The organism is Ruegeria sp. CDSB136 (assembly GCF_059610965.1).
The window spans coordinates 279,510-455,932 of the sequence record NZ_JBXWOP010000001.1; the positions used below are offsets into that span (position 1 = coordinate 279,510).

Genomic DNA, 176,423 nt, shown 5'->3' on the forward strand with positions numbered 1-176,423 from the left:
GCAACCCGGCGGCCTGGAACAATGTATACGGGTTCCGGCCAAGCTGGGGCCGGGTTCCGAGTGAACCGATCGGAGACGGTTTTCTGCATCAGCTTTCGACATTGGGCCCCATGGCCCGCAGCCCGCAAGATTTGGGTATTTTGCTGGACGTCATAGCAGGTCCGGATGCACGTCAGCCATTGTCTGTTGATGGTGGAGCTGTATCACCTTTGCAGCCGGTTGATCTCACCGGTTTGCGTGTTGGCTGGCTGGGTGACTGGGGCGGTGCCTTTCCGTTCGAAACCGGGATCGCCGATCTGTGCCGGTCCGCGCTGACCGTGTTTTCGGATTTGGGGGCCGAGGTCGAAGAAACAAAACCGCCTTTTGACGCAAGCCAGATCTGGGACAGCTGGATTACACTGCGATCCTGGAGCGTTGCGGCTGGGCTTTTGGAACTGTCCGAGCATCGGGACGTGCTGAAGGATACCGCACAATGGGAGCTGGATCGGGGACTGGCGCTAAGTGCGATGGACGTGCATCACGCCAGCGTTCTGCGATCCGAGTGGTATCGATGTGCCGCCCGTTTGTTTGAGACGTATGATGCGCTGGTGCTGCCAACGGCTCAAGTGTGGCCTTTTGCCGTCGAAACTGCGTATCCGACCGAAATAGACGGGCAGGCGATGGACACCTATCACCGCTGGATGCAGGTCGTCACACCGGTCAGCCTGATCGGGTTGCCCTGCCTGTCGGTTCCTGTGGGTTTTGGAGAGAACGGTCTGCCAATGGGAATGCAGATTTTCGGGCCGCGCGGCGCTGATGCAAAGCTTTTGTCCATCGGGGCAAGCTATCACGATGCAACCGGCTGGCCCCAAAAACGACCGGCCCTGCAATAGGGTCGCTGGGGAGGAGAGACAGACATGGAAAAACCCTTTGGCGTTCCGACAATGCAGCAGGCCGATACGGCGATGCTGCGGCAGGCTATTCGTCAGGCATGGGCCGATTATCGTCAGGCGCCGGTATTCGGGTTTCTGTTCGCGGGATTCTACGTGTTGGCCGGGTGGGCAATGGCATGGGTCACTTTGAAAACAGGAACCACCTACTGGCTTGTTCTTGCCGCGATCGGTTTCCCGCTGCTTGGGCCATTTGCGGCGGTTGGACTTTACGAAGTATCCCATCGGCTTGAGCAGGGAGAACCGCTGGATTTCGGGTCGATTTTTGGCGTGGTGCTGCAGCAGGGCCGCCGCCAGTTGCCCTCAATCTGTGCGATCATCGTGGTGATGTTCCTGTTCTGGTTCTTTCTGGGGCACATGATTTTCGCTTTGTTCATGGGGCTTTCCACCATGACGAATGTCTCTTCCTCGATTGAGGTGTTTTTGACTGCGAACGGATTGGCGATGCTGGCCATCGGCTCGATCGTTGGCGCAATATTCGCGACCGTGCTGTATATGATCACCGTACTTTCGATTCCGATGCTGCTGGATCGCGAACTGGATTTCGTAACCGCCATGATCGCCAGCTTCGGCTATGTCCGTGACAACTTCCCGGTCATGATTGGATGGGGAATGTTCATTGCGGTTCTGACCTTTGTGGCGATGTTGCCTTGGTTTCTTGGGTTGTTTCTTGTGTTGCCGTTACTGGGGCACGCCAGTTGGCATCTGTACCGGCTGATCACGCAGGAACAGAATGCTGTTTCCGAGTAAGGCAGGGGGGCTTGTTCCGAGTACAGGATCAGAGCCAGGCGCGCGCGCGGCCTTGCCGCGCCGAAGACAGCGGACCGATCCGATCCCAGATGCCGCAACATGATCCGCTGTGTCCCGCTGGGGTCCGTGGATGTGTCCGACAACCTGATTGCCACGCCCCGCAGTTGACCGGCCTGATCTCCGTAATGATGAGAGATCAGGAACATCCGGCTGTTTTGCGCGTCTCGCTGTGACATCAGGATATAGATCTGACGACCAGCGCAGGCGGCAATGCCCTGAACCTCACGCTCTTTGGGCGGGGCCTCGGGCATGGTGGGACGAGGCTCGTAGCTGCGCACAAGCGTACATTGCGGCAGTCTGCGGGCGTAGAACAACCGATGCCGCAGCGCGGTGTGGCTGTCCAGCGCCGTTTCCGTCGCATAGTAGAATCCGGCAGGAAACAGGGTCTCGGGCAAGGTATTCGGGCCAGAACCCAGGAACTCGGTCAGGGCCGAGGCAGCCGGGTGGCGGAAAGGCTGGGCGATCTCGTCCAGTGGTTTCAGCAGGATACGGGCGTCGACTTTGAAAAAGCGGCAAATGCGGTCCAGTACGTCGGGCCTGGGAAAGCTCTCGCCGCCAAGATATCTGTTGTACTGCGTCCGGTTGATACCAAGCTGGCGGCAAAGCTCTGAGACTGAAGGGTACTGGTGAGACAGCAATCTCAGATTTGCGCCGAACATTCTGCGCAATTCAGCAGGGCTGCGGAAGTCATTCGTCATTCTCGTCCCGGAACTCACATATTCTTTTTGGAAACAAGGACACGTGCGGCTCATATGGCGCGCTGCCTCTGAAATCGTGACTAAACACCTGACGGACGTGTGGTCACGTCTCGTTGCGTGTAGAGGCTAACGCCCAAAGGAATAAACGCAATAGGCTAAATCGCCAATTGAGTGGTCTTATTCTTGATTTCCGAGGCGTATGACAATTGCACCGCACCCGCACCGACGTGGGCGTCTCAGTCAATCCAGTGCTAACCAAGGCCGGCTGGCCCGCCCCGGAGGCAATGATCTTGAGTCCGGAGCGGAGTTTTCAGGTCAGTCGCCGCGCAGCAGGGCGGCAACGCCAGTACGGGCGATCTCCAAAAGGCCCAGAGGACGCATCAGATCGGCGAAGGCGTCGATCTTGTCCGGGGCGCCGGTGATCTCGAATATGAAGGAATTCAGCGTGCTGTCGACCACGTTGGCACGGAAGATGTCCGCCAGACGCAGCGCTTCGACCCGCTTGTCGCCTTCGCCCACAACCTTGATGATCGCCAGTTCACGCTCGACCGAGGGACCTTCGACGGTCAGGTCATGCACGTCATGGACGGTAACGATCCGACCCAGCTGCGCCTTGATCTGCTCGATCACCTGCGGCGTGCCGGTGGTGACGATGGTGATACGGCTGAGATGGCCGGTATGATCCACCTCGGCCACTGTCAGGCTTTCGATGTTGTAACCGCGGCCCGAGAACAGTCCGATCACGCGGGCCAGAACACCCGGTTCGTTCTCGACCAAAACGGCGATCGTATGCTGTTCCTGCACGTCCGAGAAAGTCGGGCGTAGGTTATAGGCCGAATGGCGGTTCGCGCCTTTTTTGATATGTAGGGCAGACATTTATGTCCCTTTCGTCATCACATAGTGCCGGGCACAAGAGGCGCCCGACAAAATTTGTCGATTTTTGTCAGACCAGAACCGAGCCTTTGGAGTCGATGACGCCCTGCGTTTCGGCCTCGCCCAGCAGCATCTCATTGTGCGCCTTGCCCGACGGGATCATGGGGAAGCAGTTCTCGTGCTTTTCAACCAGACAGTCGAAGATCACCGGGCCGTCATAGTTGATCATCTCCATGATCGCATCATCCAGATCGGCCGGGTCAGTGCACAGGATACCCTTGGCTCCGAACGCCTCGGCGAGCTTGACGAAATCGGGCAGCGCTTCGGACCACGAATGGGAATAGCGTTCGCCATGCAGCAATTCCTGCCACTGACGTACCATGCCAAGACGTTCGTTGTTCAGGATGAACTGTTTCACCGGCAGACGATACTGCGCTGCGGTGCCCATTTCCTGCATGTTCATCAACCAGGATGCCTCTCCGGCAACGTTGATGACCAGCGCGTCGGGATGCGCCATCTGTACGCCGATGGAGGCGGGGAAGCCGTAGCCCATCGTGCCCAGGCCACCTGAGGTCATCCAGCGGTTGGGGTCTTCGAACCCAAGATACTGCGCGGCCCACATCTGATGCTGGCCCACTTCGGTTGTGATGTAACGGTCGTGGTCCTTCGTCATTTCTTCCAGCCGTTGCAGCGCGTATTGCGGCTTGATGGTCTTTTCGCTGTTGGTATAGGCGAGGCAGTTGACCTTGCGCCACTCATCGACCTGAGCCTGCCATTTCTTGACGGCAGCGGCATTGGTTTTGCGCCCGCGGGCTTTCCAGACTTTCAGAATGTCCTCAAGAACATGGGCGACGTCGCCAACAATCGGGATGTCCACACGGATCACCTTGTTGATCGACGAAGGATCAATGTCGATATGGGCTTTTTTCGACTTGGGCGAGAACGCATCGATCCGACCGGTAATCCGGTCGTCGAACCGCGCGCCGATATTGATCATCAGATCGCAATCGTGCATCGCCAGATTGGCTTCATAAAGACCATGCATGCCCAGCATACCCAGCCAGTTCTTACCCGACGCCGGATAGGCACCCAAACCCATCAGGGTCGAGGTGATCGGAAAGCCCGTCGCATCCACCAGTTCGCGCAGCAATTGGCTGGCGGCAGGGCCCGAGTTAATCACGCCGCCGCCGGTATAGAACACGGGCTTTTTCGCGGTTTCCATTGCCGCGACAAGTTCGGTGATCTCTTCCAGATCACCTTTCAGCACCGGTTGGTAATGCGAAGTCGAGGGCTTGGGCGGGCTGTATTCGCCCGAGGCGAACTGCACATCCTTCGGGATGTCGATCAGCACCGGACCGGGGCGGCCCGATTTGGCGACATGAAAGGCCTCGTGCATGGTCGCGGCCAGAGAATCCGTGTCCTTGACCAGCCAGTTGTGCTTGGTGCATGGGCGGGTAATGCCAACGGTGTCGGCCTCCTGAAAGGCGTCCGAGCCGATCATGAATGTGGGAACCTGACCGGTCAGAACGACGATCGGGATCGAGTCCAGCAATGCATCCGTCAGACCCGTTACCGCGTTTGTGGCACCGGGGCCGGACGTCACCAGCGCAACGCCGGGCTTCCCGGTCGAGCGGGCATAGCCTTCGGCTGCATGAACCGCGCCCTGTTCGTGACGTACCAGGATGTGGCGAATGTCGTTTTGCAGAAAGATCTCATCATAGATCGGTAGCACGGCGCCGCCGGGGTATCCGAATACTGTGTCCACGCCCTGATCCTTGAGGGCCTGAACCACCATCTTTGCGCCGGTCATCTCACGTGTCATCTGCTTTGCTCCGTTCGCGACATGTGTCTTGCGTTTGACAAAAAAAAGCCCCCGAGATTTTCGGAGGCGCATGGGTTCGATTATGGTTTACCGTTACCGGCCCATGCGCGTGGTTCCTACGATTACGACTAGCGTTTTCATCGCCAGAGGCTCCTTCTTTGCGTGGGGGGACATTATGAGCGGGGGGAAGGGGCGTCAACAGGCAATTGTGCCAATTTTCTATCTCAGGGCAGGGTTTTTGCGACATTTTGTTGCGCAGATTGCCGCATGCCCGGAATTTCCGTGAAATTGGGCCGGTTGGGGTCAATCCTTGCCATGTCAGCAGTGGTCTAATTGCGTCAGCCCCATGTCTGAAATTGACATGAGAGGTGCAATTGACTGGGTCACGCTGAACCTGGGTCAACAGTTTCAGGAGGCGAACCATGCTACAGGATTTGGTGGATCTGGGACGGTATCCGATCGACCGGCCGGACTCGCGCGCCTATGATCAGATGATCGCCGATCTGCGGCGGGATCTGGACAGGGACGGATGCGCGGTTTTGCCCGGGTTTGTGCATCAGGCGGGGCTGGACCTGCTGGTGCGCGAAGCCGATGCGGTCGCCCCCCAGGCACATCGCTCGTTCAACCGGACAAACGCCTATTTCACCAAGGACGATCCCCGGTTCGGGATCGGCCATCCGATACGACGTTTCTATGACCGATCAAACGCGTTTGTTCCGGCGGACAATTTCCCGGATTCCGGCCCCTTGCGCCGGATTTACGAATATGAAGGCTTCATGCCGTTCGTGCGGGATGCGCTTGACGAGTCCGAGGACCGGTTTTTCCGTTATGACGATCCCCTGGCGGACGTGATTATCAACGTGGTCGAGGAGGGGCAGGGCTTTCCGTGGCACTTCGATACCAACAATTTCACCGTTACGCTTGCCATCCAGAACGGTGAAACCGGCGGCACATTTGAATATGTGCCCAATTTGCGCACGGCAGAAGACGAGAATTTCAGCCAGGTGGCCTCGATACTGGATGGCAACCGGGCGCAGGTACGTGAACTGGAACTTCAGCCGGGGGATCTGCAGATATTCAAGGGGCGGTATGCGCTGCATCGGGTTGCTCCGGTCAAGGGACCGCGCAACCGCTACGTCGGGATATTCTCGTTTGTCGAGACGGCAGGGATGTGCGGCGGTGTCGAGCGGACCCGGCAACTTTACGGTCGCGTATTGCCACATCACTATGAACGAGAAGGGAACCGGCGAGATCAGTTGCTGGATTGACCCCATATCGGGATGTGAGAACCCGTGATCAATCGGCCGAAGGGAGCCTCATGCCACGAATTTTGCAACTGACACCGTTTGTTCTGTGTTCCTCATTAGATGCCCAGATCCGCTTCTACACCGAACGGCTTGGGTTTACCTGCAATTTCAGGTAGGACAATTATGCCTTCCTGAGGCACGGAGCCGTCGCGATCCGTCTTTTGCAATGCCCGCCACGCGATGATGGCCGCCCTTTGTGCGATGATCAGTCCTTTTACATCGATGTCGAGGGCATCGACGATCTGTTCGAAAGCCTGCGTGCGGGATTGGCTGACCTGCCAGCGGGCCGCGTGCGCCCACCGTTTGACCAGCCCTATGAGCAGCGCGAATTCCACGGGATAGATGAAGACGGGACACTGGTTTTCTTTGGTGAGGACATCAGAGAGAGACCGCAGGGATAAACCCTCCCGCCGATCGTCAATACGCCTTTGGCGTATCCGCTCTGGTTGGGCCGGGCAGCGCTGCGCTGCAAGCGCGTATCAAAACCCGGGGCTTGTCCCCTGCAACATGCCATGTTCCAGCGCATAACGGGTCAGGCCGGCAGTTGATGAGATGCCGAGTTTGCGCTTGATGTTCTTGCGGTGCGTTTCGACGGTGCGCACGGAAATATCCAGCGCATGCGCGACGTCCTTGTTCGATTTACCTTGCGCAAGTTCCAGCAGGATCGTCTGTTCCCGCCCGGTCAGCGCTTCGCGTGCGTTGTCGCCTTTTGGTTTCAGCGACCCGCTGGCCCCGGTGCACAGATATTGTTCGCCCTTCATCACCGCGTCGATGGCATGTTTTATCTCATCGGTCGGGACGTCTTTTAGGATGTATCCTTTCGCGCCATGACTCAGGGCGGTCGAAATGTACTCGGGGCTGTCATGCATGGACAGGATCAGGATACGAATGTCGGGCAGGCGTTCCAGAATGATTTCAGTGGCGCTGAGCCCGCCCATGCCCGGCATGTTGAGATCCATCAGAACAACGTCCGGGTTCAACCGCGCAGCCTGATCCACTGCGTCCTGCCCGCTGCCGAGGGTTCCGACGACTTCGATCCCGTCATAGCTTTCGAGGATGGACTGGATGCCTTCGGCGACCATGGGATGGTCATCAACGATAAGGACTCGGATTGTTTGCTCGGTCATGTCCCGGCCTTTCGGTTCGGTGTCGCGTCGTCCTGAGGGGACAAGAGGTGGCTGAGGGGCAGGTCGACGTCTATTACGGTTCCGCTTTGCGCGCCGCGTGATGACAGAATGCGCAGCGATCCGTCAAGCTGTTCGATACGCTCCTGCATATTACGCAATCCAATCCCGGCACTGGACTGGTCCGGCCCGGTGCGAAGGCCGCAGCCATTGTCGGTGATGCGCATGGTCGCACCCTTCTTGTGCCCGCGCAGGTCGATTGTAACACGGGTCGCCCCGGAGTGACGTTCGATGTTGGTCAGTGCCTCCTGTGCGATACGGTAGAGCGCGATCTTGCTGTCCTGATCCAGTCGATTTCGGAAAACGACTGTGGTGAATTCGGTTTCAATCCCGGTGCGCTCGGCAAAATCGTCGGTCAGCGCCTTGAGGGCAGGGCCAAGGCCCAGATCGTCCAGTACTCCGGGACGCAGGTCCCGGCTGATGCGGCGGACTTCGGTGATGGCAGAGCCCAGGTTGTCGATCCCCTTGTCGAGCGGATCCCGGGCACCGTCATCATCACCGCGAAGCAGACGTCGGCGCGCATTGTCCAGCGCGTATCGAACACCGACCAGAATCTGGCTGATCCCGTCATGCAACTCGCGCGCCACGCGGCCCCGTTCTTCCTCTTGCGCGTCAAACACGCGTTGGGTCAGCTCTTTCAGCTTGGCGTCCGCCAGCCGCCGCTCGCGGAAATTTAGCAACATGCCCGATGCGAACACGATCAGTACCGCCGCCAGAACAATACCGCCGATATACATGAATGTTCGTCGCACCCGCGCTTCGACCTCGGCCCTTGCGTTGGCGACCGTGGCGACGATGTCATCGATAAAAACGCCGGTGCCGACGACCCAGCGCCAGTCCTGCAATCCGACCACATAGGCTATCATCTGCGCCTCTTCCCCGGTCGAGGGCTTTTGCCACATGAAACTGTGCCAGCCTGCGCCCTGGCGGGCCATGCGGATGAATTCATCCACGACAGGGGTGCCGTCACTGTCGGTCAGGCCGACCCAGTTGCGGTTGATGAACTCGGTCTGGCGCGGACTGACCAGGTTGTTGCCGTCATAGTCATAAACAAAGAAGAACCCGTCCTTGCCATAGATCATGGCTGCCAGGATTTGCGTCACAAGACTTTTGGCCGTGTCATCATCAGGCTCGGCGCGACCATAGATGTAGGCAAATCCGTTGCGGGCCTGTGTGACGTAGTTGCGCAGTTCTTCCTTTTTGGCCTCGATCAGGCGCCGCTCAAGCGCCTGTATCTCGCTTTCGGCAGTTGCGCGCGATTCATAAGCAACGACCAAAGCAATCGCGGCCACTGCCAAAACCAAAGGTATTGCCGCAACAAGCGACAGCTTTTGCGCATAGGTGAGTGAGACCAGATGTCGAAGCCCTGCCATGTTCGAATCGATACGCAAGCCCGGCCGGAAAAGCAAAAGGATTGCGGGGACGGAAAAACAGATTTGGCGGAAATTCAGCGGAACGGGCCTGATAAGCACGGTATTTGCGTCTGGCAAGATGAAAAAAACTGATCGTCTACGTAGTACTTGGTATTCACATTCCCGCGACGACATTTAGGCTGACGCGCACCGAAAACGACTGACCCGGCTGTCGCCGGGTTTTTGAATATGTAGGGGAGGAACACTCATATGGATCGTCGTTCATTTCTGAAAACATCTGCACTGGGCGGCTCGGCAGCTGCAGCCACCACGCTGGCGGCACCGGCTTACGCGCAGGGCAAGCGCACGCTGACCATGGTGACTTCGTGGGGTCGTGGTCTTGCTGGTGTTTTCGACAGCGCCCAGCGTTGCGCCGACAGCATCACGGCCATGTCGGATGGCAATCTGACCGTTGACATCAAAGCTGCAGGCGAACTGGTTGGCGCGTTCGAGGTGTTTGACGCGGTATCGTCAGGTCAGGCTGACATGTACCACGCCGCTGACTACTATTTCGTTGGTCAGCACCCGGGCTATGCCTTCTTTACCGCTGTTCCGTTCGGCATGACCGCGCAGGAAATGGTGAACTGGTACTACCAGGATGGCGGCATGGAACTGCATGACGAACTGGGTCAGATCTTTGGTCTGAAGTCGTTCCTGGCCGGTAACACCGGTGCACAGGCGGGCGGCTGGTTCTCGAAAGAGATCAACAGCCCCGAAGATTTCAACGGTCTGAAGTTCCGCATGCCGGGTCTGGGCGGTAAAGCACTGGGTAAACTGGGCGCTTCGGTTCAGAACATTCCGGGTTCGGAAGTGTATCAGGCGCTGTCCTCGGGCGCGATTGACGGAACCGAGTGGATCGGTCCGTGGGCCGACGAAAAGGCCGGTTTCCAGGAAATCACCAAGGTTTACTACACCGCCGGCTTCCATGAACCGAATGCGGGCCTGTCGCTGGCAACCAACCGCGACGTGTTCGAAAGCCTGACACCCGCCCAGCAGAAGATCATCGAGATCGCTGCAGGCGAATGTCACCAGTGGAACCTGTCGCAGTTCCTGGCCAACAACGGTGCAGCACTGCAGCGTCTGCAGTCGGGTGGCGTCAAGGTCATGGAATTCCCTGACAGCGTCTGGGATGCATTTGGCCAAGCCAGCCAGGAAGTGCTGGACGAGAACATGGGCGACGAGCTGTTCAAGAAGATCCACGACAGCGCGGTTGCTTCGTCGACCGCGTCTTCGGCATGGCTCAACCTGTCGTCGGGCGTCTACACCTCGCAGCGCGACCGCGTCCGCGGCTAACATCCGGCTCACACTCACATGGTTCCCCCGCACACGCGGGGGAACCTTTCCTGTTGCACATGCACGGTGATTTCAAACCGGCTATAATAACAAGTGCAACTGACGCGACCTGGGGACAACATGCAGGACGAAAACGGTATCTCGTTCTTCGGCGCCCTGTGGAATGGACTGGTGTGGTTCATTCAGAACATTGCCGAAGCCTTCTATAATTTCGGATACGCCATCACGCATCCGCAGCTCTGGCTGAACTGGTCGGACAAAGAGGCGATCATGCGCTTTGTCTACTACGGCGGGTCGGTCGAGTTCTTCTTTGTGGTTTTCACCATCTTTCTAGTTCTGACGGCCGTTGGGCTGTATTTCAGGAACTTTATGTGGGGGATGGTGCGCGGTCTCGAAGGGTTCGCCAACACCACTGGCCGGTTCTTTGCCTGGGCCGGTCTGCTGATGGTCATCCAGCAGATCGTCATCGTTTTCATGCAGCGCGTGTTCGCGCGTCCCGACATGGCATTTGGTTTCGGTATTCCGATCCAGATGGACATCAGTTGGTATGCTGAAGAGCTTAAACTTTACAACGCCATGGTCGTATGCCTGTGCTGCACCTACACATTTGTGCAGGGCGGTCATGTGCGCGTTGACCTGATTTATGCCGGGATCAGTTACCGGGCCAAGCGTGTAGTCGACATGTTGGGGTCGGTCCTGTTCATGATGCCAGTGGCGGTACTGACCTGGATGTACGGCTGGTATTTCATGTGGCGGCACCTGATCGTGCCGAAACCGTCGGCCAGTGACACGCTGGACAGGCTGGTCATGAAATCCCGCGCGATGCGCTGGAACGTCGAAACCATCGGTTTCAGCCCCAATGGTTTCAACGGCTACTTCCTGTTCAAAATTCTGCTGATTGCCTTTGCTGCAATGGTGTTTCTGCACGCGATTGCATTCCTGTACCGATCTTACCTGGAATTTGTGGAAGGGCCGGAAAGCGAAGGAAAATACCTCGACAAGGACAGCCTTGGTGAGGGTGAAGAAGCCTACGAAGGCGCACATTAAGGACGGAGACCAAGACAATGCTATTCGGACTTGATGGCGTCGAGATAGGCCTCATTATCGTATTCTTCTGCCTTTTCGGAGGCATTCTGAGCGGCTTTCCGGTGGCCTTCGCCATTGGTGGGGCCGGGGTGATCTCGTTCGGGATCATCGCGGCTCTGGACAGCGCCGGTTTGCTGGTCCATCAGGCAATCGACACCGGGTCACAAGCCTATCGGGACGTCGTGAATTCGGGTGTCAAACCAGATGTGATCTCGGTGTTTCGATATCCGGACTTGCCGAGAATCGCAGAACCGGTCTTTACCGCAGGGTGGGAAACAGCGCTGGACCGGAACGTATCCTTCATCGTGAACCGGATGAACGAGCGTGTTCTGGCGGGGCAGTCGATTGAAACCCTTCTGGCCGTTTTGATGTTCGTGCTGATGGGCATCACCCTGGAACGCTCGAAAATCGCGAACGACCTGCTGACCACAATGGCTCGTGTCTTCGGCCCGCTGCCCGGTGGTCTGGCCGTTTCGATCGTGGTTGTGGGCGCGTTTCTGGCTGCCTCGACCGGTATCGTGGGCGCGACCGTAGTGACCATGGGTCTGCTGGCGTTGCCCACTATGCTGCGCAACAACTACTCGCCGGAACTTGCGACAGGTGTGATCGCTGCCTCGGGAACGCTGGGGCAGATCATTCCGCCCTCCATCGTGATCGTTCTGCTGGGAACGCTGGCGGGTGATCTGTATTCCACCGCACAGGAAACCCGGGCGGTTGAGGCCGGGTGTACCGACGCGCTGACCTACCTGGGTGAGCCTGCTGTGGTTTCGGTGGGTACGCTGTTTCAGGCGGCATTGCTGCCGGGTATCATGCTCGCGTTGCTCTACGCGCTTTATGCCTTTGGCTACGCTCTGCTCAACCCGGAAAAGGCGCCCGCGGTCGAGATGTCCGGCGGTGGCGGTGAACCAATCACGCGCGCCGAGGGTCTGACATGGCTGTTGGGTGCTCCGGTGGCATTGATCGCCGGTGCTTTCCTGCTGAGCAGTGTTGGCGTTATCGGAAGCCAGAATATCACTGTCTCCGGGTTTTCGGATATCGGGCAGGGCGCTTCGCTGCGGACCAGCGTGTCGGCCGAATGTCAGGCGTCGATGATCGATTTGCATGGCCAGGAAGCATGGGATCAGGCTGTCGCCGAGCAAGAGGCGATTGACGCTGCCGGTGGCGTGTCCGAGGCGCAGCGGCTGAGCGAAGAAGAGCTGGCCGCCGCGCAGGAAGCCAAGATCGCTGCCGCAGCGCCAATCGGAACCGGCGTTGCGATTGTCGTGGTACTGTTGGGCCTGACGCTGGTGCTGGGCCGCGGCATCGCGCCGTCCCGTCCCGTGCAGCCCTTGATCGTGGGTGGGATTGGCTTGTTGCTGATGCTGCTGGTCGATGTGCTGCTGGTTGCGCCAACGACCACGTCAGGGGCCACGTTCGTGCTGTTGGCATTGCCTTTTGCGCTGGCCATCTATGGCTGCAAGGAGGCCGCCGCGCGCTGTGCGACCAATGATCTGATCCGCGTGGTGTTCCCGCCGCTGGTTCTGATCATCGCCGTTCTCGGCTCGATCCTTGGTGGTGTGACCAACCCGACACCGGCAGCCGCGCTGGGCGCCGGTGGTGCGATCATGCTGGCTGCATACCGCAAGCTGAAGGATCAGGAACGGTCGGGCAATATCATCATCTGGTCGACCTTTGCCGTGATCATCTGCTTGCTGCTTGGGGTGAATTTCGACCTTAGGATCAATCAGGGCGGTGTCACCGCTGAGACCTGGGTCGCCTTCTTCCTGGCCTACGGTACCTATCTTTTCGCCTTGTTCGGGTTGCTGTTCGGATGCTGGGTGTTGTTCTCCAGCGGTGTTCTGACACCTGTGGTGCGGGAAACCGCAAAAGTGACCTCGATGGTGTTCACGATCCTGATCGGCTCGCAATTGCTGAACCTGGTGGTGATCTCGTTCGGGGGCGAGCACTATATCCAGCAATTCCTCAAGAGTTTCGACAACGAGTTCACAGTCTTCCTGATCGTGATGCTGGTGCTGTTCATCCTTGGGTTCGTGCTGGATTTCCTGGAAATCATCTACATCGTGATCCCGATCGTGGGACCTGTGATCTATGGCGGGTCGTTCGATCCGAAATGGGTGACGATCATGGTGGCGGTGAACCTGCAGACCTCGTTCCTGACACCGCCATTTGGGTTTGCGCTGTTCTACCTGAGGGGCGTCGCGCCCAAAGAGGTGACAACAGGTCATATCTATCGTGGGATCGTTCCGTTTGTCCTGATTCAGGTCGTGGGCATCGGAATCCTGTGGTTCTTCCCATCGATTGTAACCATTGTGCCGGATCTGATCCCGAACTGATCAAAGACTGACAAAATGAAAAGGGGGCCTTCGGGCCCCCTTTGCTTTGAACTTGGTAGGAAGGGGCCAGCCCCTTCCTGGCCTTTGGCCAGTTCATCCCCGGGATATTTTCAGCCAGATGAAGATACGGATCAGGTGAACTGGATCAGGTCCCAGCGATTGCCGAACGGATCGCACCAGACGGCGACGGTGCCATAGGGTTCGTGGCGGGGGTCTTCTTCGAAATGGACACCGTTTTCACGCATTGCGGCGTGGTCCCGTTGGAAGTTGTCAGTTTCCAGAAAAAAGCCGACACGGCCGCCTGTTTGATTGCCGATGGCGGCCTTTTGGTCGGGACCGTCAGCCTGTGCGAGCAAAAGCGATGCGCCTCCGGAACCCGGTGGCGCAACACGAACCCATCGCTTGCCTTCGCCAAGCGCAATATCCTGCAACAGCGCAAAATTCAGTGTTTCGGTATAGAATGCAATCGCCTCGTCGTAATCCGGAACCACCAGCGTGACGGCGTGCAGGTTTTGGCGCATGGATGCTGTTCAGCCTTTGGTCGGGTGGCGGTCAGGCAGCTGAATATTGGCGACTTGTTCCGCAATCGGAGCTGTAGACAATGGATGATGCTGCGCGTCAGGCAGGCCATCAGGATCCCGGATAGGTTTCCATTCGTTTTGAATATACGCTTCCAGACCCGAGAACCGGGCCTTGTATCCCATTTTGGGACTGCCCGGAACCCAATAACCCAGGTACACGTAAGGCAGGCCGGCCTCGCGCGCGATATCGATATGATCGAGGATCATGTAGGTGCCAAGCGAATTGGACGGTTGGGCGGGGTCGTAAAAGGAATAGACCATGCTGAGCCCGTCATCGAGCACATCTGTCAGGCTGACAGCGATCAGATTGCCGGTTTTGGGGTCAGCATATTCAACCACGCGACTGCGGATCGGCGTTTCCTCGATCATCGCGGCGAACTCGAAAACGTCCATGTCCGCCATACCGCCATCGGCGTGGCGGGTATCGAGATAGCGGCGAAACAGCTCGTACTGTTCGTCCGTCGCCCAGGGGGAATTGGCGCGGCGCTCCAGACCCTCATTGCGTTTTGCGGCGCGTCTCTGGCTTTTGTTGGGTTGAAAGGCCGACACGTCGATCCGGGCGGACAGGCAGGCGGCGCAGTCCGTGCAGGACGGGCGATAGAGTACATTCTGGGAGCGGCGAAAACCCTGTTGGGACAACGAGTTATTCAACTGATCGGCGCCATCACCCTGAAGGGCGGTGAACAATTTACGCTCCATCCTGCCCTCAAGATAAGGACAGGGCTGTGGTGCCGTCACATAGAATTGTGGCGCTATTGGCAGCGTGTGTCGCATGAAAGTCCCGTGTTTCCCGCAACGCGATGATAGCAACGCTTCCGCGAGCCGCCAAGTGATTCAAGGCGTCGGTTCTTTTATGCCCGCTGGTTGATCATGACGGTTCCAAGGAACGCGTCGGTCAGCCCCTGGCAGCGGGAACTGGTCAGCATCATGATGACAGAGATGATCTGGATTACGAAGAATGCCATGCTGACAAAATAGCCGGCGGTATGGGCCAGTGCTTTGCCGGTATCCATCCGGGCACCGAAGGCATCGCGCAATTCAATGTTCATGAAGCGCATTCCCAGCGTCGCGGATCCGTTAGAGATGGTGACAACCCGGTACACAAAGCTGATGATCCCGTAGATCAGGGGCAGGAAGAAAACGCCCATTCCAAATGTCAGGAAGACCGGGACGATGCAAAGAAGCGAGATGAAGGCGATGTCGAAAAGCCATGCGACAAAGCGTTTGGTCGCCACGGACTGATAGAATTCAGGCTGGCGGTCGGGATCGGGCAGGTGGGTCATCAAAGGAATTCCGGGAGGTTATGCAGGTGTACCCTGTCCCGAATGACGGGACAGGGCAAGGCTGGATCAGGCGCGCTCGCCGTTTTCCGGCTCATCATGGTTTTCGCGGGCGCGTTCATCCATGAACTGGTCGAATTCGGCCTTGTCCTTGGCTTCGCGCAGGCGATGCAGAAATGCTTCGAAATCTGCCTGTTCACGCTCCAGTCGGGCCAGCGTGTCGGCCTTGTAGGCGTCAAATGCGCTGTTGCCCGAAGGTTTCATGGCGCTCATGTGGCTGTGCCAGGTTTTGCGGCGGCTGCAGGATTTGCTGAACATACGTTTGCTCCAGATCATGTAGGCCAGAAGGGCCAGGCCAATCGGCCAGAAAATGATGAAACCAAGCACCATGACGGCGATCCAGGCGCCTTTGCCTTTGTCGTCAAGCCAGGCCTCGGAACGGTGCAGCCATCCCGGGTTTTGGGGAGTGGCGTGGTCGGACAATGCGGTCATTTCAGGTCTCCGGGGTTGATGTAAATCGTCTTCACATCACCAAGATGGGAGCGGTAAAACCGGGTTGCAAGGGGCAATGTGAAAAAGATTTACATTTTGGCAATTTCCTCAACTGCGGTTGACGCAGGGGCGTCACGCGCGCAGGTTCCGGCTATGGATGACCGCGAATACAAATCCGCCCCGACATTGAAAGAAATCCTTTCGCTTGAACGCCAGGTCTGGACGGCGCTGGTCGAGGGGGACGCGACGGCTGACCGGGCCTTGCTGAGCCCGGATTTCTTAGGCGTATACCCAACGGGCTTTGCGAACCGTGACGCTCATGTCGGGCAGTTCGCGGATGCGCCGACGATGGCCAGTTTTGAACTCGGCGATGCGAGGCTCCGGGTTTTGACGGAGGACATCGTATTGCTGAGTTATCGCGCTGACTACACGCGCCCGAATTCGAAGATGAAAGAGGCGATGTTGATTTCATCTCTTTGGGAAAGGCGGCACGGCGTTTGGGTGAACAGTTTCAGTCAGGACACGCCTTTGACCGGAGAGTGACCGGATTGTCTCATTGACGTTGCTCAACGGTGATGCGCAACCTGCGCGCATGACAGATGCACTTGCCATTATTCGCGCACCGCTTGCCTATGATCCCGTTTTGGGGGCCGAGACGCGGGCGTTGGTGCCCGATCTGACCAGTGAACAAGGTGATCTGATCGCCGGAACCGCCGGTTCCAGTCCTTATCTGAAAAGCCTTGTTGAACGAGAGGCCGAATGGCTGTCGGGCGCATTGCACCACCCTGATCAGGCGCTGGCAGATGTGATGGATACCGCCCGTGCTTTGCCGCCGGATCAGTTGAAACCGGGGCTGCGGCAGGCCAAGCGGCGCGTGGCCTTGCTGACCGCGCTTGCCGATCTGTCCGGGGCCTGGCCTCTGGAAAAAGTGACCGCAGCGCTGACCGATTTTGGTGCGCTGGCAGCGGATGTCGCCGCCAAGGCGGAAATCGCGGCTCTGATCAGACGCGGTAAACTGCCGGGAATGACCGAGGAAGATGTTGTAAACGCTGCGGGAATGGTCATCCTGGCTATGGGCAAGATGGGTGCGCACGAACTGAATTACAGTTCGGACATCGATCTGATCGTCTTGTTCGACGAGACACGTTTCGAACCGGATGATTTCTATGACGCGCGGCAAAGCATGGTGCGCGCGACCCGCAATTTCTGCGCCACGCTGAGCGAGAAAACCGCTGATGGCTATGTCTTCCGCACCGATCTGCGCCTGCGTCCCGACCCGGCCGTAACACCGGTTTGCTTGGCGATGGAAGCGGCTGAACGGTACTATGAAAGCCTGGGTCGCACATGGGAACGCGCCGCCTATATCAAGGCGCGCCCCTGCGCGGGCGATATTGCCGCCGGAGACAGGTTTCTTGACGCGCTGCGCCCATTTGTCTGGCGCCGCCATCTGGACTTTGCAGCGATTCAGGACGCCCACGACATGCGCTTGCGCATTCGGGAAAACAAGGGGACCGGCGGCACGCTGACCATTCCCGGCCATGACATGAAACTGGGGCAGGGTGGCATTCGGGAAATCGAGTTCTTCACCCAGACACGCCAGTTGATTGCGGGTGGCCGCGACCCGGATCTGCGGCTGCGCGCAACGGTTCCGGGGTTGGCGGCGCTGGCGAACAAGGGGTGGGTGCCGCAGGACGTTTCAGAAAAGCTCAGCGATCATTACCGTGCTCATCGCGAGGTTGAGCACCGCATCCAGATGATTCACGACGCCCAGACCCACAAGGTTCCGAAATCCGAAGACGGAATTGAACGCGTCGCCTGCCTGATGGGGATCAGCAGCGCCGCGTTGCAATCGGACCTGACCCGCAGGCTGACCGAAGTACATGAACTGACCGAAGGGTTTTTCGCCCCGGGGCATGGCCAACGGCCGACCTCGGTAGAAAGCGTAGAATTTGACAAGAACGTTTTAGCCCGCTGGCCGACTTACCCCGCTTTGCGCTCGCAGCGCGGCGCACGGATATTCGAACGCCTGAAGCCCGAATTGCTCTCGCGTCTGGCCAAGACAGCCCAGCCCGACGAGGCGTTGCAGGCGCTTGATGGGTTTCTGGCCGGATTGCCCGCCGGGGTTCAGTTGTTTTCCCTGTTCGAAGCCAACCCGCAACTGATCGACCTGCTGATCGATATTGTCGGTACTTCGCACGCACTGGCCACGCATCTGTCGCGCAACGCTTCGGTTTTTGATGCCGTTATTGGCGGCAGTTTCTTTGCCGATTGGCCCGGGCAGGCCGCGCTTGAGGCTGAGTTGACGCAGGCGTTGTCTGGTGAGGACGATTATGAATCCCGGCTGGATCTGGCACGGCGCTGGTGCAAGGAATGGCATTTCCGCATCGGTGTACACCACCTGCGCGGATTGATTGACGGTGTAGAGGCCGGGCGGCAATACGCCGAACTGGCTCATGCCGTGATCGCCGCAATCCTGCCCTGCGTGGCCGAACAGTTTGCCCGCAAACATGGTCCGGCGCCGGGGCGCGGGGCCGTGGTTCTGGGCATGGGCTCGCTAGGGGCGGGGCAGATCAACTCGCAATCCGATCTAGACATGATTGTCATCTATGATCCGCTGGATCAGGATATGTCGGACGGGCCGCGTCCGTTGGGCACGCGTCCGTATTTTGCCCGATTTACACAGGCCCTGATCACCGCCTTGTCTGCACCGATGTCGCAAGGACGGCTTTACGAGGTCGACATGCGCCTGCGCCCCTCCGGCAATCAGGGTCCGGTGGCTACAAGCTGGGCCAGTTTTACCAATTACCAGAAAAATGAGGCCTGGGTGTGGGAACATCTGGCGCTGACCCGTGCCCGCGTCGTGGGCGGTGACCCGGACCTTGGCGATGCGATCGAAACCTTCCGCGCAGATTTCATGGCGCAGCCGCGCGATCGGGACAAGATCTTGCGGGAGGTCGCCGAAATGCGGGAACGGCTTGCCGCCGCAAAATCGCCGGCTGGTATCTGGGATGCCAAGAACGGCCCGGGGCGGATGATGGATATCGAACTGATGGCCGAAACCGGAGCGTTGCTGGCCGGCATTCCTCAACGCGACGTGCATTCCGGGCTGGATGGCGCGGTCGCTGCCGGGTTGCTGGATGTCGCGCAGGCACAATCCCTGAAGGACTGTTACGACCTATGCTGGTCGGTACAATGCGCTGCGCGACTGCTGTCGGGCAAAGTGATCGAGGCAGATCAGATCGGCGAAGGCGGCACCGCCTTCCTTTGCCGGGCCACCGGATTTGACCAGGTCAGCCAGTTGCAGAACGCGCTGCAGGAAAGCTACGATACGGCCGCCCGGCTGATCGGGATGGTGATGCAAGGGGAAGACGATGGGCCGAAACTCTGATCCAAACGATCACAAGGGTCTGATACTCGAAGCCTATCGCATAGACGGCATCACTTTGCCCGAATGCCGCAGTATCTTTCTGGACTGGGCGCTCAGCTTGCCTGCGGATCGTGATCAGACGCAGGCCCTGACCGAGTTGCACGCGGCTTATGCAACTGAAAATGCTGAACATCCTATGACGAAGGTGCTGCGTGAGGGGCTTCAAACCGCTCAGGCTCCGAAGCGGCGCGGCGGCTGGCGCGGGCGCGACAGGTAAACAAGGGGTTTCGCAGGCCCGCGTTCGCCACTAAGAGGGCGTCATGACCCAGCCTGCTGAAACAGATCGCCCTTCCATCCGTCTGAAACCCAAGGCCAATGCGCGCGGTCTGCGCCATGGTTTTCCCTGGGTTTATGCCAATGACATCGTCACCGACCGCCGCACGCGAAAAATCCCGGCTGGTTCGCTTGCCGTTCTGGAAGATGACAAACGGGCGCCGATAGCGCTAGTGGCGGTCAACCCGGATTCAAAAATCATGTGCCGCGTTCTCGATCGCGATCTGAACGCACGGCTTGATGCAGCGTGGTTCGAAACTCGCCTGACACGGGCGCTGGAGATGCGCGAGCGTTTGTACGACGCACCCTATTACCGCCTCGTGCATGCCGAGGCTGACGGATTCCCCGGTGTCATCATCGATCGTTTTGGTGACGCCTGCGTGATCCAGCCCAACGCCGCTTGGGCCGAAGCTCATCTGGACAGGCTGACCGATGCGCTGGTCAAGGTGACCGGGGTTTCCACGGTGCTCAAGAATGCCTCTGGTCGTACGCGCGGGCTGGAAGGGCTGGATGATGTGAACATGACCCTGCGCGGTACGGCCCCGGATGCTCCGTTGCCCGTTCCGATGAATGGCGCGACCTACATGGCCGATCTGACGGGCGGCCAGAAAACCGGTCTGTTCTACGATCAGCGCCCAAATCACGCCTTTGCCGCCAGACTGGTGCACCCCGGTGCTCAGGTACTGGACGTGTTCAGCCATGTGGGCGGCTTCGGTCTGGCGATGTTGGCGGGCGGCGCTGCTGGTGCGCTATCCGTGGATGGATCTGCGGCAGCGCTGGATCTGGCGACCAAGGGGGCTGCGGCCTCGGGCTTTTCCGACCGCTTCAGCACGCGGCAGGGTGATGCGTTCGATGTTTTGACCCAGTTGGGCGATGAAGGAGCCCGCTTTGACGTTGTGGTCTGCGACCCCCCGGCATTTGTACCTTCGAAACAAGCGCTTGATGCCGGTTTGCGGGCCTATGAACGTATTGCGCGTCTGGCCGCCCCGCTGGTCAAACCCGACGGGTATCTGGGCTTGTGCTCCTGTTCTCACGCGGCGGATCTGGGCCGCTTCAGGGACGCATCCGCCCGCGGGATCGGGCGGGCCGGGCGGCGGGCGCAACTGATCCACACAGGTTTCGCCGGTTCCGACCACCCGCAGCTGCCGCAACTGGCCGAAAGCGGCTACCTAAAAGCGGTGTTCTTCCGGTTGTGAAGGCGGTTCTGGACACCTGCGTCATCTACCCCACGGTGATGCGAGAGATGCTGCTGGGCGCGGCCCGTCTGGGCCATTTCACACCTGTCTGGTCGGACCGTATCCTCGAGGAATGGGCCCGTGCCGCGCGCAAGCTGGGCCCCGACGGTGAAATGCAGGCCCGCGCCGAAATCGCTTTGACACAGACGCAATGGCCGGGCGCAGCAAAGTCAGCGGCTCCGGGTATCGAAAACCGTCTGTGGTTGCATGATGCTGCGGACATCCACGTGCTGGCAACAGCAATCGCCAGTTCCGCTGATGTGATTGTCACGGTAAACGCCAAGGATTTTCCAAGGAACCTTCTGGCCGAAGAGGGACTTGACCGCGTCGACCCCGATACATTTCTGTATGGTTTCTGGACTACCGACCCCAACGGAATGGCCCAAAACGCCGCGCGCGTTCTGGCCGAAGCCAACCGTCTGTCCGGCGATCAATGGACCTTGCGCGCGCTCATGAAAAAAGCCCGCCTGCCGCGTCTGGGCAAAGCGCTGCATACGACTTCTGTTTGAAAGTCCCTCGGAGAGCGAAAGGGGCGGCGCCCCCAAGTTCCGACCCTATGCGTTTGATCCCCAACGCTGTTCAAGGACTTCCAGCGCCGCAATCCGCTCATCTGTCTTCGGATGGCTCATCAACCAGGCCGGAACGACACCGGCGCGCTGCTGGGTCAGGCCTTCCAGCTTGTGAAACAGTGATTTCTGCGGGCCAATTCCGATCCCTGCCTTGGTCAGAAGCGCAGCGGCATACTCATCCGCCTCATACTCATCGCCACGCGACAGTCGCGATGCCAGCAGATGCGTCAGCATATTGGCAATCCAGGCACCGATGAAGGGAATGAACCGGTTCAGCAGCAGCATCAGCGCTGCGCGCAAAGCGTTCTGCCCGGAAAAGTCGATCATCCGCCGCCTTGCATGTCCAAGCGCAACATGGCCCAGCTCATGAGCGATGACGCTGGCCATTTCTTCGGCGGAAACCTCTCCGTTTGCGAATTTCCGGTAAAAGCCGCGTGTGATGAAGATGCGGCCATCCGGCGAGGCCAGCCCGTTAACCGGATCAATCTCGTAAATATAGACCGGCACCCGATCCACATTCAAAGCGACAGCCAGCCGGTCGGTCATCCGCTTCAGTGCCGGGTCTGCCAGCTCGGTCGATTTGGCATCCAGTTCCCGATGCGTGCGCCAGACCGAGATGCGATACATCACAACGGCATAGGCTATGGCCAGCAGGATCGGGGTCAGTCGAAGCATAGTTCAGATATGGGCGTGCAGGCCGGTCAGGGCAACCTGAATTCTCGGATTGAACGCTTGTTTTGATCTGGGCATTTGAACTCAGGTTTCGACCAGATTGTAATGCTTTATCAATCTGCTTTCGACCAGTTCAGCCTCGGCGGGGTCGATATGCGGGCTGGCGTAATCCTCCCCGACAAAGGCTTTCAGGGCGTCCAAACTCTCCCAAACCATGACAAAACTGAATTCTCTGGGGGTCTCTTTCCGCGGCGCACCGGGAAGCACATTTACGATTCCCCTGGTGCTTTTCATAAGCGGAATAGCGGTTTCATGGAAAAACCTGCCAAACTCTTCCTCTTTGCCAGGGCGTTTTACAACCTGAAAGATGCGAATGATCATTTTCGTGTACCTCTCCGACATGGTGAGAATGTTACATCATAACATGGTGCGCCTTGCGCCCGGCTCCCCTGGCGTTACCGCGTCAGTTCGCGCATCCCTTGCTCCAGTCCAGCCAGTGTCATTGGCACCATGCGATCCTCGAAAATCTCGCGGATCATTCCGATCGAGTGAGTGTATTCCCAGTATTTCTCGGGGACCGGATTGATCCACAGGTTCGACGTCCACTGCTCGCGCGCGCGTTGCAGCCAGACCTGACCGGCTTCTTTGTTCCAATGCTCGTTCGCGCCACCGGGATAGGCGATCTCGTAAGGGCTCATCGAAGCGTCGCCGACAAAGATACACTTGTAGTCCGGACCATAGGTGCGCAGCACTTCGTGGGTCGGTGTCTGTTGATCCCAACGACGGCGATTGTCGCGCCAGACGCCTTCATAGAGGCAGTTGTGGAAATAGTAATATTCAAGATGCTTGAACTCGGTCCGGGCGGCCGAGAACAGCTCCTCGACCACCTTGATGTGCGGGTCCATCGAACCGCCCACGTCCAGAAACAGCAGCACTTTTACGGCGTTGTGACGTTCAGGCCGGGTTTTGACATCCAGATAGCCGTGTTCTGCCGTGGCCCGGATGGTTCCGTCCAGATCCAGTTCTTCGGCAGCCCCTTCACGGGCCCAGCGACGCAGGCGTTTCAGTGCCACTTTGATGTTGCGGGTGCCAAGTTCAACTGTGTCGTCTAAGTTTCTGAATTCACGCTTATCCCAGACCTTGACCGCGCGCTGATGGCGGCTTTCCTTTTGACCGATCCGGACGCCTTCGGGGTTGTAGCCATAGGCGCCGAACGGCGAGGTTCCGGCGGTGCCGATCCACTTGTTGCCACCCTGGTGGCGGCCTTGCTGCTCTTTCAGACGCTCGCGCAGCGTCTCCATCAGCTTGTCAAATCCGCCCAGAGCCTCGATTTCGGCCTTTTCCTCGTCACTAAGGTGCTTTTCAGCCATCTTGGCAAGCCAGTCGGCGGGGATATCGACCGCCTCCAGCACCTGATCGAAACTGATCTCGTTCAGTCCTTCGAAGCTGGCGGCAAAGGCCCGGTCGAATTTGTCGATGTTACGTTCGTCCTTCACCATCGACACACGAGCGAGGTAATAGAAGGCCTCAACATCATAGGTGGCCAGCCCTTTTTTCATCCCTTCCAGAAACGTCAGATACTCGCGCAGAGACACCGGAATGCCTGCTTTGCGAAGGTTTTCGAAGAAGGGCAGAAACATCGGATCAGGCTACCAGACGAACCAGGATCAGGGACATCACCAAACCTGCCAGTGCGAACGCGATGCCGTATCCGGCGGCGTATTGTGCAATGTCCGCCCCGGACCCATTGCGTTTTCGCGCGGTCAGCGCCCCCAGAATTGCGCCCAGAACCGCCATGCCCAGAACCACTACCATTCGCCCGTCATCCGTTGTTTTCAGTGTTGGCGTTCGTCGCGGCGACTTCCTGAGTCACGGAACGCATTACCAGATCCGAGCCGAAGCCGTATCTTGCCCACCCAAGACTGTCCAGCCTGACGGCGCGTGCCTGTTCCGGGCGACCGGCCTGATTGAGAGCTTCGGATTTCAACAGCAGCAGCGTGGCCAGGATCGAGGCGTTTTCGGCCTTTGTCATGACATCAATCGCGTTGTCCAGTTGAGGCAGAACCTCCGGCCCTCTGCCTTGCGCCAGCGAATAGGCAGCGGTCTGTGTGGTGACATGCGCCCTATGAACTTCGGTGCCGGGGGTCTGCATCAGATATTGCATGGCAATGTCGTACTGACGTTTCGCTTCCAGCGGGTCATCGAACTGGGCCATGCGGCCCAACAGATAGTGTGGGTAAGCGCGGCGATGATCTGTCCAGCCGCGCGCTTTTCCGATCCGCGCTGCGTTCTCGGCTGCCCGGACCTGTCTGGACGAGCCCTGACCCGGCCCAAGCGCCTTCTGTATCGCAACAATCCACTCGCGCGGCGTTTCCGAAACGGGTTGCTTCGGCAATCTGTCACCGCGTGGGTTTAGGCGGCTCAGAACTCCGGGCAGGGCGGCCGCGACCTGTTCAGGGGTCATGCCGTTGCGCAGTTCGGGCGCGTAGGCGGTGCGCAGGATCAGCATGTCAAAGCCGGTCAGGACGGTGTGGATATTGTCGTCGTTGAAAACCGAATCCGGCAGGTGGTACAGGTCATTCAGCGGCCCCAGCGCTTGCGCCAGTTCCTCGTGAAGGCAGTCGCGCATTTCCTGTGGGCTAACGTCGTATGGGATGAAAATCCCCAGACGTTCGCGCTTGCGCAATTCGGTCCAGTTGCTTTTGCGTTTACGCCGGTCGCGGCGGTATTCTTCAAAACTGGATGCGTTTGGCACCACAAAACAGGCGGCATTGGGCAAGATGCTGTGGATTTGTTTCTGACCGACCGCCTCGATGGTAATGTTGGCCTGACCGTCCCTGATCTGACGGATGTCGATCCCGGCTTCACGTTGCAGGCGGGTCAGCAACCTGGTCAGATCGCGTTGCATGCTGGCGGTCGGAGTGCCGGTCAATCGGACAGTGACCGGACCTTCAAAGCGCGTGAACACGGGCAGAACCGCGCCGGATTCCAGTGCGAAATGCAGCGACATAAAATCAGCAGCGATGTTTCCGTTCGAGCGCGCGGGCGGCATCGGATAAGATCTTGTGAACATCTTTGCCGGGGGCAGCACGCTTTCCACCGCTTGCACCCGGGTCGGGGGTTCCGTCGTTTTGACAGACGCACAGCCCGCCAATGCGGCCGCCAGACAAAGAGCAACCCATCGCATCATGGACGCTGATACCTGATAAACGGAGTCTGCTTTCCAATGCGGTCGTAGAGTTTTCGGGCAGTATGATTGAAACCCTGGGTCAACCAGTAGACTGACGGCGCACCTTGGCGATCCGCCTCGTCATAGACCGCCTGGATTAGTGCCCGCCCGACACCCGTGCCGCGCGCTTCGGGGCGTGTGAACAGATCCTGCAGATAGCAAACCTGTTCAACCTTCCAGGCGTGGCGGTGAAACAGGAAATGAGTCAGCCCGATCAGTTGCCCGTCCAGTTCGGCAACGAAACAGGAAAAATCACTTGGGTCATCTCCCAGAAGACGGGAAAAGGTCGTGTTATAGACGTCGTCCGGAACCGATGTTTCGTAGAACGCCAGGTAGTCGCGCCACATGTCGGACCACTGATCCCGGTCCTCGTTACGCAAGGGGCGAACTGTTGGGGCGTCGGGCATCTGTTGCAGATCCTGTCAATTCATGTCGGTCTCGGGGCGCGATGCGCCGGGGCTGGCCGGAGTTATGCTGACATCCGGTCGGACCCAAGGCAACCCGCGATCACCCGATGTTCAGCCATATCGGCGGAATTACCGCTTGCTGCGCGCCATGAAAGCAAGGCGTTCGAACAAATGCACGTCCTGCTCGTTCTTAAGCAGTGCGCCATGCAGCTTGGGCAGAGCGTTGACACCATCACGCTTCAGGTCTTCGGCTGTCAGATCCTCGGCCAGAAGTAGCTTGAGCCAGTCCAGCACTTCCGAGGTCGAAGGTTTTTTCTTCAACCCCTGAGTTTCGCGGATTTCGTAGAACTGGGTCAGGGCCGTGGTCAGCAGCGCGTCCTTGATGCCTGGGTGGTGCACGTCGACGATCCGGCGCATCGTGGCCTCATCCGGAAAGCGGATGTAGTGGAAGAAGCAGCGGCGCAGGAATGCGTCGGGCAGTTCTTTTTCGTTGTTCGAGGTAATGATTGCGATCGGCCGGTTTTTGGCGCGGATGGTCTCTCCGGTCTCGTAGACATGGAACTCCATCTTGTCGAGCTCCTGCAGCAGGTCGTTTGGAAACTCGATATCGGCCTTGTCGATCTCATCGATCAGCAGAACGACCTTTTCGTCCGTCTCGAATGCCTGCCACAGCTTGCCCTTGCGGATGTAGTTCGACACGTCGTGCACGCGCTCTTCGCCCAGCTGGCTGTCGCGCAGGCGGCTGACGGCATCGTATTCATACAGACCCTGTTGCGCGCGCGTGGTCGACTTTATGTTCCATTCGATCATTCTCAGACCCAGCGCACCGGCCACCTGCTTGGCCAGTTCGGTCTTGCCAGTACCGGGTTCACCTTTGACCAGCAACGGGCGTTCAAGGGTCACAGCGGCATTGACGGCGATATTGAGGTCGTCTGTGGCAACATATTCGGCTGTACCTTGGAAACGTGTGGTCATTGGGCCCCCGTGTCGTATCGTGCCCGTCATGGGCGGAATTTGCGCCCCTTGGGGTACAGAGGGCGGGCGGGTTTGACAACCCGCGCCGCTGCGTCCGTGCAGGCAAAATTGCAGCCCGGGAAGGCCTGGGAATTGATTCGCCCTCATCCTAAAGTTGCGCTGTTAACAAACTGCCCGGAAAAGGCCCGGAAAACTCCACAGAAAAACAAGGTTTTCCCTTGCAAAGTATCATTATTAGATACTGACATGATGACGGCGCAGCAGTCCGGGTTTTGTGTAGTGACATTCCCTGCGCCGTCGGATAAATGCTGCGCAGAGGGGGTGCCAAATGTCAGGTGAAACGACCGCGACCGACGTTTCTGGCCGTACCGAGGGAGCACAAATGAAACAGGAAGTTTTTCTGCCGGAAGATTATCGACCGGCCGAAGATGAACCGTTCATGAACGACCGCCAGCTTGAATATTTTCGACGCAAGCTGACCGATTGGAAGAATGAACTTTTAGCAGGCAGCCGCGATACCATCGAAGGGTTGCAGGGCAACACGCGTAACATCCCTGATGTCGCCGACCGCGCAAGCGAGGAAACCGACCGCGCGCTGGAACTGCGTACCCGTGATCGTCAGCGCAAGCTGGTGGCTAAGATCGACTCGGCACTGCGCCGGATTGACGAAGGCGAGTACGGGTATTGCGAGATGACGGGCGATCCGATCTCGCTTAAGCGACTGGATGCGCGTCCGATTGCGACCATGACGCTTGAGGCGCAAGAGCGTCACGAGCGCCGCGAAAAAGTCCACCGCGACGATTAACCGCCGGAATATTGCAATTCAAAAACGCCGGGGCCATTGGCTCCGGCGTTTTTTGTGCGGTAAGTCTGATTCATGAATACTCAGGGTTTGAAAATCGCGGTTGTGGGTGCGGGAATCGGCGGCCTTGCCGCTGCCACCGCATTGCGTCAGACCGGAGCTGATGTGGTGGTCCTTGAACAGGCCAGCGACATCAGCGAGGTCGGGGCCGGGTTGCAGATCAGTGCCAACGGCATGGTGGTGCTGAAAGCATTGGGTGCGGTGAGTGGCGCCATCGAATCTGGCCAGCGGTCCTATGGAACGGTTTTGCGTGATTACAAAACCGGCCGCTTCATCAGCCGAATACGGGAACCTTCGGCAGGTCCCACTTATTACTATCACCGGGCGGACCTGATTGAATTGCTGCTGAACTCCGCCCAGGCGGCTGGCGTGGAAATCCGTTTGAACAGCCAAGTTCAGGACATCCGGGAAGACGACGATAGTGTCGAGATCCGGATGGCAAACGGTGATCTGCTGACGGTCGATTGTCTGATCGCGGCAGATGGCGGCCGCAGCGCCATTCGTCCCTATCTGAACGGAGAAGAGATACCAGGTTTTTCCCATCAGGTTGCCTGGCGCGCGACAATCCCCTGGAGTGTCGAGCTGAGCGCACCCAAGGCGCATTTGACGATGGGGCCGGGGCAGCATGTCGTGACTTATCCCCTGCGGGATAAGAGCCTTATGAACATTGTCGCGATCGAGGAACGATCAGACTGGCAACAGGAAGACTGGCGCCTTGCGGGTGATCCGGAGGAATTGCGCCAACGGTTCTCGGATTTTGGCGGAAAAGTGCGTGAGATTCTGGGCGAAGTGCAAGAGACTTTTGTCTGGGCGCTTCACCTTCGGCCGGTTGCACGGAAATGGCAGAATGGACGCATTGCCTTGCTGGGGGATGCCGCCCATCCGACGCTTCCGTTCATGGCGCAGGGCGCCTGTCTCGCACTGGAAGATGCACTGATACTGGCGCGTTCGTTTCAGGCCGACAGTCTGGCGGATGCGCTTGGCAATTATGAAACCGCGCGCGCTGCGCGCGCCAGACAGGTAGTCGAAACGGCAACTGCCAATGCGCGCAACTTTCATCTGCGCGGGCCGATGCGCGTAGCAGCACAGATGGCACTGACCGCAATGGGGCCGCGACTGGGGCGGCGGTATGAGTGGATCTACAGTTACGACGCCACGGCGTGACGATTTACAGATCGAAATCGACCCAGACCGGAACGTGGTCGGATGGTTTTTCCTGTCCGCGAACCTCGGCATCGATCCGGCAATCGCGCATCAGGTCGGCCGCCTGAGGGGTCAGCAGAAAATGGTCAATGCGAATACCGTCATTCTTGTTCCAGGCCCCGGCCTGATAGTCCCAGAATGAATAGTGGCCCGGCCCCTGCGTGCGTGCCCGAAACGCCTCGGTAAACCCAAGGTTCAGGATCTTGCGAAACGCTGCACGGCTTTCCGGACGAAACAGGGCGTCCTCGCGCCAGGCGTCCGGACGTTTGGCATCTTCGGCCTGAGGGATGATGTTGTAGTCACCGGCCATCAAGGCGGGCTCTTCACTGGCCAACAGATCTTTGGCCCGCTCATAAAGCCGGTCCATCCACGCCAGTTTGTAATCGTATTTCGGTCCCGGAACGGGATTTCCGTTCGGCAGATACAAACCGCAAATGCGCAGAGCCTTTTTGCCGACGACAGTCGCCTCGACCCAGCGTGCCTGTTCATCCGCATCATCGCCCGGCAATCCGCGGGTCACGTCCTCTAGCGGCAACTTGGACAGGATGGCCACGCCATTGAAACTTTTCTGGCCGTGGGTCTCGACGTTGTATCCCCGCTCTTCGAACATTTCCCGTGGGAAATTCTCGTCTACCGATTTGATTTCCTGAAGAAGCACCACATCCGGTTGCGCATCGTCCAGCCACCGGGGCAGCGCTTCGGCCCGCGCCTTGATGCCATTGATGTTGAATGTGGCGATTTTCATGCGCGGTCCTCCGTGGCTTTGGGCAACCTATCGCCCAGAAAAGGCCCTGCGGCAAGATCATGGGCGGATTTGCGAGGCTCGGCCTCGCCGTTCGAGGTTCTTAAGACAGAAGCAGAGCAGGGACCATGCTTCTTTTGTCTGTAAACGCCTTGGGGGAGTCGGGTCTTTCCCGGGGTGGGGTAGAGCCCCCATTTGAGTCGCTACATTGAGAAAGATGTGCCGCAGCCACAGGAGGACGTGGCATTGGGATTATCAATCACAAACCGCGCCCCGATCAGTTCCTGCGAGAAATCGATCACCGCATTTTCAAGAAACGGCAACGAGACCGAGTCCACAATGACCTTCTGGCCTTTTCCTTCCAGAACAAGGTCATCCTCTTTCGGGACATCCAGCGCGATTTCGTATTGAAAACCGGAACATCCGCCGCCTTCCACTGCAACGCGCAGGGCCTGACCCTGATCTGCCGCGCCGATTTCAGCCAGTCGATCAAAAGCGCGTTCTGTAACTGTCGGAGGCAGATTCATGCCGGGCTCCAAAGGTTTATTTCCGCATTACCTTACAATATAGAAATTGCAAGGACAGGCGACAAGGACAAGACTATTGGAGCGAGCGTGTTTTGCCTCGGATCCGGGCCGCGCAAGGGGGCGGCTAGTTCCCGAGGAGGAAAGCAGTTTCCGGTCATGCTTTCAGCGCGACCGGGACAGGATCATTCATGCCAGCGCGTTTCGACGCCTCAAGCACAAGACGCAGGTGTTTGTCGAGCATGAGGGTGACAGCTATCGCACGCGCCTGACCCATTCCATCGAAGTCGCTCAGGTCGCGCGCACGATTGCTGGCGCGTTGCGGCTGAACCCCGAACTGACCGAGGCCGTCGCGCTTGCTCATGATCTGGGGCATACACCTTTCGGGCACACCGGCGAGGACGCATTGCACGCTTTGATGAAACCCTATGGCGGCTTTGATCATAACGCCCAAGCCATTCGGATCGTCACGAGGCTGGAGCGCCATTATGCCGAGTTTGATGGTTGCAACCTGACCTGGGAATGTCTGGAAGGCATCGCAAAGCACAACGGCCCGGTTGTCGGTGACCTGCCGTGGGCACTGGCGGAATGCAATCAGGGTTTCGACCTTGAACTGCACACCCATGCAAGTGCCGAGGCTCAGGTGGCTGCGCTGTCGGATGACATTGCCTATAACAACCACGACCTGCTGGATGGCTTGCGCGCAGGTTTGTTTTCGGACGATGAGATCCTGCAACTTCCTATCGTCGGCGATTGCTACTCGGAAGTGGATCAAAAATACCCGGGTCTGGACGCGTACCGTCGTCGGCATGAAGCGCTTCGGCGGGTCTTTGGTGTTATGGTCGCTGATGTCATCGACACATCAACCAAACTGATTGCGGCTTCCGGCGCGCAATCGGTCGAGGATACTCGCAACCTTGGCTATCCGGTTGTGCGGTTCTCAGACGACTTGTGGGCGCGGCTCCGGGAAATCCGGGCCTTCTTGTTTTCGCGCATGTATCGCGCGCCCAGCGTCATGAAAGTGCGGGCCGAGGTCGGCAAAGTTGTCGAAGACCTGTTCCCCATCTACTTGAGCGATCCGAAACAGATGCCCGCGCGCTGGCACGAGGACATCGAAGCCGCCCAAGGTGAAACCGCGTTGGCGCGCATAGTCTCGGACTATATCGCCGGTATGACGGACCGGTTCGCCTTGCAGGATCACGCAAGGCTGACCGGTGTTTCAGCTACGAAGGACTGACTACTCGACCCCGATATAGGCCAGCGCCCAGACCTGTTGCCCGGATTGTGTCTGGGCCAGGTCGGTGTCATCGGTGGGCGGAAAAACGATCATGGTGGGGCCATAGCCGCCGATCCCCATTGGTGCGCCATCTGCGTGGGTTGCAACAATGGGCTTGTGGGTGGCGATGCTGTCCCATGCAATTTCCGCTTGATAGCCGTCCATGGCCATGGGCCTGGCAGTTTTGCCTTCCGCACCCGCCATCTTCATCACGTCCGACAGAAGCGGCCCGGAAAAGGCAATCTCTCGCTTGTTTCCTTCTCGGCCATAGGTGATTGAAATCTCGGTCTGTTCCAGCGCATCCAGCATTGCCGCATCAAAGCCTGCGCCGCCATCGTGCTGGACCTCGAGGTATCCCAGCAATCCGCCGTCATTTTCGCTGCGCGCGGGCAGGTTTGTCTGGGATACCGCACCGCCCAGGGTCAGCAACACGTGGCCTTGGGGCGAAGGCATATCCGCCCAAACCGGCAGGGATGTTGTCAGCAGCAGGGCAAGGGGCTGGGCAAGGCGCATAAATGGTACTCCTGTTGGTGGTTTTTGCCGACATTAGCCCGGTTCACGTCTAAACCAAGCCTAAACTGATCGCTTCCATTGACCTTGCCGCTTTGCGTGGTAAACCGCCGGGCAAGCAAAAGGACATCCGAAATGAACCTGTTTTCCGAGATTCGCGGCCTCGTTCTGGACGCGCTGGCACAGATGCAGTCCGAAGGCGCTTTGCCAGAAAGGCTGAGCTTTGACAACGTGGCGGTCGAACCGCCGCGCGATGCCGCACATGGCGACATGGCGACGAATGCAGCGATGGTGTTGGCGAAGCCAGCAAAGATGAAGCCGCGCGACATTGCCGATGTTCTGGCCGGGAAACTGGCGGCGGATGACCGGATCACCAGTGCCGAAGTAGCCGGACCGGGCTTTTTGAACCTGCGGCTCGCGCCATCCGTGTGGCAGGGTGTTCTGGCTGCTGTGCTTGAGAAGGGCACAGACTATGGCCGTTCGACCATGGGTCACGGGCAGAAAGTGAACGTGGAATACGTGTCCGCAAACCCCACCGGTCCGCTGCACGTGGGCCATACGCGGGGCGCGGTGTTCGGGGATGCTTTGGCAAGCTTGCTGGCATATTCGGGTCATGACGTGACGCGTGAATATTACATCAACGACGGCGGCGCGCAGGTCGATGTGCTGGCGCGGTCTGCCTATGAACGCTATCGCGAGGCCAACGGACTGAGCCCCGAGATCGCCGAAGGGCTGTACCCCGGGGATTACCTGATCCCGATCGGTGAAGCGCTGAAAGACAAATACGGCGACAGCCTGATCGACAAGCCGGAAAGCGAATGGCTGGAAGAGCTGCGCGAGTTCGCAACCGATGCGATGATGGATCTGATCCGGGCCGATCTGAAGGCGCTGGGCGTCGAAATGGACGTGTTCTTCTCCGAAAAGTCGCTCTACGGCACGGGCCGGATCGAGGCGGCGCTGCAATCGCTGACCGACAAGGGCCTGATCTACGAAGGTGTGCTGGAACCACCCAAGGGCAAAAAGCCCGAGGATTGGGAACCGCGCGAGCAGACCCTGTTCAAGTCGACCGAGCATGGCGACGATGTCGACCGTCCGGTCAAGAAGTCGGACGGCAGCTGGACTTATTTCGCCCCGGACATCGCCTATCACTATGACAAGGTGAGCCGCGGCTTCGACGCGCTGATCGATGTGTTCGGCGCGGACCACGGTGGCTATGTCAAACGGATGAAGGCGGCTGTATCGGCGCTGTCCGATGGCAAGGTGCCGCTGGATATCAAGCTGACCCAGTTGGTGAAACTGTGGAAGAATGGCGAGCCGTTCAAGATGTCAAAACGGGCAGGGAACTTTGTCACTCTGCGCGATGTGGTCGATCAGGTTGGGCCAGACGTGACCCGTTTTGTCATGCTGACCCGCAAGAACGACGCGCCGTTGGATTTCGATTTCGACAAGGTGCTGGAACAGAGCCGCGAGAACCCCGTGTTCTACGTGCAATACGCCCATGCCCGCGTCATGAGCGTGCTGCGCCGCGCAGCCGAGGCGGGGATTGCCACGGATGACGCGACCCTTGCTGGGGCGGATTTGGGCAAGAACGACCATGCCTCTGAACTGACGGTCGCCAAGAAACTGGCCGAATGGCCGCGTCTGGTGGAAATCGCCGCGCGTACCAACGAGCCGCACCGGGTTGCATTCTACCTGTACGAGCTTGCAGGCGACTTCCACGCGCTGTGGAACAAAGGCAATGACGAAACCCAACTGCGCTTTATCCAGGATGGCGATGTTGCCACAAGCCAGTCGAAAATCGCTTTGGCCCGGGCCGTTTCTGTTGTGATTTCAGCGGGCTTGGGTATTCTTGGCGTCACTCCGGCGCAGGAGATGCGGTAACCAACACCGCCCGAACCGCCGGATCGAGGCAGACAAGAAATGACCCGCGCGCCACGTATTAAGGCGCATTCGGGCGGTGAGGCGGAAATGACGAGTTACGATTACTCGGGGCAGTCAGGCCCCGGGCACATGCATTACACGAATCAGGCGCATCCCGAAGATGGCTATGATTTTTCCGACGACATGCAGGACTATGATGCCCAGCACAGTGCGGTTGGACTGGGCCGGATCGTCAATGTGCTTGGTGCGGTCGCCTCTCTGGCGCTGGTCGCCGGTGTCGCTGTCTGGGGTTACAAACTGATCATGCGCGATGTCAGCGGGGTCCCGGTGGTGCGCGCTGTCGAAGGACCGATGCGCATCCAGCCGGAAAACCCGGGTGGAACACCCGCCGATCACCAGGGGCTTGCCGTGAACGCAGTTGCCGCGCAAGGCTCGGCCGCCGCGCCGGCTGATCGCCTGATCCTTGCACCGCGTCCGGTTTCATTGGCGGACGAGGATGCTCCGATGGGCACCTTGAAGCCGACAAAGGCCGTTCACCACATCGAAGAGCCGATCTCGGATCAAGAGGCCGCGCGGTTGCGGCAGGGCGCAGTTGACGCGCTGGTTGCCGAGTTGGCCCAGGAAGCTGCCAGCCCCGATCAGGTGGAAGAAGAAGGCGTGCAATTGGCCTCGCTGTCCACGCTTGATGACGAGCCCGCCATTGATCCGGCTGATCTGGCCGCACAATTGCCGGATCCAGAACTGGCGGTTCTGCCCGGCGTTCGCAGATCTCTGCGTCCTGTGGTGAGACCAGCGCGCGCGGTGCATCGCGGTGTGCCTGCGGACAGCCAGACCGAGGCCGCAATCAATGCCGCCGTCAAAGCGGCGGTCGGGTTGGATGTTGATCCGAATGCGCTGCCGAAGGGTACCCGGATGGCCCAGCTGGGGGCCTACGAAAGCGTTGAAGTCGCGCAGGCGGAATGGGGCCGGATGAGCGGGCGCTTTGATGAGTATATGGATGGAAAGCAAAGAGTTATCCAGAAAACCTCAAGTGGCGGTCGGACATTCTATCGCCTGCGCGTTCTGGGGTTCGACGATCTGAGCGACTCGCGTCAGTTCTGCGCGGCGCTCCAGGCACAGGGGGCTGACTGCATCCCGGTTGCAGTACGGTGACATTTGGTGCCGCGATCACCGATGCCGAAGGCCTGCGTCTGACGCCTGATGAAAAGAGCCTGTTCCGTCAGATGAACCCGTTCGGGTTTATTCTGTTTGGCCGCAACATCGACACCGCAGATCAGATCCGTGCCCTGTGCGATGATTTCCGCGAGGCGGTGGGCCGCAACTGCCCCATCACAATCGATCAGGAAGGCGGCCGGGTTCAGCGCTTGCGCTCGCCTTTGGCCAGGGAATGGATGTCCCCACTGGACCACGCCAGCCGCGCTGGCGATCAGGCCGAACGCGCCATGTACCTACGCTATCGTCTGATTGCGAATGAGCTGTTCGAGTTGGGGATCGACAGCAATTGCGCCCCGATGGTTGACCTGGCCCGCGACGAAACGCACCCGTTTCTGAAGAACCGCTGCTACGGCACTGATCCTGCATCGGTTTCGAAAATTGGCAAAGCCGTAGCGCAGGGGCATCTGGATGGTGGTGTCCTGCCGGTTGTCAAGCATATGCCGGGGCATGGTCTGTCGACATTGGACAGCCACCATGACCTGCCGCATGTGGATCTGGAACAGGCCGAACTAGCACAGGCCGATTTTGCACCGTTTCGCGCGCTGAACGACCTGCCAATGGGGATGACCGCGCATCTGGTCTACGACCGGATCGATCCACAACCGGCAACGATTTCGCCTACGATGATTGGGCTGATCCGCAACAAGATCGGTTTTGATGGCCTGATCATGACCGACGATATCTCGATGAAGGCGCTCAGCGGCGCGCCCGAAGAAATTGCCGGTCAGGCACTGGCCGCAGGGTGCGATGTGGTTCTGCACTGCAACGGGTCTTTCGAAGCCCGCGCCAGTGTGCTTGAAGCAGCCGGAGAGATGACCGGGCAGGCGCAAACTCGCGCTGAACGGGCGCTGGCGATGCGCAAGGTGCCTCGGGAACTTGACATCCCCGCGGCCGAGGCGGAACTATCTGCCCTAATGGGCGGGCAGGTGTATGAACGATAACCTTTTCAGCGAAGACCCGGTCTCGGTCGCGGACCGGCTGGCAGCCGAGGCGCTGATCGTTGACGTCGACGGGTTCGAGGGCCCGTTGGACGTGCTGCTGACCTTGTCGCGGACGCAAAAGGTCGATCTGCGCAAAATCTCGGTTCTGGCGCTGGCGCAGCAATATCTGGCCTTTGTCGAAAAAGCCCGTGCGCTGCGGATCGAACTGGCTGCCGATTATCTGGTCATGGCCGCCTGGCTGGCGTTTTTGAAATCCCGACTGTTGTTGCCCCCTGACCCGGATGATGAAGGCCCCTCGGGCGAGGAACTGGCCGCCCATCTGGCGTTCCAGTTGGAGCGTCTGCAGGCCATGCGCGACGCGGCCGCGCGTCTGATGGCGCGCGACCAGCTTGGGCGCGACTTTTTCAAACGCGGGCAGGGCGAGGATGTCACCCGCATCCGCACCGTGACGTACTCAGCGACGCTGCTGGACCTGATGCAGGGCTATGCGCGTATCCGGACCCGCGACGAGTTCCGCCCGTTTGTGATGGACCGCGACGCCGTATTCACCATGGAGCAGGCGCTTGAGCGGATGCGTCCCCTGATCGCGTTCGCTGGCACCTGGACAGATATGGAGACCTATCTGCCCGAGGGCTGGAATGCCGACCCGATGCGGCGGCGCTCTGCCACGGCGGCAACGTTTGCAGCCTCGCTGGAACTGGTGAAAGAAGGACATATGGAGATCAAGCAGAGCGAAACCTTTGCTCCGATCCATCTGCGCAAGAGGACTGACACTCGTGACTGACGCCCCCGAAGACGAAGGCACCGGCACCCTGTTCGAAGCGCCGCCCCTGGCGGAACAGGAACGTATGGTCGAAGCCGTGCTTTTCGCCAGCGCCGAACCGGTGACCATCGCCGATCTTGAGGCGCGCATGCCTCACGGCAGCAACGCCGCGCAAGCTGTTGAATTGTTGCAGAAACGTTATGAGGGGCGGGGCGTGCGCGTGGTGCGTGTGGGCGAAGCCTGGGCGATCCGTACCGCCCCCGATCTGGGTTTTCTGATGCAGAAGGAAACGGTCGAGACCCGCAAACTCAGCCGTGCCGCGATTGAGACGCTGGCCATTGTGGCCTATCACCAACCCTGTACCCGAGCCGAGATCGAGGAAATTCGCGGCGTTTCGGTATCACGCGGAACCATCGACCAGTTGCTGGAAATGGAATGGATCAGGCTGGGCCGTCGCCGCATGACACCGGGTCGACCGGTGACATTTGTTGTGACACCGGAGTTTCTGGATCATTTCGGGCTTGAGAATGCCCGCGATCTGCCGGGCCTCAAGGAATTGCGCGCCGCCGGTCTGCTCGAGAACAGGCCCCCTCCGGGCACGATCCCGCTGGGTGAAGGGCGCGAAGAAGAGGCGGACGACGAGCAGACCGAGCTGTTCGAGGGCGAGTAGGCAGGACGCCCATTTGTTGCCGCATGGATCGACTAGGTTAAGGGCAGAAAACGGAGTTAAGCAATGAATGCTAATCGGATCATCGACATGATCGTGCGTCAGGTCATGCGCCGGCTTGTCACGCGGGGCGTGGACATGAGCTTTGATATGGCCGACCGGATGACCCGCAAGCCCGGGCAGACAAATGATGCGCCCCGCGACCCGGAGGCCGACCGTCACATGCAGGAAAGCGCCAATCGGCAGGCGCAGGGCATGAAACAGGCTCAGCGCATGACCCGGCAGATGCGCCGGTTCATGAAGTTCTGACCGTTAACCGACTGCTTTGAAATGCTTGGACAGTTTCAACCCTTGTCCTTGATAGTTCGAGGCGATCCCGGCGCCGTATAGCTGCGTCGGCATCTCGGACATTTTTTCGTACACCAGACGCCCGACGACCTGCCCGTGTTCCAGAACGAAGGGCGCTTCGTGGCAACGCACTTCAAGAACGCCGCGCGATCCTTCGCCACCGGCGGCGGCGTGGCCGAAACCAGGGTCGAAGAAGCCGGCATAGTGCACGCGAAACTCTCCGACCATCGCCAAGTATGGGGCCATTTCAGCGGCGTACATAGGTGGGATATGAACCGCCTCGCGACTGACGAGGATGTAGAATGCGCCCGGATCAAGGATGATGCAGCCATTTCGGGTCCGCACTTCTTCCCAGTAATCCTGCGGGTCATATTCACCGATGCGATCCAGGTCAATCACGCCGGTATGGGGTTTGGCCCGATACCCAACCAGATCAGTGTCCGGCAATTGCAGATCGACCGAAAAACCCAGCCCGTCCTGAATCACCGCAGGGCCATCGACCAGCGGCGATTCAGCGTGCAGCGCAGTCAACTCCGCGTCGCTCAGCACGGCCTGACCCTGACGGAAGCGGATCTGGTTCAGGCGCATCCCCGGACGAACGAGAACCGAGAACGAGCGGGGGCAGATTTCCGCATAAAGCGGGCCGGAATACCCCTTCGGAAGCCGGTCGAACTCCGTGCCTTCGTCGGTGATGGTCCGGGTCAGCAGGTCCAACCGCCCGGTCGAGCTTTTGGCGTTGGCCACGGCGCTGGTGTCGGCAGGCAGGGCCAGCGACTCCATCAGAGGCACCAGATAGACGCATCCCTTTTCCAGAACGGCACCGTCGGTAATGTCGATCTGATGCATCTCGAACTCGGCCAGACGATCCGCGACTGTGCGTCCTTCACCCGCCAGGAACGAAGCGCGCACCCGGTAAGCCATTGTTCCAAGACGCAAATCCAGGCTGGCAGGTTGGATTTGCGCCGGCAGGACATCGGGGTTGGCGGTAATCTCACCGCGTTCAATCATGCCTTCGATCTGTTGGTTTGGGCATACGCCAGTCATTCCGATCCCCCCTGATGCCAGAGCGGGATCTGGCCTGTCTGCCATAAACGTCGGTGTGATTTGGTCGGGCTAGCAGGACTCGAACCTGCGACCTTCCGTCCCCCAGACGGACGCGCTACCAGGCTGCGCCATAGCCCGACGTTGAGGTGTTCATAAAGACTTTCCCGGCGGGGGCAAGAGGAAATCATCGCCTTTTTTCTTATCCCGCCGATCGGTTTTCTATTCTGTTCAACAGTGCGCGCAGTTCATTTGCAACCGGGGCGATTTGCTTCAGCAGGTCCTCGTCAAACTCGGTCCTGTTCCAGGCTTGCGATGCGATACCGCCCAGCAAAGGTGCCTCATCCAGATATTCAGGTTCAGCCTGTCTGGCGGCTTCCGAGCCGTTTGTTGCCGGGGCTTCCGCCGCTTCGGGCCGGGCCGAAACTTCCGGGGTAACGGAATCGCTGTCGCCCAGATCAAGATCAATCTGACCGGATGGCGGGACAGGGGGAGCGGTGAACGGAACGACGGTGTCGTCCTGAGTGACCACATCCGCCTCGGCCGCATCCTCGAGCGGCTGAGACAGCGAGGCCACATGCGCGACACCCTGTTCGCGCAGGATACGCTGAACACCTTTGATGGTGGTCCCATCTTCGTGCAAAAGCTTCTTGATGCCACCCAGCAGCCGCATGTCATTGGGGCGGTAATACCGGCGGCCACCAGCACGTTTGACAGGTTTGACCTGCGTGAAGCGGCTTTCCCAGAACCGCAAAACATGAGCCTGAACGCCCAACCAGTCCGCAACTTCACTGATGGTGCGAAACGCGTCGGGGGACTTGCTCATAATCGTGGCGCCCTGAACTTACTTGCGATTCCCTGCGGCGACGCGATCTTTCATCAGATGCGACGGACGGAAAGTCAGCACGCGGCGCGGCTGAATGGGAACCTCTTCACCGGTTTTGGGGTTGCGGCCGATACGGGCGGTTTTGTCGCGAACGCTGAATGTACCGAAAGATGAAATCTTCACCTGTTCGCCACGTACCAGTGCGTCGGACATGTGGTTCAGCACGCTTTCGACCAGCTGCGCGCTTTCATTGCGTGAAAGGCCAACTTCACGAAAGACGGCCTCGCTCAGATCCATTCGGGTCAGTGTTTTGTCGCCCATGCCATTTCCCCTGTTGATAACAAAGCATAGGGGTAGGGCAAATTCGCTGTCAATATCAATGAATTGCAAGCGGACATGTAAGCCGAATTGCGCCTGTTACCAGCGCAGGACTACCGCACCCCAGGCGAGACCGCCGCCAATTGCTTCGGTAACGATCAGGTCGCCGGGTTTGATTTGGCCACGCTTCTTGCCGACCGACAGGGCCAGGGGAATCGAGGCTGCAGATGTGTTTCCATGATCCTGAACTGTGACAACGACATTTTCCATGGGCAATCCCATCTTCTTGGCCGTGCCCTGAATGATGCGGATATTGGCCTGATGCGGGACGATCCAGTCCACGTCGGCACTGCCAAGGCCGGCTCGTTCAAGCGCGGTGTTAGCTGTTCCGGCCAGCTTTTCGACGGCATGGCGGAACACCTGATTGCCTTGCATCCGCAAATGGCCGGTCGATTGGGTGGATACACCACCATCGACATAGAGCAGATCCTTGTAGCGCCCGTCCGAGTTCAGGTCGGTCGCCAGAATTCCACGGTCCTGCGCCGTGCCTTCACCTTCCTGTGCCTCAAGTATCAGCGCACCGGCGCCATCTCCGAACAGCACACAGGTCGACCGGTCGGTCCAGTCCATGATTCGCGAAAACGTCTCGGCGCCGATCACCATAACCCGCTTTGCCTGACCGGCCAGGATCAACGCGTTCGCATTGCCGAGCGCAAAAACAAACCCGGCGCAAACAGCCTGCACATCGAAAGCAAAACCACGGGTCATGCCCAGTCCGGCCTGCACCATTGTAGCAGCGGACGGGAAGGTCAGATCGGCGGTCGAGGTCGCCAGAACAATGGCATCGATATCATCAGCGGTCAGACCGGCATCTTCCAGCGCAGCAGTTGCTGCCTTGATGGCCAGATCGGATGTCGTCTCATCATCGGCGGCAAAGTGACGGCGTTCGATTCCGGAACGGGTTCGAATCCACTCATCCGTTGTATCCAGCGTTTTTTCGAATTCAGAGTTCGGGACCACGCGTTCCGGCAAATAATGCCCGATACCAACTACAACTGAACGGCCTGCCATTTTGTAGGTACTGCCTTTTTTGTTATTCTTCCGCCTGGGGCGGAGTATGCGCGGCATCTTGTGCAAGCTCGGCTGTGGATGCAACCCGTGCCGCCAATTTTTCAGCGAAACCCGACTCGGCCAGGGTAAACGCCAGTTTGACGGCCGCCGAGACACCCGTGGCATCCGCCCCGCCATGCGATTTCACGACCGTCCCGTTCAGGCCCAGAAACACGCCGCCATTCACGCGACGGGGATCAATGCGTTTCTTCAGGCGTTGCAACGAGGTGATCGCAAGAACCGAGGCCAGCCGGGACAGGGGCGAATACTTGAACGCCTCGCGCAGCAGATCGCCAATCAGGCTGGCTGTGCCTTCTCCGGTCTTGATGGCGACATTGCCGGTAAAGCCATCGGTTACAATGACATCCGCCTTGTCACCGGGGATATCACTGCCTTCGACGAATCCCACAAATTCGAAATTCGCCTGCTCTGCGAATTCCGTGATCATGGTGTGGGCTTCTTTCAGTTCGGCGCGGCCTTTATGTTCTTCGGTCCCCACGTTCAGCAAGCCGATGCGGGGGCGGCCAAGCGCCATGCCATTGCGCGCGTAGGATGCGCCCATCAATGCATATTGCAGCAGATCTTTAGCGTCGGCGCGGACATCCGCCCCGACATCCAGCATCACGTTGAAGCCCTGCGGGTTGCGCGAAGGCCACAGAATGGCGATGGCCGGACGGTTAACACCGGGCAATTTGCGTAGGCGCATCATAGACAACGCCATCAGCGCGCCGGTATTGCCGCAGGACACCGCGCCGTGGGCATCGCCCTCGCGGACCGCTTCCAGCGTCGACCACATCGAGGTCTGCTTGCCGTTGCGCACCACCTGGCTGGGCTTGTCCTCCATCGTGACCAAGTCCGGGCAATCACGAAAAACGACGCGCCCTTCAAGGACACGCCGTTTGGCAACCAGTCTGCGCAGCTCTTCTTCCGGCCCGTGCAGGATGAATCCGATGTCCGGGTTCTTACTTGCCGATTTGGCAATACCCGCGACAACGGCAGCGGGCCCTGCATCACCACCCATAGCATCAACCGAGATGATGATCCGGTCGTTGTGCGTGGGCTGATCCGTCATGCCTGGGCCTGCGTCCTGTCAGGCTTAGGCCGCGTCTTCGTCCAGATCGATTTCGTCGGCTTGTGCGACGACTTCGCGATCATCATAGTGGCCGCAGGAAGCACAAACGTGGTGCGGGCGCTTCAGCTCACCGCAGTTCGGGCATTCGTTCGGGTTTGCAGCAACCAGAGCGTCGTGTGCGCGGCGGTTGTTGCGACGCGACTTGGAAACTTTGTTCTGTTGGACGGCCATGGTCTCAACCTTTGTCTACTATGGGCCGACAGATTCGCTGTGGCCGGGGTTTCATTCTTCGTTTTCTCGTGGTTTGACGCGCGTTTAGGGGACGAGCCCCGCAATGTCCAACCCAAATTCCGATGAGCGCGCGAAAATACTGCGATTCTCGTCATGTTCAAGCGATTTTTCTGAGCGCCTGCTATGACAGGAAATCGCCCTCGTGTCACTCGTCTTTTTTCATCGCATCGCGCAAACCGGCCAGTCCGGCGAACGGCTTGACGTCCTTATCCGTCATCGCCTGTTTGCCCGGCTCGGTATAGTCAGCTTGCCCCAGTTCCGCGCCGTCCTTGCGCGGGTATTGGGGCAAGGCCAGCGACAGCGCCTCGATCATGATCGCTTGCGGATCGATTTCGGTGCCCAGCGGTTCGGTTTCGTCCCCTTCGGGAATTTCGAACTCTTCTTCGTCCGGGTCGCTCCAGTCGGCCAGAAATACTCGTGTGACCGGGATATCGATCCGGGTTGTCACCGGATCCAGCGAGACGACACAGGGCTGAACGACCGTCGCGCCGAGCTTGCCGCTGACCACCCAGTCTCGCTTTCCCTGCGCGCGCACGTCTCCCTTGAAGCTGAGTTTGCGCAGCCCCAGCAGCCCAAGTTCGTCCTTGATTGCCGCCAAAGATTGTGTGCCAGGGCGCAAATCAAACGGCGTCGGCGTGTTTTGCGGCAGGTCGGCCACCCGCAGAGATGTATGGTTGCTCACTTCATGGCCCTTTCCTGTGTTGAACCGAGGCACCGGTTTCTGTAATCGGATAGAAGCCGCAAGAGGCCAAGGCAAGAGGGTGCAGATGTTGAAGATCGTGAACAGGTTCAATCCGGCGTCGAAGACGCTTGTCTTTGCTGCGTGCCTGGCAACCCTAGGTGCCTGTACGGCGACCTACAAAAACCACGGCTATATTCCACCGGCCGAAGAGCTGGCAGAAATCAAAGTTGGCGTAGACACCCGCGACAGCGTGGCCGAAGCGGTCGGCGCGCCCACCTCGACCGGTGTAGTTCGGGATTCGGGGTACTACTATGTGGCGTCGCGTGTCCGGTTTTACGGCCCCAAGAAGCCCGAAGTGGTATCGCGAGAGTTGCTGGCCATCAGTTTCGACCAGCGGGGTGTTGTGCGAAACATTGAACGTTTTGGCCTGGAGGATGGAATCGTAGTGCCGCTGGAGCGCCGCGTTACCGAATCCAACATCGAGGACCAAGGGCTTATTCGCCAGCTGATCGGTAACATTGGCAACTTCAACCCGGCCAACATCCCGGGGGCAACAAACTAAAGTTCCGCCAAACTTGCGATGGTCACACGACAGTCACACATTGCATGGTATCGATACGGCAAGTCGATTTCGGGTCAGCAACCGCGGAGGATGCGACCATGGCACTTTTGCTCGGTAAGGGGCGGTATCGCGCCCGTCTTGCGCAGTCACCGCAGGACGTTGCGGCGGCGCAGCGACTGCGGACACTGGCTTTTGGAACGGGGCAGGCCGATCAGGACGATTTCGATCCGGTCTGCGCGCATATACTGGTTGAAGACGTGCGAAGCAGCGCGCAATTGGTTTGCTGCTTCCGCATGCTGACAATGAACAGCGGCGCTGACATCGGGCGCAGCTATTCCTCGCAATTCTATGACCTATCGGCGCTTGAAGGTTTCAGCGGGCGGATGGTCGAGATGGGGCGGTTCTGCATACATCCCGACTATTTCGATCACGACATACTGCGCGTCGCGTGGGGAGCCATGACCACTTATGTGGACGAGAACGAGGTCCGGATGCTGTTTGGCTGTTCCTCTTTCGCAGGCACCGAGACGGCCGAGTATCTGGACGCATTCGCCATGCTCAAACATCGTCATCTGGCGCCGAAGCGCTGGTTGCCCCGGGTCAAGGCACCGGATGTTTTCCGCTTTGCCGCGCGCCTGCGGCGCAGGCCGGATGTGAAGAAGGCGATGCTGCGGATGCCGCCACTGTTGCGGACCTATCTGATGATGGGGGGCTGGGTCAGCGATCATGCGGTGGTGGATCGGCGCATGAACACGTTGCACGTGTTTACCGGGCTTGAGATCGGAGCGATACCCCCGAGCCGCAAACGTTTGCTGCGAACCGCGGCCGGGTGATTTGAGTATTTTGGAAAAGGTGAAGCCGGGGCGTTGACGCGTCCCGTCAGCCGGTTTAGCTGGCGGGCATGGCGAGAATTCCTTTGTTGCAGATGTCCGGTGTTTCCCTGACGTTCGGGGGTGATCCGGTGTTTTCCGGGCTTGATCTTGTGGTCCAGCCCGGTGATCGGGTGGCCCTTGTCGGGCGCAACGGATCAGGCAAATCCACATTGATGAAAGTGATGGCGGGTCTGGTCGAGCCTGATCACGGCGAAATCGTTGTGCCGCCCGGAAAATCGGTTGGGTACATGGAGCAGGACCCGACGATGGAAGGGTTCGCAACGCTGGGCGATTACGCGTCCAGCGGATTGGAGCCGGGCGAACTGTACAAGGTGGAACGCGCCGGTGAGGGGTTGAAGTTCGACCCGTCACGCGCGGTTGAGACCGCCTCGGGCGGCGAGCGGCGGCGGGCGGCGCTGGCCAAGCTGATGGCCGAGGCCCCGGATCTTATGTTGCTGGACGAGCCGACCAACCATCTGGATATCGAAGCGATTGGGTGGCTTGAACGCGAGCTGGGGTCAGCGCGGGCGGCTTTTGTCCTGATCTCGCATGACCGTGCCTTTTTGCGCGCACTGACGCGGGCGACTTTGTGGATTGATCGCGGGTCGGTGCGGCGGCAGGAACAGGGGTTTGACGCGTTCGAGGCGTGGCGGGACAAGGTCTGGGAGGAGGAAGACCAGCAACGCCACAAGCTGAACCGGCTGATCAAGTCCGAGGCGAAATGGGCAGTTGAGGGCATCAGCGCCAGACGCAAGCGCAACCAGGGTCGTGTGCGTGCCTTGCAGGCGCTGCGGGCGGAGAAAGCAGCGCAGATAAAACGTCAGGGCGCTGCCGCCATGTCATTGGAATCCGGCCCGAAATCCGGCCGAAAAGTGGTTGTGGCCGAAGGGCTGGCCAAGAGCTTTGGGGATACGCAGATCGTGCGAAATTTCGATCTGCTGGTTCAGCGCGGTGATCGTGTGGCCTTTGTCGGGCCCAATGGTGTGGGCAAGACGACGCTGTTGAAGATGCTTCTGGGACAAGAGGCGCCGGATGAGGGCGCGGTCAACCTGGGGACCAATCTGGAGATCGCGGTTTTCGATCAGACACGGGCGCAGCTTGATCCCGAAATGACCTTGTGGGACAGCCTGACCGGTGATCCGGACATGCGGGTGTCGGGCAAGGCTGATCAGGTTATGGTCGGCGGCCAGCCCAAGCATGTGGTTGGCTATCTCAAGGAATTTCTGTTCGACGAGCGGCAGGCGAGAGCAGCCGTTAAGTCTTTGTCTGGTGGGGAAAAAGCACGATTGCTGTTGGCGAAGCTGATGGCAAAATCATCGAATCTGCTGGTGCTGGACGAACCGACCAACGATCTGGATGTCGAGACGCTGGACCTGTTGCAGGAACTGCTGGACGACTATGATGGCACGGTTTTGCTGGTCAGCCATGACCGGGACTTTCTTGATCGCGTGGCCACCACTACCATCGCGATGGAGGGTAATGGGCGCGCCACGGTCTATGCTGGCGGCTGGTCGGATTACATCGCGCAACGCGGCGACGTGACCGATAAGAAAGAAGAAAAATCAAAGCCTTCAAGGGCAAAGGTCAAGCAGGAAACGAAGCCGAAATCGGGACTGTCCTTCTCGGAAAAGCACCGGTTGGAAAAGCTTCCGGCCGAGATCACGCGCCTTGAGGCTGAGATTGCCAAGCTGGAAGACCTGATGTCCGACCCGGAGCTGTTTACCCGCGAGCCGGTCAAGTTTCAGAAAGCCACCGATGCGCTGGCCGAGCGGCAGGAGAAACTGTCCGCCGCCGAGGAAGAATGGCTGATGCTGGAAGAAAAGGCCGAGGGCACTTAGTACTGTTTTGTACGTCCCGCCATCCCGGGTGTGTTTGGTTTGTACCAAATTCCTGCGGCCGTATTCGGTGCATCAGCGCATGCGCAGCGCGCCGTCGATGCGGATGACTTCGCCGTTCAGGTAACCCATCTCGACGATGAATCCAGCCAGCCGCCCGTATTCACGCGGATCACCCAGACGGGGCGGATTGGGCACGTCGGCGGCAAGCTGCTGCTGCACCTCTTCCGGCAACCCGGCCAGCATCGGGGTCATGAAGATACCGGGCGCGATGGTCATGACGCGTATGCCGGTCGAGGCCAGATCACGGGCCATGGGCAGGGTCATGCCCACCACACCACCTTTGGAGGCAGCATAGGCGGCCTGACCTTTCTGACCGTCGAAAGCCGCGATCGACGCCGTGTTGATGATCACCCCGCGTGCGCCGTCGGGTTCGGGTTCGTTCCGCGCCATCTCGGTTGCGGCGAGACGTGACACGTTGAAGGTGCCGACCAGATTGATGTCGATGGTTCGCTGGAACGCGTCCAGCGGGTGGGGGCCATCCTTGCCGACCGTCTTGATGCCATAGGCGATACCGGCGCAGTTCACGGCGGCCGTGATCTTGCCCATCTTGTCCGTGGCCAATGCGATGGCAGCAGAGACCGAGGCCTCGTCAGTTACATCCGTATTCGCAAAGTGCCCATTGATATCCTCTGCCACCTGCGTTCCCCGGTCGGCGTCCCGGTCCAGAATCGTGACCTGAGCACCGTTTTCGGCAAAATAGCGGGCAGTGGCTTCGCCCAATCCGGATGCGCCGCCGGTGACGATCGCGGCTGTGGTGGACAATTGCATGGCGGGTTCCTCTGCGGTGATTTGAACGTGCGTTCATTTAATGGGAAGAGGCTATGCCTGTCCAGTCGTGTGTGCAGGAAGGTCCGTTTCCGTCCCAATTGGGTAGTGTATCGCCTGACGGGTGGTTTCACTCGGCGGCTGAGACGTCAGGAATGGTTGCTGTGACAACGTCCGAAGCTTTGATCTTGTAGACTGAAGGCGCGAGTTCGCTCTGAGACTGTCGGATGAAGATTTCACCTGTCACCCAAACCGGGTCCGCAGATATGTCGACGCCTTCCGGATACTCAACAGAAATTACCTGATCAGGAAGTGGTGCGGTTGGATGCCGGCACGTCTGAGACAACAGTGGCACCAACAGGAAGTCTTTCACGTCCTTGAATTCAAACTCAACGGGATGAGCGTACCCGGCAATGAGAACAAGGCCGCCTTCCAGGTCAGAGTTCCCCGGCACGCATTCGGCAATCTGCATCGATAGCATGCGATCGCTTAAGTCTCTGGGCAGGCAACTTGGGTTTGACAGGTATTCATCCAAAAACTGAGCGCACTCGACAAGGCGGCCTTCGCGAAGATCAGACCATGAAATCTTCTGCGGCTCGGACTGTGCTGCCAAACCGGTCAGAGAAACAAAGAAGACTGAACATACCGGAAGCCTAATTGTCATTCTGACCGTGTGAAACAGTGAGCGGGCTTTTGTAATCCGGTTCGGTCAGACCCTGTTTACGCATCGCAATGCCGGTCAGGCATTCCCTGATCGTTCGATTGGCATTCAAAGCCGAAACGTAGGTTGGGTCCATCAACGGAGCCAGTTCGACAATTTCGAACCCAATCACATTCGACTCGGCGCAGAGACGACGAATTATCGGAAAGATCTCGCGCGGCATCAGGCCGCCAGGTTCGGGCGTTCCCGTGCCGGGGACAAATGCCGGGTCAAAAGTGTCGATGTCGAAAGAGATATAGATAAACTCCGGCCCGTCATTTGCTTCGACAATGACGTCTTCCATAACCGCGTCCCAGCCGCGATGTTCGATCTCGGCCATGGTATGATAGCGGAATTGGTTGGTGCGCATCCACTCAAACGCTTTTTCATCCGGGTAGTATCCGCGCAATGCGACTTGAATGAAGTTTTTGCCCTCGACCAAGTCTTCTTCGATCAACCTGAAAACAGGCATGCCATGGTTGATCAGGTGTCCAAAGCCATACTTTCCGGCATCGTAGTGTGCATCGAAATGAACGACGCCCACATTGCCTTTTCCATAAACGTCCGTCATCGCAGCGACGTTTGGGTACATCAGTGAATGATCACCACCAACAATAAAAGGTATCACATGGCTGCCGTCAGCGTGTTGCACTGCCGCTGCCTGACCAACAAAAGAACGGACCGCATGAATTGTGCGCTCGGTGCTCATGATGTCGTTCGGGGCGTTTCCGTAGTCAACAACTGTCATTTCCTGCAGCGGATCAACCATGACGTGCATATGCGGCTGCCGCGCCCCACGGCCGAGATACAACGAGGAGTTACGAACTGCATTCGGACCGCGCGACGCCCCGCGTGCGCCGGTCCCCATGTCAGTAAAGGCACCCATGATGGCGACGTCAACTTCAGCAGCGGCTAGATCGCCGGGCGTGAATGCTAACGGTTGGTGCAAGAAAGTTGGGAGTTGCATATAGCCTTGACCAGGGAAACGCTGAGGGTCGACAACCCCGGGTTCTCGTCCTTCACGCTCTCCTTCAAAACTTGGCAAAGGAGTGCGCCATGCATTGTAAGTTGGATCTTCAGTGTCCAAAGGAATAACGGGTTGTTCCCCCTCACGGATCGGTGCTTGGGCACCTTCGAATTCATGACCATAAATTTGAGCGTTTGCGGAACTTGCAAAGGCAACGCACAAAATAGCGAGCGTGAATTGGAGACTTTGAAACACCGGAGGCTCCTCCCTTGGTTTTGGCTGAACCGAAACTATCGCCGAAACTGCGGATTTTCGCAAATTCTGGCTCGGGCGTGTCCTTTGCACTGGGATTTAAGGCCTTTTGTCAGCATGTTTTTCCTCCTGCAAATCCAGAGTTTCTTTTCCAGACTTGCGACCTTGTCCACTTAGCTGGCGCTCCGCCCACGGTTAAGCTTGGCGGTCAAACGAAAACGGCCACCGGTCAGATGGCCGCTTCGAAGAATTGTATTTGTCTTCAGCCCAGCTGCACCAGCGCATGACGCTTTTTTCCGGCGCTCAGCTTGATCGGTGAAGACAGCGCGCCTGCGTCGATCATCAGGCCCGCATCCGTCAACGGTGCGTCGTCCAGTTTGGCGCCGTTTTCGGCGATCAGGCGTTTGGCTTCCTTGCCCGATTTTGCCAGGCCGGATTTCACGATGATCTGCACGATGGACATGCCGTCGCCCAGTTCATCCACGCTGAGGGTCAGGGTGGGCAGATCACCTCCGACACCGCCTTTTTCGAAAACCTCGCGGGCGGTGGCTTCTGCCGTCGCGGCGGCGTCGGCCCCATGCAGCAGCGTGGTGACTTCGTTGGCGAGACGGATTTTGGCCTCGTTGATCTCGGACCCGGCCAGCGCGCCCATGCGGTTGCATTCCTCGACAGGGAGTTCCGTGAAGATTTTAAGGAAGCGGCCCACATCTGCGTCGGTGGTGTTGCGCCAGAACTGCCAGAATTCGTAGGCGCTCAGCATGTCACCGTTCAGCCAGACCGCGCCGCCCTGCGACTTGCCCATCTTGCGGCCATCGCTGGTCGTCAGCAGCGGTGTGGTCAGGCCGTAGATCTCCTGATCCAGAACCCGGCGGGTCAGGTCTATGCCGTTGACGATATTGCCCCACTGGTCTGAACCGCCCATCTGCAGAACGCAGCCATAGCGGCGGTTCAACTCGAGGAAGTCGTAGGCCTGCAGGATCATGTAGTTGAACTCGAGGAAGGACAGCGATTGTTCACGGTCCAGGCGTGATTTCACCGATTCAAAGCTCAGCATCCGGTTGACTGAGAAATGCCGCCCGATATCGCGCAGGAAATCGAGGTAGTTCAGACCGTCCAGCCATTCGGCATTGTTCAGCATCAGCGCGCCGGTCTCGCTGTCGTCATAGGACAGGTATTTGGCGAAAACCTGCTTCATGCCCGCGATATTGGCGTCGATCTGTTCGGGGCCCAGCAAAGGGCGCTCGTCCGAGCGGAACGAGGGGTCGCCCACCTTGGTCGTGCCGCCGCCCATCAGGGTGATCGGCTTGTGGCCGGTCTTTTGCAGCCAGCGCAGAACCATGATGTTCATCAAATGACCCACGTGCAGCGACTGCGCCGTGGCGTCATATCCGATATAGGCAGTTTGCACCCCGCTGATCAGCGCGTCGTCAAGGCCCTGATAATCGGTGCAGTCGGCGAGAAAGCCGCGCTCGATCATCGTGGCGATGAAATCCGATTTGGGGTGGTAGTTCATATCGTGCCCTCGGGGTTGATGTTGCGGGGCACTGTATAGGCGGCGGGATGGGTAAGGGAAAGGCACCTTTTTCGCTGAGATCGATGCCTAGGGGTCTTTCGGTTCAGGTGACTGGTCGACCGGTGGCAGGCTGAACGCGTATATCATTGCGATCAGGTTCAGCACCGCCAGCACGAAAATGGGCGTGACCGGGTCATGCAGATGGGCCACGGCGCCAAGAATGGCGGCGAACACGATGCCGACCAATCCGGCAATCACGTCCCCCAGCGCGACAAGGTAGGGACGTTCCTTTTCCTCGGTCAACTCGATCAGATAGAGGTAGCGACCGTAGATCACGCCATTACCTCCGACGGACAGCAGCAGGATCACCAGCGCGTAGAGCCAGACGTTCTGTGCGTAACCCAGCATCGTGAACGCCAGCGCCAGAATGGCCGATATCATCGAAATCAGGCACCCCAGCCACATGACCGGCTTGACCGATATGCGCCCGCTGAGCCAGCCCCAGACGACCGAGCCGATCACGACACCTGCGCTGGCGGCCATGACGAAGTAGCTGAGCGAGTGTTTGGTGCCCACATGGTAGGTCGCCGCGTGGATGGTGTAGAACGGCATGGCCAGTTCCACCGAGATGAAGATCATACGGGCGGTCAGAAATTTGCGATACCAGCCCAGGGCCATGCCGGTTTTGAAGCCGGTGGCAAGCTCGGCGAGGGGTTTGGGCTTTTGTGCCGGTGCGGGTTTGGCAGCGTGTTCTTCCTCAAGCAGGCGGACTCCGGCAAAGCTGATACCGGCGGCAAACATCGCGACAACACCGCACCACATGACGACGATATGGCGTTGCAGGGGTTCTTCTGAGGCCAGAAGATCCTTGGTGATCCAGACGATCACAATGGCCAGAACGCCCGAGATCGTGGCCTGGGCAAAGACCATCCGGTTACGCTTGGCCTTGGGAACCGACACGCCGTAGATCTGGCTGGTGCCAAGGCTGGTGATCCCCTGACACAGGCCCATGATGATCGCGGTGATCAGGAACAATGCGACCACCATGATCTGTGGCAGGTTGGTGGCAAACAACGCCACGACGGCCAGGATGGCCCCGGTCAGGATGTTTGGGATATAGACCGCCACTTTCGCGCGCGTCACGCGGTTGATGAAGGGCGAGACGAAGATTTCTGCAATCAGCCTTGCGCCGGTGACAAACGGCAGCAGCAGCCCTGCAACGAAGGTGGGGGCACCAAGCGCAAGATAGAGGAATGGCAGAACCAGCCGGGGGTTGACCAGTTGCCCGCCGATCGTCGCCAGCGCGCCTGACCAGAAAATCAGCTGGTAGTTGCGGGCCTCAATCGGATTGGTGCCCTCGGGGGTGTCCGGTCGCTGCATCAGGTAATGACTCGGGTGTTCTGGTTTCCATATGGTTGTAACTTGCCATACTCCGTCACTTTTTCGCAAATCCCGCACAGTCAGATCGCGGTGCCGGGTTGGATATAGATTTGAGGCAACGATTCCGGTTGCCTTGTGATCGGCGAATTCCATGCGACTTGCTTTGTACGGCTATACATGGGCAGGTTGAGCCTGACGCCGGGATTTCAGGCGCAGAATGAAGTTGCAGGAGAGACAATGGTGGGGCAGGCCATCAAGAAAAACGGGTCCGTCAGAGCTTTGGGCGCCATGTCCGGAACTTCCCTGGACGGGGTGGATGCCGCCGTAGTGGTAACGGACGGGCGCGAGATTCTCGGGTTTGGGGAAAGCCTGTACCGCGCCTATTCGGATGAGGAACGCACGCTGTTGCGCAGGGCGCTGGGACGCTGGCACGGCCCCGAGGTCGACGCAGCGGAGGAGTTGGTGACCCGCGCCCATGCCGAGCTTCTGTCAGAGTTCGAAGAGGTGGACGTTATCGGGTTTCACGGACAGACCCTGGCCCATGCGCCGAAAACACAAGGGACGTTGCAGGTTGGCGATGGCGTTGGCCTGTCGCAGGCGCTGGGCTTGCCGGTGGTCTGGGATTTCCGCAGCGACGACGTGGCGATGGGGGGCGAGGGGGCGCCGCTGGCACCGTTCTTTCACTTTGCCTGCGCCAAATGGATTGGCGCGACCCGGCCACTGTGTTTCCTGAACCTTGGCGGGGTCGGCAACCTGACCTATGTGGATCCGGCCTGTGCCGGGCCAGAGGCGCCGGGCGCGCTGCTGGCTTTTGACACGGGTCCGGCCAATGCGCCGGTTGACGATCTGATGCAGGCGAGGTTGGGTTTGCCAATGGATCGGGACGGGGCCGTGGCGCGGGGCGGTTCGGTGGAGACCGGCGCGCTTGAGCTGTTTCTGGCCGAGCCGTTCTTTGCCCGTATGCCGCCGAAATCACTGGATCGCAACGATTTTGCGGAGATGATTGAACTGGTCAGAGAGCTCGGCGATGCGGATGCGGTCGCAACCCTGACCGGGATGTGCGCGGCCGGTGTGGCGCAGGGGATGGAACATTGCCCGAAACCGCCCGAACGGGTGCTGGTTACGGGCGGCGGACGGCGCAATCCGGTGCTGATGAAGATGCTGAGTGTGTCACTGGATTGTCCGGTCGAACCGGTCGAGGCCGTCGGACTGGATGGCGACATGCTGGAGGCGCAGGCTTTTGCCTATCTCGCCGTGCGCGTCGCGCGGGGGCTGCCGACCTCGTGCCCGGGAACAACCGGGGTCAAGGCGTTGGTGGGGGGCGGGATTGTATCCTCGCCGTCCCCTGGGGTCGCGGTTGGCGGGTAAGGGGCGCTGCCCCTCGGCCTTGCGGCCTCACCCCGGGATATTTGTGGCCAGATGAAGAACGGATCCTAACGGCTAAGGCTTTGGGTGTAGTCCGAGGTGAATTCGGCATAGCCGTTTGACGTGGATTTCAGATGCGCCTGTGTCCAGCGGTGCAGTTCGGGCAACTGATGGAACGGGACGTTCGGAAACGCGTGGTGTTCCGCGTGGTAGGGCATGTTCCAGGCGAGAAAGCGGATCAGCCTGTTGGTAAAGGTGGTGCGCGAGTTTTCCAGCATGTTGGCGACGGGCGGGCAGAGGCCGTGTTCGGCCAACAGGTAGCGACGCAAGAACGGCTGGCCGATCAGAACCGGAAGGATCCACAGCCAGAAGAGGGTTGGGGAAAACAACAGGCTGAGGACCGCGAGGGTGTAGAGGGACAGGAGACAGCGCGCCTCGGCCCGGATTGCGCGATGCTGGCGGGCGGGCGGGTAGGGCGCGTCGATCCTGCCGAAAGCGTTTCGGAACATCACCTGTGCCATGCCGGACCAGTAGGGCCAGCCGCTGAGGTAGACCGCAAGGCTGCGCCAGTTGTCCGGGCGGGGCTTGCCGTCGAGCTCGGGGTCATTCTGCGGGTGATTGGTCCATTTGTGGTGGGCCAGGTGGAAAAAGCGAAACCATGTGAAGGGCAGCGCGATGGGAACCGAGACCACGTGGCCGACCGCGTCGTTGAGCCATCCGGTCCGGAGCGGGGTTTTGTGGGTGCATTCGTGGCTGAGCGTGAACAGGAAGACAAGAAGAATGCCCTGCGGCAAGAGCAGAACGGGCCAGAACGGGATTTGTGCAGCGATGCCGGCACTGGTTGCAGTCAGAACCCCAAGATAGATCAGAAGATGTTTCAACCCGAAGATGTCCGAGCGCCTTTGCAGACGGTCCTTTGTGTCTGCCGGGATGGAAGAGACGAGTGCGCGGTGATCCATGAGGTCAGCCGCGCGGGATGTCGAAGCCGGGTTCGGCCAGTTCGAAGCCTTCGAACTGAAACCCCGGCGAGACCGTGCAACTGACCAATGTGTAGGCGCCAGTGCTGCGGGCGGATTGCCAGTGGTTTTCCGGCACGATCAGTTGCGGCTCACCCTCAGACAGATTGGCGGTGAGCAGGTGGTCGGTGGCCGGGCCGTGGCTGGTTGCGCTCAGCGAAAGGACCAACGGCGCGCCGGCGTGGTAAAGCCAGATTTCGGTGGCATCGACGCGGTGCCAGCGGCTGCTTTCGTCTTGCCGCAGAAGGAAATAGATGCAGGTTCCAGTGGCGCGGCCTGAATTGCTGGCGCGCCAGGTTTCCCGGAACCAGCCGCCTTCAGGGTGGCGCTGCATTTGCAGGTGATTGATGATCTCTTGTGCGGTCATTTGATCCTCGGATGTTCGGGGCAATTATGCACGGGATGGCGTGATCCGCTATGGCAATCGCAGGCACAGGCCATATGTTTGGCGCATGACCCTGACGATCCCCTTTGACAATTCCTACGCCCGGCTGCCGGATTCGTTTTTTGCGCGGCAGGCGCCGGTTCCCGTTCGTGCGCCGCAGATGATCGCGTTCAATGCCGATCTGGCCAAGGTTCTGCGAATTTCCGCGGGTGATGTGCAGGAAATGGCCGAGACCTTTGCCGGAAACGCCGTGCCTGCAGGGGCCGAACCGTTGGCGCAGCTTTATGCCGGGCATCAGTTCGGGCACTACAATCCGCAACTGGGCGATGGCCGCGCCGTACTTTTGGGTGAGACGGTCGGCACGGATGGGGTGCGCCGGGACATTCAGTTGAAAGGGTCCGGACCGACCCCGTTTTCGCGGCAAGGGGACGGACGCGCCTGGCTGGGTCCTGTGCTGCGCGAATACGTGGTGTCCGAAGCCATGCACGCGCTGGGCATCCCGACGACCCGGGCGCTGGCGGCAGTGGAAACAGGTGAGGTTGTTCTGCGGGAAGGTCCGTTGCCCGGCGCGGTTCTGACCCGTGTGGCGCAAAGCCATCTGCGGGTGGGTACCTTTCAGGTGTTTGCCGCGCGCGGGCAGTTGGACAGTTTGAAACGACTGACGGACTATGCGATTGCGCGCCATTATCCCGACGCAGACGGCCCTATGGGCCTGCTGCGTGCGGTTGTCGACGCGCAGGCGCAACTGATCGCGGGCTGGATGAGCGTGGGGTTTATTCACGGGGTGATGAACACCGACAATTGCTCGGTTGCCGGAGAGACCATCGATTACGGGCCGTGTGCCTTCATGGACAGCTATCATCCGAACACGGTCTACAGTTCGATTGACCGGATGGGGCGGTATGCCTATTCCAACCAGCCCGAGATTGCCGTCTGGAATGTGGCGCAACTGGCCACATCGCTGATCCAGCAGATAGAGGACAAGGAAGCCGCCGTCGAGGAGGCGACGGAGATCGTGCACGCCATGCCCGAGCTGCTGCAGGCGAACTGGTTGCGCCGGTTCCGGGCCAAGATCGGTCTTGCGACGGCAGAGGACGGCGACCTTGAAATGATTTCCGACCTGCTGACACGGATGGCCCAGAACGGCGCCGATTTCACAAATACCTTCCGCGCGCTGGGCAGCGATACGGCACGGGACCAGTTCACCGAACGCAAGGCGTTTGACGCCTGGGCCGAAGGATGGAGCGCGCGTCTGGCACGCGAGGCAGACCCGCAAAGCGCTATGGCAATGGCCAATCCGGCTTTCATCCCGCGCAATCACCGTGTCGAACAGATGATTCAGTCCGCCGTGAAAGGGGACTACGCGCCGTTTCACAGTCTGAACAAGGTACTGGCGAACCCATACGTGGATCAGCCCGATGCGGCCGACCTGATGCGGCCCCCGACCGAGAATGAAGTGGTCCGGGCGACCTTCTGTGGCACGTGAGCGCAGAGGCTAGGGTGTCGCCTGATACGGGTTGATCGTGTCCGGCCAGCGCCGCTGGTACTGGGTGACCAAAAGCAACACATCCGATTCAGGCAGCGCGGTTCGTGAATCGCTGATCATGCGTAGGTTCAAGGTGTCGATTTCGTCTGCAGTGACGGGGCGGCCCGGATCATAGTAGACTGTCACCAGAAAGCTGCGCCCCTGTTTTGTCACGGACATGTCCCGCAAGGTTCCGCCGTCTTCGGCGATGGCTTCGCGTAGGGCCCGGCGCGCGGTCGCCAGGTGTTCGGGGTTTGCGGTGACATTCGCCAGTTCTCCCAAACCGCCCCGGAACTCGCGAAAATAGGTACCGACAGCCAGCAGACAGAGCACCAGAACGATGATCGAGTCCCCGATCGGAGCGATGGGCGCAAGGGGGCCATCGCGGAATAGGTAGATGGCGCCCAGACCCAGTCCGGCGGCGGCGGTGATCATGCCATCGAAAAGCGAAGCGCGGGCCTCCAGACGCAGGATCGAACTGTTCTTTCCGGTCTTTCGCCAGGTGAAGTGATGAAAGGCCCAGAGGAAAAGACAGGTGGCCCCGATCGTCGCGAAATAAACGAACATCGGCGCGAAATTCAGCGGCTCGGGATCAATGCCGCTGAGATAGCTGTAGATGTTCTTGATTGCGTTTGTGATGGCGAACAGGACAAGCCCCAGCAGTGACAGGGCACGGAAGGTGGAGAAGATGGCCTCGTCCGCCGCATATCCGAAAGGACGCAGCTTGTCGGGTCCTGCGCCGACGCGCTGGCTGATCCGGCGGCCCAGAACGGCAGAGCCGAAACCGATCAAGGAAAACAGGCCATCCATCATAATCGCATTGGAGTTTGACAGGATACCGGCCAGAATACCGGCGCCAGCCATGAACAGGTTGCCCCACATGGCCACAAGCAGCGACCGACCCTCGAGGCGTTTCTTCTTGTCTGTGTCCGGCATTGCCATCCCGTTTTACCCCGAAGTAACATCAATCCGCTGCACAAATAGTCAATGGCGTGCATTTCGCCAATGATTTGAACTGCGCGGATATTGCACCGAAAAACAAGTATTCCGGGGTTGCACACGGGAACGGGCGACGCAATCTTAGAGGTCTACGACAACCGGAAGCCCATGACCCGTTCGCCGACCCTTCGACTTGCCAGCTACAACATTCAGAAATGCGTCGGGCTGGACCTTCGGCGCCAGCCGCAGCGTATCCTTCAGGTTCTGGAGGGAATGAAAGCGGATATCGTGGTGTTGCAGGAGGCCGACAAACGTCTGCCGCCCCGGCCTGCGGCGCTGCCGCATTTCATGCTGGACGAAGCTGGCTGGAACATTGTCGACCTGGGCGGCGCGGGCAGCCTGGGCTGGCACGGGAACGCGGTAATCTGGCGGGGTGACGCCATACAGGTGCGCAGCGCATCCCATCACGAGTTGCCGGGGCTGGAGCCGCGCGGGGCCGTTCAGGTGGAATTCGATACTCAGATCGGTCCGCTTCGGGTTATGGGGATGCATCTGGGCCTGCTGCCCGCATCACGCCGCCAGCAGTTGACGCAACTCAGGCGCAGCGATGCGGGGCAGAACAGTATGCCGACTGTCTGGGCGGGGGATTTCAACGAATGGTCGCGTCAGCCCGTGCTGGATCACCTGGTTCCGGGCATGCGGTTTCTGCCTCCGGTCGCAAGCTTTCCGGCGGCGCAACCCCTGGGCGCGCTGGACCGAATCGCGCTGGGCGGCGGCCTTGAGGCAATGCTGCACGGTGTACATAACGCGCGGCCGGCGCATATTGCGTCGGATCATCTGCCGGTCTGGGCTGACCTGCGGTCTGCAGTCTAGGGCGCACTGGAAAATCACCTGTGGCGCGCGCCGTGCAGACGTACTAAGACAGAAACCCGAACACTTCTGGGGGTCATCATGCCGGATACGATCATCACCCGATGCGAAGCCAAAGGGCTGCGCATGACGGGGCAGCGCCGCACAATTGCCCAGGTGCTGGAGGAAAGCGAAGACCATCCGGATGTCGAAGAACTGTACACGCGCGCCTCGGCCGTTGATTCCGGCATTTCCATTGCAACAGTCTACCGGACCGTCAAATTGTTCGAAGAGGCGGGAATACTGGAGCGGCTGGAATTCGGCGACGGACGCGCGCGGTATGAGGACGCCGAGCGCGATCACCACGATCATCTGATCGACATGCAGTCGGGCGAGGTGATCGAGTTCGTTGATCCCGAGATCGAGGCACTGCAGGAAAAGATTGCCGCTAAGCTAGGCTACAAGCTGAAAGGGCACCGGCTGGAACTGTATGGTGTGCCGCTGGAACAGGACTGACCTATCACGAAAAGCGATTGGTCGCTTCAAATCAATTCATTAAACCTGTCGTAATCCGGCTTGCGACGTCGCGAATGTTCCGGTTTTGGTGACTCACAGGCTCAGATTTTTTCAGCCCACCCAAACGGACACGCGCATGAACAACTTAAACGGCATATTGCTGATCATTGGCTCGATGGCGGCCTTTTCGCTTGAAGACATGTTCATCAAGCATCTGTCGACCAGTGTTTCGACCGGCCAGATCATGATTGTTCTGGGGCTGTTTTGCAGCCTTGTCTTCGTGCTGATGTCTTTGGCCACACGCAAACACATCTTTGACCCGGTGGCGTGGCAGCCGTTGCCTCTGGCCCGTGCCGCGACCGAAGCGGTGGGGGCACTGACCTTTGTTACCGCCCTGTCGCTTGTCGACCTGTCCACAGTTGCAGCCGTGTTCCAGGCGATGCCGCTTGCGGTGACAATGGGGGCGGCGCTGTTTCTTGGGGAACAGGTAGGCTGGCGGCGGTGGAGCGCGATTGGCGTTGGCTTCATCGGTGTTTTGATGATCATTCGTCCCGGACTTGAAGGTTTCCAGCCCGAGTCCCTGTTTGTCGTGGCAACCGTGATTGCCATTGCGGCGCGGGATCTGATCACGCGGAAACTTGATGTTCGCGTTGCGTCATCTGTTGTGGCGCTGCAGGCCTACATCGCGGTGGCGTTTGCCGGTGCGGTTCTGATGGTGTTTTCGGCTCAACCGGTCATTCCGCTGCAAACGGCGCAGATCGGTCCTTATCTTGGCGCGATCGGGTTTGGCGTTCTGGGATATTATGGCATCGTAACCGCGATGCGGATCGGTGAGGCGTCGGCCCTGACGCCATTCCGGTACACCCGCCTTGTCTTCTCGATTGCGGCGGGGATGCTGATGTTCGGCGAGCGCCCCGACCAAATGACACTGGCCGGTGCCATGCTGATCATGGGTTCCGGCCTTTACACCTTTGTTCGCGAGCGCCGTCTGGCGCGTGCCATTGCAGTTGCGGCCTGACGGATCTTCGCAGTTTGGCGCAAACAGGGTGCTGTTAGCCCTAAAGGCCACCTGTTTGATGTGTTAGCGATAACATGACCGGTTTACTTTTCACCCGTTGATGGTATGAGGCGTGCAACTGAACGCAGCCACAGGGACGGGCCTTATGAGCACCATCATCGACATCCATGCACGTGAAATTCTGGACAGCCGGGGCAACCCGACGGTCGAAGTGGACGTGATCCTGGAAGACGGCACCATGGGCCGCGCCGCTGTGCCCTCTGGCGCATCAACCGGCGCCTATGAAGCGGTGGAAAAGCGCGATGGCGACAAGTCGCGCTATATGGGCAAGGGCGTTCTGGAAGCCGTCGCCGCCGTGAACGGTGAGATCGCGGAAGAACTGGTGGGTTGTGACGCGACAGAGCAGGTGGCGATCGATCAGGCGATGATCGAACTGGACGGGACCGAAAACAAGGGCCGTCTGGGCGCCAACGCCATTCTGGGTGTCTCGCTGGCGACTGCCAAGGCCGCAGCGGATTTCACCACGCAGCCATTGTATCGCTATGTGGGCGGCACTTCGGCCCGTGTTCTACCTGTACCGATGATGAACATCATCAACGGCGGTGAACATGCAGACAACCCGATAGACATTCAGGAATTCATGATCATGCCCACCTCGGCCGCGAATATTCGCGAAGCCGTCCGGATGGGGTCCGAGGTGTTCCACACGCTGAAACGTGAACTGTCGGCCGCTGGTCTGGCCACCGGTGTCGGCGATGAGGGTGGCTTTGCCCCCAATATCGCGTCCACCCGCGAGGCTCTGGATTTCATCCTGCAGTCCATCGAAAAGGCAGGCTACAAGCCAGGCGAGGAAATCCACCTGGCGTTGGATTGTGCGGCAACCGAATATTACAGGGACGGCAAATACGTCCTGTCAGGCGAAAACATTTCACTGACGTCCGAGGAAAATGCCGAGTATCTGGCGGCGCTGGTCAAGGATTACCCGATCATCTCGATCGAAGACGGCATGTCCGAGGATGACTGGGACGGCTGGAAAGCCCTGACCGACATGATCGGCGACAAGGTGCAGTTGGTGGGTGATGATCTGTTTGTAACCAACCCGGCGCGTCTGGCCGAAGGGATCGAGCGCGGTTGTGCCAACTCGATGCTGGTCAAGGTAAACCAGATCGGATCGCTGACCGAGACCCTGCGCGCTGTCGATATGGCGCATCGCGCACGCTACACCAATGTGATGTCGCACCGCTCAGGCGAGACCGAGGACGCAACCATCGCTGATCTGGCGGTTGCAACCAACTGTGGTCAGATCAAAACCGGCTCGCTCGCGCGGTCGGACCGGCTGGCCAAGTACAACCAACTGATCCGGATCGAGGAGTCACTGGGTGAGGTCGCGGAATATGCCGGAGCATCGATCCTGCGCTGAGTCGGAGCCTTTCGGCAAAAATAATAAGAATCCTGACTGAAGATCATTGCGGAGTCAGATGCTTTGGCCCGCGTGTCAAAAAAACATGTTCCTCCCTCGCCGATTAGGCGGGGGCGGGGTACGGCATTTCAGTGAATTGGGGATAGGTGCCTCGGACAAGAGTTCCCGTAGTCGCCCGGTTCATGCCATTCGGCAAGCAGCTTGGGAAACATGATTGTTTAACGGGTTCTGGCCGAGTTGTGGGGCGCAGCAGTGTGGTAGAACCGAGCTGATCAGCAATCGGGTCTATGTTCGCCCATCCAGGGCTTGGGAGAACCAGAGCGGCGTCAAACAGGTGCCAGATCGGTTGCTCATTCTATGTGTTACAAACGATAGGGCTTTTGATGGGGGGCGTTTTCAAGCTGCCGCCTTGCTGTCTGTCACTGGAGCATGTGGTGAAAATCTCAGTTCTCCGTATCGCTTTCAGGTTGTGGCAAAGGGGCGCGTTTTGTCGCGAAAGTGTAAATTTCGGGATGCGAGGACAGAAAATATTCAAAAAATCCGAGACGAAATTAGGAAAACGCTCGAAAAGTCCGATCGCTGGATCGTCTATGGTTATCAATGCTCTAGCAGTGAATATGCTGGTCAAAAGACCGCGAAAACAGACATATCGGCGGAAAATGGCCGAGTATTATATCGTTATGTGTGAACTTGTTCCTAACGGCGGTGTCTCAACATGAGTTATCCTGATTGCATTGCAGAAAGGAGCTCACGATGTCTGTATCAAAATTCCTTCTGATGGTTTCGGCCCTGTCCGTATCCTTCCTTGCGGCCTGCGCAGGACCCGATACCTACCCGATCACAGGGATGCAGGTGTCTCAGGATGACCCGGTTCAGGAAATGTATAACCCCGATGTGATCTTCCGCGGGGAAAGCCGCTAGAGCGTTCTGCTCATCAGCATATAGCGGTCGCGGGCCTTGAAGCCGCTGCGCAGATAGAGTTTTTGCGCAGCGTCATTGGTGCGATCGACTTCCAGATGCAGGGCCGTCACTCCGGCCTCGGCAAGGGCTTTGGGCAGATCGTGCAGCACTTCGGAAGCGATACCGCGGCCACGCACGGCCGGGCGGATGTAGATTTCATCGACAAAGCCGTCCATGCCGCCGAACTCGACCGACCACCCGAAAGTCAGGATGATATAGCCCAGCGGAGCCCGGCCGGGGCCAATCAGGTAGATGCACCCATGCGGGATTCCTTCCAGAAGGGGACGCAGAGCTTCGCGCCGCTGGTCGGCATCCTGTTCAATTCCGGTCTCGGCATGGAATGCGGAAACCAGCGTCATCAGGCGGTCCAGGTCGTCCGGTCGGGCGAGGCGGAGTGCTGCGGTCATAGCCGGGCCAGCCTTTCTGTAAGCAGTGCAAAGAAACCATCAGCGTCCAGATCGCCCATGAATGTGGCGTTTGGTGCGCGGTCGGTGACGCCCCACCAATCTGCGACGGTCATGCCCATGGTCAGTTCCGAATGGGTTTCAATCTCGATATTGATGTGACGCCCGCTGAACAGGTCGGGACGGATCAGATAGGCGGTGACGCAGGGATCGTGCAGCGGAGCGCCTTCGCTGCCGTATTTGTTCATGTCGAACCGCTCGAAGAAATCAGTCATTTCGGCCACGGCGATGCCGACCTTGTTGCCGAGCGCACGGAAGGCGTCATTTCGGGGTCTGGTGACAAGTGCCTTGTGAGTGACATCCAGCGGCATGACGACGATAGGCCTTCTGGATTTGAACACGATATCAGCAGCTTCCGGATCGACGTGAATGTTGAATTCTGCTGTTGGGGTGATGTTTCCGACCTCAAAATAAGCCCCGCCCATCAGGACAATTTCCTGAACGCGGTCGACAATGTCGGGGGCCTTCTGAAACGCCGTTGCGATATTGGTCAGCGGACCCAGCGGGCAAAGCGTCACGGTACCCGGTGCCTGTGTACGCAGGGTATCGATGATAAAATCGACCGCGTGGCCTTGCGCCAGCGGCATCTGCGGGTCGGGCAGAACCGGGCCGTCCAAGCCGGTTTTACCGTGCACATGTTCCGCAGTGATCAGAGGGCGGTTCAGCGGGCGGTCGCATCCGGCATAAACGGGCACTTCGGTGTGACCAGCCAGTTCGCAGACGATACGCGCATTCTTGGCCGTCAGTTCCAGCGGCACGTTTCCGGCGACGGCGGTGATGCCCAGAACCTCGACCTCTTCGGGGCTGGCCAACGCCAACAGGATGGCGACGGCATCGTCCTGTCCGGGATCGGTGTCGATTATGATCTTGCGGGCGGTCATGCTCTGCCTCCGGGGGTGGTGAAGGTCGGACACTGACAAGCTGAGCGTGTCTTGTCCAGTTGTTTCAGGCCCCGTTTGTTGCGCTCACCGGCGGGAGTTTGCCATTGGCGCGGTGTTCCTCGATTTTCACCTCGTCCCACAGCGCATCCATCTCGGCCAGATCACTTTGGGTGGGCGTCTTACCGCGTTCGGCCAGCCGGGCTTCGACCTTTTCGAAGCGGCGGGTGAACTTGGCGTTTGTGCGGCGCAGGGCGGCCTCGGGTTCGATGCCTAAGTGGCGGCCAAGGTTGACGATCACGAACAGCAGATCACCGAATTCGTCCTCGAGCGCGTCGGCATCCATGCTGTCGCGCGCCTCTTCCAGTTCAGCGGCCTCTTCCGTGATCTTGGCCAACACGTGGCTGGCATCGGGCCAATCAAATCCGACCCGGGCGGCGCGTTTTTGCAGTTTATGGGCACGCAGCAGGGCAGGCAGGTTGGCCGCAACCCCGTCCAACGCGCCTTTCTGTTTCTTGCCTGCACGCTCTGCCGCCTTGATGGTTTCCCAGTCCGCTGTCTGTTGTTCGGCGGATTTATCGCGGGACTCGTCGCCGAACACATGCGGGTGGCGGTCGACCATCTTGTCGGACATGGTGCGAACCACGTCCTGAAAGGTGAAATGCCCAGCCTCTTCAGCCATTTGCGCGTGAAAGACGGATTGAAACAGCAGGTCTCCCAACTCGCCCTTCAGCTCGTCATACGCCTCACGTTCGATGGCGTCAGCGACCTCGTAGGCTTCTTCGATCGTGTAGGGGGCGATGGTCGCGAAATCCTGTTCGATATCCCACGGACAGCCCGATTCGGGGTCGCGCAGGCGGCGCATGATTTCCAGCAAGCGCTCGATCCCAGCGTCAGAGTCGGTGATCAGCGGATTTTCAGCCATTGCGAAGCCCCTTGTTCCGGTGTCAGATGCATCCATCCCGCAGCTTGGATCAGGAGTCCACCCCCGATGCCCGTCGTCAACCGAATTGCCGATTTCTCTGCCGATATGGCCGCATGGCGCCAGCACCTGCATAAAATCCCGGAACTGGAGTTCGAATGCCATGAAACTGCCGCTTTTGTTGCGGACCGTCTGCGCGAGTTCGGCGTGGATGAACTGCACGAAGGGATCGCCAAAACCGGCATGGTCGCCATCATCAACGGGCAGGGTGAAGGGCCGACCATTGGCCTGCGTGCGGACATGGATGCGCTGCCGATCACGGAGGAGACGGGTGTCGCCTATGCCTCGACGAATCCGGGCAAGATGCATGCCTGCGGCCATGATGGGCACACGACCATGTTGCTGGGGGCCGCGCGGTATCTGGCCGAGACACGGAATTTCCGGGGGCGGGTTGCGCTGATCTTTCAGCCCGCCGAGGAAGAAGGCGGCGGGGCCGGCGTGATGGTGGAAGAAGGCATCATGGACCGGTTTGACATCTCGCAGGTCTATGCGCTGCACAACGCGCCGGGCATTGCCGAAGGGGCGTTCCACACAACGCCCGGCCCGATCATGGCGGCGGTCGACACGTTCGAGGTGCATATACAGGGCAGGGGCGGCCATGGCGCGATGCCGCATGAAACCCGCGATCCGGTGATGGCGGCCTGCGGTATCGCGCAGGCGATCCAGACCATCGTCAGCCGCAATAACTACGCGTTGGATGATCTGGTGGTTTCGGTCACGCAGATTCATACCGGAACCGTGAACAACGTGATTCCCGACACGGCCTATATAAACGGCACCGTGCGCACCTTTGATCCCAATGTGCAGAAGATGGTGATGGAGCGGATGGAGCAGATCGTGCAGGGGCAGGCGGTATCCTACGGTGTCGAAGCGCGGCTGGACTATGACGTCAGTTACCCAGCCACGGTTAACGATGACGCCAAGGCGGTATTTGCGGCTGAAGTCGCCCGCGAGGTTTCCGGCGATGACCGGGTCACGGCCGATAGCGGGCGCGAGATGGGGGCCGAGGATTTTTCCTATATGCTGCAGGCACGTCCCGGCGCATATCTGTTTCTGGGACAGGGTGAAGGTGCAGGATTGCATCACCCGAAATACAACTTCAACGACGACATCGCACCGGTCGGGGCCTCATTCTTTGCCCGGATCGTGGAAAAGGCGCAGCCGCTGGGCTGACAGGGAGAAGACATGGCACTGGAAGACGCAAAAAACCAAGTGGATGAGGCGTTCACCAATCCCGACCTCAAGGGGTTGTCCTACGAGAACACGTTCGGGGGCGCGACCTCGTTCCTGCGGCGGCTGTATACCAAGGATCTGAGCGGAGTTGACATCGCCGTGACAGGCGTACCTTTTGATCAGGCCGTCACCAACCGCCCCGGCACCCGTCTGGGCCCCCGCGCGATCCGCGAGGCCAGCGCCCTGCAATCGCCCGATGCGCCTTATGGCTGGCCCTTTGATGCGCTCAGCGAACTGGCCATCGTCGACTATGGCGACATGGCCTACGACTATGCCAACATCCCGGCCTTTCCCGACACGCTGACCGATCACATCCGCACCATTCTGGAGGCGAATGTCGCCTCGGTCACGCTGGGCGGGGACCACTACATCAGTTTTCCAATCCTGAAGGCCTATGCCGAGAAATACGGGCCGATATCGCTGCTGCAATTCGATGCGCACACGGACACCTGGGCCGATGACGACATGTCCCGCGTGGACCACGGCACGATGTTCTACAAGGCGGTGAAATCCGGGATCGTGGACCCGAAACGCTCGGTTCAGGTGGGGATTCGCACACACAACGAGGATACGCTGGGCGTCAACATCATCGACGCGCGCGAAGTGTATGAGTCCGGCCCTGCCGCCGTGGCGCAGAAGATCAAGGGTATTCTGGGCGACAGTCCCGTTTACCTGAGCTTTGACATTGATGGGCTGGACCCTGCCTTTGCCCCCGGCACCGGGACGCCTGTCTGGGGCGGGCTGACCTCGATCCAGACGCAGATCATTCTGCGCGACATCGCCGGGATCAACATCAAGGGCGGCGATGTGGTCGAGGTTTCGCCTCCGTTCGACACCTCCGGCGCCACTGCGATTGCCGGGGCGCATGTGGCGACGCAGATCATTTGCCTGCTGGGCTGGAACAAGCTGGCTCCGGTTTAACATTTGGTTAGTCATACTTCCGGTATTTGCTTGATTGTATGACCGGGCAGAAGGGACAACAGGCATGGCAGATTTCAACCAACCGATCAGCGGCAATGATCTGGCCCGGTTTTCCGGGCCGAACACGTTCATGCGCCTGCCGCAGGCGGCCTCGCTTGAGGGGCTGGATGTGGCGGTTTTGGGTATTCCAATGGATATCGGCACCTCGTGGCGGTCGGGCACGCGGTTCGGGCCGAAACAGATCCGAAGTGAAAGCGCGATGATCCGGCCCTATAACATGGCGACATTCGCCGCGCCGTTTGACAGTTTGCAGATTGCCGATATCGGCGATCTGGCGATCAATACGTTTTCGCTGGCTGACAGTCTGACGATCATCAAGGACAGCTATGACGGCATTCTGGCGCAGAACGTGACCCCGGTGGCGATGGGGGGCGATCATTCGATCACCCTGCCGATCCTGCGCGCGATTGCGGCAAAGCACGGTTCGGTCGCCCTGGTGCATGTGGATGCCCATGCGGACGTGAATGACGAAATGTTTGGCGAGCGTGAGACCCATGGCACCGTCTTCCGCCGCGCCTACGAAGAGGGGCTGATCATTCCCGACAAGACCTTTCAGATCGGAATTCGCGGGTCCGGCTACGCCGCCAGCGATTTCACTGAAGCGAAGGGATGGGGTTTCCGCCAATATCCGGCCTGGGAACTGTGGCAGCAGAACCTGACCGAGATCGGCTCGCTTATCCGCAAGTCTGTAGGGGATCATCCGGTTTACATCACCTACGACATTGACAGTCTGGACCCGGCCTATGCGCCCGGCACCGGGACACCCGAGATTGCGGGGCTAACCACACCGCAGGCGCTTCAACTGATCCATGCGCTTGGCGGCATGAATGTCGTGGGCTGCGATCTGGTCGAGGTTTCGCCGCCCTACGATCCGTCCGGCAACACGGCGCTGACAGCGGCGAACCTGTTGTTTGAATTGATCTGCATCCTGCCCGGAGTGACGTCACGATAACCGGGGGTCGCATATTGCCCCGCATCGCGATCCGGCTAGGGTTTGTCAAAGGGTTGGGATCGGGATGACAAAGATGGTGCTGTGGCTTTGTGTTGCACTGTTGGTTGGACTGGCGGCTTTCATTCGGCTGGCTCCGTCCGATCCCGTGACATGGCATGTCGCCCCGGTTGGTAACACGGACCGGAACATGAAAGGCGGCGTGGTGCGTGTGGTTGAAACCGGTCCGGAAGGGTTGGCGCGTTTCGATACCATTGCAAGGGCCGCTCCACGGACAACGGTTTTGGCTGGGTCGGTTGGTGATGGAATGGTGACATATGTCACCCGAACACCGACATTAGGGTTTCCCGATTACACAACGGCACAGCAAGACGGGGACATCCTGCGCATTCACGGCAGATTGCGGTTCGGGCGTTCAGATTTTGGGGTAAACCGGGTTCGTGTCGACCGTTGGTTGGCTTTGTTGCAGCCCTGAGGACAGGCACCCCTCTTGCACCTCGCGCCACATGGGGACGTTCAGTGACATCTGGCATTGGGCCATGAACATGCGGCCATCGACCTGCAGGCAGATCATCTCTCCAAGTTCGACTCGGGTGCCGGACTTATCGGTGCAATAACAATCCTGAACCTTGCCGCCGGGGCCGACCACATCGGCCATGGCAGGTGCCGCGCAGAGGGCAAGAACAAGCACGATCCGTTTCATGATTAACAGCTTAGCACAAGGCTTGCCCTTGACCAAAGCCCCCGGATGATAGACACCCCGCGCATGATCCCCGAAGAACGCCTTGAACAGATAACTCAGCGATTCCAGTACCTCGAAGCGGCCATGGCAGATGGCGCGTCGGGTGGCGATATTGCGGCATTGGCCAAGGAATATTCTGACCTCAAGCCGGTGGTTGATCAGATCATGGCCTGGAGACAGCTCGTGGCCGATCTGGCCGAGGCAAAGGTGATGCTGGCCGACCCCGACATGAAAGAACTGGCCGAGGAGGAAATCCCGGCGTTGCAGGCACGTATTCCCGACGCAGAGCACGCGTTACAACTGGCGTTGTTGCCGCGGGACGCAGCGGATGCGCGCCCGGCGATGTTGGAAATCCGCCCCGGTACAGGCGGGGATGAGGCCGCTTTGTTCGCCGGAGACCTGCTGCGCATGTATCAGCGCTATGCCGAAGCGCGGGGCTGGCAGTTCGAGATCATTGAGGAGCAAGCCTCCGATCTGGGCGGGATCAAGGAAGTGGTGGCCCATATCAAGGGGGATAACGTCTTTGCGCGCATGAAATACGAATCCGGTGTGCATCGGGTTCAGCGGGTTCCTGAAACCGAAAGCGGCGGGCGTATTCACACCTCGGCGGCGACGGTGGCTGTTTTGCCCGAGGCTGAGGACGTGGATATCCAGATTGACGCGGGTGACATCCGCATCGACACGATGCGGTCTTCCGGTGCTGGTGGTCAGCACGTGAACACCACCGACTCGGCCGTACGGATCACCCACCTGCCCAGCGGCATCGTGGTAACCAGTTCCGAGAAATCCCAGCACCGCAACCGCGAGATTGCGATGCAGGTGCTGAAAACGCGGCTTTACGATCTGGAGCGGCAGCGAATCGACAGCGAGCGTTCGGCGGATCGGGCCAGTCAGGTCGGCTCGGGCGACCGGTCCGAGCGGATCAGGACCTATAATTTCCCCCAAGGTCGCATGACGGATCACCGTATCAATCTGACTCTGTACAAGCTGGATCAGGTGATGCAGGGCGATCTGGACGAGGTGATCGATGCGCTGACCGCAGATGATCAGGCGCGGCTTCTGGCCGAGATGGCGCAATGACCGGGGCGCAGACTGCGGCGCAGGCGATGGTGGCGGCAACTGCCCGGCTGCGCGCGGCAGGCGTTGAAGATCCGGCGCGGGACGCGCGGCTGTTGCTTGCTCATGCGGCCCGGATCGAAGCCAGCCGGGTCACTCTGATCGCGCCCGAGGAGTTGTCGCCGGATATCGCCGAGCGCTATGACCAGCTGATCTCGCTTCGGGCCATACGCGTTCCGGTCTCGCACCTGTTGGGTGAGCGCGAGTTTTACGGCCGCCGGTTTCGCGTCAGCCGTGACGTTCTGGACCCGCGCCCCGAAACGGAAATATTGATCGAAGCGGCCCTGAGCGAACCTTTTGACCGGGTGTTGGATCTGGGGGTCGGGTCCGGGTGCATTCTGATCACGCTGCTGGCCGAGCGGCGCAGCGCAACCGGGGTTGGTGTCGACCTCAGCGAAGCCGCCTGTTTGCAGGCCAGCGCCAATGCGGTGCAGCATCAGGTGCAGGCCCGCATCGATGTCTGGCATTCCGACTGGTTTGGTGCGGTTGATGGCATGTTTGACCTAATCGTTTCGAACCCGCCTTATATCTCGCTTTCCGAAATGGAGGAACTTTCCCCCGAAGTACGCGAACATGAACCGCGACTAGCGTTGACAGATGAGGGCGACGGGCTAGATGCGTATCGTCGGATCGCGTCATCGGCCCCTGATTGTCTGTCGCGGGGCGGGCGTCTTCTGGTCGAAATCGGACCGACGCAGGCCAACTATGTGTCCGCGTTGTTTGATGCCGCCGGACTGGCTGAAATTCGTGTCATTCCCGATCTGGACGGGCGGGATCGGGTAATTGTCGCAAGAATGCCCGGTTAGGCCCGAAAACTGAGGCTGAAATGCGCCTGCGAAAGTAAAAAAGCTGCGAAATATCCGATAAACCCCTTGTCTGCGCGGGCAGGACATGCTTACTCAGAGTAGTCAGCGAGGCTGGCGCTTTTGCAGCGCACCCCTGACGCCAAGCCCAAAAAAGTCGATGACGCGGTACGGGACAAGCCTCTGAGCAGCGTAAGGTACGGGTTGATCGACAGCGAATGACAAGGCTGACGTAAAATAAGATGAGATCTTCAAAATCCCGCTCGCGGGCCAAGAATAACCGCAATCGCCCTTCTGGTGGTAACGTCGTAAACCGGGTTTTCGACAGTTCAGGCCCCGAGGGCAAGGTGCGTGGCACGCCGCAACAAATCATTGATAAGTACAATCAGCTGGCGCGTGACGCTCAGTTGTCCAACGACCGCGTGGCGGCCGAAAATTTCCAGCAGCACGCCGAGCATTATCTGCGCATGCTGAGCGAAGCGCAGCGCGAGATTGATGCGCGCCGCGAAGAGCAGGAGCGCCAGAATCGCGAGCGCCAGGCCGAACGCGATCGCGAACGCGCCGAACGTCAGGAACGTGAAGCTGCCCGCCAGGCAGACCCGGCCGAGGCGCCGCAGCCCGACGTGATGGATTTCGGTTCTGAGGAGGCAACGCCGGAATCGGGTCTGGTCGAGACGCCGGAAAGCAAAGAGGATGCGCCGGTCGCCGAAACGCCCGAGAAAAAGGAAAAACCCGCGCGCAAGCCAAGGGGCCGCAAGCCCAAGGCCGCGCCTGCAACAGCGGATGAAGCGCCTTCAAGTGAAGGCGACGCGCCGGAAGCGGCTGAGTAAGCGCTCGTATCGGTTGAGAAGAATCCCCGGGTTACGCCCGGGGTTTTTTGTTTCAGCCTTTGGAAACTTCACGCGCCAGCGCGCAGAAGGCTTCCAGAGGGACCTGTTCGGCCCGTTCCGTGGGCTGGATACCAGCAGCCAGCAGACGATCCTCGATATCCGGGGCCACGCCTTTCAGCGAGGCGCGCAGCATCTTACGGCGCTGGTTGAATGCGGCGGCGACCACGCGGGACAGTGTTGCGGCATTTGCCGGGTAACGCGGCTCGGGCAGGGCGGTCAGGTGGACAACTGCGCTTGAAACCTTGGGCGGCGGAGTAAACGCGCCGGGCGGCAGGGACATGGCGATACGCGCCTCGGCCCGCCACTGGGCCAGGATAGCGAGGCGGCCATAGGCCTTGCTTCCGGGTTGGGCGACGATACGCTCGGCCACTTCGCGCTGGAACATCAGAGTCAGGCTTTGCCAGAACGGCGGCCATTCGGGCGGTGTGAGCCACCGCACCAGCAGTTCGGTGCCGACATTGTAGGGCAGGTTGGCCGCGATGCGAATCGGCGGGGTCAGATGGGTCAGAGGGTCGATTTCCAGAGCGTCGCCATTGATCACCTCAAGCTTGCCGGGATAGGCGGCAGCGATGTCGTTCAGGGCGGCGATACAGCGCGTATCTTTTTCGACCGCGACGACCTTGCGCGCGCCTTCGGACAGCAGTCCACGGGTCAGTCCGCCGGGGCCCGGGCCGATTTCCAGCACATCGCATTGGGCCAGATCCCCGGCCTGACGGGCGATCTTCGCGGTCAGGTTCAGGTCGAGCAGAAAGTTCTGACCCAGCGACTTACGGGCCGAGAGCTGATGTGTCGCGATGACCTCGCGCAGAGGGGGGAGGGTGTCGATTGCGCTCATGATCCGACTACCGTGGCGCGGGTTGGTGGGTAAGCGCCAGAGATTTTTTGCCTCCGGCGGGGATATTTTCGACCAGGTGAAGGATCAAGGGGTTTGTGCCATCTGTTGGGCAAGTTTCAGGGCCTCGATCAGGCTTGTGGGATTGGCGATTCCTTTTCCGGCGATGTCCAGTGCGGTGCCGTGGTCAGGCGACGTGCGTATGAAGGGCAGGCCCAGCGTTACGTTTACGCCCTTGTCAAAATCCAGTGTCTTGATCGGGATCAGGGCCTGATCGTGATACATGGCGATTGCGGCATCGTATCGGGCGCGGGCGGCGGCGTGGAACATCGTGTCGGCCGGATGGGGGCCGGTGACGGTGTAGCCGTTGGTTGGCAGGTCTTTCAGAAGCGGCGCGATCCAGTCCAGTTCTTCCATTCCCATTTTGCCGCCTTCGCCAGCATGTGGATTGAGGCCCGCCACCGCGATACGGGGGTGTGCGATGCCGAATTGACGGCGCAGACCGTCAGCCGTGATGGCAATGGTGTCGCGCAACAAATCTGGCGTCAGTTCGGACGGCACGCGGGACAGCGGGATGTGGATCGTGGCGGGCACGACGCGCAGATTGGAACTGGCCAGCATCATCACCGCGCGTTCCTGACCGGCGAGGGCCGCCAGAAACTCGGTATGACCGGGGAAGGAAAACCCGGCCCCGTCGATCAGGGCCTTTTTGTGAATGGGCGCGGTGCACAGCGCCGAAGCCTCGCCCGAGCGCACGAGGTTGACGCCCAGTTCAATGGCATCGATGATCGACGGCGCATTGTCCGGATCGGGATGGCCCGGTCGGTTGGGCGCGGGAAATTCCATGTGCAGCACAGGCAGGGCCTCGGCGCTGACGGCTTGCGCCTGCGATGGTGCGCTTATTTTTCGGATCGGGGTGCCTTTGGGCAGGTGTGCAGCCTCGCCGATATAGAAAAACGGGCAGGCGCCGCGCAATTGGGACCATGCGCCAGCGGCGATTTCAGGGCTGATCCCGGCCGGTTCCCCGCAACTGAGCGCAATAGGTGCGGTCATTGCGAGATGATGGTGGCATCGGCCTTCATCTGTTCCAGAAGACTGTCGGCAAAGGCTTGCAGGCGCTGCTGGGTCAGGGCATTCGCAATGTCCTGGCGCGTCGTGTCCTCGCCCCTGTCCAGAGTGCGGGTGCACAGCATCAGGAACATCAGGGTCTGCCCGTTGTTGCGGGTGAGCGTTGTCGACACCTCGTTGTTGTCCAGCTTGGCCAGTTCCAGCGCAACATCGCGCGGGATTTCCGACGGGGCCGCAGAGACACGATCCAGTGCTGCAGCCGGCTGATCCTTCGCGATGCCATAAAGGTCGTCGCAGGTGTCGATCTCTTCCTTCAGCCTGTTGGCCCGGGCCAGGGTTTCCGCGCTGCGCCCGCCGGGCAGGTAATACGCGGCATAGTCGATCTCGGAATAACGGGGCGCGGCGGTCGAAACCTCGCGAACGCCGCGCATCTGGAACAGGGCGACAGCATTGGGCAGCGACAGCGGCGCGGTGATTTCGCCGTTCTTGAGGCCCAGAAGCACCGGTTGCAGGGCCGGGGGCAGGTCGGTCAGGCCCAGCCATTCCAGCCTGCCGCCATTATCACGGGTAGCGGCGGCTGAGTACTGTGTGGCGGCGGCGGAGAAGGCGTCATAGCCTTCGAGTTTCGAGATTTCGTCAGCCAGGACCTGGGCCTGAGGCAGAGTTTGCGGGGTCACCGGGATGATGATTTCAGACAGCAGAACCTGCAGGCCGCCATTGCCGCCTTGTCCCAGTGCGCGGTTGATCTCGTCTTCCGAAGGGCGGGATTGGGAAAGAAAGCGTGTGCTGATGAACTCGCGCCAAGCCAGCTGGTTGGCGACCAGATCCCGCACGGTTTCGCGATCGACCCCTTCATTTTTGAGGGCATTGAGGAATTCGTCGGACGACAGCTGACCGCGGGATGCGAATTCGTCGATACCGACCTCAATGTCTTCGGGTGTTGCCGTGATGCCGGCATCCCGCAAGGCCTGGTTGCGCAGGCTGTCTTCGATCAAGGCTTCGCGCACCTCTTGGTCTGAACTGCCGGGAACGCCCAGAACGGTCAGCAATTGCTGGCGTTGCTGCAACTCGTACCAGGTGATGATGTCCTGGTTGACGCGGATCGCCGGCGAGAACAGGCTTTGGGCCGAGATCTGCCCGGCTGCGAGCGTGATGACCGCGGCAGCAAGCGCCGGAATGGCCCGCCTGATCCAGCCGGAACGAATAAACCTTGAGAAACCTGATATCAGCTGCATGATCTTTTGTACTTCTTACCGCCGCCGTCGATGGCGTAACCTGTCAGGGCAACGGTAAACCCGAATTCCGTCGAAGGCTCAATACTTGATGTTGATGTGAAGCGTCGGCTGACGCTCATGTTAACCTGAACACATTCGTTCTGATAGGTCAGCCCAAACCCGTACCGGATCGGTTCGTCTTCGCTGAGGTCATAGCGCGCCTCGGCGCGGGTCAACCAGTTCTCGTCTATTCTGTAGCGCCCGTTCACCCAGAATTCTGAGATTTCGTCATCCACGTTCTCGTCCGGGTCCGGCTCCTGCCAGACATAGCTGCCGACGATTGCATCGTCACCGCGCGCCCATTGACCACGCAGTTCGGCTTTTGCAAAGCTGAAATCGCCGTTGATCAGGCCGCGCCCGCCAATGGACCAGCCCTTGACCGTGTCTACCTGCCCGGCAATCAGCAAATCGGAAGACGTGCCCTGAAGACCGGATGTCAGGTTGAAGGCCGGGTCGGCATCGGCGCGGAAAACCTGACCTATCGTTGCCAATGCACGTGAGCCATTGATGCCGTACCGCGCCCAGTTGACGCCCACAACGCCGGTCGGTCCGTCTTCACGGCGATCGACTGCGGGAAAGCGGGACAGGGAAAGCAGATCACCCTGATCGAATTCCTGAAATGTACTTTCGTCAATCGGCACGTCATTGGTCGACACATGGGTCCACCCGACCTGAGCGATGGGTTCCAGCACCTGCGAGGCACCGGATGCTTCGCGGCGCTGCATCGGATAGCGCAGCGTCATTGCCGCACGAGGAGTGAGCCGGTTGACGTTATCTGCGAAATTGCTGTCGTGCCGGATGTTGAACCTGTCCACCGACGCACCGAACTGAGCGTCAGCCCGTAATCCGGTGGCGAATATCCAGCTGCGCAGCCACTCGGCGTCAACGGTGGCGCGCGCCACATCGCGCCCGGTGACATCGGCATCGCTGGTACGCTCGTATGCATGGCTGAGAAAAGACAGGCGGACTTCGCCTCCAACACTTTGGGGGAAGTATCGTTTCTGGTAGTTCAGGTCGAAAATCCGCGACGGGATTTCATCCTGATCTTCGCTGTCACGTAGCGTTTTGTAGTGGATCAGGCTGGTCCTGAAGGCCGTATCCCGTTTGATCCGCTCAAGCGCGACTTCGCTGCGCAGGCGGTCATAATTGGGCAGGCCGTAATCCGCCAGATAGCCGTCGTCAGACGTGGTGTTGATGCTGAACAGGAACCGGAAGTCGTTCTTCAAGAGAAAAAAGCCATTTGCGAACAGATAGCCGCGATCCTGGTTCGGCTGTATGTCGTCGCGCGTGTAGGCCCCTTCGATGTTGATGCGGCCTGTTTTGAACGCTTGCCGGTACCGGTAGCCCAGCGTTCGTGTGCCCGAAGACAGGTAAGGGGTCAGGGTCAGGTCCTTGTGGTCACCGAGCTTGAAGAAATACGGCACCTGAACGCCGGTCCCAAGCTGCGATGTGGTTCGAATGGACGGTACAAGAAACCCTGTCGCGCGTTCCAGTGTTGGATCCGGCAGGCGCAAATACGGAAAGTAGAAGACAGGGAAATCCAGCACACGGAACTGTGCGCCTTCGAAATACAACTGCCGCTCCAACTGGTCGTGCGTGACCTTGCGGGCGCGAATCTGCCACAGTGGCGCACGACCGTTGGCACAAACATGGCAGGACGTGGCCGAGACCTTGCTGAGTTGCGTGTATCGACCAGCGGCGCGGCGCGCCTCGACCGAGGCGATCTGGGTCTGTTGGTCGAACACCATACGCGCGCCGATCAAAAGACCATTCTGGATACCGTTGTCCAGTTCTGCCGAATCGGCAAGAATCGTGGTGCGGCCCTCCTGATCGATCCGGATCGGACCCTGCAGTTCGAGCGAACCGGTTTCACGATCATAGATGATGCTGCTGGCCGTCAGTTTGATGTCGCCCTGAAACGCCTCGACATTGCCTTCGGCGATCAGCTTGCGATCCGGAGTGATAAAGATCTTGTCTGCGACCAGAAGGGCCGGAAGGTCCTGCGATTCAGCCGCTTGTCCGGCATCTGGTACAGGCGCGGACTGCGCTGTGGCGATAGCTGGCGCGCTGTGGATCAGCGCACCGGACAGCAACAAGGGTAGCAAGTGCCGCATCAGCCGTCCTCCGCGTGCAGCAACAGGCCCAGCGACAAAAGCAGCGCCGCAAAGGGTGGCGCCCAGGCCGAGACGTAGACCGGCAATTGTCCGTTTTCCCCCAGGATTTGTGCAAAATTACGGATGAAATACATGGCAAAGCCCAGTAGTACGGCGGTCAGCACAGCGATGCCTGTGCCGCCGAAACGCACGTGGCGCATGGTAAAGGCGGCGCCGATGAGGACCATCGAGACCAGAAAGAAGGGCCGCGCGAGCTCGGATTGCAGCCAGACCTCATATTGCTTTGTCGAAAACCCGGCCTCTCCCAGATCGTTGATCAGTTGCGGCAGATCATAGACTGAGACCGAGTCCTGCTGACCCAGCGAATCCAGGATGCGTTGCCGGGTCAGAGACGTGGGCAGGTCCAGCCGGTCATGCGTCACCGCATTCAATTCGGGGTTTTCGTCATCTTTTAGGGACCAGATCTTGGCGTCCTGCAGGACCCATCTGCCATCTTCCAGCCGGGCTTCGTCTGCAATGATCTGTTGTGTCGGTTTGCCGTTTTGACCAAAGGTGATGATCGTGACACCAGTCAGATGCAGGATGTCGTCATTCTCGGTGCCCTGCGCGTGAATGACCGATTGCCCGTCCTCCGCCCCTTGCCGCAGCCACAGGCCATCACGGCTGATGGACAGGGTCGAACGGCCGTCGTTACGGTAGCTGTCCGCCAGACGCCGGTATTCTTCGGACGTTGCCGCAGCGATCGGGTTCAGCAGGGCCACGGCCAGAGCTCCGATAATCAGCGCCAGAACGACCGGCGCAGCCAGAGCGCGGATGCCGGACCGCCCGGTTGCACGGGTCACAACCAGTTCTGAACTGCGGGCCAGGCCAATGAACAGGGCAATGGTCGACAGAATGATCAGCAAAGGCAACATCTCGCTGATGGCCGCAGGCGTGTTCAGCAAAGTCAGCTGAAGCAGGCGCCCAAAAGACAGGTTGGAATCGTCAAAACGGCGGATCTGTTCGATCAGATCGATCAGAATCATCAGTGTCAGAAAAATGCCGCCAATGACCAGAAAACTTTGCAGGAATCTGCGGGCGAAATAGCGGTCGAGGATCACGACAACGCCCTCATCAGCCCGAAAAAGCAAGGGGCCGGGCCGAATTTGCCGGAACGTGATTTTCTGCGCGACGGCTTGTGCCTGCCGTTTGGTGCCAAGTCTTGTCCCCTGATGCCTGTCGGTTCTTTTTGCGGGACTTTAATGCAAATGATGGCTGGGGAAAACTGCTATCTGGTCAAGCCGCGCGGTGCGGGCTAGGTCTTGGGGAACAGATTTTGAGGAGTTTGCAATGAGCAGTCTGGTTCCGGTCCGTTTTCAGGCCTTCGATGTGGATGCAATGGCGCAGGCCGAGGGGCGCGTGGCGATCATCATCACGTCAGAGGGGAAAATGGGCCCAGCCGCCCGCCGCGCCAATCGCCTGACACGTGGTGCGGTTGCGCGACTGGTTGAAAGCGAGAAGTTCGGCAAGGCCAAAACCGGGGACGTCATCTCGCTGGGCTGGCCGGGCGGGATGGCAGCGGAAGCGCTGGATGTTCTGGTTCTGCCGCGCCGGCCCGAGCGGGCCGAGGCGCGCAAGGCGGGTGCGGCACTCGCCAAGCTGGCAGGGGGCAAGGATCTGCTGGTGATGGCGGCCAATCAGCTGCGGTGCGAAGATCTGGCCATGGGTATCGCGTTGCGCAGTTACGATTTCGATGCGCACAAGACCAAGGACGCGGAGGAACCTGGCACCGTCACCATCAGCCACGGCAAGCATGACGAGGTCGAGGCCGCCTTTGCGCCGCTTTATGCCGTGGCCGACGGCGTGCGGATGACCCGTGACCTGACCAACGAACCTGCCAACGTATTGACCACAACCGAGTTCGCCGATCGTCTGAAAGAGATGGAGGCGCTGGGGCTCGAGGTCGAGGTTCTTGAAGAAGACAAGCTGGCCGAGTTGGGAATGCGCACATTGCTGAGCGTCGGACAGGGGTCCGACAGCCCTTCGAAAGTGGTGGTGATGCAGTGGAACGGGGGCGACAAGGACGATGCGCCGCTGGCGCTGGTCGGCAAGGGCGTCGTGTTCGACACGGGCGGCATTTCGTTGAAGCCCGCCGGTGGCATGGAAGACATGACGATGGACATGGGCGGCGCGGGCGTTGTGGCGGGCACCATGCGGGCGCTGGCAAAACGCAAAGCAAAGGCCAATGTCGTCGGGCTGGTGGGGCTGGTCGAAAACATGCCCTCGGGCAATGCCACGCGGCCCGGTGACGTGATCACCTCGATGAAGGGCGATACGGTCGAGATCATCAATACCGACGCCGAGGGGCGGTTGGTTCTGTGTGATGTGATGTGGTACGCGCAGGAACGGTTCCGGCCCGTTGGCATGGTCGATCTGGCCACGTTGACAGGTGCGATCATCATCGGTCTTGGACATGAAAATGCCGGTGTATTCTCGAACAACGACACGTTCTGCGATGCGTTCCTGAAATCTGCCGGGGCCGAGGATGAGGGCGCGTGGCGGCTGCCGCTGGGCGAGGCCTATGACAAACAGTTGAAATCACGCATTGCGGATATGAAAAACGTGGGCGGACGGCCTGCGGGTTCAATCACTGCGGCGCAGTTCCTGCAACGGTTTGTCAAGGAAGAGACGCCGTGGATTCATCTGGACATTGCCGGTGTTGCCTCGGTTTCAACCGAGACGTCTTACGCTCCCAAGGGGGCCACGGGCTGGGGCGTGCGCGCACTGAGCCGGTTCGTGCAAGACAATTTCGAGTAATCGGATGGGGGCTGTCTATTTCTATCACCTGACCCGGCAGCCTTTGGAGCAGACCCTGTCGGTGCTGCTTGAAAAGGCGCGGCAGGCCGGGTGGCGGATTGCCGTGCGGGGGACCGATCCCGCGCGGATGGACTGGCTGGATGAAAAACTGTGGCTTGGCCCCGAGGAGGGGTTCCTGCCGCATGGTCGGGAAGGCGGGCCGCATGACGCGGCACAGCCCATCCTGCTGACCACCACGGCGGATGCCGCAAATGACCCATCCTGTGTGATGGCGGTGGATGGCGCGCCGGTCGAGGCCGACGAGGTTGCCGAGTTGGAACGGGTGTGCATCCTGTTCGATGGCAACGACGAACAGGCCGTTCAGCACGCACGGGGGCAGTGGAAAGCGCTGACCGCAGCAGGATGCTCGGCGCAATACTGGTCCGAGGCGTCGGGGCGGTGGGAAAAGAAGGCCGAGGCCTGATTTTCGAAAACAAGTCAGGAGAGTGACGGATGAAAACCAAGCCTCTGGGCCGTACGGGCATCATGGTGTCGGACCTGTGTCTGGGCACGATGACGTTTGGCACGCAAACTTCAGAACCCGAGGGGCATGCGCAGATCGACCTGGCGTTGGATGCCGGGGTCAATTTTGTGGATGCGGCCGAGATGTATCCGGTAAACCCGGTCTCGAAGGAAACGGTCGGGCGGACCGAGGAAATTCTTGGTAACTGGAATACCGCAAACCGGTCACGACGGGGCGACTATGTGTTGGCCACCAAGCATTCCGGCGCGGGGTTTGCCCACGCCCGCGACGGCGCGCCAATCACCGGGCAGACCATCCCCGAGGCCATCGAAGGCTCGCTGCGGCGGTTGCAAACGGATTGCATCGACCTCTATCAGTTTCACTGGCCCAATCGCGGCAGCTACATGTTTCGGCAGAACTGGGATTATGCGCCATCGGGGCAGAATACCGGAGAAGTTCTGGAGAACATGCAGGAGTGCCTTTTGGCACTGCAGGCGCAGGTGGACAAGGGCAATATCCGCGCATTCGGCCTGTCGAACGAAAGCGCCTGGGGCACGGCACAGTGGCTGCGGCTGGCCGAACAGACAGGCGCGCCACGGGTCGCGTCTGTACAAAACGAGTATTCGCTGCTCTGCCGCCACTTCGACACCGACCTGGGCGAGTTGAGCGTACACGAGGATGTGGGCCTGATGGCATTTTCCCCTTTGGCCGCAGGGTTCCTGACTGGCAAATACCAGAATGGGGCCGTGCCGGCCGGATCGCGCATGTCGCTGGTGCCCGCAATGGGGGGACGCAAGTCCGCGCGTGTCTTTGACGCAGTGACGGCCTACCTCGAGATCGCGGATCGCCACGGGTTGGACCCGGTTCACATGGCGCTGGCCTGGTGCCGGACCCGACCTTTCATGATGTCAGCCATCTTCGGGGCCACGAGCGTCGTGCAGCTGGAGCATATTCTGCGCGGTGCCGATCTTGAATTGTCGACGGACGTTCTGGCCGAGATAAATCAAGCGCACCGGGCCCATCCGATGCCGTTCTAGGGGCGCAGCCCCCGTCGCCAGCAGTGTCTTCCTCGAGGTCTTTCTGAACAATTGACTGGTTTGGTCAGTTTTGGTCAGTGATGCGTGGGCTGGGTCCGGTCTTGCCTCAGGTCACGGGCCGAGAGGCCGTGGGCCGTACGGAAGGCGCGGGCAAAGCTGGATTGTGAGGCGAAGCCGGTGGCCAGGGCCACATCCATCAGTGGCATGTCCGTGTCGGTAACAAGGCGGCGCGCCTCGGCCAGGCGCAATTGCAGGTAGTGGTCCTGCGGCGTGGTGTTCAGGCGCAGACGGAACTGTTGTTGCAGGGTGCGGGGACTGGTGCCCAGACGGTCGGCGATATAGGCCAGCGGCAGTGGTTCGTCGAGCGAGGATTCCATCAGCGAATTGGCGCGGGCGGTCAGGGCAGAATGGCGATGCGGTGCGCCGGTGCGGCTTTGGGGTTTCGAAGGTTGCGGCGCGCCTTCGTAGAGGAACAGGCCCGATACGCGCGCGGCGAAGCCCGCGCCATGGCGGGCGGCTATGACGTGAAGCATCATCTCGACTGCGGGAATCGCACCACCCGAAGTCAGGCGGCCTTCTGACACGGTGAAACGGTCCGGGCGGACGTCGACTTCAGGGAACCGCGCGGCGAAGCTGCTGAGGTCTTCCCAATGCGTTGTGGCAGGGTGGCCGTTGAGCAGACCGGCTTCGGCCAGCAGCCACGGTCCGCCATCGATACCGGCCATGGTGGCGCCGGTGCCGGCAATGCGGCGCAGGCCAGCCAGCAGACTGGGCGTGGCATGGCGGGCGAGCTGGAACCCGGCGACGACAATCATCAACTCGCAGCTTTGCAGCCGGGCCAGGGGGATCCCGGGCACCTGCAGGGCGCTGGTTAGCATTGCAGGTTCAGCCGTTGCGGTGACGTAATCCCAGTCAAAGGCCGGGCGGTCTGCCAGACGGTTGGCCGCGCGCATTGGATCAACGGCCGAAGCGAAGCTGAGCGTGTTGCATTCGCCCAGCACAAGTACCGCCGTTTTTAGGGCGTGATGTTCGGGCTGAAGTATGTTTTTTGCGGATTTCATCAAGTTCGATTCGCATTATGGCAAGTGTTTTCCCAAGGCTGCGTCAGAGTCGGCAGCAACGCAAATCAGAATCCGGGGAAAAGCCTGGGGAAAACCCAAGGTGAATCCGGGTATAACTTGGGGAAAACGCAATGCCTCTGGAAATGAACCGCGAAGTCTTCATCACCTGTGCTGTCACCGGATCGGGCGGGACGCAGGATCGCAGCCCGCATGTGCCGCGCTCGCCCAAGCAGATCGCCGAAAGTGCGATTGCCGCTGCCAAGGCTGGCGCAGCGGTGGTGCATTGCCACGTGCGCGACCCGGAAACTGGCGCACCATCGCGTGACCTGGCCCTTTATCGCGAGGTCACCGACCGCATTCGCGATGCCGAGGTTGATGCGGTCCTGAACCTGACCGCCGGCATGGGCGGAGACATCGTGTTTGGCGGGATTGAGAACCCGTTCCCTGTCAATGAAGCCGCAACGGACATGATCGGTGCGTCCGAGCGTGTGGCGCATGTTGCAGAGTGTCTGCCGGAAATCTGCACGCTGGACTGCGGCACCATGAACTTTGCCGAAGCCGATTACGTCATGACAAACACGCCCGGTGCGTTGCGCGCGATGGGCAAGATGATGACGGACCTGGGCGTGAAGCCGGAAATCGAGGCGTTTGACACCGGCCATCTGTGGTTTGCCAAGCAACTGGTCAAGGAAGGTATTCTGGAACCCAACGCCCTGGTCCAGCTGTGCATGGGCGTCCCGTGGGGCGCGCCGGACGATCTGAACACATTCATGGCGATGGTGAACAATGTGCCGGATGACTGGACCTTCAGCGCGTTCTCGCTGGGACGAAACGAGATGCCGTTTGTTGCCGCCTCGGTTTTGGCGGGCGGCAATGTACGCGTCGGGCTGGAAGACAATCTGTGGCTGGAGAAAGGCGTGCTTGCCGAGAACTGGCAGTTGGTGGAGCGCGCGGGCAACATCATCGAAAACATGGGTGCACGGGTGATCGGACCGCAGGAAGTGCGTGAAAAGCTTGGGCTGGTCAAGCGGGCTCCGGTAGCGAAGTGAGAACGGAGCGGTACTTGGGGGCCAGCCCCCAAACCCCCGGAGTATTTAGAAAAAGATGAAATATGCGCGTTCAACTGGCAGGATGACATGAAAACAGCGGCGATCATTGGTGGTGGTGTAATCGGCGGCGGATGGGCCGCACGGTTTCTGCTGAATGGCTGGGATGTTCGGGTGTTCGACCCGGACCCGGAAGCCGAGCGCAAAATTGGGGAAGTGCTGGACAATGCGCGTCGCTCGTTGCCCGGTCTCAGCGATGTGCCTTTGCCGGCCGAAGGGACGCTGAGCTTTCACGAGGATATGGCCGATGCCGTCAGGGGTGCGGACTGGATTCAAGAAAGCGTGCCCGAGCGGCTGGAGCTGAAATTGAAGGTTTACAAGGGGTTGCAGGAGGCGTGTGATCCGGGCGCGATCATTGGGTCCTCGACCAGCGGCTTCAAGCCTTCGGAGTTGCAGGAAGGCGCACTGCGCCCCGAACAGATCGTCGTGACGCACCCGTTCAATCCGGTGTATCTGCTGCCGTTGATCGAACTGGTGCCGACCGAGAAGAACGCGCCCGAGCTTGTTGCAAAGGCCAAGGAAATGCTCACGTCGGTCGGATTCTTCCCGCTGCATGTCAAGAAAGAGATCGACGCGCATATTGCAGACCGGTTTCTCGAGGCCGTCTGGCGTGAGGCGCTGTGGCTGGTCAAGGATGGCATTGCGACCACGGAAGAGATCGATGAGGCGATCCGTATGGGCTTTGGCATCCGCTGGGCGCAAATGGGGCTGTTCGAAACCTATCGCGTGGCCGGGGGCGAGGCCGGGATGCGGCATTTCATGGCGCAGTTCGGGCCAGCCCTGCAATGGCCCTGGACCAAGCTGATGGACGTGCCGGAATTTACCGATGAACTTGTCGATATGATCGCCGAACAGTCCGATGCACAATCCGGGATGCACTCGATCCGCGAACTGGAGCGTATCCGCGACAACAACCTTGTCGGGATGATGCGGGCGCTGAAGCTGCAGAATTACGGGGCAGGTGCGGTGCTGAACCAGCATGACGCAATGCTGCGGCCCGGCGCGCTGCCGATTCTGGAACAGGCGGATCTGAGCCAGCCGATCCTGACCCTGTCGCGGGCGGTGCCGCTGGACTGGACCGATTACAACGGTCACATGAACGAGGCCAAATACCTCGAGGCTTTTGCTGCGGCGACTGACCGGTTCATGGAGATCATTGGCTGTGACGCGGATTACATCGCCTCGGGCGGCAGCTATTTCACCGCTGAGAACCACCTTCGCTATATCGACGAAGTCCATGCGGGCGCAAAGATCGAAGTGCGCACGCAGATGCTGTTGGGTCAGGGCAAGAAGCTGCACGTTTTCCACAGCATGTACGAGGGCGACAAGCTGCTGGCAACGGGTGAGAGCTTTTTGCTGCATGTCAGCCTGGAAACCCGCCGCCCCAGCGCGCCTTCGGCCGAAATCGAGGATGCGATGGCGCGAATTGCCGCCGCGCAGGCTGAACTGCCATACCCCGAAGGTGCGGGTGTAGCCATTCGGAAACCGTCATGACCCGGCGGGTTCTGGTCACGGCCGGCGCCGCGGGCGTCGGTCGTGCCATGGCCGATGCGTTTGACGCAGCGGGCTATGAGGTCTGGGTGACGGATATCGATCAGGCGGCGCTGCAGGCCTTGCCGGATCACTGGACGGCGCATTGTACGGATGTGACAAGCGAGAACGACATGAGCGCCGTCTTTCAGGCGGCCGGTGCGGCTGGTGGACTGGACGTGCTGTGCGCCAATGCGGGGATCGCAGGGCCGACTGACGCGATCGAGGATATCGATCTGGCCGCGTGGCGGTCCTGTGTTGCGGTCAATCTGGACGGCGCATTTCTGGCAGCCAAACATGCGGTCCCGATGATGAAATCGGCGCAGGCGGGAAGCATTATCCTGACGTCTTCGACGGCCGGACAATATGGGTATCCGTTTCGCGCGCCTTATTCAGCGGCGAAATGGGCCGTTATCGGGTTGATGAAGACGCTGGCGATGGAACTGGGGCCACATGGTATTCGCGCCAATGCAATCTGCCCGGGCGCTGTCGAAGGCCCCCGAATGGAGGGCGTTTTGCAGCGTGAGGCTGCGGCCAAAGGAATGACGCGCGACCAGGTTTACCAGGGCTATGCCGCGGGCACCTCGATGGGCCGATTCGTCGAGGCGCAGGATATCGCCAATATGGCGGTCTTTCTCGCCTCGGATGCGGCAAGGCTGGTGTCAGGGCAGGTGATTGCCGTGGATGGTCACACCGTCAACCCCGACCCCAAAGTCTAAGCGTCAGGCCTGATTTGGGCCACGCAACTGACGGATAGCGCTGCGCACGGCCTGCCAGTCCTGAGCTTCCTGTGTGTTGCCGGAAGCTTCGCATTCGCGCATTTTCTGAGCGGCTTCTGCCTCGGCCCGGTCGCCGTGCGCGGTATATAGGGCGCGTGCGTATTCTGCCGTTTTCAGTGCGTCCATTCCTGTAGTCCTCCGTCTTGTGATCGGATGTCCCAAACGTTCGCGCGAAGGCACCATAACACAGGAACTGCCAGACTGCATCACTGCGTCTGAGATGGACCTGAGATCGCTGACCTGAATTGCCGCAGATGATCCGGAAAATCGCGGGCGGTCAGGTCGGCCTCGCGGATCAGGGTATCGAAATGGCGGGTGAAAACCTCGACCCGGTCCCGATCGCGGAAAGCCATGTAATGGCTGCCGGCGTAGAAAACGCACAGAAGGGGGCCGAATATCGTGACTGGTGCGGAATAAAGTCGTTTGGCATCAAACAGATAGATGCGCAATCGTGGATAGAGCAATTCGCAGAGTTCCAGCAGGTGATCGATCTGATCCAGCCGGACCTGCAAAGGCAGATCCTGATAGTAGCCCGTGCCATGGGCAAAACTGTGGATTTCATAAAGCGGCATCGCGATCTCATAGTCCGATTGCGCACTGCGCATCCACGCGAGCCGGTCGGCAGACGCACCGATCGCCTGATCGGCCGTACGACCCAGATGGGGGGCGTATTCCCATTCCAGAACGGCGCGGGTTTTCAGCATGTCGGGCAGGGTGGCCGGGACATAGCGGATCTTGTATCCCGCCGCTTCCTGATGCCACTCAAAGATACGCTCATCAACCAGGGCGCGGGGGGCTTCGGCCATTGTCAGGGAACTGGCCAGCAGCTCTGCCGCGCTTTCGGGGCGGTTGGAGAGGCTGAGCAGCCAGTCCGCAGAAACACCAAGCGCCGAAGCGCAACTGCCAACGACATGTGCATTTGGTAACCGGGCGCCCGCGTCGGCCAAAAGCTGTGAAACTGTGGATCGGTCCACACCGATTCCCCGGGCCAGTGCGCTTTGACTGACACCGCGCTCTTCCATGGCGCGGGCCAGACGCAGACGAAACTGCGCAGCGCGATCTCGTTTGTCGATTTTTTCCTGCATATGATAATAAATATCACGTTTGATGAGTTTTGTTAATCATATTCAGAATTCTCACGCCCCTCTGTTGCCGATAAATCTTGAAACATAACAAGACTATGGGTGACGGAATGGAGACACGGCGCAGATCAGTCGTGAAGGCTGTGGTTTGGAATGCGATGGGGCTGGCAATGATGACGCTGGTCGGGTTGATCGCAACCGGATCGGCGGCAGTTGGCGGTACGCTGGCAATCATCAACACAGCCATCGGACTGACCCTGTATGTGATTTACGAACGTGTCTGGGCCGGCATCACATGGGGGCGTGATGTCTGAGCGTTCCGGTCCCGAGTGGCGCACTTTCGCATTGATTCTTGCTTGTTACGGGGCGTGGTTGCTGACAGTCTTCTTCGTGGCGTCTTGGAGCCTTTGGTTGGCCATCCCGGCAATGGGGGTCATATCTGCACTGCATTCTTCCCTGACTCATGAGGCTTTGCATGGCCATCCGTTTCGAACCAAATGGGTGAACGAGGCGCTAATGGCGCTGCCGCTGACATTGTTCATTCCATATAACCGGTTCCGGGATATGCATCTTGCGCATCATCGTGATGCGGCACTGACCGACCCCTATGATGACCCCGAAACCAATTATCTGGACCCCAAGGTATGGGAGTCTTTGGCCGGCTGGCAAAAGCTGGTTTACAGCGCCAACAACACGCTTCTGGGCCGCATGGTTCTGGGTCCTCTGATTGGCCAGACCGCATTCTTTCGCGATGAGTTGCGCGGGGCGCTGCGCGGCGATCCGGCCATTCTGCTGGCATGGGCATTGCATCTGCCCGGGGTGGCCGTGGTGTTGTGGATTGCTGCTGCGTCTGCCATGCCGGTCTGGGCGTTTGTCATTTCGGCCTATATTGGGCTGGCACTGGTAAAGATCCGCACTTTTCTGGAGCATCGCGCGCATGAGAAATCGCGGGCCCGAACCGTTATCGTCGAAGATCGCGGTCCGTTGGCTTTTCTGTTTCTGAACAACAACCTGCACGTCGTTCATCATATGAACCCGGGCACACCGTGGTATCAGCTGCCTGCGCTTTACCGGAATAACAAGGAACGGTATCTGGCCTGCAACGAGGCTTATGTCTATCGTTCTTACGGACAAATCTTCCGTCAGTATTTCTGGAGCGCCAAAGATCCGGTGGCGCATCCTCTCTGGCCAAAGGGTTGATTTAAGGACAAAAGGGAAGCCATGAGCCTATGGATTCCCGTCACCGTTGCGGCCGCTGCGTTTCAGACCGTGCGGTTCATGCTGCAAAAATCACTGAGCCGCATTCAACTGAGTGCGGCAGGCGCCACATTCGCGCGGTTTGCCTATTCGATGCCGCTGGCCGTCATCGGCCTGATCGTTGCCATGCAATCGACCGGTTTTGCACTGCCACATTTATCCGCGAAGTTCTGGATGTTTGCGGTTCTTGGCGGGACCACTCAGATTCTGGCGACGATCTGCGTCGTAGCTCTGTTTAAACAGCGCAATTTTGCTGTGGGTATCACCTTTAAGAAAACCGAAGTGATTCAGACGGCTATCGTCGGTTTCCTGATCCTTGGCGATCAGGTTTCATCAGGGGCATTAATTGCCATCCTGCTGGGTTTGGCGGCGGTGTTCTTGTTGTCCAAAACACCGGGCGGCGACGGAGAGTGGTGGCGCCACCTGACCAACAAGGCGTCCCAACTGGGGTTGGGATCCGGCGTGCTTTTTGCCTTTTCGTCAGTCAGTTATCGCGGTGCATCGATGCAATTGGGCGATCTGGATGCGTGGTTCCGCGCGCTGGTCACGCTGGCCGCCGTGATCATGTTTCAGTTCCTCAGCATGGGACTGTGGCTGCTATGGCGTGACCGGGCCGAATTGCGGGCCGTTTGGGACACCCGGCGAACCGGTGTTTTTGTCGGGCTGACCAGCTTGTGTGGTTCGTTCTGCTGGTTCTTTGCGTTCACGCTGCAAAATGCGGCCTACGTCAAAGCGTTGGGGCAGGTGGAATTGATCCTCAGCCTGCTGGCTTCGTTGCTGTTTTTCCGCGAAACCATCACCCGGCGTGAGATCGCCGGGATGTCTTTGCTTGGAATATCAATTTTGGCGTTGGTGCTGGCGATCTAGCCCGCGCGGCGTTCATCAAAGCTGAGGGCGATGAAGCTTGGCAGGTGATCGCCCATGCCCACGACTGATGGGCCGTTGTCCTCGTGACGGTTGCGCCCGCGGGGTTTGGGTTCTTTTTCCCGCTTGCCTTCACTTTTTCGGCCTTCTGAAGATCTGGATTTCTTCTCGGGCTTCGGGGTGTCCGGTTTGGGTTCATCTTTGACCGGGTTGTCGATGCGCGGAATATCCTTCTGGATCAGTTTTTCAATCGCATCCAGTGCCTTTTCATCGCGGCCCGAGCAGATCGTGATGGCCTTGCCCTCACGCCCGGCGCGGCCTGTGCGGCCAATGCGGTGGACGTAATCCTCGGCATGGCCCGGTACGTCGAAATTGAACACATGGCTGACCGATGGAATATCCAAGCCGCGTGCCGCCACGTCGGAGGCGACCAGCAGGCGCAGAGAGCCGTCGCGGAAACCGTCCAGTGTTTTCATCCGTTGCGACTGGTCCAGATCGCCATGGATGGCGGCGGCATTGTAGCCGTATTTCTTCAGCGATTTCGCGCAGATATCCACGTCGGTCTTCCGGTTGCAGAAGATGATCGCGTTGGTGCATTTGTCGCCTTCGGAGTCGATCAGCGCACGCAGAACCTTGCGTTTGTTGCTGGCTTCACGGTCGCGGCGACCACCTTTGAACATGACCACGCCCTGCTCGATGGTCTCGGACGCAGTGGCCTGACGGGCAACCTCAATCCGTGCGGGGGCAGACAGGAAAGTGTCGGTAATCCGTTCGATCTCGGACGCCATGGTGGCCGAGAAGAACAGGGTCTGCCGGGTGAACGGCGTCAGCGAGAAGATGCGTTCGATATCGGGGATGAATCCCATGTCCAGCATCCGGTCGGCTTCGTCTACCACCATGATCTGCACTCCGGTCAGCAACAGCTTGCCGCGTTCGAAATGGTCCAGCAGGCGCCCCGGTGTGGCGATCAGAACATCGACGCCCCGATCAATCAGCGCTTCCTGCTCCTTGAAGCTGACACCGCCGATCAGCAGCGCCTTGGTCAGTTTCAGATGCTTGGAATAGGTGTCGAAGTTTTCCGCCACCTGAGCGGCCAGTTCCCGGGTCGGACACAGCACCAGCGAGCGCGGCATACGTGCACGCGCGCGGCCACGGGCCAGCAGGGTGATCATCGGCAGGGTAAAGCTGGCGGTTTTGCCAGTACCGGTCTGGGCGATCCCCAACACATCGCGGCCCTCAAGCGCAGGTGGAATCGCACCTTCCTGGATCGGAGTGGGTGTTTCGTATCCGGCTTCCTCAATAGCCTTGAGGACCTTCGGGTTCAGGTTCAGTTCGTTAAACTTTGTCATATATGTCCGGTTCATGCGGACACTTGACCTGGCCCGCGCGTATGTAAAATGCCGGGCCCGGATGGCCATGCGCCCCATGCGTATTTCGGCTTGGGCGGGACATAACAAAATCGTAACACCAGGTCAAATGAAGAGCGGTTAATCTGGAGGCGCTAAAGGCGTGTATTCAGTTTTCCGCAACAATTCAATTGGTTCCGGGAAAGTGTTTCGCGACTTTTGCGTCCAGATCAAGGGGGCGGTGCCGGATCATGCCGTGATCTTCCAGCCGGGTGCGTGTCGCGGGGTCTGCGCCGCTCATCTCGTCAAAAAAGCGGCGCAGCCCATCCATGCCATCTTCTGCTTCGATCATGCCCAGAAGCTCATTCATGTTCACGCCGCCACGCTCGCGCGCGACGTTGGGGGACATGCCGGGCTGATAGGACCCGCGTGCGATCCGGAACGGATAGTGGGCCAGCCAGTGTTCCCAATCGGGCGCATGGCGGTGGCAAAGGTTCATGCCATCCAGTTCCACGCAATCGCGCAGAATTTCCCCGTTTTGGAACAGGTTGTGGATGCGAAAGTTGATCTTCGACATGCCGGTACGAACGAACAGCTTGCCCTGGATGTGGCTGAGGAAACCGCCCAGAACAAAAGCGCCGTAGGTGGGATAAAGGGTTTGCACCAGCGTGTCGCGGCCCCGGCCTTTGGGAATAAAGGCCTTGTACAGATCTTTGCCGGTCGCCAGCGCCTCGATCGGGCGGGTGCGGGCGGCGGGAATGTCATCTGGAACCTGCGCCAGCAGGTCTGGAACCGGGCGTTTCGGCCAAAGGAACTCGTCCAGGTCGATATGGGCCAGCCAGTTCAGGTCTGTCTTGCGGTACGTGTAGGTGGCGTTTGCTGTCTGGCGCACCTGGTGTTTGTCCGGGCGGTCCCGCTTTCGCCTTTCCCAGAATGCGGCGTCACAGACCCACACGTCTATCTTTGGATGGACCCGGAGGGCTTCGAAAGCCTGCGGATTGGGCTCGTCCAGAAAAAGGTACATCCGGTCCAGCCCCAGATCGAGGTGATAGGCCGCAAATCCGAGGATATCCGGAGCCGGACCCCGAATTGTGGACACAATGCCCCAGGTTGGTTTTCTTGCCATGCCGTGCCCGGTTTCGCCTTCTTGCCTGCAGGTTAGAGCAGGCAAGGGCTCAGGTCATCATCTCTTTGGTCGCCGTCAGGTTCAGCGCCGGATAGTCGCGGACGACCCGGTCGATGTCCCATTGCAAGCGGGTCAGATAGACAATGTCACCATCGTGGTCATGGGCGATGTGCTGCTTGTTGGCATTCACGAACTTTTCAACTTCGGGCTTGTCGCCGCTGACCCAGCGGGCACTGGTGAACTGCGACGCCTCGAAACGGACGGGCAGGCCATATTCCATCTCGATCCGGCTTGCGAGCACTTCGAATTGCAGCGCGCCAACGACGCCTACGATGAAACCCGAGCCGATCGAGGGTTTGAACACCTTGGCCGCGCCTTCTTCGGCAAACTGCATCAGAGCCTTTTCAAGGTGCTTAGCCTTCATCGGGTCGCCTGCGCGAACACCTTGTAACAACTCCGGAGCGAACGATGGGATGCCGGTCACGCGCAGCGCTTCGCCTTCTGTAAGCGTGTCGCCGATGCGAAGTTGGCCGTGGTTCGGAATGCCGATGATGTCCCCAGCCCAGGCTTCTTCCGCCAATTCGCGGTCGGAGGCTAGGAACAGGACGGGGTTCGAGATCGCCATCGGTTTTTTCGATCGCACATGCGTCAGCTTCATGCCGCGCTTGAAATGGCCAGAAGCCATGCGCACGAACGCCACACGGTCGCGGTGTTTTGGGTCCATATTGGCCTGAACCTTGAATACAAACCCGGCGACCTTCTTTTCGTCGGGCGCGATCTGGCGCGGTTCAGCGGACTGAACCTGCGGCTGCGGTCCGTAAGCACCGATGCCCTCCATCAATTCCTTCACGCCGAACGAGTTGATCGCCGAGCCGAACCAGATCGGGGTCATGTGGCCTTCCAGTACCGCCTGCGGGTCCAGGGCGGGCAGCAGTTCGCGCGCCATTTCGACCTCTTCCAGCAGCTTTTCCAGCAAGTGTTCGGGCACATGCTCGGCCAGTTTGGGGTCGTCCAACCCGTTGATCTCAATGCTTTCGGCTACCTTGTTGCGGTCGGCGCGGTCCATCAGCTCCAGCCGGTCGCGCAGCATGTCGTAGCAGCCGATAAAGTCGCGCCCGACACCGATAGGCCACGCGGCGGGCGTGACGTCGATGGCCAGCATTTCCTGAATTTCGTCGATAATCTCGAACGTATCGCGGCTTTCGCGGTCCATCTTGTTGCAGAAGGTCAGGATGGGCAGATCGCGCAGGCGACAGACCTCGAACAGTTTCTGCGTCTGGCTTTCAACGCCCTTTGCGCCGTCGATAACCATCACCGCCGCATCCACGGCTGTCAGGGTGCGATAGGTATCCTCTGAGAAGTCCGAGTGACCGGGCGTGTCCACCAGATTGAACCGAAAGTTCCCATAATCGAACGACATCGCAGAGGCGGAGACGGAAATACCGCGATCCTTCTCCATCTGCATGAAGTCCGAACGCGTCCGCCGCGCCTCACCCTTGGCGCGCACCTGGCCAGCCATCTGAATTGCGCCCCCGTACAACAGGAACTTTTCAGTCAGCGTTGTTTTGCCCGCATCCGGGTGCGAGATGATGGCAAATGTCCGGCGCCGGGCGATCTCGGGCGGCAATACGGGTTGGTTCGAGGCGGTATCAAGCATGAGCGCGCGTATAGGCGTGGAATCCTGCCGAGGCAAGACAAAGGGGCTGGTTCGAATCATACCGTTATGGCAATAAGAACATATAGTGAACAAATTGCGGAGAAGATCGATGAATTTGAAAGAGATTGCCGACGAACTGGTTGCCGGTTGCCGCGAAAACCGGGCCAAGGAGAATTTGGAGAAACTCTATGCGCAGGATGCTGTTTCGGTAGAAGCGCATGAAATGGAAGGCATGGGCCGTGAAACCCATGGCCGCGATGCGATCCGGGGCAAGCATGAATGGTGGGAAAGTGCGCACGAGGTGTCCGGAGCATCCGTCAGCGATCCCTTCCCGCACGGCGACGACCGTTTTGCCGTGATCTTTGAAGTGCAGGGCACGGTCAAGGAAAGCGGTGAAAGCTTCAACATGAAAGAGGTAGGCATCTATCACGTCGCCAACGGAAAGATCGTGCGCGAAGAGTTCTTTTACTGACGCGCTTTGACTTCTGGTCTTCCCTGTCTGGCCGGTGCTAGACATGCGGTCAACAACAGATGGGGAGGATCGGATGGATCTGGGAATACGTGGAAAACGCGCACTTGTCTGTGCCAGTAGCAAGGGTTTGGGTCTTGGCTGTGCCGAAGCCCTGGCCGCAGCCGGTGTCGATCTGGTGATGAACGCGCGCGGGGCAGATGCTTTGGAGACCGAAGCCGCCCGGTTGCGAACGGAACATGGCGTTGACGTGCTGACGGTGGCCTGCGACGTGACCTCGGCCGAGGGGCAGAACCAGGTGATAGACGCCGCGCAGGGTGTTGATATTCTTGTGACAAATGCCGGTGGGCCACCGCCCGGATTGTGGTCGGACTGGGATCGGGATGATTTTATCAAGGCGCTGGACAGCAACATGCTGACGCCGATTGCGTTCATGAAGGCACTGCTGCCGGGAATGATGGACAAGGGCTGGGGCCGGGTGGTGAATATTACCTCGCAATCCGTGCGCGCGCCGATCCCGGCGCTGGGTTTGTCGAACGCCGCGCGGACCGGACTGACGGGCTATGTTGCCGGGACGTCCCGACAGGTGGCCCCGCGCGGGGTTACCATCAACAATCTGCTGCCGGGTATTCATGCCACGGATCGCGCGGTGTCGCTGGACGGCGGCGTGGCGACGCAGAAGGGGATTTCCATGGATGAGGCGCGCGCGGAACGCGAGGCGACCATTCCTGCCCGGCGATATGGCACGCGGCAGGAATTCGGCGCGGCCTGTGCATTTTTGTGCTCGCAACATGCCGGGTTCATCGTTGGACAGAACATCCTGCTGGATGGCGGCGGCACCAATCTGACGATGTGAGCATGGCGCAGGGGTTTTCACTTAAGGACCAATTGTTCAACGCGGAAAAAACCAGCTATCTTGCGGGTTTATTCTCAGCTTCTGATACTGGTTTTGACGCACCTGCCTTTCAGGCGCGCGTCATGCAGCGGTTGCCAGAACTTGAGTTGAAAGAGCGGATGGCCTGGATTGCCGAGTGCCTGCAACAGGCAGTTCCCGGTGAATTGCCTGATGTGGCCCCGGTGATCCTGCGCGCGCTGCCGCCGCCTCTGGATCCGGACAAGACCGATGATGATTTCGGAGATTTCATCTTTGCGCCCTTGGGCGATTGGGTGGTGTCGGCAGGGCTGAACTACCCCGATCTGGCACTGGATGTACTTGAGGAACTGACGCAGCGGTTCTCGATGGAATGGGCGATCAGACCGTTTTTGAACGCCCACCCGGATCTTGTGATCGAGAGAATGCAGGATTGGTGCTTGCATTCCAGTTATCACGTGCGTCGTCTGGTCAGTGAAGGTACGCGGCCTCGATTGCCTTGGGGGCAGGCGGTGGGGCTGGAGTTGAGCGATCCGGTGCCACTGCTTGACAGGTTGCACGGCGACAACACACGATATGTCACGCGGTCTGTGGCGAACCATCTGAACGATATCACCAAAACGGACCCGGACCTGGCTCTGGATCGATTGCAGACCTGGCAGGCGGAGGGCCGACAGAACGCTGAAGAGCTAAGCTGGATGACCTCTCATGCCCTGCGCGGGCTGGTGAAATCGGGCCATGCAAGGGCAATGAAGATGCTGGGTTATGATCCGGATGCCGAACTGATCGTTGCGGTTGACCTGCATGGGGATGCCCGGATTGGTAAGGCGCTGGAGTTTTCAGTTGATCTGAGAGGTTCAGGCGATCAGCCAGTATTGGTTGATTATATCATTCACTTTCAAAGGCCTGGCGGAAAGATTTCACCCAAGGTTCACAAGCTGAAACAGTCCGTTCTGCGCGATGGCACACTGAGGCTGGCCAAGAAACACAAGCTGAAGGGCGATGCCACCACCTTTCGGTTGGTGCCGGGCATGCACCGGTTGGAGATTCAGGTGAATGGAAAAATACGCGCCGGTGCGGATTTCGAACTGCTGGGCTGAGACGGCAAGAAGCTCTCACGCTTTTGTCAGAATGGCGGTCGCCTGATTGCGCGCCAGCCGGTCTTGCACTAGCTGCTGAACAGGGGCTGAGGAAAGGATTCCGGTGATGAAGCATGAGGCGGTACAGAACTATTATGGCGAAGTCCTGCAAGGCAGTTCGGATTTGCAGACCAACGCATGCTGCACGCCCGATGACATGCCGGATCATCTGAAGAAGATTCTATCCCGGGTGCATGACGAGGTGCTGACACGGTACTACGGCTGCGGCCTGATTGCGCCGCTGGACCTGGAAGGAATGTCGATCCTCGATCTGGGGTGCGGTGCGGGCCGTGACGTTTATGCGTTGTCCGCCATGGTCGGCGAAAAGGGCCGCGTCGTTGGCGTGGACATGACGCCGGAACAGCTGGACGTCGCGCGGGCGCATCAGGACTATCACGCGAATGCGTTCGGATATGCCGCCAGCAATGTGGAATTCCATCACGGCTACATCGAAAAGCTGGACGAACTGAATCTTGAGCCCGGATCGTTCGACATCATCGTGTCCAACTGCGTTATTAATCTGGCCACCGACAAGGATGCTGTTCTGCGTGGCGCGCATCGGCTGCTGAAAGAGGGCGGCGAGATGTATTTCTCGGACGTGTACGCTGACCGCCGTGTTCCTGCCGCCATGGCTGAGGATGAGGTTCTGTACGGCGAGTGCCTGTCCGGGGCTTTGTACTGGAACGACTTCCTGTCAATGGCGCGCAAGGCCGGGTTTGGTGATCCGCGCCGGGTGACGCATCGTCCGCTGACCATTGAAAATCCGGTTCTGGAAGAGCGCGTCGCGCCACTGAAATTTCTTTCGGCCACCTACCGGTTGTTCAAGCTGCCTGATCTGGAACCTGCCTGCGAGGATTACGGTCAGGCCGTGATCTACAAGGGCACGATTCCCAACTCGCCGCATCTGTTTGAGCTGGACGACCACCATGCCATAGAAACCGGCAAGGTTTTCCCGGTTTGCGGCAACACCTGGATGATGCTGCACGATACGCGCTTTGCACGGCATTTCGAGTTCATTGGTGATTTCTCGACTCATTATGGCATCTTCGAAGGTTGCGGGGGCGAAAGTCCGTTCGAAGCCACAGGAGAAGCCGCCTCTGGTGGATGCTGCTGATCCCTTGCGCCTGAGGGGCGGGGTTGTTATCCCCGCCCAAGCCCGATGAATTTGATCGGGAAAGGCAACGGGGTTCATCGGTGACAGTAGAGAAAACTCCTCCTCCTCGTCTGGAGATTCGCAAATTGGTCGCACGCTATGACGGTCAGGTTGTCGTGGATGACGTCTCGCTGACGGTGCAGGCAGGGCAGGTGACATGTCTGCTGGGACCGTCCGGCTGCGGTAAGTCCACCACGCTGCGCATGATTGCCGGGGTCGAGATGCAGGACTCGGGCGAGATCTACGTCGACGGCAAGCTGATCTGCGACACGGTTTTCCGTGTCCCGCCGGAACGGCGCGAGATCGGGTTGATGTTCCAGGATTTTGCCCTGTTTCCCCATCTGAGCGTGGCGGACAACGTGGCGTTCGGTCTGAAAGGCCGGAAAGAGGAAAAACGCGCCCGGGTCGAGGAACTGCTGACCAAGGTCGATCTGATGCGGTTCATCGATGGGTATCCGCATCACCTGTCAGGTGGTGAGCAGCAACGCGTGGCGCTGGCCCGCGCGCTGGCACCGCGCCCGCGCATCATGTTGATGGACGAGCCTTTTTCGGGCCTCGACAATCGTTTGCGCGATGGCATCCGAGATGAGACGCTGGCCATCCTCAAGGAAGAAGACGCGGCGGTGGTGCTTGTAACGCACGAGCCCGAAGAGGCGATGCGTATGGCCGATGAGATTGCCCTGATGCGCCGCGGCAAGATCATTCAGCAGGGCGCGCCGTATAACGTGTATACGCGTCCGGCAGACAAGGCGGCTGTTGCTTTTTTCAGCGATGTCAACGTGTTGCGTTCGCAGGTGAACGGAGCTTTGGCGGAAACGCCTTTCGGGCAGTTTCTGGCGCCGGGTGTCCCGGATGGCACCGATGTCGAGATAGTGTTTCGACCACAGCATGTGCGACTGGACTTCGACCGGGGCGGCAAGGGGCCGCTGCCGACGCACACGGATGGGGTTGCTGCGCGTGGGGTGGTGCAGCGCGCGCGCTTTCTGGGCAATGAAAGCCTTGTCGAGTTTGAGATGGATCATGATGGCTCGACCCTAAAAGCCACTGTTCCGAATGTTTTTGTACCCAGCCCGGGTCGGGTCATGTGGCTGACGGTTCGCCGCAACCGGTGTTTCGTATTCCCGGTCTGAGGGGCTATGGCTCAGTTTAGTGCCAAGTGGTGCGTGAAAGCCGCAGATTGCGGACGTGCATTGCTTGCCGCAGCGTGGGGCTGGGTCTATCAAGGGCGAAACGCGGGGGTAATTCGGGCACATGCGTATTCTTCTGACCAACGATGACGGCATCAATGCGCCGGGATTGATCACGCTTGAGGCTATTGCAGCCGAACTGGCAGGGCCAGGCGGAGAGGTTTGGGTCGTTGCCCCGGCCTTCGAACAGTCTGGCGTTGGTCATTGCATCAGCTATACCCATCCCATGATGATCGCCAAAATGGGCGAGCGTCGCTTTGCCGCCGAAGGCTCGCCCGCTGACTGCGTTCTTGCGGGCCTGCATGATGTGATGAAGAACCAGCGGCCCGATCTGGTTTTGTCCGGCGTCAACCGGGGCAACAACTCGGCCGAGAACACGCTGTATTCCGGGACCATCGGCGGCGCGATGGAGGCGGCATTACAGGGCGTGCCTGCGATTGCCCTGTCGCAATATTTTGGCCCCCGGAATCTGGGCCTTGACGATCCGTTCGAGGCCGCTGGCCGGTTCGGCGCGGATCTTGTCCGGCGCATTCTGGATGCCACACCGCAAGAGCAGGGCGATTACCGGTTGTTCTACAACGTGAATTTCCCACCAGTGCCTGCGAATGAAGTGTTGGGCACCCGTGTCGCAGCGCAGGGGTATCGCCGGGACACATGCTTTTCGGTAGAACCGCACAGCTCGCCCTCGGGGCGGCAGTTCTTGTGGATCAAGGGCGGGTATCAGCATAACCCGACTGCTCCGGGGACCGACGCGGCGGTCAATCTGGAAGGCTACATCTCGGTCACGCCGATGCGGGCAGACCTGACGGCGCATGATACGCTGGAGGCGCTGAAGGCGATCGAATGAGCGGACTGAACCCTGAAACAACCATGCAGTTCCTGTTCGCCCTGCGTAAACGCGGGGTGACGGATGCGCGCGTTCTGGCGGCGATGGAACAGATCGACCGGGGCCGCTTCGTCAAGGGCCTGTTCGCGGAACGCGCCTATGAGGATACACCCCTGCCGATTGCATGTGGTCAGACGATCAGCCAGCCGTCGGTCGTGGGGCTTATGACGCAGGCGCTCGAGGTTCGACCAAGGGACACGGTTCTGGAGATCGGAACCGGCTCGGGCTACCAGGCGGCGATCCTGGCAAAGCTGGCGCGCCGGGTTTACACGGTTGAACGCCACAAGCGCCTGGTGCGCGAAACCGGTGAGTTGTTTCGCGAACTGGGCCTGACAAATGTGACGGCCATGCTGTCGGATGGATCGTACGGTCTGCCCGAGCAGGCCCCGTTCGATCGGATCATTGTGACCGCCGCTGCGGAAGACCCGCCCGGGCCGCTCTTGGCGCAGCTTAAAATCGGCGGTATTATGGTGTTGCCGGTGGGCCAGTCGGATGCGGTTCAGACTCTGATCCGGGTCAGGCGAACCGAAACCGGGCTGGACTATGATGAATTGTTGCCTGTCCGTTTTGTGCCCTTGCTGGAAGGGCTTGGGAAGGATGGGGCGTAGTTGATATTTCCGAACTATGCGCCGGAACCCCGGAAAACAGGGGCAGGCGTTGAGGACAGCATGATGAGAGCAGTTTCCAAATCAGCAATGCGCCGGTGCGCCCTTGGAGCGACGGCATTGGTAATTCTTGCCGGGTGCGAGGGGCCATTGGACTATGACCTGCGGGGCAATGTAGGCGGATTTTCGACCGCCGATGCGGCGCTGGCGGCCACGGGCAATCGTCCGGCTCCTGACGCGCGTGGGGTCATCACCTATCCCAACTATCAGGTCGCGGTGGCCCGCGGCGGCGATACCGTCAATGACGTGGCCGCACGTGTTGGGCTGCCTCCGTTGGAACTAGCCCGGTTCAACGGTTTGAATGTCACTGACCCTCTGCGCGATGGCGAAGTTCTGGCGCTGCCGCGTTCGGTCGGCGGCGGCAGCAACGTCGATATTGCAGCCCTGGCCGGGTCCGCCATTGATGAGGCTCCCGAGAGCGGGGGTGTTCAGACCACGACATTGGAGCCGGCAAAGCCTGTATCACCCACACCGGCACCGGTGGGGCCCGAACCGGTTCGGCACAAGGTCAAGCGTGGGGAAACGGCCTATACCATTTCGCGTTTGTATCAGGTGCCGGTGGAGTCCCTGGCGGAGTGGAACGGTCTTGGGTCCGATTTCACCGTACGCGAGGGCCAGTACCTGCTGATCCCGGTCAAGGATCAGCCAGCGCCGCGCAGGTCTGCAGCAGCGGCCACTACTGCAACGAATGTCACGCAGCCGGGGCAGGGATCTCCGACGCCAACACCCCCCAGTGCCACGCAGCCCTTGCCGGACGAAGAGGTTGCGCCATTGGCCGAAGCACCTGATGTGACGGCGGAAGCGCCGACAAACACCAGCACCGCCGCCTTGTCCTTGCCGGTCAGCGGGACGATCATCCGCACGTTCGACAAGAACAAGAACAAGGGGATCGACATCGCATCGAGTGCGGGCGCGCCGGTCAAGGCAGCTGATGCCGGGACTGTGGCTGCTGTGACGGAGGACGCAAATCAGGTTCCGATCGTTCTGGTGAAGCACAGCAATGATCTGGTCACGATTTATGCCAATGTTGCCGACGTTGCCGTCAAGAAAGGCGACAGGGTCCGGAGAGGACAGCAAATCGCGGCTCTGCGGGGCGGTGACGAGGCCTATGTGCATTTCGAGGTGCGGCAGGGATTCGAAGCCGTCGATCCAGAGCCTTACCTCAAGTGACGGAAATGGCCCGTTCCGGGCCATGCCTCCGGCGGGAGTATTTTGAAAAAGATGAAGCCGGTCAACTGTGCGGGTCGTAGTCGCTGAGCCTTTTGCCGGGTTCGTCGGGGAAGATCTCGGGCATTGGTGTGACTGCCTCGATCAGATCGATACGGAAGACGCGGAAACCGTCTCGCAGCTCGCACCAGGCAGTGAGGGTCCATACTCGGCCCCAGTATTCCATGTGCAGCGGGCGGATCACGCGATCGGTCAGGACGCCGTCGATGCGGCGGTAGGACAGGCGCAGTTTCTGGCGTGATTTGATCGCGGCGCGGATCGGGGCCATATGCGCCAGTCCGCGCGCGGCGTCGGCAAAGGGGTAGACGGCGAACTTCCAGCTGTCGGCTTCGGCCACGACCTGAGTGGGCAGCACGGCGTCGATTTTGTCGGCCAGTGATTCAGCAGCGGATTTAAGGTCGGGATCAGCCGCCTCGGCCACAATCGCCATGCCGAGGTTCAGCGCCTCGAGTTCAGCGGGGGTCAGGTTCAACGGTGGCAGGGTGATCTGCTCGCGCACCATATAGCCGACGCCGCGTTCGCCCTCGACCGGAACGCCCGAGGCGACCAGCGTGTCCATGTCGCGATAGATGGTGCGGACCGACACCTCGAGCCGGTCCGCGATGTCCTGCGCGCGGTGCAGTTTGCCGTCGCGCAGGATCTGGATGATGTCGAACAGGCGGTCAGAGCGGCGCATGACGCACCATCCTGACCTGCCTCAGGCGGTCATGTTCCATAACACATTCTCGTGGCGCATCTGGATGCTTTCGGGGTTGATGGCAGCCATCAGGCCCACGCAAAAATCCTGCTGCGGGAACTGCGCTGCGGCATCCTTGGCCGCCTTCATGTCTGTCCAGATCACGTAATCCGTCCAACGGCCATCCTCACCCTGGCTCAGTTGACGATAGGCAAATCCGGGGGCAGCGCGGACAAATGCCTCGGACGCCTGGCTGAGTTTCACGAACTCTTCCGGGGTTGTTCCGTTGGCAAGGGTAAAGGTGACGATTTCAGCAACATGGGTCATTTGATTCTCCGTTGACCAGGTTTCGATGCCCTCTGCCTAGCCCTTTACAACTGACATAAACCTGTCAGTTGAGAATTGCGAGTCCGCAAAAACCGCGCAACCGGTTCACATTTATGCGCGGAATTGACCTGCCTCACTTTTGCAGAGCGCTTTGCAGGCGTAGACACGGACCCAGTTCACATTTCCGGCGCATGGCGCCGACGTAAGAGGAGAAAAGACATGCTCAACAATATCGGTCTTCCCGGCCTTCTGCTGATTGCCGTCGTGGTGCTGGTGCTGTTTGGCCGCGGCAAAATCAGCTCGCTGATGGGCGAAGTGGGCAAGGGCATCACCGCGTTCAAGAAAGGCGTCAAGGACGGAACGGAAGAGATTGAACAGGACGCGTCCGAGCTGGCCAAGGATGTCACGCCCGAGACCGAGAAAGACAAGGTCTAAGCGCGGATGTTTGATCTGGGCTGGACCGAGCTTCTTGTCATCGGCATCGTTGCGCTGATCGTGGTGGGGCCCAAAGACCTGCCGGTTCTGTTTCGCAATGTCGGTCGATTCGTCGGCAAGGCGCGCGGAATGGCGCGTGAGTTTTCCAGCGCCATGAACGAAGCGGCGGACCAGGCAGGTGTGAACGAGATCAAGAAGGGTCTGAATGCCGCTGCCAATCCTGTCAACACCGCCATGGACGGGGTAAAGCAGGCCGCGCAGGATATGGCCAAAAGCATGGATCCGACCAAGTTCGACCCGGACAGCGAAACCGGCAAACTGGCCGCGGAACGGGCGGAACAGGCCAAGAAGATCCAGGCCGCAACAGCTCGCGCCGCCGCCGACCGCAAGGCAAAAGAAGCCGCAGACGCGTTGGCCAAGGCAGAAGAGGCGGAAGCGGCGCTGAACACTGAAAGCAAGACATGACCAAGACCGACGAGATCGAAGATACCTCGGCCCCATTGATCGAGCATCTGGCCGAACTGCGCACACGGTTGATCCATTGCGTGGTGGCGTTTCTGATCGGTATGATCATCTGCTTTACGGTGGCCACGCCGATCTTCAACTTTCTGACGCAGCCACTGTGCGAGGTATTGACCGAGCGTGGACAGGATTGCGGGCTGATTTTCATATCGCCGCAGGAAGGGTTCTTTGTCGCCATCAAGGTCTCGTTGCTGGGCGGTTTCATGCTGGCTTTTCCCTATATCGGGATGCAGATGTGGCGGTTCGTGGCGCCCGGCCTTTATCGGTCGGAAAAGAACGCCTTTCTGCCATTCATGCTGGCGTCGCCCTTCATGTTTCTGCTGGGGGCAAGCTTTGCCTTCTACGTGGTCACACCTTTGGCCTATGACTTTTTCCTGGGCTTCCAGCAATTCGGAGCGGAAGGCGAAGCGGTGGCCGACGGAACAAACGCAGCGCCGCTGAGTGTGGTGTTCCAGGGCTCAGCGCAGGAATACCTGAACCTGACGATCAAGTTCATCGTGGCCTTTGGCCTGTGCTTCCAGTTGCCGGTTTTGTTGACCCTGATGGGCAAGGCCGGGCTGGTCAGCGCCGAGGGGCTGGGAGCGGTACGCAAATACGCGGTCGTTGGCATTCTGGTGCTGGCCGCCATCGTGACACCGCCGGACGTGATCACCCAGATCATCCTGTTCGTCGTGGTCTACGGGCTGTACGAGATTTCGATATTCCTGGTGGCTCGGGTCGAGAAAAAGCGCGAAGAGCAATTGCGCGCCGATGGCTACTATGACGACGAAGAAGAAGCAGACGAAGAGATCGTACAGGAAGAAGACGCTAGGTAAATCTGCTGAATGAAATGGATAAGGCGCGCCGGTTTCTGGCGCGCCTTTTTCGTGCCCGGCCCTTGTTGCGTCCGGGCGAACATGGTTTGACACAGGCAGAGATGACCGGAGGAGCCGATGGACGACCTAGCCCTGAACCGTATCGCCGACGCGCTGGAGCGTATGGTACCTGCACCGCTGGCCGCGCCCGATTTCGCCGTGGCATCGGCATTTGTCTGGCATGTTGAGCCGGATCGCCTGACGCCGGTCGAGCAGGTCAACAGGGTCGATCTGGATCTGCTGGTGGGGATCAACCGCTCTCGTGACACGCTTCTGGACAACACGCGCCGTTTCGCTGCAGGATTCAAGGCCAACAACGCCTTGCTGTGGGGCGCGCGGGGAATGGGGAAATCCAGCCTCGTCAAAGCTGTGCATGGCACTTTGCAGCATGAGCATCCAGACCTCAAACTGGTGGAATTGCAGCGCGAGGACATGGGCTCGGTCGCGCGTCTTCTGAACCATCTGCGGGCCGCGCCTTACCGGTTCATTCTGTTCTGCGACGATCTGTCGTTCAGCCATGATGACCAACACTACAAGTCGCTGAAGGCGGTGCTGGATGGTGGTATCGAGGGCCGCCCCGAGAACGTGGTGTTCTATGCCACCTCGAACCGTCGCCATTTGATGCCACGTGACATGATCGAGAACGAACGCTCAAGCGCCATCAACCCCTCCGAAGCGGTCGAGGAAAAGGTTTCCCTGTCGGACAGGTTCGGCCTGTGGCTGGGTTTCCATCCCTGTGATCAGGATGAGTATCTGGCGATGATCGACCGTTACTGCGCCGCTTACGGCGTTTCGGTAGACGCAGGAACCCTTCGGGCCGAAGCCATTGAATGGCAGGCCACGCGTGGCGCAAGGTCCGGTCGCGTGGCCTGGCAGTTCTTCGTCGATCTGGCCGGACGCAACGGTGTTCATATCGCCTGACCCGCTCGCTTCATCTGGCCAAAAATATCCCCGCCGGAGGCATGGCCCGTCAGGGCCATTCCTATAGCAGCGCCAGAATACGCGCGGCCTCGTCCGCAGCGCTGGTCAATACATCGCGGTCTTCACCGGGATGGAAGCGGGCGCGCACGGCGGTTGGCATTGGCGCAGGTTCCACAATAGAAACCCGCGGTCCTGTCCGCTCGGTCTCGGCCGCCCAGCTGCGGGCCAGCGCCATTTGCGCGGCCTTGGTTGCGCCGTAGATGCCGTAGAACTTCTCGCCCGCCTTGGGGTCGTCAAAGAACACGGCGTGGCCGGCTTCGCCCAGTAGCGGCGCGATGTATGGGATCAGCACCGAGGTTGAGTTGGCGTTGGTATTCACCGCCTTGGTCCATTCCTTGGGGTCGATGAAATGCGCAGGTGTCAGGGCCGAGGTGTGGATTGCGGTGTGCAGCCAAAGATCGACCTTACCCCAGCGGTCGTGAATGCCCCGGCACAGGGTCGCCATTGCGTTAGGATCAGCAATGTCCATCGGCGCCAGAGTGGCGCTGCCGCCCTTGGCCTTGATGCGGTCGTCCAGTTCCTCAAGCCCGCCCGTGGTGCGGGCAACGGCAACAATGTGGTGTTCGGGCGCCAACGCTTCGGCCAGAGCGGCACCCAGCCCGCGCGAGGCCCCGGTGATGAGGGCGATTTTGGTCTGATCAGTCATGGTTGCGGTTTGGACCCGTGCGCGCAGGGCGTCAAGTCGCGATCACGAGCCGGGAATGGCAATCCGGTGCGTTTGGCCGCTTTGTCGCAGCATGATGCCGTCTTCATCAATCGCAACAATAGTGCCCGAAGCCACTCGGCTGCCGGTTTTGACCTCTTTTACGCGGCCCGAAGACATCCGCATCAATGCGCGCATATTCGTGGAGGGGCCAAAGACCCCAAGGAGGGAAACAGATCCCTTTTTCAGCGCACCTTTCTGGGTGGCTGCGGCCTTCACTTTGGAGTTCGACATAAGTTCTGGCCGGGCAGGGCCCGGCCCCTGTTATCGGGTGGTGGTTGGCTTGCGCCTACCAAATGCGTTCGACGAACAAAAGCCCGGTCGAACGTGGCGACACGGGCAAATGATCACGCTGGAAGGAACCGGTTGGATTCATGCCGTGTTCGCCGCGGGGTTGTGAGCGGAAACCCACTCATAAATAGCTTTCGGGCAGTGTGTTAGTTCGAATCGTGCGGCCGGATCGTGTCAGTTGACGCAGTTCAACCAGACGCGAGCTTGGCTGCGTTCCACGACCCGCCGACAACCATCATATCCTGTTTCTTCTGGCTGACCCGGCTGCTGTTTTCGAGGCTTTCAAGATATTCCTCGCTGACACTTCCGGTTGGGTAATTGCCGTCAAAACACGAGCAGTCGAATTGCTTGATCTCGGGATTGCCTTCTTTCGCGGCCCAGATCAGGTCATCCAGTTCCTGATAAAACAGGGCGTCCGCGCCCAGTTCCTGGCGGATTTCCTCGATTGTTTTGCCGTTGGCGATCAGTTCATGCTTGGTGGGCATGTCAATGCCGTAGACATTCGGGTATTTGACCGGGGGCGAGGCGCTGGCGACGTACACCTTTTTGGCGCCGGCCTCGCGGCACATCTGGACGATTTTCTTGATCGTGTTGCCGCGCACGATCGAATCGTCGATCAGCAGAACGTTCTGGTCCTCGAACTCAAGCGGAATGGCATTCAGCTTGCGGCGCACGGATTTCTGTCGTTCCTGCTGGCCAGGCATGATGAATGTGCGCCCGACATAGCGGTTTTTGACCAGACCTTCGCGATAGGGGATGCCGGTGATCTTGGCGGCCTCGAGCGCGACGGGGCGTGCGCTGTCCGGCACAGGGATGATGCGATCAATCTCAAGACCGGCAGCCTCGATCTGGCGGGCCAGCGTTTGGCCCATGCGCATCTGTGTTTTGTAGACCGAAACGCCGTCCAATAGCGAATCCGGCCGCGCAAGGTAGACGTATTCGAAGATACAGGGGGTCAGTTGGCCCTCAACCGCCTGGAACGCGTGCATGTTTCCTTCCAGATCGATCAGGATCGCCTCACCGGGTTTCACGTCACGCAGCTTGTCAAAGCCGTTGATGCCGAATGCCACGTCTTCGGACGCAAAGGCATAGTCGTCGCCATCTCCGTCCACATCGCGTTTGGCAACGGACAGGGGACGGATTCCATAGGGATCGCGGAACGCCAGCATGCCGACGCCGGCAACCAGACAGATCACCGAATAGGCACCCTGAACCCGCTCCATCGTCATCTTTACGCCGGCAAAGATATTGCGAATGGGCTCGGCATTGCCGTTGACCTTGATTGCATCGGCCACCTTGTCGGCCAGAACATTCAGCAGGATTTCCGAGTCGGATGTGGTGCGCAGGTGGCGGCTGTATTTGCCGGTGACCTTCTCGCGCTGTTCTGCGGTGTTGGTGATGTTGCCGTTATGAACAAGATAGATGCCGTAAGGCGCGTTCACGAAGAACGGTTGCGCCTCGGCCGCGCTGAGCGAACCTGCCGTGGGATAGCGGACATGACCAATACCGGTTTTCCCCAGAAGGGTTTCGGCGTCTTGCGCGTTGAAGACGTCCTTGACCAGCCCGTTCGCCTTCTTTTCACGAAAGTACTCACCGTTATATGTGACGATGCCCGAGGCGTCCTGACCCCGGTGCTGCAGCATCAGCAGCCCGTCATAGATTTCCGCAAAGACATCATGTGTCCTGCTTGCGATCCCCAAAATCCCACACATGTACGGGCTCCAATTCCTATGACGTTCTTGTGGTGAGTGTTCTCAATGGCCGGAACCGGAGTATTTGCCGGATGGTATTTGTACCCGTTGTCGCCAGTCTTCAGAACGGCAAAGTCGCGCCATCGCAAAAAGGGCAAGCGCGAAAGAAAACAGATACAGCAAGACCGGCAGCTCCGATTCCATGTCGGTTTGGGTCCCACATAATACCTAACGGCGCGTGTGTCATCTAACGATCACAATCGCGATTTGCCGCAGGCCAATATTTGTCTGAATTCACGCGGAAGATGACATTTTTTCCGACTTATGCTGTCATGCGAACAATGCCGACCGTTAAGGCGGTTTGTTACCGGACTGGATGTTACCTATGTGGCAGCATAAGCCAAAGGCCAAGGAAGCGGCCCCAGCAAAGCGCCGATGTCACCGATGCCGGGGCATGGGACGTGCGCCATGCCAGATCTGCAACGGTGCCGGAGAAGTGGTCAAAAGCCGCGATATCCTTGGCAAACCGATCTCAAGCAGATGCGACGGATGTTTTGGGCTAAAAACGATCCGATGCACGGTCTGCGGCGGCGAGGGGTTTGTCTGAGACCCGCAAACAAAAAAAGGCCCGGGCATTGCCGGGCCTGTCTGCAAACTCAACTGATAAGGCGTATCAACCTTCCGAGTTGCCTGCGGTGCAGCTGGCGACCAGTTCTTCATACTGGGTCGTAACCCAACCTAAGGCCGCTTCGGGGTTTTGCTCTTCGATCTTGCCACTGAACTGTTCGAAGACTTTGGCCGAACGGCTTTCGTCAACGATGGTATAGCTTTGGCCGGTCATCACCGTGTCGTAGACAAAGAAGGCGATGGCCACCAACAGAATGCCCCGCGCGATGCCGAAGAAAAAACCGAGTGCCTGATCCAGGCCGCCAAGCGCCGAGCGCTGGACCAGCGATGAAAACAGCGGCGTGAAGATGCTGACCACGATCAGTGCGATGGCAAAGACACCCGCAAAGCCGGTGATCACCGACAATTCGCAGCTGTCGCGCAGGAAGTCTCCGACGACCGGGATTTCCTTGACCAGCGGAACGGCCTGTGGTGCGAAGATAAAGGCCAGAACTGCGGCGGCGACCCAACCTGCGATGGCCATAACCTCGCGCATGAAGCCGCGCGAATAGGCCAGAATGCCCGACAGCACGACGATCAGGGCGACTACCCCGTCAATTATTGTAAAACCTTCCATGGCCCTCGCCTGTTCGTTTTCTGCCCCTCGGGCGGGACTTTAACCTGCTCCGAAGGTTTCGCCAACAAACCCGACCAAATCAGAGGGTCGGGTGAGTGTCAGACCTGCCACAGTGCCGGTTTTGCCACCTGCCGGAGCAATTGCCGCCGTGAAACCAAGTTTTTGCGCTTCTTTCAACCTGTTTTCGGTCTGCGGGGCCGGTCTAAGTGCCCCGGAAAGAGAGATTTCTCCGAAAACGACCGTGTCGGCGGGCAGGGCAGTGTCCTCACGCGCGCTGAGCAGTGCTGCAGCCACGGCCAGATCGGCAGCGGGTTCGCTGACTTTCAGCCCGCCTGCCACGTTCAGGTAAACATCGAGACCGGCAAAGGGGATACCACATCGGGCTTCGAGTACGGCGAGGATCATCGCAAGCCTTCCGCTGTCCCACCCGACGACAGTGCGGCGGGGCTGGGAATGCGGCGAGGGCGCGACGAGGGCCTGCAATTCCACCAGCACGGGCCGGGTGCCTTCGATCCCGGCAAAGACGGCCGAGCCTGGGCTGGGTGTGCCACGTTCCGACAGGAACAGGGCCGAGGGGTTCGTGACCTGTGCCAGCCCTTTGCCGGTCATTTCGAACACTCCGATTTCGTCGGCGGGGCCAAAGCGGTTCTTGACCGCGCGCAGGATGCGGAACTGATGGCCACGCTCGCCTTCGAAATACAGCACCGTGTCGACCATATGCTCGACCACGCGGGGACCGGCGATCTGGCCTTCCTTGGTGACATGGCCAACCATGATGATCGAGACCCCGTGGCGCTTTGCAAAGGTCGTCAGCTCGTGGGCCGCGGCGCGGACCTGTGACACTGAACCGGGGGCGCTGTCGACATTGTCGGCCCACATGGTCTGGATCGAGTCGATGATGGCGAGGCCCGGCTTTTCTGTTTCCAGCGTCGTCAGGATGTCGCGCAGGTTGGTTTCAGCGGCGAGTTGCACGGGGGCGTCTTCCAGCCCCAGACGGCGCGCGCGCATGCGGACCTGCGCGCTGGCTTCTTCGCCCGAGACATAGATCGTCTTAACGCCTGCCCGGGAAAATCTGGCCGCTGCCTGCAACAGCAGGGTGGATTTGCCGATGCCGGGGTCGCCGCCGACCAACAGGGCCGAGGCAGGCACAAGACCGCCGCCCAACACCCGGTCCAGTTCCTCGACGCCGCACAGGGTGCGCGGCGGGGGTGTTTCCTCGGTCGACAGGTCGGAAAGCGCTACGGCCTGTCCACGCTTGCCGCCCAGCGATTTCTTCGCCGGGCCGGCGGAAAGGGGCGCTTCCTGAGTGATGGTGTTCCATTCACCGCAGGCGTCACATCGTCCGGACCAGCGGGAATGCGACGCGCCGCAGGCGTTGCAGGAGAAAGAAGTCGTTTTAGCCATGGCGCAATTCGTGCCCGAGCCGGGACGGTTCTTCAAGCCCTTGCGGGGCTTTCTTCACCGCCGGTGGCGGCCACGACCTCGGGCCCTGCGGGCCGTCGGCCATGGCGGGCGCTGGCGCGCCGGGGTGGGTGGCTTATTCGGCGGCCCGGGGCGGTGACATGGCAATGACGCTTGCGGCGCCGGGGTCACTTCCGTCGGGCGGTGTTTGCAATTGGGTCGAAAGTTCAGGCAGAAGCTCGAACAGTTCGTCGCGAAGGCGCGCAAGCTGGGATTTGGCGATGGATTCCTCGATCTCGATATCGCGGGTCCACTGGCGCAGCTCGTGCTGGACGGTCTGGGCATCTTCGATTCGTTGACGGAACAGCTCGATCTCTTCCTGACGTTGTTTCAGGAAGGTGCGGGCGCGGGCCACTTTGTCCGCGCCATAGGTCTGTGCCAGTTCGTGGCTGACCTGGCTCATCTGTGCGGCCAGTTCCAGAACCTCGGGTTCGAGCGACTGAAGGTCCGGGTGATCGCGCAGAAAGGCCAGGCGTTCCTTAACCGCGTCGAACTCGGAGGCAAGCGCGAAGGCTCCGCAGCGGTCGGCGGCATGGGCCACCTGATAGGCATCGACCACATCCTGCATGTTCAGGGAAAACTTGCGATGCGTCTTTTCCAGCGCCATCATTCTGGCGTTTGAGGGCAGGTAGAAGGCCAGCATGAGAATCAGTGCAGTCAGGCCGATCTGGACAAACATGCCCGCATCTATCGTGCCGGACCCTGCAATTCCGGCCTGCACCGACAACCAGGGCCAGACACCGGCGGCCGATAGAGTGGTGGCCAAAACCGCTGCGAGGGCCGACGCGCAGATCAGGAAAAAAGTCAGTCGTAGAAAGGCATTCTGACATTGCAATGTGATAGTATGGATGGCGTCCATGACGTCCCAACTCCTTCTCGCAAACCGGCACTGGCCGGGTCCGGGCGGCGGGGTTCGTCAAACACACAACGTGATCCGCAAAGGACCGGCAAGGTACAAAAACAAAACTGCTCGAATTAGGAAGATGATACTCAGTATAATGATTTCAATCAATTAGACCTGAGGATTTCGTGAACTGCATGTCATTTCCGTAACGTGGCCCACGGCGATTGACGCCAGAATACAGCCCGTGAACAGATAAAGACCCCACGCCGTTTCGATGGTGGCGTAGGAGATGCCCTTGGCCAGCGTGATGTAAAGCGCGATGAGGAAAATGTCGGCCATGGCCAGTTTGCCGAGGATGTTCAGCGCGGGTTGGACGCGGGCGTCCAGCAGATTCCATTGGATCAGCGCGGTGCCGATGGTTTTGACGTAGGGCGCGAAGAGGGCGAAGACGGTGACGATCAGCGCGAGGAAGACGTCGGATCTCCAGAGGGATTGCAGGCCGGTGATGACGCTGATTTCGCTGAGGCCAAAGATCGGCAGTAGACCGGCTCGCATCAGCGGGGCGAACCATGCGATGGGGTAGAGGATCAGGAGGGATAGGGTGGCGAGGCGGAGGGTCATCGCACTAGTCGCGATGCCACGTTTTTTTTTCTTCACGCAACCTGAGCTGAAGGGCTTGGATAACGATCATAAGTGCCTCAATGTCGGGTGCGGCATGGCTTCCGAGGTATGGATACCGAGAAACGTATGGGCGGTCGTACACCCGATCAAGCAGATCTACGTGTATTCCCAGTGTCCGGTACAATTTGGCAAGTTCATCCGCTTCTAGGTGCTCGTCTACCTCAACTAGCTCTTCCGGCAGTTCGACGTTTTGAAGAAGAGCTGAAATCTCGGCCTCAAGGTTAGGGTCGTCAAGGATTTCAAAGAGCTTAGATATACTGTGTGTTTTGCTGTTATCGATGCCGCGACACGCTATCAACCCCTTGAGGCTAGTTTCGAGAGAAACGCCCACTAATTGCGAAAGGGGGCGTAGAATTAGTAGTTTGTCCCAATAGAAGCGATGCCGATTTGCGAACTCTGCTTCCCAAATAATCTTCGCTGCTTGTAAGTATTTCTCAGAAATTTGAGCGAACAAGTGGGGGCTCATTGACTCCCGTTCGTCTAAGAACTTTGTCACCGCACCGCCTCAATCGGCCCTTCCGCGCTCCCGCTGATGAACTGCTCTACATAAGGATCACCCGAGGCGTCCATCTGGCCGACCGGGCCGGTCCACTGGATCACACCTCCGTGCAGCATGGCCACGTTGTCAGCAATTGCGCGGACGGAGCTCATGTCGTGGGTGATGGTCATCGCGGTAGCGCCCATCTCGGTCACAATCTCGCGGATCAGGTCGTTGATGACGCCGGACATGATCGGGTCCAACCCCGTTGTGGGCTCGTCGAAAAAGATGATTTCGGGCTCGGCAGCAATGGCGCGCGCGAGGCCCACGCGTTTTTGCATGCCGCCCGACAGTTCGGCCGGAAAGCGGTCGGCGACGTTGGATTTCAAGCCGACGCGGCGCAGTTTCTCGATGGCGATTTCGCGCGCCTCATCCGCAGGGCGTTTCAGCGAGCCGCGCAGCAGGCGGAAGGCGACGTTTTGCCAGACGGGCAGGGAGTCGAATAGCGCGGCCCCCTGAAACAGCATCCCAAAGCGCGCCAGGAACGCATCGCGGTCGCCCTTAGTGGCGTCTTTGCCACCGACATAGATCATACCGCTGTCGGGCTGGATCAGGCCAAGGATACATTTCAATGCCACGGACTTGCCGGTGCCCGAACCGCCGATAATGACCATCGAGGTGCCTTTGGGGATCTCAAGGTTCATGCCCTGCAGTACTTGGTTGTCGCCAAAGGCTTTTTGTACGTTCTCCATCCGTATCATAGCGAGAAGAACACCCCTGTCAGAACGAAGTTTGCGGCGAGGATCAGCACAGCGGCGGCCTCGACCGAGCCCTTGGTGGCGCGTCCCACGCCCTGCGCGCCACGGCCCGAATTCATGCCGTAGTAACATCCCATGATGGCTGCGATCATGCCGAAGGCTGCACCCTTGACCAGCGACGAGACGATGTCGCGGGTTTCAAGGAAATCCACGGTGTTTTTAAGATAGGCCGCCGGATTGAAGCCCAGGTTTTGCGTGGCGACCGTATAGCCGCCCATGATGCCGATTACGTCGCCTACCGCGACCAGAGCAGGCACGGTGATCAGCGCCGCCAGCACACGCGGGGCGGTGAGGTATTTCATCGGGTGCGTGGACAACGTGACCAGCGCGTCGATCTGCTCGGTCACTTTCATCGTGGCGATCTCGGCGGCGATGGACGAGGTCACGCGCGCGGCTATCATCAGGCCAACCAGCACCGGACCAAGCTCGCGCACCATGCCGATCGCGACGATCTGGGGCACGACGGCTTCGGCATTGAAACGCGCGCCGCCCGCGTAGATCTGCAGCGCCAGCGCGCCGCCGGTGAAAATCGCGGTCAGGCCGACGACGGGCAGCGACAGCCAGCCGATATTCAGCAGCGCGATGCCGAATTCGCGCGGGTAAAACGGCGGGCGAAAGATATGAGAGACTGCATCCAACGCGAACAGTCCGACACGGCCGAATGCCGCCAGCATGGTCAGGACGACGCGTCCAAGACCACCCAGAAGGGAAAGGGGGTTCATTCCACGTAGCCCTTGGAGTATCGGTTGCCCAGTGAGGTCAGAATTTCATAGCCAATGGTACCCGCGGCCTCGGCCAGATCATCCACGGTTTGATGTCCGTTCAGAATACGCAGACGCTCGGGCGCATGCGGCAGGTCGGTGACATCGACGGTGATGAGATCCATCGAGATGCGGCCGACCACGGGGCATGGCTGATTGCCAGAGAACATGTCTATGCCGCCACCGATGGCGCGGTGCAGCCCGTCGGCATAGCCAGCCGCGACGGTTGCAATCCGTGACGGTCGGCGCGCGGTCCAGCTGTTGCCATAGCCAACGGTTTCACCCACGGCCAGATCCCTGATCTGCACAACAGGCAGATCGGCTGTCACGACGGGTTTTGCGGCGGCGAACGGCAGACCGCCATATAGTCCGACGCCCGGGCGACAGAAGTCGAAATGGAATTCGGGTCCCAGTAAGATGCCGCCGGTGGCCGCCAATGATCTGGGAGCGGCAACCCCGTCTGTCATCTCGCGGAAGGTGCGCAACTGTTGTTGGTTCATAGGGTGATCGGGCTCGTCCGAACAAGCCAGATGTGACATCACCACGACCGGGTTCAGTGCCTCGGCCTGCGGGCGCAGTGCGGCCCAGTCGGAAGGTTCCAATCCCAAACGGTTCATGCCGCTGTCGAGCTGAATGCCAAAGCCGTGATCCGGCAGTGCCTCGCGATGGCGCTGAAACTGCTGGGGTGAGTTGATCAATGGTGTCAGATCGTGATCCCGCAGCAGATCGGCGTCGCCTTCCATGTGGCCGGAGAACACGCCGATCATCGGACCGGGGCCGACCGCCTGCCGGACAACGGCGCCTTCTTCGGCGACGGCGACAAAGAACTTCCGGACGCCTTCTTCGGCCAGTGTTGCCGAGACAGGCCCGGCACCCAGGCCATAGGCATCCGCCTTGACCACGGCGCCGGTTTCGACATCCGTTTTTGCGTCGAGCGCCCGCCAATTGCTGGCGAGCGCCTGAAGATTGATCGTCAAACGTGCAGTACTCATGGAACTGTTCATGACATTGGATCGCGGCAGGTCAAGAGGGAATGCTTCAATTCCCCTCGGGTTTATGGGCCTCATAAGCAGCTTCAAGCTCAGATCGCAGGAAATCGGCAAACAACAAAGGCTTGAACCCGGGGGCACCGGTGCCGGGCAGAGGTTCGACAATTGTGCTCACATGCGGGTCAAAGAAGAACGGGACGCTGTATCGTTCACGACCCGAACGGTTGATAACGCGATGCGGTGTGGACAACAGGCGGCCATTCGACATCCGATGCAGCATATCCCCGACATTGACGACAAATGCCCCGGGGCGTGTGGGGACATCGACCCAGTTTCCGGCAGGCGTTCTGACCTGCAATCCACCCACCTGATCCTGCGCCAGCAAGGTCAGGCAACCAAAATCGGTATGGGGTGCCGAGCCGAACAGATCACCAGGGCTGGCTTTGGATTGCGGTGGATAGTGCAGCAACCGCAGCCAGATGGTCGGAGTGTCGAAGGCCGAAAGAGCAGAGAAATCGGTGGCGCCACTGGCCTTTAGGGCAATTCTCATCAACCTGCGCCCCAGGTCGGACATGGCGCGGGCATAGGCCTCCAGCGTGGTCCGAAAACCCGGCAGATCCGGCCACCGGTTCGGGCCTGACAGGTAGATACCGGAATCGGCCTTTGTGTCTTCGCGCATCATCATGAAGCTTGCCGACTGATTGGGTTTGGTCACATCGGCCAGGGTCGAGTTTACATCCGTTGACGTATCGATGGCGATATAGCCGCGGTGGGTTCGGTCAACGGCGATCGCAAGTTTTTCGTCAAGCTGCAGCGCGTGAAACTGTCTTGAGGATTCGAAGACATCGCTGATCAGACCGGCATCTATGCCGTGATCCTCGATATAGCCGAAGCCTGTTGTTCCATAAGCAGCCCGAAAATCGGCTGCGATTTCATCCTCGGGGCGCGCGCCCAGACGGATGACGGGGATTTCAGTGAATTCTGTCATTGTTCTTTCGCTTTGTTGAGGAAGATTGCAGGGGCAGAAAATGCCCCCGATCTATCCGGCAAAGCGTTTGCGGCGGTGCCCGAAGTGGCGTTCAAGCACCACGCGACGGGGTTTATGAGCAAGACAAAACAGCATGGCCCGATCCGTGCATATCAGTTTGCCAAGGTCAAGGGATCAATATCCTTCGATCTGTCCGCCCTGTTGCCAGGGTTTGACCAGATTTCCGAAACGGGTGAACTGGGCCTCGAAGGACAGCTCGACCGTGCCGATGGGGCCGTGACGCTGCTTGCCGACGATGACTTCGGCCTTGCCGTGCAGGCGTTCCATGGCCTGCTTCCACTCTTCCATCTTTTCCAACTCGTGATCGCCGGGCTTTTCGCGTTCCTTGTAGTATTCCTCGCGGAACACGAACATCACCACGTCCGCATCCTGTTCGATCGATCCCGATTCCCGCAGGTCGGACAGTTGCGGGCGCTTGTCGTCGCGGTTTTCGACCTGACGGGAAAGCTGAGACAGCGCGATCACCGGGATGTTCAGTTCCTTTGCGATGGCTTTCATGCCCATCGAAATCTCGGCGATCTCGTTGACGCGGTTGTCGGACATGCCGCGGCAAAGTTGCAGATAGTCGATCACCAGCAGGTCCAGCCCATGGGTGCGTTTCAGCCGCCGTGCGCGGGCGGCCAGCTGTGAAATCGGCAGGGCGGGCGTGTCGTCGATGAACAGGGGGCACGCCTCAAGCTCCTTGGCGGCATCGACGAAGCGGCGGAACTCGGCTTCGGTCATGTCACCTTGGCGGATCTTGTGCGAGGAAATCTCGGACGCTTCGGCCAGAACCCGACCCGCAAGCTGCTCGGCGCTCATCTCCAACGAGAAGAAGCCGACCACTCCACCGTCAACCGCGCCCTCGCTGCCGTCCGACTTCAAGCCACGCTTGTACGCTTTGGCCACATTGAAGGCCACGTTGGTCGCCAGCGATGTTTTTCCCATCGACGGGCGGCCCGCCAAAATAATCAGGTCCGATGGGTGCAGGCCCCCCAGTTGCTTGTCCAGATCGGCCAGACCGGTGGAAATCCCTGCCATGCCGCCACCGCGCTGGTACGCCTCGTTGGTGACATTGACGGCTTCTGTGACCGCCTTGAGGAAGGATTGAAAACCCTGTTCGGTCTGGCCCTGCTCGGACAACTGGTAAAGCTGCTGCTCGGCCTCGACGATCTGTTCTTTCGGCTCGCTTGACACATCGACCCGCGCCGCCTTGTCTGAGATGTCCCGGCCCAGACGGATCAGTTCGCGCCGGATGGCGAGGTCATAGATCATCTGCGCGTAGTCATGCACCGCGAAGGCGCTGATCGAGGCGCCGGCCAGTTTGACCAGATAGGCCGGCCCGCCAAGCTCCTTCAGGCCTTCATCCTCGGCCATGAAAGATTTCAGCGTCACAGGCGAGGCCAGCGCATTCTTTGCGATGCGCGCGGCCGCGACTTCGTAGATGCGGGCGTGGACCGGATCATAGAAATGCTCGGCCCCGATGATCGAGGCTACCCGGTCATAAAGGTCGTTATTGGTCAGGATCGCGCCCAGAAGCTGCTGCTCGGCCTCGATGGAGTGCGGCATTGTTTCGGCGTTCTGAATTTGCGCCGCTGCCTGCTCGATACTGCTGATCTCGTTCATTGCTGTTCTCTTGCCCCTTGGACAGAGGCCATAACGCAGCGCCCTGAGTCGGCGCAAATTGTATGTTTTCTGGGGATAGCCTGTGCATATCTTCCCGCCCCATCATATTGCAGGATGGGGCAGGGGTCCGTCAACATGTTGTGGATGGAGTGTCGGGCGTATTCGGCAATGTTTCCGATTGGGAAACGGTTTGCGTCACGTCAGCCCTTATTCGCTTCCTGCCAGCCGCGCGGCTCGTTCAGGAATGCTTCGACCCCATCAAGTGTTTCCTGATCAAACGCTTTTTGCGCCTTGGCCTCGGCCAGAACATCCCACCAGGTACACAGGCTGTGCAGTTGCACCCCATGATCACCCAGGGTTTTTTCGGTTTCGGGGAAGATGCCGTAGTAGAAGATAACGGCAGTATGCCCGCAGGTCGCGCCGGTTTCGCGGATCGCGTCCACGAAAGACAGCTTCGAGCCGCCATCGGTGGTCAGGTCTTCGACCAACAGAACGCGTTCGCCTTCGCTCATGGCGCCTTCGATCCGGGCGTTGCGGCCATACCCTTTGGGTTTCTTGCGCACATAGGTCATCGGCAGAGCCATACGTTCCGCCACCATCGCGGCAAAAGGGATTCCCGCGGTTTCGCCGCCTGCAATGTTGTCGAATGCTTCAAAGCCCGCATCGCGCATCACGGTGACGGTCAGGAAATCCATCAAGGTCGAACGGATGCGCGGGTACGAGATCAGCTTGCGGCAATCGATATAGGTCGGGCTGGGCAAGCCGCTGGCCAGAGTGAACGGCTCGCGTGCGTTGAAATGCACGGCCTTGATCTCCAGCAGCATCCGCGCGGTCAGGCGGGCGATTTCGGTGCTGTCGGGAAATGAACTGGGGATCATGGCGGAACCTCGGGGCTGAAATGACGTTGCGGGCTGATAGCCCGTCTAAAGGGGCGCTGTCGAGAGGGGTTGGCCCAAAAGAAAAGCGGACCCTGAATAAGGTCCGCTTTTGCCCTTGCGGGCTGCTGGACGGGCCTAGGTGGGCTAGGCCTGCCCGGATCAGGGCATTTACGCGAAAGGGACTTCGCTGTGCAACCGGCAAATTGCCTCCCGCTTAGTGTCAGTCATGCCTGTGCGGTAGCTGAAACAGTATGCCCGCAGCCAAGTGGGCCGACCTGAGGAAACACGTTACAGCTCAGCACTTTGTGAGCAATGTGGCAGAAGAAAAAGGGGGGAACCGGCTGCCTGCGCCGCGGATGATGTTACTCGGCATCACGTGATTGTGCGTTGAGTGGTCTTAGGTCACAGGCCCTGAGCTTTGGCGCCTTTCAGGAGGTGCCGATACAACAGATCAAGGGCGTGGCCCCGCGCGGCAATGCGCACCTTGTCCCGGCCCAGGGCACCAAACTCGACGGTTTCGGTTATGGTGTCCTGGCCTTCGGCCGCCAGACCGAAGCACACACGACCTTCCGGCTTGAATTCAGACCCACCCGGACCGGCAATTCCTGTGACAGAGACAGTCAGCTGAGCGCCCGAATGCTTCAGCGCGCCCTCGGCCATTTCCCGGGCGACCTGCTCTGATACCGCTCCGTGGGCTTCCAGCGTGTCAGCCTGCACGCCCAGCATCTGCTGTTTGGCGGTATTGGTGTAGGTGACAAAGCCGCGTTCCACAACGGCAGAGCTGCCGGGAATATCTGTCAGCGCGGCGGCAACAAGGCCGCCAGTGCAGCTTTCGGCTGTGGCGATCATCACCCCCTGCGCCTTGGCCCAATCCAGGATGTCGGAGACGCTCACAGGCCCAGTACCCCATGCGAAAAGCCGGCCAGTAGAGCGACGCAGATGGCTGAAAACACACCAGCGATCACGTCATCCAGCATCACGCCCATTGGGTCGCCACGCTGGTCGGCCCAGCCGACAGGGCCGGGCTTGGTGATGTCGAACAGGCGAAACAGCACGAAACCCGCCACCCAACCGGGCCAGAGTGCGGTGATATCCAGCCCGTGCGCCCAGGCCGGGTAGGAAATTGCCCAGAGGGCGATGAACTGCCCTGCAACCTCGTCAATCACGATTTCCGACGGGTCGTGGTCATCCTGACCTGCGGTCATGACCTTTGTGGCCCAGAGCCCTGCGACAAAGACGATCAGAGTAGCCAGGGCCAGCAAGGGGAAGCCACCCAGCGTGTGCAAAACCCAGACCATCGGCAGCGCGGCCAGTGACCCCCAGGTGCCGGGGGCGGGGCGCAGATAGCCTACGCCGCCAACGGTTCCAATCAGACGCGCCGCTTTCATGACTTCACCAGACATGCTGTAGCCAGTGACGCGATGCCCTCACTGCGGCCGGTAAAGCCCAGACGTTCAGACGTGGTCGCCTTGACCGAGACCTGATCGGCCCGCAATCCCATGATTTTCGACATTTCTTCGCGCATCGCGAGCGCGTGAGGACCTATCTTGGGATATTCGCAAACAAGTGTGCAGTCGACATTCGAGATGCGGTAGCCCATCTGTTCGGCCAGTTCGACCGCGTGCCGCAGAAATATCGCGCTGGCGGCCCCTTTCCATTGCGGATCCGATGGTGGGAAATGCTGACCGATATCTCCCTGCGCCAGCGCGCCATAGATTGCGTCGGTTACGGCGTGCATCCCGACATCGGCATCTGAATGTCCCTGAAGCCCGCGATCATGCGGCACTTTTACACCGCACAGGATCACATGATCTCCATCGCCAAATCGGTGAACGTCGTACCCGTTGCCCAGCCTTACTTCCATGTTCGTTCCCATGATACGTTCCGCCCTGGCAAAATCCTCGGGTCGGGTGATTTTGATGTTGTCTGCGTCGCCGGGCACGATAGCCACGCCTATCCCTGCCGCGCGGGCGACTTCAACGTCGTCCATGGCACCGCCGGGGTGTGCGGCATGGGCTGCAACGATGGCGTCATAGTGAAATCCCTGAGGGGTCTGGGCCGCATACAATCCTGTGCGATCTTGTGTGCCCGTGACAGCGGAACCGTCTCCCGTCCAGAGCGCGTCGGTCACCGCCACCCCCGGTGCCGCGGCGCTGTTGTCGTTCAGTGCCGCCAGTACGTCGAGGATGGTGGCGCGGCTGACACAAGGCCGGGCGACATCGTGGATGAGGACGCGCGCCACGGTCTTGTCCGCCAGCGCCTGCAGGCCATTGCGGACAGACCCGGCGCGGTCTGCTCCTCCTGTCGCCAAAATCAGATCGGTACCGTCAAATTCAGCCCGTGCGGCGTGGTCGTCGGGGGAAAGGACCAGAACGATATGGTCAACCAGTCCCCGGAACCTGTCGATTGTCCAGTCGGCCACGCGACGTCCGGACAGAGTGCGCCATTGTTTAGGCGTCCCGCCACCCGCGCGCATTCCGCGTCCGGCGGCGACAATAATGGCGGCGGTGGTCATGAGGTCTGCTCTCCTGCGTTGGGTCATTGTTTAGGATGCGGTGAATGCAGAGGCAATCGCCCGCGTCAATCTGCCAAAAAATTAGGCATGTGATGATTTTGCAGGCTTGTGACATGCGGATTTCTTGGTCATATGCGCAGAATTCGATATTAAATGCGCAACTGCCCAAGGAATAAGCACTTTGACCCTGCATCTTGCTGACAAGCCTTTGTACCCGCCGGTTTTGCTGGCGCCGATGGCCGGAATCACCGATCGCCCGTATCGCGATCTGGTGATGCGCTTTGGCGCGGGCATGGTTGTCAGCGAAATGGTTGCCAGCCAGGAAATGGTGCAGGCAAAACCGGGCGTGCGCGAACGGGCCGAGCTTTCGGCGGATGTCGAAAACACCGCCGTTCAGCTTGCCGGGCGTGAAGCACGCTGGATGGCGGAAGCCGCGCGGCAGGTCGCTGATCGCGGCGCGCGGGTGATCGACATCAACATGGGCTGCCCGGCCAAGAAGGTGACCAACGGGTATTCGGGTTCAGCCCTGCTGAAAACGCCCGACCACGCTCTGACACTGATCGAGGCGGTGGTGGAGGCGGTGGATGTCCCGGTGACGCTGAAGACCCGGCTGGGTTGGGACGACAGCCTGCTGAATGCGCCGGATGTGGCGCGCAGGGCGCAGGATGCCGGTATTCGGATGGTCACGATCCACGGTCGAACACGGTGTCAGTTCTACAAGGGACACGCAAACTGGCAGGCCATCCGTGCGGTGAAAGAGGCAGTGACCATTCCGGTCATAGCAAACGGCGACATCGTCGACACGCAAACCGCACGGACCGCCTTGGATCACTCGGGTGCCGACGGCGTGATGGTCGGACGTGGGGCGCAAGGAAAGCCCTGGTTGCTGGCGCAGTTATGTCACGACCTGTTTGGTGCCGACGCGCCGGACGTTCCGACAGGGCATGATCTGAGCGCGATGGTGCAGGAGCACTATCAGGCCATGCTGGATTTCTATGGACCCGACCTTGGTCTGCGCGTCGCGCGCAAGCATCTTGGGTGGTACATGGATGAAGCAGGAACGCCCGTCGGCTTGCGCCGCGCGATACTGACATCGCGTGATACATCCGAAGTTCTGCGTTTGATCGCGGATGCAATCCCGCATCAGGGGGAAGCGGCGGCATGACCTCGGACCAGAGCATTTGGGCCTCATTGCCGGTTCCCGCATTCATCATCGACGGTGACGACCGGATCGCCGACGTCAATTCGGCGGGTGAGGGGTTCCTGAACGCCTCGCGCCGTTCGGTTGTCGGGCATCCGGTGTGGGATCAGATAGCCGTCGACGCACCCCTGGAGGAGGCGTTTCTGAGGGCACGGCAGAATGGTTCGCCGTTGTTCGTCAATGATGTGGATGTTGGATCGGGCAGTCGTGCCCCGCTGCAATGTGCGCTGCAGATCGCGCCGTTGATGGGTCATCCGGGATCAATGATCATGATCCTTTCTCCGCGCGAACTGGCCGGACGGATGACTCGCGGGAACACGGTGAAATCCGCCGCGCAATCGGCTATCGGAATGGCCGAAATGCTGGCGCATGAGATCAAAAACCCGCTGGCTGGCATCACTGGAGCTGCCCAGTTGCTTAGCATGAATATCTCTCAGCAAGATATTGAGTTAACAGACTTAATTGTCGAAGAAAGCCGCCGGATCGTAAAGCTGTTGGAGCAGGTGGAGCAGTTCGGAAACCTGTCGCAGCCGGACTTCCAGCCGGTCAACCTGCATGACGTGCTGGACCGTGCGCGGCGTTCGGCGCTGCTGGGGTTCGGCGCACATATGAAGATTGTCGAGGATTATGATCCGTCGCTGCCGCTGGCTTATGGCGATCAGGACCAGATCCTGCAGGTCATTCTGAACCTTCTGAAAAACGCATCCGAGGCGGCCGGACCGGAAGGCGGGACCATTCGCCTGCGCACCTATTTCGAACATTCATTTCGTCTGCGGCGCAACGATGGGTCCGGCCATTCCCTGCCGCTGCAGATCGAAATCATCGATGACGGCCCCGGCTTGCCCGAAGACATCCTGAGCGACATTTTCGATCCCTTTGTCTCTGGCAGGGAAAACGGCACGGGTCTTGGTCTGGCGCTGGTCAGCAAGATCGTCTCCGACCACGACGGCTGGGTTTCGGCCGAGTCGGTTCCGGGCCGGACGGTTTTTCGCCTGTCACTCAGGCGGGCGCCACGGGACGCGCAATGAAATTGAAACCGGCGGCAAATGGCATAGCAAGGAGAACAGCAGATGGATGGCACAGTTCTGGTCGCAGATGACGACCGCACGATCCGGACGGTTCTGACGCAGGCACTGACCCGTGCGGGATGCAAGGTGCACGCAACTTCTTCTTTGACGACGCTGATGCGCTGGGTCGGAGAGGGCAAAGGCGATGTGGTCATCTCGGACGTGGTCATGCCGGACGGCAACGGGCTTGAGATGCTGCCGAAGATCGCGCAGGACAGGCCGGGATTGCCGGTTATCGTGATCTCGGCCCAGAACACGATCATGACGGCAATTCAGGCGGCTGAGGCCGACGCTTATGACTATCTGCCGAAGCCTTTTGATCTGCCGGATCTGATGAAAAGAACGGCCCGGGCGCTGGATCAGAAGCAACGCCCGCAGTCTGGTGCCCCGGAGTTGGTTCGGGATCGCCCGGAGGAATTGCCTCTGGTCGGGCGTACGCCGGTTATGCAGGCGCTGTACCGGCTGGTGGCGCGGGTCATGAACACCGATCTGCCGGTTATGATTTCCGGTGAAAGTGGAACCGGCAAGTCATTGATTGCGAAGGCAATACATGACTTCTCGGATCGTCGGACATTGCCCTTTGTGTCCGTCACCGCGTCTGAGTTGCGGGATCTGGAAGGACCCGCCCGCGTCATGGCGCGGGTTCGGGGCGGCACCCTGCTGATCGACGAAATCGCAGATATCGAAGACGACATTCAGGCCCGGATCGTGCGGATGATGGACAGCCCGGGCGATCATCTGCCGCGCTTCATGGCAACCAGCCAGTCGGACCTGACCGAAGCAATGGAAAGCGGCCGCGTGCGCCAGGATCTGTATTATCGTCTGTGCGGCGCGACGATCCACGTTCCGGCCCTGCGCGAAAGAATGGACGACATTACTCTGCTGGCCGATCATTTTCTGGCACGGGAAGAGCGTGAGACCGGCACGAAACGCTGGCTCAGCGGCGAAGCGGTTGAACTGGTGCGCCGTTATTCGTGGCCGGGGAATGTGCGGCAACTGGAAAACGCGGTGCGCCGCCTTGGGCTGACCAGTCAGGCGGATGAGATATCCAAAACCGAAGTCGAGATGGTTCTGGGCAGCCAGCCTGAGGCCGAACCGGTTCTGGGGGGCGGAGAGCGCGAGAAACTGTCGGCCTCGGTCGCGCGGCATCTGCGGCGGTATTTCGATCTGCACGGCAACATGTTGCCGCCTCCGGGACTGTATCAGCGTATCCTGCGCGAAGTTGAGGCGCCGCTGATCGAGATCGCGTTGGACGCAACCGGCGGAAATCAGGCAAAATGTTCGGATTTACTAGGGATTAACCGAAATACGCTGCGAAAAAAGATCATCGACCTCGATATTGAGGTGACACGCCGTCGCAAACTGATGTAATATCGCCACACAAACCGTGGCATTCGGGTTTCTACCTGGCAAGGACCACGACATATGGCGGTAAGCCGCACAAGCGGCACATCAGGATGAGGGCAGACGGTGGCAACCCGGGCACAGAGCGGGCCAATACCATCGATTAATCGATGGCGAAAATCCCGAAAACTGCGCAATTTCGGCACCTTGGGGCTGGTTCTTCTGGGGCCAGCACTGGCGCTTGCCACCTATCTTGTCATTGGTCCGTTCGATCTGGGTTCGGCTGCGCCGACATTGCGCCTGATCCTGTTGGCCGACCTTGTCTATGTGCTGGTCGTGGCCGCACTTGTACTGAGTCAGGTCGGCAGTCTGATCGCGGCCCGACGCGCCAAGTCAGCAGGTTCCCGTTTGCATTTGCGCCTGATCGGCGCGTTCACGCTGCTGGCGCTGGTGCCGACTGTGACCGTGGCGATTTTTGCCGGACTGACCGTGAATATCGGTCTGGAGGGTTGGTTTTCGGATCGTGTGCGCGAAGTTGTCGGGTCGTCGCTCAGTGCGGCCGAAGCCTATGAACAAGAACACCGTCAGGGCCTGACACAGGACGCGACCGTTCTGGCCCGGTTTTTGGATAATGCTCGGTCTCTGGATTATTATATTTCTGACGCTGAGTTGCGCGAAGTTCTGGCCCAGGGCCAGTCGCAGATTCAGCGTGGCCTGCGTGAAGCTTATGTCATTGACGGTAGCGGCGATATCCGGGCCCGGGGCGACAGGTCGTATCTGTTCAACTATGAAGAACCCACGGCTGAGCAACTGGCGAACGCGACCCACCGGGGCCTGCTGATCATCGCGGACTGGCAAAACAGCGAATTCAGGGCGCTGGTCCCTCTGCGGGCGTATCTGGACCGTTACCTTTATGTCAGCCGTGATGTGGACGGGCAATTGCTGACCCTTTTGGATGACACCAAGGAAACAGCGCAGTTCTATCAGCAGCTTGAAAGCGAACGGGGCAGGGTGCTGTTTGAATTCGGCCTGTTGTATCTGGGTTTCGCGGTGATCCTGATCCTGGCGGCGATGTCGTTGGGCATGTGGTTTGCTGAACGCTTGTCTCGCCCGGTGGGCCGCCTGACCACAGCAGCGCAGCGTGTTGGCGCGGGTGACCTGAGCGTTCAGGTTATTGAAGAGGCCAGCGATGACGAGATCGCGATGCTGGGTCGGTATTTCAACCAGATGACCCGCCAGTTGAAAGGCCAGCGGGACACGCTGTTGGAAAACACTCGCCATATCGAACACCGTCGGCGCCTATTCGATTCAGTGCTCAGTTCTGTAACCTCAGGGGTCGTCGGAGTTGATCCTGACGGGTGCGTTACATTTGTGAACCGATCCGCCCAGCGTCTGCTGGACTGGTCGCGGGGCGAAGAACTTTTGGCGATCGGTATCGCGGTACCCGAGTTCCTGCCTTTGTTCGAGAACCTTAAGGAAAGCGGGCAAGAGGCTGTTCAGGAAGAGATAAAAGTCACCCGCAAGGGCCAGTTGGAGAACCTTCTGGTCCGCATGGCTACTCGGCGCGGTGAGGATGGCGGGTTGGAAGGTTATGTGGTTGCCTTTGACGACGTGACCGACCTGGTCAGCGCGCAGCGGATGGCAGCCTGGGGCGACGTGGCGCGCCGGATCGCGCATGAGATCAAAAACCCTCTGACCCCGATTCAGTTGAGCGCCGAGAGGATCAAGCGGAAGTTCTCGCGCAAGCTGGACGAGGAGGACAGCAGCAGCCTGGAATCGATGACGGATGTCATTGTCCGGCAGACGAACGACCTGCGGCGCATTGTTGACGAATTCTCGAAGTTCGCTCGCATGCCTGAACCGGAACGGCGCGAGGAAAACATCGTTGATCTGGTGCGCGAGGCCGTTTTGCTCCAGCAGGCCGGGCAGCCGGATGTGCAGATCGATGTAGATCTGCCCAATCACGCGATTCCGGCGGATGTGGATGCGACGATGTTGAATCAGGCCCTTACCAACCTGATAAAGAACGCGGGCGAAGCTATTGGAACCTTGAAGGAAAAAGGTGCACCTGAAAACCTGAAACCGCAGATCAAGGTTAAGGTGTCGACAGATGATGCTGGGACGCAGATCACCATCGCGGACAACGGGGTCGGACTGCCGGAAGACCGGGCGCGTCTGTTTGAACCCTATGTGACCACCCGCGACGAGGGCACCGGCCTTGGCCTGCCCATCGTGAAGAAGATCATCGAAGAACATGGCGGAGCGCTGACTTTGGAAGACGCGCCCGTATTTGACGGACAGGACCATTTTGGCGCAATGGCCGTGATCCGGTTACCTGGGGGCAGTGTTTCCCCGTCAGTCGCGCCACAGAAGCAGGCTATTAAAACCAACAAACTGAAAGCAGGCCAAAGATGAGCGACATTCTGATCGTAGATGACGAACGCGATATTCGCGAGCTGGTGTCCGACATTCTGGAGGACGAAGGCTATTCAACCCGACTTGCTGGCAATTCGGACGATTGCATGGCGTCGATCAACGCTGAACCTCCGGGTCTTTTGATCCTCGACATCTGGCTCAAGGACAGCCGAATGGACGGGATCGACATCCTGAAAGCGGTAAAGCGCGACAACCCGGACGTGCCCGTTGTGATTATTTCCGGTCACGGGAATATCGAGATTGCCGTGGCAGCCATCAAGCAGGGCGCTTATGACTTTATCGAAAAGCCATTCAACATTGACCAGTTGATGGTGGTGATCCGGCGCGCGATGGAAACCTCGCGTCTGCGTCGCGAAAACGCGTCGCTCAAGCGGAAGGAGGTCAGTTGCTCGGACATGATCGGCAAATCGGCATCGTTCCGTGCGATGCAGGGCCAGTTGGACAAGGTGACGAAGTCCAACGGCCGCGTGATGCTGAGCGGCCCTGCCGGGTCGGGCAAGGAAATCGCGGCACGCTATATCCACGTACATTCCAATCGTGCCAATGCGCCTTTCGTGACCGTGAATTGCGCCGGGGTCGAGCCCGAGCGGATGGAAGAGGTGCTGTTTGGCCGCGAGACATCGGAACGCGGTGTTGAATCAGGCCTGCTTGAGGAAGCCCATGGCGGCGTGATCTTCTTTGATGAGGTCGCCGATATGCCATTGGGCACGCAGTCCAAGATTCTGCGGGTTCTGGTGGATCAGCAGTTTCAGCGGGTTGGCGGAACCGACAAGGTCCGGGTAGATCTTCGCGTCATCTCTTCGACCAATCGGGACCTGGAAGAAGAAATCACGGCTGAACGGTTCCGGGAAGAGTTGTATCATCGCCTGAATGTTGTTCCGATTGCAGTGCCGTCTCTAGAAGACCGGCGCGAGGACATTCCGGTATTGGCGCAGCACTTTATAGAAATGTGCAACGAAGCGCAGGGCTTGCCCGTTCGCGAATTGTCGGATGAGGCAATTGCACTGCTGCAGACCATGACATGGCCGGGCAATGTGCGTCAGCTCAAAAACCTGATCGAACGCGTGTTGATCCTGGGGGATGGAACCGGCCCGATCGAGGCGCGGGAACTGCCCAACGACGAGGAAAAGGCCGAAGATTCTGGTCGCGTGGTTCTGTCCGGCGCGCTGGCAACTTTGCCGTTGCGCGAAGCGCGCGAGGCGTTCGAGCGGGAATACTTGCTAACACAGATCAACCGGTTCGGTGGCAATATCAGCCGCACCGCCAGTTTCGTCGGGATGGAGCGCAGTGCGCTGCACCGCAAACTGAAGTCGCTTGGCGTGGTCACATCGAACAAATCCGGCGCGCGTGTCGCGCAACTGGATGAACCGGAGCCGGCGGAATAATCCGCCGGTTCAGCCGGTGTGACCCGGCGTTATGATCTGAAACGACCCGTCGTCAAACTTCACGAAACAGGACTCGTTGCTTAGCGGCGGCAGGGTTGTCGTACGGGTCAGCGATACCCGGGATTTCACCGCTTGTTTGCAAGATGGCAGGCTGACCGGGCGAAAACCCTTTTTGGCCATGCATTGCGCCTCGACCGTGTTGCGCAGGTCCTGATTTACATCGACGGTGTAGACGCGTCCGGGCTCCCACCATCCGGGTGAACGGTAGCAGTGGCCGCGACCATCGCAATAGGTGCGCCCCGGCCAATAGACGGGTGGGCTTTGCCGGACCTGGTTGGCAACAGGCACTTCATTCAGGGCCTTTACCTGGCATTGCGTGGTCTCCTGCTGCAATCGCGCCACGCTGGCACCTTCGCGGTAATAGAGTGACAGAGGCCCGCAAGAAGACAGCAAGAATAAAGGAATAAAGGCGCGTAGCATTGTTTTCATGTGCATATCTTGCCTCACTCCCTGTTCCATGACAATTCAATTGACCGCTTTGGGGCCATCTGTCATTCAAAGATTTCAGGCAGAAGGGCCAGGAACATGAAGGTCATCATTTGCGGTGCGGGTCAGGTCGGCTGGCAGATTGCACGGCACCTTTCGGGCGAACTGAACGACGTGACAGTGGTGGACAACAATCCTGATCTGGTGCGACGCGCGACCGAAACGCTGGACGTGCAGGGTATCGCAGGCTTTGCCAGCTATCCGGATGTGCTGGAACGGGCCGGGGCCCGCGATGCAGACATGATCATCGCCGCGACCCACTCGGATGAGGTGAACATGGTCACCTGCCAGATGGCGCATTCGGTGTTTTCGATTCCGCGAAAAATCGCTCGTCTTCGGTCCAAATCCTATCTGACAGCGATTCATGCGGACCTGTTTCGCCGGGACCATCTGCCCATCGACGTGGTGATCAGCCCGGAACGCGAGGTCGCCGCCGCCGCCATGCGCCGCCTGTCGGCCCCGGCGGCTTTTGACACCGAGATTTTCATGGATGGCAAGGCGCAATTGCTGGGCATCCGAGTGGATGAAGATTGTCCGATCATCAACACGCCGCTCAGACAGCTGACCGACCTGTTTTCCACGCTCAGCTCGATCGTAGTCGGTGTACGCCGGGACGGCACGCTGTTTGCACCGGAATCCGAGGATCAGCTGTTTATAGGTGACGAATGCTATGTCTTCACCAGCGTCAATGACGTCGAGCGCACGATGGAGGTGTTCGGCAAAGCACAAAAGAAACAAGACCGAGTCGTCATTGTGGGTGGCGGCAATGTCGGCCTTGAAGTGGCTCGCACACTGGAAGAACGCGAAAGCCGCGTGCGCGCCAAGATCATCGAACGCGACCGCCGATGCGCCGAACTGGCCGCAGAAGCGCTGGAGCGGACGATTGTTCTGAACGGCGACGGGCTGGATGCGGCATTGCTGCGCGAGGCAGGCATTGAACGGGCCGACGCGATGCTGGCCGTCACGGATGACGATCGTGCCAACCTGTTGGCCGCGGTACGCTCCAAGGCCGAGGGATGCGCGCTGGCGATTGCGCTGATCAACGACCCCAGCATGGTGGCGCTGATGGGGCCTTTGGGGATCGACGCTTATATTAACCCGCGCGCGACCACCGTCAGCTCGATCCTGCGCCATATCCGTCACGGCCGGGTGCGGCAGGTCTATTCCATCGGCGATGCCGAGGCGGAAGTGATCGAGGCCGAAGTGCTGTCAACCTCTCCCATGGCGGGGCAGAGACTGCGCGACATCGATTTCCCCGAAGGCGTTCTGGTCGGCGCGGTGCGCAAGGGCGACGAGTTGCTGCGCCCGACCGGCAGCCTGCGGATTGATGAAAAGGATGTGGTGGCCATCTTTGCCATGGCCAAGGACGTGCCCGAGGTCGAGCGCTTGATGCAGGTTTCGATCGATTTCTTCTGATGGCACACGCGCGGACACAACGGATCGGGCTTTTGCGGCGTTTGCCGCTGTTTCTGTTGATTTGGGGAATAACCGCGTTCTCGATGTGGGTGCCCGCAGTCTACGCGCTGGTATTGGATGACCACGACACGTCGCGATCGTTCTTCTACTCGGGCCTGCTTGGACTGTTTCTTGTGGCGAGCATCGCGCTGGCCTCGTCCAACAGGATACCTCGGCGCGGCACATTGGGGCAGTTGGCCGTTCTGCTGGGCTGTTTTACCGTTCTGCCCGTGTTTTTGGCGATCCCGTTTCACGATGCGCTTGGCAACACCACCTTCCTGAACGCGTATTTTGATATGGTCAGCGCGATGACCACAACCGGCGCCGACCTGTTTCCGAACCCCGACCGCCTGACTGCGCCGCTGCATCTGTGGCGGGCGTTTGTGGGCTGGATGGGTGGTTTGCTGATGTGGATTTCCGCAGCGGCGATTCTGGCGCCGTTGTCCTTGGGCGGATTTGAGATTACCGCGCAGGGTCAGCCGGGACGACCGGTTTCCGGTGTTGCGCAAAGCGAAAAGGTTGATCCAAGGGGACGCCTGCTGCGTGTGGCGCGAACCCTGACACCCGTCTATGCAGGGCTGACTGCGGTGGTCTGGATATTGCTGCTGATTGCCGGTGAGGTTGGCCTGACCGCCGTAAGCCACGCGATGTCGGTCATGGCGACCTCCGGCATTTCCCCGGTGGGCGGGATGGAAGGGGCTCAGGCAGGTTTGACCGGTGAGGCGATCCTGTTCCTGTTCCTGTTCTTTGCATTGTCAAGGCTGACGTTTTCGGCAGATACGGCGACCTCGGGCTACTCCCGGCTGGATAAGGACCCCGAATTCCGCATCGGATTGTTGATCGTGGTTGCCGTAGCAGCCCTGCTGTTCTTTCGCGTGTTGGCTGGTGTGAACGAAATCGACGGCCAGATGTCGGTGCTTCAGGGCCTTAAGGTGATATGGGGCATGACATTTACAGCCTTGTCTTTTCTGACAACGGCAGGATTCGAAAGCAGCAACTGGGACGATGCGCAACAGCTTTCGGGGCTGGGAACACCGGGTCTGATCCTGATGGGGCTGGCCCTGATCGGGGGAGGGGTCGCCACCACGGCCGGCGGGGTCAAGCTGTTGCGTGTGTTTGCGCTATACCTCAATGGCGCGCGCGAGATCGACCGGCTGATCTATCCGTCATCGGTCAGCGGCGTTGGCGGCGGGAACCGGCGCATTCAGACCAATGGCGCCTTCATCGCCTGGATCTTCTTGATGATGTTCGCGCTTACGGCGGCGGTGTTCAATCTGTTGCTCGCCGCTATGGGGGCCGGGTTCGAACAGGCAATGGTTCTGACTGTTGCCGCGCTGAGTACGACCGGCCCCTTGATTGAACTGGCAACTGACGTTCCGATCCGGCTGATCGATATGACTGCAGGTGCAAAACTGACGATGTGCGCAGCAATGGTAATCGGCCGGCTTGAAACACTGGCGATCATTGCCTTGATCACCCCGGCCCTCTGGCGGGACTGACGTGGGGTCAGCAAAAGGAATTAGTGCCTGATTTTTAATCTGGAATATCTGTGAACTCCGCTCCATACTCACCCGGAGGGAGCGCGTTGGTCCGCAGCGCGTAGCAAGAACAATGGCGAGATTATAAAAATATGGCTTCGGACAGACAGAATCTTCAGGACGCGTTCCTGAATAATGTACGGAAAGCAAAGGTTCCGGTCACGATTTTCCTGATCAACGGTGTGAAATTGCAGGGTGTGATCACCTGGTTCGACAATTTCTGCGTATTGTTGCGCCGCGACGGACAGTCGCAGCTTGTCTACAAGCACGCGATTTCGACGATCATGCCGTCGCAGCCGATCAGCCTGTATGAGGGCGAAGACGCCTCTTGATGGAACATGAGAGGGCGCGCACCCGGGCCTGGGTGCTGCATCCTGAAATCAAATCAGATGAACAGCGCCGTGTCCCGGGACCGGCGCTGGAAGAAGCGGTGGCACTAGCCGCTGCTTTGCCCGATCTGGATGTGGTCGGGTCGGAAATCGTTCGCCTGCCACGGGCCCAGCCGGGGCTTTTGTTCGGCAGCGGCAAGATCGAAGAACTAGGCGGGCGACTGCACGAGCACGAGGTCGAACTGGTTCTGATCGATGGCCCGGTGACGCCGGTTCAGCAACGCAATCTTGAGAAAGCGTGGAAGGTCAAGATCCTTGACCGGACCGGATTGATCCTGGAGATCTTCAGCGATCGGGCACGTACCCGCGAAGGTGTGTTGCAGGTCGAGATGGCCGCGCTCAGCTACCAGCGGACGCGGCTTGTTCGGGCCTGGACCCACCTGGAACGCCAGCGGGGCGGCCTGGGGTTTGTCGGTGGACCCGGCGAAACCCAGATCGAGGCCGACCGGCGTGCGATTGACGAACAGCTTGTGCGCCTGCGCCGCCAGTTGCAGAAGGTGGTCAAGACCCGCACGCTGCACCGCGCCGCGCGGGCCAAGGTTCCGTATCCGATTGTCGCGCTGGTTGGCTATACCAACGCCGGAAAATCGACCCTGTTCAACCGCCTGACGGGTGCGGAAGTCATGGCCAAGGACATGTTGTTCGCTACGCTGGACCCGACCATGCGGCGGGTCGAGTTGCCCGACGGCCCCGAGGTGATCCTGTCGGATACCGTTGGTTTTATCTCGAACCTGCCTACCGAACTGGTCGCCGCATTTCGCGCCACGCTGGAGGAGGTGCTGGGTGCCGATCTGGTCGTGCATGTCCGCGATATCAGCCACGAGGACACCGAAGCACAGGCACAGGATGTCGAGGCCATTCTGACCTCGCTGGGGGTCGATGATGAACGGCCCCGGCTGGAGGTCTGGAACAAGATCGACCTGATGACTGACGACGAACGTGAGGCCGCTTTGGCGCGTGCGGAACGTGATGCTTCGATCTTTGCCATCTCGGCAGTGACCGGCGAAGGCGTCGAGGCGCTGCTGGCCGAGATTGCAACCAAATTGCAGGGCGTGCGGCATAAGGAAACTTTGACGCTGGGGTTTGCCGATGGCGGCAAGCGCGCGTGGCTGTTTCGGCAGGATGTGGTCCGGTCCGAGCAACAGACCGAAAACGGGTTCGAGATCACGGTGCTTTGGACCGCGAAGCAAGCGGCGCAATTTGCTGCTCTTTGATCCGGGGTCTGGTTTTGACGAAGGAAGACAGCAAGAAGGTCTATTTGAGTGGGCACATCGCTGTGCCTGCCGAAAGGCTTGAACAGGTCCGTGCCGCGCTTTCAGAACATATCGCGCTGACGCGCGCCGAACCCGGTTGTGTCACCTTCGAGGTTGTTGAGGATCCGGGCATCCCCGGTCAGTTCAACGTTCATGAGGTCTTTGAAAACCGGGCTGCGTTCGACGCACATCAGGAACGCATGAAAGCCTCGCGCTGGTTCATGGTTACAGAAGGCATTCCACGCAAGTATTCGATTACCTCGGAATAACCCGGTCTGGACTTGTGCCTATCGCCCGTCGATTTGACGCTGATAGTCATCGGCGTCGAACCAATCCAGTGAAGACTGGACTTCATGATCGGCCGTCAGTTCCCATTCTTCCCAGCCGCGGGTGACGACATGGTTTCCGGTTTGCGCATGGTGCCCTTCCAGCGTCCAGACAAAAATCGCGTGATTTCCGGCCCAACGCAGCATATCGCACCTGACTTCCAGATCGGGAAATTCTGCGAAAAGGCCACGCGCCATTTCAGCAATCGCCGCGCGACCTACGATCAGGTCTCCCCGGTTGATTGAAATCTGGCCGTCTGATGCAAAAAAACTGGCTACGACATCTGCGTCGCCCGAACTCCATGCAATCGCATAGTCGCGCGCGAGATTGTTCAGCCTGTCCTGAATACTGGCCATCTGTGCCCCCGGTCCCAAATAGTCCGCCCGCAGATCGTAGGCGAAAACACCCGTTTGCGTCCACGTCCGCGCAAAAAAGGGGCAAGGTCTTGCCGACGAGGGGTATTAACGCGGGATCAGGTGGGTGACACCGACGGCCGCGGCACGGGCCAGGTCGATGTCCAGAGACATTGGTAGATACTCTCCGCGCCGCCACAGTTGCGCCTGATCGTCGTAATAGCGTGACAGAAAATGGCCCGATTGACCCGTGGCGGTAATAAAGACCGAACTGTCTGGGTCGGCGAAGTCATAAACGCCGCGATAGCCTGCGCCATGTACGTTCTGGAACGGGTCGGGCCCTTCGCCCGAGGTTCGGCCGCGCAGCAGGGTATTGTCTCCGCCGCTGGTCGATTGACGAATGTTCACGAAATAGCGCAGCACCGGAACCGAACCCAGAACCGGGTGGTCATGGGTGGCCTGATGCGCGTCGCCCCAGCGCAGGGATTCCAGGGCGCTGCCGTAATTCTCGGCAATCCAGATCAGCGCATCGTCCAGCGCCAGTCTTGCCATGTTGGTGCAGGTCTCAACCGGCGCACTTTGACGGACGTCGCACCAGACCGAGGCCCCGTCGATGTCGCGGTAGACCCTTTCGATAAACAGCGGTTCGACATGTTTGAACTCGTTGGCCAGCGGGCCAAGTTCATCCGCGATCAGCCGGTTCTGCAGCGCGCGCAGCCATGCCGCATAGATCAGCGGTTCCGGCAGATGCTCGTTCATCTCGCCGTTCCACTCGGCCAGTAGGGCTAGGGCGATCTGACGCTGACGCTCCGCTGTGCCGACAGGAGCGGATTCGCCGGTGAACCACAGGTCCGCTCCAATCAGGGGTAACAGAGACCGGGCAGTGAAACTTACGGTGTCGAGCTGCGCCTCGATAAAGCTGTCGCGGGTATGCACCTCGCGTGACTGCATCAGGCGTTCCCAGCGATGGACACGCTGGGTGTCGCCCCATTCATACGACACGTGCTGAGGGAAGGGGCGGTCTATGATCTTGTTGTTGGTGTTACCCAGAACGCCACCCCTTGGGGCCACGAACTCTGGGTTGTCGGCATAAGGCATGCGGCCTTGCCAGCGGTTCTCGGCCAGCCAGCCGGGGGTCGGAATGCGGCCCTTGCTTTGGTTGCGCAAGTCGCGTTGTGGCATGGCGCCAATCAACTTCATGGCGATCGTGTCCTTGTCCACCAGTGACAGGTTTTGCGACGGCGAGATGAGATCTTCGGCCGCCGTGATGGCCTGCTGCACCGTATCCGCGTTCATCAGCGCCATCGAAGCGGTCATCGACGTGTCACGCGAGCTAAGCGCCGTCCACGCAAGCGAGGCCACATGGCCCGTTGGTGTGATCGTTTCCAGATCGTAGTGAGTGCCGGGCAGCACCGGGCCGTTTTCCGTCCAGCGCAGGGTCAGAGTGATGGGCGGCTGGTCTTTGATCTCGATGATCGACGGGCGGGTCTGGAATGTCTTGTATCCGTCCGGTGTCAGGTATTCTTCGGGGTTTTCCGGGTTCAGTTGTTCGATATGGACATCCTGATCGTCCAGATAAGATGAGGTCAGGCCCCAGCCCAACCGGTCGCTGCGCCCGGTCATGATGGCGGGAATGCCGGGAATACTCGCGCCGATCACGCCGCCTTTGGCCAGCCCCAGTCGTGCCAGATACCACACGCCGGGTGCGGTAAAGCCAAGATGTGGGTCGTTCGCAAGCAGGGTTCCGCCACTGGCAGACCGCGATGGCGCGGCGCTCCAGGCATTCGACGCACCGGCAAGGCCGCGTTTTGGAAAGGGCGAAAGCGGGGTGTCAGGCATCGGCGTTCCCCGCGCGTATCGGGGCAAGCCGGGGAACAGGCTGGCATATTCGGGCAATGCGGCGATCCCCGGGCCGGGAACGTCGGGCAGTATGTCCGCCAGTCGGTCCGGGTTGTTCAGCATCAGTGAAGTACGTGCGCGCAGCACCTCGTCCTGCAAATGGCCCGACAATTGCAGGCCCATCAGTTTGATAGCGGCGATGCTGTCCCCCGGTTGCCAGGGGGAGACCGGGGCGTTGAACAGGAACATCTCGGGTGCGCCGCGCCCAAGGGCCTTGTCGTTGATTTCATTCAGCCGGGCGTTCACGCCAGCAGCGTAGGCTTTCAGCGCAGCTTTGGTGTAGTCGTCCTGAACCTCGACAGAACGATGGGCCAGTCCATAAAGGTCGAGACGGCGCAGCAGCTTGTCGATATTGACAGTACGGGCACCGAAAATTTCCGACAGACGCCCCTGCGCGGTGCGGCGCATAACGGTCATCTGCCAAAGACGATCCTGCGCATGCACATATCCGAGGCCGAAGAACACATCCGGATCATTTTCGGCCAGAATATGCGGCACGTTTGATGTGTCGCGCACGATTTCAACCGGGCTGGTCAGGCCACTGACCTTAAGGTTCTGATTGTATTCGGGCAGGGACTGGCTGGCGAGGAAATAGACCAGTGCAACCGCCGCCACGGCCAGCAGGACAAGACCCGACGTGATGCGCACCAGCCAGCGAAATACAAGACCCATCCTTGCCCCACAGTTTTTTCGTATTCGTTTGCGGCGAGAGTAGTGGAAGGCGATCCCAACCGAAAGAGGAGCCGAACAACAATTTCCGTGTCGTCAACGCAAAAAACGTAAGCCCCGCCACTGCGAACGACACGTGGCGGGGCTCCGCAGGAGGGGGAGTGGTAACCAGGTGTTACGGAATGATACGCGTGTATTTGATGCCTTCGACGGTCGCCCCGAACAGCAGGCCCGCCTGACCAAAGACCGCCGCGATCACAGGCGTGCGCAATGTCGTGGTGCTGGCCCCGACGCTGCTGCCGGTTGCATCGACCACATAGCCGATGTCTGCGCCTGCGGTCCAACCGTTGGAGCGGCGGAAGTCGTTCAGCGCGTCTTCGGTCATGAAGAACAGAACATGCGCGTATTGCTGCGCGCCGATCTGCAGCCCGGCTGAGCCTTTGACGGCGGAATAATAGTCGACTGTCGCGCCCTGAACTCGCAATGCGCCCTGGCCAAAACCGCCGCCGAAGATGAACCCGGCTTCGGTGATCAGAGGCATGACAAGCATACCGTTCGCCTTGCTGGCGATCTCGATCGTGTTGGGGTACTTGCTGTACATTTCGTTCAGCGTCGCATCGACACGGGCGTCGATGGTCGCTGCGTTGGTGTTGCCGACGCCGTTCCCGCAGGCGGCGGTAAATGTCAGCCCTGCCATGCCAAGTGCAAAGCCGCGACGACCCAGTCGGGGGGAATTGGAACTGCTCATGTTTCCTGTCTCTGTAATAAGTGCCTGATATGTCGGGTGTTCCCGATCTTGTGTGCAAGAATACGCCGATTGCGCCCGGCTGTCACGGGAAAGCTGCGGGTCAGGGGCCTTCAATCGGCGAAAAATTGCGACAGGGCGGGGTTTTAGCCTTGCAGAAGGCGCGCGGCCTCAGGCGCGAAATAGGTCAGAACTCCGTCACAGCCCGCGCGTTTGAACGCCATCAGACTTTCCAGCATCACCTTCTCGCCATCGATCCATCCGTTCTGGGCCGCCGCCCGGATCATCGCAAACTCGCCCGACACCTGGTAGGCATAGGTCGGCGCGCCAAACGTGTCTTTAACCTGACGGCAGATATCAAGATAAGGCATGCCCGGCTTGATCATCACCATATCGGCGCCCTCGGTCAGGTCGCGTTCGATCAGACGCAGCGCCTCGTTCGAATTGGCCGGGTCCATCTGATAGGTCTTCTTGTCGCCGGTCAGTGCGCCCGATGCGCCAACCGCATCGCGGAACGGACCGTAAAACGCGCTGGCATACTTGGCGGCGTAGCTGAGAATCATGACGTTGTGATGCCCCGCAGACTCGAGCGCGTGGCGCATCGCACCGATACGTCCATCCATCATGTCCGACGGGCCGATGATATCCGCGCCAGCATCCGCCTGCGCCAGCGTCATTTTCACCAGTGCTTCGACCGTGCGGTCATTTACGATCTCGCTATCGACGACATACCCGTCATGGCCGTTAATGTTGTACGGATCCAGCGCCACATCGGTCATGACGGCGATATCGGGGGCAGCATCCTTGATGGCACGAATGGCCCGGTTCGACAGGTTGTCAGGATTCCACGCTTCGGCGCAGTCTTCGGTTTTCAGGGCGCTGTCGGTATAGGGGAAAATACAGATTGCTGGGATGCCAAGCGCCTGCGCCTCGACGGCGGCGTGGGCGATTAGATCGACCGATCGGCGCACGACGCCCGGCATTGACGGCACCGGTTCCTCGACCCCTTCGCCGTCGCGCACGAACACCGGCCAGATCAGGTCATCCGGCGTCAGCGTATTCTCGCGGACCAGCCCCCGGATCGCCGCAGACTGGCGGGCCCGGCGGAAACGGGCGAGCGGATAGGGGGCGATGGTCGGTTTCATGGCGCGTTCTCCTTGAACAATCGTGCTTTGGGTGGCATGAAAACGCGTAGGTCTCAAGGGTAACAATCGACGCGGCATTGTGACAAAACCCCGTAAGACAATGTTTAAGGGGTTATGGCTTGGACTTATACTCTTCGATTACCGAAGTCATTGATTTGCGAAGCTTCTCGAACCTGTGGTTCTGGATCGCACTGGCTGTCATGTGGTCATCGGTGAGCCATTGGGTCCTTGGCGTGCCCTATGATCTGATCGTGCGCGCGCGACGCTCGGGCGGGCAGGCCGAAACGGACCTGATGGATATCGTCCGGATCAACACGAACCGCATGCTGTACATCATGGACATGTCCGGTGCCATTTTGTTTGCGATTTCGTGTTTTGTGCTGACCGGGCTTGCGATATCGGGCTTTTATTATGGGGTGGAGTTCGCGCAGGCTGTTTTCCTGCTGATGTTTCCGATGTCGATCGTGGTCATGTTGTATGTGGCGACCGCGCGTCGGCTGCAGCAGATCCCCAAACCTGACTTGGTCATCCGGACCCTGATGCGATGCAGGCTGTACACCCAGTTGATCGGCATGTTTTCGATACTGGTCACGGCCTTCTGGGGCATGTATCAGAACTTTTCTCTGGGACCACTGGGATAGACAAGTCGGAAAGGCGAGGCGATGAAGGCTGCGGACCACGTAACAGTTGGCGGAGCCCCCGAAGGGTTTGACGCGCAGCTTGTTCTGAAAGAGATTTCGCGGACCGGCGGTCCGGTGGCCCATGTCGCACGTGATGACAAGCGGATGGAGGCGATGCGGGCCGCGCTGGCCTTTTTTGCGCCGGAAATGCCGGTCTTTGTGTTTCCCGGCTGGGATTGCCTACCTTACGATCGGGTTTCGCCCAACGCCGATATTTCGGCCACACGGGTGGCGACCCTGGCGGCGCTGGTGCATCAGATGCCGCAGCAATTCGTGCTGTTGACGACCCTGAATGCCGCAACCCAGCGCGTACCGGCCCGTGAGGTCCTGCGCGAAGCGGCCTTTACCGCGCGGGTCGGGCATCGCATTGACGAAGACGCATTGCGCAATTTTCTGGTTCGCATGGGGTTCACCCAAAGCCCCACGGTAATGGAGCCCGGCGACTATGCCATCCGGGGCGGGATCATCGACATATTCCCGCCCGGTGAATCCGGCCCCGTTCGTCTGGACCTGTTTGGCGATGTGCTGGACGGTGCCCGCCGGTTCGACCCGGTATCGCAACGCACCACCGAGAAACTGCAAATTGTCGAACTGGCCCCGGTATCTGAAGTCATTCTGGACGAAACCGCGATCACCCGGTTCCGTCAGAACTATCGCATCGAATTCGGCGCCGCAGGTACGGATGACCCGCTTTACGAAGCGGTCAGTGCCGGGCGCAAGCATCAGGGGATGGAGCACTGGCTGCCTTTTTTCCATGACCGGCTGGAGACACTGTTCGATTATCTGTCCGGTGCGACGATCCTGCTGGATGATCAGGTAACGCCCGCGCGGCTGGCCCGGTGGGACAGTATTGCTGATCAGTATGAAACCCGCAGGCTGGCGCTGGAAAACCGGTCGCGCATGGACACGGTCTACAAGCCAACTCCGCCAGCCTTGCTGTACATGGATGACGGGGCCTGGGAACAGGCTGTTGCAGACCGGCGCGTGATGCAGTTCAGCCCGTTGCCGCAGGCAAGCGGACCGGGCGTGATCGACGCAGGTGGCCGGATCGGGCGCAATTTCGCCCCCGAACGACAGCAGGAAAACATCAGCCTGTTTGGCGCACTGGCCAGTCACATCACCGATAAACTGGCCAAGGGGCCGGTTCTGATCGCGTCCTATTCCGAAGGCGCCCGCGAACGCCTGACCGGTCTGATCGAGGATGAAGGCCTGGCCGAGGCGATCCCGGTGAAGGACGGCACTCGCATCGGCAAGCGCGGGTTGTACTTGGCTGTCTGGGCGCTGGAGCACGGGTTCGAAACCCCCGGTCTGACGGTGATTGCAGAACAGGATGTTCTGGGCGACCGCTTGATCCGGCAGCCAAGAAAACGCCGCAAGGCCGAGAATTTCCTGACCGAGACCCAATCGCTCAGCCCCGGTGATCTTGTTGTTCATGTCGACCACGGCATCGGTCGCTACATGGGGATGGAAGTGGTGACGGCAGCGGGGGCCGCGCACGAATGCCTTCTGCTGGAATACGCGGAACAGTCCAAACTGTATCTGCCGGTTGAAAACATTGAGTTGCTGTCAAAATACGGTCACGAAGAAGGTCTGCTGGACCGTTTGGGCGGTGGCGCCTGGCAGGCTAAGAAAGCGAAGCTGAAAGAACGCATCCGCGAAATGGCGGACAAGCTGATCCGCATCGCCGCCGAACGCGCCCTGCGCAAGGCTCCGGTCATGGACCCGCCGCCGCATGCGTGGGAGGAGTTCAGCGCCCGTTTCCCCTATCAGGAAACCGACGACCAGTTGCGCGCCATTGCCGAGGTGATGGAGGACATGCATTCAGGCGCGCCGATGGACCGCCTGATCTGCGGCGATGTGGGTTTTGGCAAGACCGAGGTTGCCATGCGCGCGGCATTTGTCGCTGCCATGTCCGGTGTTCAGGTGGCGGTTGTTGCGCCCACGACGCTGCTGGCCCGCCAGCACGCGGCCAGCTTCAGGGACCGTTTCAGAGGGTTCCCCCTGGAGGTCCGGCAGCTCTCACGCTTTGTTTCGGCCAAAGAGGCGCAGCAGACCCGGGACGGACTGGCGCGGGGAACGATTGATATCGTGGTCGGTACCCATGCGTTGCTGGCCAAGGGTATTCGGTTCAACAATCTGGGCCTCCTGATTATCGACGAGGAACAGCATTTCGGAGTGGCGCATAAAGAGCGTCTGAAACAATTGCGCTCGGACATTCACGTGCTGACCCTGACAGCCACGCCGATCCCGCGTACTTTGCAACTGTCGCTGACAGGCGTGCGCGATCTTTCGATCATCGGCACCCCGCCTATCGACCGTCTGGCCATCCGTACCTATGTCAGCGAATTCGATGCGGTCACTGTCCGCGAGGCGCTGCTGCGCGAACATTATCGGGGTGGGCAGAGCTTCTACGTGGTGCCGCGAATATCCGATCTACGCGAGATCGAGGAATTCCTGAAAGAACAGCTGCCGGAACTGACTTATGTCATCGCTCATGGCCAAATGGCGGCTGGCGAGCTCGATGACCGGATGAATGCTTTCTACGACGGCAAATACGATGTGCTGCTGGCCACGACGATTGTGGAAAGCGGTCTGGATATTCCGACCGCAAACACGATGGTTGTGCACCGCGCGGATATGTTCGGCCTTTCGCAGTTGTATCAGATACGGGGCCGGGTCGGGCGTTCGAAGGCCCGCGCCTATGCTTATCTGACCACCAAGCCACGCCAGAAGCTGACCGCCACGGCTGAAAAACGCCTGCGCGTTCTGGGTTCGCTGGATACGCTTGGCGCAGGTTTCACCCTTGCCAGCCAGGATCTGGACATTCGTGGTGCAGGCAACCTGCTGGGCGAGGAGCAGTCCGGCCAGATGCGCGACGTGGGCTATGAACTGTATCAGTCGATGCTGGAAGAGGCGATTGCCAAGATCAAAGCCGGTGAGATGGAAGGGTTGTCGGATGCTGATGATCAATGGGCTCCGCAGATCAATCTGGGTGTGCCGGTCCTGATCCCCGAGGATTACGTGCCGGATCTGGATGTACGGCTGGGCTTGTATCGCCGCCTCTCGTCGCTCTCGACCAAGGTCGAGTTGGAAGGGTTTGCAGCCGAACTGATCGACCGCTTTGGCACTCTTCCGAAAGAGGTGAACACCCTGATGCTGGTCGTGCGCATCAAGGCGATGTGCAAGCGGGCGGGTATCGCCAAACTGGATGGAGGACCGAAGGGCGCGACGATCCAGTTCCACAACGACAAGTTCGCCTCGCCTCAGGGATTGGTCGATTTCATTCAGAACCAGCGCGGATTGGCGAAGGTCAAGGACAACAAGATTGTTGTGCGCAGGGATTGGAAGAAAGACAGCGACAAGATTAAGGGCGCGTTTGCCATTGCCCGCGATCTGGCCGAGAAGGTGGTTGCCGTGAAGAACAAGGCCAAGGTCTGAGCGTCGCGCTCAGTCACCGCCCACGAAGGTGCACAACTGCCATTCCCCCTGGTCGGATTTTACCAGCGCCGCGCGATGACCGGTCATAGGCCAGAGGTAGTCGCGGTGCATGAAGCCTCGCGCGCCGTCGGTCAGCATGACCTTCTGGTATTCGGCGTCAGGATCGTATTCGCTAATCAGGACGACCTCATGGCTTATCAGATCGACAATGTCAGCGGTCCGGTCTGCGCCCACCCGCAGTGACACCCCGGAGCCATTCACAAAATAAGCGTTGAACGGGTCGACGGATGCGGGCAGGCCGATCTTCCACTGATACGGCATCCAAAATTCGCCCAGATCGTCAAAATAACCGGGCGCGGCGAGGGTTTCCTCGAGGGCGGACCAGTAGGCTTCGCGCATCTCATCGGCCTGATCTCGGTATTCCTCGGCCAGGGTGTCGGCAGGAAGTGTCAGGTTTTCCCTGAGTTCCCGGGGGCCGCCATTGCCGCCGTGGCTGAGATAGATGTCCGGGCAGGCCACCGCCACAACCGCTTCGGTGTCGCGGGCCGCGATATCAACGAGCAGGTTGGCGCGGAACGTCACCAGCGTCGGGTCACGTTCGGCCTGGTCGACCGGGGTAAACGTCATGCGTTCGGCCTGAACGGGAAGACCGGCAGCCAAAAGCATCAGGGCAGGGAGCAGTCTCATTCGGCGGCCTTCATTGCGGACTGGGCGCAGAAGCACGAAGCGGCGACCGCGCGGTCTGCACGGGCCAGAGCCAGATCCAGTCTTTGTTTGATCTGCCTGATTTCAATGGAGTCACCTCGGGATTTCAGGCAATCGTATAGCCCCCTTAGGCTCCAGACATTGTCGGGATGGATCGACGCACGGCTGAGCGAGCCGCCCAGTCCTAGATCCTCGCGGTAGACAGCTTCGGCCTCGGCAACGTGGCCCTGTTCAAACAGCAAGGCCCCGAGCGCGTGGCGGGTTGGCTGCATCCAGCCCCAGGGTTCGTCATAAGGCAAAGTGTCATCCAATTCGACCGAGCGGCGCAGGTGTGCATAGGCCGTGTCGTAGTTTCCCTTACGGTATTCGATTTCGCCCCGCAGCATCTCAGCTGCAATATCCAGCAGGTCGACGACACGATTATTGTGCAGTCGCCGGGTTTCGGGGACGCGGCCCCGGGCGGCAAGAAACCTCTGTTCTTCCGCTTCGGCCTCGGCCACCTGATCCGTCGCTGCAAATGCGATGGCACGGGCGTAGTGCGTGGTCGCGGTCAATGTGCAGTAGAGATCCGGGTCTTCGGGCAGTTCCAGAGCCTTGGCTTCGTCCCAACGGCCAAAACGGATAAGGATATGCGGCCCCATGGACATGTAGCTTTCGAAATAGTCCGCCATCGGCGGGCTTTCGATGCGCAGCATTTCCTCGGGCGTGGTGTCCCAGATGCCCTGATTGGCACGCAGGGCCGGTTCCATCTGGCCCATAAACAGCGCGCCGTAGATGGTGAAGTGATAGTTGTGCTGACGGTAACCGGTGTAGATGTTGAACGGACCTTCGCGTTCGTAATACTTCAAATCTGCTTCGGTGGCTTTTTCGTTCCAATGGGTGACGTTCTGGTAGTGGCCGCACTGGACATCGATATGGGTGGGCATGTGCACCAGATGACCTGCGTCCGGCACCAGAGTGCGCAACACGTCCCCGGCTTTCAGTGCTTTTTCAGGAGTGGGCGACATCTCCATCAGGTGCACATACAAGTGCAAAAGCCCCGGATGCGACATGGCGGCCGGGTCGTTCCCCATGGCCCATTCCAGGGTATTCTGCGCTTCAAGGGTGGCGGCGCCGTCGGCGGGTTTTCCGGTTTCCAGATCCCACATTTTCCAGGGGGTCAGGTTCAGCAACGCCTCGACAAATATGGTGCGCAGATCAAGGTGATCGGGAAAAGCCGCAAAAACCGCGCGCATCGCGTCCGCAAAATCGTGGTCCCAGTCGTGCATGTCCGCGATCGGCTCGCGCTGAGGATAGCGGGCGGGCAGGGCGCGGATGAGCGCCTTTTCAACCGGAGTGCACCATTCAGCCAGCGCCAGTGCTTTTTGGGTGGCGTCATAAGCCTCGGCCAATGCCTTCTCTTGTCCCTGATCGTCCAGCAATTCCCACGGCAGGTTGTAGTTTGGTCCGGCTGCGTAAGCCACGCCCCAATGCGCCATGGCGCAGTCCGGATCATGTTCCGCCGCGCGCTGGAAACAGGCCAGGGCCTCTGTATGGTTGTAGCCGTAGGTCCAGATCAGACCTCGGTCGAACCACAGCTGCGCCTTTTCCGATGATGTGGTGACGGGGCAAGAGTATGTGCCCAGATCATAGTAATCACTCATAGAAAACTCCCCCGAAAATCGCGGAAAGCTTAACGTGATTCAGGGTATTTGCACAGGCTCAGGCCAGTAATCTGTTTTCGACGCGACCCATGTGAACCATCACGCCGAAAGCCATGACGCACATGGCAAGGATGCCCGTTGTCAGCGGTGTCACTGAGCCATCGAACAAGAGGCCCACAGGCGCTGCGATGGCTGCGGCCAGAACGGTCGAGATCGACCCGATCACAGATGCCGCCATGCCTGCGATGTGGCCCATCGGATCCATCGCGATGGCATTCAAATTGCCCAAAGTGACGCCAGCCATGAAGAAGATGGTGGTCTGCCAGAAAACAAACACCGCGAATGAGGCGGCGGGCGTCAGGTTCGCCATATTCAGAAATATGACGCAGGACGTGATCAGAATCTGTGCCCCAAGCGCCCATGTCACCACGCGCCGCATACCAACGCGGACGACAATCGCGGCGTTCAACAGGCTGGCCGAACCAGACATCAGCGCGACAAACCCGAACCAGAATGGGAAACTGTCCGCACTGTCATGGATCACGTCATAGACCGGCTGCACCATGGTCAGCATGGTGAACAGAATGCCCATGCACAGGGTCTGAACCAATATCGAAAGGCGCACCGTTGGGTGTGACATCATCTCGTGCGTGGCCGCTACCAGCAGCGGCAGGCGAAACGGGCGACGGTCTTCGCGGGCCAGCGATTCTGGCAACCGTTTTCCCATCCACGTCACAACAATCAGGGCGAACAGGATGAAGGATACGAAAATCCCGCGCCAGCCGAACAGGGCAATCACGCCTGCGCCCAGCATCGGCGCAATTGCGGGAACAAGCGTAAATATCATCATCGCGATCGAAATGATCCGGGCCATCTCGCGCCCGGAATAGAGGTCGCGGATAATGGCCATGGCCACCACGCGGGGACCGGCGGCACCAAGTCCCTGAAGAACACGCGCGGCCAGAACCAGTTCAAGCGAGGAACTTGCCCAGGCAACAGCGGACGCCACGATATATAGCACTGCACCGCCAAAGATGACGGGCTTGCGCCCCAGCGCGTCCGAGATCGGGCCGGTGAAAAATGTGCCAAGCCCCATGCCCAGAACAAAGGATGTCAGGATCAGTTGCGCCCGGTTCACATCATCAGGGCTGAGCTCTGCGCCGATTTCGGGCAGTGCAGGCAGCATCGAGTCGATAGAGAACGCGATCGTGGCGAACATCATTGCTATCAAAGCAATGAACTCGCCCCGCGACATGCGATTGGTCATGGGGAACTCCTTACCTGCTTGCGCTATCACGGCAAATCAGGCGGCGCTATGGCGCAAACGCACAGGACTATGTGCTAATTTGCAGGGGAAGCCTCAAGTTGAGACATGATTTCGCGGATGACTTTTTCCCACATTTCCGGCTGCTGGGCGCCAGGAACTGCGTGTTTGTTGGCCACGATGAAGGTCGGTACTGACCCAACACCCATTTCCCGTGAATGCGTATCGCGGTTGCGGATATCGTCCCGGTCCGCGTCGGATTTCAGCAGCTTCATGACGACAGCCGCGTCCATTCCCTGGCTGTCGGCGATGTCGGCAAGCACCTCATGGTCGCCGATGTCGCGTGCCTGCACAAAATAAGCATCGAACAAGGCGTCGACCACCGCGTCCTGCTTGCCTTCAATCCCGGCCCAATGGATCAGCCGGTGCGCATCAAGTGTGTTGGGCGTGCGTTTCATGCCCTCGAAATCGATTTTCAGGCCAGCATTTTCGGCGTGTTCAACCACGGGCGCATAGGCCTGCACGGCACCATCCTTGCCGCCAAACTTGCGCTCAAGGTATTCTCGGCGGTCCATGCCCGCGTCCGGCATGTCGGGGTTCAGTTGAAACGGATGCCATTCGATCACGAAAGGATGGTCCGGTATGGCGGCCAGCGCTTTGTCCAGATGGGTTTTGCCAATATAGCACCACGGACAGATCGGATCGGACAGAATATCAAGCTTGACGGATTGGGTCATGAGTTCGGTGCCTTGAAATAGGCCGGCAATGCGCGACGCAGGAGTTTCCCATTGCCGCCTGCGGGAAGCGCCGGCAGATGTATGAAAGCGCGGGGCTGTTTGTAACGCGCAAGGTTGTCCTGGACATAGGCACGCAAGGCCGTCTCGTCCAGAGTTTCGGGGCCGGTGTAAAAGGCAGCTATCACAAATGTGTCCTGCTTGACCTCGACCGCCGCGGCACCGACCTGTGTGATCCCGGGGTATTTTGACAAGACGGCCTCGACCTCGACCGGCGAAACCCGATAGCCGCCCGCATTCATCATATCATCGTCGCGACCCAGGTAGGTGATTTGCCCGTCGACCGCCATGGCGCCCTGATCTCCGGTCAGGAACCATTCACCCTGCATGCGGGCCTGAGCCTCATCCGGGGCGTTCAGATAAGTCAGCATCAGGCCGGGGTCGGACCGATGGATGGCGATTGTGCCTTCCTGCCCCTGCGGAACAGGGCCATCGGGTCCCAGAATGGCGATCTTGCGACCGGGTTGCGGCTGGCCCAACGCCTCGCCCCGGGCCGGGTTTTCAGGGCTGGAGGAAATGAAGGTCGAGCATTCGGACATGCCGTAGGCTTCGTAAAGTTCGGTTCCCGTCACCTCGGTCCAGCGTTCGTGTAGGTGGCGCGACAGTTTTTCGCCTGCGCACAGTCCGTGGCGCAGGTGGGGCAGGCTGAGCCGGTCTGTCTGTTGAACCATCTTTCGGTACACGCCGGGTGCTGCGGCAAAGATTGTGGCCCCGTGACGCCGCAACAAGTCGGGCAATGCTGCCGGATCGGTTCCCGGTTCGGGGATCAGCGCCGTCGCCCCGATGGTCCACGGATCCATCAGGCCAGTGCCCAGCGTGTAGGTCCAGTTGAACGCACCGGCATGACACAGCCGATCCTCGGGGCGCAGCCCATACCATCCGTCCACCATCATTTGCCGCGCCCAGATTGCGCGATGCGCATGCGCAACCGCACGCGGCTTGCCCGATGTCCCCGAGGTATAGACCACATAAGCCAACCGATCCGGATCACCGAGATCAAAGGTGGCGGGCGGCAGATCACGCATGGCACGCAACGTTGCCAGATCGATCTGGCGGGGGTGCGGGGCACAGGCGACATCCGGTGCCTTCAGGATGGCGGCCGGGGACAGGTCGTCAATCATGCGGGCCGTTTCAGGCGCCTTCAGTTGCGATGACGTCGGAACAGGAACGACACCGACGGCAATCGCCCCCAAGTAGGCAATCGGGAAGTCGACAGTATTCCCAAGGCGCATCAGAACGATGTCGCCCGGTTTCAACCCGGCCTGCAACAACCCTGTGCCGGTGCCCAGAACTGCAGACAGCAGTTGCCGATAGCTCCAGTCCTCGGTCGCCGTTTCATTCAGAACGGAGAGCGCGGTTTTTTCCGGAAGCCGCTCTGCGTGGCGCAGAACGTGCGCTGCGAGATTAAACGGGGCTGGGCAAGGGGCAGGTGGACCCTGATCAAAAATGGACAGCATGTCGTCTGGCTAACGCGGGGCAAGGCGCGTTGCAAGCGGCGCGGCCCGGCCCTATAGAAGTGCCATGAGAACGCAGGACCCGAAATCCCTGATCCGTATCGCCCGCGATGCCGGTGAAAATGTCGAACCCGAGCCATTGGATCTGGGCGCGCGCGTGCGCGAATTGCGCAAGGCCCGCAAATGGACGCTGGAACAGGCGGCGACCCAGGCCGGTCTGGCGCGCTCAACGCTCAGCAAGATCGAAAACGGTCAGATGTCGCCGACCTATGATGCCCTGAAGAAACTCGCGACGGGGCTGGGGATTTCAGTGCCTCAACTGTTCACGCCACCCCAGCGCGATCAGGTCATTGGACGCATGTCCGTCACACGGATGGGGGAAGGTGCGGCCCATGCCACGACGACATACGAGCATGAGTTGCTGGCCGAAACGCTGACGAAAAAACAAATGCTGCCCTACCGGGCCCGCGTACGCGCCCGCTCGATGGACGAGTTCGATGGCTGGGTTCGTCATGATGGTGAGGAATTCCTGTACGTTCTGACAGGCGTCGTGCGGCTCTATACCGAGTATTATGAACCTGTCGAAATGCGCCGCGGCGACAGCGCCTATTACGACGGAAGCATGGGTCACAACGTCGTCTCGGTCAGTGACGAAGACGCGTTGATCCTGTGGGTTACGTCACTTGCGTAACGTCTGATCGAATTCGCGATTCAGGCTTTCGGTGAACAGGAAATCCTCCAGTTCTTCCCGGGCTTCGTTCACGGTAAGGTGGTGCCGTTCCGCCAGGTAAGCCTCGAACTGTTTTCTGTCTTGCCGGAAATGCGCGACATCCTGATCACGCAGGTTCGGAAAGCGCCGCTTAGCGCGCGCCAAGGATCCGTTCCAGTCCTGCGTCAGTTCTGTCCATTTCATAATCATCAGCGAGCTTTCCGTTTCTTGTGCTACAGGACTGCCCGGCCCCCAGATATCAGGTTACGTAGGGGCGGGGTATATACATGCATGACAAAATGTCGCACCCAGGGATGTGATGACCGGAATGGAAAACGCCCGCTGCGGAACGTCCGCAACGGGCCACGGACCTGCGTTTCGGAGTGAGTGGCGGCCGGTCCGTGAACCACCAGGGCAGGGCGAACCGCCCGTAACTATATCACCGAAACTCAACAACTTTTGCACGGTTCACTGAGGTTCGATTTGATGACACGTTACATGCCCGGCACCCGATCCGTAAAGGTTCTTGTGTCCATTGGAGCAATTTTCGCTGAAATTTGAACGTCCAACAACATATTGCGGCGAACGTCGCGTAAGCAGTCATATGCTGCGGTGTTTTGACATGTGCCACTTTCCGCCGAAGTATTCCCTGACAACCGCCATCCGAGAAGACCGGGGCAGCACACGTTAGACGAGCGTTACGAGGCGTTGGTAAAGCGGGTTTCGCCGCACAAATGCGGCCGAAGCGGCGTACACCCACTGCAGATTATTACTGATACCACCAGACCTCGGGCATGTATTGAGGGCCATCGCCGTAAATGGGCAGGTTTGGCGCGTACTTAAGCTCTTTCACATGCGCGATACGGCCGACATCGAAGTTCCAGATGGGAATGACATACCGGCCAGCGGTCAGGGTGCGGTCAAGCGCGCGGGTGGCCGCGACAAAGTCTTGCCGCGTTTCCGAAGCCAGCATCGCATCGATCATCGCGTCGACTGCGGGTGAAGCGACACCCATCAGGTTCCGGGTTCCGGGCGTGTTCGCGCCATCGCTGCCCCAATAGAGGCGCTGCTCGTTGCCTGGGGACAGGGACATGGCCCTTCGGAATGGCGTCATATCGAAATCGTGTTCCGAGATGCGACCGGTGTATTGCGCGTTGTCGACCGTTTCGGTTGTCACCTGAATGCCAAGTCGTTCCAATGCACGGGAATAGATCTCGACTGCGGTGGCCATATCGCTGTCGCCCTGCTGCAGCAAAACGGTCATGGTGAAGGCATCGCCATTCTGGTTGCGCAGCACACCGTCCTGAATGGTCCACCCCGCTTCGGACAGCAGGTTCGCGGCCTTTCGGATATTGGCGCGATTGCGCGCCGAGCCATCGCCTTGTGGCGGGCTGTAGCCTTCAATCGTTCCGGGCAGAAGATCATCGGCAAACGGTTGCAGCAATTCGGCGACCCGGCCTGTCGCCGGCCCGGGTTGCATCGCCAGGTCCGAGCCCGAGAAATACGAGGTGATCCGGGGCTGGGCACCGCCGGTGATGGTGTCGTTGATGAATTCGAAGTTGAACGCCAGCGTCAGCGCCTCGCGCACGCGCCAGTCATCGAATGGCGCCTTGCGCGTGTTCATCACAAAGCCGGTCATGCCCGACGGTTTGCCATGCGGGATTTCCGTTTTGACTACGTCTCCGCGCTGCGCGGCGGGGAAATTGTATTGCGTGTCCCATTTGTCAGCGTTGAATTCCCGAATGGCGGAGAGTTCCCCAGCCTTGAACGCTTCGAACAACACGGTCTGATCGCCGTAGAACTCGATCCTCATTTCATCGAGGTTCATGGTGCCACGGCGGAAGGGAACATCGCTGCCCCAGTAGTCTGGGTTACGGCGCAGGTTTACGAAGCGCCCGGCCTCATAGTCCTCGACGACATAAGGTCCCGAGCCGATTGGAACATCGTGCAACTGTGCGTCGGCAAAATCCTTGCCGTCCCATTGCGCCTTCTGAAGGATCGGGCGCAGGCCCGCAATCAGGGCCAGTTCGCGGTCAGGTTCGTTGAATGTGATCCTGACCGAGCGTGGACCGGTCTGTTCGATGCTGCCGATCTTGGACCACAACCCGCGATACCGGAGATGCCCTTCGGTCCCCAGAGTTTCATAGGACCACATCACGTCGTCCACGGTGACTGGGCTGCCGTCCGAGAATCGGGCGTTCTCGCGCAGCGTGAATTCCACCCAGGATCGGTCCTCGGCCGTCTCAACTGATTCGGCTAACAACCCGTAAAGAGTGAAAGGTTCGTCCCAGGATCGGCCCATCAGGCTCTCATGGGTCCAGAATCTCAGTTGCCAGGGTGACGTGCCTTTTTGCACAAACGGGTTCAAACTGTTATAGCCGCCGGTATTCCCGAAAACGACCTTTCCTCCTTTTGGTGCATCCGGGTTCACGTAAGGCAGAGACACAAAATCCGGTGGTAGGGCGGGATCGCCATACATAGCTATGCCATGAGACGAATCTGCATGGGCAAATGTGGTCGCAAAAATGCCGGTGATTCCCACCAGTATTGAACGAAGGGAGGGTGAAAAATCGGGGCTCATTTTGGAAACAATCCTGCTCTGGCCTTATTTTGTTGGGATTCACCGTAGCCATGATTTTTCTTATTATCAAACTTTTAGCTTGGACGAAGGCGCAGAATTGCTTATAAAGGATGCACTGCTCGATAGGTTTCTTGCCTGTATGAAACCTGCCTCAATAACTTAACGCCCGCTTCGTGCGGGCGTTTTTTTGTGATGGTGATGCCGGTGCCAGAGGAGTTGCATTGGCCCCAGCTTTCCCCGTTTTCTTTGCACGTGCAGCATGGCACTGTGTCGGAAATTATGACTCAGCAGGAGAGCGGCGATGAGCGTTTCGGGAAAGACGGCAATTATCACGGGATCGAATTCGGGGATCGGGCTGGGCGTTGCGCGCGAACTGGCCAGGGCGGGCGCCAATGTGGTTTTGAATTCGTTCACCGATCGGGATGAGGACCATGCACTGGCTGCTGAAATCTCGAACGAGACCGGAACCAACGCGCGATATATCCAGGCCGACATGTCCAAGGGGGATGATTGCCGGGCCCTGATCGAAAAGGCCGGGGCTTGCGACATTCTTGTCAATAATGCGGGCATTCAGCACGTCGCGCCGATCGACCAGTTCCCGGTCGACAAATGGGATGCAATCATCGCGATCAACATGAACTCGGCCTTTCACACGATGGCGGCAGCTTTGCCAATGATGCGAAAGGCCGGGTGGGGGCGCATCGTCAATATCGCGTCGGCCCATGGTCTGACGGCGTCGCCCTACAAGGCGGCCTATGTGTCGGCCAAACATGGTGTGGTCGGCATGACCAAGACAGTTGCGCTGGAAACGGCGCAGGAGCCGATCACCTGCAACGCCATTTGCCCGGGCTATGTTCTGACACCGCTGGTCGAGGCGCAAATCCCCGACACGATGAAAGAATACAACATGAGCCGCGAGGACGTGATCAAGAACGTGATGCTGGAACGCCAGCCCTCGAAAGAGTTTGCCTCGGTCGAGCAACTTGGCGGGACGGCTTTGTTTTTGTGCTCGGATGCGGCGGCGCAGATTACCGGGACGACGATTTCCGTCGATGGCGGTTGGACTGCCCTGTAGTGTTTCATGGGGGCGCGGCCCCCATACCCCCGGAGTATTTCGGAAAAGATGAAGGGGCGGGCTTTTGAAACGGATCAATCTGGCTTTGCAGGGCGGCGGCGCACATGGCGCCTTTACCTGGGGTGTACTGGACCGGTTGCTGGATGAAGAGGATATTGAGGTTGCCGCGATTACCGGCACATCCGCAGGGGCGTTAAACGGGGCGGCTTTCAAGTCCGGGATGGTGCGGGCCGGGCGCGAAGGCGCGCGCGAGTGTCTGAACGGATTATGGGAGCGCATGGGGGCGGTTGGCGACATGCGGATTGCCAACTGGATGCAGGCGCTGGAGCCTGCCCAGATCGCGCAGGCCATGGAGTATTCGCTTCCGTATTCGATTGGCGACGCGTGGTCGCGCATGGTTTCGCCTTATGCCTACGGTCCGTTTTACCAGAACCCGTTGAAGTCCGTCGTTGATCGTTTTGACTTCGGCGAGATTTGCGCGAACGAAGGCCCGCAGCTGTTTGTCTGTGCGACCTGCGTGCGCAGTGGCAAGATCCGGGTGTTCACGGGCGAAGATGTATCGACGGATGCCATACTCGCCTCGGCCTGCCTGCCGACGCTGTTCAAGGCCGTAGAGATATTCGATCCGAAAACGGGGCGAACCGAGGCCTATTGGGACGGAGGTTTTACGGGAAATCCTGCGCTGTTTCCTTTGTTCAATGACGAGTTGCCGGATGATGTGGTCATCGTGAACATCAACCCGCTTGAGCGGGACGAGGTTCCGAAGACACCACAGCAGATTCAGAACCGGATCAACGAGATCAGCTTCAATTCATCCCTGTTTCGCGAACTCAGGGCGATTGACTTTGTGCAGCGCTTGTTGCGTGAGGGCAAACTGAAGGCGGGTGAGATGAGCCGGGTTCTGGTTCACATGATCGCAGACAATGAGTTGATGAACAGTCTGTCGGTTGCCACGAAGACCGTTCCCAACCCGGTGATCCTGCACAAGCTGAAAAAGGCGGGCCGGGCAGCCGCGGACGGCTTTCTGTCAGCCCACAAAACCGATCTGGGTGCGCGTAGCACAGTAGATCTGCGTGCGATGTTTGGCTGATCACTCTGGCGGGCGGGTCGGGTCTTTTTCGTTTGGATAGACAAGACCTGCCGAGATCACCAGTTTCGCGGCATCCTCGATCGTCATGTCCAGCAGGATGACGTCTTCGGCCGGAAAAAACAGCAGAAACCCGGATGTGGGGTTCGGGGTCGTCGGAACAAACACGCTGAGCAGTTCGCCGCCGGTCTCCGCAAGGCGGCTGACCTCGCCTTTGGCGGTGGTGGACACGAACCCGATCGCCCAGATACCACGGCGCGGATACTGGATAAGGCAAGCCTTTTCGAACGAGCGGTCTGTTTGGGCAAAAACCGTTTCGGAAATTTGCTTGATCCCGGAATAGACCGAGCGGACGACAGGCATCCGATCAACAACGCGTTCTGCAAAAAGGATCAGCGAACGTCCCAGTATGCCCTTGGCCACCCAGCCCACGATCACCGTGAAGATCAGGAAGATGATGACCCCGACGCCGCGCAGGTTGATGCCGACATATTCCTGCGGCTGAAACCTTTGCGGCACCAGCGGCAGGACCGCACTGTCGATCCAGCCCACCACGGACCAGATCAGCCAGATTGTAAGCCAGACCGGCGCAATGACGACAATCCCCGTCAGAAACGACGCCCGCAGGCCTGCAAACAGGCCGGGGCGGCGATGCGGTTCTTCGTCAAACGGTGTATTCATCTTAGTTCCGAGCGGTTTGCAGACTGCAATTAAGCAGTCTGGCGTGATGGTGCAATAGGGACGGTGTCAGGCGGTGTTGCGGGTCAAAGCCTTTGCGATGCCGGCGGCAAGGCGGGCGTTGTTGCGAACAAGCGCGATATTGGCCGTCAGGGATCGGCCCTTGGTCTGCTCGAATATACGCTGCAGAAGATAAGGGGTGACGCCTTTTCCCGTGATCCGGTGTGTCTCGGCGTCGGATTGGGCTGATGCGATGATCGGTGCCAGTTCATCGGCCGGAATCTGGTCGGTCTCGGGGATCGGGTTTGCAACAAGTTGTCCCCCGGGCAGGCCAAGGGCGCGGCGGGTTGAGTGGGCCTTTGCGATCTCTTCCGGGCTGTCCATGCGCAAAGGCGCGGCATAGGGTGATTTGGCTGACCAGAAGGCCGGGAATTCATCCTGACCATGCGCAATCACCGGAACGCCCAGTGTTTCCAGAACCTCGAGCGTTTTGGCCAGATCCAGAATGGCCTTGGCACCTGCGGCCACGACCGTCACCGGTGTCTGGGCAAGCTCATGCAGGTCGGCGGAAATATCGAACGAGGTTTCAGCCCCCTGATGCACGCCACCGATGCCGCCGGTGGCAAAAACCTCGATCCCCGCGTAATGAGCGGCGATCATCGTCGCAGCAACGGTTGTCGCACCGGTGCCGCCGGTCGAGATACAGGCGGCCATGTCGGCGCGCGAGATTTTGGCGACGCCCTGCGCCTTGCCCAGATCCTGCAACTGGTCAGGTTCAAGCCCGACATGCAGCTTGCCCCTGATCACAGCCATGGTGGCGGGAACCGCCCCTGCGTCGCGAATATCTTGTTCGACCTGCGCGGCGACCTCGATGTTCTGCGGGTAGGGCATTCCGTGGGTGATGATTGTGCTTTCAAGCGCAACGATGGGCTGGCCTGCATCCTTTGCGGTGCGGACCTCGGCTGAGTATTGGATGTCGATCACAGTGGGGTTTCTCCGGAGACATAAGTTGCGGCGGCGTGCAGAGCGCGGGTCAGGGCCGCGTCGCTATCTGCGCCATTTGCTTCAGCGGCAATATGGGCCGCCATGAAAGTATCACCCGCGCCGGTCACGCGCGTGACCAATACGGATGGGGGTTTCTGGGTCTGGATGCCATCGGCCGAGCCGACAGTGGCCGAGTTGCCGCCATCCGTTACCAAAACCCGTAGCGCGCCCCGATCCAGCAGGCCCTGGGTAGCGCTTTCGGAATCCTCGAACTCGCGCTGACACAGCAGACCGGCCTCTTCGAGGTTGACGTAAAGCGTCGCGCGGGCGTGTTTGAGGAAAGGCAGAAGGCGCTCGGCCTTGCCGGGTGAGGCCGGGGCAACGCGCAGATCGGCGCGAGAGAACGCCGGACTTTGCGCGATCTCCTCCAGCAGGTCTTGCGTCAGGTTCCCGTCCAGCGCAACCGGACCTTCAAACGGCGTATTCTCGTACCCCAATGGACCGTGCATCAGGGGGCGCAGGATCTTGGCCCCGGCGGCTTCGAGAGAGTGGGCATCCGCGATTGCGGCAATCAGACCGTTTGCACCTTCGACCGCCATGTACCGGTCTGTCGGCAAATCCTGCGAGCGGTAAATATGGTCTGTCACCATCCCAAGGCGGGCACAGGCGTGCACAAGCTCGTCACCTTCGGGATCACGGCCAACGGCGGTCAACAAGGTTGGGGTCATACCAAAGCGGACCAGCGTCATTGCGATGTTCATCGCCACGCCACCAGGCAGTCGGGTAATCCGCCCCGGAACGTCCGAGCCCTGACGCATGACGCTGGCGGATCGTCCGATCACGTCCCACAGGACGGACCCGATACACAAAATTTCACTGGTCTGAGTCATGCCGTTGTCATGCCGCAGCCCCGTGATCCGTGCAAGTCAGAACGTTAACGCCAACGGGAATTCCTGCCACGGCCTGCCGTTTTGGCTTGCCATCGCGCGTCATCGGCAGAACAATCGAAGGATATGTTGTCGGTATTCATGTTCATGTTGGATTGCAGCAAATGAGCCGCATTGTCAGAGCGTTGTGCAAAACCCGCCCTGTATTTCTTCTTCTTTTTGCTCCTTTGGTTTTCTGGATTGCAGTCGGTAACGCATCAGCTCAGACGGCGAAACCGACAGTGGTAGATTTTCGGATCAATCAGGGCACATTGTTTCTGGAAATCAGCATGAATGCCGAGGCATTCGTCGCCGGGATTAACCCTGCAGCGGATCCGTCCCCCGTTTCAAGTGAGTACAGAAGACTGCGCCGCTTGGCGTCTTCCGAACTTGAGCCGCACATCAAGCAGTTCATGAAAGGCTGGTCGCCGTCCATGAACGTGTTTGCAGGTGGACCCGTCACGCTGTCCTACGAAGGTTCCCGCGTTCCTGTGGCCGGGAACCCTGAGGTGCCAAGGATTTCACGGGTTCTGCTGGCCGGGGCTTTACCGTCCGGCGCATCCAGCCTGCAGCTGACCTGGCCCGAAGGTCACGGGCCGATGGTCCTCAGGCAGCAGGGGGTGGATGCGCCTTATACCGGGTATCTTGTGGCGGGCGAGACAAGCCCTCTGATTCCTTTGCGGGGTGGGGCCGGTCTGGACCCGGTTCAAACCCTGAAGGCCTATTTCTCCAACGGAATCGCGTATGCCACGACAGACGGGCTGCCGGTTATCCTGATTGCGTTGCTGCTGGTGCTGCACGCCCTTTGGGTGTCGGCGGCCTTATGGCAGCTTTCTGCTTTCGCGCTGGCCACGGCGGTTGGTCTGGGATTGGGCACGCTACAGCTTGTCGCGATCCCCTCAGCATGGTTGCCGTATCTCAGGCCCGCTGCAACCGTGGTGCTGGGTGTGTGGAACGTTACAGTCCGGCGACCGGGCTTTCTGCGTTTGCTGACTGTTGCACTGATGGGTGGTCTGATCGGTTTGAGCCAGGCCTTCGCTTTGACGTCGATCGGAGTTCCGCCGGATCGGCTGGCACCGGCGGTTCTGGGCTTTGGTCTGGGTGCGTTGACCGTGCCGGTCTCGGCCGCTGCCGTGGTGTTTGCATTGGCACTGGCGATTTCCCGCAGATCGATCCGGCTCAGGCTTCGGATTTCGGTTCTGCTATCCCTCGTGATTGCCGGCTTCGGGGCATATACCTTTGTTCGGCCCTTCCTGCCTTTTTAAGAAAGTGGCGCCAACAAAGCGGTCAGCGCTGCGACAGGATCATCACCCGCCCAGATTTCGTCGCCGATCCCAAAAAAGTCGGTGCATGGGGCCAGGCTGCCAATCAGTTCAGCCGTCAGACCGCCTTCGGCCACAACCGGGACTTCGATCATCTCGGACCACCACTGAAACAGATCTTGTTCCGCTCGCGTGCCGTCGCCAAGCTTGTCTGTTCCAACCGGCCCGAAGGCGACATAGTCCGCCCCGGCTTCACCGGCGGTCATGCCGTCATGGCTGGAAGCCCCGCAAAAGCTTCCGACGATCGCATCTGCCCCCAGTTCCTTACGGGCGGACCGCACGGAACGGGCGGCGTCATCCAGATGCACCCCGTCCAGACCCAGACGTTGCGCCAGCAGAACGTGGTTTGAAATCACCAGCGCCACGTCCCGCGCATGGGCCACTTCACGGCAGGCATCGGCCGCGCGTGCGATTGCATCTTCGTCATTGCCCGCCAGCGCCAAGCGGATGCACGCGATTTCTGTGCTGTCCAGAACGCGCGCCAGTTTTTCAGGGAATCGGCTCAGTTCGATGGCCGGCGGTGTGATCAGGTAGATCTGCGGCTGCTCGGGGGTGTCCATTGGCGCGTCCTTCGGATTTCTGTCTTTGGCGGGGTTTAGCGGATTGAGCGGGGGAAGCAAACTTTTATGCCTGCCGAGCGGGTATTTGAGAGCAGAACAAGGTGATTGGCTTGCCTCGTCGGTGACAGGGTATTAGAGCGGGCGGAACTTTCGGAGTAAGCCATGCCCAGCGACAAATCCCAGCCCTCATTCGTGCTTGTGCGCCCGCAGATGGGTGAAAACATCGGCGCAGCCGCGCGGGCGATGTGGAATTTCGGCCTGGATCGGATGCGTATCGTGGCCCCCCGGGACGGCTGGCCCAACCCCAAGGCAGTGGCCATGTCCAGTGGAGCCGGGCGGCTGCTGGATGAGGCGCAGCTGTTCGACGACCTGGCCGGAGCGCTTGGAGACAGCACCTTTGTCTTTGCCACCACGGCCCGTCAGCGCGGGTTGACCAAACCGGTTTATAGCCCCGAGCGCGCCATGCAACTGGCCGCCGAAAAAGTTGCAGCCGGTCAAAAGGTTGCGGTTCTGTTCGGACCGGAACGCGCAGGGCTTGAGAATGAGGATATTGCGAAGGCAAACGCCATCATTTCGGTTCCTGTGAACCCCGAGTACGCCTCGCTGAACCTCGGGCAGTGCGTGCTGCTGACCGCTTACGAGTGGATGCGCCAGACCGGAGACGTGGTGCATGAGACCACCGATCTGGGCAAGGGCGACTGGGCGACAGGGATCGAGGTTGAGAAACTGGCCCAACATTTCGAAGACCGGCTTGAGACCGCAGGCTTCTTTTACCCGCCAGAGAAGGCCGATGGGATGAAGGTGAACCTGCGAAATCTGTGGTCGCGGATGAACATGACACGGGCAGATGTGCAGATGTTGCACGGTGTCATGCGGCAGATGGTCCGCTGGAAGGAAAAGGGCTGAGGCTGGACCTTACACTCCGGTAGCCCTAGCTTGCGTGAAAATCAAAGGCATGAGGACGGCATGAGCGGCAAGCGCAGCATCTTCGAAGAAGTCTCGGACACCGAAAAACAAAAGGCGGTGCAGCCGGGGATGATCGACCGGGGCCGGGGCGGTGCGCGCGGGGCCATTCGCGTCTGGCTGATGAGCCTGTTTGCCATGGTCGTGATCATGATCGCCGTAGGCGGGCTGACGCGGCTGACCGACAGCGGATTGTCGATCACCGAATGGCGCCCTGTTACCGGAGCCATCCCGCCGATGTCCGAGGCCGACTGGCAGGCCGAGTTCGACAAATACAAGCAGATCGATCAATGGCGCATTCAGAACCAGTGGATGGAACTCGATGATTTCAAGTCGATCTACTGGTGGGAATGGGGTCATCGGCAGCTGGGCCGTGTGATCGGTTTGGTCTGGGCGCTCGGGTTCCTGGGCTTCTTGGTGACGCGCAAGATACCGACCGGTTGGACCGGGCGATTGCTGATCCCCGGCGCATTGGGTGGCGTTCAGGGTGCAGTTGGCTGGTGGATGGTCGCCTCGGGCGTGACCCAGGGCGAAGGGATGACGGCCGTCGCCAGCTATCGGCTGGCAATACACCTGGGGCTGGCCTTCGTGATCTTAGGGTTCCTCGCCTGGTACATCCTTCTGCTGGGCCGGGAGGAGCGCGACCTGATGCAGGCCCGCCGTGCGAAAGAGGCAAAGCTGTTTTCTCTCTCAACCGGCCTGATGCATTTCGCCTTTTTGCAAATACTCATTGGCGCCTTGGTTGCGGGGATCGACGCCGGTCGTTCTTATACCGACTGGCCGTTGATCGGCGGGCAGCTTCTGCCGCCTGACGCAACAATGCTGGAACCGATCTGGCGGAACTTCTTCGAAAGCCCGGGCCTGGTGCAATTCATCCATCGCTGCGCCGGTTATCTTCTCTTTGCGTTTGCGGTTGTCGTTTGGCGTCGTGGCGGAACCAGCGCGCATCTCCAGACCCGATTTGCATTCAATGCGGCCTTTGCGGCCTTGTCGCTGCAAGTGGTCGTGGGAATCCTGACGGTGGTCTACGGGGCGCCATGGCAGATCGCCATATTCCATCAGTTCATGGCCGTTGTGGTTTGGACGCTGATCCTGCGTGCGCGTTTCCTGACGGCCTATCCCATCGCAACTTCACTACGCGGAGCGTGACTTACATGACTGCATTCAATGACCTGATGGCTTTTCAGCGCGAAACTTCGGCCCTGGGACAGATTGCCGGGCGTTTGGGTTGGGATCAGGAAACAGTCATGCCGCGTGGGGCTGCCCCTCAACGGGCCGAGGAAATGGCGGCGATCGAGGCGGTTCTGCATGCCCGTCGGTCTGACCCGCGGGTGGCCGATTGGCTGGATCAGGCCGCGCCTCAGGACGAGATCGGCAAAGCCCAGTTGCGCGAAATTCGCCGTGCTTATGAACGGGCGGTCAAGGTGCCGGCTGATCTGGCGACGGCAATTGCCCGCGTGACATCCGCGGCCCAGGGGAAATGGGCGCAGGCTCGTGCGGATGAAGATGTATCGGCCTTTCTTCCGGTTCTGGCTGAGGTCGTCTCGCTGAAACGTCAGGAAGGTGAGGCCCTGGCGCAGGGCTGCGACATTTATGACGCTATGGTCGAGGATTATGAGCCCTATACGACGGGTGCCCAGATCGCCGCCATCTTTGATGAGATGCGCCCGCGGCTGGTTGCCCTGCGTGCTGCGGTTCTGGACCGACCGGAACCGGCTGCGCTGAGCGGAAGGTTTGATGAAGCGTCGCAGATGAAACTGTCGCAACAGCTGGCTGTAGCCTTCGGCTATGACCTGAACAACGGCCGCGTGGACAAGGCGGTGCATCCGTTCAGCTCGGGCTCTGGTCTGGATGTGCGGATTACCACGCGGACCAGCGAGACCGACCCGTTCAATTGTTTCTACTCAACGATTCACGAGGTTGGCCACGCCGCGTATGAACAGGGCATTGACAGTGCCTATCTGCTGACCCCGCTGGGCAGCGGCGTGTCCATGGGCGTGCATGAGAGCCAAAGCCGGATATACGAGAACCAGCTGGGCCGCTCGTGCGCCTTCACGGGCTGGCTGTTCGGTCAGATGGTCGAGGTTTTCGGCGGTTTTGGAATCCCCGATGCGGAGGCGTTTTATGCAACCGTCAACCGCGTCCACAACGGGTACATTCGGACCGAAGCGGATGAGGTGCAGTACAATCTGCACATCATGCTGCGCTTTGATCTGGAACGTGCGCTGATGGCAGGTGATCTGCAGGTGAGTGACTTGGAGGCTGCCTGGAACGACCGGTTCAAGGCCGATTTCGGTTACGCGGTCGACAAGCCCTCGAACGGATGTTTGCAGGACGTGCACTGGTCGGTCGGGCTGTTTGGGTACTTCCCGACTTATTCGCTGGGCAATGTTTATGCCGGGTGTCTGAATCAGGCTTTACGCGCCGCAGTTCCGGGTTTGGATGCGCAGCTTGCCAAGGGCGATACATCGGGTGCAACCGGATGGCTGCGCGAGAATGTGCAGCGGCATGGCGGGCTGTATGCGCCGCGGGAAATCATCGCCCGCGCCAGTGGTTTGGAGCCGGGTCCAGAGCCGCTGTTGACCTATCTGGAAGAAAAGTTCGGATCGATTTACGGATTGTGAAAAAAAGAACTGCGCCCGGGGTTTCGCAGACTGGCCGCAGTTCAACCCCACGTCACCGGGTCCAGACGGAACAGTTTGGACAACTGTTCGTATACATCCGGCACCTCGTGTTTCAGAGCTTGGGGCCGTTCGAAAAACACCTCGACAGAAACCGCGAAGAATTCTTCGTGCCCTGTGGCGCCATAAGGGTCGATAGCGGTGCGACGCCCGGCCTCGACCGCGTTAACATGGGCGTCAAAAGCGGTAAGGAAAACGCGTTCCCACTCGGCAAAGCTCTGACCTTCGCTCAGGACTGGTACGCTGTTTGTGCCGCCTGACAGGTCGTCGATCTGGTGGGCAAACTCGTGCAGTACGACATTTTGCCCGTCACGGTCATCCATCGCGCCCTGACGGCTATGCGCCCAGGACAGGATAACCGGCCCGCGGTCCCAGCTTTCACCGGTGCGGACGATTTCTTTTTCGGTCACGACGTAACCGCTGCGTCGGCTCTGACGGGATTTGAAAGCGCTGGGATAAATCAGGATCGTGGTCAGATTGTCATACCAAAGATCACTGTTCACCACGAGCAGACAGGCCTGCGTCGCGATCGAAAGCTGCATTTCCTCGGTCACGTCCAGCCCGTCACAGCCATAAAACTCGACCTGATCGAGGAACAGGTTGACCTTGCCCTCCAGCGTGGTCCGAAACCGGGCCGGGAGCCTTCTGATCATAGGAACCTGATCGGCGATCACGGCACGCTCGTGATCGGACAAAGGAGACGACAGCAGAGAGTTCCGCGTTTGCCTTTTGGACCAGTAGCGATAGCCGAGGAAACCGGTGACAAGCAGCAGGCAGGCGATCAGGATGAACATGGCGTCACTCTAGTCGGAAGATACCGAGACAGAAACGCTTTTTGCTGTCGGGCCGCGCAGAGAGTGATCGCGCGGCCCGGCAGAATTTACTCTTCAGTCTCTTCGTCGCCCTGATCGGCAATCCAGGCAACGCTGACGACTTCTTCGCCTTTCCCGGTGTTGAACACCTTCACGCCACCTGCCGAACGCGAGCGGAAGGAAATGCCATCGACCGGCACCCGGATCGACTGGCCTTTGGAAGTGGCCAGCATGATCTGATCGTCGATTTCAACCGGGAACGAAGCCACCAGTTCGCCACCGCGCATGGCTTTGTCCATAGCCGCAACGCCCATACCACCGCGCCCGCGAACCGGGTAGTCGTGGCTGGAGCTGAGCTTGCCCGAACCGCCTGTCGTGATGGTCAGGATCAGGTTTTCGGCCGCCGACATCTCGGCATACCGCTCCTGAGGCAGAACGCTGTCGGCGTTGCCTTCATCCTCGTCGGCCTCGGCCTCATCGGTAACACCGGCCATCAGGCGACGCATTTTGAGGTAAGCGGCACGCTCGTCAGAGGTCGCCTCGAAATGGCGGATGACCGACATGGAAACGACCCGGTCGCCGTTGGTCAACTTGATGCCGCGTACACCCGTCGACTTACGGCCCTTGAAAACCCGGACAGCCGTGGTCTGGAACCGGATCGCGCGGCCGGAATTGGTGACCAGCATCACGTCGTCATCTTCCGAACAGATGCGCGCATTCACCAGTTCCACGCCTTCCGGCAGGTCCATCGCAATTTTACCGTTGCGCTTGACGTTGGTGAAATCGCTCAGCGCATTGCGGCGCACATCCCCGGCGCTGGTGGCGAATACGATCTGCAGGTTCTCCCATTCATCATCCGGCACATCCACCGGCATGATAGCCGCGATGGAGACGCCGGTCGGGATTGGCAGGATGTTGACGATAGCCTTGCCCTTGCCGGTGCGCCCGGACTGCGGCAAACGCCAGGTCTTGAGTTTGTAGACCATCCCGTCGGTGGTGAAGAACAGCAACTGCGTATGGGTGTTGGCCACAAAGAGGGTGGTAACCACGTCCTCTTCCTTGGTCTGCATACCCGACAGACCCTTGCCGCCGCGTTTCTGGGCGCGGAAATCGGCCAGCGGCGTGCGTTTGATGTACCCGCCCGAAGTGACGGTCACGACCATGTCTTCACGCTCGATCAGGTCTTCGTCTTCCATGTCGCCGGACCAGTCGACAATCTCGGTGCGGCGTGGAACGGCGAACTGGTCACGCACTTCGCGCAACTCATCGCCGATGATGCCCATGATGCGCTCGCGCGAGGACAGAATATCCAGGTATTCCTTGATCTTGGCGGCCAGTTGCTCCAGCTCGTCCGTGACCTCTTTGACGCCCAGTTGAGTCAGACGCTGCAAGCGCAGTTCGAGGATGGCACGGGCCTGAACTTCGGTCAGGTTATAGGTGCCGTCGTCGTTCATTCTTGACAGAGGGTCGTCGATCAGGCGCAGGTAGCCCTCGATTTCGGCAGCGGGCCAGCGGCGGGTCATCAGCTTCTCGCGCGCCTCGGCGGCGTCGGCGGATGAGCGGATCGTGGCGACCACCTCGTCCACGTTCGAAACGGCCACTGCCAGACCACACAGGATATGGCTGCGTTCGCGGGCCTTGCGCAGGTCGTATGCCGTGCGGCGGGCGACAACATCTTCGCGGAAGTCGATGAACGAGGTCAGGAAGCGGCGCAGGGTCAACTGCTCGGGGCGGCCACCGTTCAGCGCCAGCATGTTGCAGCCGAACGAGGTTTGCATCGGCGAGAACCGGTAAAGCTGGTTCAGAACCACTTCGGGCGTTGCATCGCGCTTCAGCTCGACCACCACGCGTACACCGTTGCGGTCGGACTCGTCCTGTACATGAGCAACGCCTTCTATGCGTTTCTCACGCACGGCTTCGGCGATCTTTTCGATCATCGCAGCTTTGTTCACCTGATAGGGAATCTCGTCCACGACAATGGCGTAACGGTCTTTGCGGATCTCCTCGACGCGGGTCTTGGCGCGTATGATGACGCTGCCGCGGCCTTCCAGATAGGCTTTGCGCGCACCGGAGCGGCCCAGCATCACGCCGCCGGTCGGGAAATCGGGACCGGGGACGTATTCGATAAGTTGCTCGGAGGTCAGGTCCGGATCGTCGATCAGCGCCAGCGTGGCATCGACCACTTCGCCCAGATTATGTGGCGGGATGTTGGTCGCCATACCAACGGCAATACCGCCGGCACCGTTGACCAGCATGTTCGGGAAGCGCGCGGGCAGGACAGTCGGTTCCTTGTCCTTGCCGTCGTAGTTGTCCTGAAAATCGACCGTCTCTTTTTCGATATCGGCCAGCAGCGACGCAGCAGGTTTGTCCATTCGGACTTCGGTGTACCGCATGGCCGCCGGGTTGTCGCCGTCCATCGATCCAAAGTTGCCCTGACCATCCAGAAGCGGCAGCGACATCGAAAAATCCTGCGCCATCCGCACCAGCGCGTCATAGATCGCGCTGTCACCGTGCGGGTGGTACTTACCCATCACATCGCCAACAGGACGCGCGGACTTGCGGTATGCCTTGTCGTGCGTGTTCCCCGTCTCGTGCATCGCATAGAGGATACGCCGGTGGACCGGTTTCAGCCCGTCGCGCAGATCGGGGATTGCACGGCTGACGATGACGGACATCGCATAATCGAGGTACGACGTGCGCATCTCGGATTCGATGGACACCGTCGGGCCGTCATAAGCGGGGCGTGCCGGTGGGGTTTCGTCCATGTTTTCAGGGGTTTCTGGCGTATCGCTCACGTAAACTGCCCGTTCTTTGTGCGGAGTCTATATCTTGTGGATGCACCTTATCAGACCCGGCACATAAGGTGCAAGCAACCTGCGTAATCGCGCAAGAATAACCTCGGTAACATCAGAGTAACATATTGTTAAGTAAGGATTAGGTGGTTTGCATGCTATGCTGAAGAGACCTTGACAGAAATCGGAGGTCTGCATGGAGCGAAGTGAAACGGAGCTGATGTTAAAGGGGTACGGGCTGACAACAGCGGAATTCTTCTATCACATGCCCGACTACATTCATGTCCTGAATACGTTCATCTGGCAGGATTACGATCTTGCGCCGGATCACCCGAAGCTGTTTGATTTCATTGACTTTTGGCAACGCGAAATCGAAGGGCCGCTTCATTCCGTCCGGTTCACGCATCGCAAGATGATCGCACCGGGTGAATGGCGTAACATGGTAGGTGAATTTCGGGTGAACTGAAAACGGACCAGAAAGGCAGCTGTTGATGTTGCCTGTGTCATTTTCTGTTGTATCGGTTAAGGTGCGCTTCAGACTTCGGATCACACACGGATTAGCCTGATGCAGAGAGTAATGATTGCGGTTGCCGCCTGTTTGACGTTTTGCGGGCCGGCATCGTCCGAAGGAGTTTTGGACAAGATAAAAAAGGGTGCTGAAAGCACGGCGGACGCCATCGGTCAGGGGGCCGAAGCCGTCGGCGGGACACTCAAGAAGGGCGCAGGCGCGGTTGATGAGACGTTCAATTCAACCGCCGATCTGGTGTCTAACGAAGCCACCCCGGAAGAAACACGCGCCAAGCTGGATGCTATGGCGGAAACGGTACTGACCCAGTTGCTGGCGGAAAACCCGGATGCGGCGTTTCTTTTTGAAATCAGTGCGGGCTATGCGGTGTTTGATTCCCGAAAAGTCACGGTTTTTCCTGTTTCCGCAGGATATGGCCGAGGTGTGGCGGTATCAAAAGAAACAGGTCAGCACACTTACATGAACATGGGAACAGGTGGGGTTGGTGCAGCTATCGGCATCGGCGGTTTTGAAACCAAGTTCGTCATCCTGTTCGAGACCCCCGCAGATCTGGAGCACTTTATCGCCTACGGATACGACGCGACGGCTGAATCCGGTGCCATGTACGGCGATGACAGCAAAAGCGAGACGGTCCGGTTCACCGAGGGGCGTTCGTTCTTTGTGCTCAGCAAAAAGGGCTGGCGCGTCTCTGCCGGGGCGTCAGGAACCAAATACTGGAAATCCCCGGAGCTGAACTGAGCTTCAGGCGGAACAGCTTGCGCCGCCCAGGACGCAGAATTTGGCGCAATGGGGGTGGTTCAGGTGCACGTCCGCCTCAGCGTCTGCAAGTGTCGGCCCCATCTCGAACTCAGCCTCATAGGGTAGCAAGGTGCAGGCCAGAACCGCCGGACGATCCGCGCCTTTGCGTTTGACCACCATGCGGGACGAGGCGCACATGACGCTGTCGGGAGATTTGTCCAGTATGCCCCAACAAGCGGTCGTGATTTCAGGTACTTCGGCGGTTTCGTCCATCTCGGGGAACAGGACTGTCTGACCCGGGTCGTGCGCGTCGATGTCAAACCCATGCTCTGCAAAAAACGCCGCATAGCCGGCGCGGCTTTCGGCGTCGCTGTCCCCCCAGACCGTACGACCGGCAACCGCCATTTTGATCCCGCTGTCGCGCAGCCATTCCATCCCGATCAGGGTTTTGCCAAAGCTTCCTGTGCCGCGTTCCTTGTCGTGCAGTTTGGGCAGGAAATGATCGACCGAGACCCGCAATGTCAGCTTGTCGCCAAAGTCGCGTTGCAGACCTAACAGGCCCTCGCGCATCTTGCGGCGCATCATCGGTTTCATGGCGTTGGTCAGGATCAGGACCTCAAACTCGTGTTCCAAGGCGGCCCGGGTCATGTCGATCATCTCGGGGTTCATGAACGGCTCGCCGCCAGTGAACCCAATTTCGCGGACCGGCCAGTTTCTGGATTTGATTTGTTTCAGAAAATCGGTCACTTCCGCCGCGGTGATATAGACCAGAGCGTCGTTGGTAGGACTGCTGGCAATATAACAGTTCACGCATTCGATATTGCATAGCGTTCCGGTGTTGAACCAAAGCGTTTCGGGATTGCTCAGCCTTACCGAGGCGCGAATCTGACCGTCTGCTGTCATCAGTTTGTCCTGAAATTTTCCAGCATTGGCGATTTGGGCAGCGTTGTCTTTCATTCCCGTATCCGGTTCCTTGCAGTCGTCAGAATGACTTAACCTTTCAGGACAGCAGAGTTAAGTATGACGCGGCGGTCCTGACAGAGTTTTGATGACCTGCGAGAATTGAAGGTTGATTGCGCTAACATTGGACATGCCGTCAGGGGCAAGGTAAGGAAAACCCATGGTTTCTCGTGTCATACCTGTGGACCCGTTCGATCTGGTCATTTTCGGCGCAACCGGCGATCTGGCAAAGCGCAAGATTCTTCCTGCGTTGTTCCGGAGGTTCTGTGCAAGGCAATGGCCCGACGATGTCCAGATCATCGGCGCGGCACGAGGGGATCATGACTGTCAGGGGTTCCGCGATATCGTGGCCGAATCTCTGCGTCAGCACGCGTCTCGGCATTGTCAGGACGAAACAGCGCTGGAAAGCTTCCTTCAACGTGTCGATTATGTCGCTCTGGACGGCCTGTCGACAGTGGGATGGGACCGGCTGGCGGAAAAACTGACAATCGATCGCATCCGCGCCTTTTACTTTTCGGTTGGTCCAAGGTTGTTTGGACCGTTGGCGGAGCGGATCAAATCCAACGATCTGGCGACATCGCAAACGCGGATCGTGGTTGAAAAACCTTTTGGGCATGATTTGGACAGTGCGCGGGCCCTGAATGCGACATTGGCGGCGCATTTCGAAGAAGGGCAGATCTATCGGATTGATCACTACCTGGGCAAGGAAACGGTTCAGAACCTGATGGCCGTCCGCTTTGGGAACATGCTGTTCGAACCGTTGTGGAACAGCCAGTATGTCGATCACATCCAGATCACCGTTGCCGAGACCGTCGGCATAAACGGCCGCGAGGAGTATTACGACCGCGCGGGTGCAATGCGTGATATGATGCAGAACCATCTGATGCAGCTTCTGTGCCTGATCGCGATGGAACCGCCGGCCAAGTTCGACCCGGACGCGGTGCGGGATGAAAAGCTGAAAGTCATTCGCGCACTGGACCCGGTTGAGCCGCACCACATCGTGCGCGGTCAATTTGCGGCAGGCGGCGGCATGCCCGGCTATCGTGACATTGTGGGCAACCCGCGTTCGACCACGGAAAGCTACGTGGCCTTGCGGGCCCATATCAGCAATTGGCGGTGGGCGGGGACCCCGTTCTATATGCGCACGGGCAAGAGGCTGGTGGCGCGGTCCTCGGTGATCAATGTGCAGTTCAAGGATGCGCCGCACTCGATCTTTGGTGAGGAATCCGGGCGGCATGCCAATGCGCTGTCCATCCGGCTGCAGCCAAATGAGGGCATCACGCTGAAAGTTACGATCAAGGAGCCGGGACAGGGAGGGATGCGCCTGATCGACGTGCCGCTGGACATGAGCTTTGCCGTTGCTCTGGGCCCCGAAAATCAGGACCCGCCGGACGCTTATGAACGGCTTGTGATGGACGTGATCCGGGGCAACCAGACCCTGTTCATGCGCGGGGACGAGGTCGAGGCGGCGTGGGCCTGGACCGACCCGATCATTGCCGGGTGGCAGGCGCGGGGCGACGTGCCGAAACCCTATGATACAGGCAGCACCGGTCCGGGCGACGCCGAGCAGCTGATGAAAAGAGATGGTCGCCACTGGCAAGGGATAAAGCCATGAATATTCAGGAATATGCAGACCGCGACATGCTGGCCATCGATGTGGCAAACGCGTTGGCCGGGGATCTTGAGGCGGCCTTGCTGCACCATGACGTGGTGTCTCTGGCTGTTCCGGGGGGCACGACTCCGGGGCCGATTTTCGACGGGCTTTGCGCCGCCAATCTTGAGTGGGACCGGGTATGTGTCCTGCCGACGGATGAACGCTGCGTTCCGGGGGATCATGACCGCTCGAACGAACGGCTCATTCGCGAACGTTTGCTGACCAGCCGGGCCTCGGTCGCGCAATATCTTCCGCTTTATGTTGCCGGAAAGGCGCCCGAAGAGATTTTACCCGAGATTGAAAGCCTTCTTGCCCCGGTTCTGCCTCTGTCGGTTCTGGTGCTGGGCATGGGAGAAGACATGCACACGGCATCTTTGTTTCCCGGGATGGACGGGCTCGAGGCAGCCCTGAGCAGCCACGCACCTACGTTGGCGGTGGCTCGTACCGAAGTTCAGCCCGAAGCGCGCATCACCCTGACCGCGCCGGTACTGGATGGGGCGCTGTCCAAACATCTGGTCATCTATGGCGCATCCAAGCGCGAGGCGCTGGAACGCGCAATGTCACTGCCGCCGGAAGAAGCGCCGATCGCCGCGGTTCTGAGCGGTTTGACGGTTCACTGGGCGGAGTGATGGCAATGCAGTTGGACACTCTCAAATCGCTGGCAACATCTGCGAAGGATCACAGCATTCTGGACCTGTTCGACAGCGACGCTGACCGGGCGCACCAGTTTTCGGCATCTGCCGGAGATCTGCTGTTCGACTACTCCAAAACCCTGATCAACTCCGAAATCCGTGATGCCTTGACCGGGCTTTGCGATTCTGCGGGTCTGGCCGACAAGCGTACCGCCATGTTCGGCGGAGAAAAAATAAATCAGACCGAAGGGCGCGCGGTCCTTCACACCGCGCTGCGAAATCTGGATGGCGGGCCGGTTGAGGTCGATGGTCAGGATGTGATGCCAGAGGTTCTGGACACGTTGCAGAGGATGCGCGTTTTTGCGGAAGAAGTACGCGGAGGCTCGATCGTTGGGGCAGGGGGCAGCTTTACGGATGTAGTGAATATCGGGATCGGCGGATCCGACCTGGGGCCGGTCATGGCGACCCATGCTCTTTCACCATACCATGACGGTCCAAGACTGCATTATGTCTCGAACGTGGATGGCGCGCATATCGCGGATACGTTGCGCCAGCTAGATCCCACGCGAACGCTGGTCATAGTCGCCTCCAAGACGTTCACGACCATCGAAACAATGACCAACGCCCGGACAGCGCGCGCCTGGATGCTGGACGGGGGCGGCGAACCGACCCGTCAATTTGCCGCCGTATCAAGCGCGCTTGACAAGACGCAGGCCTTTGGCATCCCCGAAGACCGCGTATTTGGTTTCGCCGACTGGGTCGGCGGGCGCTATTCCGTCTGGGGGCCAGTTGGCCTGCCGGTGATGATCGCCGTCGGGTCCAACTCCTTTGACGCGTTTCTGCGTGGCGGTCAGGCAATGGACCTGCATTTCCGGTCGGCTGAGTGGTCCGAGAATATGCCGGTGATGCTGGCGCTTGTTGGTGTATGGCACCGTCAGGTACTGGGCTATCCCAGCCGCGCCGTTCTGCCCTATGATCAGCGTTTGCTGCGTCTTCCGGCCTATTTCCAACAGCTTGAAATGGAATCGAACGGCAAGTCGGTCGCCATGGATGGCAGCCCGTTGACCGTGCCGTCTGGCCCGGTTGTCTGGGGAGAGCCGGGAACAAACGGACAGCACGCCTTTTATCAGCTGATCCACCAGAGCACCGACATAATCCCGTGCGAGTTCATGGTGGCCGCAGAAGGACACGAACCTGAACTGGCGCATCACCACCGCCTTTTGCTGGCCAATTGTCTGGCCCAATCCGAAGCGCTGATGCGCGGGCGTTCGCTGGACGAAGCGCGGTCGCGGATGGCAGACAAGGGGTTGAAGGGCGATGAGCTGGAGCGGCAGGCGCGTCACCGCCTGTTTCCGGGTAACCGTCCATCCTCGACGCTGATCTATCCAAAGCTGACCCCGTTTGTGCTGGGCCAGATCATTGCACTCTATGAACATCGGGTGTTCGTGGAGGGCATTTTGCTGGGCATCAACTCGTTCGACCAATGGGGCGTTGAGCTGGGTAAAGAGCTTGCTACATCTCTGGGACCAATCGTCGACGGCGACGAAAGTGCCGCGGAAAAGGACGGTTCGACCGCTGCCTTGGTAGACTACGCCCTACGTCACAGAGCCTGAATTCCCTAATAACACCGGCTCCCTTAGCGCGGTTTTGTACATTCTTTTATTGTCAGACAATTAAATGATTGGCAGGATTTGTCGGGGGTGACGCTCTGATCAGACCGCCGAGACTTGGTCCGGTGCAGATTGATGATCAGGGATCAGCGCTGCGGGCCTCCTGCGGCGCAGCCAAAGGGAGGATGCCCATGCTGGGACAGATGATGACGCAGCCAATGCTGATTTCGTCGCTGATTGATCATGCGGAACGCTATCACGGACAGACCGAGATTCATTCGGTAGAAACCGATGGAACCGTCACACAGACCAACTGGTCCGAGATTGCCCGAAATGCGCGTCGGCTTGCGTCCGCACTTACGCAACTGGGCCTGCAGTCGCAGAACCGGATTGGTACGCTTGCATGGAACAACCGCCGCCATCTGGAAATCTACTACGCAACCTCGGGTGCCGGGTATGTCTGCCATACTGTGAACCCGCGCCTGTTTCCCGAACAACTTACATATATCATCAACCACGCCAAGGATCGGGTCCTGTTCTTTGACGCGACCTTCATCCCTTTGGTCGCGGCGCTGCGCGACAAACTGAACGAAGTACAGCACTACGTACTGATGGGACCGAGAAATCAGGATGCCCTGTCGCAGATCCCAGGATTGCAGTTCTATGACGAGCTACTGGAAACCGGCAAGGCGGACTTTGATTGGCCCAGCTTTGATGAAAATACCGCTGCGGGCCTGTGCTACACGTCCGGAACAACCGGGAACCCAAAGGGGGTTCTGTATTCCCATCGTTCGACGGTGCTGCACAGCTTTGCGTCGAACGCTACGGATGTCATCGGGTTTTCGGCGGTTGATGTGGTCCTGCCGGTGGTTCCGATGTTTCACGTCAATGCCTGGGGGTCGCCCTATGCCTGTGCCATGTCCGGATCACGCATGGTTCTGCCTGGCCCTGATCTGCACGGGGAAGCGCTGGTCAAGCTGATCGACAAATATGGCGTTACGCTGGCCATGGGTGTGCCGACGATCTGGCAGGGTTTGCTGGCATATGCCGAACAGTCCGGCAGCAAGCTGGCCAGTCTGAACCGTACGGTGATCGGTGGTGCCGCATGCCCGCCATCAATGATCGAAACGTTCAGGGAATCCTATGGTGTCGACACGGTGCACGCCTGGGGCATGAGCGAGATGAGCCCCCTGGGCACTGCAAATGTTGCTTTGGCAAAACACCGTGACCTTCCGGTTGAAGAACAGCACAGGTTGCGCGAAAACCAAGGTCGCCCGCCGTTTGGGGTCGAGCTGAAAATCGTGGATGACGCAGGCAACGATCTGCCGCACGACGGACAGACGCAGGGCGACCTGTTGGTGCGTGGGCATTGGGTGCTGGACAGCTATTTCCGGATGCAGGACGAGGACCTATTGCAGGATGGCTGGTTTGCGACCGGAGACGTCGCCACGCTGGACGCGGACGGATACATGACGATCCGCGACCGGTCCAAGGACATCATCAAGTCGGGTGGCGAATGGATCAGTTCGGTAGAACTGGAGAACATTGCCGTTGCGCATCCTCAACTGGCCACGGCCGCCGTCGTCGGCGTACCACACGCCAAATGGGGCGAGCGCCCACTGCTGGTGGCGGTCCGCGCCGAGGGGCAGGATCCGGCGCCGGACGAGATATTGTCGTTCTTTGATGGGAAAATCGCCTCGTGGCAAATCCCGGACAAGGTCGTCTTTGTCGACACCCTTCCACTGAGTGCAACCGGCAAGGTGATGAAACGCATTTTGCGTTCAGATCACGCGAATGCGCTGACCGGTTAAGCTCTTGGTTTTCTGGAATTTTGGCTCCGGCGGTAGGGATCGAACCTACGACCAATTGATTAACAGTCAACTGCTCTACCGCTGAGCTACGCCGGAACTGAGGTGCGTGTATCAACAGGCAAAGCGGAGGTCCAGATGCAAATACGTTTTTTTGAGGGGTGAAGTACAAGTTCCTCTGATCTGATACGGCGGCGACTCAAGGCGGACTTTCCTTGACGGCGCGGCCAACGGTCTCGTTGAGCCCAAAGACGGCATTCAAACTTTGTATTCTACCGCCCTTCAGAAACCAGATTGCTCTGAGTATTCTACAGTCTTTTTGGCCAGCCCGCCCAGAGGGTCAATATGCCCAACGACCACAAATCCTCATAAGTATCAGAATTCATTCAGTTTATTGAGCTAAGGCCCTGTTTGGCCTTTTGCCTAGCAATTTTCGGCTTTTCCCTTTATTTGTAATTGTTTGATAATCTTTGATAAATCGCTAAAAAATAATAATAATTTAACCGCGTTGCGCGAAAGAACCGGAGGGCGGGGGTCGCGGCAGGAAATCCGAAGCTTGCGAACCGCCCCCGTCCTTAGAAGCTAGGCGGATTGGCGATATGCACTCGGAGTTTCACCGGTCCACCTTTTGAATGCAGTCGAGAAAGCGGCGGAGTCTGCGTAGTCCAGAATGAATGAAATTTCGGAAACGTTGATGCCATCTTTCAAATAAGTTTTGGCGAGATCACACCTTAGCTCGTCGACGATTTCTCGGTAACCTAAGCCTTCCTCATTCAACTTTCTCGCAAATGTCCTTTTGCTCATGCCAAGACAAGAGGCAATTTCTTCTGCTGGCAGCATTCTTCCCGGTACAGAAGAGGAAATCTGGCGATCTGAACTATTTGCTTATGTGGCCGCGCAAAACAAGCTTGGAGCGCCCGTCTTGTTCTCGCACAAGACTGTTCCTGACCTGATAGACCCAGCGATTCAGTCCAAGAAAAAAGCGTTGGAGCGGCATCATCTCTTCCCTCGTGCATTCCTCGAAAGAAACGGCGTAGCCGAGCGACGTATGATCAACCAAATGGCCAACTATGCCCTTTTGGAGTGGCCGGACAATCTGGAAATCAGTGATGACGATCCAAAAGATTACGTCCCAGCGGTGGCGGAGAGGTTTGCCGACACCGAGTGGAAGCTCATGCATGAAATGCATGCATTGCCCGATGGCTGGGAAAACTTGACATATGATGAGTTTCTTGAGCAGCGGCGCAAACTCATGGCGAGCATTATCCGCCGTGGGTATGAAAAACTAATTTGAAATTAAGGAGTTGATTAATGGCATTGCCTTCGAATTACCGCTGGATTGTGGTTGGAAAGTTGGCGATCCGAAACCGCGCTAATGCTCCGCACTATGCGCCGGATTTTGTGATTGGAGACTTGATTAATGCACTCGGTGACAGGATTGCCCGAAACGATGTACATCGTCCGTACTCCAAAAATTCCCGGATCATGTGGTGCGCTGATCTTGATGAAGACGACCACTATCATCGTCTGATTTTGCAGGTCGGTGACAAGAACGTTTCTGGCGTATCGTTTCTTCACTTCGAGACGCTTGAAACGCGTGACATAGAAAAAGATGAGGAAGAAGGCGGGCACTATGCCGCGCACATCCTTATCAGGAAAACACCAGATCAGCATGGTCGGCACTTGATTATGATCGAGAAGGTGCCTGGCATCTATCTTTCTTCAGTCAAAGATCATTTAGCCTGGGTTTGCAAAAGCGCCCTGTACGAGAAGGAAGTGCAAGATGACGATGGTAATCCCAAGCGGTTTCGACCTGTTTTTGAAATCGATGGGCACCAGTCCAGAACGATCCGGGAAGCGCTGAGGACGGGTACGCTTCAGGACATCGAGTTCATCAGCCACGAAGAAAACCATGAAGACGGCTTGGATGAAGATCCAATCGTCGAAGAGGTGGTCCATGAGGCCAGGTGGGAAGTGAAAAAGAGAGTCTCGGAAGATCAAGCGCGCACAATCTTCGGTCGAATTGGTGGTTTCCTAGGAGGTTTTCGCGGCGGCGCGGACGACACGCAGATTTTCGTAAGGATCAAAGCTGCTAACGGACAAATTAAACGTACGGAGGTCCACCACAATGGTGATGAAATCCTCGAACAGGCTTTTGTTCAGAACGAAATCGTTAACGACTTTGACCCACCTTTGACGCAGCGCTACGAGGCGTTCCGGCACGACATGATTCAGAAGATGCTCGAAGTCGCCAACAATGTAGGCGACTGATATGGCTCTTCAAAAACACACCAAGGTCTTTACGGTCTTCTCGTTCCTTCGCCTCCGTAGCCCCGACATCTATTGGTACCAATGGGTTTATCCGACAGTTTTGTTTGCATTGACTTACGGTGGGTACCAGTTCTGGGGGGATCAATTTCTGTCGTTCGACAAAGACAAGATGATTGGGGATATCAATGCGCTGATGGGTATCCTTGTCGGGTTTTACATCGCAGCGCTCGCAGCGGTGTCGAGCTTTTCGAACGAGAACCTTGACCAGGTTATGAAAGGGCGTGCGCCCACCTTAACAACCGTGCGCAAAGGTGATGAAATCAAGGAAACTCTCACCAGACGGCGGTTCCTCGCCATCCTTTTTGGATACTGTGCAACTCTGGCAATCGTTCTTTACGTTTTTGGTGTTGTCCAAGCCCACATGACGATCGTGCAATCTTCTGTAGCCTGGGCCCAAGCGTTGTTGAGCATAGCCGGATACGTTGCTTGGGGGCTTTACGTATGGATTATCTCAAGTCTTCTCGTCGTGACCCTGCTGGGGCTTCACTACCTCGTTGAGCGGATGCATAGGGCGTGAGAACATGTACGAAATGCGGTGGCACGCGATTCAATTCTTGGAACAGGTGCATGGATTGCCGCAATGAGCGCGCCAAGCGGCGCGCAGAGCGCATCAAAGCGAACGGCGGATCGCACACCAAGAAAGAGTGGGAGACCCTCCTAGCAGCGTCTCCAAGATGTGCTGAATGCAAGCGGGAATGGTGTGAGATACCAGCAAGGCCCGACAAGCGCTATAAGCATGTCTGGACCAAGGCACACATCGTGCCAGTCTATCATGGTGGTTCAAATGACATCAGCAACATTCAAGCCGAATGCTACCAATGCAATTTTAAGAAAAATGCTGGCCGCTTGAAGAAGTAGCGTGCAGTAATCCAGGACAAGGACGATGTTGTAGCGTTTAGAGTAAGCGAGAGTTATGCGGTGAATTCATTCAAAGTTCCCACTTTTCAGGAGCTTGCAGTGCCGATATTGAAGCATATCCGGCATGATCACACAGCTTGGCGTGAACTTCGCAAAGATGTGGCAAAATCATTTGGTGTGCCGCCCAACGGGTTCTCCGTTTCTAACCCTGTGGGTAGCAAGAACTCCTTTCAGGCAAATTTCGATCTAGCGTTTGCTCATCTCAAACAGGCTGGCTTGGTTGTGCAAGAACGGCGGCCAAAGCCCGCAAATCCTAGGAAACTTCAGGCAGTTATTTCTCTGACGCCGGATGGTATTCAAGTGCTGATGTCCGGCGGGACCGTAGAGTTTCCAGAAGCAACGTAACCGCCCGATTTAGACCGTCTGCCGCGCTGCATGATCAGATTTTATAAGACGTCGTTACTGACGTGGATAACGA

Annotated in this window: 177 protein-coding genes, 2 tRNA genes and 1 pseudogene (1 of these 180 only partly in view); 89 read left to right on the top strand and 91 right to left on the bottom strand. The window is 59.3% G+C overall.

Annotation, left to right across the window (positions count from 1 at the left end):
* Both AC2FIR_RS01420 and AC2FIR_RS01425 read left to right on the top strand, forming a co-directional pair.
* Positions 1-872 carry the 3' portion of an amidase gene (locus AC2FIR_RS01420; protein ID WP_496743771.1) on the top strand. The gene continues 529 nt to the left of window position 1, outside the view, so 872 of the gene's 1,401 nt are visible here — the last part of the coding sequence; its start codon lies beyond the left edge, outside the window; it ends in the stop codon at positions 870-872.
* 24 nt (positions 873-896) lie between these two features.
* The gene (locus AC2FIR_RS01425; RefSeq protein ID WP_496743773.1) at positions 897-1,679 is read left to right on the top strand and encodes a DUF2189 domain-containing protein; all 783 of its coding nucleotides are present in this window, start codon (positions 897-899) and stop codon (positions 1,677-1,679) included.
* 614 nt (positions 1,680-2,293) lie between these two features.
* On the opposite strand, the pseudogene AC2FIR_RS01430 reads toward AC2FIR_RS01425, so the two are convergent.
* The 3 genes and pseudogenes from AC2FIR_RS01430 to AC2FIR_RS01440 all read right to left on the bottom strand — a co-directional run.
* Positions 2,294-2,491: pseudogene (locus tag AC2FIR_RS01430) on the bottom strand (hypothetical protein); the annotation flags it as partial.
* A gap of 261 nt (positions 2,492-2,752) precedes the next feature.
* Entirely contained in the window at positions 2,753-3,313 is a 561-nt protein-coding gene (gene ilvN, locus AC2FIR_RS01435) for an acetolactate synthase small subunit (RefSeq protein WP_170610415.1), read from the bottom strand.
* Positions 3,314-3,380: 67 nt separating this feature from the next.
* Positions 3,381-5,132, bottom strand: a complete 1,752-nt coding sequence (locus AC2FIR_RS01440) for an acetolactate synthase 3 large subunit (protein WP_496743775.1) — start codon at positions 5,130-5,132, stop codon at positions 3,381-3,383.
* A gap of 422 nt (positions 5,133-5,554) precedes the next feature.
* Between AC2FIR_RS01440 and AC2FIR_RS01445 the strand changes: the two genes are divergently transcribed.
* A complete protein-coding gene (locus tag AC2FIR_RS01445) occupies positions 5,555-6,400 on the top strand; it encodes a HalD/BesD family halogenase (protein WP_170610419.1) in 846 nt (281 codons plus the stop codon).
* Between the two features lie 95 nt (positions 6,401-6,495).
* On the opposite strand, the gene AC2FIR_RS01450 is transcribed toward AC2FIR_RS01445, so the two are convergent.
* The 3 genes from AC2FIR_RS01450 to AC2FIR_RS01460 all read right to left on the bottom strand — a co-directional run bounded on the left by AC2FIR_RS01450 (position 6,496) and on the right by AC2FIR_RS01460 (position 8,996).
* Complete coding sequence (locus AC2FIR_RS01450; RefSeq protein ID WP_496743777.1) at positions 6,496-6,774, bottom strand: hypothetical protein; 279 nt, start codon at positions 6,772-6,774, stop codon at positions 6,496-6,498.
* Positions 6,775-6,918: 144 nt separating this feature from the next.
* Positions 6,919-7,566, bottom strand: coding sequence for a response regulator transcription factor (locus AC2FIR_RS01455; RefSeq protein WP_170610423.1), 648 nt, complete (start codon positions 7,564-7,566; stop codon positions 6,919-6,921).
* Positions 7,563-8,996, bottom strand: a complete 1,434-nt coding sequence (locus AC2FIR_RS01460) for a cache domain-containing protein (protein ID WP_170805522.1) — start codon at positions 8,994-8,996, stop codon at positions 7,563-7,565. The genes AC2FIR_RS01455 and AC2FIR_RS01460 overlap by 4 nt, the downstream gene beginning before the upstream one ends.
* 249 nt (positions 8,997-9,245) lie before the next feature.
* On the opposite strand from AC2FIR_RS01460, the gene AC2FIR_RS01465 reads away from it, so the two are divergent.
* The 3 genes from AC2FIR_RS01465 to AC2FIR_RS01475 all read left to right on the top strand — a co-directional run bounded on the left by AC2FIR_RS01465 (position 9,246) and on the right by AC2FIR_RS01475 (position 13,747).
* A complete protein-coding gene (locus tag AC2FIR_RS01465; RefSeq protein WP_170805523.1) occupies positions 9,246-10,328 on the top strand; it encodes a TRAP transporter substrate-binding protein in 1,083 nt (360 codons plus the stop codon).
* Between the two features lie 120 nt (positions 10,329-10,448).
* Entirely contained in the window at positions 10,449-11,375 is a 927-nt protein-coding gene (locus AC2FIR_RS01470; RefSeq protein ID WP_480911000.1) for a TRAP transporter small permease subunit, read from the top strand.
* A 17-nt stretch (positions 11,376-11,392) separates the two neighbouring features.
* On the top strand, positions 11,393-13,747 hold the full coding sequence (locus AC2FIR_RS01475; RefSeq protein WP_170677533.1) for a TRAP transporter large permease subunit: 2,355 nt from the start codon (positions 11,393-11,395) through the stop codon (positions 13,745-13,747).
* A gap of 131 nt (positions 13,748-13,878) precedes the next feature.
* Here the strand turns inward: AC2FIR_RS01475 and AC2FIR_RS01480 are convergent, their stop codons facing one another.
* The 4 genes from AC2FIR_RS01480 to AC2FIR_RS01495 form a co-directional block, all read right to left on the bottom strand.
* Positions 13,879-14,268 carry a VOC family protein gene (locus AC2FIR_RS01480; RefSeq protein ID WP_170805525.1) on the bottom strand — a complete coding sequence of 130 codons (390 nt, stop codon included), beginning with the start codon at positions 14,266-14,268 and terminating at the stop codon, positions 13,879-13,881.
* A 9-nt stretch (positions 14,269-14,277) separates the two neighbouring features.
* Positions 14,278-15,102 carry an arginyltransferase gene (locus AC2FIR_RS01485; protein ID WP_496743781.1) on the bottom strand — a complete coding sequence of 275 codons (825 nt, stop codon included), beginning with the start codon at positions 15,100-15,102 and terminating at the stop codon, positions 14,278-14,280.
* A gap of 77 nt (positions 15,103-15,179) precedes the next feature.
* Positions 15,180-15,611, bottom strand: coding sequence for an RDD family protein (locus AC2FIR_RS01490; protein ID WP_480490121.1), 432 nt, complete (start codon positions 15,609-15,611; stop codon positions 15,180-15,182).
* 66 nt (positions 15,612-15,677) lie between these two features.
* Positions 15,678-16,100, bottom strand: coding sequence for a DUF2852 domain-containing protein (locus AC2FIR_RS01495; RefSeq protein WP_170619150.1), 423 nt, complete (start codon positions 16,098-16,100; stop codon positions 15,678-15,680).
* A gap of 78 nt (positions 16,101-16,178) precedes the next feature.
* Here AC2FIR_RS01495 and AC2FIR_RS01500 point away from each other — a divergent pair, with 78 nt between their 5' ends.
* Genes AC2FIR_RS01500 through AC2FIR_RS01520 form a run of 5 tightly spaced genes read left to right on the top strand, consistent with a single transcriptional unit; the run spans position 16,179 to position 21,544 of the window.
* Entirely contained in the window at positions 16,179-16,643 is a 465-nt protein-coding gene (locus tag AC2FIR_RS01500; RefSeq protein WP_496743783.1) for a DUF4440 domain-containing protein, read from the top strand.
* 49 nt (positions 16,644-16,692) lie between these two features.
* A complete protein-coding gene (gene glnE, locus AC2FIR_RS01505; protein WP_496715105.1) occupies positions 16,693-19,488 on the top strand; it encodes a bifunctional [glutamate--ammonia ligase]-adenylyl-L-tyrosine phosphorylase/[glutamate--ammonia-ligase] adenylyltransferase in 2,796 nt (931 codons plus the stop codon).
* Positions 19,472-19,744, top strand: coding sequence for a hypothetical protein (locus AC2FIR_RS01510; protein WP_170610450.1), 273 nt, complete (start codon positions 19,472-19,474; stop codon positions 19,742-19,744). Before glnE ends, AC2FIR_RS01510 begins: the two co-directional genes overlap by 17 nt.
* 43 nt (positions 19,745-19,787) lie before the next feature.
* The gene (locus AC2FIR_RS01515) at positions 19,788-20,996 is read left to right on the top strand and encodes an RSP_2647 family RNA methyltransferase (RefSeq protein ID WP_170610452.1); all 1,209 of its coding nucleotides are present in this window, start codon (positions 19,788-19,790) and stop codon (positions 20,994-20,996) included.
* Complete coding sequence (locus AC2FIR_RS01520) at positions 20,993-21,544, top strand: RSP_2648 family PIN domain-containing protein (protein ID WP_496743787.1); 552 nt, start codon at positions 20,993-20,995, stop codon at positions 21,542-21,544. Before AC2FIR_RS01515 ends, AC2FIR_RS01520 begins: the two co-directional genes overlap by 4 nt.
* A gap of 45 nt (positions 21,545-21,589) precedes the next feature.
* Here AC2FIR_RS01520 and AC2FIR_RS01525 read toward each other — a convergent pair whose 3' ends face one another.
* From AC2FIR_RS01525 to AC2FIR_RS01555, 7 genes are all read right to left on the bottom strand, one after another.
* Positions 21,590-22,279, bottom strand: coding sequence for a M48 family metallopeptidase (locus tag AC2FIR_RS01525; RefSeq protein ID WP_496743789.1), 690 nt, complete (start codon positions 22,277-22,279; stop codon positions 21,590-21,592).
* Between the two features lie 81 nt (positions 22,280-22,360).
* On the bottom strand, positions 22,361-22,657 hold the full coding sequence (locus tag AC2FIR_RS01530) for an antibiotic biosynthesis monooxygenase family protein (RefSeq protein WP_496761832.1): 297 nt from the start codon (positions 22,655-22,657) through the stop codon (positions 22,361-22,363).
* 74 nt (positions 22,658-22,731) lie between these two features.
* Positions 22,732-23,916 (bottom strand): vWA domain-containing protein, encoded by a 1,185-nt coding sequence (locus tag AC2FIR_RS01535; RefSeq protein ID WP_170805533.1) that lies wholly within the window; start codon positions 23,914-23,916, stop codon positions 22,732-22,734.
* A 4-nt stretch (positions 23,917-23,920) separates the two neighbouring features.
* A complete protein-coding gene (locus tag AC2FIR_RS01540; protein ID WP_170610462.1) occupies positions 23,921-24,091 on the bottom strand; it encodes a hypothetical protein in 171 nt (56 codons plus the stop codon).
* 7 nt (positions 24,092-24,098) lie between these two features.
* Positions 24,099-25,466: a DUF2927 domain-containing protein gene (locus AC2FIR_RS01545; protein ID WP_496743792.1), complete on the bottom strand. Its 1,368-nt coding sequence runs from the start codon at positions 25,464-25,466 to the stop codon at positions 24,099-24,101.
* Positions 25,463-25,912, bottom strand: a complete 450-nt coding sequence (locus AC2FIR_RS01550; protein WP_496743794.1) for a GNAT family N-acetyltransferase — start codon at positions 25,910-25,912, stop codon at positions 25,463-25,465. Before AC2FIR_RS01550 ends, AC2FIR_RS01545 begins: the two co-directional genes overlap by 4 nt.
* Positions 25,913-26,041: 129 nt before the next feature.
* Positions 26,042-26,887, bottom strand: a complete 846-nt coding sequence (locus AC2FIR_RS01555; protein ID WP_496743796.1) for an AAA family ATPase — start codon at positions 26,885-26,887, stop codon at positions 26,042-26,044.
* 382 nt (positions 26,888-27,269) lie between these two features.
* On the opposite strand from AC2FIR_RS01555, the gene dksA reads away from it, so the two are divergent.
* Positions 27,270-27,692, top strand: a complete 423-nt coding sequence (gene dksA, locus AC2FIR_RS01560) for an RNA polymerase-binding protein DksA (RefSeq protein ID WP_170610471.1) — start codon at positions 27,270-27,272, stop codon at positions 27,690-27,692.
* A 72-nt stretch (positions 27,693-27,764) separates the two neighbouring features.
* Positions 27,765-28,913: an FAD-dependent monooxygenase gene (locus AC2FIR_RS01565; RefSeq protein ID WP_496761836.1), complete on the top strand. Its 1,149-nt coding sequence runs from the start codon at positions 27,765-27,767 to the stop codon at positions 28,911-28,913.
* A 4-nt stretch (positions 28,914-28,917) separates the two neighbouring features.
* On the opposite strand, the gene xth is transcribed toward AC2FIR_RS01565, so the two are convergent.
* Positions 28,918-29,697 (bottom strand): exodeoxyribonuclease III, encoded by a 780-nt coding sequence (gene xth / locus AC2FIR_RS01570; protein WP_480910969.1) that lies wholly within the window; start codon positions 29,695-29,697, stop codon positions 28,918-28,920.
* A gap of 200 nt (positions 29,698-29,897) precedes the next feature.
* Entirely contained in the window at positions 29,898-30,221 is a 324-nt protein-coding gene (locus tag AC2FIR_RS01575) for a HesB/IscA family protein (protein WP_480910966.1), read from the bottom strand.
* A 76-nt stretch (positions 30,222-30,297) separates the two neighbouring features.
* On the opposite strand from AC2FIR_RS01575, the gene AC2FIR_RS01580 reads away from it, so the two are divergent.
* Positions 30,298-31,455 carry a deoxyguanosinetriphosphate triphosphohydrolase gene (locus tag AC2FIR_RS01580; RefSeq protein ID WP_170610482.1) on the top strand — a complete coding sequence of 386 codons (1,158 nt, stop codon included), beginning with the start codon at positions 30,298-30,300 and terminating at the stop codon, positions 31,453-31,455.
* Here the strand turns inward: AC2FIR_RS01580 and AC2FIR_RS01585 are convergent, their stop codons facing one another.
* Positions 31,456-32,007, bottom strand: coding sequence for a putative pterin-binding protein (locus AC2FIR_RS01585; protein ID WP_496743800.1), 552 nt, complete (start codon positions 32,005-32,007; stop codon positions 31,456-31,458).
* A 132-nt stretch (positions 32,008-32,139) separates the two neighbouring features.
* On the opposite strand from AC2FIR_RS01585, the gene argS reads away from it, so the two are divergent.
* The 6 genes from argS to AC2FIR_RS01615 all read left to right on the top strand — a co-directional run bounded on the left by argS (position 32,140) and on the right by AC2FIR_RS01615 (position 37,780).
* Positions 32,140-33,885: an arginine--tRNA ligase gene (gene argS / locus AC2FIR_RS01590; RefSeq protein WP_496743802.1), complete on the top strand. Its 1,746-nt coding sequence runs from the start codon at positions 32,140-32,142 to the stop codon at positions 33,883-33,885.
* 39 nt (positions 33,886-33,924) lie between these two features.
* Positions 33,925-35,037 carry an SPOR domain-containing protein gene (locus tag AC2FIR_RS01595; RefSeq protein ID WP_496743804.1) on the top strand — a complete coding sequence of 371 codons (1,113 nt, stop codon included), beginning with the start codon at positions 33,925-33,927 and terminating at the stop codon, positions 35,035-35,037.
* Complete coding sequence (nagZ, locus tag AC2FIR_RS01600; protein ID WP_170610492.1) at positions 35,034-36,041, top strand: beta-N-acetylhexosaminidase; 1,008 nt, start codon at positions 35,034-35,036, stop codon at positions 36,039-36,041. Before AC2FIR_RS01595 ends, nagZ begins: the two co-directional genes overlap by 4 nt.
* A complete protein-coding gene (locus AC2FIR_RS01605) occupies positions 36,031-36,825 on the top strand; it encodes a segregation and condensation protein A (protein WP_170610495.1) in 795 nt (264 codons plus the stop codon). Before nagZ ends, AC2FIR_RS01605 begins: the two co-directional genes overlap by 11 nt.
* Positions 36,818-37,474, top strand: a complete 657-nt coding sequence (gene scpB, locus AC2FIR_RS01610) for an SMC-Scp complex subunit ScpB (protein ID WP_170610498.1) — start codon at positions 36,818-36,820, stop codon at positions 37,472-37,474. The genes AC2FIR_RS01605 and scpB overlap by 8 nt, the downstream gene beginning before the upstream one ends.
* Positions 37,475-37,537: 63 nt before the next feature.
* The gene (locus tag AC2FIR_RS01615; protein WP_170610500.1) at positions 37,538-37,780 is read left to right on the top strand and encodes a hypothetical protein; all 243 of its coding nucleotides are present in this window, start codon (positions 37,538-37,540) and stop codon (positions 37,778-37,780) included.
* 3 nt (positions 37,781-37,783) lie between these two features.
* Here AC2FIR_RS01615 and AC2FIR_RS01620 read toward each other — a convergent pair whose 3' ends face one another.
* From AC2FIR_RS01620 to AC2FIR_RS01655, 8 genes are all read right to left on the bottom strand, one after another.
* Entirely contained in the window at positions 37,784-38,863 is a 1,080-nt protein-coding gene (locus tag AC2FIR_RS01620; protein WP_496743806.1) for a 2'-deoxycytidine 5'-triphosphate deaminase, read from the bottom strand.
* Positions 38,864-38,924: 61 nt separating this feature from the next.
* Positions 38,925-39,001 (bottom strand) — tRNA-Pro (locus AC2FIR_RS01625).
* Positions 39,002-39,062: 61 nt separating this feature from the next.
* Positions 39,063-39,686 (bottom strand): MerR family transcriptional regulator, encoded by a 624-nt coding sequence (locus AC2FIR_RS01630; protein ID WP_496743808.1) that lies wholly within the window; start codon positions 39,684-39,686, stop codon positions 39,063-39,065.
* Between the two features lie 18 nt (positions 39,687-39,704).
* The gene (gene ihfA / locus AC2FIR_RS01635; RefSeq protein WP_008755922.1) at positions 39,705-40,007 is read right to left on the bottom strand and encodes an integration host factor subunit alpha; all 303 of its coding nucleotides are present in this window, start codon (positions 40,005-40,007) and stop codon (positions 39,705-39,707) included.
* Between the two features lie 96 nt (positions 40,008-40,103).
* A complete protein-coding gene (locus AC2FIR_RS01640) occupies positions 40,104-41,075 on the bottom strand; it encodes a beta-ketoacyl-ACP synthase III (RefSeq protein WP_170677483.1) in 972 nt (323 codons plus the stop codon).
* A gap of 22 nt (positions 41,076-41,097) precedes the next feature.
* Entirely contained in the window at positions 41,098-42,186 is a 1,089-nt protein-coding gene (gene plsX, locus AC2FIR_RS01645; protein WP_496761838.1) for a phosphate acyltransferase PlsX, read from the bottom strand.
* Between the two features lie 24 nt (positions 42,187-42,210).
* On the bottom strand, positions 42,211-42,417 hold the full coding sequence (gene rpmF / locus AC2FIR_RS01650) for a 50S ribosomal protein L32 (RefSeq protein ID WP_008756996.1): 207 nt from the start codon (positions 42,415-42,417) through the stop codon (positions 42,211-42,213).
* 205 nt (positions 42,418-42,622) lie between these two features.
* Positions 42,623-43,159 carry a YceD family protein gene (locus AC2FIR_RS01655; RefSeq protein WP_480910943.1) on the bottom strand — a complete coding sequence of 179 codons (537 nt, stop codon included), beginning with the start codon at positions 43,157-43,159 and terminating at the stop codon, positions 42,623-42,625.
* An 85-nt stretch (positions 43,160-43,244) separates the two neighbouring features.
* On the opposite strand from AC2FIR_RS01655, the gene AC2FIR_RS01660 reads away from it, so the two are divergent.
* From AC2FIR_RS01660 to AC2FIR_RS01670, 3 genes are all read left to right on the top strand, one after another.
* A complete protein-coding gene (locus AC2FIR_RS01660) occupies positions 43,245-43,721 on the top strand; it encodes an outer membrane protein assembly factor BamE (protein ID WP_170610518.1) in 477 nt (158 codons plus the stop codon).
* 98 nt (positions 43,722-43,819) lie between these two features.
* On the top strand, positions 43,820-44,554 hold the full coding sequence (locus AC2FIR_RS01665; protein WP_170677477.1) for a GNAT family N-acetyltransferase: 735 nt from the start codon (positions 43,820-43,822) through the stop codon (positions 44,552-44,554).
* A 68-nt stretch (positions 44,555-44,622) separates the two neighbouring features.
* Complete coding sequence (locus AC2FIR_RS01670) at positions 44,623-46,431, top strand: ABC-F family ATP-binding cassette domain-containing protein (RefSeq protein ID WP_496761840.1); 1,809 nt, start codon at positions 44,623-44,625, stop codon at positions 46,429-46,431.
* A 72-nt stretch (positions 46,432-46,503) separates the two neighbouring features.
* Here the strand turns inward: AC2FIR_RS01670 and AC2FIR_RS01675 are convergent, their stop codons facing one another.
* From AC2FIR_RS01675 to AC2FIR_RS01695, 5 genes are all read right to left on the bottom strand, one after another.
* Positions 46,504-47,259 carry a 3-hydroxyacyl-CoA dehydrogenase gene (locus AC2FIR_RS01675; RefSeq protein WP_480490101.1) on the bottom strand — a complete coding sequence of 252 codons (756 nt, stop codon included), beginning with the start codon at positions 47,257-47,259 and terminating at the stop codon, positions 46,504-46,506.
* Positions 47,260-47,386: 127 nt separating this feature from the next.
* Positions 47,387-47,728: a DUF3299 domain-containing protein gene (locus AC2FIR_RS01680; RefSeq protein WP_480490099.1), complete on the bottom strand. Its 342-nt coding sequence runs from the start codon at positions 47,726-47,728 to the stop codon at positions 47,387-47,389.
* 181 nt (positions 47,729-47,909) lie between these two features.
* Positions 47,910-49,178 carry an agmatinase family protein gene (locus tag AC2FIR_RS01685; protein ID WP_496715118.1) on the bottom strand — a complete coding sequence of 423 codons (1,269 nt, stop codon included), beginning with the start codon at positions 49,176-49,178 and terminating at the stop codon, positions 47,910-47,912.
* A gap of 259 nt (positions 49,179-49,437) precedes the next feature.
* Positions 49,438-50,688, bottom strand: a complete 1,251-nt coding sequence (gene tyrS, locus AC2FIR_RS01690; RefSeq protein WP_170677471.1) for a tyrosine--tRNA ligase — start codon at positions 50,686-50,688, stop codon at positions 49,438-49,440.
* A gap of 87 nt (positions 50,689-50,775) precedes the next feature.
* Positions 50,776-52,068 carry an MFS transporter gene (locus AC2FIR_RS01695; RefSeq protein WP_480811698.1) on the bottom strand — a complete coding sequence of 431 codons (1,293 nt, stop codon included), beginning with the start codon at positions 52,066-52,068 and terminating at the stop codon, positions 50,776-50,778.
* A gap of 237 nt (positions 52,069-52,305) precedes the next feature.
* Here AC2FIR_RS01695 and AC2FIR_RS01700 point away from each other — a divergent pair, with 237 nt between their 5' ends.
* Entirely contained in the window at positions 52,306-53,436 is a 1,131-nt protein-coding gene (locus AC2FIR_RS01700; RefSeq protein WP_496744201.1) for an anhydro-N-acetylmuramic acid kinase, read from the top strand.
* A gap of 65 nt (positions 53,437-53,501) precedes the next feature.
* Here AC2FIR_RS01700 and AC2FIR_RS01705 read toward each other — a convergent pair whose 3' ends face one another.
* Together AC2FIR_RS01705 and AC2FIR_RS01710 are read right to left on the bottom strand one after the other, a co-directional pair.
* A complete protein-coding gene (locus AC2FIR_RS01705) occupies positions 53,502-54,392 on the bottom strand; it encodes a fatty acid desaturase (protein ID WP_496743816.1) in 891 nt (296 codons plus the stop codon).
* 4 nt (positions 54,393-54,396) lie between these two features.
* A complete protein-coding gene (locus tag AC2FIR_RS01710) occupies positions 54,397-54,816 on the bottom strand; it encodes a cupin domain-containing protein (protein WP_496743819.1) in 420 nt (139 codons plus the stop codon).
* A gap of 85 nt (positions 54,817-54,901) precedes the next feature.
* Here AC2FIR_RS01710 and AC2FIR_RS01715 point away from each other — a divergent pair, with 85 nt between their 5' ends.
* Entirely contained in the window at positions 54,902-56,320 is a 1,419-nt protein-coding gene (locus AC2FIR_RS01715; protein ID WP_496761843.1) for a protein adenylyltransferase SelO, read from the top strand.
* A gap of 9 nt (positions 56,321-56,329) precedes the next feature.
* Here the strand turns inward: AC2FIR_RS01715 and AC2FIR_RS01720 are convergent, their stop codons facing one another.
* On the bottom strand, positions 56,330-57,295 hold the full coding sequence (locus AC2FIR_RS01720) for a cation efflux transmembrane domain-containing protein (RefSeq protein ID WP_480811694.1): 966 nt from the start codon (positions 57,293-57,295) through the stop codon (positions 56,330-56,332).
* A gap of 171 nt (positions 57,296-57,466) precedes the next feature.
* Between AC2FIR_RS01720 and AC2FIR_RS01725 the strand changes: the two genes are divergently transcribed.
* The 6 genes from AC2FIR_RS01725 (at position 57,467) to AC2FIR_RS01750 (ending at position 62,022) form a co-directional block, all read left to right on the top strand.
* Positions 57,467-58,171: an endonuclease/exonuclease/phosphatase family protein gene (locus tag AC2FIR_RS01725; protein WP_170610549.1), complete on the top strand. Its 705-nt coding sequence runs from the start codon at positions 57,467-57,469 to the stop codon at positions 58,169-58,171.
* A 78-nt stretch (positions 58,172-58,249) separates the two neighbouring features.
* Entirely contained in the window at positions 58,250-58,663 is a 414-nt protein-coding gene (locus tag AC2FIR_RS01730) for a Fur family transcriptional regulator (RefSeq protein ID WP_170610551.1), read from the top strand.
* Positions 58,664-58,799: 136 nt separating this feature from the next.
* A complete protein-coding gene (locus AC2FIR_RS01735) occupies positions 58,800-59,681 on the top strand; it encodes a DMT family transporter (RefSeq protein ID WP_496761845.1) in 882 nt (293 codons plus the stop codon).
* A 145-nt stretch (positions 59,682-59,826) separates the two neighbouring features.
* Positions 59,827-61,101 (top strand): phosphopyruvate hydratase, encoded by a 1,275-nt coding sequence (eno, locus tag AC2FIR_RS01740; protein ID WP_496743825.1) that lies wholly within the window; start codon positions 59,827-59,829, stop codon positions 61,099-61,101.
* Between the two features lie 214 nt (positions 61,102-61,315).
* The gene (locus tag AC2FIR_RS01745) at positions 61,316-61,789 is read left to right on the top strand and encodes a hypothetical protein (protein WP_496743827.1); all 474 of its coding nucleotides are present in this window, start codon (positions 61,316-61,318) and stop codon (positions 61,787-61,789) included.
* Positions 61,790-61,854: 65 nt separating this feature from the next.
* Positions 61,855-62,022 carry a hypothetical protein gene (locus AC2FIR_RS01750; protein WP_170610563.1) on the top strand — a complete coding sequence of 56 codons (168 nt, stop codon included), beginning with the start codon at positions 61,855-61,857 and terminating at the stop codon, positions 62,020-62,022.
* Here the strand turns inward: AC2FIR_RS01750 and AC2FIR_RS01755 are convergent.
* From AC2FIR_RS01755 to mazG, 3 genes are all read right to left on the bottom strand, one after another.
* Positions 62,019-62,468: a GNAT family N-acetyltransferase gene (locus AC2FIR_RS01755; protein ID WP_170610566.1), complete on the bottom strand. Its 450-nt coding sequence runs from the start codon at positions 62,466-62,468 to the stop codon at positions 62,019-62,021. The two genes, AC2FIR_RS01750 and AC2FIR_RS01755, sit on opposite strands and share 4 nt — an antisense overlap.
* A complete protein-coding gene (locus AC2FIR_RS01760; RefSeq protein WP_496743829.1) occupies positions 62,465-63,406 on the bottom strand; it encodes a nucleoside hydrolase in 942 nt (313 codons plus the stop codon). Before AC2FIR_RS01760 ends, AC2FIR_RS01755 begins: the two co-directional genes overlap by 4 nt.
* A gap of 64 nt (positions 63,407-63,470) precedes the next feature.
* Complete coding sequence (gene mazG, locus AC2FIR_RS01765; RefSeq protein WP_170610572.1) at positions 63,471-64,328, bottom strand: nucleoside triphosphate pyrophosphohydrolase; 858 nt, start codon at positions 64,326-64,328, stop codon at positions 63,471-63,473.
* 66 nt (positions 64,329-64,394) lie between these two features.
* Here mazG and AC2FIR_RS01770 point away from each other — a divergent pair, with 66 nt between their 5' ends.
* The 4 genes from AC2FIR_RS01770 (at position 64,395) to AC2FIR_RS01785 (ending at position 68,023) form a co-directional block, all read left to right on the top strand.
* The gene (locus AC2FIR_RS01770; RefSeq protein WP_496743831.1) at positions 64,395-65,558 is read left to right on the top strand and encodes a M20 aminoacylase family protein; all 1,164 of its coding nucleotides are present in this window, start codon (positions 64,395-64,397) and stop codon (positions 65,556-65,558) included.
* Between the two features lie 12 nt (positions 65,559-65,570).
* The gene (gene speB, locus AC2FIR_RS01775; protein ID WP_170610578.1) at positions 65,571-66,539 is read left to right on the top strand and encodes an agmatinase; all 969 of its coding nucleotides are present in this window, start codon (positions 65,571-65,573) and stop codon (positions 66,537-66,539) included.
* A gap of 64 nt (positions 66,540-66,603) precedes the next feature.
* On the top strand, positions 66,604-67,551 hold the full coding sequence (speB, locus tag AC2FIR_RS01780) for an agmatinase (RefSeq protein ID WP_480522432.1): 948 nt from the start codon (positions 66,604-66,606) through the stop codon (positions 67,549-67,551).
* Positions 67,552-67,615: 64 nt separating this feature from the next.
* Positions 67,616-68,023, top strand: coding sequence for a DUF1499 domain-containing protein (locus AC2FIR_RS01785; RefSeq protein WP_496743834.1), 408 nt, complete (start codon positions 67,616-67,618; stop codon positions 68,021-68,023).
* Here the strand turns inward: AC2FIR_RS01785 and AC2FIR_RS01790 are convergent.
* A complete protein-coding gene (locus AC2FIR_RS01790) occupies positions 67,964-68,251 on the bottom strand; it encodes a hypothetical protein (RefSeq protein ID WP_496743836.1) in 288 nt (95 codons plus the stop codon). The genes AC2FIR_RS01785 and AC2FIR_RS01790 overlap by 60 nt on opposite strands.
* A 63-nt stretch (positions 68,252-68,314) precedes the next feature.
* On the opposite strand from AC2FIR_RS01790, the gene prfA reads away from it, so the two are divergent.
* The 3 genes from prfA (at position 68,315) to AC2FIR_RS01805 (ending at position 71,039) form a co-directional block, all read left to right on the top strand.
* Entirely contained in the window at positions 68,315-69,370 is a 1,056-nt protein-coding gene (gene prfA / locus AC2FIR_RS01795; protein ID WP_496744203.1) for a peptide chain release factor 1, read from the top strand.
* Positions 69,367-70,212 carry a peptide chain release factor N(5)-glutamine methyltransferase gene (gene prmC, locus AC2FIR_RS01800; RefSeq protein WP_496743838.1) on the top strand — a complete coding sequence of 282 codons (846 nt, stop codon included), beginning with the start codon at positions 69,367-69,369 and terminating at the stop codon, positions 70,210-70,212. Before prfA ends, prmC begins: the two co-directional genes overlap by 4 nt.
* A 239-nt stretch (positions 70,213-70,451) precedes the next feature.
* Complete coding sequence (locus tag AC2FIR_RS01805) at positions 70,452-71,039, top strand: DUF4167 domain-containing protein (RefSeq protein ID WP_480811686.1); 588 nt, start codon at positions 70,452-70,454, stop codon at positions 71,037-71,039.
* 52 nt (positions 71,040-71,091) lie between these two features.
* Here the strand turns inward: AC2FIR_RS01805 and rsmA are convergent, their stop codons facing one another.
* The 5 genes from rsmA to lptG form a co-directional block, all read right to left on the bottom strand.
* On the bottom strand, positions 71,092-71,934 hold the full coding sequence (gene rsmA / locus AC2FIR_RS01810) for a 16S rRNA (adenine(1518)-N(6)/adenine(1519)-N(6))-dimethyltransferase RsmA (RefSeq protein WP_496743841.1): 843 nt from the start codon (positions 71,932-71,934) through the stop codon (positions 71,092-71,094).
* A gap of 84 nt (positions 71,935-72,018) precedes the next feature.
* Positions 72,019-72,984: a 4-hydroxythreonine-4-phosphate dehydrogenase PdxA gene (gene pdxA / locus AC2FIR_RS01815; RefSeq protein ID WP_496743843.1), complete on the bottom strand. Its 966-nt coding sequence runs from the start codon at positions 72,982-72,984 to the stop codon at positions 72,019-72,021.
* Positions 72,981-74,234, bottom strand: a complete 1,254-nt coding sequence (locus AC2FIR_RS01820; protein ID WP_496743845.1) for a peptidylprolyl isomerase — start codon at positions 74,232-74,234, stop codon at positions 72,981-72,983. The genes pdxA and AC2FIR_RS01820 overlap by 4 nt, the downstream gene beginning before the upstream one ends.
* A complete protein-coding gene (locus AC2FIR_RS01825; protein WP_496743847.1) occupies positions 74,225-76,387 on the bottom strand; it encodes an LPS-assembly protein LptD in 2,163 nt (720 codons plus the stop codon). The genes AC2FIR_RS01820 and AC2FIR_RS01825 overlap by 10 nt, the downstream gene beginning before the upstream one ends.
* On the bottom strand, positions 76,387-77,487 hold the full coding sequence (gene lptG / locus AC2FIR_RS01830; protein WP_170610609.1) for an LPS export ABC transporter permease LptG: 1,101 nt from the start codon (positions 77,485-77,487) through the stop codon (positions 76,387-76,389). The genes AC2FIR_RS01825 and lptG overlap by 1 nt, the downstream gene beginning before the upstream one ends.
* A gap of 229 nt (positions 77,488-77,716) precedes the next feature.
* On the opposite strand from lptG, the gene AC2FIR_RS01835 reads away from it, so the two are divergent.
* From AC2FIR_RS01835 to AC2FIR_RS01845, 3 genes are read left to right on the top strand one after another with little or no spacing between them, the layout of a single operon-like run.
* Positions 77,717-79,183: a leucyl aminopeptidase gene (locus tag AC2FIR_RS01835; RefSeq protein WP_496743849.1), complete on the top strand. Its 1,467-nt coding sequence runs from the start codon at positions 77,717-77,719 to the stop codon at positions 79,181-79,183.
* Between the two features lie 4 nt (positions 79,184-79,187).
* Positions 79,188-79,646, top strand: a complete 459-nt coding sequence (locus AC2FIR_RS01840; protein ID WP_496743851.1) for a DNA polymerase III subunit chi — start codon at positions 79,188-79,190, stop codon at positions 79,644-79,646.
* Positions 79,647-79,675: 29 nt separating this feature from the next.
* Complete coding sequence (locus AC2FIR_RS01845; protein ID WP_496743853.1) at positions 79,676-80,722, top strand: aldo/keto reductase; 1,047 nt, start codon at positions 79,676-79,678, stop codon at positions 80,720-80,722.
* Positions 80,723-80,796: 74 nt separating this feature from the next.
* Here AC2FIR_RS01845 and AC2FIR_RS01850 read toward each other — a convergent pair whose 3' ends face one another.
* Positions 80,797-81,783: a GlxA family transcriptional regulator gene (locus tag AC2FIR_RS01850; RefSeq protein WP_496743855.1), complete on the bottom strand. Its 987-nt coding sequence runs from the start codon at positions 81,781-81,783 to the stop codon at positions 80,797-80,799.
* A 131-nt stretch (positions 81,784-81,914) separates the two neighbouring features.
* On the opposite strand from AC2FIR_RS01850, the gene bcoG reads away from it, so the two are divergent.
* The 3 genes from bcoG to AC2FIR_RS01865 all read left to right on the top strand — a co-directional run bounded on the left by bcoG (position 81,915) and on the right by AC2FIR_RS01865 (position 85,138).
* Positions 81,915-82,832, top strand: coding sequence for a 3-dehydrocarnitine:acetyl-CoA trimethylamine transferase BcoG (gene bcoG, locus AC2FIR_RS01855; RefSeq protein ID WP_170619157.1), 918 nt, complete (start codon positions 81,915-81,917; stop codon positions 82,830-82,832).
* Between the two features lie 87 nt (positions 82,833-82,919).
* The gene (locus AC2FIR_RS01860) at positions 82,920-84,383 is read left to right on the top strand and encodes a carnitine 3-dehydrogenase (RefSeq protein ID WP_496743857.1); all 1,464 of its coding nucleotides are present in this window, start codon (positions 82,920-82,922) and stop codon (positions 84,381-84,383) included.
* Positions 84,380-85,138 carry an SDR family oxidoreductase gene (locus AC2FIR_RS01865; protein WP_480910882.1) on the top strand — a complete coding sequence of 253 codons (759 nt, stop codon included), beginning with the start codon at positions 84,380-84,382 and terminating at the stop codon, positions 85,136-85,138. Before AC2FIR_RS01860 ends, AC2FIR_RS01865 begins: the two co-directional genes overlap by 4 nt.
* 3 nt (positions 85,139-85,141) lie before the next feature.
* Here AC2FIR_RS01865 and AC2FIR_RS01870 read toward each other — a convergent pair whose 3' ends face one another.
* Together AC2FIR_RS01870 and AC2FIR_RS01875 are read right to left on the bottom strand one after the other, a co-directional pair.
* Positions 85,142-85,324, bottom strand: coding sequence for a hypothetical protein (locus AC2FIR_RS01870; RefSeq protein ID WP_170610632.1), 183 nt, complete (start codon positions 85,322-85,324; stop codon positions 85,142-85,144).
* An 80-nt stretch (positions 85,325-85,404) separates the two neighbouring features.
* A complete protein-coding gene (locus tag AC2FIR_RS01875; protein ID WP_480910879.1) occupies positions 85,405-86,283 on the bottom strand; it encodes a helix-turn-helix domain-containing protein in 879 nt (292 codons plus the stop codon).
* Positions 86,284-86,390: 107 nt separating this feature from the next.
* On the opposite strand from AC2FIR_RS01875, the gene AC2FIR_RS01880 reads away from it, so the two are divergent.
* The 3 genes from AC2FIR_RS01880 to AC2FIR_RS01890 are packed head-to-tail and all read left to right on the top strand — an operon-like array spanning position 86,391 to position 88,404.
* Positions 86,391-86,594 carry a DUF2061 domain-containing protein gene (locus AC2FIR_RS01880; protein WP_170610965.1) on the top strand — a complete coding sequence of 68 codons (204 nt, stop codon included), beginning with the start codon at positions 86,391-86,393 and terminating at the stop codon, positions 86,592-86,594.
* A complete protein-coding gene (locus AC2FIR_RS01885) occupies positions 86,587-87,480 on the top strand; it encodes a fatty acid desaturase (protein WP_480910877.1) in 894 nt (297 codons plus the stop codon). Before AC2FIR_RS01880 ends, AC2FIR_RS01885 begins: the two co-directional genes overlap by 8 nt.
* 21 nt (positions 87,481-87,501) lie before the next feature.
* Positions 87,502-88,404, top strand: coding sequence for an EamA family transporter (locus tag AC2FIR_RS01890; RefSeq protein ID WP_170619158.1), 903 nt, complete (start codon positions 87,502-87,504; stop codon positions 88,402-88,404).
* On the opposite strand, the gene AC2FIR_RS01895 is transcribed toward AC2FIR_RS01890, so the two are convergent.
* The 3 genes from AC2FIR_RS01895 to AC2FIR_RS01905 all read right to left on the bottom strand — a co-directional run bounded on the left by AC2FIR_RS01895 (position 88,401) and on the right by AC2FIR_RS01905 (position 92,530).
* Entirely contained in the window at positions 88,401-89,750 is a 1,350-nt protein-coding gene (locus AC2FIR_RS01895; RefSeq protein WP_170619159.1) for a DEAD/DEAH box helicase, read from the bottom strand. The two genes, AC2FIR_RS01890 and AC2FIR_RS01895, sit on opposite strands and share 4 nt — an antisense overlap.
* A 184-nt stretch (positions 89,751-89,934) precedes the next feature.
* Positions 89,935-90,873, bottom strand: a complete 939-nt coding sequence (locus tag AC2FIR_RS01900) for a glycosyltransferase family 2 protein (protein WP_480490083.1) — start codon at positions 90,871-90,873, stop codon at positions 89,935-89,937.
* 49 nt (positions 90,874-90,922) lie between these two features.
* The gene (locus AC2FIR_RS01905; protein ID WP_321252581.1) at positions 90,923-92,530 is read right to left on the bottom strand and encodes a peptide chain release factor 3; all 1,608 of its coding nucleotides are present in this window, start codon (positions 92,528-92,530) and stop codon (positions 90,923-90,925) included.
* Between the two features lie 109 nt (positions 92,531-92,639).
* On the opposite strand from AC2FIR_RS01905, the gene AC2FIR_RS01910 reads away from it, so the two are divergent.
* The 8 genes from AC2FIR_RS01910 to AC2FIR_RS01945 all read left to right on the top strand — a co-directional run bounded on the left by AC2FIR_RS01910 (position 92,640) and on the right by AC2FIR_RS01945 (position 100,070).
* Complete coding sequence (locus AC2FIR_RS01910) at positions 92,640-93,002, top strand: SnoaL-like domain-containing protein (protein WP_496743863.1); 363 nt, start codon at positions 92,640-92,642, stop codon at positions 93,000-93,002.
* 73 nt (positions 93,003-93,075) lie between these two features.
* Positions 93,076-93,855 carry an SDR family oxidoreductase gene (locus AC2FIR_RS01915; RefSeq protein ID WP_496761848.1) on the top strand — a complete coding sequence of 260 codons (780 nt, stop codon included), beginning with the start codon at positions 93,076-93,078 and terminating at the stop codon, positions 93,853-93,855.
* A gap of 2 nt (positions 93,856-93,857) precedes the next feature.
* Positions 93,858-94,970 carry a YhaZ family DNA alkylation repair protein gene (locus tag AC2FIR_RS01920; protein WP_496743867.1) on the top strand — a complete coding sequence of 371 codons (1,113 nt, stop codon included), beginning with the start codon at positions 93,858-93,860 and terminating at the stop codon, positions 94,968-94,970.
* A 106-nt stretch (positions 94,971-95,076) separates the two neighbouring features.
* Positions 95,077-96,123 (top strand): methyltransferase domain-containing protein, encoded by a 1,047-nt coding sequence (locus AC2FIR_RS01925; RefSeq protein ID WP_496743869.1) that lies wholly within the window; start codon positions 95,077-95,079, stop codon positions 96,121-96,123.
* Positions 96,124-96,233: 110 nt separating this feature from the next.
* Positions 96,234-97,292: an ABC transporter ATP-binding protein gene (locus AC2FIR_RS01930; protein ID WP_496744205.1), complete on the top strand. Its 1,059-nt coding sequence runs from the start codon at positions 96,234-96,236 to the stop codon at positions 97,290-97,292.
* 121 nt (positions 97,293-97,413) lie between these two features.
* Positions 97,414-98,196: a 5'/3'-nucleotidase SurE gene (gene surE, locus AC2FIR_RS01935; protein WP_170610667.1), complete on the top strand. Its 783-nt coding sequence runs from the start codon at positions 97,414-97,416 to the stop codon at positions 98,194-98,196.
* Entirely contained in the window at positions 98,193-98,843 is a 651-nt protein-coding gene (locus AC2FIR_RS01940; protein ID WP_170610670.1) for a protein-L-isoaspartate(D-aspartate) O-methyltransferase, read from the top strand. Before surE ends, AC2FIR_RS01940 begins: the two co-directional genes overlap by 4 nt.
* A 63-nt stretch (positions 98,844-98,906) precedes the next feature.
* Positions 98,907-100,070: a peptidoglycan DD-metalloendopeptidase family protein gene (locus AC2FIR_RS01945; RefSeq protein WP_170610969.1), complete on the top strand. Its 1,164-nt coding sequence runs from the start codon at positions 98,907-98,909 to the stop codon at positions 100,068-100,070.
* A 61-nt stretch (positions 100,071-100,131) separates the two neighbouring features.
* Here AC2FIR_RS01945 and AC2FIR_RS01950 read toward each other — a convergent pair whose 3' ends face one another.
* On the bottom strand, positions 100,132-100,803 hold the full coding sequence (locus AC2FIR_RS01950) for a helix-turn-helix transcriptional regulator (RefSeq protein ID WP_480490080.1): 672 nt from the start codon (positions 100,801-100,803) through the stop codon (positions 100,132-100,134).
* Between the two features lie 21 nt (positions 100,804-100,824).
* On the bottom strand, positions 100,825-101,130 hold the full coding sequence (locus tag AC2FIR_RS01955) for a hypothetical protein (RefSeq protein ID WP_496743871.1): 306 nt from the start codon (positions 101,128-101,130) through the stop codon (positions 100,825-100,827).
* 219 nt (positions 101,131-101,349) lie between these two features.
* Here AC2FIR_RS01955 and AC2FIR_RS01960 point away from each other — a divergent pair, with 219 nt between their 5' ends.
* The 4 genes from AC2FIR_RS01960 (at position 101,350) to AC2FIR_RS01975 (ending at position 103,862) form a co-directional block, all read left to right on the top strand.
* Positions 101,350-101,565 (top strand): twin-arginine translocase TatA/TatE family subunit, encoded by a 216-nt coding sequence (locus AC2FIR_RS01960; RefSeq protein ID WP_170610679.1) that lies wholly within the window; start codon positions 101,350-101,352, stop codon positions 101,563-101,565.
* A gap of 6 nt (positions 101,566-101,571) precedes the next feature.
* On the top strand, positions 101,572-102,030 hold the full coding sequence (gene tatB / locus AC2FIR_RS01965) for a Sec-independent protein translocase protein TatB (RefSeq protein WP_170610681.1): 459 nt from the start codon (positions 101,572-101,574) through the stop codon (positions 102,028-102,030).
* Positions 102,027-102,902 carry a twin-arginine translocase subunit TatC gene (gene tatC / locus AC2FIR_RS01970; RefSeq protein WP_170677401.1) on the top strand — a complete coding sequence of 292 codons (876 nt, stop codon included), beginning with the start codon at positions 102,027-102,029 and terminating at the stop codon, positions 102,900-102,902. The genes tatB and tatC overlap by 4 nt, the downstream gene beginning before the upstream one ends.
* A gap of 117 nt (positions 102,903-103,019) precedes the next feature.
* Complete coding sequence (locus tag AC2FIR_RS01975; protein WP_480905399.1) at positions 103,020-103,862, top strand: ATP-binding protein; 843 nt, start codon at positions 103,020-103,022, stop codon at positions 103,860-103,862.
* A 61-nt stretch (positions 103,863-103,923) separates the two neighbouring features.
* On the opposite strand, the gene AC2FIR_RS01980 is transcribed toward AC2FIR_RS01975, so the two are convergent.
* From AC2FIR_RS01980 to AC2FIR_RS02060, 17 genes are all read right to left on the bottom strand, one after another.
* Complete coding sequence (locus tag AC2FIR_RS01980) at positions 103,924-104,568, bottom strand: SDR family NAD(P)-dependent oxidoreductase (protein ID WP_496743874.1); 645 nt, start codon at positions 104,566-104,568, stop codon at positions 103,924-103,926.
* A 42-nt stretch (positions 104,569-104,610) separates the two neighbouring features.
* The gene (locus AC2FIR_RS01985) at positions 104,611-104,859 is read right to left on the bottom strand and encodes a hypothetical protein (RefSeq protein ID WP_170677395.1); all 249 of its coding nucleotides are present in this window, start codon (positions 104,857-104,859) and stop codon (positions 104,611-104,613) included.
* Between the two features lie 245 nt (positions 104,860-105,104).
* Entirely contained in the window at positions 105,105-106,628 is a 1,524-nt protein-coding gene (purF, locus tag AC2FIR_RS01990; protein WP_170610695.1) for an amidophosphoribosyltransferase, read from the bottom strand.
* A gap of 652 nt (positions 106,629-107,280) precedes the next feature.
* Positions 107,281-107,850, bottom strand: a complete 570-nt coding sequence (locus tag AC2FIR_RS01995; RefSeq protein WP_170610697.1) for a CvpA family protein — start codon at positions 107,848-107,850, stop codon at positions 107,281-107,283.
* A gap of 39 nt (positions 107,851-107,889) precedes the next feature.
* On the bottom strand, positions 107,890-109,254 hold the full coding sequence (gene radA, locus AC2FIR_RS02000) for a DNA repair protein RadA (protein WP_496743876.1): 1,365 nt from the start codon (positions 109,252-109,254) through the stop codon (positions 107,890-107,892).
* A gap of 133 nt (positions 109,255-109,387) precedes the next feature.
* A complete protein-coding gene (locus tag AC2FIR_RS02005; RefSeq protein ID WP_496743878.1) occupies positions 109,388-110,170 on the bottom strand; it encodes a DNA repair protein in 783 nt (260 codons plus the stop codon).
* 153 nt (positions 110,171-110,323) lie between these two features.
* The gene (locus AC2FIR_RS02010; protein WP_480910846.1) at positions 110,324-110,776 is read right to left on the bottom strand and encodes a paraquat-inducible protein A; all 453 of its coding nucleotides are present in this window, start codon (positions 110,774-110,776) and stop codon (positions 110,324-110,326) included.
* Between the two features lie 4 nt (positions 110,777-110,780).
* Positions 110,781-111,290 carry a HEPN domain-containing protein gene (locus AC2FIR_RS02015; RefSeq protein ID WP_496743880.1) on the bottom strand — a complete coding sequence of 170 codons (510 nt, stop codon included), beginning with the start codon at positions 111,288-111,290 and terminating at the stop codon, positions 110,781-110,783.
* Between the two features lie 38 nt (positions 111,291-111,328).
* Entirely contained in the window at positions 111,329-112,075 is a 747-nt protein-coding gene (locus tag AC2FIR_RS02020) for an ABC transporter ATP-binding protein (protein ID WP_496743882.1), read from the bottom strand.
* Positions 112,072-112,854 (bottom strand): MlaE family ABC transporter permease, encoded by a 783-nt coding sequence (locus tag AC2FIR_RS02025; protein ID WP_170610714.1) that lies wholly within the window; start codon positions 112,852-112,854, stop codon positions 112,072-112,074. The genes AC2FIR_RS02020 and AC2FIR_RS02025 overlap by 4 nt, the downstream gene beginning before the upstream one ends.
* A complete protein-coding gene (alr, locus tag AC2FIR_RS02030) occupies positions 112,851-113,885 on the bottom strand; it encodes an alanine racemase (protein WP_170610717.1) in 1,035 nt (344 codons plus the stop codon). The genes AC2FIR_RS02025 and alr overlap by 4 nt, the downstream gene beginning before the upstream one ends.
* A gap of 46 nt (positions 113,886-113,931) precedes the next feature.
* Positions 113,932-114,870, bottom strand: a complete 939-nt coding sequence (locus AC2FIR_RS02035) for an isopenicillin N synthase family dioxygenase (RefSeq protein WP_496743884.1) — start codon at positions 114,868-114,870, stop codon at positions 113,932-113,934.
* A gap of 174 nt (positions 114,871-115,044) precedes the next feature.
* A complete protein-coding gene (locus AC2FIR_RS02040) occupies positions 115,045-116,535 on the bottom strand; it encodes a replicative DNA helicase (protein WP_170610722.1) in 1,491 nt (496 codons plus the stop codon).
* Between the two features lie 200 nt (positions 116,536-116,735).
* On the bottom strand, positions 116,736-117,413 hold the full coding sequence (locus tag AC2FIR_RS02045; protein ID WP_496743886.1) for an orotate phosphoribosyltransferase: 678 nt from the start codon (positions 117,411-117,413) through the stop codon (positions 116,736-116,738).
* A gap of 402 nt (positions 117,414-117,815) precedes the next feature.
* Positions 117,816-118,307, bottom strand: coding sequence for a CinA family protein (locus AC2FIR_RS02050; RefSeq protein ID WP_496743887.1), 492 nt, complete (start codon positions 118,305-118,307; stop codon positions 117,816-117,818).
* Positions 118,304-118,801: a phosphatidylglycerophosphatase A family protein gene (locus AC2FIR_RS02055; RefSeq protein WP_496744206.1), complete on the bottom strand. Its 498-nt coding sequence runs from the start codon at positions 118,799-118,801 to the stop codon at positions 118,304-118,306. Before AC2FIR_RS02055 ends, AC2FIR_RS02050 begins: the two co-directional genes overlap by 4 nt.
* On the bottom strand, positions 118,798-119,928 hold the full coding sequence (locus AC2FIR_RS02060; RefSeq protein ID WP_496743889.1) for a bifunctional 2-C-methyl-D-erythritol 4-phosphate cytidylyltransferase/2-C-methyl-D-erythritol 2,4-cyclodiphosphate synthase: 1,131 nt from the start codon (positions 119,926-119,928) through the stop codon (positions 118,798-118,800). The genes AC2FIR_RS02055 and AC2FIR_RS02060 overlap by 4 nt, the downstream gene beginning before the upstream one ends.
* A 181-nt stretch (positions 119,929-120,109) precedes the next feature.
* Here AC2FIR_RS02060 and dusB point away from each other — a divergent pair, with 181 nt between their 5' ends.
* The 5 genes from dusB to ntrX all read left to right on the top strand — a co-directional run bounded on the left by dusB (position 120,110) and on the right by ntrX (position 127,361).
* Positions 120,110-121,093 (top strand): tRNA dihydrouridine synthase DusB, encoded by a 984-nt coding sequence (dusB, locus tag AC2FIR_RS02065; protein ID WP_480490071.1) that lies wholly within the window; start codon positions 120,110-120,112, stop codon positions 121,091-121,093.
* Positions 121,090-122,157 (top strand): two-component system sensor histidine kinase NtrB, encoded by a 1,068-nt coding sequence (locus AC2FIR_RS02070; RefSeq protein WP_170610739.1) that lies wholly within the window; start codon positions 121,090-121,092, stop codon positions 122,155-122,157. The genes dusB and AC2FIR_RS02070 overlap by 4 nt, the downstream gene beginning before the upstream one ends.
* Before the next feature lie 42 nt (positions 122,158-122,199).
* The gene (locus AC2FIR_RS02075; protein WP_480905434.1) at positions 122,200-123,567 is read left to right on the top strand and encodes a response regulator; all 1,368 of its coding nucleotides are present in this window, start codon (positions 122,200-122,202) and stop codon (positions 123,565-123,567) included.
* 99 nt (positions 123,568-123,666) lie between these two features.
* On the top strand, positions 123,667-125,955 hold the full coding sequence (locus AC2FIR_RS02080) for a sensor histidine kinase NtrY-like (RefSeq protein WP_496743893.1): 2,289 nt from the start codon (positions 123,667-123,669) through the stop codon (positions 125,953-125,955).
* Positions 125,952-127,361, top strand: coding sequence for a nitrogen assimilation response regulator NtrX (gene ntrX, locus AC2FIR_RS02085; protein ID WP_496761852.1), 1,410 nt, complete (start codon positions 125,952-125,954; stop codon positions 127,359-127,361). Before AC2FIR_RS02080 ends, ntrX begins: the two co-directional genes overlap by 4 nt.
* Before the next feature lie 9 nt (positions 127,362-127,370).
* Here ntrX and AC2FIR_RS02090 read toward each other — a convergent pair whose 3' ends face one another.
* Positions 127,371-127,850 (bottom strand): hypothetical protein, encoded by a 480-nt coding sequence (locus AC2FIR_RS02090; RefSeq protein WP_496743895.1) that lies wholly within the window; start codon positions 127,848-127,850, stop codon positions 127,371-127,373.
* Positions 127,851-127,946: 96 nt separating this feature from the next.
* Between AC2FIR_RS02090 and trkA the strand changes: the two genes are divergently transcribed.
* The 5 genes from trkA to AC2FIR_RS02115 all read left to right on the top strand — a co-directional run bounded on the left by trkA (position 127,947) and on the right by AC2FIR_RS02115 (position 132,811).
* Entirely contained in the window at positions 127,947-129,323 is a 1,377-nt protein-coding gene (gene trkA / locus AC2FIR_RS02095; RefSeq protein WP_480910823.1) for a Trk system potassium transporter TrkA, read from the top strand.
* Positions 129,323-130,861 (top strand): TrkH family potassium uptake protein, encoded by a 1,539-nt coding sequence (locus tag AC2FIR_RS02100; protein WP_170610757.1) that lies wholly within the window; start codon positions 129,323-129,325, stop codon positions 130,859-130,861. The genes trkA and AC2FIR_RS02100 overlap by 1 nt, the downstream gene beginning before the upstream one ends.
* A 131-nt stretch (positions 130,862-130,992) precedes the next feature.
* Complete coding sequence (hfq, locus tag AC2FIR_RS02105) at positions 130,993-131,232, top strand: RNA chaperone Hfq (RefSeq protein ID WP_010440340.1); 240 nt, start codon at positions 130,993-130,995, stop codon at positions 131,230-131,232.
* A complete protein-coding gene (hflX, locus tag AC2FIR_RS02110) occupies positions 131,232-132,503 on the top strand; it encodes a GTPase HflX (RefSeq protein ID WP_480811651.1) in 1,272 nt (423 codons plus the stop codon). Before hfq ends, hflX begins: the two co-directional genes overlap by 1 nt.
* A 14-nt stretch (positions 132,504-132,517) precedes the next feature.
* On the top strand, positions 132,518-132,811 hold the full coding sequence (locus AC2FIR_RS02115) for a putative quinol monooxygenase (RefSeq protein ID WP_170805602.1): 294 nt from the start codon (positions 132,518-132,520) through the stop codon (positions 132,809-132,811).
* Between the two features lie 18 nt (positions 132,812-132,829).
* Here AC2FIR_RS02115 and AC2FIR_RS02120 read toward each other — a convergent pair whose 3' ends face one another.
* The 4 genes from AC2FIR_RS02120 to hemB form a co-directional block, all read right to left on the bottom strand.
* Positions 132,830-133,225, bottom strand: coding sequence for an SgcJ/EcaC family oxidoreductase (locus AC2FIR_RS02120; RefSeq protein WP_480905440.1), 396 nt, complete (start codon positions 133,223-133,225; stop codon positions 132,830-132,832).
* Positions 133,226-133,330: 105 nt separating this feature from the next.
* Entirely contained in the window at positions 133,331-135,793 is a 2,463-nt protein-coding gene (locus AC2FIR_RS02125; protein WP_496743898.1) for a penicillin acylase family protein, read from the bottom strand.
* 172 nt (positions 135,794-135,965) lie between these two features.
* Positions 135,966-136,538 carry a lipid-binding SYLF domain-containing protein gene (locus tag AC2FIR_RS02130; RefSeq protein WP_170610771.1) on the bottom strand — a complete coding sequence of 191 codons (573 nt, stop codon included), beginning with the start codon at positions 136,536-136,538 and terminating at the stop codon, positions 135,966-135,968.
* 143 nt (positions 136,539-136,681) lie between these two features.
* On the bottom strand, positions 136,682-137,680 hold the full coding sequence (gene hemB / locus AC2FIR_RS02135; protein WP_496743901.1) for a porphobilinogen synthase: 999 nt from the start codon (positions 137,678-137,680) through the stop codon (positions 136,682-136,684).
* Positions 137,681-137,799: 119 nt separating this feature from the next.
* Here hemB and AC2FIR_RS02140 point away from each other — a divergent pair, with 119 nt between their 5' ends.
* Both AC2FIR_RS02140 and mfd read left to right on the top strand, forming a co-directional pair.
* A complete protein-coding gene (locus AC2FIR_RS02140) occupies positions 137,800-138,321 on the top strand; it encodes a component of SufBCD complex (protein WP_170610777.1) in 522 nt (173 codons plus the stop codon).
* 21 nt (positions 138,322-138,342) lie between these two features.
* The gene (mfd, locus tag AC2FIR_RS02145; protein ID WP_496743903.1) at positions 138,343-141,798 is read left to right on the top strand and encodes a transcription-repair coupling factor; all 3,456 of its coding nucleotides are present in this window, start codon (positions 138,343-138,345) and stop codon (positions 141,796-141,798) included.
* A 9-nt stretch (positions 141,799-141,807) separates the two neighbouring features.
* Here the strand turns inward: mfd and AC2FIR_RS02150 are convergent, their stop codons facing one another.
* The 5 genes from AC2FIR_RS02150 to AC2FIR_RS02170 all read right to left on the bottom strand — a co-directional run bounded on the left by AC2FIR_RS02150 (position 141,808) and on the right by AC2FIR_RS02170 (position 147,661).
* The gene (locus AC2FIR_RS02150; protein ID WP_496743905.1) at positions 141,808-142,485 is read right to left on the bottom strand and encodes an SH3 domain-containing protein; all 678 of its coding nucleotides are present in this window, start codon (positions 142,483-142,485) and stop codon (positions 141,808-141,810) included.
* Positions 142,482-144,146 (bottom strand): tetratricopeptide repeat protein, encoded by a 1,665-nt coding sequence (locus AC2FIR_RS02155; protein ID WP_480811647.1) that lies wholly within the window; start codon positions 144,144-144,146, stop codon positions 142,482-142,484. Before AC2FIR_RS02155 ends, AC2FIR_RS02150 begins: the two co-directional genes overlap by 4 nt.
* 58 nt (positions 144,147-144,204) lie before the next feature.
* Complete coding sequence (locus tag AC2FIR_RS02160; RefSeq protein ID WP_496743908.1) at positions 144,205-145,413, bottom strand: MFS transporter; 1,209 nt, start codon at positions 145,411-145,413, stop codon at positions 144,205-144,207.
* 74 nt (positions 145,414-145,487) lie between these two features.
* Positions 145,488-146,147 (bottom strand): DsbA family oxidoreductase, encoded by a 660-nt coding sequence (locus tag AC2FIR_RS02165; protein WP_170610790.1) that lies wholly within the window; start codon positions 146,145-146,147, stop codon positions 145,488-145,490.
* Complete coding sequence (locus tag AC2FIR_RS02170) at positions 146,144-147,661, bottom strand: class I adenylate-forming enzyme family protein (protein WP_496761854.1); 1,518 nt, start codon at positions 147,659-147,661, stop codon at positions 146,144-146,146. Before AC2FIR_RS02170 ends, AC2FIR_RS02165 begins: the two co-directional genes overlap by 4 nt.
* Before the next feature lie 64 nt (positions 147,662-147,725).
* On the opposite strand from AC2FIR_RS02170, the gene AC2FIR_RS02175 reads away from it, so the two are divergent.
* Positions 147,726-148,349, top strand: a complete 624-nt coding sequence (locus tag AC2FIR_RS02175; RefSeq protein ID WP_170610796.1) for a helix-turn-helix domain-containing protein — start codon at positions 147,726-147,728, stop codon at positions 148,347-148,349.
* Here the strand turns inward: AC2FIR_RS02175 and AC2FIR_RS02180 are convergent.
* A complete protein-coding gene (locus AC2FIR_RS02180) occupies positions 148,338-148,577 on the bottom strand; it encodes a hypothetical protein (RefSeq protein WP_480490055.1) in 240 nt (79 codons plus the stop codon). The genes AC2FIR_RS02175 and AC2FIR_RS02180 overlap by 12 nt on opposite strands.
* A 559-nt stretch (positions 148,578-149,136) precedes the next feature.
* Entirely contained in the window at positions 149,137-150,948 is a 1,812-nt protein-coding gene (locus AC2FIR_RS02185) for an extracellular solute-binding protein (RefSeq protein ID WP_496761856.1), read from the bottom strand.
* A gap of 301 nt (positions 150,949-151,249) precedes the next feature.
* Here AC2FIR_RS02185 and AC2FIR_RS02190 point away from each other — a divergent pair, with 301 nt between their 5' ends.
* Both AC2FIR_RS02190 and AC2FIR_RS02195 read left to right on the top strand, forming a co-directional pair.
* On the top strand, positions 151,250-152,023 hold the full coding sequence (locus AC2FIR_RS02190) for a 3-hydroxybutyrate dehydrogenase (RefSeq protein WP_496743914.1): 774 nt from the start codon (positions 151,250-151,252) through the stop codon (positions 152,021-152,023).
* A 64-nt stretch (positions 152,024-152,087) separates the two neighbouring features.
* Positions 152,088-153,113: a patatin-like phospholipase family protein gene (locus tag AC2FIR_RS02195; RefSeq protein WP_480811641.1), complete on the top strand. Its 1,026-nt coding sequence runs from the start codon at positions 152,088-152,090 to the stop codon at positions 153,111-153,113.
* Here the strand turns inward: AC2FIR_RS02195 and AC2FIR_RS02200 are convergent, their stop codons facing one another.
* The 3 genes from AC2FIR_RS02200 to AC2FIR_RS02210 all read right to left on the bottom strand — a co-directional run bounded on the left by AC2FIR_RS02200 (position 153,114) and on the right by AC2FIR_RS02210 (position 155,662).
* Positions 153,114-153,791 (bottom strand): DUF502 domain-containing protein, encoded by a 678-nt coding sequence (locus tag AC2FIR_RS02200; RefSeq protein ID WP_170610807.1) that lies wholly within the window; start codon positions 153,789-153,791, stop codon positions 153,114-153,116. It lies immediately after the preceding gene.
* Between the two features lie 66 nt (positions 153,792-153,857).
* The gene (locus tag AC2FIR_RS02205; protein WP_496743917.1) at positions 153,858-154,772 is read right to left on the bottom strand and encodes a pseudouridine-5'-phosphate glycosidase; all 915 of its coding nucleotides are present in this window, start codon (positions 154,770-154,772) and stop codon (positions 153,858-153,860) included.
* Positions 154,769-155,662 (bottom strand): PfkB family carbohydrate kinase, encoded by an 894-nt coding sequence (locus AC2FIR_RS02210; protein ID WP_480905469.1) that lies wholly within the window; start codon positions 155,660-155,662, stop codon positions 154,769-154,771. Before AC2FIR_RS02210 ends, AC2FIR_RS02205 begins: the two co-directional genes overlap by 4 nt.
* Positions 155,663-155,940: 278 nt before the next feature.
* On the opposite strand from AC2FIR_RS02210, the gene AC2FIR_RS02215 reads away from it, so the two are divergent.
* Positions 155,941-156,963, top strand: coding sequence for a HupE/UreJ family protein (locus AC2FIR_RS02215; protein WP_496743919.1), 1,023 nt, complete (start codon positions 155,941-155,943; stop codon positions 156,961-156,963).
* Here the strand turns inward: AC2FIR_RS02215 and AC2FIR_RS02220 are convergent.
* The gene (locus AC2FIR_RS02220; RefSeq protein WP_496743921.1) at positions 156,960-157,580 is read right to left on the bottom strand and encodes a thiamine phosphate synthase; all 621 of its coding nucleotides are present in this window, start codon (positions 157,578-157,580) and stop codon (positions 156,960-156,962) included. The genes AC2FIR_RS02215 and AC2FIR_RS02220 overlap by 4 nt on opposite strands.
* Positions 157,581-157,742: 162 nt before the next feature.
* Here AC2FIR_RS02220 and AC2FIR_RS02225 point away from each other — a divergent pair, with 162 nt between their 5' ends.
* Genes AC2FIR_RS02225 through AC2FIR_RS02235 form a run of 3 tightly spaced genes read left to right on the top strand, consistent with a single transcriptional unit; the run spans position 157,743 to position 161,167 of the window.
* The gene (locus tag AC2FIR_RS02225) at positions 157,743-158,486 is read left to right on the top strand and encodes an RNA methyltransferase (protein WP_496743923.1); all 744 of its coding nucleotides are present in this window, start codon (positions 157,743-157,745) and stop codon (positions 158,484-158,486) included.
* Positions 158,487-158,546: 60 nt separating this feature from the next.
* Entirely contained in the window at positions 158,547-159,692 is a 1,146-nt protein-coding gene (gene ctaA, locus AC2FIR_RS02230; RefSeq protein WP_496761860.1) for a heme A synthase, read from the top strand.
* Positions 159,693-159,697: 5 nt separating this feature from the next.
* Positions 159,698-161,167 (top strand): carboxypeptidase M32, encoded by a 1,470-nt coding sequence (locus AC2FIR_RS02235; RefSeq protein WP_496743925.1) that lies wholly within the window; start codon positions 159,698-159,700, stop codon positions 161,165-161,167.
* A 41-nt stretch (positions 161,168-161,208) separates the two neighbouring features.
* On the opposite strand, the gene AC2FIR_RS02240 is transcribed toward AC2FIR_RS02235, so the two are convergent.
* Entirely contained in the window at positions 161,209-162,018 is an 810-nt protein-coding gene (locus AC2FIR_RS02240; RefSeq protein WP_496743927.1) for a M90 family metallopeptidase, read from the bottom strand.
* 86 nt (positions 162,019-162,104) lie between these two features.
* On the bottom strand, positions 162,105-164,831 hold the full coding sequence (gene gyrA, locus AC2FIR_RS02245; RefSeq protein WP_170677315.1) for a DNA gyrase subunit A: 2,727 nt from the start codon (positions 164,829-164,831) through the stop codon (positions 162,105-162,107).
* A 193-nt stretch (positions 164,832-165,024) separates the two neighbouring features.
* On the opposite strand from gyrA, the gene AC2FIR_RS02250 reads away from it, so the two are divergent.
* Together AC2FIR_RS02250 and AC2FIR_RS02255 are read left to right on the top strand one after the other, a co-directional pair.
* Positions 165,025-165,294 (top strand): usg protein, encoded by a 270-nt coding sequence (locus AC2FIR_RS02250; RefSeq protein WP_170610835.1) that lies wholly within the window; start codon positions 165,025-165,027, stop codon positions 165,292-165,294.
* Between the two features lie 99 nt (positions 165,295-165,393).
* On the top strand, positions 165,394-166,092 hold the full coding sequence (locus AC2FIR_RS02255; protein WP_170805620.1) for a hypothetical protein: 699 nt from the start codon (positions 165,394-165,396) through the stop codon (positions 166,090-166,092).
* A gap of 3 nt (positions 166,093-166,095) precedes the next feature.
* On the opposite strand, the gene AC2FIR_RS02260 is transcribed toward AC2FIR_RS02255, so the two are convergent.
* Entirely contained in the window at positions 166,096-167,049 is a 954-nt protein-coding gene (locus AC2FIR_RS02260) for a radical SAM protein (protein ID WP_496743930.1), read from the bottom strand.
* A 163-nt stretch (positions 167,050-167,212) separates the two neighbouring features.
* On the opposite strand from AC2FIR_RS02260, the gene zwf reads away from it, so the two are divergent.
* From zwf to AC2FIR_RS02280, 4 genes are all read left to right on the top strand, one after another.
* A complete protein-coding gene (gene zwf / locus AC2FIR_RS02265; protein WP_496743932.1) occupies positions 167,213-168,667 on the top strand; it encodes a glucose-6-phosphate dehydrogenase in 1,455 nt (484 codons plus the stop codon).
* Positions 168,664-169,335 (top strand): 6-phosphogluconolactonase, encoded by a 672-nt coding sequence (gene pgl, locus AC2FIR_RS02270; protein WP_496743934.1) that lies wholly within the window; start codon positions 168,664-168,666, stop codon positions 169,333-169,335. Before zwf ends, pgl begins: the two co-directional genes overlap by 4 nt.
* Positions 169,336-169,340: 5 nt before the next feature.
* On the top strand, positions 169,341-170,951 hold the full coding sequence (gene pgi / locus AC2FIR_RS02275) for a glucose-6-phosphate isomerase (RefSeq protein WP_496761863.1): 1,611 nt from the start codon (positions 169,341-169,343) through the stop codon (positions 170,949-170,951).
* A 188-nt stretch (positions 170,952-171,139) separates the two neighbouring features.
* On the top strand, positions 171,140-172,759 hold the full coding sequence (locus AC2FIR_RS02280) for a long-chain-fatty-acid--CoA ligase (RefSeq protein ID WP_496743938.1): 1,620 nt from the start codon (positions 171,140-171,142) through the stop codon (positions 172,757-172,759).
* A 21-nt stretch (positions 172,760-172,780) separates the two neighbouring features.
* Here AC2FIR_RS02280 and AC2FIR_RS02285 read toward each other — a convergent pair.
* A tRNA-Asn gene (locus tag AC2FIR_RS02285) sits at positions 172,781-172,855 on the bottom strand.
* 483 nt (positions 172,856-173,338) lie between these two features.
* A complete protein-coding gene (locus AC2FIR_RS02290) occupies positions 173,339-173,596 on the bottom strand; it encodes a helix-turn-helix domain-containing protein (protein ID WP_496743940.1) in 258 nt (85 codons plus the stop codon).
* Here AC2FIR_RS02290 and AC2FIR_RS02295 point away from each other — a divergent pair.
* The 5 genes from AC2FIR_RS02295 (at position 173,559) to AC2FIR_RS02315 (ending at position 176,350) form a co-directional block, all read left to right on the top strand.
* Entirely contained in the window at positions 173,559-174,050 is a 492-nt protein-coding gene (locus tag AC2FIR_RS02295) for a hypothetical protein (protein WP_496743942.1), read from the top strand. The two genes, AC2FIR_RS02290 and AC2FIR_RS02295, sit on opposite strands and share 38 nt — an antisense overlap.
* 17 nt (positions 174,051-174,067) lie before the next feature.
* Entirely contained in the window at positions 174,068-175,027 is a 960-nt protein-coding gene (locus AC2FIR_RS02300; protein ID WP_496743944.1) for a hypothetical protein, read from the top strand.
* 1 nt (position 175,028) lies between these two features.
* Positions 175,029-175,604: a hypothetical protein gene (locus tag AC2FIR_RS02305; RefSeq protein ID WP_192966889.1), complete on the top strand. Its 576-nt coding sequence runs from the start codon at positions 175,029-175,031 to the stop codon at positions 175,602-175,604.
* A gap of 50 nt (positions 175,605-175,654) precedes the next feature.
* On the top strand, positions 175,655-175,945 hold the full coding sequence (locus AC2FIR_RS02310) for an HNH endonuclease (RefSeq protein ID WP_192966890.1): 291 nt from the start codon (positions 175,655-175,657) through the stop codon (positions 175,943-175,945).
* 99 nt (positions 175,946-176,044) lie between these two features.
* On the top strand, positions 176,045-176,350 hold the full coding sequence (locus AC2FIR_RS02315; protein ID WP_496743947.1) for a hypothetical protein: 306 nt from the start codon (positions 176,045-176,047) through the stop codon (positions 176,348-176,350).
* The last annotated feature ends 73 nt before the right edge of the window (positions 176,351-176,423 follow it).

Excerpts from the sequence above, each read along its gene's own strand:
- AC2FIR_RS01425 (WP_496743773.1), top strand. The coding sequence starts at position 897 with ATGGAAAAACCCTTTGGCGTTCCGACAATGCAGCAGGCCGATACGGCG.
- ilvN (WP_170610415.1), bottom strand. The coding sequence starts at position 3,313 with ATGTCTGCCCTACATATCAAAAAAGGCGCGAACCGCCATTCGGCCTAT.
- AC2FIR_RS01440 (WP_496743775.1), bottom strand. The coding sequence starts at position 5,132 with ATGACACGTGAGATGACCGGCGCAAAGATGGTGGTTCAGGCCCTCAAG.
- AC2FIR_RS01445 (WP_170610419.1), top strand. The coding sequence starts at position 5,555 with ATGCTACAGGATTTGGTGGATCTGGGACGGTATCCGATCGACCGGCCG.
- AC2FIR_RS01455 (WP_170610423.1), bottom strand. The coding sequence starts at position 7,566 with ATGACCGAGCAAACAATCCGAGTCCTTATCGTTGATGACCATCCCATG.
- AC2FIR_RS01460 (WP_170805522.1), bottom strand. The coding sequence starts at position 8,996 with ATGGCAGGGCTTCGACATCTGGTCTCACTCACCTATGCGCAAAAGCTG.
- AC2FIR_RS01465 (WP_170805523.1), top strand. The coding sequence starts at position 9,246 with ATGGATCGTCGTTCATTTCTGAAAACATCTGCACTGGGCGGCTCGGCA.
- AC2FIR_RS01470 (WP_480911000.1), top strand. The coding sequence starts at position 10,449 with ATGCAGGACGAAAACGGTATCTCGTTCTTCGGCGCCCTGTGGAATGGA.
- AC2FIR_RS01475 (WP_170677533.1), top strand. The coding sequence starts at position 11,393 with ATGCTATTCGGACTTGATGGCGTCGAGATAGGCCTCATTATCGTATTC.
- AC2FIR_RS01480 (WP_170805525.1), bottom strand. The coding sequence starts at position 14,268 with ATGCGCCAAAACCTGCACGCCGTCACGCTGGTGGTTCCGGATTACGAC.
- AC2FIR_RS01485 (WP_496743781.1), bottom strand. The coding sequence starts at position 15,102 with ATGCGACACACGCTGCCAATAGCGCCACAATTCTATGTGACGGCACCA.
- AC2FIR_RS01490 (WP_480490121.1), bottom strand. The coding sequence starts at position 15,611 with ATGACCCACCTGCCCGATCCCGACCGCCAGCCTGAATTCTATCAGTCC.
- AC2FIR_RS01495 (WP_170619150.1), bottom strand. The coding sequence starts at position 16,100 with ATGACCGCATTGTCCGACCACGCCACTCCCCAAAACCCGGGATGGCTG.
- glnE (WP_496715105.1), top strand. The coding sequence starts at position 16,693 with ATGACAGATGCACTTGCCATTATTCGCGCACCGCTTGCCTATGATCCC.
- AC2FIR_RS01510 (WP_170610450.1), top strand. The coding sequence starts at position 19,472 with ATGGGCCGAAACTCTGATCCAAACGATCACAAGGGTCTGATACTCGAA.
- AC2FIR_RS01515 (WP_170610452.1), top strand. The coding sequence starts at position 19,788 with ATGACCCAGCCTGCTGAAACAGATCGCCCTTCCATCCGTCTGAAACCC.
- AC2FIR_RS01525 (WP_496743789.1), bottom strand. The coding sequence starts at position 22,279 with ATGCTTCGACTGACCCCGATCCTGCTGGCCATAGCCTATGCCGTTGTG.
- AC2FIR_RS01530 (WP_496761832.1), bottom strand. The coding sequence starts at position 22,657 with ATGATCATTCGCATCTTTCAGGTTGTAAAACGCCCTGGCAAAGAGGAA.
- AC2FIR_RS01535 (WP_170805533.1), bottom strand. The coding sequence starts at position 23,916 with ATGTTTCTGCCCTTCTTCGAAAACCTTCGCAAAGCAGGCATTCCGGTG.
- AC2FIR_RS01540 (WP_170610462.1), bottom strand. The coding sequence starts at position 24,091 with ATGGTAGTGGTTCTGGGCATGGCGGTTCTGGGCGCAATTCTGGGGGCG.
- AC2FIR_RS01545 (WP_496743792.1), bottom strand. The coding sequence starts at position 25,466 with ATGATGCGATGGGTTGCTCTTTGTCTGGCGGCCGCATTGGCGGGCTGT.
- AC2FIR_RS01550 (WP_496743794.1), bottom strand. The coding sequence starts at position 25,912 with ATGCCCGACGCCCCAACAGTTCGCCCCTTGCGTAACGAGGACCGGGAT.
- AC2FIR_RS01555 (WP_496743796.1), bottom strand. The coding sequence starts at position 26,887 with ATGACCACACGTTTCCAAGGTACAGCCGAATATGTTGCCACAGACGAC.
- dksA (WP_170610471.1), top strand. The coding sequence starts at position 27,270 with ATGAAACAGGAAGTTTTTCTGCCGGAAGATTATCGACCGGCCGAAGAT.
- AC2FIR_RS01565 (WP_496761836.1), top strand. The coding sequence starts at position 27,765 with ATGAATACTCAGGGTTTGAAAATCGCGGTTGTGGGTGCGGGAATCGGC.
- xth (WP_480910969.1), bottom strand. The coding sequence starts at position 29,697 with ATGAAAATCGCCACATTCAACATCAATGGCATCAAGGCGCGGGCCGAA.
- AC2FIR_RS01575 (WP_480910966.1), bottom strand. The coding sequence starts at position 30,221 with ATGAATCTGCCTCCGACAGTTACAGAACGCGCTTTTGATCGACTGGCT.
- AC2FIR_RS01585 (WP_496743800.1), bottom strand. The coding sequence starts at position 32,007 with ATGCGCCTTGCCCAGCCCCTTGCCCTGCTGCTGACAACATCCCTGCCG.
- argS (WP_496743802.1), top strand. The coding sequence starts at position 32,140 with ATGAACCTGTTTTCCGAGATTCGCGGCCTCGTTCTGGACGCGCTGGCA.
- AC2FIR_RS01595 (WP_496743804.1), top strand. The coding sequence starts at position 33,925 with ATGACCCGCGCGCCACGTATTAAGGCGCATTCGGGCGGTGAGGCGGAA.
- AC2FIR_RS01605 (WP_170610495.1), top strand. The coding sequence starts at position 36,031 with ATGAACGATAACCTTTTCAGCGAAGACCCGGTCTCGGTCGCGGACCGG.
- AC2FIR_RS01615 (WP_170610500.1), top strand. The coding sequence starts at position 37,538 with ATGAATGCTAATCGGATCATCGACATGATCGTGCGTCAGGTCATGCGC.
- AC2FIR_RS01620 (WP_496743806.1), bottom strand. The coding sequence starts at position 38,863 with ATGACTGGCGTATGCCCAAACCAACAGATCGAAGGCATGATTGAACGC.
- AC2FIR_RS01630 (WP_496743808.1), bottom strand. The coding sequence starts at position 39,686 with ATGAGCAAGTCCCCCGACGCGTTTCGCACCATCAGTGAAGTTGCGGAC.
- ihfA (WP_008755922.1), bottom strand. The coding sequence starts at position 40,007 with ATGGGCGACAAAACACTGACCCGAATGGATCTGAGCGAGGCCGTCTTT.
- AC2FIR_RS01640 (WP_170677483.1), bottom strand. The coding sequence starts at position 41,075 with ATGGCAGGCCGTTCAGTTGTAGTTGGTATCGGGCATTATTTGCCGGAA.
- plsX (WP_496761838.1), bottom strand. The coding sequence starts at position 42,186 with ATGACGGATCAGCCCACGCACAACGACCGGATCATCATCTCGGTTGAT.
- rpmF (WP_008756996.1), bottom strand. The coding sequence starts at position 42,417 with ATGGCCGTCCAACAGAACAAAGTTTCCAAGTCGCGTCGCAACAACCGC.
- AC2FIR_RS01660 (WP_170610518.1), top strand. The coding sequence starts at position 43,245 with ATGTTGAAGATCGTGAACAGGTTCAATCCGGCGTCGAAGACGCTTGTC.
- AC2FIR_RS01665 (WP_170677477.1), top strand. The coding sequence starts at position 43,820 with ATGGCACTTTTGCTCGGTAAGGGGCGGTATCGCGCCCGTCTTGCGCAG.
- AC2FIR_RS01670 (WP_496761840.1), top strand. The coding sequence starts at position 44,623 with ATGGCGAGAATTCCTTTGTTGCAGATGTCCGGTGTTTCCCTGACGTTC.
- AC2FIR_RS01675 (WP_480490101.1), bottom strand. The coding sequence starts at position 47,259 with ATGCAATTGTCCACCACAGCCGCGATCGTCACCGGCGGCGCATCCGGA.
- AC2FIR_RS01680 (WP_480490099.1), bottom strand. The coding sequence starts at position 47,728 with ATGCAGATTGCCGAATGCGTGCCGGGGAACTCTGACCTGGAAGGCGGC.
- tyrS (WP_170677471.1), bottom strand. The coding sequence starts at position 50,688 with ATGAACTACCACCCCAAATCGGATTTCATCGCCACGATGATCGAGCGC.
- AC2FIR_RS01695 (WP_480811698.1), bottom strand. The coding sequence starts at position 52,068 with ATGCAGCGACCGGACACCCCCGAGGGCACCAATCCGATTGAGGCCCGC.
- AC2FIR_RS01700 (WP_496744201.1), top strand. The coding sequence starts at position 52,306 with ATGGTGGGGCAGGCCATCAAGAAAAACGGGTCCGTCAGAGCTTTGGGC.
- AC2FIR_RS01705 (WP_496743816.1), bottom strand. The coding sequence starts at position 54,392 with ATGGATCACCGCGCACTCGTCTCTTCCATCCCGGCAGACACAAAGGAC.
- AC2FIR_RS01710 (WP_496743819.1), bottom strand. The coding sequence starts at position 54,816 with ATGACCGCACAAGAGATCATCAATCACCTGCAAATGCAGCGCCACCCT.
- AC2FIR_RS01715 (WP_496761843.1), top strand. The coding sequence starts at position 54,902 with ATGACCCTGACGATCCCCTTTGACAATTCCTACGCCCGGCTGCCGGAT.
- AC2FIR_RS01720 (WP_480811694.1), bottom strand. The coding sequence starts at position 57,295 with ATGCCGGACACAGACAAGAAGAAACGCCTCGAGGGTCGGTCGCTGCTT.
- AC2FIR_RS01725 (WP_170610549.1), top strand. The coding sequence starts at position 57,467 with ATGACCCGTTCGCCGACCCTTCGACTTGCCAGCTACAACATTCAGAAA.
- AC2FIR_RS01730 (WP_170610551.1), top strand. The coding sequence starts at position 58,250 with ATGCCGGATACGATCATCACCCGATGCGAAGCCAAAGGGCTGCGCATG.
- AC2FIR_RS01735 (WP_496761845.1), top strand. The coding sequence starts at position 58,800 with ATGAACAACTTAAACGGCATATTGCTGATCATTGGCTCGATGGCGGCC.
- eno (WP_496743825.1), top strand. The coding sequence starts at position 59,827 with ATGAGCACCATCATCGACATCCATGCACGTGAAATTCTGGACAGCCGG.
- AC2FIR_RS01750 (WP_170610563.1), top strand. The coding sequence starts at position 61,855 with ATGTCTGTATCAAAATTCCTTCTGATGGTTTCGGCCCTGTCCGTATCC.
- AC2FIR_RS01755 (WP_170610566.1), bottom strand. The coding sequence starts at position 62,468 with ATGACCGCAGCACTCCGCCTCGCCCGACCGGACGACCTGGACCGCCTG.
- AC2FIR_RS01760 (WP_496743829.1), bottom strand. The coding sequence starts at position 63,406 with ATGACCGCCCGCAAGATCATAATCGACACCGATCCCGGACAGGACGAT.
- mazG (WP_170610572.1), bottom strand. The coding sequence starts at position 64,328 with ATGGCTGAAAATCCGCTGATCACCGACTCTGACGCTGGGATCGAGCGC.
- AC2FIR_RS01770 (WP_496743831.1), top strand. The coding sequence starts at position 64,395 with ATGCCCGTCGTCAACCGAATTGCCGATTTCTCTGCCGATATGGCCGCA.
- speB (WP_170610578.1), top strand. The coding sequence starts at position 65,571 with ATGGCACTGGAAGACGCAAAAAACCAAGTGGATGAGGCGTTCACCAAT.
- speB (WP_480522432.1), top strand. The coding sequence starts at position 66,604 with ATGGCAGATTTCAACCAACCGATCAGCGGCAATGATCTGGCCCGGTTT.
- AC2FIR_RS01785 (WP_496743834.1), top strand. The coding sequence starts at position 67,616 with ATGACAAAGATGGTGCTGTGGCTTTGTGTTGCACTGTTGGTTGGACTG.
- AC2FIR_RS01790 (WP_496743836.1), bottom strand. The coding sequence starts at position 68,251 with ATGAAACGGATCGTGCTTGTTCTTGCCCTCTGCGCGGCACCTGCCATG.
- prfA (WP_496744203.1), top strand. The coding sequence starts at position 68,315 with ATGATCCCCGAAGAACGCCTTGAACAGATAACTCAGCGATTCCAGTAC.
- prmC (WP_496743838.1), top strand. The coding sequence starts at position 69,367 with ATGACCGGGGCGCAGACTGCGGCGCAGGCGATGGTGGCGGCAACTGCC.
- AC2FIR_RS01805 (WP_480811686.1), top strand. The coding sequence starts at position 70,452 with ATGAGATCTTCAAAATCCCGCTCGCGGGCCAAGAATAACCGCAATCGC.
- rsmA (WP_496743841.1), bottom strand. The coding sequence starts at position 71,934 with ATGAGCGCAATCGACACCCTCCCCCCTCTGCGCGAGGTCATCGCGACA.
- pdxA (WP_496743843.1), bottom strand. The coding sequence starts at position 72,984 with ATGACCGCACCTATTGCGCTCAGTTGCGGGGAACCGGCCGGGATCAGC.
- AC2FIR_RS01820 (WP_496743845.1), bottom strand. The coding sequence starts at position 74,234 with ATGCAGCTGATATCAGGTTTCTCAAGGTTTATTCGTTCCGGCTGGATC.
- AC2FIR_RS01825 (WP_496743847.1), bottom strand. The coding sequence starts at position 76,387 with ATGCGGCACTTGCTACCCTTGTTGCTGTCCGGTGCGCTGATCCACAGC.
- AC2FIR_RS01835 (WP_496743849.1), top strand. The coding sequence starts at position 77,717 with ATGAGCAGTCTGGTTCCGGTCCGTTTTCAGGCCTTCGATGTGGATGCA.
- AC2FIR_RS01840 (WP_496743851.1), top strand. The coding sequence starts at position 79,188 with ATGGGGGCTGTCTATTTCTATCACCTGACCCGGCAGCCTTTGGAGCAG.
- AC2FIR_RS01845 (WP_496743853.1), top strand. The coding sequence starts at position 79,676 with ATGAAAACCAAGCCTCTGGGCCGTACGGGCATCATGGTGTCGGACCTG.
- AC2FIR_RS01850 (WP_496743855.1), bottom strand. The coding sequence starts at position 81,783 with ATGAAATCCGCAAAAAACATACTTCAGCCCGAACATCACGCCCTAAAA.
- bcoG (WP_170619157.1), top strand. The coding sequence starts at position 81,915 with ATGCCTCTGGAAATGAACCGCGAAGTCTTCATCACCTGTGCTGTCACC.
- AC2FIR_RS01860 (WP_496743857.1), top strand. The coding sequence starts at position 82,920 with ATGAAAACAGCGGCGATCATTGGTGGTGGTGTAATCGGCGGCGGATGG.
- AC2FIR_RS01865 (WP_480910882.1), top strand. The coding sequence starts at position 84,380 with ATGACCCGGCGGGTTCTGGTCACGGCCGGCGCCGCGGGCGTCGGTCGT.
- AC2FIR_RS01870 (WP_170610632.1), bottom strand. The coding sequence starts at position 85,324 with ATGGACGCACTGAAAACGGCAGAATACGCACGCGCCCTATATACCGCG.
- AC2FIR_RS01875 (WP_480910879.1), bottom strand. The coding sequence starts at position 86,283 with ATGCAGGAAAAAATCGACAAACGAGATCGCGCTGCGCAGTTTCGTCTG.
- AC2FIR_RS01880 (WP_170610965.1), top strand. The coding sequence starts at position 86,391 with ATGGAGACACGGCGCAGATCAGTCGTGAAGGCTGTGGTTTGGAATGCG.
- AC2FIR_RS01885 (WP_480910877.1), top strand. The coding sequence starts at position 86,587 with ATGTCTGAGCGTTCCGGTCCCGAGTGGCGCACTTTCGCATTGATTCTT.
- AC2FIR_RS01890 (WP_170619158.1), top strand. The coding sequence starts at position 87,502 with ATGAGCCTATGGATTCCCGTCACCGTTGCGGCCGCTGCGTTTCAGACC.
- AC2FIR_RS01895 (WP_170619159.1), bottom strand. The coding sequence starts at position 89,750 with ATGACAAAGTTTAACGAACTGAACCTGAACCCGAAGGTCCTCAAGGCT.
- AC2FIR_RS01900 (WP_480490083.1), bottom strand. The coding sequence starts at position 90,873 with ATGGCAAGAAAACCAACCTGGGGCATTGTGTCCACAATTCGGGGTCCG.
- AC2FIR_RS01905 (WP_321252581.1), bottom strand. The coding sequence starts at position 92,530 with ATGCTTGATACCGCCTCGAACCAACCCGTATTGCCGCCCGAGATCGCC.
- AC2FIR_RS01910 (WP_496743863.1), top strand. The coding sequence starts at position 92,640 with ATGAATTTGAAAGAGATTGCCGACGAACTGGTTGCCGGTTGCCGCGAA.
- AC2FIR_RS01915 (WP_496761848.1), top strand. The coding sequence starts at position 93,076 with ATGGATCTGGGAATACGTGGAAAACGCGCACTTGTCTGTGCCAGTAGC.
- AC2FIR_RS01920 (WP_496743867.1), top strand. The coding sequence starts at position 93,858 with ATGGCGCAGGGGTTTTCACTTAAGGACCAATTGTTCAACGCGGAAAAA.
- AC2FIR_RS01925 (WP_496743869.1), top strand. The coding sequence starts at position 95,077 with ATGAAGCATGAGGCGGTACAGAACTATTATGGCGAAGTCCTGCAAGGC.
- surE (WP_170610667.1), top strand. The coding sequence starts at position 97,414 with ATGCGTATTCTTCTGACCAACGATGACGGCATCAATGCGCCGGGATTG.
- AC2FIR_RS01940 (WP_170610670.1), top strand. The coding sequence starts at position 98,193 with ATGAGCGGACTGAACCCTGAAACAACCATGCAGTTCCTGTTCGCCCTG.
- AC2FIR_RS01945 (WP_170610969.1), top strand. The coding sequence starts at position 98,907 with ATGAGAGCAGTTTCCAAATCAGCAATGCGCCGGTGCGCCCTTGGAGCG.
- AC2FIR_RS01950 (WP_480490080.1), bottom strand. The coding sequence starts at position 100,803 with ATGCGCCGCTCTGACCGCCTGTTCGACATCATCCAGATCCTGCGCGAC.
- AC2FIR_RS01955 (WP_496743871.1), bottom strand. The coding sequence starts at position 101,130 with ATGACCCATGTTGCTGAAATCGTCACCTTTACCCTTGCCAACGGAACA.
- AC2FIR_RS01960 (WP_170610679.1), top strand. The coding sequence starts at position 101,350 with ATGCTCAACAATATCGGTCTTCCCGGCCTTCTGCTGATTGCCGTCGTG.
- tatB (WP_170610681.1), top strand. The coding sequence starts at position 101,572 with ATGTTTGATCTGGGCTGGACCGAGCTTCTTGTCATCGGCATCGTTGCG.
- tatC (WP_170677401.1), top strand. The coding sequence starts at position 102,027 with ATGACCAAGACCGACGAGATCGAAGATACCTCGGCCCCATTGATCGAG.
- AC2FIR_RS01975 (WP_480905399.1), top strand. The coding sequence starts at position 103,020 with ATGGACGACCTAGCCCTGAACCGTATCGCCGACGCGCTGGAGCGTATG.
- AC2FIR_RS01980 (WP_496743874.1), bottom strand. The coding sequence starts at position 104,568 with ATGACTGATCAGACCAAAATCGCCCTCATCACCGGGGCCTCGCGCGGG.
- AC2FIR_RS01985 (WP_170677395.1), bottom strand. The coding sequence starts at position 104,859 with ATGTCGAACTCCAAAGTGAAGGCCGCAGCCACCCAGAAAGGTGCGCTG.
- purF (WP_170610695.1), bottom strand. The coding sequence starts at position 106,628 with ATGTGTGGGATTTTGGGGATCGCAAGCAGGACACATGATGTCTTTGCG.
- AC2FIR_RS01995 (WP_170610697.1), bottom strand. The coding sequence starts at position 107,850 with ATGGAAGGTTTTACAATAATTGACGGGGTAGTCGCCCTGATCGTCGTG.
- radA (WP_496743876.1), bottom strand. The coding sequence starts at position 109,254 with ATGGCTAAAACGACTTCTTTCTCCTGCAACGCCTGCGGCGCGTCGCAT.
- AC2FIR_RS02005 (WP_496743878.1), bottom strand. The coding sequence starts at position 110,170 with ATGGACGCCATCCATACTATCACATTGCAATGTCAGAATGCCTTTCTA.
- AC2FIR_RS02010 (WP_480910846.1), bottom strand. The coding sequence starts at position 110,776 with ATGACCCTCCGCCTCGCCACCCTATCCCTCCTGATCCTCTACCCCATC.
- AC2FIR_RS02020 (WP_496743882.1), bottom strand. The coding sequence starts at position 112,075 with ATGATACGGATGGAGAACGTACAAAAAGCCTTTGGCGACAACCAAGTA.
- AC2FIR_RS02025 (WP_170610714.1), bottom strand. The coding sequence starts at position 112,854 with ATGAACCCCCTTTCCCTTCTGGGTGGTCTTGGACGCGTCGTCCTGACC.
- alr (WP_170610717.1), bottom strand. The coding sequence starts at position 113,885 with ATGAGTACTGCACGTTTGACGATCAATCTTCAGGCGCTCGCCAGCAAT.
- AC2FIR_RS02035 (WP_496743884.1), bottom strand. The coding sequence starts at position 114,870 with ATGACAGAATTCACTGAAATCCCCGTCATCCGTCTGGGCGCGCGCCCC.
- AC2FIR_RS02040 (WP_170610722.1), bottom strand. The coding sequence starts at position 116,535 with ATGAACGAGATCAGCAGTATCGAGCAGGCAGCGGCGCAAATTCAGAAC.
- AC2FIR_RS02045 (WP_496743886.1), bottom strand. The coding sequence starts at position 117,413 with ATGATCCCCAGTTCATTTCCCGACAGCACCGAAATCGCCCGCCTGACC.
- AC2FIR_RS02055 (WP_496744206.1), bottom strand. The coding sequence starts at position 118,801 with ATGAAAGCGGCGCGTCTGATTGGAACCGTTGGCGGCGTAGGCTATCTG.
- AC2FIR_RS02060 (WP_496743889.1), bottom strand. The coding sequence starts at position 119,928 with ATGACCACCGCCGCCATTATTGTCGCCGCCGGACGCGGAATGCGCGCG.
- AC2FIR_RS02070 (WP_170610739.1), top strand. The coding sequence starts at position 121,090 with ATGACCTCGGACCAGAGCATTTGGGCCTCATTGCCGGTTCCCGCATTC.
- AC2FIR_RS02075 (WP_480905434.1), top strand. The coding sequence starts at position 122,200 with ATGGATGGCACAGTTCTGGTCGCAGATGACGACCGCACGATCCGGACG.
- ntrX (WP_496761852.1), top strand. The coding sequence starts at position 125,952 with ATGAGCGACATTCTGATCGTAGATGACGAACGCGATATTCGCGAGCTG.
- AC2FIR_RS02090 (WP_496743895.1), bottom strand. The coding sequence starts at position 127,850 with ATGAAAACAATGCTACGCGCCTTTATTCCTTTATTCTTGCTGTCTTCT.
- trkA (WP_480910823.1), top strand. The coding sequence starts at position 127,947 with ATGAAGGTCATCATTTGCGGTGCGGGTCAGGTCGGCTGGCAGATTGCA.
- AC2FIR_RS02100 (WP_170610757.1), top strand. The coding sequence starts at position 129,323 with ATGGCACACGCGCGGACACAACGGATCGGGCTTTTGCGGCGTTTGCCG.
- hfq (WP_010440340.1), top strand. The coding sequence starts at position 130,993 with ATGGCTTCGGACAGACAGAATCTTCAGGACGCGTTCCTGAATAATGTA.
- hflX (WP_480811651.1), top strand. The coding sequence starts at position 131,232 with ATGGAACATGAGAGGGCGCGCACCCGGGCCTGGGTGCTGCATCCTGAA.
- AC2FIR_RS02120 (WP_480905440.1), bottom strand. The coding sequence starts at position 133,225 with ATGGCCAGTATTCAGGACAGGCTGAACAATCTCGCGCGCGACTATGCG.
- AC2FIR_RS02125 (WP_496743898.1), bottom strand. The coding sequence starts at position 135,793 with ATGGGTCTTGTATTTCGCTGGCTGGTGCGCATCACGTCGGGTCTTGTC.
- AC2FIR_RS02130 (WP_170610771.1), bottom strand. The coding sequence starts at position 136,538 with ATGAGCAGTTCCAATTCCCCCCGACTGGGTCGTCGCGGCTTTGCACTT.
- hemB (WP_496743901.1), bottom strand. The coding sequence starts at position 137,680 with ATGAAACCGACCATCGCCCCCTATCCGCTCGCCCGTTTCCGCCGGGCC.
- mfd (WP_496743903.1), top strand. The coding sequence starts at position 138,343 with ATGAAGGCTGCGGACCACGTAACAGTTGGCGGAGCCCCCGAAGGGTTT.
- AC2FIR_RS02150 (WP_496743905.1), bottom strand. The coding sequence starts at position 142,485 with ATGAGACTGCTCCCTGCCCTGATGCTTTTGGCTGCCGGTCTTCCCGTT.
- AC2FIR_RS02155 (WP_480811647.1), bottom strand. The coding sequence starts at position 144,146 with ATGAGTGATTACTATGATCTGGGCACATACTCTTGCCCCGTCACCACA.
- AC2FIR_RS02160 (WP_496743908.1), bottom strand. The coding sequence starts at position 145,413 with ATGACCAATCGCATGTCGCGGGGCGAGTTCATTGCTTTGATAGCAATG.
- AC2FIR_RS02165 (WP_170610790.1), bottom strand. The coding sequence starts at position 146,147 with ATGACCCAATCCGTCAAGCTTGATATTCTGTCCGATCCGATCTGTCCG.
- AC2FIR_RS02170 (WP_496761854.1), bottom strand. The coding sequence starts at position 147,661 with ATGCTGTCCATTTTTGATCAGGGTCCACCTGCCCCTTGCCCAGCCCCG.
- AC2FIR_RS02175 (WP_170610796.1), top strand. The coding sequence starts at position 147,726 with ATGAGAACGCAGGACCCGAAATCCCTGATCCGTATCGCCCGCGATGCC.
- AC2FIR_RS02180 (WP_480490055.1), bottom strand. The coding sequence starts at position 148,577 with ATGATTATGAAATGGACAGAACTGACGCAGGACTGGAACGGATCCTTG.
- AC2FIR_RS02185 (WP_496761856.1), bottom strand. The coding sequence starts at position 150,948 with ATGAGCCCCGATTTTTCACCCTCCCTTCGTTCAATACTGGTGGGAATC.
- AC2FIR_RS02190 (WP_496743914.1), top strand. The coding sequence starts at position 151,250 with ATGAGCGTTTCGGGAAAGACGGCAATTATCACGGGATCGAATTCGGGG.
- AC2FIR_RS02200 (WP_170610807.1), bottom strand. The coding sequence starts at position 153,791 with ATGAATACACCGTTTGACGAAGAACCGCATCGCCGCCCCGGCCTGTTT.
- AC2FIR_RS02210 (WP_480905469.1), bottom strand. The coding sequence starts at position 155,662 with ATGACTCAGACCAGTGAAATTTTGTGTATCGGGTCCGTCCTGTGGGAC.
- AC2FIR_RS02220 (WP_496743921.1), bottom strand. The coding sequence starts at position 157,580 with ATGGACACCCCCGAGCAGCCGCAGATCTACCTGATCACACCGCCGGCC.
- AC2FIR_RS02225 (WP_496743923.1), top strand. The coding sequence starts at position 157,743 with ATGCCCAGCGACAAATCCCAGCCCTCATTCGTGCTTGTGCGCCCGCAG.
- ctaA (WP_496761860.1), top strand. The coding sequence starts at position 158,547 with ATGAGCGGCAAGCGCAGCATCTTCGAAGAAGTCTCGGACACCGAAAAA.
- AC2FIR_RS02235 (WP_496743925.1), top strand. The coding sequence starts at position 159,698 with ATGACTGCATTCAATGACCTGATGGCTTTTCAGCGCGAAACTTCGGCC.
- AC2FIR_RS02240 (WP_496743927.1), bottom strand. The coding sequence starts at position 162,018 with ATGTTCATCCTGATCGCCTGCCTGCTGCTTGTCACCGGTTTCCTCGGC.
- AC2FIR_RS02250 (WP_170610835.1), top strand. The coding sequence starts at position 165,025 with ATGGAGCGAAGTGAAACGGAGCTGATGTTAAAGGGGTACGGGCTGACA.
- AC2FIR_RS02255 (WP_170805620.1), top strand. The coding sequence starts at position 165,394 with ATGCAGAGAGTAATGATTGCGGTTGCCGCCTGTTTGACGTTTTGCGGG.
- AC2FIR_RS02260 (WP_496743930.1), bottom strand. The coding sequence starts at position 167,049 with ATGAAAGACAACGCTGCCCAAATCGCCAATGCTGGAAAATTTCAGGAC.
- zwf (WP_496743932.1), top strand. The coding sequence starts at position 167,213 with ATGGTTTCTCGTGTCATACCTGTGGACCCGTTCGATCTGGTCATTTTC.
- pgl (WP_496743934.1), top strand. The coding sequence starts at position 168,664 with ATGAATATTCAGGAATATGCAGACCGCGACATGCTGGCCATCGATGTG.
- pgi (WP_496761863.1), top strand. The coding sequence starts at position 169,341 with ATGCAGTTGGACACTCTCAAATCGCTGGCAACATCTGCGAAGGATCAC.
- AC2FIR_RS02280 (WP_496743938.1), top strand. The coding sequence starts at position 171,140 with ATGCTGGGACAGATGATGACGCAGCCAATGCTGATTTCGTCGCTGATT.
- AC2FIR_RS02295 (WP_496743942.1), top strand. The coding sequence starts at position 173,559 with ATGCCAAGACAAGAGGCAATTTCTTCTGCTGGCAGCATTCTTCCCGGT.
- AC2FIR_RS02290 (WP_496743940.1), bottom strand. The coding sequence starts at position 173,596 with ATGCTGCCAGCAGAAGAAATTGCCTCTTGTCTTGGCATGAGCAAAAGG.
- AC2FIR_RS02300 (WP_496743944.1), top strand. The coding sequence starts at position 174,068 with ATGGCATTGCCTTCGAATTACCGCTGGATTGTGGTTGGAAAGTTGGCG.
- AC2FIR_RS02305 (WP_192966889.1), top strand. The coding sequence starts at position 175,029 with ATGGCTCTTCAAAAACACACCAAGGTCTTTACGGTCTTCTCGTTCCTT.
- AC2FIR_RS02310 (WP_192966890.1), top strand. The coding sequence starts at position 175,655 with ATGGATTGCCGCAATGAGCGCGCCAAGCGGCGCGCAGAGCGCATCAAA.